Here is a 230,686-nt window from a genome sequence, read left to right as displayed (position 1 = left end):
TTTTACATTGACCATTAATGGAAATATGGTTGATACCTTTAGCGGAACCGATTACACCTATGATCATACGAACATTACCGAGAACTCACAATATACCTTGGAAGCTCAAAGTGGAGGAGAAACCCGTACCGCTAATTTTATGGTAGTGGTCAATATTGTGGAAGAAGCCGTTCCCGCAAATTTGATGGATGGTATCAATTTGGACCCATTGGATGATACTAAAGCCACCCTTGTTTTTTATGCTCCGGGGAAAGAAGTGGTCCATTTGATTGGTGATTTTAATAATTGGTCACTTACGGATGAATATTTGCTTAAAAAGGATAGTGGTCAAGATAGATTTTGGATAGAATTAACCGGATTGACCCCTCAGGCCAATCATATGTATCAATATGTGGTAGATGGTGAAATCACGATTGCCGATCCGTATTCCACCCTTATTTTGGATGAAGGAAACGACCCGTACATCAACAATACGACATATCCTGATCTGCCAGCATATCCCTCAGGAGAAACAGAACATGCAGTAACTCTACTTCGTACCGGAGACCCTGAATATAGCTGGATTAACAATGGTTATACGTTGCCCAGTAAAACCGATTTGGTGGTCTACGAAATTTTGATTCGGGATTTTGATGAATTGCACAGCTTCGATGCCGTGCGCAATCGTTTGGATTATCTTCAGGCTCTTGGCGTAAATGCCATTGAGCTTATGCCGATATCCGAATTTGATGGAAATGAAAGTTGGGGATATAACCCGTCTTTCCATATGGCCTTGGATAAATATTATGGCAATGCCGACGCGTTTAAACAATTAGTGGATGAATGCCATGGTAGAGGTATGGCCGTAATTCTAGATGTGGTGTTCAACCATGCCACAGGTCAAAACCCATATTATCGATTATGGAATACGGATAATGGCGGTTATGGGGGTGTAGCTAGCGGGGATAGTCCGTTCTTTAATGCACAACCGACCCACTCTTATAATGTTTTCAACGATTTTAACCATAGCCAACAAGCAACCCAAGATTATGTAAAGCGGGTTACGCAATATTGGATTGAGGAATATAACCTTGATGGATTCCGATGGGACCTGACAAAAGGCTTCACCCAGAATTGTACAGCTTCGGATGAAAATTGTACCGGTAGTTATCAGGCCGATAGAGTTGCCGTACTCAAAGAATATGCAGACTATCAATGGGAAATCAACCCTGACTTTTTGGTCATATTTGAGCATTTGGGTACCAACGAAGAAGAAACGGAATGGGCAGAATATCGTTTGGATGAAGGTAAGGGCGTTATGCTTTGGGGGAATCTCAATGGCCCTTATAGTGAGGCGTCCATGGGGTGGAACAATAGTTCTGATTTCTCGTGGGTATCTTATTTAAACAGGGGTTGGACGGTTCCTTCCAATGTCTCTTATATGGAGAGCCACGATGAGGAACGCATGATGTTCCGAAACCTCAATTACGGAAATGCTTCGGGCGATTATAATGTGCAAGAGCTTTCAACGGCCTTGGACCGCGTAGAGTTGGCAGGGGCATTCTTTTTTACCGTTCCGGGACCAAAAATGATATGGCAATTCGGGGAATTGGGATACGATTACTCCATAGACTATAATGGAAGAATTGGAAATAAGCCTATCCGATGGGATTATTACGATAACTCCGATAGAAAAGATGTATACGACACATGGTCGGCCCTAAACCTGTTGACCGTTGAAGAACCCATTTTCGAAACTTCGGACTTTTCGTTGGATGTTGGTAGTTCCACGGGTCTAAAAACCATTCATCTTACCAATGCTTCCGCGGGGGCGGATGAAATTGGTTACGTAACTATAATTGGAAATTTTGGTGTGGAAGAACAAGAAATCGACCCCCAATTTCAAGAAACAGGAGTTTGGTACGAATTTTTGGCAAACAATCTTAAACATGTGGTTGTAAATGTAAACGAACCAATGGTTTTGGCCCCTGGTGAATATCGAATTTTCGGGAACAACCCAAGTAGTCTATTTCCCAATGATAATCCACCCGATGCAGATTCAGATGGAGTGTTGGATGCAAACGACCTATGTCCGGATACCACGCTGGGTGCTATTGTGGATGTGGATGGCTGCGAAGTTTTCTCACTTCCCGAGGATAATTTCAGTGTGCTTACAAATAGTGAAACATGTAGAGGAAGCAATAACGGGAGTATAACTGTTACTGCTCAGGCTGCACATTCATATACGGCTACATTGTCCGGGACTTCCGAGGCATCTTCAGATTTTGATCAGACCGTTGCTTTTGAAAACTTATCGGCAGGAAGCTATGAACTTTGTATCACCGTTTCCGGGCAAACAGATTACCAGCAATGCTATACATTGACCATTACAGAGCCCGATTCCTTAGAGGTATACTCGGATTTGAACAATAAAACCGGTATACTTTCCTTGGAGCTTAAGGGTGCGGACTTCTATAACATTCAGATAAATGATGAAGTATATCTCACGTCAAAAGAATCCTTTGAACTCAAACTAGATCAATCTGTAAACAAATTGCAGGTGAGTACCGATTTGGATTGTCAAGGTATCATTGAGAAAACACTTTTGCTTACGGACAAAGCTTCGGCATATCCCAACCCGATCATAGATGTTAACACAGTGTCTTTGGATCTTGGTTTTGATACCAATGCCAGTATGAACGTTCAAGTGTTCAATCTAAATGGCAAATTGCTCTTTGCCAATACTACAGAGGCCCATTATGGTAAATTGGATGTGGATCTTTCTGCTTTTTCCAATGGTCTGTATTTGATCAAAATAGCAGGGCCCGAGACTTCACATGAATTTAAAATTATCAAACAATGAAAATAGTTTATAGATACTTGGTGCTAATTATGACGGTGTCCCTATTTTCTTGCGGAGGAGGAGGTAGTGATGATCCAGATCCGATTCCAAATGTGCCAGCTCCGACCGCAGTAACTTTGGTTTTTCCAGATAACAATGAGGAATGTACCGAAAGTATAGTGATCTCCGTTACGGAGAGTAAGGTAACATTTCAATGGAGCCCTTCGGAGAATACCGACTCATATACTGTCAATCTCAGGAATTTGGAATCTGGTACCCAAAGTTCATCTACTACGACAAATACCGAAATGGAGTTGACCCTTAATAGGGGAACGGCATACTCTTGGACCGTGGTCTCCGCAGCAGATGGGACTAATGAAACGGCAACGAGTAACACATGGCGTTTTTACAATGCAGGAGCTGCAATAGAAAACTACGCACCTTTTCCAGCGTACAATCCTTATCCTGAAATGGGAGTGGCTGTGGATGAAGGAAATATCAACTTGGAATGGGAAGGGGCGGATTTGGATGGAGATACTCTGTCCTATACCCTTTATATGGATACGGTGAGCCCTCCAGCCGCAGTTTTGGGAGAAACAGATACAGATAGCTATGAGACTACAATTGAAGCCAATATGGTTTATTATTGGAAAGTAGTGACTATGGATAGCGCAGGTAATAGTTCAGAATCTGAAATTTTTGAGTTCAGGACCAATCCATAAGACTGGTCTTTGAGGTTTTTTTAGTTAGTTGCGATAGGGGCTTTATGCCCCTATTTCTTTTGAGATCTTCTTTATGAAAAAATCACCGTTTTATTATTGTAGACCATGGTTTTTCTTGAAACATGAAGCTTAACGGCACGCGAAAGAACAATGCGCTCCAAATCCCTGCCTTTGGCAATAAAATCCTTAACAGAATGTGTATGCGAAACTGTTGTGACATCTTGCTCAATAATAGGGCCTGCGTCCAAATCTTCGGTAACATAATGGCTAGTAGCACCAATAATTTTTACACCTCTTTCAAAAGCGGCATGGTAAGGTTTTGCTCCTGCAAATGCAGGTAAGAAAGAGTGATGGATGTTTATAATTTTCTGTGGGTATACATCAATCACCTTTGGTGATACTATCTGCATATACCTCGCCAGCACAATGAAATCTACCCCATACTTTTCCAAAAGCTCAAGCTGCTTGTCCTCAGCCTCGGCTTTGGTTTCTTTGGTCACGGGAATATGGAAATAGGGAATATCAAACTGCTCTGCCACATATTCCAAATCCTTGTGATTGCTCAAAATAAAAGGGATATCCACCGAGAGTTCCCCAGAATTGTATCGGCTCAACAAATCATAGAGACAATGGTTGTACTTTGAAACAAAAATGGCCATTTTGGGTCTGTATACATCCGTATATGCATCCCACTCCATCTTAAACCTGGTCGCCAATTCTCTTCCAAAATCCTCTTTAAACTTGGATAAATCCAATTCCTGCTCAAATTCACTCTTCAAACGCATAAAAAATACGCCTGCCTGTTTGTCTACATGCTGGTCAAGATAGACCACGTTTCCTTTTTGCTGATGAATAAAGGTGGTCACAGAACGGATTATTCCGGATTGGTCAGGACAATTGATAAGAATGGTCAGTTTCATTGGACGTATTTAAGCAGATAAAATTATGGTATTCAAAAAAGGAAGCCCAAACTTTTAATATTTTTTATACAATCTTAATCAAAATCGATTTTCAGTTGCATTTTCTGTAAATTGCAGGACGAAATAAGACCTTTTATTGCAGATGGAACAAATTGAATCCTACAAGCCTAAAAATAAAATCAGAATTGTAACCGCAGCCTCTTTGTTTGATGGTCACGATGCAGCCATTAATATTATGAGAAGAATTATCCAAGCCACAGGGGTTGAGGTGATTCATTTGGGTCATGATAGGAGTGTGGCCGAAGTGGTGGACTGTGCGATTCAAGAAGATGCCAATGCCATTGCCATGACTTCTTACCAAGGGGGGCACAATGAGTATTTTAGGTATATGTTCGATTTACTGGAAGAAAGAGGTGCAGAGCATATCAAAATCTTTGGTGGAGGTGGCGGAGTTATCCTTCCTGAAGAAATAAAAGAGCTGATGGATTATGGCATTGAACGGATTTACTCCCCGGACGATGGTCGGGAGATGGGGCTTCAAGGCATGATCAATGATTTGGTAGAGCGCTGCGATACGGTTGTTCCCGATTTGAATCTTTCTAAAGGGAAATCTTTGGAAAGCGAATTGGAGGAAAAGCACCCGAATACCTTGGCTCGTTTGATTTCTTTGGCGGAGAACCGTCATGAAGAGTTTGAAAAGTTTCTACCGATAATAGAAAAAGAACAAGGCAGTGTTCCCGTTTTGGGAATTACAGGTACTGGCGGAGCAGGGAAATCCAGTTTAGTGGATGAATTGGTTCGCAGGTTTCTGATTGACTTTCCCGATAAAAATATTGGAATTATTTCCGTTGACCCTTCAAAACGTAAAACTGGAGGAGCACTTTTGGGTGACAGAATCCGAATGAACGCCATCAATAACGAAAGAGTTTATATGCGCTCCTTGGCTACGCGTCAGTCCAATTTGGCTTTGTCCAAATATGTTTCAGAAGCTGTTCAAGTTCTGAAGGCCGCTAAATACGACCTGATTATTCTTGAAACCTCTGGAATTGGTCAATCCGATACCGAAATATTGGAGCATAGCGATGTTTCCCTTTATGTGATGACACCTGAATTTGGTGCGGCAACACAGTTGGAGAAAATTGATATGCTAGATTTCGCTGATATCGTTGCCATTAATAAGTTTGATAAAAGAGGTGCGTTGGATGCCATCCGAGATGTGAAAAAACAATATGCCCGAAACCATGGATTATGGCACACCAATGAAGATGAACTGCCCATTTTTGGAACCATTGCTTCGCAGTTTAATGATCCCGGGATGAACAGTCTTTATAAAATGGTGATGGACACCTTGGTGGAAAAAGCAAATTCCACGTTGAACTCTACTATCGAGGTGACACAGGAAATGGCCGAGAAAATCTATGTGATTCCGCCAGCACGCACCCGATATTTATCAGAAATAGCCGAAAACAATAGAGGTTATGATGCCAAGGCGAAGGAAGAATCCAAAATAGCGCAAAAGCTATATGGTATCTTTTTGACAGTGGCCTCTATCTTGGAAATGGATCAAGAAAAAGCAGAGGAGCTTTTTTTGGATAAATCTGGATTAAATGAAGACGAAATCGAATCCAACATCAAAAATGAGGAATCCAAGGAATTGGTGAATCTACTCATCAAGGAGTTTGATCGAGTAAAAATGCATTTGAATCCTCATCATTGGGAGGCCATTTTAAAATGGAAAGAAAAAGTAAATCGCTACAAATCTGAGGTTTACTCTTTTAAAGTTCGAGACAAAGTGGTTAAAATAAAAACCCATACCGAATCCCTTTCGCACAGTCAGATTCCAAAAGTAGCTTTGCCCAAATACAAGGCTTGGGGCGACATTCTGCAATGGATTTTACAGGAAAATGTACCTGGTGAATTTCCATACACTGCAGGTTTATATCCATTTAAAAGGGAAGGGGAGGACCCTACCCGAATGTTTGCAGGCGAAGGTGGACCTGAACGTACAAACCGACGCTTTCACTATGTAAGTATGGACATGCCCGCCAAACGCTTATCCACCGCTTTTGATTCGGTGACTTTATACGGGAATGACCCGGACCACCGCCCAGATATTTATGGAAAGATTGGAAATGCCGGGGTGTCCATTTGTTGTTTGGATGATGCCAAAAAACTCTACTCAGGTTTTGATTTGAGCAGCCCAATGACTTCGGTAAGTATGACCATAAATGGTCCTGCGCCCATGCTTTTGGCCTTTTTTATGAATGCCGCCATAGATCAGAACTGCGAGAAGTACATCAAAGAAAATGACTTGGAGAAAGAGGTCGAGAACAAAATCAAAGCAATTTTTAAAGAAAAGGGCGTGGAGCAACCTCAATATTATGGTGAACTTCCACAGGGGAACGATGGTTTAGGACTTATGCTTTTGGGTGTTACGGGAGACCAAGTACTGCCTAAAAATGTCTATGAAGAAATAAAAGTAAAGACCTTGAACCAAGTTCGTGGAACGGTGCAGGCCGATATCCTAAAAGAAGACCAAGCACAGAATACCTGTATTTTCTCGACAGAGTTCGCATTGCGATTGATGGGGGATGTACAGGAATACTTTATTGAGCAACAGGTTCGTAATTTCTATTCGGTTTCTATTTCGGGCTATCATATTGCCGAGGCAGGTGCCAATCCCATTACCCAGTTGGCCTTTACCTTATCCAACGGGTTTACCTATGTGGAATATTATTTGAGTCGGGGTATGGACATCAATAAATTTGGTCCAAACCTTTCCTTCTTTTTTTCCAATGGAGTAGATCCAGAGTATGCGGTTATTGGACGTGTGGCTCGACGTATTTGGTCGAAAGCCTTGAAGGAAAAATATGGAGCCAATCCAAGGGCGCAAATGTTGAAGTATCATATCCAGACTTCTGGAAGAAGCTTACACGCACAGGAGATCGATTTTAACGATATCCGTACTACGCTTCAAGCATTGTATGCGATTTACGATAATTGTAATTCGTTGCACACCAATGCCTATGATGAGGCCATTACCACCCCGACCGAAGAGTCTGTCCGCAGGGCGATGGCCATTCAGTTGATAATCAACAAAGAGTTGGGATTGGCCAAAAACGAAAATCCGATACAAGGATCATTTATTATTGAAGAGTTGACGGATTTGGTGGAAGAGGCCGTTTTGATGGAGTTCGATAGGATTACAGAGCGAGGAGGAGTACTTGGCGCTATGGAAACTATGTATCAACGCTCTAAAATTCAAGAAGAGAGCCTGCATTATGAAACTTTGAAGCATTCAGGAGAATACCCGATTATTGGTGTAAACACATTTTTGAGTTCAAAAGGGTCACCGACCATTCTGCCTGCAGAGGTAATTCGGGCTACGGAAACGGAAAAGAAAAATCAGATAGAAACATTGGAAAACCTTCATCGAAGAGAAAAAGCTACTGCTGAAAAACAATTGGCAGAGTTACAAGATGTAGCGATCGCTAATGGAAATATCTTTGAAAAATTGATGGAAGCCGCCAAATATTGTTCATTGGGGCAAATCACAGGAGCACTCTTCCAAGTAGGAGGACAGTATCGGAGAAATATGTAGGGAAAAGGAGGTCAGTCGTTTTTGTTGATCAAGGACTTTCTCCATTTTTTAAAGGAAATCCTGAATATTCGAATCTCTTTTCGGAGGAGGTTCAGATATTCTTTTTCTTTGACGCCGTCTCGTTCCAACCCATTGCAATAGGCCAAAATGTTGCGGGTCATAATGTTAACATAAGAAAGACTTCTCATTCGGACAGATGGACAGTTGCTCAATGCAGCTTGCTCCACTTCTTTTGTAATCAAATCGGCATCTTCCAACAAGGATTTGGAAAGATCATCTCGGAAAGAATCAATTTTTCGTAAAGACAGAATTTCCCTGTTTTGGGCAAAATAAGCCGCAACCGCTTCGCTCATGTCACGTAGAGCCAAAGATTTACGATATACACCTAAGGAGTTAAGAGAATTTCTCTCCATTTTTTATAGCAATTTTGTATTATAAAATTAAGGACGAATTGAATTTTTTTACTTTTGTTAATAAAGCATTTATTCGATTTTACTTTCGAAAATAAAAAAATAGTGGTATATTTCTTTATATATGAAGATAGATGACTTGAATTGGGAAATATTGAATCATTTGCAGCAAAATGCAAGGGAATCTTTTGCCAATATTGGGAGGAAAATCGGGTTGACACCACCTGCTGTGGCAGAGCGCGTAAAAAAAATGGAGGACCTTGGAATTATTGAACGTTATGGCGCAAATGTTTCCTACGTGGAGGCCGGATATCAGTTAAAGGCAGTTATTATGTTGCGAGCCTTTATGGGGAAGTTGAAACCGTTTTTAGATAAGGTCAAAACTTTTCAGGAAGTAGTGAATTGCTATCGAATTACCGGTAATGAAAATATTATAATGGAGGTGGTGCTTCGGGACCAATCGCATTTGGAAAAGTTTATAGATGAACTTATCATATATGGCGAATGTAGAACCCACATTGTATTATCCAATGTAGTGGCCAATTCACCTATCAGAAAAAGTAGGGCTGGTAAATAGTTGTTTTAATAATTTGATATTTTCAAAACAAACTTTGGCTAGATTTTTGTTAAGATAGAATTATGAGAAAAACATATTTGTTACCGCTTCTGACCATTTTTTGCACAATTTCAGTCTTTTCACAACAAATGGTTTTACAAAAGGGAGAGATAATCAAAAATCTCTCAGTCAATGATTCTACCGATAATACTTACTCAATTTATATTCCTAAGGCATTCTCAATGGATAAGGCATGGCCGTTGCTAGTTGTTTTTGATACCAAAGGGAATGAAGAAAAGGCACTCTCGATGTTTATGTTAGCGGCGGAAAGGGAAGGATACGTTTTGGCGGCACCCAAGCTGTTAGATAGTATTTCATTGACCAAGAATATGGTGATAGCTGGCCAAGCTATTCATAAAGTAACAAGTTTGTTGCCTATACAGAATTCCAGAATTTACGCTGCAGGGCAAGATTCTGGCGGACAATTTGCAAGCTTGGTACCTGTACTTATCAAAGGTGTCAATGGTGTTATGTCTATTGAAGCTTCTTTGGCAAACAGAGAGGTCTTAAATAATAAGTACTCTTTTCATTTTGTAGGCATCGTTAACAAAGAAAATTTTAATTACCCTTTTATATTAACGGATGCCAAGCTGCTGGATAATTACAAATTCCCTAATCAGGTTTTGCTTTACGACGGAGATGGTAACTGGCCCAGTGTTTCTTATATCCAAAAAGGTATGCAACTCTTTACCTTGGATGCTATGGGCAGAAACTGGATTCCAAAGGATTCAGCTTATGTAGAAAAGGCATATCAAGAGGATTTGGATAAGGTAAATCAACTAAAAAGTATTGGTGATTTGCTATGGGCGGAACAATACATGACTGAAATGATGTCCATATATAGTGTCTTTAAGAATATGGATTCGCTTAGGTCCGTTCAAAAAGAGCTTCGTAGAAATAAGGATTTCAAAGTGATGAAAAGAGCAGAGAATGCTGCATTTTTAAAAGAGTCCATGCTTAAGGAAGACTACAATTATTATATGGAAGAGGATGTTTACACCCATAATTTTAACAATTTGGGCTGGTGGAAACATCAAATGGGGGAGATAGATAAATTCGTTTCAGGCACAAAAATTTTCGAAAAACAAATGGGCCATCGATTAAAAGGATATGTAAATGCGTTGGCAGAGGATAATATTCACTTGGTTTCATCCGATGAAGTAGTGGATGAAGATGCTTTGGTATTTTTGTATATGCTAAAAACTATTTTGGAGCCCGACAATTACGAGTTTTACTTGAAAACCATTTCCCTTAGTGCAAAAAATGATGATTTTGGCACATCTCTGTTCTATTTGGAGGAGTTGTTGAAAAATGGGTTTAAGGATAAGGAAAAGCTCTACAGTCTGGAAAACACGGCTTTGTTCCGTATTACACCAGAATTTAATAAAGTCGTTTCAAAATATTTGAAAGATGCTCGCTACGATATTAAGTTGGACGAAAATTGATTGTGAATCAAGATTTAATATCTTCTGAGTTTAAGCTGTATTTTTGCACAAAGAGCTTCTGAATGAAATATATAATCTTACTGTCGGTATTCTTTGTGATGGCTTGCGGCCAAGGTAAAAAGTACCACGATGAAGAAAAATCGATAACGGCCAAAACCGATTTGATCGCCGATATTTTAGAATACCAGAAAGAGCAGAATGCAAGTTTCAAAAATCCTGAAACTTCTCCTTTACCCGATAAATACCGAAAGGACTTTGAAGGACTTGATTTTTTTGACCCGGATACATCTTATATTGTAAAAGCACGATTTGAACGGACTCCGGATGCGGACCCTTTTTTTATGCCAACCACTACAGATAGACAAACTCAAGAAGTTGTTTATGGAATCGCTTATTTTTCTTTAAATGGTGAAGACCACCAACTGGAAGTTTACCAAAGTTTGGATTTGCTTGAGGATGAAGAATATGAAGACTATTTGTTTTTGCCTTTTTTGGATAATACCAATGGTGAAGAAACTTATGGTGGGGGAAGGTATATTGATTTGACTATTCCGGAAGGCGATACTTTGGTTATTGACTTTAATAAGGCGTACAACCCTTACTGTGTATATAACAAAAAGTACTCCTGCCCTCTAGTGCCAAGGCAAAATTATTTGAGAACTATGGTGAGAGCAGGAGTGAAAAATTTTAACAAGGACTAAAAAAAGCCTTAATCCTAATGGAATAAGGCTTTTGTTCGTGTCATATCCAATTTGCTTAGAAGGAATATATTGCGGCAAACAATACAGAGGCCAAGCTACCTGTCGGAGCCAAATCATTATCGATAAAAGCATCTTCAGAAGCACTATCCAATCTTATTTCTGGTTTTAGAATCAGATCGCCAATGGTGGCACTTCCTGTCAAAGTCAATGCCAATACACTTGAGTCTCCGTCTACATCGGATGCTCCAATCGCACCAAAGAAATCAGTTTCCATAAAGTACTCGCCTCTAAGCCCTAAACTAAAGGTATCAGAGATTGCATACTGTGGATATAGTGCAGCACCGGTAAAGGAACCTCCATCGTCTTCCATACTAAAGTGAGCAGCATTGATACCTAAGAAGAATTCATCAGAAAGGTCAAAACCACCGGTATAATCAATTTCGAAACCACCTTGGCTGTACAAGAAATTCAAGAACTGACCCGAGTATCCCAATTGGGCACCTACGGCGTAATCACCGGTTGGGTTGAACTCTGTCAAATCAGTAGGGTTCATTACGGCGACCATAGCAGACCAATCACTGCCCAAATCAAAATCGGCCTTTAAACCGGTATGGCTAAAAGGACCATAAGAGAACAGGTAAGATGTACTGTAGTTGAAGTTGGCTGCAGGAGAAATTACCTCGTAACCCAGGAATGTATTAAAGTTACCAAAGGTAAGAGTGACCGCATCGCTAACATTCCAATAGACATACAATTGGTTTACTATGTCTCCAGTTGCAGAATACATGGGTGATGCAAAAATAGCGTCCGTTCCACGTGGTCCAAAAACCAAATCGGCCACAAAACCTACCTTTTCACCTTCGTAGGCGGCAATAAGATTTGCCATACCCAATGAGAATCCTGGAAGGTTTGCAAATGAAGAACCGGGAGCTATTGCATCCTCATCATTTGGCGCGGTAATGTTTGCTCTGTAGTACGCATCAACAGTACCGCTGAAGCTGAATTTAGGAGTTGTTTCTTCTTCTTGTGCTGAAGCTGAAAATGTTACCATAGAAATTATGGCGATAGCCAAAATTTTTCCGAAGTTTGTATTTATAATCGTTTTCATATCATAATCGTTTAAGTTGTCCTTTTTGTTAAGGACAGTTAGTTTTATAATTGTGAGTTTGATTGAAAAGGTTATTAAACGGAGCGTTTGGCAGAACGCTCCGTTCCTTTTTTACAATCTTGTTGTGAGTTTGAAAGACTTATTTTTATTTGTCTTGAGAAATGTGCTCCGGGTAAGCTTCCACTCCATGTTCGTGGATGTCCAGACCTTCAGTTTCTTCTTGCTCGGAAACGCGAAGTCCAAGCGTTTTCTTCAATATGAACAATATAATAAAGGTTGTCAATGCAGCCCAAAGTATGTAGGACAACGAACCATAAGTTTGCACCCATAAAAGTTTGGCACTTCCTCCATAGAACAATCCGCCATCCAAAGCAAAGAATCCTATCAGCGCTGTTCCAAGGAAACCACAGGTCCCGTGTACTGAAATAGCACCTACGGGATCATCGATTTTTAGTTTTTTATCGATGAACTCGATGGACAATACCACTACAATACCACAAATGAGTCCAATGGCCAATGCACCCCATGCGCTTACGGCGCCACATCCGGCAGTAATTCCCACCAATCCGGCCAAAGCACCGTTCAAGGTCATGGAAATATCAGCTTTGCCGTATTTTGCCCATGTAAAGAACATTGCGCCAATGGCACCGATGGCAGCAGCTAAATTGGTATTAATGATTACACTGGAAGCTGCAATGGTGTCGTCTCCACCCCAAGCCAATTGGGAGCCTCCGTTAAATCCAAACCATCCCAACCAAAGGATGAAAACTCCAATGGCACCGAACGTCATATTGTGACCTGGAATAGCCTGAGCTTTCCCATCCACATATTTTCCGATTCTAGGCCCAACCATTATAGCGGCAACCAAAGCGGCGCCCCCACCAACAGCATGTACCACTGATGAGCCTGCAAAATCAATAAAACCAGCAGTGTTCAACCAAGCATCATCATCAAACGGCCAATACCAACTACCAGAGATCGGGTAGATCAGCGTGGTCATCAATGCTGAGAAAATCAAATACGTTGAAAATTTGGTTCTTCCTGCAATGGCTCCAGATACAATAGTTGCAGCTGTGGCACAGAAAACTGTTTGAAAAAACAAGTTGTACCAATCATCCGCACTAAAAAATAAGTATCCTTGTTCGGATGGGCTGGTTCTAAAAAATCCTCCAGCCACTAAATCACTACCATACATAATGGCGTAACCAACGGCCCAAAACATAATCGAACCAACGGCGAGATCCATTAGGTTTTTCATAATGATGTTACCCGAGTTCTTGCTACGGGTAAAGCCTACTTCGACCAAAGTGAATCCTGCTTGCATAAAGAATACCAAAATGCCCGCAATCAATATCCACAAAGCGCCCATATCGCCAGTAATGGCTTCAACGGCTTTATCTATCGCTTCTTGTTCTTGTACAATCATAATCTAAGTTTTTAAGTTTTTTGGCTATTAATGTTAGTTGATTCCTGCGCTTCCGCTTTCCTTGGTCCTGATCCTGTAGGCCTCGATCATATCGGATACGAAAATTTTTCCATCACCAACATTACCAGTACTGGCTGTGTCCAATAAAACATTCACGGTTTTCTCCAGAAAGTCATCGCTAACTACGATAACCAAATACCTTCTCTGTATATCGCTCGTGCTATACGATATACCACGATACACATGTCCTTGTGTCTCATTTCCAACTCCAGTTACATCCCAGTAACTAAAGAAGTTGACCTCAATTTGATGCAGGGCTTTTTTTACCTCATCAAATTTGGATTTTCTAATAATTGCCTCGACTTTTTTCATAATTAAGTAGTTAATTGATGAGCCAAATATATAGGAATTCAATCTAGACTATGAAAAATTAGAGGGTAGTGGGGGTATTTTTATGGGTATAAGAAAAATACCCCTACAATTTTAGGGGTATTTAATTTTATGTTAAGTTTTGTTAGTTATTTGTTGGTTTTATATTACTAATTAGGGGTTCAAGGTTAATTTTTGTCAGCAAAAAACCTTTAAAACAATATAAATGTTTAGTTTTTAACAAATTTTAACAATAAAAACGCAATTTATAACTACTAAACCTGTTTGGCAATCCACAATCCCAAAACAACAGCCAAAACACCGATACCGATACTTGAAATCATATAAATGGCCAAGTTGAGTAAATCGCCATTCTTTAAAAAAGAGTGTTTTTCAAAAGCAAATGCAGAAAATGTGGTAAAGCCACCACAAAAACCCGTTGCCAAGAAGAGAGTATTATTATAGGTAAGTATATGGCCCTTTGCAGAAAGTCCCAAAAAAAGGCCAATTAGTAAGCAGCCTATAATGTTGACCAAAAAAGTGCCAAGAAAAAAATTGTGGAATAAGGGGTTGAGAGGTTTGGAGATCAGATAGCGTAATACACTTCCAAATCCCCCGCCCAAAAAAACAAGAAAGGCCTGTTTCATGCCCTAAAGGTACAAACTAAACCGCTTCTTTGTATTTGGTTTCTATAGCCTCACGAGGGAAAAGTTTGGTGGTTGAGGTTTCAGAAATCCGTTGAATTGGTTTTATAAATCGTTCTTTAGCTCCATTAACGCTGAAAATCAATAGGATGGCATTAATGACCAGCAAACCAAAAAGAATACTCAAAAATACAATCATCTAGTTTTGTGCTAAATTAATGTTAAACAAAAGTACGTTTTTTCCTATAAGAATGAAATCCAAGTGCCCCTAATGTTGTGAATTCGAGGATTTTTGTGGTAAAGACAATTTTGCTGTTAATTTTTGAGAAAGTGTTTAATCAAGAACAAAATAACTATAAAAGTTATAAAAGAAACCAAGATCCAAATGACACCTTTGTAATTTTTTTTGTGCAGCTTCTTATCCTTTCGATAAGAAAATGAGATAATTACCACAAAGACAATGAAGAATAATGTTGCAAAAATTATCTGTCCTGTACTGAACATATTTCATATTTTTATGCAAAGCTAAATCAAATAAGTGTAATGGAACGTAAAATAAAAGCCGTGGAGCTCTTCCACAATTCTTTTGGTCTAGGAGTTTCCCAAAAGCCAAAGGCGAATCTTGGAAAAGATAAAAACACTCTTCGTTTTAATTTAATGGACGAGGAGAACCGTGAGTATTTGGAAGCAGCTAATAATGATGATTTGGTGGAGGTGGCCGATGCCCTGGGGGATATGCTTTATATTTTGTGCGGAACCATACTTGAACACGGAATGCAATACAAAATTGAGGAGGTTTTTGAAGAAATACAGCGTAGCAACATGAGTAAATTGGGTGCTGATGGAAAACCCATTTACCGTGAAGATGGAAAAGTGCTAAAGGGGCCAAATTATTTTAAACCGGATATACAAACCATTATAGATAAATAAAAAAGGCGCCAACTGGCGCCTTTTTTATTTCTATTGGATGACCTCGTAGCGCCATCCAAATTTATCCTCTGCCCGGTTATATTGAATATCCGTGATTCTTTTCTTCAATAAAGAAGCATAACTATCTTTCAAATCTGGCAGGTCGTAATCCTTGCCATGGTAACCAAAACCTGAAATCGGAGAAACCACTGCAGCGGTTCCTGCTCCGAACATCTCTTTCAAAGAGCCGTTTTCTGCAGCTTCCACCAATTCGTGAACCGATATTTTGCGGACTTCGGTTTTGATGCCTTCATCTTTGGCGATATCCAAAATGCTCTTTCGAGTAATACCGTCCAATATACGGTCACTAGTAGGCGCTGTCATTAAAGTATCGTTGATTCGAACAAATACATTCATGGCACCGGCCTCTTCAATAAATTCGTGGGTATTGTCGTCTGTCCAGATTACTTGTTGATAACCTTTATCGGCGGCCAACTTGGTCGGGTAAAACTGTCCGGCATAATTACCCCCGGCTTTTGCATATCCAACACCGCCGTTTGCAGCACGCGAATAGGTTTCCTCTATCAGAACTTTTACTTTACCGGAAAAATAAGCTCCAGAGGGCGCACAGGCAATAATAAATTTATACTCGTTCGCAGGAGAGGCATGGAAACCGTTTCCTGACGCAAAAATGAATGGTCTTATATACAAGGAACTACCAGGGTTTTGCGGCACCCAATCACTTTCTACTTGGATAAGGGTGTTTAGCCCATCCATAAAATAGGATTCCGGTACTTCTGGAATGGCGAGCCTTTGGGCTGATCTGTTGAATCGTTTGAAATTTTCCAAAGGTCTAAAGAGCCATACTTTTCCGTCCTCATCCTTGTAGGCTTTCATTCCTTCAAAAATAGATTGTCCATAGTGAAAAATCTTTGCAGAAGGGTCTAGGGTAATGGGTTGGTAAGGAACCACTTTTGGAGCATTCCATTTACCATCCTTATAATCACAGACCAACATATGGTCCGAATAAACACTTCCGAAGGAGAGATTGTCAAAATCCACATCTTGGATTTTGGAGGATTTAACCTTCTCTACAGCTATTTTGTTAGCTACTGTTTCCATAACACTTACATTTACAGTGTTAAAATTAGCTATTTATTGTTAGTTTTGGATATTTATCAAATCTAAATATTATACTTAATCTACAATTACTTAAATGTTATCAAAAATGAGAATTTTTAACACTTTTACTGCTGTTTTTTTACTGGGTATTTTATTGGTTTCTTGCAAACAGGAAACTATTCAGGGTGATTATTTTGGAGAAGAATTTGAGGTTTCAGGAAAAGCTTCGAAAACATCCGCCCCTTTTGACCAAATTTCAGCTAAGGATTCCATACAGACCCAAATTGTGGGTGAAATCAAGGAGGTTTGTCAGTCCAAAGGTTGTTGGATGAAGGTGCAATTGGAATCCAACGACGAGGTTTTTGTTCGTTTTAAGGATTATGGATTCTTTGTTCCTAAAGATGCTGCTGGTAAAAAAGTGGTGATGAATGGTGCTGCTTTCTTGGAAGAAATGTCGGTTGAGGACCAAAGACATTATGCCGAGGATGAGGGAGCCTCTGAAGATGAATTGGCCCAAATCACCGCTCCGAAAAAAACCTTAAGGTTCGAAGCAGACGGGGTTTTGATTGCCAGTCAACCTTGAAACGAAGAATAATTACAACCGGGGATGGTTCAAAGACCATCCAAATAGAGGATTGGGACGAACAATACCATTCCAAACACGGTGCCGTCCAAGAAGCCTATCATGTTTTTATTGAACATGGTTTGAGACTGTTTCAAAATGAAAAAATAAATCTTTTGGAAATAGGTTTCGGAACCGGCCTAAATGCATTTATCACTTTATTGGAAGCCCCCAAGCAACAACTTAGCATTGATTATGTGGGTGTTGAAGCGTTTCCAGTTTCTAAGGAAGAAGTTGGGGCGTTGGATTATTGCCAACAATTGGATGCCAATAATCATAAAGAAGCCTTTCAAAAGATGCATGGTTCCCTTTGGGAAGAAACTATCTCAATCACTCCTGATTTTTCACTTTTGAAACAAAAAAAGGACTTTAAGGAGATTGACGAAGAAAACTTGTTCAACCTCATTTATTTTGATGCATTTGGGGCAAGGGTACAACCGGAACTTTGGACTGAAGAAATATTTTTAAAAATGTACCAAGCGCTCAAGGAGAATGGTGTGTTGGTGACTTATGCGGCTAAAGGCAGTGTACGCAGGGCTATGCAAGCGGTTGGTTTTACCGTGGAAAGGTTGCCCGGCCCGCCCGGTAAACGGGAAATGCTACGAGCTAAAAAATCGTAAAATTGCTAAAAATGTGTTAAGTGACGGTTCTTTGGGGTCATAAATAGATCTAAAGTTTAAACAATTATGTTAAACCTAAATTAAGGTCTCATAAACAGCCAATTAAACCTCTAACTTTACACAAAATGATAGTATGAAGGTGTTGATAACAGGAGCTACGGGATTGGTAGGGCAAGCCATAGTAAAGGTATTGCACCAAAAAGGCATTCCCGTAAATTACTTGACCACAAGTAAATGCAAGATTGAATCTACAGAAGATTTACAAGGTTTTTACTGGAATCCCAATAAAGGTGAGATTGATTTGGAATGCTTCCAAGATGTACAGGCCATTATTAATTTAGCCGGAGCCAGCATTGCCAAACGTTGGACTTCCAAGCACAAACAGAAGGTGCTTTCCAGTAGAATCAATAGTTTACAAACCTTGAAGAAAGGACTGGAGAACTCCAGCAATAAAGAGGTGGAATGTCTGGTTTCAGCCTCTGCAATTGGTATTTATCCCGATTCTAAATCTGATTATTTCGAAGAGGATACATCTAAAGTTGATAATGGCTTTTTAGGCGAAGTAGTAACCAAATGGGAGGCCGAGGCCGAAACGTTTAAAGACCTAGGTGTCGATGTGGCGAAGATTAGAATGGGACTTGTGCTATCTGCAGATGGTGGTGCGTTGCCAAAAATGGTCATCCCCATAAAAAACTTTGTTGGTGCGCCACTTGGTAGTGGAGACCAATGGCAATCATGGATTCATATAGATGATTTGGCACAAATGTTTGTTTTTGCCGTAGAGAATAATCTTAAGGGTATTTATAATGGTGTGGCTCCAAACCCTGTGACCAATATCAAAATGACGAAGGAATTGACTAAAATTATGGAAAGACCCTTATGGTTGCCCAGTGTACCAGCCTTTGTTTTAAAAACCGTTTTGGGCGAAATGTCAACACTTGTACTGGCGAGCCAACGGGTAAGCAGTAAAAAAATAGAAGAAGAAGGATTTTCTTTTCAGTATGTCAATATTTGCCCAGCATTCAAAAATTTGTATGCTCCACAAGAGGAGGGTATACCTGCATCTGTTGAAGTATAGGAATTGAATTTTCATGACGTTTTTAATCAATAAAGACCGCTTAGGCGGCTTTTTTTATGTTTTGCGGTGACATTTTGACATTTTAATACAATTGGCAGTACTTTTGCCATTTCAAATCGGAATAAAACATTAAAACATGAGCAATAAAAGTAAGGTTGAGGAAATGGAAGATGAGCCTACCAAAGGGCAAACAGGAGAGAGTACTGAGCTGAACGATGATAATATGGGGGCGAACAACGCAAAGGACAATGAAGAGGGGATTTCAGACGAGGATAAGTTGCGAGAAGATTTGGCTAAAGAGAAGGAAAAATTTTTAAGACTTTTTGCCGAGTTTGAAAACTATAAGCGCAGGACTTCCAAAGAACGCATGGATTTGTTCAAAACTGCAGGACAAGAAGTCATAGTGTCATTACTTCCGGTTATGGATGATTTTGACCGTGCGTTAAAAGAACTATCCAAATCAGAGGATAAAGAAATGTTCAAGGGAGTGGAGCTTATCAGTAATAAGTTCAAGGAAACTTTGAAGAACAAAGGTCTTGAACAAGTTGAAGCCAATCCAGGGGATACGTTTGATGCTGAAGTGCACGATGCTATCACCCAGATACCTGCACCGGACAAAAAAATGAAAGGGAAAATCATTGATGTGGTAGAAAAGGGATTCAAACTTGGAGACCGCATCATAAGACATCCAAAAGTTGTTGTTGGAAACTAAAACTGTATGAAGGAGGATTATTACGAAATATTAGGAGTCTCCAAAGGAGCTTCAGCCGCAGAAATAAAAAAGGCCTACAGAAAGAAGGCCATCGAATTCCACCCGGATAAAAACCCCGGTGATGTCAAGGCAGAAGAGATGTTCAAAAAATCTGCCGAGGCCTATGAGGTTTTGGGAAATCCAGACAAAAAAGCAAAATACGACCAATTTGGCCACGCAGCTTTCGATGGAAGTGGAGGTTTTGGCGGCGGAGGTATGAACATGGATGATATCTTCAGTCAATTTGGCGATATTTTTGGTGGCGCCTTTGGCGGTGGCGGCGGATTTAGCGGATTTGGCGGATTTGGTGGCGGTCAACGCAGAGCCAAAGGAAGTAATCTTCGTATCCGTGTTAAGCTAACGCTGGAAGAAGTAGCCAATGGTGTAGAGAAAAAGGTTAAGGTAAGACGAAAGCTGCAAGCTGATGGTGTTACCTACAAAACTTGCCCTACTTGTAACGGTACTGGACAGATTACAAAAATTACCAATACCATTTTGGGTAGAATGCAGACTGCAACTACCTGCACAACTTGTGGGGGTGCTGGACAGTCTATAGATAAAAAACCTGCTGGCGCAGATGCCCAAGGGCTTAAGATTGAAGAAGAAACCGTGTCCATAAAAATACCACCAGGTGTGGAAGATGGTATGCAGTTAAAAGTGACAGGAAAAGGTAACGATGCCCCTGGAAACGGTATTGCAGGAGATTTGCTGGTGGCCATTGAAACTCTTGAGCATGATACCTTAAAGCGGGAAGGAGATAACTTACATTACGATCTGTATATAAGTATGCCCGAGGCTGTTTTGGGCAGTTCCAAAGAAATTGATGCCATTGGCGGAAAAGTTCGTATAAAACTTGAACCAGGTCTTCAGTCTGGAAAGATTTTGAGACTTCGCGGTAAAGGAATCAATAGCCTAAACGGTTATGGCAGTGGAGATTTGTTGGTCCATGTTAATGTGTGGACACCTAAGAATATCAACAAGGAGCAGAAGGAGTTTTTTGAGCGTATGCAGGGCGATGAGAATTTTGCGCCAAGACCGGAAAAATCGGACAAATCCTTTTTTGAGAAGGTTAAAGACATGTTCTCTTAAGAATTAAAAGCTTCTGTTTAAATAAAAAACGTATATTTGAAACTGATGTTGGGTGACCGATATCTAATTTTCTTTTTCATAGCAATTTTTTTCCCATCCTTGATTTTTTAAGGGTGGGTTTTTGTTTTTATAGGAAATGCAGGTATTCTGCAAATACATATCTTTGAAAAAATAGTTTACATGGATCATATCCTTGTTGCCAAAAATGTGACCAAAACTTATGGGGATTTCACAGCGCTGAGCAACATATCGCTTCAAATTCCAAAGAATTGCATTTACGGACTTTTGGGTCCCAATGGAGCAGGTAAAACCTCATTTATCAGAATCATCAACCAAATCACCCACCAAGATTCGGGTGAAATTTTGCTTAATGGTGAACCTTTGGCCCCAAAGCATATTGCCTCAATAGGCTATTTGCCGGAGGAAAGAGGGCTGTACAAAAGTATGAAGGTGGGTGAACAGGCACTGTATTTGGCACAATTAAAAGGATTGTCCAAAACTGAAGCCAAAACACGACTTAAATACTGGTTTGATCGTTTTGATATTGGTGATTGGTGGGATAAGAAAATCCAAGAGCTTTCCAAAGGTATGGCGCAGAAGATTCAATTTATAGTTACCGTTTTGCACGAACCCAAACTGTTAATTTTTGATGAGCCTTTCAGTGGTTTTGATCCAATCAATGCCAATATTATTAAGGATGAGATTCTTCAGTTAAAGGAAAATGGGACTTCCATTATTTTTTCTACCCACCGTATGGAATCGGTAGAAGAGCTTTGTGAACATATCGCCTTGATCCATAAGTCGGAAAAAATTCTGGATGGTAAATTATCAGAAATCAAAAATGCATATAAGAACAATATTTTTAATGTTGGGCTTCAAGTAGGGGAAGATGGTCAGGGCTTAATACAATCCTTAGCGCAAGAGCTTAATATTATTTCTTCGGAAATGGATGAGATGGAGCATCAACTAAATTTCAAAGTACAATTACCATCATCGCATACTGGTGAAATTTTGTCAAAACTTTCTAAAGTAGCTAATATTAATAAGTTTGAGGAGACCATTCCTTCGGTCAACGATATTTTTATTCAAACAGTAAACAACAAGGACAATGGCCAGTAAGCTTGGGTTGATCATAAAACGTGAATATTTAGCCAAGGTACGCAACCGTTCCTTTATTGTTATGACCATTCTTAGCCCAATATTGATGGTAGGTATGATAGTACTGATTGCCTATTTGGCCAAGGTGAATGATGATGAAACAAGGGTTATTTCGGTTTTGAATGATAGTGCCTTCTTTCAAACTGAATTCAATCCGTCCAAAAATATATCCTATGTCCTTATGGATGATTTATCCTTGGAACAGGCCAAGGACTCAACCAACTCCTTGGAATATTATGGATTGCTATATATACCCAATGAGGCGACAGCGGAAGAGGCCGCGAATTCTACCTATCTTTTTACTAAGGACAACCCCAACACTTCGGTAACCCAAGAACTTGAAGGCATATTCCAAAAAAAGTTACGGCAAGCTCGTTTACAAAGGCTAGGGGTATCCCCGCAACAATTTTCCAGTATAGAAAAACCTTTTGAAATCAATCTTTCGACTTTTGAAGGGGAAAAGAGTATGAAAGGCATCAACGAAATCAAAGCCTTTATTGGAGGAGGTTTCGGGTATGCCATTATGATGTTTATAATTATATATGGTGGCTTTGTGATGCGCAGTGTTATCGAAGAAAAAACCAGTAGAATAATTGAAGTAATCATATCTTCCGTAAAACCTTTCCAACTTATGCTGGGAAAGATTATAGGTAATTCGTTGGCAGGAATCACGCAATTTTCCATCTGGATAATTTCTGCATCACTGTTAATGTTTGCAGTGGTATTGATTTTTGGGGTTGACCTAGCAGCTCTTTCGGGTGAAAATGGTGTGACACCAGGACCAATGGGAATGTCCCCATTAGGAGCAATGGATGGTAAAATGATGATGTATGCCAAAGAGATTTATGATATCCCATGGGGACTATTGATAGTTTCTTTCTTTATATACTTTATCTTGGGATATCTCATTTACAGTTCCATTTATGCGGCCATCGGTGCTGCAGTGGATAATGAGACGGATACACAACAATTTATTTTCCCTATTATCTTACCTTTAATGTTGGCTATTTATGTTGGGTTCTTTTCGGTATTTAGCAATCCGCATGGTCCCATTGCAGTAGGGTTTTCGTTATTTCCTTTAACATCGCCTATTGTTATGTTAATGCGTTTACCAGGTGGTGTTGGAGAGGGAGGAGTACCCTTATGGCAATTTTTGTTGTCCATTTTCCTTTTGATCGTTACCTTTTTAGGTATTGTATCGCTGGCAGCTAAAATTTATAGAACCGGTATCTTGATGTATGGTAAGAAGCCAACGTACAAGGAATTGATAAAATGGTTGAGATATTAGAACAGTATGCAAGAAGAAGCAGAAGATTTAAAGGAAATCATAAGAGAAGATGTTTGGGGGTCCATAAAGGATTTTCTGGATTTCGGATTCCATATTGGCGAAGGTGAAAAATCAATTCATCTTACCATCGGGTTATTGTTGCTTTTAACTTTTACCCTAATAGCAACAAAGTTTGTGCTTAAATGGTTGAGGCACCTTCTTACTCGAAAAATGCAACAGGAGGACAAACAAAAGTTCTCCAGTGTATTTAAGTTTACGAATTATGTTATATACCTGGTTGCGCTACTGGTTACCTTAAGTGCGGCAGGGGTGGACATTACATTGGTTATTACCGCTTCCGCAGCCCTGTTTGTTGGTTTAGGTCTGGCATTGCAGGAGTTGTTCAAGGATGTTCTTGGGGGGATTTTTATAATTGTGGATAAATCGCTCCAAGTTGGTGATGTTGTTGAAGTTGATGGTAAAGTAGGTAAGGTGTTTGAAATTAAACTGCGGACCACCAGGGCCATCACCCGTGATGACAAGGTATTGATATTGCCCAATCATAAATTTATAAGCGACATTGTTTATAATTACACTCAAAACCATAAAACCACTCGTGAAAAAGTGAGTGTGGGTGTTGCTTATGGAAGCGATGTAGACCTGGTTACAAAAATTTTGGAGGAAATTGCCCATGGACAAAGGCAAGTACTTAAAAATCCCAAACCATTTGTATTGTTTGAGGACTTTGGAGATTCTGCTTTAACCTTTTCCATTTATTTTTTCACCAATGATACCTTTAGGGACCCAAGGATAAAGAGCGAAATGCGATATAAAATCAATGCGAAGTTCAAGGAGAACAATGTTACTATCCCGTTCCCGCAACGCGATATACATATTATTCAGCCAAAACAATAGACAGACATAAAAACCTCAGTTCACTATATTGCAATTAGAAAGTGGTTCACTTTTATTGTAATACTTTGCGGCTCTAATTTATGGGCACAGAGCACGGATATTTTTAGGGTTGAATACCTTAATATTCCCGAAAATGATACGGGAATCAAAACTCAACGCTATAAGACGCTTTTGAACCTGCCCATAAAACTCAATGAAAAGCAGGACTATCTCATTACAGGAGTGGAATATAACCGGTTTGATATGGGGTATTCCGCAAATTTACCTTTTGATAAAAGCGAACTGATTCGGTTTCATATAATAGATTTAAATGTAGGGCTTATTACCAAATGGAACAAAAATTGGAATTTGGTGACCATCCTTACTCCACGAATGGCATCTAACTTTATAGGCGGCTCGGTTACCGATGACTTTTTCATGAATGCTACGGCAACCCTGTGGAAAGAGCGCCCCAATGCGGACAAACCGTATCGGATTATATTGGGTTTGACCTATAATAGTACAACTGGATTGCCAGTACCGTTGCCTTTGGTCAATTACTATCGTAAATTTCATCCCAATTGGTCATTTACTTTTGGAATACCAAAATCAAGCTTAAGACACTACATTACCAAAAAACATTCTTTGGAAATGGCACTATTATTGGATGGCTATTTTATAAACCTTCAGAACGATATCTTATTGGAAAATGGCGAAGTAGCTTCAAAAATATCGCTCACCTCGTTGTTGGGAACATTGGTGTACCAATACAACATTTCGGACCGGATGTCGATTTTTGCTATGGTAGGCAGAACCGTAGTCCAAGAGGGAATATTAAGAAATGATGAACAGGGGAAGGTTTATTTATTGAATGACGAGTCAAATCTTTATATTAGAACAGGCTTCAAAATAGGAATATTTTAAATAGCAGCATATGGCAAAAATTTTGGTAATAGAGGACGAATCGGCAATTAGAAGGGTATTGGTGAAAATATTGGCCGAAGAAAATGATAGCTACAATGTAGTTGAGGCAGAGGATGGCCTAGCAGGAATTGATGCTATTAAAAAAGAAGACTTTGACCTAGTGCTCTGTGATATAAAAATGCCCAAAATGGATGGGGTAGAAGTTTTGGAAGCCGCAAAAAAAATAAAACCTGAGATTCCCTTTATCATGATTTCAGGGCACGGAGATTTGGACACCGCGGTTAACACTATGAGGTTAGGTGCGTATGACTACATCTCCAAGCCACCAGATTTAAATCGATTGCTTACTACCGTTCGCAATGCCCTTGATCGAAAGGAATTGGCAGTTGAGAACAAAGTGCTCAAGAAAAAAATTTCCAAGAACTATGAAATGGTCGGGGAAAGCAAGGAAATCGGGGCCATAAAAGAAATGATAGAAAAAGTGGCGCCGACAGATGCTCGAGTTTTAATTACGGGTTCCAATGGTACAGGAAAAGAGTTGGTGGCCCATTGGGTCCATGAAAAAAGCCCACGCTCAGCATCTCCGTTTGTTGAGGTTAACTGTGCAGCCATACCTTCAGAATTAATTGAAAGTGAGTTATTTGGACATGTTAAGGGAGCTTTTACATCTGCTGTAAAAGATAGGGCGGGTAAGTTTGAAGCCGCAAACAAAGGAACTATATTCTTGGATGAGATTGGGGATATGAGCTTGTCCGCCCAGGCCAAAGTGTTGAGGGCCCTACAAGAGAACAAAATTTCCCGTGTTGGTTCCGATAAGGATATTAAAGTGGATGTTCGCGTACTTGCCGCCACCAACAAGGATTTAAAGAAAGAAATAGAGGACGGTAAATTCCGAGAAGACCTTTATCACCGATTGGCTGTAATTTTGATTAAAGTACCGGCACTCAACGACAGACGTGATGATATCCCCTTGTTAATTGAACATTTTTCGAAAAAAATCGCATCTGAACAAGGAACAGGGCAAAAGAGCTTCTCCAAAAAAGCCATTGACCTGCTCAAAAGTTATGATTGGACAGGCAATGTTCGTGAGTTGCGCAACGTGGTGGAGCGTTTAATTATTCTGGGAAGTAACGAGGTATCCGAGGAGGATGTAAAATTATTTGCCAGCAAATAAACTAATTACAATCACCTAGTCTTTTAAGAGCTTCTTCAGCTAAGGTTTTGACCCTTTGATGATATTCTTTTTTATGTTGGGAAAGTTCGGTGTTCAACAAGGTTAAACGGGATTCTTCATAAATATTGGTGATAAAACGATGTGCATCTTTGCAGTCTACATCCGAAACTACTTTTTCCAAGGAGGATTCAAAACTCAATAAACATTGGTGCACCTGTTTTTTAACCGTTGAACCTTGTGTAAGTAACATTCCATTCTTAAAATCGAGAACATCTTTGGTATTTAGGACCAAAACATTACTTCCATAATCGCTGGATGCCTGTTGCTCAAACTCCCTTAACACATTAATACCGATTATAGTACTCTCCAAAGCCATGTGCAATGCCGTTTTGGATTTTTGTAAACCACGGGCTTTTGTGGCCGATTTTAAATGGGAAAGTGCAGTCTCCATGCTTTCTATAACTCCTTCACAACCACAATCCAGAAAGTTGCCCCTTGTTTTTTCAATACCGTTCAAAGCCTTGTATGCATGATATTTGGACATGTTCAAATTGTCGGCAACCACAGCTTCCTGTATTTTACTTTTGATATATTCCAAGTTTGAACTTGCGTATTGGCAAGCATTTGCGGGGGTGTTGAACGAAGCCATCAACCAAAGGCCAAGTAGGCCTATAGCAAAGACTATAAGTAGGATAATCTTTCTGTTTTTCATAACGCTTTTTAGATTTGGGACACTGCGTCACTGATTTTCATAAAGTTACATTTTCATTGTTTTACGGTACAAATAGATCGATTAAAGAACCATCTTAGACCATAAGTGGTAAAAGTATCGATGAACTACACTTTTTAAATCCGGGTTGAAGGAGTAATCAAAAAGAATTATATTCATTCCTATGAAAAAAATAGAAACAGAAGATTATAGGGTAGTAGATCAGATAAAACTATCTCAAAAAGACACTTATGAAGATTTTGATGCATCAAATAAAGAGCTCAAAAAAGAACTGAAATCTATTCGCAAAGATTTAGGTGATTTTCAAGATACGCTCTATGCCCATGCAAAGTATGGGGTGTTGGTCTGTTTGCAGGGGATGGACACTGCAGGCAAGGATAGTTTGATCAGGGAGGTTTTTAAGGATTTTAATGTAAGGGGAGTAGTGGTACATAGTTTTAAGGTGCCATCAACCCTGGAAAGAAAACATGACTATCTGTGGCGCCATTATATCGATTTGCCAGAAAGAGGTAAGTTCTCGGTATTTAATCGAACACATTATGAAAATGTATTGGTGACCAAAGTCCATCCGGAATATATTTTGGGGGAGAATCTTCCGAATGTGGATTCCGTGGATGATATTGATGACGATTTCTGGGAAAGACGGTATCAACAGATCAATGATTTTGAAAAACATGTTGCCGATAATGGCACTATTATTTTTAAATTTTTCCTGCATCTCTCCAAAGAAGAACAACGACAAAGGTTATTGCGACGAATTCATTTGAAAAGGAAGAATTGGAAGTTTTCGCCCGGTGATTTGGAAGAAAGAAAACTTTGGGATGAATATCAGGGCTATTATGAGGAAGCTATGAACAAAACTTCCAAAGAGCATGCACCATGGTTTGTGATTCCCGCCGACAACAAAAAAGCGGCAAGGGTGATTGTAGCCTCTATTATGATAGAAGCGTTAAAAAAGTACAAAGATATTGAGGAACCTGAGCTGGACGACGAAATAAAGGCTAATTTAGAAACCTTTAAACAAGAACTGGAAAAAGAAACTACATGAGAACAGTCCTAATTCTAACCTTTTTATTGGTCAGCACCCCATTTTTTTCACAGACCGAGGACGAAAAACAAATAAAAGCAATTTATGATGAAGCCCTTACGAATGGTAAGGCCTATGATTGGCTAAATTACTTGTCCAACCAAATTGGAGGACGCTTGTCGGGCTCTGTACAGGCACAACATGCAGTAGAGTATACCAAAGCTCAGTTGGACTCGCTAGGATTGGATAAAGTATGGTTACAGCCTGTTATGGTGCCCAAATGGGTAAGGGGAGTACCCGAATTTGCCTATTTTGAAACAAAACCGGGGCTAACAACCAACGTGCCCATTTGTGCACTTGGAGGTTCTGTGGCGACCCCTGCGGGTGGATTAAAGGCTAGTGTTGTGGAAGTTCAGGGTATCGAAGACTTGGAAAAACTGGGCCGAGAAGGAATAGAAGGAAAGATTGTTTTTTATAATCGTCCTATGGACCCAACATTGATCAATACTTTCTCAGCGTATTCGGGATGTGTGGACCAGCGGTATTCAGGTGCAGCCGAAGCGGCAAAATATGGTGCCTTGGGTACCATTGTACGCTCCATGAACCTTCGATTGGACGATTACCCGCATACAGGCTCCATGGGGTATGGCGATACTCCGGTGAATCAACGTATACCAGCGGCGGCCATTAGTACAAACGGAGCGGAATTGTTGAGTACCACCCTAAAATTAAACCCAGAGGCCAAGTTTTATTTCAAACAAAATTGCAAGCAATTAGAGGATGTACAGTCGTACAATGTGATTGGCGAAATAACGGGAAGTACCTATCCTAACGAAATTATGGTCGTAGGTGGACATTTAGATTCATGGGATCTAGGTGACGGCTCCCACGATGATGGTGCCGGATGTGTGCAAAGTATGGACGTATTGAGACTTCTAAAGGAAACAGGATACAAGCCCAAACGTACGCTACGTGTTGTATTGTTCATGAATGAGGAAAACGGAATGCGTGGTGGTAACAAATATGCAGAAGTGGCCCGAAACAGGAATGAGCAACATGTATTTGCCTTGGAAAGCGATTCTGGTGGATTTACCCCGCGAGGTTTCTCCATTGATGCATCCGCAGAAAATGTAAAGCAAATCCAAGGATGGAGAGATTTGTTCGAGCCTTATTTGATTCACATGTTTTACGAAGGAGGAAGTGGTGCCGATATTGGTCCGTTAAAGGAAGATGGTATGGTATTGGCCGGACTACGTCCCGATACACAACGCTATTTTGACCATCATCATGCCGAAAATGATACTTTTGAACACGTGAACAAACGTGAATTGGAGTTGGGAGCTGCCACTATGGCCAGTTTGGTTTATTTGATAGATAAATATGGAACTGTCCCAACCAATAAAATCAAAGGATAAATAATTGAAAATATATGCTGAGCCGTCCATTCTCTTGGTTTGGACGTTTTTTTTTGAAATAGAAATTAAGCTTTGCTTGCTTTTCTCATTCGTTTTGGACCATACCACAACCAAAAGCCGGTTATGGTAAAAATCAAAAGGGAAATGCCCATTACCGTTGTGTAAATTAGTTTAATGTACCCATCGGTTCCAAGGTATTCATCTACAATGGAACCATCGTGCACATTTTCTAAAAAATCGGATCTTCTCTGGCCTATGGAAAGTACATTGCCTGTAGCTCCATCGAGTTGTACTTCGTGATAGGAATCAACAAATAGAAACTTGACGGATCCTTTTTCCTTTCTTAGGTCGATACGGTCTACTTTAAAAGTCGCGTTTGGAACTTTGTTATGAATTGTATTCAGCGCAATGGTGTGCAAACTATCAACGGGCAACCATTTTTTTAGGTCTGCGGTGGTTCCTTTTTGTGTTTTTGGAAGAATATATCCGTTAGAGTTTTTTTTCCAGCCCAAGAAGAGTCCGGATACAGAAATAAAAAAGAAAAATATAAATAATAATGCTCCTGTGGATCTATGTACTTTTCTGAAAATGCGTAAAACTTTGGCCTGCTTCTTCCGTTTGCCCATTCCTGCCTGTTAAAAAAGCTAAAGATCAACAAAATTTATGAAAGGCTAAAGCTAAACCATATCTAGCTTTGGCGGAAAAAGGTTAAAGTAATCTTAATATTTAAAAGGATGGCTTCCCTATATTTTTACGGAATTAGGATTGTTGCACAAAGTTTAGAGCTTCATCCAATTGAGAGACATCAAAATATCGCTCTAATCGTCCCTTACTTGCCCTTTCAAAAAATAAATTATCAATTGGCACCAATGCTTTCAGAATTTTGGAATGTGCCACAATGGCAAGATGCCCCATTTTTTTATAGTTTCTGAGTGACCAAATGATGTCCTCCATAAAAGCTTTTATACTGCTATCGGAGATTTTTAGTTCATCAAGTTTAACAAGTACATTGACCGTTTTAAAACCTTTCTCTAATTTTTCGTTGAAGAACTTTTGACAGATTTTTTCATCGTTTTCCGTAAACCCATCAATTACCTCGATGGCCAAAACGTTGTTGCTGAATGTTTTGATTTGTTCTACCATGATATTTTATTTTAAATACTAATAATAGTTTTTTCTATTATTTAAACAGCGGGTAGAATTGTTGTGGCTTAGTATGTTGAACCAATCAATTTCCGGCAATAGGTGTTCCAAAAATACCAACGGCCAATTCTATCCAAACAAGAAGAAATAAAATTACAATAGCGGCAATCGCAATAATTTTTTTATTGAATGATTTTGCTTTACGAGCTACAAAATCAATAGAAAAACCCAGAGCCAATAATAATCCTCCGGCAACCAAAAAATCAAGTAAGGACCAGTTTACTTCAGATGAGAATTGCATGGCAGTAAATGGTATTAAAAGCAATACCAAAACGGATGATGGGATTATAATTTGTCGTTTGCTTATGGTCACGGGAGAGCCGTTTTAATATGCTACTAAATTAAGGCATAAACTATTGTTTTAAAAGGCTTTAACGGAAAATTAATGAAAATAATGTGGGCTTCTTTATGAGTTACTTCTTTTTAAATCTAAAATCGCATATTTCGGCACCATTGGCAATAGTGCCTTGTCTAAAAAGTTCAAGTCCTGCTAAACTGGAAGTTATCTTATCCACTTCACATAAAATAGGGGTATACCTGTCCATATTGTGCTTATGGAACAGTTTGCAAATGCCACATTCAATGATGTCGATACCATACCCAAAGCCATAAGTTTCTTCTTTATTGGTAACTATTTTGGCCCTAAACCCATCTTTGTGACCTTTTTTACTCACTTTGTTATCCATCATCTTCAAGAAAATGGTGATCAATGGGAATTTAATCAATTTGGGAGGTAATTTCTTTAACCAGGCTTGAAACTTGGTTTTTGGTCGAACATATTCCTTGGCTATGTCTGTACAAACTTCTTTTATAATGTGGAAATCAACTTGATTGGCTTCGAGCGTCTGAATTGTAGATAGGAAATAGGCCATAAGATCCAGACGTTTGTCCAAAGGATTTGTGGAGGTTTTGGCAAATCTGGTATCCTTGGAAATGGTCAAGTATGCGTTCTCCGTACCTTGGAGCAAGGCACTGTAATTTTTCGGAAACCTTTGGGAAAGTATCTTTTTAAAGTGTTTTTTGTGTTTCAAAATAGTACTGACTAATGGGTTTTGATATGATTTCCTTAAACTTCTTTATAGATGATCCTACCTTTGTCCCATCTGTATGTTCTTAGATTTATTTGATCAGCACGGTAGGGATCTATCTGTATTTATTTTAATTCAAGTTCTTCTTTCAAGGTGAAATGTTGGGCAGTTTCATCGTATCTGGATAAAACATGCTTCGCATTATCAGGAATATATGCTTTTTCATGGTCGTCGCCGGCAAACATCTTTACGGAATCTATCGAGTCGAATTGTAAAATGAGAAAAAATTCCATCTCACCTCCATTTTTCTTAGTTGAGATACTGACTTTCTCCAAGCCTTTGATGCCTTTTCTTTTTACATCAGGGAAGACTTCATTGATAAGCATATCTTCATAGATAAAAGCATTATCAAGTGTTGTCCAACCTTTCCAGGTTCGTATGATTTTATTTTTGCTATTCATAAAGTCTAATTAACGGTCTTGAGTATAAAACACAGGGTGTTTTCGAACTGTGTACTTTTCTCTAACAAGATTGGGCCCAAAGCTTGAGGAAACCATTGTTAGCTTTATATCTAGTACCCTTAGTTAGTAACAGTTTTCAATTTAATACATTGTATTCGGGTTAACTGACTCCTTAGGTATCTGTTGGATAGCGTCCCAATGTTCACAGATTTTTCCATTTTTGTCAAATCGGAAAAAGTCCATGGTTACATATTGGTCATTGTCCGGCCAAATTTGATGTGTGTGCAATGCCACTAAATCTCCTTCTGTGATGCATCTTACAAATTCAATGGATTTATGTGGATATTCGGCCTGCATTCTATTGAAATATTCAATAAAACCGTTAAGTCCATCAGCTACATTAGGGTTATGTTGAATATATTCATTTCCTACATAAAGTTCAATTGCTTTTTTAGGATTGCCTTCGTAAGCTGTTTTGTAAAAGGCTATGGCGTTCTTTTTATTTTTCTCCAAATCCATTTTTTATGTCTTTCCTGTAAGATCATTCAAATTGCAACCAACGGTCTGGGCTAAACTGCAGTTATTCCCAAACGAATTAGAGTTGAAGTTACAAATTTTTGTTTTGTACGGAATTGTTCGAAAGAAATGTATGGGGGTAGTATAGTTTAGGCTTTGTTGTACTCAGTTTTCGGTTTATATCTTGTTCCAATTGAACCAAAACCTCCTTTTGGGTCATAGTTTGTCCAAGCTTCCCCAACTGAATTTTGTTTCTTTACCCAATTCTTGATTCAGCCAGTTCTTGTATTTCTGAAGTTCTTCTTTTTCATTTTTTACTCACGCATCCACATAGCTGGCCAATTATATTCTTTGGAAATGGCTCTTGTTATTTCGTGAATCAAAGGGAAACCGTTGTCTGAATTTGTCATAATTACAGCGCCACGTCCAATATCAGCAAAAGATACCGCATAACAAACAAAACCAGCGTTTCCTCCTGTATGCCTAAAACGAAAAGCGTTTCCCTCTCCGTCTATTCCAATTCCGATTCCGCCCGCATTTGGAACTCTTGTCATCATTGTTTTTGCAGATTCTTGTTTCAATAAACCATTATCTTCTCCTCGGTATGATTTTCCCAATGCTATCATAAAAAGAGCTAAATCGGTTGGATTGCTCCAAAGTCCAGCAGCTGCTTTTTCTGGATATATATGGTAGCCGCCATCAATAACTTCTCCATTTTCATCGTACCCGTTTGCTGTCAAATTATCCAGTTTCTTTGGGAGTGGATAAACAAAAGAACTGTTATTCATTTTAACCGGTTTAAGTATTAAATTATCCAGTAGTAGAGAGAACTCTTTTTGGCTCACATCTTCCAATAACATTTGTAATACTTCCATTCCTCCACCTGAGTACAATTCTGATTCTCCCGGTTTTTGAACAACGCGTACTGGTTCCGAGTTTGTTATCTTACTTCCTTGCAAAATATCTATTAACGATGGAATTGAATCATTTTTTTTGTAACCCTGAAAACCAGAAGTACTTAATCCTGAAGTATGGCTCATTATTCTACCTGGGGTAACTTTTTCTGTTTTTGTAAAATCATTATTGGGCACGTGCCACCTTTTTAATTTTAAGTTAACATTTTCGTTGAGAGATATTTTTCCTTCTTCTATCAATTTAAACGTTGCCACGCTTGCAAAGGGTTTAGAAATAGAAGCAGCTTGAAAAATTGTATTTTCATTCACTTCAGTTCCTGCTTCTTTATTTTTTTTGCCATATCCCTTTGCCCAAAGAATTTTATTATTATCAAAAACAGCAATGCTGACCCCTGGAACATTTAACTCTTTCATTCTCGATTCGATAGTAGTTGCTAAAGAATCGCTTTTGCCATTTTGGTCTATTTTGTAAATGTTATTTTCAACTCTTTGCTGTGTATTTGTTTCAGTAAATGTTGAATGGTTGGTTATCTCTTTGTTTTTCTTTGATTGACAGGACGACAGTGTGATCAATATTATAATTAAACCAAAATTTATTTTCTTCATATTCGAGGATTGTTTTTTTAAAGACGGCATTTATTTTTGAATGTTGCAATTTCATAATCAATGCCAATGATCGAGTGCATGAAAAGTAGCGCTGGAAAAGTGAACTATCCATTTGGTCAGACTCAAGCTATTTTTTATATACAATGTAGTAAGCAGCGCTTTACGCAGGGTTATTTGGTTTTATACAATTCCGCCACTTTGTTCAAATCTGTTGAATCGTTTATTTCGTAAAAATAGTTCAACTGCCATTTTTGGGTTCGCTCTGCTTGTTTGTTTTTAGCGGTGTCCCAATTCGGATAAACTCGAAATGCTCTTTTTCCTTCTTTATTGTCCGTTGAGATTATACCTTTTTTAATCAATACAGTTTTTGGAAAAACAAATTGTCCAAACTGGGTTTCAGTTCGAACGTTCACAGCATAAAAGTCAATTGGGTCATTTTCTTCAAGAGGTCCAATTGATCCATTCCCATTCCGTTTCCAAAACGTTACAAATTGTCCAACTTTTTTAGGGGTAATTTTAGCGTTTCTGCTTATAATTTTTTGTCCGTTCAATTCAAATCGGCAAGCATCATATTCTTTACTTTCTGCTTCGAGATAAAAATCTGATATATTCAGTCCGCAATTCTCATAAATTTCCGTTTTTATTTGGTTAAGATTATTGTCCATTTTCTTTCTGCGGAGCGAAGGCCTTTATTTGTTGAATGTGAAATAAATATAGCGAATAGCTGTTGTATTGCGTGGCCATTGGAAAAAAACAAATCGAGGAAGGTATGATGCTTATGGTACTGGCCAAGCGGCCGAAGGTATTTACAATATGTTCGTGTATGATTTGTACGGCAGAGAATCCCCTAGGTTTTCGGTCGTAGCAAATTAGATGATCAAGGTGAGGAATTTAGCTTTGAGTAGATGGGGTATTACTTGTGCACACTTTTGGCAGTTGTACTTTCAATTTCATGATTTAGAAAGAAACTGGATAGAGTTGTTACTTCTTTCCAGAAAATAGAAAAATCATCAGTTCTTGTATTTATTGATGCATTTATCACTAAATCATATTCAGGAAATAATAAAAGAAAATTCATGGCTCCCTTACTAATTCCACCATGATGCACCATCCAAACCTTTTTTGTAAAAGCATCATCCTCATATTCATAATACGAACGCCAACCCAAAGCATAACGCTGAGGATTGACTTCACCATTTTCCAATTCCTGTTGTTTAAAGAATACTGACATCGTCTTTTTACTTATAAATGTACTATCGGTCAGGATGGCATTGCCCATTTTAACTAAGTCTGTAGGTGTTGAAAGCAATCCACCGCCAGCCCATTTGTAACTTAAATCTATTTTTTTATTGAAAATCCCAAAAGCCGGCCATTTTTTATAATTACTGCCTTTTGTTTTGTAAAACCTTGCAATAGAGCCTTTTTCATAAATACTATTGTCTCCAAAAGTATTTTCCATCTGTAAAGGATTTATTATTTCAGAGTTCAAAAGGGAAAGAAAATCCATATCAGTGATAGTCTCAAGATAGGCGCTTAGTAATACAAAGTCCAAGGAAGTATATTGATAATTGGTGTTAGGTTCATATTGGAGCCTAACTTTATTAAATATATTTAAACTTTCAGTCACTGATTTGTAGTTCTTGCAATTGCATAATGTTTTGTATAGCCCACCTAATTTTAAATCATTATAATCTGGAACTCCAGCTGAATGACTTAATAGTTGCCTAGGTGTGAACCCCCACTTTTTTAAAGGATAATTTTCTATTTCATCGGTAATAACTTTTTCAAGATTAATTTGTCCATTATCAAACAATTTTGCCACTAAAGTAGATGTAACGGCTTTTGAAGTACTTCCGATTCGATAAATTGAATTTGGATTTGCTTCTATTTTATTCTCCATATCTTGATATCCGACTGCTTCCGACCAAATTATTTTGCCTTTTAAACCAACCGCAATTGAAAACGAAGGAACATTAATTTTTTTTGGAATTGTTAGGAGATATTCCTGTGCTCTAGTAATTTGCTCTTGGTATGCCTTATCATGTATTTCCGTATTTCTTGGCAAATTATTTAACTCGGACATACTTTTCCAAGTTGAGCAAGAATGAACAATCCAAACGAGACAAATTGCAAGTAGTATTATAATAAAACGCTTCATCATTTTATGTTTTAGGGCCATTGGGAAAAACAGCTCGAAAAGTTATGCCGGTTACGGTACTGGCCGAGTGGCCGCAGGCATTTTTAACAACGGTAAGCTTAAAAAATGTAAGCACTTTCGAAACACTTATATTTCGGTCCACTGCCCCTCATTTCATTACTCACCTTTTTGTTTAAGCACTTAAACCATAATTTTTTATATACCATATTAGCATACATTTTTCTTTCCTTTTAAAGTCCGAGCTTATCCATTTTATCTTTTTCATATCGGCTATCTTCCGCAGGATATCTTAAAGATTGTTGGTATCTACCGGATTGTTTGGCTAATGAATAGATTAAACTTTCCCCAGCAAATTTGGAATTGGGTAACTCTTTAAATACTCTGTCGTTATAGGCTTTATCGGCATCAACAACATTCCAACCCTCTTGTTTGAATCGTTGAATAAGGTCGTCTAAAAACAATGCTGATGTTAAGTTGTGATGGAGCAATATAACATGATTTATGCGCCTTTTATTTACTTCGTAAGAAAGCTTTTCGTAGTAGTTTGCTCTCTCCATAAGATGTTGTACATAAAAGTCCTTAAACTTTTCGATTTTACTATTTTCGAAGCCTACTTTTTTGATTTTGCGAACTAAACGTTGGTTTATATACCAATCTGATGCATCGATTGTCACATAACCGTTCTGATAACCGTTCTCGGCAAGTATGTTCCTTATGCTGTCGACCTTTGATTTATTTTGCCCCTCTTTTAAATAGGGAAAGCGAAACAATTTTAAGTGATTTTCAAATTTTAAAATGATTGAATCTGTTTTTTTTAGTTCCTTTTCAAAAAGATCTGCATTGTTCTTTTCGGAATTAAAGTTTGGGTGTGTAAAGGAATGATTTGCTATTTTGTGGCCTTTGTTGTTCCAGCTTTCAAGCAAAAATTGACCTTGTTTATCAAGCTTATTTTTTCCAGTAACAAAAAATACGGCTTTCAAACCTTCCTTTTCAAGATGTGATAATATCATTTGATTCCACTCCTTGAATTTGAAACCTGCTATATCGGAGGTAGAGCCGTCATCGAAAGTGAAACTTACTGTTGGTTTGTTAGTTTCAGTTTTCCTTGGCATGACCAATTCTTTTTCAGCTTTGGTTGAATTTGAATCTTTACGCCCAATAAAACTATGGACCAATAAAAAAACAATTGAAAGAAATAGTTTCATACACGTTTAGTTAATATTCATTACAAATTTTATATCTGAGTCTATAAATCCAAGGGAATTATAAAATAAAGAGGTCTCTATTCTATTTTTATTAGAACTTACCTCCAATGGGATACATTGTACTTTTTTATGACCTTGATTAAATGCTTAACCAAATTGCCCCCGATTTTATTTTTTCTGTCTTGTTCAAGAACAAATAATTACTGAATTTAGGCAACAACGCCATTATGGTTTAGTAGTAGATTTACGTGTGGTTATCCATCCATTAGGAATGTATAATTCGGCGTGAATCCAAAGTATAAAAACCCATCGAACCGGCTATGAATTTAAATTTTGTTGTACACTGGACTTTGTTCAATTAATCCTTCAAAAATTAAGTATTCAACTGATATCTGTTTTGAATTTTCCATTTATTTCTTCTGACTTGAATCGTATGTATATTCATTTAGTGTTCCGTTTGTAAGAATACTTACACAATCAGCTACATGACCAAAACAGATGTACAAATAGCTTTCGGTCGGTACTGTTGGTTTATTTGGATAATTTGTCCTTAATTAAGCCAACTTATTAGCGTATCCATCGCTAAATTCAGGTTGTCTTCCCAGTTCCCTTCCCATTGAATTTGCCGATTCAAAAGATGATTTTTCAACACCCAATTTGTTCGTGGTATTTACCGGTTTATTTAGTTCTGGTATATTGGCTGTTTTGCAACCTACCAAAGTCAGTAATGCTAAGTTTAATAATAGGACGAAAGTTTGTTTCACAATTATTTACAATGGCCATGGAGCCGCAGGGATTTCCCCCAATGTTTAGTGTATAGTAGGTATCCCGCAGGGTATGCACTATTGTGGTGTCGTTTTTATTATTTTTTTGCTTAACTGTTCGGCAAATTGAGGTTCGCAATAGACTTCATGTCCTTTATTTGATAAGAACTCATACTCAAGATTCATATTTTCAAACCATTCTACTGTTGGTTTATAGTCATCATTTTCTCCAAAGTAAAGCTTTAAATTTCCTTCAGGTGTTTCCGTTTCATTTCTAAGTCTTGTGGATGATACCCAAACTAATGAATTAATATTATCGCTTTTAAGTCCGAAATTCCAAGCAATTGTACCACCAATGCTGAATGCTAGAATGTTCACCTTATGTTTTTCACGCTCTATTAGTTTGTCAACCGCTATTTCTATTCCACCACTAATAAATTGTTTGTGTAAGTTTTCCTGATTGTAATTTGATATATCAATTTGTCCAAGTTCGCAACTATCATAAAACTCAATATTAAATTTTGACTTTAAAATTCGAGTATAATTAATTAACCACTCAGATTTTTCTCTTCCCCACAAATCTGAAATTATTATTAATCGTTCTTTCATAAACGGTCTCCTTTACTTTGAATTCATAACTTGATTCAGGGAAAGAGGAGAACTAAAACGGTCTCTAAGTTAACGCCTTACTAAAAATGGAACGAACCAGAAGAAGATCCGCAGGATTTCCGAGTAGGCTAGAACCAAGCAATTATTTTTACACGGTGTTGTACTGACTTTTGTTCAATCGTTCCATTAAATGTTTTAGATTCACTATAAACTGTTGCTTTTAAAAATTTTCTACTCAATAAAACAGCTTACTTCCCCAATTTTTTTCCGAACAAGTTTTGGTACAAAAACTTTTTCACGAGCATATCCTACAGGAAACAACATGAAAGCCCTCTCGTTTGATGGTCTCCCCAATATTTTCGCTAAAAAATTCATAGGGCTTGGTGTGTGCGTCAAGGTAACCAAACCTGCATTTTGAACGGCAGATATGAACATACCGCAAGCTATACCGACGGATTCGTTTACATAGTAATTATTGTGTTTGCTACCGTCCTTGTCAAATTCATAGATTTTTTTGAACGCAACAACAATCCAAGGAGCATCTTCTATAAACGGTTTGTGCATATCTGTTCCTAAATGGGCCAGGTCTTTTTTCCAGCGTTCACTCATACGACTTTCATAACCTAATTTTTCTTCTACTTCGGCTGCTTTCCTTATTTTTGACTTCAATTCTTGGTTAGAAACAGCACAAAAAGTCCAAGGTTGCTTGTGCGCTCCAGAAGGTGCTGTTGATGCGGACAATATTAAGTTTTCTATAATCTCTTTAGGCACAGGTCTATTAGAAAACTCTCTAACAGAGCGACGGTTATTCAACCAATTGTAATATGCCTTGCTGCGGCTTATCATTTCTTCTTCAGGATAAGTTGCAGGGGTATATGCTATATGTTCAAATCCTTTAACTATTGTTGTTTCTTTTTTATTCATGGTTCCAATTATTTGGGTCGTCACTATTGTTAGGAGAGAGACCAATTATATCTCCTTTGGTATCTACTCCTAAACCAACAACCGTTCTGTTAACGTAATTAAAATAACTTGCTACTTGATTAATTTCTAATATTTCTCCATCAGAAAATCCATGTTCTCTTAATTGTTCAATATTATCCTGCGTTATAGTTTTATGGTTCAGGGTCAATTCTTTTGCATATTGACAGCCAGCGAGGTATTTGTCTTTAAAAACTATTTCTAAATTATCATCAATTACAGCCTGCTTAAACTTTTCGGATTCGTCATCATTATCAAAAAGCCTTTTAAAACCAGAAAAATGATGTTCAAAACAGTAATCACAGTTATTAAGGTAACTAACATACACCCCTATCGCTTCTAGGTACCATTTTGGCAAAGTGTTGTTGGAATTGTGTAAAACATTTTTATAAAGGGTCATATGACCAACTAAAGAATGTGGTCGTAAACTATGGATCAATAGAATATTATCAACATTGTTATTTGGTCCCTTTACACGGTCATATATTTTTTTTAACTGGGATCCAGCTTCTTCGTAATTAATTATTTTAATCCAACTCATTTTGTTTTTATTACAGGCAACGGCAACGCGGCTATGGCGAGTAGTGTTGGGAGCTTGCTCGCATAAGCTACCGGAAGCCATTGGACGCTGATTCGCAATGGCCGCATGTGTTAGAAAAGTTGCATCTTTTCTTTCTGCGGTGCGAAGGTCTTTGTTTGTTAAATGTGGAATAAATATAGCGAATAAGCTGTCTGCGTTATTGTGCGTTCGCTTTTATATTTTATTAATTGCCTGGGCTAATCAGTAACTATTTTTGATGACTGTCTCGCTGCCAATTGCCATAAATTTTTATTTTTTATCCAGACATTGGTGAATCTCCTCGGTATCCATTCCTCAGTGTTAGGGTTCATATTAGAAGGCTGTTGTAGCTCTTTACCCATTACAATCGCAATATCTTGATTGAATGTTATATTTTCAATAATTCGTTTAACTGCGGGAAATTTATGTCCACTTTTCATAAGCGCTACAATATCTTTGGGAGTAACAATTTTTCCATTTGGATTGTTTACTACGTAGTTTTCCGACCATATTTCTAGTAATGAGGTTGTGTCTCCCTTATCGAGCAATTCCGTCCAATGTTTTTCTAGTTTTCTGATTTCTATTTCATCACTTGATTGTCCAAAAGCAAGCGTAGTAATGAGAGTACAATTCACTAAGAAGAGACATACTGTTTTCATAATTTAAATATTGAGGGGTTAAATTTCTTATTCTTGAGTTTTTTACTAAATGACACACAACGGCCACACGGCTATGGAGTTTAGCATTGCAAGCTTGCTCGCAAAAGCTTTAGGGAACTATTATAAGCTGATTCGCTATAACCGCCAATTAGGAAAAGTGCACTTTTTTTCCCTCGGCGCGAGGCCACTGAATGGTTAAACAGTGATAAATATAGCGAATAAGTCGTCTTATTGCGTGGCCTTTGGGGGGAAATAGCTCGAGGAGAGGTACTGCTTGCGGTACTGGCCGAGCGGCCGCAGGCATTTTTCCCAACGATTGTTCAACTAAAATAGTGGTTTTTCTTTTTTAAAACCTAAGTGACCAAAGTTAACCTGACTATTTTCTATTTTCTTTCTGCTTCGGCCACAGAGTTTTTACTATACTGGCACTTAAACACATCTAGTCCCAACTTTTAACCTTAAGCATAAACCCGTATCTTTGCAGCCTTTGGAAAAACCCAAGGATTTAGTTTTATAATAATCTATTAATCAACATACAATGCAAGACGGAATCTACGCAAAATTCAATACTACCAAAGGGAATATACTGGTAACACTTACCTATGATAAAACCCCGGGAACGGTGGGCAACTTTGTTGCGCTGGCCGAGGGTGACATGGAAAATAGTGTAAAACCACAAGGAAAACCATATTACGATGGGTTAAAATTCCACAGGGTAATCGCCGATTTTATGATCCAAGGAGGGTGCCCAACAGGTACCGGAACCGGAGACCCAGGCTATAAGTTCGACGATGAGTTCCACCCCGATTTGGTACACGACGGCCCCGGAGTGTTGTCCATGGCCAATGCCGGACCTGGAACCAACGGAAGCCAGTTTTTTATTACACACGTAGCCACACCTTGGTTGGATAACAAGCATACCGTATTTGGCCGTGTGATAGAAGGACAAGATATTGTGGATGCCATTGCCCAAGGCGATGCCATCGAAACTTTGGAAATTGTTAGAGTAGGGGATGAGGCCAAAAATTGGAACGCCATAGAAGCTTTCCGCACGTTCGAAGGTGCAAGGGAAAAGCGAATTGCCGAACAAAAAGCTGAGGCTGAGGCCGAAATGGAAAAATTGGCCGCTGGTTTTGATAAGACGGACAGCGGATTGCGTTATAAAATCATCCAAAAAGGAAGTGGTGCCAAAGCTGAAAAAGGGAAGACCGTTTCCGTACATTATGAAGGTGCATTGGCCAACGGACAAGTTTTTGACTCCTCCTATAAAAGAAATCAACCTATTGATTTTGCGTTGGGCGTTGGACAAGTAATCCCAGGATGGGATGAAGGGATAGCTCTATTGCAAGTGGGCGATAAGGCCCGTTTTGTAATTCCATCGCACTTAGCTTATGGAAGTACAGGGGCAGGAGGGGTAATTCCTCCGAACGCAACATTGGTTTTTGATGTGGAATTGATGAACGTGAAATAATCAAATCCACGAAAAGAATATAAAAGCTTCCAGTAATGGGAGCTTTTTTTATTTGGCCCTGTTTACACTCAAGAGCAGTAAACAAAGATTAAGGGCAAGCAAAACAAGTAGTATGCTAAAAAAAGTAGTCATGGTAGTGTGTTTATTACGTAACAATCCAACGATTAAAAACCCTACCTATTGCCCTGTGACTTTTTAAATTACTTTTTGGAACTGTTGACACTCCATACCAACAGCAAGGCATTAACAATCATAAGGAACGAAAGTACTCCGAAAAAGGTGTTCATTTATAGTAGTTTAATGGTTATGGGGAACGGTATTTATTATGTAGATAGTAAAAAGTAAATTGGTTGCGTATGACTCCCCAAAAAAAATGAACAAAAAAAAAGCCCGAGCAACGCTCGGGCCTTATCTATAAAAAGGTATTCTTTAACTTAGTCTGTAACTTGTACATTAACGGCGTTTAATCCTTTTTTACCTTGTTGTAGTTCGAATTCTACAACGTCACCTTCTCTAATTTCATCGATTAAACCGGAAATGTGTACGAAGTGATCTGTGTTTGAACCATCTTCAGTGATAAATCCGTAACCTTTAGAATCATTGAAGAATTTTACTGTTCCTTTACTCATAATATAAATTGAAATAATAATTAATTGAACTGCAAAGGTACATTTAATTTATTGATAATCAGTTTTTTTATTTTAAAATAAAAAAATTAAGCTGTTGGATCTGGGGTTAAACGTAGGTATGGCTTTACCTCTTCTACCCCTTTCGTAAAGATTCCTTTGGCCTCTTCCGTTGGTATTGATGGACTTACCACAACTTTTTCTCCACGCTCCCAGTTGGCCGGTGTGGCCACTTTGTGGTCGGCTGTTAGCTGCAAAGAATCCACTACGCGCAATAATTCATAAAAATTACGCCCGGTCGAAGCAGGATACGTTAAGGTTAGCTTGATTTTCTTGTCTGGATCAATAATAAATACAGATCGTACCGTTAGGGTATCGTCCGCATTAGGGTGAATCATATCGTAAAGGTCGGAAACCTTTCTTTCCACATCCGCAATAATGGGGAAATTTACCTCGGTGTTTTGAGTTTCGTTAATATCCTTGATCCATTCTAAATGAGATGCGGCCCCATCAACACTGAGTGCCATCATTTTTACGTTTCTTTTGTCGAACTCATCCTTGAACTTGGCCGCTGTACCCAACTCGGTCGTACAAACAGGAGTAAAATCAGCAGGGTGAGAGAATAAGATTCCCCAGCTATCACCAAGGTATTCATAAAAATTGAGTGTTCCTTCGGAAGTAACCGCTGTAAAATCCGGGGCGGTATCTCCCAATCTTAATGTTGCCATATATTTTAGATTTTTAGATTTAAAAAAAGTACTCTACAAAATTACTAGATTATTTGGTTGTCAGATTTAAAATCAGTTAAAAGTGTATTAAAATATATTTTTTTGATGAGGTACAATCTCTGGCAAAGTTTCTATTTTTAGTGGATGGAAAAAGAGACTTTGGAACAACTGCGCTACCCGATAGGAAAATTTAATATGCCTGAATCCATTACCGAGAATGATTTAAAGCAATGGATTACCGTTTTAGAAAATTTGCCGCAACGTTTGAGCGATTTGGTAACCCCGCTCACGGAACAACAATTGGAGACCCCTTATCGCCCGGAGGGGTGGACGGTGAGGCAATTGGTCCATCATATTTCGGATAGTCACCACAATAGCTACATTCGGTTTAAATGGGCCTTGACCGAGGACACACCAACCATAAAGGCTTATGATGAAAAAGCGTGGGCGGAATTGTTTGATACACGCACTGCACCCATTCAAATGTCGTTGAATCACTTAAGTGCCATTCATGCTAAGTTGGTTTATTTGTTGAAAGGGCTGTCGTCGGATGATCTAAAGCGAACTTTTATCCATCCCGATGGGAACCAAGAATCTACTTTGGAAGAAAATATAGGCCGTTATGCTTGGCACAGCAACCACCATTATGCACACATCCAAAACTTGATTAAACGCAAGGGCTGGTAATCTAAAGGGTTTTGGTTAAAATCCACATGGCCTTTTCACTAGTTTTTACGCGGGGCAGTACTACTTCGCTCTCTCTTTTAATCGTATATCCATTTTTTTGATAGAAATGAACGGGTTTCCCTTTTTGCATGGCATCCAACCAAACAATTTTCTTGTTTAAACCCCTTGCCGTCTCTTCAATAAATTGAAGTATTTGTTTGCCAATACCTTTACCGGAATGTTCCTTAAGCAAATAGATTTTTTCGGCTTTTAACGCATCGGCTTCCGAGATTTCGTCAATCCCGCAATTTTTTACCAGTTTAAGGATGCCAGCCGTTTCCTCGTTCAAGTTGACCAAATAGTTGATTGCATTTGAATCCTTTAGTTCACGTTCCACAACTTCTTTGGTAAGACCATGCGAAATGTAGGGTGTTGGGTCTTCGTTCTCCCATAAATGAAGGTAATGTTCACAATAGGACTTTACACCAACGTCCACATACTTTTCGAGGTTTTTTTCGGTAACGGGTACGAGTGTTATGGTGTTTTTTAGAATAGCAGGGTTCATTCTTCGGTGTGCTAGTTGTTTATCCATTTAATGTTACAGCCCAGACTTGGTTTTTGGTCGGAATCAACTTCTTTACCATCGATAACTGCATCCATGGCATTTTTCAAGTCAGTACCTGTGAGGGGGACTCCATTGCCTGGTCTGGAGTCGTCCAGTTGCCCACGGTAAACCAAGCTCATATCACTATCAAAAAGGTAGAAATCCGGAGTGCAGGCAGCATCATAGGATTTGGCTACCTCTTGAGTTTCGTCATATAAGTAAGGAAAGCTATAGTCTTCTTCCATGGCCTTTTCCTTCATCAAATGCGGGGAATCTTGCGGATAATTTTCTACATCGTTACTGGAAATGGCAACAAAGGCTATACCTTTTTCTTGATATTCCTTTGCCAAGGTAACGATCTTTGGGTTCACATGAATCACAAAGGGGCAATGGTTGCAAATAAACATGATTACCGTCCCTTTATCCCCTTTTATTTTATCCAAAGAGAGCGTTTTGTCGGAAACAGTGTCCAAAAGTTCAAATTCTGGTGCCTTGGTGCCCAAAGGCAGCATATTGCTCGGTGTCCTTGCCATGGCATTTAATTTTCTGTGTTGCTTTTAAGCATATGGTAAAAATAAAAAAACGACCTGCAAAAAATACAGGTCGTTTAATTTTTAAAGGATTTCTTTTAGTTAAATATCGTCAAAACTAACATCTGTAAAATTGCCTCCAGATGCGGAACCATTTTCACTAAAACTATCTTCTTCCTTTTTAAAATCTTTTTGATGGCGTTCGGAGATAACTTCTGTTCCTTTTTCATCAATAATGTAATCCATCATTTCTTCCATAATCTCACGGAAAGCACTAAAATCTTCTTTATAAAGGTAAATTTTGTGCTTTTTGTAGTGGAAAGAACCATCATCGTGAGTAAACTTTTTACTTTCTGTGATGGTTAGGTAGTAATCTCCGGCCTTTGTGCTTCTTACATCAAAAAAGTAGGTTCTTCTCCCTGCTCTTAAGACTTTCGAATAAATCTCTTCCTGATCCATTGTATCTTTCTGGCCCATATGGTATAGTGTATTTAGTACTATGTTGAATTATGTTACCAAAAATGTAAAAAAAAAGCTAATTCAGCAACTTTTTTATGATTCTTTACCAGAGAGTTGGTCGATGTAGAGTTTTTTATAATACCCGTCCGTATTGTTTAATTCTTCGTGGGTACCTTCTTGGATGATTTTTCCATTGTCGAGAACAATGATTTTGTCCGCATTCTTGGCAGATGACACTCTATGGCTCACTATGAGCGTTGTTTTGCTTTCGGAAACCCTTTTTAAATTGTTGAGGATTTCTTCTTCTGTTTCCGTATCCACGGCAGATAGACAATCATCAAAGAGATAGATTTTTGGGTCTTTTAAAAGTGCACGGGCAATGGAAACTCTTTGTTTCTGACCTCCACTTAGGGTAATGCCACGTTCTCCCAAAATGGTATCGTACTTTTTGGCAAAGCCTTCAATGTTTTTATGGACCACCGCTTTTTTGGCCACTTCCACAATATCATCATGCGTGGCATTTTCATTACCAAACCTAATATTGTTTTCTATGGTGTCCGAAAATAGGAAAGCATCCTGAGGTACTGCACCAATAGAGCTCCTTAAACTATCCAGGTTAAGTTGTTGTACGGGAACTCCGTCAACTAAAACCTCACCAGTGGTAGTGTCGTATAACCGTGCCACCAAATCCAATATGGTGGATTTCCCTGCCCCTGTTTTTCCTAAAATGGCAACAGTTTGTCCTGCTTTTATGGTAAAGGAAACGTTGTTTAAGGCGGTTATGTCCGTGTCTTCATAAGTAAACGTCACATTTTTGAACTCAATATCCCCATTAATGGGGGTTGCCGTTTCAACTTTGTTTTGGATGGACGGTTCCTCCTTCAAAAACTCGTTGATACGCTTTTGTGAAGCCTCCGCTCGTTGAACAATCGAAGTAAGCCAGCCCACAACAGCTACGGGCCATGTAAGCATATTTACATAAAGAATGAATTCTGCAATAATCCCAATGGTCTCAATTTCCCCATTGATGTATTGCCGTCCACCGATGTAAATCACAAAGACATTACTGATACCGATCAATAAAATCATTAACGGGAAGAACCAGGCATTCACTTTGGCCAAGGACATGCTGGTGTCCTTTCCTTCTTGTGCCAGATCCCGTAACTCTGTATTTATCCTTGGTTCAATGCTATACGCTTTGATCACCGAAATTCCAGAAAAAGATTCTTGGGTAAAGGTGGAAAGGGTAGACAGGTATTCCTGCACCTTGGTACTTCTTTTATGAATGATCTTACTGATCTGATAAATCAAGACCGATAAAATGGGAAGTGGCAACAAGGTATATGCGGCTAGGGTAGGGGCCTTTATAAACATTAATGGAATCAGGCACACAAAAAGGGTCAAGGTTTGAATACCGTACATAATCGCAGGGCCGCCATATAAGCGAACTTGGTTTACATCCTCACTGATTCGGTTCATTAAATCACCGATCCTGTTTTTTTTGTAAAAATTAAGGCTGAGCGATTGGTAATGGTCAAAAACCTCATTTTTTAAATCGTACTCAATATAGCGGGACACGTTAATGATGGTCTGTCTCATCAAAAAAGTGAACAGTCCTGAAAGAATGGCTGCCCCAACAATAATTAAAATGTACTGAAGTAACATTCCCTTGGCATCAGAAAGGCTAATAACGTTTGATGTAAAATCCTCGACAGCCTGTATGGATTTGTTCACATACGAGGGCATGATCAAGGAAAAAACACGGGCAATAATGGTGATCAATACCCCCAAAAATAGTTTGAGCCAATATTTTTTAAAGTATTTATTTAGGTGTTTTAGTTCCTTCATTCCAGGGAGAGGTGGTTTTTTTAGCGTCGAAATCGGTGGATAATCCCGCAAATATATATCATACCACACAAAGTAAATGTTATAAAACTGATAAGAAAACAACTTTGGTAGGTAAGATTCAAATATAAGATTACTTTTGCGGAGTGAAAGCCAAACAATGACTTTAAAAGTTCTTAAACATGCTTACCAGAAGGCACATTAGAGTAAAAGTAATGCAGTGTATTTATGCATTGGTGCAATCCAAGGACGATTCTTTGCAAAAGCAAGAGAAGTTCCTGCGAGTCAGTATAGAAAATATGTACGTTCTATACCTTTTGATTTTGAGCCTCTTGGCCGAACTCCATCGCTTAGCGGAAAAACATACGAGCCACGCTTCCAAAAAATATGTGGCCACCGAAGAAGACAAATACCCCAATCCTGAAAAGTTTGTGAAAAACCGATTGCTGTTGCAATTGGTGAACAACGAGGTCTTGAAAAACGAGCTCTCCAATCGAAAACTGGACAACTGGTACATGAACGATGAGTATGTAAAGATTATTTACAAGGCGGTAATTTCCAGTGATATTTATAAAGAATATATGTCCAATGGGGAAGACAGTTACACGAACGACCGCAATATGGTTATCCAACTTTTCAAGGAAATTATAGCGCCCAACGAAAAAATATATGATTACTTTGAAGACGATAAACTTACCTGGGTAGATGATTTTCCTATTGTAAATACATTTTTGGTGAAACGATTGAAGAAAGCCAAACCAGATTCTGGAGACCGTTTCTTTTTACCCTCTCTCTTAAAAGATCAGGAGGATATGGATTTTGCCAACGAACTTTTGACCAAGACCTTGCTCAATGATGCCAAATGGGAGAAGGAAATTGAAGGAAAGACGCCCAATTGGGACAACGACCGTATTGCGGAGATAGATTCCATCATTTTAAAAATGGCCATCTGCGAATTGCTCAACTTTTCGTCCATTCCAGAAAAAGTAACCCTTAACGAATATTTGGAGATAGCCAAAGAATATTCAACCCCCAAGAGTAGCATTTTTATCAATGGTGTGTTGGACAAGCTCGCAAAAGAGTATAAATCAGACGGTAGACTCCAAAAAATAGGCAGGGGTTTACAATAAACAATATTTGCTTAATTTTGGGAAAACAAATTTTAATCATGAAAAGAATAACGACAATTTTTAGTTTGATCATGGTAGTGGCCTTGATGGGTGTATCATGTAAAGACAAAGCATCTAAAAAAATAGTTGCTGACAATGTTGAAAGTGCTGTGGATAGAGATGAAGCAGACAAGATGGTTCCTGTAATGTCCTTCGAGAAAGTTGAACACGATTTCGGTACTATCCAAAGGGGAACCCCACAAGAAACTGTATTTACCTTTACTAATACTGGTAATGCCCCGCTTATCATTACAAACGCAAAGAGCAGCTGTGGTTGTACAGTGCCAAACCCTCCCAAAGATCCTATCGCACCAGGAGAAAAAGGTGAGTTGATGGTGAAGTTCAACGGTTCTGGTCAAAACCAGGTTACCAAAACTATCACGGTAACTGCAAATACTGCCAAAGGTTCCGAAATTTTGAGAATCAAAGCATTTGTACAAGCACCAGAAGCAGTACCAGCAGGTCCTGTTAAATAATCAAAATACCTAAATGGAAAACATAGGACAATTTTTACCGCTGATATTGATTTTCGCCGTGGCGTACTTTTTTATGATTCGCCCGCAAGTTAAACGTCAGAAGGATGAGAAAAAATTCGCTTCAGAATTAAAAAAGGGTGATAAAATCATCACCAAAAGTGGTCTTCACGGAAAGATCGTGGAATTGAACGACAAGGATTTCTCTTGTGTTATCGAAACCATGGCCGGCCGTTTAAAGTTTGACCGCTCCGCCATTTCCATGGAAATGAGCAAAAAGATGAATGCTCCCGCTGAAAAAAAGTAAGCGAAAATAACATACAGATAATTAAGACGTCCCTTGGAAGTTAAATTTCAAGGGACGTTTTTTTGTATCTTATTCCAAATTTGAAAAAATATGGGAACAAGAAGACAATTTGTAAAACGTGGTGGATTGTATGTGGCAGGCTTGGGAGCATCAATGGTGTTTCCGACCGAATTATTGGCATCGATTCGTAAAAACATAAGTCCTAACGATAAAATACAGGTTGGTCTTATTGGTTGCAATGGTATGGGCTTTTCTGATTTAAGCTCTATGTTACAAAATAGCGAGGTGGAGGTAGTAGCCCTTTGCGATGTTGATGAAAATGTACTTCGCGAAAAAACAGCCGAACTGGAAAAGGGAGGCATCAAAAAACCAAAGTGGTATTCAGATTACCGAAAACTTCTGGAGGATAAGGATATTGATATTGCCATCATTGGTACACCGGACCATTGGCATTGTTTGCAACTCACCGACGCCATTGATGCGGACAAAGATGTGTATTGTGAAAAACCCATAGCCAATTCTGTTGCTGAGAGCGATGCTATGCTCGCCAAAGTGAACGCAAGCGATAGGATGGTGCAAATTGGCCAATGGCAGCGAAGCGAACCCCATTTTGTGAATGCCATCAACTATGTACATTCTGGTAAACTGGGGCAAATACGTTTGGTAAAAGCATGGGCTTACCAAGGGTGGATGCAATCCGTGCCAGTGGTTCCCAACAGTGCTGTGCCAGCAGGTGTGGATTACGATATGTGGTTGGGCCCTGCGGAAAGCAGGCCATTCAATAAAAACAGGTTTCATTTTAATTTTAGATGGTTCTGGGACTATGCCGGTGGATTAATGACGGATTGGGGTGTTCATTTGATTGATTATGCTCTTTTTGGAATGAAAGCCTCCACACCAAAATCCGTAATGGCCATGGGAGGAAAGTTTGCCTACCCTAATGATGCAGCAGAAACCCCGGATACTTTGCAGACCGTATATGACTTTGGTGAATTTTCCCTACTCTGGGAACACGCTACGGGAATTGATGGTGGTAACTATGGGCGAAACCATGGCATTGCCTTTATTGGAAACAACGGGACCTTGGTACTGGACCGTGGTGGTTGGGAAGTGATTCCAGAGCACGACCGCCCACATTGGAGCCAGGATTTAGGGCCAAAAATAGAAGCTGTACCCTTGCAAGAAGGTATAGGACAAGGTTTGGGATTGCATACACAAAACTTTTTGGAAGCGGTAAAAACAAGGGATAAATCTATACTCAAGGCTCCAATTAAAGTAGGTTACGATGCCGCCATGGTGAGTCATTTGGGCAATGTTGCTTACAAAACGGGGGAACGCCTATTCTGGGATGCGGAAAATAAAAAGTTCAACCATTCCAAAGCTGATGCCTTATTGATGAACGAATACCATAATGGATGGGAGTTTCCTAAGATAGGGTAGGTTGTGTTTCCAAAAAGAAAGAGGGTAGTTTTTGGGATTGCACTTATCGGTTTTGTGTATGGCTCGTTGCGGAAAATCAGCTATGATTTTCCGTCGTAACCGAAAGATAGCAAATTGCAATGAATTCCGATTAGGAATTCAGCCGCAATGAGCTATACACGGTGTTGTGGTGTCGTTTTTATTTTCTCAATTGTTTTGTCAGTCAGTATTTCTAATTCAATTTTTTCAGTTTGATAACTATTTTCAAGTTCCATTCCTGTTTTGGATGAAAAAATATCCCATTTTAAATTCAGGCTATTTCCTAACTCGATAATCAGCTTTCTTAAGTTATGGCCATTTTTTTCCAAATCAGCCATAATCCAATTTTCAATTCCATTTGCGGTTTTTAAGTCATCCGAAAAACTTAAATAGTATTTGGGAATATCATTTTCATAAATCACGATTTCGTTGAATTCTAATTCCAAGAAAGGGAAGAAGCGTTCATTTTCTTTTCCGCTTGATAAATATGATTCCGTTTCTATAATTAGTTTTTCCATTTTAGATTGCTACGAATGATGTTTTAATCAATCCACATTTTTTGGAATATTTCATTCCGATATTTTATTATTGAGTCTACTTGTAATTCCGATGATTTAGTCAATTCAGAATAAATTCGTTTTGACATTGGCAATTGATTTACTGCTTCGATTAGTCTGTTTTCAATCGTTTTCTTTCCATTATAAGATTCGCATAATTTATTTAATAATTCAATCTCCGCATTGTATTTGTTAAATTCATTATCCGCACAATGGTCGTGAGTCCTATAACTGCAATAAGCATTATTGAATACATACCAATCATATTCCACTTTATGGTTCTCGAATCTCATTGTTCGCTCAAAAGCTGGGTCAAATAAGAATAGAAATAGAGTTCCTACTATTATAAATATTGGTATGATTAAAATTAGTTTCTTCATCAAATGCACCACAACGTTTAACGATATGATTCGTTTTTAAATGAATTATATCGACCGATAAGTGAAGTTAAAGATAAAAAATTGGAAATTCCACTGTTAATTGATGAATGCTGCTTATAAATTAACGCATTCTTGAACCTATCGATAGGCATCATTCAAACCAATACCTTGTTTGATTATAGGAAGGATTTTCTCCAATCTTCGTAGTTTGGTTTTCTCTTGTTTGGCCTCCGCAATGTACTCGCTGAACTCTTTTTGTTTGTAAGGAGTGAATTTTTCAAAAGCAGTCATTAATTGGGAATCCTTTTTAAATGCAGATTGCAATGGTTCTGGAATGGCAACCTTTTTGTTTTTCTCGGCTTTAATCTCCAATCCCTTTTTCTGGTTGTCCAAGGCTTCTTGCATGTAGGCCAATACTACTTTCTCGTCTACTTCGTCCAAACTTTGAAACTTCCAATGCCGCATGCCTTTGGTTTTGCCCTCTTGGGCATTTTCCAGCACTTTTTTCGGGTCTTTTAAAAACACACCGTTAAAAAACCATACCCCAAAATGGCTCTTGAACTTACAAATGCCGAATACATTTTTGTTATTTAAAGTATATACGGGAATACTCCATTTAAAATCCTCTTCGGCTTCGGTTTTTAGGGCAATTTCTCTTAGGTTAGAAATTCCCTCCATAAACGGATGTTCATTTTCATAATAAGCCTCTATTTTTTCGGATTTTTCCACAACTACTTAATTTGACTAGCCGTAAGTTCGCAAATTTTCACGATAACCTTCGTCGCTTTCTCCATACTTTCCAAAGGAACATACTCGTATTTGCCGTGGAAATTGTGTCCCCCGGCGAAAATATTGGGGCAGGGCAAGCCCATAAAACTTAATTGCGAACCGTCCGTTCCGCCTCTAATCGGTTTTATAATAGGTTCGATTTGAAGGGATTTCATGGCCTCTTCTGCAATCTCCACAATATGGTACATGGGTTCCACCTTTTCCCGCATGTTTTTATACTGGTCCTCAATGGTCAAGCTGACGTACTCCCCATGTTTTTTGTTGAGTTTTTCCTTGATATCGTTCAATAAATCCTTTCTGGCCTGAAAATGCACCGCATCGTGGTCGCGGATGATGAGTTCTATCTCCGCCTTTTCAATTTCGCCCTTTATTTTGTGTACATGGAAAAAACCTTCCCTTCCCGTTGTGTGTTCGGGAATCTCGCTAGGGGGCAGGTGGGTCAAAAAGTCGTTGGCAATTCCAATTGCGTTTACCATTTTGTTTTTGGCATAGCCCGGGTGCACACTTTTCCCGGTTATGGTGATTGTGGCCTTGGCCGCATTAAAATTTTCATATTCCAGTTCGCCCACTTGGCTACCATCTATGGTGTAGGCCCACTCGGCACCAAACTTTTCCACATCAAATTTATGAGCCCCGCGACCTATTTCTTCATCTGGAGTAAAGGCAATCCGTATTTTCCCATGCTTAATTTCGGGATGGTTGATGAGGTATTCCATGGCCGTGATAATTTCCGCAATACCGGCTTTATCATCGGCGCCCAATAAAGTTGTTCCGTCCGTAGTGATCAACGTTTGGCCTTCGTAAGCTTTTAGATCTTCAAAATAATCGGGAGAGAGGACAATGTTTTTCAACTTGTTCAGCACAATATCTTTCCCATCGTAATTTTCAATGATCTGTGGCTTCACATTTTTACCGGAAAAATCAGGAGATGTGTCAAAATGGGAAACAAAACCAATAATAGGCACCTTTTTTTCCAAATTGCTTGGCAAAGTCGCCATTATATAGGCATTCTCGTCTATCGAGACCTCTTGCATACCAATCTGATGGAGCTCCATTACCAATTTCTTGGCCAAGTCCCATTGCTTTTCCGTACTAGGTGTGGTTTTGGAATAAGGGTCGCTCTGCGTATCCGTAGTCACATATTCCAAAAATCGGGGCAGTAATTTTTCCATGTGATTCGTTTTGTCAAAAATAATGCTTATTCAACCTTAATTTTATAAATAAAAGGCTTTAATAAGTATCTTTCGGAAACCATTAATTACAACCTCAATTGAAAGCGGCAATATTTTTTATTTTTTTGATATCAGGGTATGGTGGGTACTCCCAAATGAATTGCATTTTGGGTGTAGGCGGACGAGATAATGAAACCATTACCAAGGTTTTTGAATTGACAGAAGAACAGAAAGAGAATCTGAAAAATTGGAGTGCGGAACTAAAAGTCAGAAACGAAATTTTTAAAGATAAGGCAGAATACCTGATGAAACAGAACGAGGAAAGTTCCCCTGAAGTGTTGCTAGAGGTGTCGAAAAAATACCAATCTTATATTGATAGCATGGCAAAAAATATCCTTATGATGGATAAAAGGCTGCTAAAAAGCTTTAACCCGACCCAATATGAAAGGTATTTAAAATTATGCCGTCAATTGACCTTGCGTCCTATCCACATTAATAGGTCTGTTGACGAAAATTGACCGAATTGTTAAGAACTGTTTTAAGAGTTGTTATTTTTGTCCAAAATCCATTTTTGAATGTATAAAATTCTTATTCGCCCGGTACTTTTCTTGTTCGATCCAGAAGCCGTGCACCACTTTTCTTTTTGGACCATAAAGTTTTTTTCAAGATTGGGTTTAAGCGGTCTTTTTAGGAAAGCATTTATCTTGAACAACCCAAAATTGGAGCGTGAGGTTTTTGGGGTGAAGTTTAAAAACCCTGTGGGACTTGCCGCAGGTTTTGACAAAAATGCCAAGCTCTACAATGAGCTCTCCGACTTTGGTTTTGGATTTGTGGAAATTGGTACCGTAACACCAAAACCCCAACCGGGAAATCCCAAAAAACGATTGTTCCGATTAAAACAGGACAAGGCCATTATCAACCGGATGGGTTTTAACAATAAAGGTGTTTTTGAGGCGGTGGAACAGTTAAAGAAAAAACATCGGGTTATTGTCGGGGGAAATATTGGCAAGAACAAGGTTACTCCTAACAAAGATGCCATCAAGGATTATCTGATTTGTTTTGAGGCACTCTTTGAGCATGTGGATTACTTTGTGGTCAATGTAAGTTCGCCCAACACGCCAGGACTTCGAGAGCTTCAGGATAGGGAACCTTTGACCAAATTGCTAAAAAAACTAAAAAGTCAAAATAGTAAATTGGCAAAAAGTTTCAATCTCAAGGAAAAGCCAATTTTATTAAAGATTGCTCCAGATTTAACCGATGATCAATTGCTGGACATTATCGAGATCGTTGCCGACACAAAAATTGACGGTGTGATTGCCGCAAATACGACCATAGAAAGAAAAGGGTTAAAATCTCATTTGATTTTATCCGAAGAGAAAGGTGGTCTCAGTGGAAAACCTTTGACCAAAAGAAGTACCGAAGTGATTCGATTTTTAGCTGAAAATAGTAAAAAGGCATTTCCAATTATCGGAGTGGGAGGTATACATTCTCCAGAGGATGCTTTGGAAAAATTAGAGGCGGGAGCCGATTTGGTACAACTTTACACCGGGTTTATTTACGAGGGCCCCGCACTTATCAAGAAAATCAACAAGGCCATTTTGGAGAAAATGGGCTAAAATATATGCATAGCTTATTCTTATTTCTAGAAACCATTAATTATCCCATATTGATTGGTTTTTTCGTGTCTTCACTTGCCTTGGCGATTTCGCCGGGACCAGATAATATTTTTGTGCTGACCCAGAGTATCAGTAATGGTACAAAATATGGATTGGCCACAGTTTTTGGTTTGGTTTCTGGCTGTTTGGTTCATACGACCCTGCTTGCATTTGGGGTTTCGGAAATCATCAAACGGAGCGACTCGCTATTTTTTGCCATCAAGCTTTTTGGAGCTATGTATCTTTTATATTTGGCGTATCAGGTATATCGTAGTGATGCTTCGATACTTTTGAATAAGGAGAACAAACCAGCAAAAACACCAAAGAAGCTTTTTTGGACGGGTTTTACCATGAATGTGCTCAACCCCAAGGTCACTATCTTCTTTTTGGCTTTTTTTCCAGGTTTTTTGTTCAGCGAGAAACTCAATACCTTAATTCAATTTTACACATTGGGCTTACTTTTTATGCTTTCCGCTCTCATCGTTTTTGGCGCAATTGCTATACTGGCAGGAAAGATTTCTAAATATCTGACCAGTCATAAAAAAGCAGGAGTTTATCTAAAATGGGTGCAGATTGTTGTTTTTGTAGGGATTGCTGTTTATCTATTTCTATCGGATAAATAAGTGCTATTTTTACGGACGCCTATGTCAAAAGTAAAACTCATAGAATGTCCTAGGGACGCCATGCAAGGGATAAAAACTTTTATCCCAACCGATGAAAAGGCAAAGTATATCCAAGCCTTGTTGGGCTGTGGTTTTGATACCATTGATTTTGGTAGTTTTGTGTCGCCAAAGGCCATTCCACAGATGCAGGATACCGCAGAGGTTCTGGCGCGGTTGGACCTATCCCGAACCCAAAGTAAACTTTTGGCCATAGTAGCTAACGTTCGGGGCGCGCAAGATGCATGCAAGCATGAGGCGATTGATTATTTGGGCTTTCCTTTTTCGATTTCGGAAAACTTTCAGATGCGGAATACGCATAAGACCATTGACCAATCCGTGGAGACACTCAAGGGGATTTTGGAACTGGCCGATGCTCATGGCAAGGAAGTGGTTACCTACATTTCCATGGGGTTTGGAAACCCTTATGGAGATCCTTGGGATGTAGAAATAGTTGGGAAGTGGACCGAAAAGCTGGCCAAAATGGGAACTAGAATTTTATCACTTTCAGATACTATAGGAAGCTCCACTCCAGAGGTAATAGAGTATCTGTTTTCCAACCTTATTCCAAAGTATCCAGAAATCGAATTTGGGGCTCATTTGCATACAACTCCATCTAAATGGCATGAAAAAGTGGATGCTGCATATAAGGCAGGTTGCCGCCGTTTTGATGGTGCCATACAGGGTTTTGGCGGTTGCCCTATGGCCAAAGATGAACTTACCGGCAATATGCCCACAGAGAAAATGCTTTCCTATTTTACTACAGAAAAAGCCGATACCGGTGTCAATTGGATGGTTTTTGAAGCAGCTTTCAATAAGGCTACCGACCTTTTTTCCGTATATCACTAGTTTTTATTGAACAAAATTCAACTTTAGTGTTAAAAGCTGAAAATTATTTAAATTAAGTCTAAATAAATTTGGATTGAAGAACTGGTGAAAATATATTTGCTGCGCATTTTTAATAAACTATCATGAAAAAATCACTTATCCTTTGTGCTGCTTTAATATCATCATTGGCATTTTCTCAAACCCAGACGGATTCCATTCAATTGGACCCTCAAAAACAAATTAATGCTGCTCAACGTTTGTTGTCAGGTAATTATGCATCGGCGGTAACCGTTGGAGCTTATGGCGAAATGTTGTACAATCAGCCCAATGGACAAAATGGAGAGTTGGATGTACAGCGGTTGGTACTGCTTTTTGGATATAGGTTCGATGACCGTACCCAGTTTGTTACCGAGGTTGAATTTGAGCATGTGGAAGAAGTTTTTGTGGAGCAGGCCTTTGTTAATTATAATGCAGCTCCCAATCTTAATATTCGTGGAGGTTTAATGTTGGTCCCTATGGGAATTATAAATGAGTTCCATGAGCCTACGACCTTTAATGGTACAGAACGACCAACATTGGATAATGTAATTGTCCCCACAACTTGGCGTGAGTTGGGTGTAGGGGTAACAGGCAGGTTTAATTCCATTTCACTGGGGTACCAAGCATACATTTTTAATGGTTTTAAATCTACTGAAGCTGATGGAAATGGTGGTGTAAGTGGCTTGTTGGGTGGTTCCAGTGGTCTTAGAGGCGGTCGACAAAAAGGAATACAATCAACCATTAATACTCCTAACCTTTCAACCAAGTTGGATTACTATGGGATTCCTGGGCTTAGGTTAGGCTTTTCTACTTATTTTGGTCGTACTCAGGCCGAGGACGACGTACAGGAATTTGATGGCGCGGATATTGGATTGGCCATGTTCGGGTTGGATGCTCGATACGCGTACCAAAAATTTACGGCAAGAGGACAATTCATTCATGCTTCACTTTCAGATACAGAGGAATACAATGCGCTTACCAATAGTAACTTGGGCAGTGCTTTGCAGGGTTGGTACTTAGAAGGAGCCTATAACGTTCTTCCTGCAGGGAATAGACAAAAGCTTTTTGCCTTTGCTCGATATGAAACATACAACACCCATGCCGATGTTGCGGGTACTTTAATTGAAAATAAGGCTTACGACCGTACAGATGTCACCACTGGTCTGACCTATCACATCGCCCCTGGTGTAGTTGTAAAGGGAGACTACCAATTTAGAAGCAATGCTGAAGAGGATGGTGATGTTACAGATCGTTTGAATTTTGGAATAGGTGTGTGGTTCTAATAATGACCGGTTTGTTCATCAGTTTTATTAGTAACGAGTCTAAATTAATATATTTGAATTATGAAATGGCTTAAATCCTATACTCTTTTTATCGCCTTGTTCTTCCTTTTTGGTTTTTCAATCCCGAAGGAGGTTAACAAAAGAGTGTTGAAAGAAGTGGAAAAAACTTTTGAAGTATCGGATTTTACCATGGAACCCGTTCAAGTTCCCCATGGTTTGAATGAAGAACTCCCTATCAGAATTTCTGGTAAAAACCTATTTCGTATTATGCAGAATTCCTCCACGCTTTTGGGATATGCTTTTACGGATCAAGCACCAAGTAAGACAGCTAAATTTGATTATTTGGTAGTATTTGATAAAAATGTGAAGATTATCAATACAAAAGTTTTGATTTATCGGGAAGATTATGGGGGCGAAATTGGAAGCAAAAGGTGGCTAAAACAATTCTTGGGGAAAACGGGAGGCGATCATGTAAGTGTAAAAACAAATATAGATGTTATTTCGGGGGCTACCATTTCTGTCAACTCCATGACCAAGTCCATGGATAACTTACTTGCCACGATAGGTATTCTTCAGCAAAAAGGAAAGCTGTAATGGAATACGACGGGGTATTGGGATCGCTTCCTAAAGAGATCAGACTTTTTATCGCAGCTTTTGTGTTTGTTCTCTCGGTGGGATATTTTACGGGATTGCTCTTTATTCAAGAAACTGAATCGACCACTCCAGCAGGAATTGAGAAAAACTATTTGGGCAATGAAGATGATGAGGGGGCCGAAGTAATGAAATTTAAAAAAGGAGAACGTGAAATGCTGACCGTAATCCATACACATGTGCTCTCCATGTCTTTTATTTTTTTTCTACTCGGCGGATTGGTCTGGACAACAAAAGCGCCCAAAAAGCTAAAACTCTTTTTAACCATTGAACCTTTTCTCTCTATTATCTTGACCTTTGGGGGTATTTATATAATGTGGTCGGGGATAAGTTGGTTTAAATATATTGTGGTATTTTCTGGAATTTTAATGACGGCTGCGTACATAGGTTCAGCTTGCTTGGTACTATGGCAGTGTTTTGTTCCTAAGAAATCACAACAACCTTCATAAGGTTAATTTTCGATGAATTGATAGTCGATTTCATCATGGGACAGAAGTTTTGCCTTTTGTTTTTCAAAACGGAGCAAGCTCAATAGTTCTACTATCTCTTCTTTGTCCACTAAAATGATAAAGTGCTTTTTTCCGACAGAAATCGGGATTTTACGTTGCTGGCCCCAATTCTTTAGTTGATTCTCCCAATAAGGAATATCCAATTGCTCTATATACTCCTTCAAAGCTACTAGTTCCCATTCATAGAGCTCAAAACAGAGGTTGTTGTATATCAATTGAAATAATTTGGTTCGATTACAGAATGTTAACACCCCATTTTTAGACCTTCCCATTACATTCAAAAATCTGCACATAAAAAAGATTTGAGTCATAAAGATAATAATTATATAGAATGATTCTAAATAAATAATTAAAATTTCTGACAGGTTCCAAAATGTGATATTGGCACAACGTGGTATTCAAATAAATTAGTGGTATATTTGCACGCAATTAATCCGTAATTGCAATGGAAGCTCACCAAAACAAAATTGTTGGAGAAGGACTTACATACGACGACGTCCTTCTTGTGCCAGCATACTCCGAAGTACTTCCCCGAGAAGTAAACATCCAGTCAAAATTTACCAAGAACATTACTATCAATGTGCCCATTGTTTCTGCGGCCATGGATACGGTAACCGAATCCCGTATGGCTATTGCCATGGCAAGGGAGGGAGGTATTGGTGTTCTTCATAAAAACATGACGATTGAACAGCAGGCGCTCAAGGTAAGAAAAGTAAAACGTGCCGAGAGTGGAATGATCATGGACCCTGTGACCCTTCCATTAGAATCTGTTGTGCGTGATGCCAAGGCTAACATGAGGGAGCATAGTATCGGAGGGATTCCCATTGTGGATGATAAAAACAAGTTGATCGGGATAGTTACCAATCGTGACCTTCGTTTTGAAAAGAATGATGATAGACCGATAGCGGATGTAATGACATCGGAAAATTTAGTGACAGTTGGAGAAGGTACTTCTTTGCAGCAGGCTGAGGTGATCCTACAAGAAAATAAGATTGAAAAGCTACCAGTAATCAACGATAAGGACGAACTAGTTGGTTTGATTACCTTCAGGGATATTACCAAACTTACCCAAAAACCTATTGCAAATAAAGACCAATATGGACGTTTACGGGTAGCTGCGGCCATCGGAGTTACCGCCGACGCCGTTGATCGCGCAGGCGCTTTGGTCAAAGCAGGTGTGGATGCCATTATTATTGATACAGCCCACGGTCACACCAAAGGCGTCGTAGGTGTTTTAAAAGAAGTAAAGAAATCATTTCCAGAATTGGAAGTAGTAGTAGGTAATATTGCTACCGCAGAAGCTGCAAAGTATCTGGTAGAGGCCGGTGCCGATGCTGTTAAGGTGGGTATTGGGCCTGGCTCCATTTGCACCACACGTGTTGTGGCCGGGGTTGGATTCCCACAGTTTTCCGCTGTTTTAGAAGTGTCTGCTGCTTTAAAAGGAACCGGTGTTCCTGTAATTGCTGATGGAGGAATCCGATATACAGGTGACATCCCAAAAGCATTGGCCGCCGGAGCCGATACCGTAATGTTAGGGTCGTTGTTGGCCGGTACCAAGGAATCTCCAGGAGAGACCATTATTTATGAAGGCCGTAAGTTTAAGTCCTATCGTGGAATGGGTTCTGTAGAAGCTATGAAAAAAGGAAGTAAGGACCGCTATTTCCAAGATGTTGAGGATGATATCAAAAAGTTGGTTCCAGAAGGTATTGTAGGTCGTGTGCCTTACAAAGGCGAATTGGTGGAAAGTATGCACCAATTTATTGGCGGTCTACGTGCAGGCATGGGGTATTGTGGTGCAGGGAATATCGAAGCATTGAAGAACAACGCCCGGTTTGTGAAAATTACTGCGAGCGGAATACACGAAAGTCACCCACATAATGTGACCATTACCAAAGAAAGTCCGAATTATAGTAGGTAGTAAAAAGATTTTATTATTTATCTAAAACGAGGCCTTTTTCTGACAAAGGTTGTTTATACTTGTATAATATTTAACCTTACTTATACTATGCTCAGAAAAGTTATACTTTCCGTTTTTGCGCTATTTCTTTTATTTTCTTGTAGTGGTGATTCTGACAATGGCGAGGAATCAATTGAAATAAACTTACCATCTATAAGTACGATCACCGCCAGTTCCATTACTAGCACTTCTGTCGAGGTAGGAGGTGACGTCACGAATGATGGTGGAGGAACAGTTACGGCAAGAGGTATTGCTTGGGGCCTAACCCCAAACCCTACTATTTCTGGAAATAAAACCACCAATGGAACAGGTGAAGGTGGGTTTAGTGCCACTTTATCTGGTCTCGATAGGGCGACGCAATATTACTTTAGGGCATACGCAACCAATTCTAAAGGAGTTGCTTATGGAAATGAAATGACCTTTACCACCAACATGTCTTTGGCAGTTCTCTCTACCAAAGAAGTGACCGATATAACTGAGAGTTCTGCGATAAGTGGAGGTGTTATTTCTGATGATGGTGGGACTGATATTATTTCCAAAGGTATATGTTGGGGCACAAATGCCAATCCAACGATAGAAGACGATATAACTGAAGATGGACAAGGTTCGGATGAGTTTGTTAGTGAATTAAGTGGACTGTCGCCTAATACAGCGTATTTTGTTAGAGCTTATGTGGTGAATTCTGAGGGGGTTTCGTATGGCGATGAAATTACATTTACAACAAACCCGGAATTAGCATCCTTAACCACTAAAGAAGTGACTGAATTAGGTCAAATCTCGGCAATTAGTGGAGGAGAAGTTACTGCAAATGGCGGTGCTGAAGTTACGGTTAGGGGTATTTGTTGGAGTACTGATCCGAATCCTACCGTTGATGATAGCAATGTGGCCAAAGGTGCAGGATTGGGTGAATATGAGATAACCATGATGGAATTGGTGCCTGATACACAATATTATGTAAGGGCATATGCTACTAATGCTGCAGGGACTTCTTATGGTCAAGAAATCTCCTTTACAACGTTAGAGGTTAGTACAGTTTACGATGGAGATGTTGTTTTGTTGACCCAACAAGAGGTTGATGATTTTGGTTCCAATAATTTCCTGGAAATCACAGGGAGTTTGACAATCGGTGATAATACTGGAATCATCTCGGATATTACCAATTTGGATGCATTGAGTTCTTTGGAAACCTTGGGCAATTATCTTGCAATTTATAACAACGATCAACTAGAAAATTTGAACGGTTTGTCCGGTATTACATCAATTGGAGGGGATTTATTGGTGGGAATGAATGACCTATTTACTGAAATTGATGGATTGAGCAACATAACTACTATCGGTGGAGCACTTGAAATATACAGCAATGATTTATTGCAAAACATTCAGGGAATATCAAATGTGACATCCCTTGGAGGTGGGGCAATAATAAGAAGAAATGAAGCACTCATTAGTTTAGAAGGTTTTCCCGACTTAACAGAAATCAATGGCAACATTACGATACAAGAAAATGCAATCACGGATTTGATTGGTCTTCAAAATTTAAGGAGTGTTGTTGGAGATTTTTCAATTAGTAACGAGGTTATGTTACAAGATTTGGCAGCTATACAAAATTTAGAATCTATTCAAGGGTATTTTGGTATTACTGGCACTGCTATTGCAGAAATTAATGGATTTAATAGTTTAACCTCGGTGTCAGGACAACTCCGGATAGCGCAAAACAGCCAAATTACTTCCATTCAGGGGTTTTCAATCCTTGCAACGAGCGGCGGTGTTCAAATAACAAACAATGATTTATTAGTTTCCATTTCAGGGTTTGATTTGTTGACAAAAATTACTGGTGATTTAAGCCTCAACATAAATGGTTCTTTAAGTACAATAAGCGCTTTAAATGGGCTTACTATTGTTGAAGGCAATATTTCTTTTAGTTCAAACAGTTTTGCGGACATAGGTTTCTTGAACAACTTGACCTTGGTAGATGGAAATGTTTTTATTGCAAACTCTTCCACGCTCATATCGCTATCAGGTTTGGAAATTTTGGAACAAATAGGAGGGGGTTTAACAATAAGCAATACACAAATTGATTCAATATTGGATGGTTTAGCTGGTCTTATTACTGTTGGTGGAAGTATAAGTATAAAGGACAATACCGACTTACTTAGTGTTGGTTTTGTAAATCTAGCAAATGTCCTTGGGGATATTCAAATCTCCAATAATACTAGTCTTAACGATTATTGTGAACTCCAAGCCTTTTTGGTTAATGGTGGGCTGGGAGGTACATTTAACGCTACGGGAAATGCATACAATCCAACAGCGCAAAACATTATAGACGGAAATTGTAGTAATTAATTGGAAAAAGAATTACTTCCCAGCGTAGCTTTCCCAATCTTTGTCCTTATAGATGTTCTCACCAAAGTACTTGGCGATCTGCATAAAAGGTTCTACCTGTTGATATCCAGGAACAGGCGAAAGCATATTCAATTGTTCATCCAAGAAAACAACGGTAGGGTAACTCATGCGACCCTGTAACAAAGCAGCGGCCAATTCGTGGTAACCTCTTCTTCCAGATGGCACAAATTTGAATGTTTTACCTTGGTATTCAATCGGGTCTTTGCCTTCCGCATCCATTTTTACCATATAGAAGTTGTCTTGCATGTATTTGGATACTTCTGGATTTTGAAAGGTGTTTTTATCCATCTTTTTGCACCATCCGCACCAATCTGTGTATACGTCAACAAAGATTTTTTTGGGTTGTGCATCCGTTTGGGAAAGTTGAACGGCCTCTTCCCAAGATATCCAATTAATATCTTGAGCTTGGGCGTTAAAGCCCATAAATATTAGAAAAAGTAAGCTGATTTGGGTAAAAATTGTGCGCATAGTCTTAGTTTTCGACGTAATTGTCGTCATATCAATACAAAACTAACGAAAATTATGCCAAAAAAGTATGGGCTTTAACAGTCTGATAAGGGTATATCCTACTTTACGGACAGTTTCTTCGGAACCTCAAAAAGTTCCTTATTATCCACTTGGTTATGAAGGATATCATCAAAAGTTTCCCTTTTTCTGATTAAATGAGCTTTTCCTTGATACCATAATACCTCTGCTGGTCTGTATCTGGAATTGTAATTGCTGGCCATGGTAAAGCAATAGGCACCGGCATTTTTAAAGCAGAGCACATCTCCTTCAGATATTTCGTTGATTCTACGGTTGCTTCCAAAAGTATCCGTTTCACAAATGTATCCAACAACCGAATAATAGCGCTCCTTTCCTTTTGGATTGGATATGTTGATGATTTGATGATTTGATCCATACAGCATGGGTCGAATCAAATGGTTGAAACCGGAATCCACACTGGCAAAAACGGTCGATGTAGTTTGTTTTACGACGTTTACTTTGGCTAAAAAGCAACCCGCTTCGCTCACCAAAAATTTTCCTGGCTCAAAGGCAAGAGTGAGTTCTCTCCCATATTCCTTGCAGAATTCGTTAAATCTTTTGGTTAATTTTTTCCCCAATTCATCTACATTGGTTTGGATGTCACCTTCTTTGTAAGGTACTTTAAAACCACTTCCAAAATCAATGAACTCCAAATCTTTAAAGTTACTGGCAGTTTCAAATAGAATTTCAGACGCATAGAGGAAAACATCAATATCTAAAATGTCACTACCTGTGTGCATGTGGATACCATTGATGTTCATATTGGTCAATTCCACAATACGCAATAAATGAGGGATTTGATGTATGCTGATACCAAATTTTGAATCGATATGCCCGACAGAGATTTTGGAATTCCCGCCAGCCATCACGTGTGGGTTGATTCGGATACATACAGGAATGTCGGGATGCTTACTGCCGAATTGCTCCAAAATGGAGAGGTTGTCAATATTTACTTGAACACCAAGAGCGGCTGCCTCTTCGATTTCTTCCAAAGAAACCCCATTAGGTGTAAAAATGATAGATTCTGGCTTGAAACCAGCCAACAGTCCCAATTTTACCTCTTGAATGGATACGGTATCCAACCCACTGCCCAAACTGTTCAACAATCTTAGGATACTAATATTGGACAGTGCTTTGGCCGCATAGTTTAGTTTAAGACTGGAAACACCCTTAAAAGCATTGGTAAGCTTTTTGTATTGAGAGGTGATCTTGTCGGCATCATAAACATAAAGTGGTGCGCCAAATTGTTCTGTAAGCTGAAGTAAATCCTTAGAGTTCATGTTAAACAAATATTTTCAGCAAAACTAGGTTTTGTTAACATTAAACACAAGAAATTTAAATTTTTTTATTAAAATATAACAAGTTGTTTTATTTGTAACATTAATGAGCTGTTAAAGGTTGTACTATTAGGTTTTGATGTGTATTTTTAAGCAAATTGCAAGAATGAAGTTACCCTTATTTCCATTACAATCGGTGTTTTATCCGGGGGAAACCGTGCCCCTCCATATTTTTGAAGATCGTTATAAACAATTAATCAACGATTGTAGAAAGGAGGCATTGACCTTTGGTATTCCTGTTTATATCAATGATTCAATTTCTTATGGGACCGAGGTACAATTGGTTGAAGTTGTGAACTCCTATGAATCTGGCGAAATGGATGTGGTGTGTGTCGCCCGTCAAGTTTTTAAAGTAATCAGTTTTGAAAATCAGTTGGAGGGTAAGCTTTACGCTGGAGGGGAAGTGGAGTTTTTGGAGATAGAAAATGATGCCGATGAGCATTTAAGGAAAGAAGTACTTCAAAAGGTAGAGGCTTTATATGATATTATGGATGTCCCTTTTACCCAAACACCTCCCAAACAGTTCAATAGTTATTCACTGGCTCATAAAATGGGCCTTTCTTTTGAGCAAGAGTACGAATTGTTACTCTTGACCAAAGAAACGGACCGACTTAATTTTATAAAAAGTCATCTGGAAGCAGCTACAAATATTTTAAATGAGGTAAATCGTACCAAAGATGCCATAGAAATGAACGGGCATTTCAAAAATTTTGATCCTTTGGACTTTAAAGATTTCAAGTTGTAGAGCTTTCAAGGGCAAAACTAACTTTTATTGATACCTAATTAGCAATTATTTATTTATCACCTTCAATTTGTCAGCGGTGTTTTCTATTTTTGTCAGCAAACAAAAGTAAATTCACAGATGAATCTTCACGAATATCAAGGAAAAGAGATTTTAGCCAGTTTTGGGGTTAGAATCCAAAGAGGAATTGTTGCTCACAACGCCAAAGAAGCGGTAGATGCCGCAAAACAACTTACCCAGGAAACCGGAACCGGATGGCACGTAATAAAGGCACAAGTACACGCCGGGGGCCGTGGTAAAGGAGGTGGAGTGAAATTGGCCAAAAACTTGAAAGAAGTAGAAGAGTTGGCTGGTAATATTATAGGGATGAACCTTGTTACCCCACAGACATCTGCAGAAGGTAAAAAAGTGCACCAAGTCTTGGTGGCCGAAGATGTGTATTATCCAGGTGATAGTGAAACCAGCGAGTTTTACATGTCTGTTCTTTTGAACAGAGGATCGGGTAAAAACATGATCATGTACTCTACCGAAGGAGGTATGGATATTGAAGAAGTGGCTGAGAAAACTCCCCATTTGATCTATACCGAAGAAGTTGATCCAGGAATGGGACTTTTGCCCTTCCAAGCCAGAAGAATAGCCTTTAACTTAGGGTTGTCCGGTACAGCTTTCAAAGAGATGGTGAAATTCGTTATGTCTTTGTACAAAGCTTATGTGGAAAGTGATTCAAGCCTTTTTGAAATCAATCCGGTGTTGAAGACTTCTGATGATAAAATTATGGCCGTAGATGCCAAAGTTTCCATAGATGACAATGCACTTTATAGAAGAAAAGCATATGCAGAAATGAGAGACCTACGCGAAGAAAACCCAATTGAGGTAGAAGCCCGTGAGGTTGGCTTGAACTACGTTGATTTGGATGGTAACGTTGGATGTATGGTAAATGGTGCCGGATTGGCCATGGCTACTATGGATTTGATTAAAATGGCTGGAGGTGAGCCGGCTAACTTTTTGGATGTTGGAGGTACTGCTGATGCCAAAAGGGTAGAAGAAGCTTTCAGAATAATTCTTAAAGATCCAAATGTTAAGGCAATTCTTATCAATATCTTCGGTGGTATTGTTCGTTGTGATCGTGTCGCGCAAGGTGTCGTTGATGCATACAAAAACATGGGGGACGCCATTCAGGTTCCAATTATTGTTAGGTTGCAAGGGACCAATGCAGAGTTGGCCAAAGAAATAATTGATAATTCTGGCTTGGCTGTGCACTCCGCAGTACAATTTAAAGAAGCTGCTGATAAAGTGGAAGAAGTTTTGGGCTAGTCTCAGCGTAAATAAATTTCATGTGGGCAATGCTTAATCAGCATTGCCCTTTTTTATTCTTCAAATTTTAAAAACCGCTGATTTTTCCTAAATAAATCAAGCCAATAATCTTACTACTTTCGTTTTCAATGTTTTCTTAGATGAATCAAATAATCAGTTAGCTTTTTATTGTTTCAACAAGAGTATTAGCCCAAGGTTAAGGACATTAAACATTTGTTAAATGGTCCTAAAGTGTAACAATTTTGTTTTTTGATCGTCTTATTTTTGAGGTGTCGTTAAAAAAGACTCTTAATCAGGTCTATATTTTGACAAATCATTAATCATCAATTTTAATCAAAAAACAAAAATCATGAGAAAATTCAAAACTGTTTCAGTAGCGTTGGCATTATTTGCAACAATGAGTGCATTCGCAACAAAAGGTAAAAAGGCAACGAAAGAGACTAATCTTTCTGGTCAGATTTATGAAATGTTGAAAGATAATCAATTCAACATAGAGAACAAGGAAATGACTGCTGAGGTTCGTTTCATTGTAACCGAAAAGGGAGAATTGGTAGTACTTTCCGTAGAAACAAAAGATGAAATTTTGGAAGGTTTCGTAAAAAATCGTTTGAACTATAAAAAGGTGCAATTGAAGAATGTGGCACCAGGACGAGTATACGAAGTTCCAGTCCGTATTACCGCTTAAAAAACGGGAATTGTTTGAGTTAGTTATAAAAAGCCCTGAAATTCAGGGCTTTTTTATGTACTAAAACGAGGTGTTTTGGAGTTATCTACCTAATAATTAGAACCAAAACCATTTGTTATGGGTACCTATAAGGAAAAATTGAGCATTCTTTCAGAGATGATCGGCTTTGCAAGGGTCGACCATTCCTTGAAACGGTCTGAATATGAATTTTTACTGAAGGTCGCCCGTAATCTAGGGGTTCCAAAGGATACTTTTGATGGGTTGCTTAAGGAGAAATCCCCCAAAGTACGTCTTAAAACCCAAGCTGAGCGCATAGTACAGTTCCATAGGCTTATCCTGCTCATGAATATAGACCATGAGCAACATAAGAAAGAAATAAATACACTTTACAATATAGGTCTTAAAATGGGTTTGCCTCCTGCAGCTATTAGTCAGGTTCTTGAGGTAATGCACCGTTATCCGGATAATATTGTTCCGCCTGATGTCCTTATCAATATCTTCAAAGCATATTATAACTAATGTCAAAATGGCATTGAATTTTATTTAAATCATGTCATAACGACATGTGTTTTGTATTGGTATAGGTTTTGACTTATACAGGGTGATTTAAATGTTTAACTAAAATTGAATCGCCATGAGTATAGTAAAAAGAAACAACCTGTTTTTTCCATCTTTGATGCAAGATGTTATGGGTCCTGATTGGTTCGGTGGAACAGAAAAGTGGAATACTTCTGTGCCTGCTGTCAATATAAAGGACAATACCGAAGGTTTTGAATTGGAACTAGCTGTTCCTGGTATGAAGAAAGATGATTTCACCGTTGAAATTGACAATGATGTATTAACCATTTCCAGTGAAGTCGAAATAGAAAATGAGGAGAATAACGAAAATTATACAAGAAAAGAGTTTTCCTTCACTTCTTTTAAAAGAGCTTTTACATTGCCCGAGACGGTAGATGGGTCTAAAATCGACGCCAAGTACGAAGATGGAATATTGAAATTGACATTGCCCAAAAAACAAGAGGCATTGCCAAAACCAAAACGATTGATTGAAATCGGATAAGACATTAGAACACCAACTATAGGTGTTTCATGATGGTTGGATTAGTTGGTTAGTTTGAGGTGCGCCCCTGCTTTGCGGGGGCGCACTTTTTTATTTCTCTTCCTGAAGCATTTTTATCTCGTCCCGTAATTTGGCAGCTTCCATAAAATCTAATTCTTTAGCTGCTTTTTCCATGGCCTTTCTTTTGTCCCTTATCATTTTTTCTTTCTGGTCTTGGGTTAAATATTTAAGGTCCGGTTCGGCAGCACGAAGCTCTTCTTTTTGAAAATGATATGTAGATACCGAATTTTTCGCTAGGGCACTATCCAAGTTTTTCTTTAAAGCAGTAGGTGTAATATGATGTTCCTTATTATAGGACATTTGCTTATCTCTTCGGTAATTGGTTTCATCAATCGTTTTTTGCATGCTGTCGGTAACTTTATCTGCATACATGATGGCCTTTCCATTGAGGTTTCTTGCTGCACGACCTACTGTTTGGGTCAAAGAACGATTACTCCTTAAAAAACCCTCTTTGTCTGCATCCAGAATGGCTACAAGGGATACTTCGGGCAAATCCAGCCCTTCACGTAAAAGGTTTACCCCGATTAGAACATCGAATAGTCCTTTGCGCAGGTCCTGCATAATTTCCACGCGCTCCAAGGTGTCAACATCACTGTGGATGTAGCGACAACGAACATCAATACGGGATAGATATTTTGTGAGCTCCTCCGCCATACGTTTGGTCAGCGTGGTCACTAAGGTACGTTCGTCCAATTCTACACGTTGTTGAATCTCTTCTACTAAGTCATCAATTTGGTTTTCACTAGGTCTCACCTCGATTACAGGATCCAATAATCCTGTTGGTCGTATGATTTGTTCCACATAAACCCCTTCACTCAATTCCAATTCATAATCGGCAGGGGTAGCACTCACATACAGCACTTGGTTTTGAAGCGCTTCAAACTCTTCAAATTTTAATGGACGGTTATCCATTGCCGCCGGCAATCGAAAGCCATATTCCACCAAGTTTTCTTTTCTGGAACGGTCTCCCCCGTACATGGCATGTACCTGGGGGATGGTTACGTGACTTTCATCAATCACCATGAGGTAATCATCGGGAAAATAATCCAACAAACAGAAAGGTCTGGTACCTGGTTTTCTACCATCCAAATACCTTGAATAATTTTCGATTCCCGAACAATAGCCAAGCTCCCGAATCATTTCCAAGTCAAAATTGGTGCGTTCCTCCAAGCGTTTGGCCTCCAAAGGCCTACCGATTTCCTTAAAATAGTCTATCTGTTTTACCAAATCATCCTGAATCTCCTTTATGGCGTTTTGAAGTACATCTGGAGACGTTACGAACATATTGGCCGGATAAATGTTCAGGGTGTCGTAAATCTCAATCACGCTGTTGTTATAGGGGTCCAGTGCCTCAATTTCCTCGATTTCATCACCAAAAAAATGAATACGGAAAGCGTGGTCCGCATATCCCGGGAAAACATCAACTACATCGCCCTTTACCCTAAAGTTTCCATTTCTGAAATCGGCTGTGGTACGAGCATACAAGCTCTGAACCAATTGCTTTAGAAATTTTGTTCTCGAGATAACCTGATCTCTGTGGATGGTGATTACGTTTTTTTGAAATTCAACAGGGTTTCCAATACCGTACAGGCAGGAAACAGAAGCTACCACAAGTACATCCCGTCTTCCGGATAGGAGGGAGGATGTGGCACTTAACCTTAATTTTTCGATATCCTCGTTTATAGAAAGATCCTTTTCAATGTAAAGCCCACTTGTTGGGATATAGGCTTCGGGTTGATAGTAATCGTAGTAAGAAACAAAGTATTCCACCGCGTTATTAGGAAAAAATTGCTTGAACTCGGAATACAACTGAGCAGCCAAGGTCTTGTTGTGTGCCAAAACCAAGGTAGGTCGCTGCACCGATTCCACTACATTGGCAACCGTAAATGTCTTTCCTGAACCCGTCACACCAAGTAGAGTTTGGTAGGGGGTTTTGGACTCAATACCCTCAACTAACTGTTTAATGGCTTGAGGTTGATCGCCTGTTGGCTTAAAGTCAGAAACTACCTGAAATTTCATTGGATAAAAATACTAAAGGCCGCCTCCAAAAGGAAGTAAAACGGTAATATTATCTCTTTAAGGTAAAATGCCCCTTGATCTGGCGGTTAGAATCATCGATAGCTTGGAACCAATAGTCGCCAGAAGGAAGTCGGCGTCCAGCAATATTACCATCCCAGCCCTGTGAATTCTGCGAAATCTCTTTTAAGAATTTGCCGTAACGATCGAAGATTCGAATACTTTTAAAAACAACCTTTTCAGACTCCAGTGGTTGAATAAATTGCCAGTAGTCGTTAATAGTGTCCCCATTGGGGGTGAAGAATTTGGGGAAACCTTCCACCGTCAAATCTTGTGTAAATACTTTTTGTGAAATTCCGCAACCGTTCTTGTCGCGGACATAGATTGTATGAGTTCCGGGTTCAACATTTTTGAAAATATTACTATCGGAATAAGGGCCGTCAATATTGTCAATGGCATATTCATAATTGCCAATACCTGATGCAACAACGGTTAATTGAAGCGATGAAACTGTGGGCTGCGCGATTATATTGTCTATCGTAGCTACTTCTGATGAGACCACTTCAAATATTTGTGAAGATGGACATTCTATTGTATTTCCGTTTTGGTTTATTGTATTGTAGGCTTCATATCGGTAACGTCCATTTTCGGTAATGGTGACTTCGTTGGTTGATGAAATCAAGGTTTCATCTTCAAATTGATCTATTTGATACCAATGGAAGCCTTCGGCGATGTCGGTTGAGCTGATTACAAGAGGGCCATCATTCTGACAAGAAGAAAAAGAATCGGGAAAATCGATTTCTGGATTGATTATAACATATTCTCCCGTATCAAAATCCAGATAGGGACCGCATCCAAGAATAGTGGTAAAACTGGTTTGGATACATCCTTCTGCTTGGCCTGCATCATTAAATGGAATAATGGTGATAAAAAAAGTTTTGTTCGGTTCAAAATTAACCACTGGTGTAGAGTTGGTATAGAAAATGGATTCTTCCAAAATATCTGTACCGCTGGGTGTGGTGCCAATGGTTACAATGTAGCCCGTTGCATCCGGAACTGCATACCATTCAAGTAAAGGAGAGAGGGGTACATTGGTTTCTCCATTCTGTGGGTATAAAATGGTTGTACAATCCGGTATTTGTGATGGTGCCTTGGTATCAAATTGTTGGTAGGTGCACCCCACGGCGGAACCAATTGAATTATATGGTACAATGATCGCATAAACGGTTGTTTCTGCGGGAAGCTCAAAAGGTGGATTATATGTGAGTACATTCCCCGTGTCGTAATCATTTAAAAGCTCTGTTCCTCCCGGAGTGGTACCCAAACTTAATCGGTAACCCTCAGCACCGTAAACGTAGCTCCAGGAAATATTGGTATTGGGATTAACATCCGTAGCCATATCGGGTGGGTTTGTTATTGGCGTGCAGTTTGGAATCGATGTCAACGGTTCCGTAGTAAAACTATAACTAGGGCAGGTAACATTGGGTTGATTGAAAAAGAAAAGTGTTATGGTCACATATATGGTCGTGTTGGCAGGCAATCCAAGTGGCGGGGTGTAGGAAGAGCCACTTGCAAACTGCGAGGTCAATATATCATTGCCCCCTGGAGTAGTACCCAATGTAATATTGTACGAGGGTACACCATCTACGGTTTCCCAATCTATTGTGGCATCTAAAGGAACATTGGAGGTGCCATTTGCTGGGTAAACCGGGTTGGGACAATCCTGCGCATTGGATGTAATACATACAAGAATGGCCAATAAAATGTATAGTCTGTTCAGCATTTGCATGATTATGTGCACCCCACAAGATACTACAAATCACGTTTTTTCAATAATGCATAGGATAAATAGATGAAAATGGCTGTCCAGATGATAACAATTAAGAACTCATACCAATACACATGGTAGTCGAATTTCATGTCCTCACCAATTTGTTGTCCAATGTTCTGAACAGCGGAAAGCCTGGTAAACGGTTCTTTGATCAGGTTTGACATGGATTGCAACGGGAAGAAGCGTTTTACGGCCTTAGCTGCCTCCCAGCTCATTACTTTCCAGCCCAGTAGTCCAAAAACAACCTGTTCGAGTATGGTCCATAAAATTAAAAACCCCAATGCAAAAGCAGAACGTTTTACCAAAATGCCCAGAAAAAGACAGAATGAGAAGAACCCGACCAACTTAAAAAAGAAAGCAGGCAAGAATTCCATATCCGAAAATATGATGGAGACCTCATTGTAGTCTGAATAAACCAATCCTAGAATCATGGATACGACAAACACAAAGATGGTGGAAATTAGGGCAAACGAAACTACAGTAAGCACTTTGGACAGAATGAACTCCTTTTTCGATAATCCGTCAATCAAGTTTTGTTTGATGGTCTTGTTGCTGTACTCGTTGGACATCATGGAAACGATTACAATGGCCAAAAAGAGCTTGAACAGCGCCGTAACAAAGGTGTTAAAGTGCCAGATGTACGGAAAATTGAAAATTCCTTGGTCCGCCAAGTGAAATTGAACCGGGCCAATATCAAATTTTATGGCTGCAATCAGTGCTATTGAGGTCAACAACACAAAATAGGAGATAATAAGCACCTTGCTGGCCCTATTGTTCCAAAGTTTTATAAATTCTATTTGTAGGAGACGTAACATTCGTTTTTTTAATTAGTTGTTTTTGGTCAAGGTTAAAAATTGTTCTTCAAGGCTCTCTTTCCTTTTTACGAGATGGGATAGTACAATCCCTTTTTCGAACAGCATTTTATTCAAACTTTCGGCATCCATTTCTTCCTTTAAATAAGCAGTAAGCGTTCCATTAAAGTTTTCAATTTTTCCAAAACTGGCATTTTTTTCCAGTAGCTCTTGAAGCTGCTCCATGTTTTCGGCCCTTAATTCAAAAAAGCCATGACTGGCGAGCATACTGTCTACGGGACCAGAATATAAGTTTTCACCTTTTCTTAGAATGATAACATGGGAACATACCTTTTCAACCTCGTCCAATAAATGGGAGGCCAACAATATTGTGGTACCCTGACTTGCAATTTTTTTGATGATTTCCCGTATTTGGTGAATTCCTTGAGGATCCAGACCATTGGTGGGTTCGTCCAAAATTAGGATCTCTGGGTCGTTGAGCAGGGCAGAAGCAATGGCCATACGCTGTTTCATACCCAACGAATAGGTTTTAAACTTGCTATTTCGGCGATCCCACAATCCTACCAACTCCAGTTTCTCTTGAATTTTGGCTTCTGGCACATCCTTAATTTTGCAGACCAACTTTAAATTTTGGATGGCGTTCATGTAAGGGTAAAAGTTGGGACGCTCAATAATGGCGCCTACCTTTTTAAGGGCATCATGTGTAGATGTATTGCCTTCGAACCAACTGAAATCGCCAGAAGTTCGGTTAACAACGTTCAGAATAATCCCTAATGTAGTGGACTTGCCACTACCATTGGGTCCCAAGATGCCATAAACGTTTCCTTTTTCTATAGTAAAGGAAAGGTCTTTAACGGCTGTGAGGTAACCAAACTTTTTTGTAAGATGGTTTACGGTCAGTATTGTTTCCAAGAGATGCTATCGTTTTTTGAATGGTTTATATTAACTTGACGATATTATTCGCAAATTGTTACAAAATAATCAAATACAATGTCGGAAGAAAGATTAATGTCGAAAAAGAAACCTGCCTATCCAATCAGTAAGGAGTTGGATGAATATTTAGATTATTACAATCGGAAAATTGAGATTCCCATTCACTACGAAGACCTTCTTCGGTTTTCAGGAAGTGTGGCCGTCTACGATGCGAATGATGAGGATACTCTTTGGGTAAGGGTTTTCTATCCTGAGTTTGACCGCGATGAGATCGATCTTGCCTTAAAGCGGGTGTACTCCAATTTTGTTTCGGATGGTAGTGATTCTATTTTTCCGTATCTGAATGTGGATTATGTGGACTATTGCACCTTTGGGAATTCCAAGCCTTTTAGAATCAAGGTTCGAAATATTTTGAATGACAATTATACCTTGTTATATGTAAAAAAAACCGATGCTTCCCGTGTTTATGGTTTGGAGTTGGAACACATGCTTTCCCCTTACAATTTAAACTTTGTGATTTATGAGAACACACTCATCGAGGAACATATTGTTGGTATTCCTGGGGATGTTTTTATGAAGAAAAACCTTCCGGAATGTACAGAGTTTGAAAAAGCGCAGATTGCCAAAGAGTTCGTAAAGTTTAACGAAAGATGTATGATTCGTCTATTGGGCGATATGCGTTCCTACAATTATGTAATTGTTCCCACCCACGATTTTGATAGTGTTGTTCATAAAATAAGGGCCATTGATTTTGATCAGCAGTCTTATGAAGGAAAAATAAAAGTGTATCGCCCCCAGTTTTTCAAGGAGAATAAGATTATGGTCGACTTGGTCCAGAGTAAGTTAACCATAGATTCTGTAAACCAATACATTGTGGAGGAGCGTTCAATTGTCGCCAAAAGAATATTGAGTTGGGGCCGGAGGTTAAAAAGACTTTTGGATGCGTGCATAGCGGATAGCATAGCTCCCCCTGAAAATATTGAAATGCTAAAACACCAATTGCAAGAACTAACAGGGGATATCAATTTTAGGGATAGTAAGAACATGGGTGAAATATTGACCCATGCCCTTGATTTTGTAAAACGAAATTACGAAGATGTAAGTATGAAACAGATAATAGAGAAGAAATTCTAACTCTTCTGCTCCTTGTTGAAATAGACTAGGTAATAGTACATCTGTCTTTCCTCATCCCAACCTTTTTCCACAAACTTTTCAGCAGATTCAGGGTTGATGAAATCCATTTTAATCTGAATATTGGTGTCGAGATTGATGACGTTTTTAATTTTCTTTCGGGCATCACTTACTGCTTTGTTGGCAATATCAAAATTGGAAACGTCCTCAATACTGTATTTAGGTCCTTTTTCAACTTTATAATGTTTGAATTCAGGAATCAACTCCGGATTTTCCATCACCTCGTTCAAAAATGAGGTTTCCTCAAAATTGTCGTTTTTCGCAAAGTGGTTCACTGCGCGGTTCATGAACATTACTTCTTGTTGTTTGTCCTCGGCAGGTAGAACAACATCTTTGGCGAAATTTTGACAGAATTTAAGGTAGTTCTTGGTGTAAAAATTTTCATCCGTTAATGGAGCAACGCCCAAGAAGTTTTCCAACCAATATTTGGCATCGTATCGGTTACTGTCCACGGAAAGTACTTTGTACCCCTCTTCTTTACTAGTGTTGAAAACAATACAACCTTTATCCAGTTTGTTGATATTGATTCCTTGACGAATCAAAATCTCCAAGTTGTGTTCATTTTCTTCAAATTGAAGGAAATCGTGCTTCAATTCACTTTTAAAAATACCTACGGCATCTGTTTTTTGGTTATCGATTACCATATCCGAAAAGTGAACCACATAAACCTCACCACTTTTAATATGTGGATGGTTGGATTGTTCAAAAAGGTGTGTAGTTATTTTTTTGGATAACCTATGGTTATCGGATGGATTTTCAAATATCCCGGTCACAGCAGCGCAAACCTCATTGAATTCCAAATCAACCTCGTGGCTAAACTTATAATAGTTTTCTTCTTTTTCCCTGAAAGGCTTGAAAAAATATTCCTTTAAAAGACCCGACATTTCATCGTTCAACGAAAAAGGTTCTGCAGATAAAAAAGCGGATTCGTTTTTACTTTTATTACCAACACGGTGAAGCGATATGCTCTCAATTTGAGCAGAATATAGGTTTAGCATTTTTAGGTAAGGGATTAATGGTTAAAACTTAGGTCAAGCGTTCTTTTAATTCCAGTTTTCGTCAAAGTCCATATCATCATAACGATCTAAGAGGTCGTCAAAATTTCCTTCATCATCATTGGGCTTTGCCTCAAACTTTTTTTCCGGTGGAGCATCTGGTAATTCTCCAAAAGTGAACAATAGGTTGGGGTACACTCGGCCATCTTCCTTGTCAACAATATCTGCAAGTTCCACAAAAAAGGTCCACATGCTAAAAAAGTCGTACACGTAAATCAATTTTGGGTTGTCCTCGGTCATTACATCATCCAAAGTGGTTTCGTTCATCAAACGGATATCGGAACCGCTCTCGCTCATATCAAAAAGGGCAATTTCCTCGTCCTGGTTCCATTCTTCGTCACAAGTATAGAACGAAGCCATTTCACTCCCCTCAAAACCAAAAGCTTGGGTTATGGCATTGTGGAAATCCTCCAAATTACTTTGGTCCTCAATTTCGATATCACGAAAGATATCCTCCTCAGCATCAAGTATTATCCTGATTTTATAAATCATCCATCAAATTTTAGAGTGGGCACAAAGGTACAATATTAGACCTTATTTGGCGAACCTGTGCAGGGTAAAAGTCATGGCTGCCAAAAGGAAGAATGCACCAATTTGATGCGCGATTCCTAACCAAAGAGGGACAGCGTAAATTAGCGTCAGTACACCCAATAAAAATTGCACAAAAACAAGGGCCAATAAAACTTTTAATCCTTTTTCCTGCAATGGTGTGGTCGATATTTTTCTGGTTTTGAACCAAATTAGGGCAATAAAGCCAACGACTACGTAAGCCAAATATCTGTGAATGAACTGTACACCGCTTTTCCCTTCAAAAAAGTTTTTGATTACGGGTTGCTGTTCAATATAAACAGTTTCATGAATTAGTTTCCCCTCACTCATTAAAGGCCAATGATTGTGTATAAAACCTGCATCCAATCCTGCTACAAAAGCTCCCCATATAATTTGCAGTAGTAAAAGCACAAGCCCAATTCGAATTAGATTTCTGATTCCCTTGTCGATTTCTTTTTTTTCTGGGTAAATGAGGTCTAAAGCCACCCATAAGCTATAGGCAAAGGTTATAAATGCGGTTGTTAAGTGAGCTGCCAACCTAAAGTGGGATACATCGGGACGGTCTACCAAACCGCTTTTTACCATATACCAACCCAAAAATCCTTGAAACCCGCCCATAATCAACAATATTATGGCCTTTTTAATAGTAGGTTTGTCCAATTTTTTGGTAACCAAAAAGTAAAGAAATGGTACCATGAAAACAACGCCTATAAACCGTCCAATAACCCTGTGTAGCCATTCCCAGAAATAAATATCTTTAAACTCCTCGATTCCAAAATGGTTGTTGAGTTTTTGATATTCGGGATATTGCTTGTACAATTCAAATGCCTCTTGCCATTCCTGCTCGTTCATTGGGGGAATGGTACCCTGTATCAATTTATAGTCGGAAATGGAAAGTCCTGAGTGGGTAAGACGCGTTATGCCCCCTACCAAGACCATAACGAAAATGAGAAAACATCCGGTTAGCAACCAATACACTACATATTTGTTCTTTTTCATTCCGAGTGGACTTTTAGGTTCATTTTTTTGCCTTTTTCCAACATAAAATTGTAGGCAGCTTCATGCTCATTTGGGATTTCTCCTTCTAAAATCGCTTCTTTGATTGCGTCTTTGATGATCCCTATTTCCTTAGAAGGTTTTAGGTTGAAGGTTTTCATGATTTCTTCACCGGAAACGGGCGGTTGGAAATTACGAATATGGTCTCTTTCCTCGACCTCCACTATTTTTTGACGAACTATTTTGAAGTTGTTTTTGTATTTTTCCTGCTTGCGTGGATTCTTTGTGGTAATGTCGGCCTCGCACAAAGTCATAAGGTCCTCTACAAAATCACCTGCATCAAAAACCAATCGTCTTACCGCAGAATCAGTTACGTGGTCTTCGGACAAAATGATGGGGCGAGAGCTCATCAAAACCATTTTTTGAACGAATTTCATTTTCTCGTTCAAAGGCATCCGAAGCCTTTTGAAGAGTTTGTACACCATTTTTGCTCCTACGAATTCATGGGCATGGAAAGTCCAGCCAATCTTTTTATGGAACTTTTTCGTTGGTGCCTTTCCTATGTCATGCAACAAAGCAGCCCAACGCAACCAAAGGTTGTCGGTAGTTTTCGCAATATTGTCCACCACTTCCAAGGTATGCCAAAAGTTGTCCTTGTGCCGTTGTCCCTCTTTTTCCTCGATACCTTGCAAATCGGTTAATTCTGGAAGAATTAAAGGAAGTAGCCCTGTTTGGTGCAATAATTTAAAACCAATAGATGGTTTGGGACTCATCAAAATTTTATGGAGTTCGTCTACGATACGTTCCTTGGAAACAATTTTTATACGGTCTTTGTTTTCCGTAATGGCCTGCAGCGATTTAAGTTCAATGGTAAAATGCAGTTGTGTGGCAAATCGGATGGCACGCATCATTCGCAAGGGGTCATCGGAATAGGTGATACCCGGTTCCAAAGGTGTACGGATAATTTCTCGGTCTAAATCCGCCAACCCATTAAAAGGATCCAAAAGTTCTCCAAAATTAGCATCATTTAATGCCAAAGCTATGGCATTTATGGTAAAGTCGCGACGGTTTTGGTCATCTTCCAAGGTGCCGTCCTCTACAATGGGTTTTCTGCTGTTGCGGTTGTAACTTTCCTTTCGGGCGCCTACAAACTCAAGCTCCAAATCCTTGTGCTTGATCATGGCCGTCCCAAAATTCTTGAATACGGAAATCTCTGGTTTGCCCTTTAGTTTGGAGGCTACTTTTTTGGCTAGGTCTATTCCGCTACCAATGGCAACAATATCAATATCCTTCGGGGTGTTTCTTTTTAAAAAGTAATCACGTACAAAACCACCGATTACATATGCGTCAACGCCCAGTTCATCCGAAGCTTCGCCAATAAGTTTAAAAATAGGGTGTTGTATTGCCTCTGTATGGAATTCCTTCGCCATTATTATTCCGGGATAACCTTCATCTGCCCGTCGTTGCCCAATTTAATAATTGCGGAGGGGGAAGGGTTTGTGTTTTCATCGGGCAAATTTACGACATAGTTGGCTTTTTTTTGCGAATTACAGTTTTTTTATGTTAACATAAAAAAACTGTAAATAAATATCGATAAAACTTATATTGTAAGAATAAATATATATAATTGTAGGAATAATAATCATTAACAATATTAATTATGAAAAAAGTTTTTATTTTATTGCTAGGTACGATCTTGATGTTGTCCTGTGATGTCGATCAATTATCGAACTCTGATTTTGAAGATGAAAATTCAGTGGAATTAAAGGGTCAGATTAGGTACGTTGATGGAGAAAGAATTACCGTTTATTCAGATAAGACTACTGATGATCTTAAGATATTAAATGGTAATGATTATGTTAGTCTATCGGATATTTCAGGCAAAGGTGATCTTACATTTTATCTTAATGGTGAACTTAATGATTTTTTAATCTTTACTTCGAAAGACAAAATGATCAATTTTATCGAGAACCCTCATCGATATAACGAACTCATGGCTAAAATAAAGGGACTGGATCCATCCATGATTAGGGAAGTAGATAAAGGTCCCAGCGTAGATGCTTCAGGGCCAAGTTTTACAATTGCAACAGCTCATAGTTTGGGGGGGTATACATTCACAAAAGCCTTGCCCTATCCTTCTAGATATGGTAATCCACATTTGAGGTGTAATCAATATGAGACAGGGTGTATCAATTTTAATGATGAAATCAGTTCTTTCAGGTTAAGTGCAGGGGTCTCTGCAGAGTTTTACTCAGGAAGTTTTCCATCTCCAGGTGCCCGTGTTTATGCACAAGGGCCAGTTCAAGTAAATAATTTGCAAGATTCAGGTTGGAATGATAGAATAACTTCATTTTGGGCTAGCACGGCTTCAACCTACGAGACAAACTTGAACATTATTTTTCCAGGTAACACTACCTGTGGACATAATTATGATGATCCAGCATGTGGCAGCTCTGGCGGCGGCGGCTCTGGCGGCGGCGGTATTCAGTAACCGAATATAATAAAGGAGGCTAAATCTTAGCCTCCTTTATTATTCTCTAATAACCCTTACCTTTCCGTCGTTACTTAATTTAATGATGGAAGAGGGAGAAGGGTTTTTATTTTTGTCTTGCAAATTTACCACATAGTTCACTCCTTTTAAAATTTCTTCATCAATATCCTTGAATTGTTTTGGGGTTGGATTGCCCGAAACATTGGCCGATGTGGATACAATTGGTTTTCTGAATTTATTGATGAGGTATTGGCAGAATTTATCTGAAGCCACTCGAATGGCCAATGTATTGTCATCTGCCACAAGATTGTTGGCGATGCCTATAGGGTTGTCAAATACAATGGTTGTTGGTTTTGTCGCTAAGTCCATGATATCGTAAGCTACATCTGGTACTTCTTTTACATGACGCTCCAACATGGCTTGGTTGGCCACTAAACAAATGAGCGCTTTGGTGTCTTCACGTTTTTTGAGGGCGTACACTTTTTTTACGGCCTCAGGGTTTGTTGCGTCGCAGCCAATGCCCCAAACAGTATCTGTCGGGTATAGAATAAGTCCACCTTCTTGCAGTACTTTATTGCAATTGTTGATTTCCTCGATCATTTTATTTCTTTTTGATTTTTTTCAAGAAAACTGATGTAGTTGTTTTTTTGTGCTTCAAAACCCCATTTGGTAACCGAATATTCTTTTTTTTCACCTCCATTCTCACCAATTTTATTAAATACTTGTGCTAAGCTCTCAACATCGTCATAAAAAATGGAGTGTTTTTTAAGATCTGGAATATGGTTAAGCTCAATTGGGCTGATAAGTGTTTTCTTATATCCAAAGGCTTGGTTATAGCATCCCATTATCTTGTATTTTGCATAATTATTTCCAACGGATTCCAATGGAATAAGAATAAAATCTGATTTCTTTAAATAATCATGGAAAGTATTGTTGTCCAAAAAGTAATTAAAAGTCACAAAGTGCTGTTGTAGATTTTGAGCTTCAATAAAATCCAGAAACTCTCGGTTTTTTGGGTTTTCAGAATTACTGTTTCCTAAAATCAGGAACTTTAGATTGGTTTTGGTGTTTACTTGTTGAAGTGCTTCGGCAACCAAAGAATAATCTCTTCGGCCAAAGTCAAGTTTTCCTGGTATACTGATCCAAATCTCTTCTTGTGGTTTTTTAATGGATGTTTCTTCGTAGATTGGAAAAAAAATAGGGTAAAAGCTCTGTAGCTGTATCGATTTGTCCTCCAGTTCGATGGAGTTCTCTAAAAAATCATTGATTACAAAATAGTTTTTTATGGACTTATTGATGAGTTTTTGCGAAAAGCTATGGTTTACTTTTTTCAGGTTATGGAGTATACCAAATAAAGCTGTTCTCCTTTTCAGCATAAAACTTAACAAAATTATTTCCAGTCTGGAGCTTGCGGTGTTGAATATGACTGTTTTTACCCCTCTTTTTTTTAATTGCTTTTTAAGCTTTAATAAGAAGGAAATACGACTAAACAAATTTTTTTGATCAAAACGTGTGAATGTTATAACATCTTCGGGGATATCTAAATATTCAGAAGCCCTGTCCTTAATTTGACTACTTACGACCAAACTCAGGGCATATCCAGCGGAATCGAGAAACTTTATCTGTGAATACAAACATTCATCATGGTATGAGTTGAACTCAATAAGTGCTGCTTTCTTCATGAATAGTTTTTTGTAAAGAACCGTACTTTTTTACAAAGTTATCTTTTAAATGGCAGACTTTAGTATTTTTGCCCAGATGAGTCAGAAGGAAACAGAGTCACCAAAAATATCAGTAATTGTAAGCACTTATAATGCCGAAGAGTGGCTAAAAAAAGTGTTATGGGGGTTTAATTGCCAGATTTTCAAAGATTTTGAAGTGGTGATTGCCGATGATGGTTCAGGTCCGAAAACCAAGGAATTGTTGGAAGAGATGTCCAAAAAGATCTTTTACAATATCGTCCATGTTTGGCAGGAAGATGATGGTTTTCAAAAATCAAGAATCCTGAACAAAGCGGTGGAAGCTTGTAATGCGGAATACATTATAATGACGGATGGAGATTGCATTCCACGGGAGGATTTTGTCGAAGTACATTATATCAATAAAGAACCCGGATATTTTATTTCTGGCGGTTACTATATGCTTCCGATGAATATTTCCAAGATGATTACGTTGGAGGATATCAAAAAACAGAATTGTTTCAGTATTCATTGGCTTAAGGAACAGGGTATTCCTAAAACATTTAAGAATAATAAGTTGACTGCAAATGGCATTGTTTCCAAGTTGCTGAATACGTTTACGCCTACCAATGCCAGTTGGAACGGTCACAACTCCTCTGGATGGAAAAAGGATATTTTAAACGTAAATGGTTTTGATGAGAGAATGCAGTATGGCGGTCAGGACCGCGAACTGGGTGAGCGTTTGTTCAATTTTGGTATAAAATCCAAACAATTGCGCTATAGTGCGGTATGTGTGCACTTAGATCATAAAAGAGGGTACAAAACACCAGAATCCATCGCCAAAAATCAGGCGATACGAAAAGAGACAAGATCAAATAAACTAGTGTGGACGCATTACGGCATCACCAAATAGTAGGCGAGCTCGTTTTTCTTTTCCAGTCTTTTCAGTTCTCTAAACCTTTCTAGTACCCCAAGTGCGTTAAGGTAGCAAATGGTCCATCCTTTTTTGCCATCCAAAAATCCTAAACGGATAATGTAGTGATTGAAAAACTTCCAAAAAGGTTTTATGGTCATTAGAAGATAATTGAAGTGCTTTTCTTTATAAAAGTCCTCTTTTGCCTTTAGTTGTCCATATTTGAGCATTTTACTCTTGTAATCCTCGTAGTTTTTGTAGCAGTAGTGGGTTAATTTTTCCTTGAGAATTCCAGATTTTCCTTCAACTACCAAGGTTTCATGCACAATTTTTCTATCTGTAAAGTGGGCTTTACTCTTTCTGAATAGTCTATGGTTCTTATCGGTCTGCCAACCGCTGAAGTTCAGAGGTTCATTTTGGAACATAAACTTTCTGTAAAACCAATAAGCTTCATGGGCATTCGGATTGTTTATGGTATCCATGATTTCTTTTTGAAGACTTTCAGTAACTATTTCGTCCGCATCCAAAAACAATACCCAATCATTGGTTGCTTGTTTAAGTGTGAAAGATTTTTGTGCGGTAAAGTTTTCAAATGGGTTTTGAACCACATTGACTTTTGGGTGGTCCAAAAGATATTCGTAAGTACCATCGGTACTATAAGAATCAACAACGATAATTTCATCGGCAAAAGAAATGGAATCGATACATTTTTCGATGTATCCCATTTCATTGTAGGTGATAATAAGTGCTGATAATTTTTGCCTTGGGGTGCTAAATCCAGCCATAATTTATTGGTGTAGTGTTTTGGTATTTACAAATCTATAACAAAAAAACAGGGTAAAAATTGTTTAAACGTTTCTTTTTCTTACAACAATCAACTATTTAATTTCCCTACCAGTTTTTTGTTAAAATCCAAATTTTCAATATTGATTGATGTATAATTAAGAGGATGAAAAATGAATAGGGTTGCTTCTTTTTTATAAAAAAACAACCCTATCTTAAAAAAAACAGCTTTAGTTGTGGAACAATGACTATCTACACCGCTACATTATGCTCACGTAGTGCATTGTTCAACGAAGTTTTCTTGTCAGTACTTTCTTTTCTCTTACCAATAATCAGAGCACACGGTACTTGATAATCCCCAGCAGGGAATTTTTTGGTGTAGCTACCGGGAATCACAACAGACCTTGCAGGAACTCTTCCTTTCAATTCAACAGGTTCGTCACCGGTAACATCAATAATTTTGGTGGATGCGGTCAAAACCACATTGGCTCCCAAAACTGCTTCTTTCTCAACACGGACTCCTTCTACAACAATACATCTGGAGCCAATAAAGGCATTATCTTCAATAATTACAGGAGCCGCTTGTAAAGGTTCCAATACGCCTCCAATACCAACACCGCCACTTAAGTGGACATTCTTTCCTATCTGTGCGCAACTGCCTACGGTGGCCCAAGTGTCCACCATGGAACCTTCATCAACATAAGCACCAATGTTTACATAACTGGGCATCAAAATGGTTCCTTTGGAAATATAGGCTCCGTGCCTTGCAACCGCATGAGGAACTACGCGAACACCTTTTTCTTTATAGCCTCTTTTTAATGGAATTTTATCGTGATATTCAAAAATACCGGCTTCCAGCACTTCCATTTTTTGGATAGGAAAATAAAGGACTACAGCCTTTTTTACCCATTCGTTGATTTGCCAACCGTCTTCCGTTGGTTCAGCACATCGCAATTCACCTATATCTATTAGATCTATTACTTCACGTATGGCGACTTGAGTTTTTTCATCTTCCAACAACTCTCTATGGTCCCACGCTTTTTCGATTAGCGTCCTTAATCCTGTCATTTTTCTTAAAGTTTTGACAAAGATAAGCCCCATAGCAGAATTATGGTTCCCATTTTTAAGGGCATAACATTTTTAAGGTTATTTTTGCCAAAAAATTATTTTGGCTAGAATTTTAGCTTTGGATTTTGGAAAGGTAAGGACAGGAATAGCAGTTACTGATGAACTTCAGTTGATTGCTTCTGGATTGACCACTATCGAAACCAAGGATTTGCTTGCCTTTTTGGAAGAGTATACCCAAAAGGAATCCGTAGAGCGTTTTGTGGTGGGGCTGCCCAAGCAAATGGACAATACAGCATCCGAGTCAGAAGTTCTTATACAAGGATTTTTAACTAAGTTAAAAGCCAAGTTTCCTTCCATTCCTGTGGAGCGCCAGGACGAGCGATTTACCTCTAAAATGGCATTTCAATCCATGCTGGATAGCGGAATGAAAAAGAAAAAAAGAAAGGACAAGGCCCTAGTTGATGAAATAAGTGCTACGCTAATATTGCAGGCCTACTTAAACAGATTTTGATATATGATTTTACCGATAGTAGCCTACGGAGATCCCGTTTTGCGAAAAAAGGCAAAGGATATTACATCAGAATATCCAAAACTTGATGAGTTGATAACAAACATGTGGGAGACCATGTACAATGCCCACGGTGTTGGTTTGGCCGCTCCACAGGTTGGGCTTCCCATTAGAATGTTTATGGTGGATACAACACCTTTTGCGGATGATGAGGAGTTGAGCAAAGAAGAACGAGAGCAGCTCGATGGTTTTAAAAAAGTATTCATTAATGCGAAGATTGAGGAAGAAAATGGGAAAGAGTGGGACTTTAACGAAGGTTGCCTAAGTATTCCCGATATCCGTGAAGATGTAAAACGTAAGCCCGAAATCACCATCACTTTTTTGGATGAGGATTTCAAGGAACATACCGAGACCTTTGACGGCCTCTTGGCAAGGGTGATTCAGCACGAATATGATCACATAGAAGGAATTTTATTCACCGATAAGCTTTCAACACTAAAGAAACGACTTTTAAAAAGCCGATTGGAGAAGATTTCCAAAGGGAAAATCAGTGTGGATTACAGAATGAGATTTCCTAATATCAAAAAAGGACGTTAAAAAAATCGCTATTTGCGATAAAAACATATTTTTGCGCCCATAAATTACTATTTGAATGGCATTAGACAAGATTTTATCTATTGGAGGTAGACCAGGACTTTACAAATTATTGACCCAGACCAGAGGTGGCTTTGTTGGCGAATCCCTTTTGGATGGCAAACGTGTAACCGTTGGTTTAAGAAGCAATGTCAGCGTGCTGTCCGAAATAGCCATTTACACCTTGGAAGAAGAACTACCTCTAAAAGAAGTGTTTCAAAAAATCAAGGAAAAAGAGGATGGAAAGAAAACATCCATCAGTCATAAGGCCGATAAAATTGAATTGGAAGAGTATTTTTTCGAAGTGCTTCCCAATTATGATGAGGACCGAGTATACACTAGTGACATTAAAAAAATTATACAGTGGTACAACATCCTTCTCGATAACAACATTGTTGATTTTGTTGAAGACGAAAAGGATGCAGAAGAACCTACTGTTTCTGCCTCCGAAGAGGAAGAATAAACACTATTCTTTTTTCCAATCCACCAACTTTGTTGGGTAATAGTTGATTTGCATGGCTTCCAAGTATGGAACCTGTGCGGCCAAGCGTTCTTTGTAATCGTCCCAATTAAGGTGTTTGCTCGGGGACCATCCCAATTCAGCGTATCCAATTATTCGTGGAAAAGCCAAGTATTCCAATTCGGAGCCGTTGCTAATGGTCTCTGACCATAGTGGAGCTTCAATTCCTAAAATGCTTTCTGTTGATATTCCCTCGACATAGGTTTCTGGATCCCATTCGTAGCCCACATCAACTGGAATGTAACCGGCCCAGTGCAATCCATATTCCGAAATGGAATCGTATTGCATATCCAAATACGCCTTTTTTGCCGGGGAAATAATGATCTTCGAACCATTTTCAGCCGCTTTTAAGGCATTTTCTGGCTCGTTCCAAAGTTGTGCAATGGAGTTGGAGCTAATTTCAGCTTGAGCAATTTCGTTCCAACCAATCATTCTTTTACCATGTTTTTGTACGATTTTCTCCACTTTTTCCACAAAAAGGATGTAATCGCTCTTTTTGGTCACGTGGCTTTCATCACCACCAATATGGAAGTATGGTCCAGGCGTTAAAGTGGCAATCTCACCGATAACATCGTCCAAAAAGCTATAAACCGTGTCTTTTTGGGCATCAAAAGAACTGTAACCTACTTTCATGTCGGTTCGTACCCTTGGAGTTTCTGCTCCAGCGTAGTGTAAAAAAGGATAACTTAATGATGCTGCATTGGTGTGTCCCGGCATATCAATTTCAGGAACAATGGTAATATATCTGTCTGCAGCGTATGCTACAATATCCTTATACTGTTCTTGGGTATAAAAACCACCTTCGCCTCCTCCAACTTCGCTGGTACTACCAACCTCGGTAAGTTTAGGCCAAGATTTGATTTCAATTCGCCATCCTTGATCATCGGATAAATGAAGGTGAAGGGTATTGAATTTGTAATAAGCTAAGGCATCAATGTATTTTTTGACCTCGTCAATAGTAAAAAAGTGCCTGGCTACATCCAACATGGAACCGCGGTATCCGAATTTTGGTCCGTCCATAATTTTACCGGATGGAATCACCCACAAGGGATGGTCCGTTAAAGTATCATTGCTGGTCTCGGGAATAAGTTGACGAAGGGTCTGCACCCCTCTGAATGCACCTGCTGCGGTTTTGGCATTCAATAAAATTGAATCTTTTTTAATGTAGAGTTGATAGGATTCCGGCGTTTCCAAGTCCACACTATCCGATTGGTTGATATAAATCAATCGTTCCAATTTATCTTCGGTTGATGCATTTACTGCCACATCTATACCTGTTTTTTTCTTAATACTTTCTGATAGAAACTTACCCACTTTCTCAAACTCTGGGTTGTTTGTCGAGGTGTAAATCGCGGTGCTGGCATCCAGCCCAAAAGCACTGCCAGTGGGAACGGTTTTAATGGGTTTTGGAATCAACGGAGCATTGGCTAGGTCGGTTTTAGGAAAATTGATTTCCTTTTTTTCGGTTTGGCAAGCTGCCATGCAGATAACTGCAACGAACAGCAAAATTGATCTGTAAATCACGTTTGTTTAGTTTTAGTCTATGTAGTTTTTGATGACATCATACCAGATGTCATAACCTTTTGAGTTCATGTGCAGGCCATCTTTAATAAAGATGTCTTGTTTTACCTTTCTTTTGTCTAGCATCGGATACCAAACATCAATAAAATCAATCCCATTTGTGGTGGACGCAAGTCTGTCCAATTTACGGTTTAAACGTCTGTACCTTCCTCTCAATTTCCATCTGGAGATACTTGGTTTGGCAGAAATCAATACAATTTCCATGTTTGGGTTCTCCTGTTGGAGGGTACCAAGGATTTTTTGGGCCCTTTTCACTATATTTTTTGGTTTCTTTTTGGCAAAAATATCGTTATCCCCTTCATAAATAAAGACTTTTACGGGCTTGTAGTTTAGAATCAACTCATCTAAATAGTGCTCCAAATCGGAAAACTGTGAACCACCAAAGCCTGTGTTCAGTACCTGCTGTTGAGGAAAACGCTCTTGTACATCGTTCCAAAACCGAATACTGGAACTTCCTGTAAATACGATGGTTTCTTTGGAACTGTCCCAAAGGGAGTCATTTCGTTGTTGTACTTGTTTGACCTCCTTATCAAATGGTAATTGTGCATGGACATTAATGGTGATTGCAAAAAATAGTACGAATATATATCGCATTCTGTTGGTTTAGTTTTTAATAAAGCTGTCATGGAGTCCTTGCTGTGAGTTGGTCCCGACCATAATATCAAACTCACCAGGTTCCACGACAAACTCATAATTATGGTTATAAAATCCTAATTCTTTATCAGTAAGGGTAAAAATAACTTTTTTAGAATTATTTGGAGCCAAGCTTATTTTTTGAAAACCTTTTAACTCCTTAACGGGTCGGGTGATACTAGCTACTTTATCGTGGATGTAAAGTTGTACAACTTCCTCCCCTTTAATTTTCCCAGTATTGGTGACCGTGACGGAAACTTCAATGTTTTTTTGGTCTGAAGCGTCAATTTTTAAGTTAGAATAGTCAAAACTGGTGTAACTCAAACCATAGCCAAAAGGGTAAAGCGGTTCATTTTTTTCATCACTATAATGAGACCAAAATACTGTCGGTTGTGCACCGGGTCTTCCGGTACTGTAATGATTATAATAAATAGGAACCTGCCCAACACTTCGGGGGAAGGTCATGGGTAATTTTCCACTTGGATTATATTCCCCGAAAACCACTTCAGCAATGGCATTTCCTGTTTGAGTGCCCAATTGCCATGTTTCCAAAATAGCAGGGATGTTTTCGGCTTCCCAAGGTATGGTCAAGGGTCGGCCGTTCATTAGAATCAAAACTACATTTTTATTTACTTTATAAACTTCTTTCAATAATTGGGATTGAAGACCTGGGAGGTCTAATTCTGTCCTACTTCGTCCTTCACCACTTTGAAACCCATGTTCTCCCAACACCATGATTACCATTTCTGATTCTTTAGCCAATGCTACAGCTTCTTTTATGCCCTCCGTGTCAGTTTCGTTGACGGTTACTTCGGTTATAAAATTTGCATCACTATTAAATACTTTTGGTCCCTTGGCGTAGCTTATGTTTTTGGTATATTTTTTCAATCCTTCTAAAACTGATACAGCCGTGTTGTTGTCGGAACCTATTCTCCAACTTCCTAAAGGACTGTTGTCATCATTGGCCAATTCACCAATAACGGCTATCTTTTTCTGATCTTTTTTGATGGGGAGCAGGTTCCCTTCATTTTTTAGGAGTACAATGGATTTTTTTGCCATATCCAATACTCCAGCTTGATGCTCTTCGTGGTACAACCTTTCTTTTTGTCTTGTATCATCACAATAACGATACGGGTCGTCAAAAAGCCCTAGTTCAAACTTTACCTTTAGTATTCTCCGAACAGCATCATCAACTGTATTCTCACTGACTTTTCCTTCTTTCACGTTATTGACCAAATGGGTAACGTATGCCGAAGCTTCCATATCCATATCGGAACCCGCATTGGCAGCAAGTTCAGCGGCATGCTTTAGATTTTTGGCATGTCCGTGGGGAACTAACTCCATAATGGAGGCCCAATCTGAAATCACAAAACCGTCAAACCCCCATTTTTCCTTTAAAATGTCGTGCTGAAGAAAACTACTTGCGGTTACTGGAACCCCATTCAAAATATTAAATCCGTTCATTACGGTTTTCACGTCGGCATCAACCGCCGCATGGAATGGAGGGAGTACTACGTTATATAGTGTCGATGTTCCTATATCTGCCGTATTGTAATCACGGCCTGCTTCGGCAAAACCATAGGCGGCAAAATGTTTTGCACAAGCAGCAATGGTGTTGGGTTGTGATAAATCGTTTCCTTGAAACCCTTTTACGCGTGCCCTGGCAATTTTAGAGCCAAGAAAGGTGTCCTCTCCGGCACCTTCCATCACCCGTCCCCAACGAGCATCACGGGAAATATCCACCATGGGTGCAAATGTCCAGTTCAGGCCAACCGCAGCGGCTTCGTCAGCAGCAATCTTTGCCGAATTTTCTATGGCTTCCATATCCCAACTGGCAGCTTCGGCCAAAGGTATTGGTGCCAATGTTTTAAATCCGTGGATAACATCGAATCCAAAAATCAAAGGAATGCCCAATCGAGATTCTTCCACAACTAATTTTTGCAATTTTCGTACCTCCTCGGTTCCGGTCACATTAAGCATGGAGCCAACCCATCCTTTTTTTAAATGTTCATATTTTGTAGCTGCATTGCCTTTTTCAGGAGCAGGTCCGGTCACATCCCAAAAGCCATTGTATTGGTTCATTTGGCCTACTTTTTCTTCCAGGGTCATCAAGGATAAAAGAGAATCTACCTTTTGGTCAATGGTTGTATTTTGGGCCATAATCAAGCTATTGGACAGTAAAAAAATGAAGAGTAGAATCGGTGAAAAGCGTTGTTTAGTTTTCATATTGTGGTAAGTGTTAAAAAGCTGATCTGTAGACCTATAAAAATAAGCTAAAATTCTATGATGCCCTAATGTGAGGACTTCGTATTTTTGGTCAAAATTCAAAAAAATGAACACGAGATCGGAACAGTTGGCTGCCTTTGACCGCCTTTTGACCATAATGGACGAATTACGTGAGCAATGTCCGTGGGACAGAAAGCAAACTATGGAGACGCTACGTCATTTGACCATTGAAGAAACTTACGAATTAGGGGATGCCATTCTGGACAACGATCTTGAGGAAGTAAAAAAGGAATTGGGCGATATTTTGTTGCACATTGTTTTTTATGCTAAAATTGGTTCCGAAACCCAAGATTTTGATATTGCCGATGTAGCTAACGGTATTTGTGAAAAATTAATCAACAGACATCCGCATATTTATGGCGATGTGAAAGTAGAAAACGAGGAGGAGGTAAAACAGAATTGGGAAAACATCAAACTAAAGGAAGGCAAAAAGAGTGTGCTGGAAGGAGTGCCCAATGGATTGCCATCTTTGGTCAAGGCCAACCGAATCCAAGATAAAGTATCTGGTGTTGGTTTTGATTGGGAAAGGCCAGAGCAGGTTTTTGAAAAGCTGAAGGAAGAGCTGGGTGAGCTTCAAGAAGAGGTGGAAGCCAATAATGCCGATAAAATGGAATCTGAATTTGGAGATGTCCTTTTTTCTATGGTAAACTATGCCCGTTTTTTGAAAATCAATCCAGAAAATGCATTGGAGCGGACCAATAAAAAATTCATTAAACGATTTCAATATTTGGAGGAAAAGGCCAAAGAAGCTGGAAAATCTATTAAAGACATGACCTTGGCCGAAATGGACGTGTTCTGGGAAGAGGCGAAGCAACTTTAAAATTTATTTCTAAGCTAACGTAGGGAGGAACAATAATTGTCGTCAATCTAGTTATATTTGCCATCCTTTTTAAGTATCCATTGTGTTTCAGAACTATACCAAAGAGTTTGCCTATAACCTAAAGCTGTCCTATCCCGTTATTTTGGGAATGTTGGGGCATACATTTGTGGCCTTTGCGGACAATATTATGGTGGGGCAATTGGGTACTGCGGAGTTGGCCGCTGTTTCTCTGGGGAACAGTTTTGTCTTTATCGCGATGTCGCTTGGAATTGGTTTTTCCACAGCCATTACACCTTTAGTGGCCGAAGCCGATGGGGCAAAGGACCAAGCAGCTGGTAAAAGCGCCCTAAAACATGGTTTGGTACTTTGTACCATGTTGGGATTGTCTCTTTTCGGACTCATTTTGTTGTCAAAGCCATTGATGCACCATATGAAACAGCCTCCCGAAGTAGTGGAACTCGCTTTGCCCTATTTGGATTTGGTAGCTTTCTCGTTGGTCCCCTTGATTATTTTCCAGGCTTTTAAACAATTTTCAGAAGGTCTTTCCCAGACCAAATATCCCATGTATGCCACTATTCTGGCCAACGTTGTGAATGTGACACTTAACTATTTATTGATTTTTGGTTCTTTCGGGTTTCCCAAAATGGGGATTGTTGGGGCAGCGGTCGGCACCTTGGCATCACGAGTAATTATGGTTGCCTTTATTTGGTATGTGCTTAAACGGAAGAAGAAGTTTGAATCCTACGTGACCAACTTCAATTTTAGAAATATTGAGAAGAAAGTGATGAACAAAATCATCAGTTTGGGGTTTCCATCCGCTTTGCAGATGTTTTTTGAAGTGGCCATTTTTACGGGAGCTATCTGGCTGAGTGGCGTACTGGGCAAAAATGCGCAAGCGGCCAATCAAATTGCATTGAACCTAAGTAGTATGACCTTTATGGTGGGTATGGGACTAAGTGTTGCAGCCATGGTTCGGGTGGGAAACCAAAAAGGGCTTCGCAATCATAAAGAATTGAAGCGTATCGCCGAATCCATTTTTTTCCTGACATTTATTTTGGAAGTGATTTTCGCAGCAATTTTCCTACTGGGGAGGCATTGGTTCCCGACTATTTATTTAGATGTAGACGATATCGTCAACCAAGCCGATAACACCGAAGTAATTATTATTGCAGCTAAACTACTGTTGGTTGCCGCCTTTTTTCAGATTTCTGATGGGCTTCAGGTGGTGGTTTTGGGAGCCCTACGTGGTTTGCAGGATGTGAAGATACCTACGCTCATCACTTTTGTAGCCTATTGGTTGATAGGTTTTCCCATAAGTTATTATTTGGGGCTTCACACAAGTTTTGAGAGCACGGGTATTTGGATAGGATTGTTATCAGGACTTACCGCATCGGCTGTAATGTTGTATCTTCGATTTAACTTTTTGACCAAGAAATTGATTACAGAATAAGATGATTTCCACAATGGAATCTAAATATGAACACATGGAACTACCTAAATTTTTATTGGCTGACAACACAGATCATCCCGAGGCCATTTTTATCGTCCATACCGAATACCCACGCTTTATTATCAATCTGGAAAATGACGAAGTGGAATGGATGGAAGAATTCTCCAAACAAGATGAGGAAGACTTAATGGACGAAACCGAAAGCTTGATTGAAGCTGCCACTGCTTTTTATGATCGGGAAGTCTCCAGATACGACGATTAATGCTCGAACAGTTGTTGCAATACGATAAAGAGCTGTTTTTGTTCCTTAACGGATTGGGAACCGAAACTTGGGACGGTTTCTGGATGTTTATGACGACCACCAGGAATTCTGCACCACTTTATTTCTTTTTACTTTATGTGTCCTACAGAACTTTTGGGTGGAAGGGAACAGGTATAATTTTAGTGTCCATTGCTTTGTTGATTACCTGCACCGATCAATTGTCCAATTTTTTTAAATATGGCATAGGTCGACTCCGACCTTGCCACGAACCCGAAGTAAGTAGCGTAATGCGACTTGTGAAAAGTTATTGCGGAGGACAATTCGGATATTTTTCCGCCCACGCGGCCAATTCTTTTGGACCAGCGATTTTCTTTACTGTGATGTTCAAGAATAAAGTGAAGTACATTTCTTGGGTATTGTTGCTTTGGGCGTGCATTGTCGCCTACAGTCGAATTTATATTGGTGTACACTATCCGTTGGATGTGGTAACGGGCGCCTTGGTAGGTTCTATTTTCGGATGGTTGTGGGCCAAGTTGGCTATATTTGCTTTCCAAAAAACAGGGGTATGATCTCAACGGCCAGATACTGGTTTTATATTGCACTAATTGTATTGGTCTATATCATTGGGATGTTCGTGACCTTGTTCGAGAACGATTCGGCCCAATTTGCTGTAATGGCCATGCGAATGGTTCAGGAAAACGATTTTTTGAGCCTCTTCAAAGGTCCTGAAGAGTACCTGGACAAACCACATATGCATTACTGGTTGGCCGCACTTTCCTATAAGATATTTGGAATTCACGATTGGGCGTACCGAATTCCTGGTATTTTGTCCACTTTGTTAGGGGCTTATAGTTGCTTTGGTCTAGGAAAATTGCTTTATAACAAGGATGTAGGGCGGTTTGCCTCATTGATTTTTATGACGGCCCAAACTATGGTCTTGGCCAACATCGATGTTCGTACCGATGCGGTTCTGACGGGATTTACGATATTTTCTATCTGGCAATTGGCAACCTATATTGAGAAAAATACTTTAAAAAGTATCGCTATGGGTGCCTTTGGGGCGGGAATTGCCTTTTCCACCAAAGGTCAGATTGCCTTAGTTGTGATTGGGGTTTCGATACTTTGCCATTTGGCCTATACCCGAAAGTGGCAACAATTGCTAAATTGGAGGGTGTTGGCAGCAATTTTGGTTTTCGGGTTGACTATATCCCCCATGTTATATGCCTATTATCATCAATTTGATTTGCATCCTGAAAAAGTGATTCGCGGGAAGGATAACCGAAGCGGAATCTTCTTTATTTTTTGGGAACAGAGCTTTGAGCGGATGAGTGGCGAGGGCGTAGGAAAGAACAGTAGTGATTTTTTCTTTTTCTTTCACACCTTTCTATGGGTGTTCTTGCCGTGGACGGTGCTCGCATTAATTGGTTATTGGACCAAAATAAAAGCCTTTTGGAAAACAAAATTTGCATACAAGCCCAATTTGGAGTTTTTAACGGTGGGCGGTATTTCCATTTTGTTCCTGCTCGTCAGTTTTGCGCAATTTAAACTGCCGCATTACATGAATGTTCTTATGCCATTGTATGCCATTCTATCAGCAGCATTCTTATATATTTTGGGTCAACAGAAAAAATTAAAGATGGCCAAAGTGATTCTGGGCATCCAATATTTTATATTGGGTCTGGTGGTGGTCTTCACTTTATTGGTGAGTTTTTATGTTTTTAAACTGGAGCATTGGTACAGTTATTTGTTTTTGTTGATTGCATTGGCAATGATGGCTTATTTCATTATAATAAAGGAAACAGCATATGTCAAAATTGTAACTGTTGCCATTTTTAGCTCTTTGCTGTTGAACGGCCTGATGAATGCCCAGTTTTATCCAAAACTGCTCGAATACCAAGGTGGTTCCACAATGGCAAAAAAGGTGAAGGCGGAAAATATACCGGTGGATGAAATTTATAAGATATCCGAAAGGCATACGTGGGCTTTGGATTTCTACAATCAAAATCCCGTAAATATTGTTTCAGCATCCGAATTGAAGAAGATGAAAGATGTTTGGGTCTACGCTACAGACAAAGAATTGGAGCAATTAGAGAAAAAAGGAATTGCTTGGGATTATCAAATTACTGTGGACCAATTCCGGATTACCCGATTACAGATTAAATTCTTGAACCCCGACACGCGAGCAGAAAAATTGAACAAAATGCATTTGGTGCATTTGAACTAATCCACCGATTCCAGTTTTGGCTTTTTAAAGTGATAAATCACGCCAAAAAGTGAGGTGAGCGCTGTAATTAAAAAGAAGGTGAAGCTGATACCGATAGAAGTACCGGAATCCAATCCCAACCACTCGGCACCATATAAAAAAGTGACTTCTCGACTCCCAATGCCACCAATCGTCAATGGGATTACCGAGACAATCGAAGAAACTAAAAACACAAAGAGGTAATCGATAGTATCCAAATTAACGGACAAAGAATTCAAAATACATAAAACGCTGACTAATTGTGCCAATTGCACCAAAGCCGAAAACCCCACGGATTTCCAAAATACAGGTAGGGTAGTGGTGAAAAATATTTTGTTCACAAACCAAAAAGCGATTACACTCAAGGGGATTGCCGCAATTATCAGCCAATAAAAGCTTTTGAAAAACTCATTTTTGGACAAGATGGCAAGCACACAAGCATATACAAAAAGTAACAACATCCCGCTTAATCGGTCCAGGAGTAAGCTGGAGACTACTTTCTTGGTGCCTGGTTGATATTCTTTTTGGATGACGTAGCCTTTGTACGCATCACCGCCAATGCCTCCAGGTAAAAAGAGGTTGTAGAACATTCCCAACAGGTAAAGTTTTAAATTGCTCAACTGGGAAACCTTTGCTCCGATTTGATGAAAATATAAGTTCGTTCGAAACGCAGATATAACTTTGGACAGCACAAAAAATAGCAGTGCCAAGAGTAAAAATAGAGGGTCACTCTTTTTTAGGGTCTGGAGTACATCTTTGAACTCTATTTTGGTAAAAATAAAGTAAATCAGGACCGCACTAACGATGATTTTTAGGGCTGTTATGAGCTTTTTACGCAGCTTTTCCGTCACCTATGGATATTTTTTTGATGCGATACGGTCTTTTTTGTTGCGATTCGTAGTAGGTGCGAATCAAAAGTTCCATTACAATTCCAATAGTAAATAATTGGATTCCCCCTAAAATAAACATCATCCCAAACATGAGAAGTGGTCTGGTGCCAATATCTTGGTCAAACCCAAGCTTTACGATCAACAAATAGATATTGATAAAAACACCTAGGATAATCAACAATACCCCAAAAATCCCGAAGAGGTGAATGGGACGTTGGAAATATTTTCGAACGAAAAGTAACAACATCATATCGGCAATCACCTTAAAAACCCGTTCCAATCCGTATTTGGAAACACCAGAATGTCTTGCATGGTGTTTTACGGGGACTTGTTTTATCTGTGCACCTTCCAAATGAGCTAATAGGGTTATAAAACGGTGCTGTTCACCATATAGGTTAAGACTTTTTGCAATATCCTTGGTGAAGACTTTAAGTGCACAACCATTGTCTTTAATATCCAACTTGGTTACTCTGCGTACCAAAAAGTTGGCAATCTTGGATGGTATTTTTTTAACCAAGGAGTCTTTTCTTTTCTGACGGATACCCGTTACCAAATCATATTCTTCATTAACTGCATATTCCAACATTTGTGGTATATCGGAAGGGTCGTTCTGAAGGTCGCCATCCATGGTGATGATATACTCTCCCTCCGCATAATCAATCCCAGCGGCCAAGGCCAAACTCTGGCCGTAGTTCTTTTTCAGTTCAATGAGATGGACTTTTTTATCGTCCATTTCCTTGACCTTGATGCGGGTTTTGTCCGTGGAAAAATCATCCACATACACAATTTGATAGTTATAACCCTCAAGGCTTTCATTGATTTTTTGTGTCAAAAGAACCACGTTGTCCTCTTCATTGTACAAAGGAACCACTATGGATAAAAGGGAATCGGTGACGGTGCTCATTCAGTATAAAATCTGTGCAAATTTATTGCTTTTATTTAAAGTTCCTTGGTAATCTTGTCCAATAGGATTTTGGCAGCGTAGAAGGGCGAAATTTGGTGCTCCTCGATAGCTGTCAATAATGTGGCCTGTTCCTTTTTAAAAGTTTCTTTTTGATGGAAAAATTGTTTGATATACTCATCTACAGTTTGAAGGAACCAGTTTTTGTTCTGTTGCTTTCTGTTTTTTTCAAAAAAGCCATTGTCTTTAGTGTGCTTCACAAAGTGTTGCACCATTGCCCAGATTTCATCAATACCTGTGTTCTCCATAGCGGAACACTTTAGCACCTTTGGAGTCCAGCCGTTAGCTTTAGGTGGATAAAGGTGCAAGGCCCTCGAAAATTCGGTAACGGCAAGCTTGGCGTGTTCCAGATTACTTCCATCCGCTTTGTTGATGGCTATGGCATCGGCCATTTCCATAATCCCCCTTTTTATGCCTTGGAGTTCATCGCCAGCTCCTGATAGTTTTAGCAAAAGGAAAAAATCCACCATACTGTGTACGGCAATCTCACTTTGTCCAACGCCTACGGTTTCCACCAAAATGATGTTATAACCGGCCGCTTCGCAAAGTATTATACTTTCGCGGGTTTTCTGTGCCACACCGCCAAGAGAAGTGCCAGAAGGAGAGGGGCGTATAAAGGCATTTGGGTCTTTGGCCAAGGTTTCCATTCGGGTTTTGTCGCCCAAAATGCTTCCTTTGCTCAACGAACTGGTAGGGTCCACGGCCAAAACAGCTACTTTGTTGTCTTGCGCCGTCAATGTTTTTCCTAAGGTTTCAATGAACGAGCTTTTACCTACCCCTGGCACACCTGTAATCCCCAAACGGATACTCTTATTGGATTTCGCCAAGCATTTTTCTATCACGGCATTGGCCTTTTCAAAATGAGCTGGTTTGGTGCTTTCCAACAAGGTAATGGCCTTGGCAAGCATAGCTTTGTTTCCATCAAAAATACCTTGGGCCAAATCATCTGCAGAAAGTTCTTGTTTTCTGAGTGCTTTGATTTTAGAAATGATGTTCGAATCTATTTTATTATCGTCTGCCAAGAGTGCTTTTCATCAGTTTATACGAATTTATAAAGATTTTACGGGTTTAATGGAACTTCCAAGGGAATAGAGTCTACTTTTTGATTTTTCCATTTCACAAAAATTTAATACCTGTTTAAGCGGACTTCCGCCTACAAATTGGTACCTTTTCATTAAATAACCAGCTACCAAGCGGGTACTGGTTTTTACGAACCTATAAACATTTAAAAGATGAAGACTATTTTTGAGGCCAAAGCCACTAATACAGGAGGAAGAGCTGGACATGTGAAGAGCGAAGATGACGTTTTGGATTTTGCGATTAGTATGCCTAGTTCAAAAGGAAAAGTGGATCCAAAGTCAACCAATCCAGAAGAACTTTTTGCTGCTGCGTACTCTAGTTGCTACGGAGCAGGTCTACAAGCCGTTGCCAAAGAGCACGGAATAGAAGATTTAGGAGATTTTAGTGTAACGGCCACTGTAGCGCTCAATACAGAGGAAGAAGGTTTTTTCTTGGAAGCTACTCTGGATGCTTACTTGCCTACGGTCGATAAAGAAATGGGAGAGACTTTGATGAAGGATGCCCACGAAATATGCCCTTACAGTAAGGCCACGAGAGATAATATTACCGTGCATTTGAATTTGTTGTTAGACGAATAAATCACGTAACTTTTTAATAGTGAGCCCCGTTGATTGCCTTCAACGGGGTTTTTTTGTTAAAAATCATTAAAAAACAACCAAATTTGCAACGTTGCATTTTTTGCATCGTCATTAATACAGAACAACTAAAAAACCAGACATAGAACCGAGTGTGCTCCATATTGAGCTAGTGGAAAGGTGCAAGGCGAACGACCGTCAGGCACAAATGAAACTGTACCGTCAGTATTGTGATGGTATGTTTTGTGTGGCGATGCGATTCCTTAAAAATTCCAATGATGCGGAGGATGTATTGCAAGAATCATTTATAAAAGCATTCCAGCGTATTGAGCAGTTTAAGGGGGAGGTAACGTTCGGAGCTTGGTTAAAGAGAATTGTGGTGAATGGAAGTATCGATTTTTTAAAGTCAAAGCACCAAAGAACGGTCGAGCTGAATGAAAATTACCTACAGGTTGCGGAAGAAGATGATTGGTCGGTGGAAGAAGGAATTTCGATTGATCAGGTGAAGGGAGCCATCGAGGAGCTGCCTCAAAAATATAGATACGTTGTGCAATTGTTTTTGGTAGAGGGGTACGACCATGCGGAGATAGCTGAAATTTTGGGCGTCACGGAAACCGCATCGCGGACCCGACTCTTGAGAGGAAAGGCACAATTAAAAGAAAAACTAAAAGATTTGGCTTATGGCACGTGATCTTAGAAAATTGTTTGAAAAGGAAAGGGAGCAGAAACGCTTCAAGCTGGAGGAAGGGCATGAAAACCGCTTTTTTACCAAGCTGGAAGCCAAGTTGCCCAATGACCCTCCCAAGAAAAAGGTTTTCTCCCTTTGGATGCAGATTGCTGCATCTGTTGTGGTGGCTGTGGGATTGTCTTTTTATTATTTCAACAGCAATGAAGGTGCAGTAGACCCCGATGAGAAAGTAACGGTTGTGGATAGGGATAATCCCAATAGTGATGTTCGGGGTATTTCGTTGGGTGATTTATCCCCAGACCTAAAAAAAATAGAGACTTATTACACCACAAATATCAACTTGCAATTGTCTGAATTAGCCGATGACCCAGGAAACAAGGAGCTTATAGATAGCTATATGGATAGGTTGTCCGAGCTGAACCAAGAATACCACAAGCTTAACCAAGAGTTGAATGAACTGGGCCCCAATGATCAAACCATAAATGCATTGATCAATAATCTACAGCTTAGGTTGCAGTTGCTGCAAAAATTAAAAACAAAGTTGAATCAATTAAAATCATCAAAAAATGAACAGGAATCATCAAATATTGTTTAGTGGATTGCTTCTTGCCTTGGTTGGATTTACCAGCCAAGCGCAGGAGAAGTCCAAAACCTACAAGGAAACCTATAATGTCAATAAGGACACGGAACTAAGCATCAATACCAGTTATGCCGATATTGAATTTGAGACTTGGAACAAGGATCAAGTGGAAATTACAGCCGTGATTGAGTTGGAAGGTGTTGATCAGGACGAAGTCGATTCTTATTTTGAGCAGGATTTGGTCAAAATTATGGGCAATAGTAAGGAAATTGAAGTAAGTACAGAAGGAGCGGGCCCTTATGCTTTCGACTTTAGAACTGTTAATATCGATATTCCAGAAATGCCATCGGTTGCCGAAATTATTGCCGATGTAGAGATTCCGGAAATCCCGGAGATTTTAATCCCCGAAATATCATTTATGCCAAACATGCCTCCAATGCCTCCCATTGAGTTTGATTACGATGCCTATAAAAAGGATGGAGATAAGTACATGAAGGAATGGAAGAAGGAATTCGATAAAACGTTCGATGAAGAATATAAGGAACGTTTTGAGGAATGGGGCAAACGGATGGAAGAAATGGCCAAGGAGCGAGAGGCTCGGAGAGAAGAGATGATGGAAGAAAGAGAGCAACTTAGGGAAGAGCGCGAAAAAATGCGAGAAGAAATGCGCGAAAGGCTCAAAGTACAACGAGAAGAACTTCGTGAACAGCGGGAAGAATTAAGGAGCGAACAGGCAGAACTTAGAAAACAGGCCAGAGAAGAAGCAAGGACAATTCATGGAAGTCCCAATGTGTTTTACTTTTCTTCAGATGGAAAACATAAAGAGTATAAAGTCAAAAAACGAATCATCATCAAAATGCCGAAGTACATTAAATTAAACCTGAATGTACGTCACGGCGAGGTAAAACTAGCCGAAAACACTAAAAACATCAATGCAAGCTTGTCCTACGCAAGCTTGCTTGCCTCTACCATTGATGGGGCCAATACCGATATCCGCGTATCGTATTCCCCTGTAGTGGTGCAAAACTGGAACTACGGTAGCCTTAGTACGGATTACTCTGATAAGGTCAATTTAAAAGAGGTTAAAGAATTGAAATTACATTCGGTATCATCAAACGTGGTGATTGGTAGAGTTGCCAGCAAGGCCACGGTTACCAATAATTTTGGAACATTGAGTATTGATGAGGTTTCCAATGGTTTCAATACCATCGACATTTCCATGGAAAACGGAGAACTCGATTGTAAACTGCCCGAAACATCTTATGTTATTTCGGTAAATGAGACTACTTCAGGTTTTCAATACCCAAAGGCATTGAAGTTGAAATCAACCAAAACGTATGGTGGAAATTTACATACTGGTTATAACATCAGCAAAAATGATGGAAAAACCATCAAGATAAACTCCAAATACAGTGAGGTGGTTCTTAAGAACTAGTCTTGTTATCAACAGTCCCAAGGAACCACCTTTATATCATTCGGCCAAAATTTCTTCAACGGCCAGAACCTACTCTCCAACTTCTAGTGAACATCTTCTTTTAGGTAGGACTGAAAATTCTTTTTAAAACGATTTAACCTGGGAATCGAAACATTTTGGATGTAACTGTTGTTAGGATGTCGTTTTTCGTAATCCTGATGGTACTCTTCCGCCATATAAAACTTTTCAAATGGCTTTACCTCAGTAACTATTGGGCGATTCCCATAAACGTTTTTAGCTTTCAGTTGATCTATGTAGTTCTGGATTATCTTCTTTTCCTCGTTATTTTTATAAAAAGCAATGGAACGGTATTGTGCACCCCGGTCAGGTCCCTGTCTGTTGAGTGAGGTAGGGTCGTGTGAACCAAAAAATACCTGAACGAGTTGGGTAAAAGAAATCACGTTAGGGTCATAATATACCTCTACCGCTTCTGCATGATGGGTTCTACCATAGGACACTTGCTCGTAAGTTGGGTTTTTTTCGGGTCCCCCGGAATAACCGGAATAAACTTCCTTAACACCTTTAACACTTTCAAAAATAGCTTCAACACACCAAAAGCAGCCACTGGCAAAATAGGCGGTCTCGTATTCTTGGAGCTGTTCGGAGGTTAGTTTGGTCTCCAATTTGGTCTCTGATTGCTCTTTTTGAGCAACTTCTGGTTTATTGGATTTGTTTTTTGGTTGGCAACTTATGGATGCCAATAAGAGTAGAATTAAAAATGGAGTTCTCACGGTGTTCATTTTAGTTTCTTGTTTAGTTGGAATAAGATACCAACAATTACTTGGATGAGCGTTAAAAATTGTTAACTAGCCATTTTTAGATAAAATGTTGCTTCTGGTAAATAAATTGACATTTATCAATTCGTGTGGTTTTTTCTTACACAAATCTACAAAACTTAATCCTTTTCCTACAAATAAATAATTGAAATTCAATCAGTTACAAAGCTTTGAAATGTTCAATGATCGATGAAATGCACCTACTTTCGATATGTTGTTTTTAGACTCAAAAGCGTTCGTCGACGATAAAAAACACTTCACCCGAAAAAAATTCATACACCTAAAAAAAGAGGTTGTTGAGCGATGGAAATCTATTTGACCTTGCCCGCGAAAGTAATTTTACATCATAAAACAATCGCAAACATGAAGACAATTTTCACCATCATCGCAATAACTTTTTTCGGAACTATGGCTTCTGCTCAAAATATTTCAAAGGAAGCTAAAGTGGATGTCCTAACTGAAGGTGTGGAGTTGAATATAGAAATCAACCAAAACATTAGAAAGGACAGAAAGATGGTAAGATTGTACAAGTTTAAAAACTCTCGTATTAAAAAGGAGCTTTCTTTTAAAACCAAAAAGAACAGAGCAAAATTAGCTTAATTATGATGTTGGATATTTTAATACCTTTTGTGTTGTTCCTTAGTATTGCCTTTGTTTTGGCGAGTATTGCTTTTTCCTTTCGAGAAAGAAAAGTATAGAAGTTTAAGTTTGTATTGGAATAAATTTGGTTGGGTCGGTTAAAGCCGCCCCTTTCCTTTTATATGAGTCTATGAGTCCACAGAATTAAATTCTTCGATGACCTCTTCAAACTCAATACAGTAATGGGTACCCTTCTTTGAATAATCTCTACTAATTTCCCCTCTAAGTTGGCGAGCTAGGTTGTAAATAAGCTTCAATCCCAAAGAATTGGAAGTTTTTGGATTAATTTCCTCGGAATATCCAATTCCGTTATCGCCTAGATACATTTTGTAGCGGTTTCGGTTTCCATCCATTTTTTCAACAGAGATATGGATTTCTCCATCGTGCCCCTCTGTGATGCCGTATTTTAAAGCATTGGTAATTGTTTCGTTGATAATCAACCCCAGTGGGATTATGGTATCTATACTAAGCTTATAATCCTCTATGTCCAAATTTACCTTGACTTTACGGTTACTTCCTTTTACCGACCGAACTAGATAGTCGCACAGTTCTCTTACATAAGGTTCGAGCTCAATCTTGGAGAGATAATCGTCGCGCTTATAGAGCATTTCGTGCACCATAGCCATGGAGACAACCCTATTTTGACTGCTCTTAATTATATTGCTGATTTTTTCATCACCGATGGCTCTTGACTGAAGGCTTAAAAGGCTGGAAACGGTTTGTAGATTATTCTTTACCCTATGGTGTACTTCTTTCAATAAAGTTTCCTTTTCCTCGATTCGTTCCTGAATTTCGTTTCTTGATTTGTAGAGTTTGTGATGTGCCCTCAACAAATTTCGACCAAAAACCCCCCCCAATAGATAAATGGCAAAACCGGTACTTAAAAAAGCGAACCAATTTTGGGATGCTTCGGGCACTGTATTGTGGGATATTTTAAACTCACTGCCTTCATAAAGGAACAGGATAGCGATGACAGAGAGATTAATGATCAAATAAATTTGTCCGTAAACCATGGTGGTCACATACCCAGCAAAGACAATAATGGCTAGTATAAAAATGAATGGACTTTTTATGCCCCCACTGAATAGCGTGATCAAGATAGCACCTATCATGGACAGAATAGAGGTCATGTTATAAGTGAGCACTACATTCTTGTGTGCTTTATAAGTGAGGGTGTTCAATAAATTTAACAATGCAAACCCAAAAAATGTATAAGGAACTACTCCTTGTATATCCAACAAGAACATACATACGAGACCAAAAAGTAACGCAAGTAACGAAGAATTGTAATTGACTTTTATTATCAAATCCACCTTGTCTTGTAAACGATATTTATCCTTAACAGGAACTTTCATATACTGCGCTGATTCTCTACTACCTTGTCACAGATAAGATTGATGATTTTGTAACAAGGCAAATTGTATGGGGTGTTTTAAGCTGTAAATCTAACTATGTTTTTGATATAAAAAAAGTGGCAGCTATAATAACTGCCACTTTGTAACTTGTGTTGAAGTTGGTTTTAGTCATTAACTAAAACCCACTCACCCTTGTCTATCAGGGGTTCTGCCTGTTTGTATTTTACTGTTTTACTTTCTCCGGACATCACATTTTTAATGGTGACTCTTTCGTTTCTACCAATTTTCGGTTTTTCACGAACAATGGTTTCAGTGACATGAGGTCGTTGACCTTGTGTTTGTCCTGCTGCTCTATTTTGAGCGGCCAATTCGTCGCTGTTTGGAATTTCTTCTTTTGTGGTTTGAAGCTTTTCCTTTGGCTTGCGTACGTTTCTGGCTTCTTGGATTTGAGCGGTGTTCTCGGAAGGCAATTCTCCTTTGAAAAGGAAGGAGATTACTTCTTTGTTCACCTTGTCCATCATTTCTTTGAAAAGTTCAAAAGCTTCGAACTTATAAATTAACAGCGGATCTTTTTGTTCATGAACGGCCAATTGCACGGACTGTTTCAATTCGTCCATTTTGCGCAAATGAGTTTTCCAAGCATCATCGATAATGGCCAGGGTTATGTTCTTTTCAAAATCCGTGATCAATTGTTTCCCATCCGTATTGTAGGCCTTTTCCAAATTGGTTACCACATTCAATGACTTGATACCATCTGTAAAAGGAACAACGATTCGCTCAAACTTGTTGGCTTGATCCTCATATACTTTTTTGATGACCTGAAAGGCAACAGTGGCGCTACGTTCCATTTTTTGCTTATAAAAATCGTAAGCCCCATTATAAATGGTGTTAGCAATTTCCTGAAAGCTAAGCTTCTTAAATTCCTCTTCGCTTATTGGTGAGGTAATGGAGAAGTATTTGATGAGCTCGAACTCAAAGTTTTTATAATCATCCGCCATTTTGTTGGTTTCGGCAATGGCTTCGCAAGTGTCGTAGATCATATTGGCGATGTCCACTTTAAGGCGTTCACCCTCCAATGCGTGTCTTCTTCTTTTGTAGATTACCTCACGCTGGGCATTCATTACATCATCATACTCCAATAAACGCTTACGGATACCAAAGTTGTTTTCCTCAACCTTTTTCTGGGCACGTTCTATGGATTTGGTCATCATGGAGTGTTGGATTACTTCACCATCTTCCAAGCCCATACGGTCCATCATTTTGGCTACGCGGTCCGAACCGAACAAACGCATCAGGTTATCTTCCAAAGAAACATAAAACTGAGAGCTACCAGGATCTCCCTGACGTCCGGAACGACCTCTCAGCTGCCTGTCCACACGTCTGGAATCGTGGCGCTCCGTACCAATAATGGCCAAACCACCAGCTTCCTTAACTTCTGGGGACAATTTAATATCGGTACCCCTACCTGCCATGTTGGTTGCAATGGTTACCACACCACCTTTACCGGCTTCAGCTACAATATCGGCCTCTTTTTTATGGAGTTTCGCGTTCAATACGTTGTGAGGAACCTTGCGAACGCTCAATAATTTGGATAACAATTCCGAAATTTCAACGGATGTGGTACCAATCAATACAGGTCTTCCCGCTTGTGAAAGTTTGGTGACCTCATCTATAATGGCATTATACTTTTCACGTTTTGTCTTATAGATCAAATCGTGTCTGTCGTCACGGGCAATAGGTCTGTTGGTTGGAATTTCCATCACATCCAACTCATAAATCTCCCAAAATTCCCCTGCTTCGGTAACCGCTGTACCTGTCATACCGGACAGTTTTCTGTACATTCTAAAGTAATTCTGGAGCGTAACTGTCGCAAAAGTCTGGGTCATTGCCTCGATTTTTACATTCTCCTTGGCCTCAATGGCTTGGTGAAGTCCGTCCGAGTACCTACGTCCGTCCATAATACGTCCGGTCTGCTCATCCACAATCATTACTTTATTGTTCATGACCACATACTCCACATCTTTTTCAAAAAGGGTGTAAGCCTTCAATAATTGGGTCATGGTGTGGATTCGCTCGCTTTTTATGGCAAAATCCTTAAAGAGTTCTTCTTTGAGTTCCGCTTCTTTTTCAATTTCCAGATCTTGGTTCTCGATTTTGGCAATTTCACTACCAATATCGGGCATTACAAAAAACTCTTTGTCTTGGTCAGTTGAGATATGTTCTACACCTCTATCTGTAAGTTCAATCTGGTTGTTCTTTTCATCAATTACAAACAAAAGGTCCTCATCCACTTTGGGCATTTCCCTGTTGTTGTCCTGCATGTAGAAGTTTTCAGTCTTTTGAAGCAATTGCTTAACCCCCTCTTCACTTAAAAACTTGATAAGTGCTTTATTTTTTGGCAGTCCACGGTGAACACGAAGCAATAGGAAACCACCTTCTTTGGTATTTCCTTCTTTGATCAATTTTTTGGCCTCTGCCAATACACCGGTTAAATGTTGACGTTGTCTTTGAACAATGTCGGAAACCTGTGGTTTGAGTTCGTTGAACTCGTGGCGGTCACCTTCTGGTACGGGACCTGATATGATCAATGGCGTACGAGCATCATCGATAAGTACGGAATCCACCTCATCCACAATGGCATAGTGGTGTGGTCTCTGCACTAAATCATCAGGCGTGTGTGCCATGTTGTCGCGTAGGTAATCAAACCCGAATTCGTTGTTGGTTCCGTAGGTGATATCTGCATTGTATGCTGCTCTTCTTCCGTCGGAATTGGGTGTGTGCTTATCTATACAGTCCACAGAGAGTCCATGGAATTCAAATAAGGGGGCCATCCAGGCACTATCCCTTTTGGCTAGGTAATCGTTAACGGTTACCAAGTGGGCTCCTTTCCCTAACAATGCATTTAGGTAAAGTGGGAGAGTGGCCACCAAAGTTTTACCTTCACCGGTTTGCATCTCTGCAATTTTTCCTTGGTGAAGTGCAATACCTCCAATAAGCTGCACATCGTAATGCACCATATCCCAGGTTACTTCTTTGCCCGCCGCGTCCCATGAATTTTGCCAAACCGCCTTATCACCTTCCAAGGATACATAATCCCTATCGCCAGAAAGAACCCGGTCGAATTCGGAGGCCGTTACAGTTAAGGTTTCGTTGGCTGCAAATCGTTTAGCGGTTTCCTTGACCACGGCGAAGGCTTCGGGAAGGATATCTTCTAATGTTTTTTCTGAAATTTTATAGGCCTCTTCGTTGAGCTTGTCGATTTCGGAGTAGATTTCTTCGTTACGATCAATGTCGCTGGAATTTTCTACTTCTTCTTTTAGTTCGGCAATCTTGTCATTGATTTCTTTGCACTCTTCAGCTATTCTTGCTTTAAAGGCAGTGGTTTTTTGTCTCAGTTCATCATGCGATAATCCTTCTAATTGCTGCTCAAAGGATCTTATCTCATTCACCAAAGGTTGCAACGATTTTACATCCTTTTCCGATTTATCTCCTACAAATACCTTAAGTACGGAATTAATAAAACTCATGAAATATTTTTTGTATTGAATGTCAAAAGCCGTTCCATTGATGGGATTACCATGGAATTCTTTAGCTAGGCTGTCAAAATTACATAAAAAAAAGCCTCAAATGAGACTTTTTAATGTGGTTTGTTTTTTTTGAATCTAATATTCATCCTCATTCCAGAGGTAGTCCTCTTCGGTGGGATAATCCGGCCAAATTTCTTCGATAGACTCGTATATCTCGCCTCCTTCTTCTTCCATCGATTGTAAATTCTCTACAACTTCCAACGGCGCTCCTGTTCGAATCGCATAATCTATCAGTTCGTCTTTGGTTGCTGGCCAAGGCGCATCACTTAAATATGAAGCTAGTTCTAACGTCCAGTACATAGTAACGGTTTGATTTTAAATTTTTTGCAAAAATAATTTTTAAACCCAATCTACCAAGTAAAAACACCATTATTTAAAAATTATTTTATTGTTCTCAAAACAATTGGGATAAAAAAACGATTTTATCAGTCCAATTTCTCAGGAACCCACTTGATTTCTTGTGCTTTCAAATCTTTGGACAATTTACGTGCCAACACAAACAAATAGTCCGAAAGGCGATTAATATATGAGAGCACGTTGTCCGGTACAGGCTCATTTTCATGTAAATAGGAAATCATACGTTCGCCACGGCGACAAACCGTTCTGGCAATATGACAGTATGACACGGTGGTATGCCCTCCTGGAAGAATAAAATGTGTCATTTCTGGAAGATTTTCGTTCATCCTATCCATCTCCTGCTCCAAAAATTCAATGTCCTTCGAACTAATCCGCGGAATTTTGAGCCTGTTATCCTTTTTGGGCTCTGTTGCCAATATGGAGCCTACCGTAAAAAGCTTTTCTTGAATCAAAGCCAGTGTTTTTTTGGAATGCTCGTCCATTTTTTGGTCCCGCAAAAGTCCTAAGTAAGAATTGAGTTCATCAATAGTCCCGTAACTTTCAATACGAATGTGGTGTTTGGGTACGCGGGTGCCGGTAAACAAGGCTGTAGTGCCCTTATCTCCCGTTTTGGTGTATATCTTCATTATTTCTCAGTAGTCAGTGGTCTGTTCATTGCTTATTGCTCATTGCCCAGTGTCCTTGCCATGCTGTCTTTTTCCCTCCATAAACTTTCGGGATTTCCTGCGTTTTGTCGCTTTTTTGTTTCTGAACAGAATAATCAAATAAATGAGCCCCAAAACGGCCAATACATACCAAATGGTGTTATCTGATGCTATATTTTCCATAAGCTAAAATTACCGTTTTAAATCCGAATCGTGAAATGTTCCTTGACCTGTTCCCTTCTGATGGAAATAAGTCCGCAATGGTACATATCAATACTTACTGTAACTTCCGGTAGAGTAATCAATTGGTTCCATTGTTCCAAATTTTTATGATCGGCATAAATGGAATCGACCAAAACAAGACTGTCGTTATGCAATTTTCCTTTGGAAAGTAATTTTTGAAAAGAGGGAGCACTTAGCTCGTTTACAAAAAAAAGGTCAACCATATGTTTGTCAAACTGAATCTTCGGAAAATCTTGTTCGATTAATTCTTTGATCGTAGGTTGGTTATCTATTGAGATGCTGTTAGAATTGAAATAAGCAATGGTCTTGAGCAGCGTGTCGATGCTTTTTTTCTTATGAAGCCTTTTTCCAGAATACAGACATTGCGTCACATACTTGAACACAAACGGGGAGTGCACTCCATGCTCATTGGTGGATTTGGCTAAAAACTTTAGGTATGAAATAAATTGGAACCACATGCTTTACCCCTCTATAATGGAAGAAAGTTCGAACCAGCGTTCCGTTTTTTCCTCTATAGCATCCGTTACTTCTTTGAGTTCAATGGAAAGGTTGGCAATTTCGTCCCCATCCAATTGTGGGTCCGTGAATTTGTTTTGGAGCATAACCTTTTTTTCTTCCAACTTTTGAATGTCCTTTTCCAGTTGCTTGTATTCCTTTTGCTCCGAATAGGAAAGTTTACCACCGCTGGTGTCTCGCCAATTATTTTCCGTTTTTTCTGATTTCTCTGAAGAAGAAGTCTTGTTTTCTCGCTCCTCGATTACTTTACTGCTTTCATAGATTCGGTAATCGGAATAATTGCCAGGAAAGTCTTCAACAACGCCTTCGCCCCGGAACACAAATAAATGGTCCACAATTTTGTCCATAAAGTAACGGTCGTGAGAGACGACGATCAAACATCCTGGGAAATCCAATAGGAAGCTTTCCAGTACGTTCAGGGTAACAATATCCAAATCGTTAGTGGGTTCATCCAGAATCAGAAAATTCGGGTTTTGGATAAGCACGGTGCATAAATACAAACGTTTACGTTCCCCGCCACTCAATTTTTCAACAAAGTCATATTGCTTTTTTCGGTCAAAAAGGAAACGCTCCAATAATTGCTGGGCAGAGATTTGGCGTCCTTTTTTCAATGGAATGTAATCCCCGAACTCGCGGATAACATCAATTACTTTTTGACCTTCTTTAACTGGAATTCCCTTTTGGGTATAGTATCCGAATTTTACGGTATCGCCTACAACTACCTTTCCGCCTTCAACATTCTCTTGTTGCGTGAGGATATTTAAAAAAGTGGATTTTCCGGTCCCGTTTTTTCCTATAATGCCTACGCGTTCACCTTTGGTGAAGTTGTAATCGAACTTGTCCAGAATGGTTTTGTCCCCATAGGATTTGGAAATGTTATGAAGTTCCAAAATCTTGCTTCCCAAGCGTTCCATATTCAGTTCCAGCTGTACCTCATGCTCTTGGCGACGTTGGTGGGCACGTGCTTTTATTTCTGCAAAATCATCAATTCTTGATTTGGATTTTGTAGTACGTGCCTTGGGCTGTCGACGCATCCAATCCAATTCCTTTTTGTACAACATTTTCGATTTTTGCTGTTCTACAGCTTCACGTTCCATTCGGGCATCCTTTTCATTCAAGTAATAGGAATAATTGCCCTTGTAGGTGTAGAGTTGGTTGTTATCAAGCTCTAAAATCTCGTTGCACACCCTATCCAAAAAATAGCGGTCGTGCGTTACCATAAACAAAGTGATGCTCTCTTTGGCGAAATAAGCTTCCAGCCATTCGATCATTTCAAGATCTAAATGGTTGGTGGGCTCATCTAGAATTAGCAAGTCAGGCTTATTGAGCAGGGCATTGGCCAAAGCCAATCGTTTCTTTTGACCCCCCGAAAGCGTACTTACCTTGGCGTCGAGTTTGGAAAGCTGTAATTGAAAAAGAATCTGTTTGTATTGTGTTTCAAAATCCCAAGCATTAAGTCGGTCCATGGCCTCAAAGGCTTTTTGGTATTGGTCCGTATCCTCTGGGTTTTCTACAGCTTTTTCATAGGTGGCGATCACTTTTAGGATTTCATTGTCCGTAGTGAAAATGGTCTCCTCCACGGTCAAATTTGGGTTCAAGTCGGGTTCTTGCTCCAAAAATGAAATTTTGATACCTTTTCTGGTAGTCACTTGACCAGTCTCGGAGGTATCTTTCCCCGACATAATGTTGAGGATCGATGTTTTTCCACTTCCGTTCTTGGCGATTAGAGCTATCTTTTGGTCTTTGTTGATTCCAAATGAAATATCGGAGAAGAGCACCAGCTCCCCATACGATTTTGATATGTTTTCGACCGTTAATAAGTTCATGGGTATTGTTTGTGGGCCAGCCTATAATTTGGAATACTTGATCATGTACACGTATCGGATGGCCAGGGTCAAAAGTAGTGGAATAAGCACAGGAGAAAAAATCTGGACCTTAAATATCCAAAGCAAAAGCATGATTGCAATTAATCCTAGGGCAGACCATAAATATTTTGGTGTCCATAATGGTACTCTATCCTGAAATACAAAGGCAAAGGCAACTATCGTGTTTATTGGGAATGCCCATAAAATATTATAGTTGTACGGGGTAGAGGTGTGGTCTGCCGCCACCCAGAGGAGGAAAAGAAAGGTTCCGGCTAATCCTGATATAAATAATAGTGAAAAGTCCAACCAACGGCTACGTGTTTTGTGTTTGTAATCAAAATAGGTGATGATTCCAGTAAACGCCAATAGCAAAATGAACCAAAACAGTGGTGAGAGTGGGAAAAAACTCCTTTGAGTATGTTCGTTGTAATCCAAAATGGTACGTTCCCGTTTTACCAATGGTTTTCCGTTCAAAGTTGTATGTCGTAGTTGCTCCATGGCATAATAGGGCAAAAACATATGTTCCTGTACGGTGGCCTTTCTATCCACGGGCGATCCAAAAGCCAGGTCAATCCCAAACATGGACCATGTGTTTACATCCATAAATTGACGTACCAATTGGCGAAACGTATATTGTTTTTCGAGATGGGAGTCGTTAAAAACTATAGCGTCACCAAATTGTTCCAATAAAATATCACCTGTGATACTGGAGCAATTGTTCAATAAAGGGTCGTACAGGTAATCTCGATTTTCAGGTAAATAGTTTTCCTCAAAAAAAGCAAGAAGCTGGTTGCGTTGGTCCAAGCTGAGGTCTAGAATTTGTTCTTTCACCCATCTTTTTTCCAGTTCATATTCGTAGAGGAATGCCTCAAAACTCCTACGGGAAAGGGAATAGATCATTTTCCCCTTGGTGAAATTCAAATAGAAATTGGGTTGATTAAAATCGAAAGTACCGTAATTGTAAACTACATCAATTCCCAAAGCAGTATCCTGTACCCGAAAAGCCGTATGACCGAATGCGGAATACAGTTGGTCTCCTGCCGCACAAGTAAGCAAGCTTACTTTTGAGCTATTTGTGAGTTGCGGGGCTTGGGAGAAAAGAAAGTTCCCGATGATGAAGAAAAAAAATAAAAGATGGAGCTTTTGTCTCATTCTGATTTTTATCAGAGCAAATATCAGAATAAAAATGACTCAGTCGACCAAGGGTAGCCAACAGTTTATTTTTTCCCTTATTTTTACGAAAATCTAATTTCATGAAGTCCTATATTCCCAACTTTTTAACCTTGCTAAATGTATTAAGCGGTTGCATTGCCACGGTATTCGCGGTACTAAATCATTTGGAGTGGGCTGCACTTTTTGTGTTTATCGGGATTTTCTTTGACTTTTTTGATGGTTTGGCTGCCCGAGCCCTAAATGTTCAGAGTGAGATAGGGGTGCAACTGGATTCGTTGGCCGATGTGATTACTAGTGGTCTTGTTCCTGGAGTAGTCATGTTTCAACTACTGAGTATGGCAGAGCGTGGTGGTTGGAACCTTGGTTTCATTGGTCACGATGCGGAACTCACTTTGTTGCCTTTCGTTGGCTTCGCAATTACGTTGGCTTCGGCTTACCGCTTGGCCAAGTTTAATGTGGACGAAGATCAAGTATCGTCTTTTGTAGGGCTGCCTACACCAGCGAATGCTCTTTTGATTCTATCGTTGCCCATGATTCTTCTGTATCATAACAACGAAGTTCTGAACAATATAATCCTAAACCCATGGTTTTTGGTGATTTTAACGGTTGTGAGCTCTTATTTGTTAAATTCTCCCATCAAACTATTTGCTTTAAAGTTTAAAAACTGGAGTTTTAAGGACAATGGAATTCGTTACTTGTTTATAATCGGGAGTTTGGTATTGCTTTTAACGTTACGCTTTTTGGCAATACCTGTGATAATCCTGTTTTATGTTTTGGCTTCTTTATTAGTGCCTTCGGAAAAGTAGATTTAGAAATCCAATTTCTTTTTTCGTAGCTCAAAGTTTTGGCCCAAGTACACTTTTCTTACCATTTCGTCCACGGCAAGTTCCTCAGGAACACCAGCTTTTAAGATACCACCTTCGAACATAAGGTATGAGCGTTCGGTAATGGCCAAAGTTTCTTGTACGTTATGATCGGTAATCAAAATACCGATGTTTTTGTTCTTCAACTGTGCAACAATACGTTGAATGTCCTCTACCGCTACGGGGTCAACTCCCGCAAAGGGTTCATCCAACAGAATAAATTTTGGGTCGGTGGCCAATGCTCGGGCAATTTCAGTTCTACGTCGTTCTCCACCAGATAATAAATCTCCCCTGTTTTTTCGGATATGTCCCAGACCAAATTCATCGATCAGGGATTCCATTTTCATGTGTTGCTCTTTTTTGCTCAGTTTGGTGAGCTGCAAGACGCTGAGGATATTTTTTTCAATGCTGAGTTTTCGGAATACGGATGCTTCCTGCGCCAAATAGCCTATACCATTTTGTGCCCTTTTGTACATGGGGAAGCTGGTAATGTTCATATCATCCAGATAAATATTCCCACCGTTGGGTTTTATCAAACCCACAATCATGTAGAACGAAGTGGTTTTACCTGCTCCATTGGGACCTAAAAGTCCAACAATTTCACCTTGGTTTACCTCTAGGGATATGCCCTTAACAACTTTTCGGCCACGGTAGGCCTTCATTATATTTTCTGCGCGTAGCTTCATAGGAATTTGCCAAAACTAAACATATTCTTTTTCTGCGGTATGGTCTTTTGGTTTTTTTTAAGCCTCGTTTTCCTCCAAATCTTCCCAATACTCGTAGGCGCGACGCAAATGGGGTATTACAATGGTCCCACCAACCAAAGTTGCAATGCCTAGGGTTTCCATGATTTCTTCTTTATTGGCACCGGCTTCCTTGGAGCTTTCTAAATGGTATTTTACACAATCGTCGCAACGAAGTACAGCAGAGGCCACCAATCCCAAAAGTTCTTTCGTCTTTACATCTAGGGCGCCTTCCATATAGGCATTGGTGTCGAGGTTGAATATGCGTTTGATCAGCTTGTTGTTCTCAGCAAGCAGCTTATCGTTCATTTTGGCACGATAGGCATTGAACTCTTCTACTTTATTTGGCATTTTTTCTTGCTTTCTCTTTTCTTTCTTCTTGTTTAACTACCATTCTGGAGATAAAAATGCTTACCTGATACAGGATTAGCACGGGTATACACACAATAATTTGACTCGTTATATCCGGAGGTGTAATAATTGCGGATAATATCAGAATAATTACCAAGGCTATTTTTCTGTATTTCTTCAGGATTTCTGGGGTTACCAATCCAACTTTGGTCAAGAAGAAAATAACAATAGGCAACTCAAACATAATTCCGCAGGCAATAACGGATGCCCTTACGGTTCCGATATAGGAACCAAGATCAATTTCGTTCAATACTTCTTTACTGACTTGGTACGACCCCAAAAAGTTGATGGATAATGGAGCTACAATGTAATACCCGAACAGTACCCCAAGAAAGAACAATCCCGAGGCCGTAATAATGAAGCCCTTAGAATGTTTTCTTTCGTTCTCGTAAAGCCCAGGGCTGATGAATTTCCATAATTCATACAAAATATATGGGAAACCAAGAATGACTCCTGCCCAAATAGAGGTCCAGATATGTGCGGAGAACTGTCCGGCCATCAACCTACTCTGAATTGTAAACGGAATTGTATCGCCGCAGAATTCGGAGTCTATCCCGAAGAACTTCCCAATATTGCAAAAGAACTGATAGGTGGGAAAGTCCATATTTTTTGGACCGAACAATATCGTATCAAAAATAAAGCCCCTGAATACAAAGGCCATACAGGCAATAATAACAACCGCTAAGGTGGAACGCACCAAGTGCCAACGTAATTCTTCCAAATGGTCCAAAAAGGACATTTCATCTGGGCTTTTTCTTTCTTTTGTAGCCATTATAGGATTCCCTCGTTTATAAGGTTATGGATATGGACCACTCCAGCATAGGTATCGCCATCAAATGCCAATAATTGGGATATGCTCTTTTCCTGCAATAGCTTTAAGGCCTTGATAGCCAATTTATCCACGTCTATTGCCTTGGGGTTGGAGGTCATGATGTCCCTTGCTGTCAGCCCACTAATATTATCATATTTGCTCAACATTCTTCTAACATCGCCATCAGTAACAATTCCGACTACTTTTTCCTTATCCATTACCGCGGTAACGCCCAGCATTTTTTCGGATATTTCTATGATTACGTCTTTTACTTTGGCATTGATATCCACTTGTGGTTTTTGGTTGTTCACCACAATGTCGGCAACACGTAAATATAATTTTTTCCCCAAAGCTCCACCCGGATGGTATTTGGCAAAATCGGAACTACTGAATCCTTTCAGTTCCAATAAACATATGGCGAGTGCATCTCCCATAGCCATTTGGGCCGAAGTACTTGTTGTAGGAGCTAAATTGTTTGGGCAAGCCTCTTTTTCTACGTAAGTGTTGAGTGTAAAATCCGACTGTTTTGCCAATACGGATTCCATATTGCCAGTAATACCGATGAGCTTGTGGTTCGCAATTTTAATTAAGGGAAGCAAAGCTTTGATTTCTGGGGTATTTCCGCTCTTGGACAAGCAGATGACCACATCGTTCCGTTGGATGGTGCCCAAATCACCATGAATCGCGTCTGCAGCATGCATGAATATGGCCGGTGTTCCCGTAGAATTGAATGTTGCTACAATTTTAGAAGCAATTATGGCGCTTTTGCCCACGCCCGAAACAATAACCCTTCCGTCCGATTCTAAAATACACTGCACAGCGTGCGCAAATTGGTCATCTAACAGACCAATTAAATTAGCTATGGCCTTGCTTTCTATTTCAAGGGTCCTTTTTGCTATGGATAAAATTGACTTAGTGTCGTTCAAAGTAATTAACCGATTAACTGATTGTATTCCTAAAAGAATGTCTTATATTTAAGATTACAAAACTAATCAAACTATCTTTTACAGACTATTATGGAAGTGAGAATAGATTCTTCTGTAATTGAATAGTTAAAATAATAGCTTCAACTGCCTTTTAGGTTGCTTGTAATAAATTGAAAATGCGGAAATGAGCCTAATGAACACCGATTTGCATTCCTCGCTCAAAAAATATTTTGGTTTCTCAAAGTTTAAGGGATTACAAGAAGATGTAATCCAGAATATTCTTAGTGGTAACGACACTTTTGTGATTATGCCCACGGGAGGCGGGAAATCCCTTTGCTACCAATTGCCTGCACTTATGAAAGAAGGAACAGCGATTGTTGTTTCCCCTTTGATCGCTTTGATGAAAAACCAAGTTGATGCCATACGGGGAATATCCGAGCAACACGGCATTGCACATGTATTGAACTCTTCCTTGACCAAAACAGAGGTAAAGCAGGTTAAAGAGGATATCACTAATGGAGTAACCAAATTACTATATGTAGCACCGGAATCTTTGACAAAGGAAGAAAATGTAGATTTTCTAAGAAATGTAGAACTTTCCTTTGTTGCAGTAGATGAAGCCCACTGTATCTCAGAGTGGGGACATGATTTTAGACCGGAATACAGAAACCTTCGGGGGATTATTGATAGGTTGGGCGATAATATTCCAATTATTGGCCTTACCGCTACGGCAACGCCCAAGGTTCAGGAGGATATTATCAAAAATCTGGGAATGACGGATGCCAAAGTGTTCAAGGCATCGTTTAACCGACCCAATTTGTTTTACGAAGTGCGTCCAAAGACCAAAAATGTGGATGCCGACATTATCCGTTTTGTAAAACAAAATCAGGGTAAATCAGGTATTATTTATTGCTTGAGTAGAAAAAGAGTAGAGGAATTGGCCCAGGTGCTTCAGGTAAATGGGGTGAGTGCGGTTCCTTATCATGCAGGATTTGATGCCAAGACCCGTTCCAAATACCAAGACATGTTCTTGATGGAGGAGGTAGACGTGGTTGTGGCAACCATTGCTTTTGGAATGGGTATCGATAAACCCGATGTTCGATTCGTAATTCATCACGATATTCCAAAAAGTATTGAAAGTTACTACCAAGAAACCGGTCGTGCCGGTAGAGATGGAGGTGAGGGGCATTGTTTAGCCTATTACGCTTATAAGGATGTTGAAAAATTGGAAAAATTCATGTCCGGTAAACCTGTTGCGGAGCAAGAAATTGGAAATGCTTTATTACAGGAGATAGTAGCCTATGCAGAAACATCCATGTCACGAAGAAAATTTATACTGCATTATTTTGGTGAGGATTTCGATGAGGTAAATGGAGAGGGGGCCGATATGGACGATAATGCCAGAAACCCCAAGCCCAAAGTAGAGGCCCAAGAAGATGTGATAAAACTTTTGAGTGTGGTCAGGGATACCAAAGAAAAATTCAAGACCAAAGAAATCGTCAAGGTTTTGGTGGGTAAGACCAATGCCATGATAACTTCCCATAAAACAGATGAAAAAAGTTTTTTTGGAATAGGGAAGGATAAAGACAAGGAATTTTGGATGGCCTTGACACGACAAGTGTTGGTTGCGGGACTCCTGAAAAAGGAAATTGAACGATACGGTATTCTTCACTTAACCCAATTGGGAACAGAATATCTTGAAGATCCAAGGTCTTTTATGATGACGAAGGACCATGTTTATTCCAAGGATGACACCGGTAATATTGTTACTCCTGAAAAATCTGGCGGGGCTGTTGCGGATGAACAATTGTTGAAATTACTTCGGAACCTTCGAAAAAAAGAGGCGCAAAAAAGGGAGGTGCCTCCTTTTGTGGTCTTTCAAGATCCGTCTTTGGAAGATATGTCTCTTAAATATCCTATTACCATGCAAGAGCTTATCAACATTCAAGGTGTTGGTGAGGGTAAGGCAAATAAGTACGGAAAACCGTTTGTGGAGCTTATTTCCAAATATGTGGAGGAAAATGATATTGTTAGACCGGATGATCTTGTAGTTAAAAGTACAGGAGCCAATTCTGGTTTAAAACTATATGTGATTCAAAGTGTGGACAGAAAATTGGCTTTGGATGATATAGCCTCTGCCAAAGGCTTGGAGTTGAACGATTTGATCAAGGAGATGGAGCAAATCGTATTTAGTGGTACAAAGTTGAATATTGGTTATTGGATTGATGAAATCCTTGATGAGGACCAACAAGAAGAAATCCACGACTACTTTTTGGAAGCGGATTCCGATTCTATTTCTGCCGCAATTGACGAGTTTGAGGGCGACTACGAGGATGAAGAACTTCGCCTGTACCGCCTAAAATTTATAAGTGAAGTGGCGAATTAAAATTCGCCACTCAATTCTCCTGTTGTAATTGCTGCTATTATCAATCCAAAATAAAGGATGAACAGCACCAAAGAAACCAAAGACAAGCCCAATCCGATATAGGATAATATTTTGCCGGTCTTCACATTGCTATAATCTGTATAATTTTCTGGATTTTGTTGGTATAATTGCGTGGCTGTCTTTGCCTTCACCAATCCGATGATACTAAATATAACACCAAATGGACCACAGCATAACAAGGTGCCTACAATGGAGAGTATCCCCATTGTCAACACGGTGCTTGCCCCAGGTAAGGGTTGTTGGCTCATAGTATTGTTTTATTGATATTGTTTCATCATTTCATTGACTTTTTCCATATAGCCTTCCCAGCCTCCCATTTGATTGATGGACCAGAATGTATAAAGTAAATAAAGAGCTCCAATGACCATACCAATGATGGCTAAAATTTTCACAGTCTTCAGTGTGCTGTAGTTTTTATATAAATCTGGATTTTCTGCATATGTCTTTTCATCTTTTTTGGTCAGAAAAAAGGCAATACCACCTAGAATAAGACCAGGTGCTCCTCCAAAACAACAGCAGAGGAATGATAGAATTGCCAGTATCATGGCAATAGTTACATTGGGAAGATTTTTTTGTTCCATGGTTAAAAATGTTTAGTGTATAAATTTGAAAATATAATTTATTAAAATTAAGGCCACAGTGGCTATGCCCAAACCGGTAATCAAACGGTTATCAACTTTTAAATTGAAAATTTTGTTGCCAATGATCAAAGCAAAAAGCGGTAATATGGTATAAATGGCCGGATACATCTGAAACGCAGCCAAGAATTGACCATGTAACAATAAGTCTACCGAGCGTTGCATGCCACACCCAGGACAATCCACTCCAAGGAGTTGTTTATTGAGGCAGGGTAACATATAGTCCTTCAAATTGATCGCGTAAATGGCTGGTATTAGGTTCATCTTAGTCTGTAGTAGCCGAAAAATACTATTATTTTTGTATTCAGGTTTAATTTTTCACATCATTTTTTAGGACAGAAATTAATTATGGGCAAATTTTCGATTGGGGATAGGGCCGAGGTATTGGATGAGGCGATATCAGGAATCATACAAAAAGTGGACGGTGACTATGTGACCTTAATGACAGATGATGGTTTTCCCATGCATTATTCTGCCAATGACCTTGTAAGGATTGAAGGGGATATTTCCGTTACCAATTTTGAGGTCGCCCAAGTAAAAAAAGAAAAGGAACTACCAAAGAAAAGAAAAGCACCTGCTGTAAAACCGAAAGAACGGAATACCCCCAAAATGGAAGTGGACCTTCATATTCACCAATTGGTGAAATCGAGTAAGGGAATGAGTAATTACGATATACTCAATGTTCAATTGGAGACGGCAAAAAGGCAATTGGATTTTGCCATAAGAAAACGTATTCAAAAAGCAGTGTTTATCCACGGGGTGGGAGAAGGTATCTTAAAAGAAGAGCTGCACTATTTGTTTAAAAAGTACGATAACGTAAAATTCTACGATGCCGATTACCAGAAATATGGTTTAGGGGCCACCGAGGTTTACATTTACCAGAACAGTTAGTTGGGAACATTGGTGGTTACCTCACCAAAATTATTTATTCGGAGATTGGTAATACGTTGTCCGCTCTCCGTTACAAACGAGATTCCACCAAGGCTAATGGTATGAACAAATTTAGTGCTGTCATCTGGGTTGACAACGGTTTCTACTATAACCTGACCGTCTTCGGCCTCCACATTTTGGATGACCACTGGTTGAACGGGTGGGATGTTGTCACAAAAATAACCTTTGTCCACTCCATCAGAAAAAATTCGGTAGGTGAGTTGGGATTGGTTGGGCACTGAGCTTTCGGTAATAACTGTTTCTCCAACTACGCCATTGTTTAGGACACCACTCTGAAGTTCTAGAATAAGTGTTTCACTTTGATTTATTTTAAATAACAAATTGGTGGATGTTGGGACAGGTGAACTGCAAAACTGAGCAGGGGCACTGTCAAAGTCAATGGTCTCTATCTCTAAATCACCATCGCTACATGAAAAGAATGATACCAGACTAAAGCTAAAGATTGAAAAGATAATTTTCTTCATGCGCCAAATTTAACGTAATTCCATTTTAATACCCCAATACTAGGGTGCACTTTAAAAGAAATTAACTTTATTTCCCGTATTTTTGCATCTGTTAAAAAAGTGAACTCAGCCATGCAAAAAGTGTATCTGGATAATGCTGCAACCACGCAGGTAAGGGACGAGGTAATAAAGCGAATGCAAGAGGCTCTTGCAGAACATTACGGTAACCCATCATCTACCCATAGTTTTGGGAGGTCGGCGAAAACCGCTGTTGAACAAGCAAGAAAAACTATTGCCAAAACCTTAAATGCTCAACCTTCTGAAATCATCTTTACTTCGGGAGGAACAGAAGCTGACAACATGATTTTAAGATGCGCTGTGAGAGATTTGGGGGTTGAGACCATCATTACGTCCAAAATAGAGCACCATGCCGTACTGCATACCGTGGAAGAACTCGAAAAGGAGTATGGTATCAATGTTTGGTACGTGGACTTGGATGAGTTTGGCAATCCTAGCCTTGCACATTTGGAAGAATTGCTCAAAAAGGACGATTCCAAAAAATTGGTGAGCTTAATGCATGTGAACAACGAGATTGGCAATATAACTGATATCGTTGCCGTTGGTGAACTTTGTAAAGAAAACAACGCACTTTTTCATTCCGATACCGTTCAGTCCATAGGGCACTATCCTTGGGACGTACAAAGTATCAATATTGATTTTATGACAGCAGCGGCTCATAAATTCCATGGACCCAAAGGAATCGGATTTGCCTTTATCCGCAAAAATTCTGGATTGAAACCATTGATTGTTGGTGGGGCGCAAGAAAGAGGTTTTAGGGCCGGAACCGAGCCTTTCCATAATATTGTTGGTTTGGAAGAGGCTTTTGTGAAGGCTTACGAACATCTGGAAGAAGAGACTCAAACCGTAAAAGAGCTCAAAAAACATTTTTTGGAAAAAATTGAGCAAGAACTCCCTGAAGCAGTTTGCAATGGACTTTCTGGCGATTTGGAAAAGAGTACTTATACCTTGACCAATATTCGCTTGCCTTTTGACAAACAAAAAGGATTGATGCTGTTGTTCCACTTAGATATGAAGGGAATTGCCTGTTCCAAAGGAAGTGCTTGCCAATCAGGAAGCGACCAAGGGTCACATGTACTTAATGAAGTTTTATCGGGAGAGGAATTGGAAAAACCTAGTTTACGCTTTTCTTTCTCCATGTACAACACCAAGGAGGAACTGGACTATGCTGTTGAGGTTTTAAAAGAGTTTGCGAACAGTTAATCAGTTTCTGTTCCTTCTTTTTTCTCTGTCGTATGGAAATTTTCTAGAAGCGGTCTTCATCATTTTATCGATGAGCTCTGTCGTGTTTTTACCCGTTTTCTTGGAGATTTCATTTTCATACTTCCAAAGTAGTTTTCCTGTTTCACCATCGCTTATTTTGACACCTATTCTGCCATAATTGGCATTTCCACTGAAGTAATCCAAAATACTAAAATCGGTGGGCACACCTTTGGAAAGTAAAATGTTAAGATTTAGGTTGCCGCTAATTATTCCATCAACTTCCAATATTTCGCACAACTTTTGTGTAGTAAAGGTGTCTATATTGTTGTAATCGATATTATTTTGAGCTAGAATAGCATTGGTATTATTGATGTTCTGGAAATCCACATTGAATTTTTTCCGTTTTTTCCGTTTGGAAAAATAAGTTTCCAATGCATTTTGAACGGCATAGCCTTCCTTTTTGGCCAAAACCTTTAACTCATCCCTGTCCACTGCCTTTTTAAGTTCCAAGTGTGCAATAAAAGGAACAATGGCCAAAACCTCGTGATTGTCCGTAAGCTCATCAAACCGAATGTTTTCATAGATGTTCTTTTGTGCAGACACCATGCCAGTGGCCAAAAGAATAAAAACGAAGACAACTTTTTTCATTAATCTATTTTTTGTTTAACAATCTTGGTTTTATGGCTTCAGTTTACAAAAGTTATGGTTGATTGGATAATGTATAAAAAATGATTCATTGGAAGTACCCAATTTTCGTTTGCAAAAATAAGCCTATTTCCTGAAAAACGTAGCAGTATAGGTTGTTGAGTTTCCAACATTGTCCTTTACTGTAACTTTTAAATCACATTCGGTTTCGTTGGTAATGTTATCCCCAAAATCGTAGGTTATGGTATTTGTCTTTGGCTCGTATTCCATCAGGATCCATTTACCGTTCAGGGTGGCTGAATAGGAATCAATGCCACTAAGGTCGTCCGAAATGGTGAGGCTCAAATAACTATAGTTGCTCAACCATTGTTTTTCTTTAAAGTTCTTTGGTTTTATTTCCGGAGCAATACTATCCTTTACCAAAGTATAGGTGCCCAATGTACGTGTTCTAGTGGTAAAGGAGCCATCTCTTTTATATGTTTTGGAATAAGATGGCCTTGATTTACTATCTAAATGGGCAATAAACATTTGTTTTCTATCCTCTGCTGAATATTTCGAGGGATCAAAACTAATAGTGAAGTTTCGGTGTGCCGCCACACTATTGTCATGTATGGTAATGGTATCGCTGCCCTTTTCCAAATTGATAAAGAAATCCTCGTAGAATGTGCTCGCCGGGAAATATACCTTGGCCGCGCCTAGGTCAAAATTATTGGGCTTATCTGCGATCACAAAGTTTTCGGTGGTTTTATCAATTTTGCTAATTTTCTCTTCCTCACGTTTTCCTTCAATGGGAATAATGAGCTTTGTAGTGTTTCCAGCCACATCGGAAATAAGTAATTCCACGTTGTAGGACATCCCTTCTTCCACTTTGATTTTTCCATCGTTGTAGAGCGATTTGTATATGCTCAAATGGTTGTAGGGTTCTCTAAAACATTTTTGTATACGCTGCCTGTTGTCGTAAAAATGGGCGTAATCGATAAGGGTGTTAATGTAGCGTGTTTCCCCAAAGGAAAAGGACTCAAAATCCAGCTCCGAATAAACCCTGCCGTTTACAGTTTGTTTAATGGCATAAACACCATTTTTGTTGGCGGCCATGTCTAAACGATCAAAGCTGTTTATGCCAAATCCGATGGTGCCCACAGCGGTCACCTTGTCAGCTAAAAAAGAACCATCTTTCTGCTTAGTGTAGTTTAGTTGAATTTTCTCTGCGCTCTGATTTATTAAAGCACCTTCGGATAAAGGGTAGCCGTATAGTCCCGATAAGGTTGGGTCCGTTGCATCCCTTACATCATACCCGTAAAGAAGGGGGTTGGTGGGCTTTCCGCTTACACTGTTACGTATTTCAAAATGTAGATGGGGACCCGCGGAACTACCTGTGTTTCCCGAGTAAGCAATGGTGCTGTCTTGAGTCACTTTAAGTTCTCCGTAATCGGGGAACATTTCCACTTCGTAGGATTGCTTCTCGTACTGGACTTTTTTTACGTACTCTTCTATTTCTGGGCCAAATTTTTTAAGGTGCGCATATACTGATGTGTACCCGTTTGGGTGAGCTATGTACAAAGCTTTTCCATACCCCCAATGTGAGACTTTGATGCGTGTCACGGTGCCATCGCCAATGGCGAAAACAGGTAACCCCTCCCGTTGTTGGGTCTTAATGTCCATACCTGAATGGAAGTGGTTAGAACGCAATTCACCAAATGTGCCGGCTAAAACCAAAGGAATCTCCAAAGGGGGGCGAAATGTATCTTGGGGGTATTTTTTCTGTGCAGGTAACTGTAATGCAATCAAAAAAAGGACTAAAAAAAAGTTGCAACGCATATAAAAATCAATAGTTCCTTACGAAAGTAACCAATGTTTTGTTTTGAGAAAAAGATTTAAGATGCTCCTTTGTGGCTTTAAGCATAGCTTTAAGAATAAATCCCAAAAGTATTGCGAGGTTGCACTAGGTTGGTTAACTTTGTGTAATACGTATTGTTGTTTGCATATATGAGCGAACTTGTTGAGATTGTGGATTCTTTAGAGAACAAGGTGAGTAAACTGCTGCACAAAATGGAGCTGTTGTACCAACTCAATGCCAAGTTAAAACAGGAATTGAAACTACTGGAGGAAGAAAACGAACTTAAAGAGAATGCTCTAAATGAATGGGAGGAAAAATATAACTCCCTTAAAATGGCAAGCACAATGCTGGGTAGTAATACAAGCAAAACAGAAGCTAAGCTCAAAATAAATACATTGATTCGCGAACTTGATGTTTGCATAGCCAAGTTGGCGGATTAACTGGTACCGAAATTATGGACGAGAAGCTCAAAATAAAGCTTTCCATTGCCGATAGGGTATATCCTTTAACGATAGACCCAAAGCAGGAAGAAGGGTTGCGAAAAGCAGCCAAGAACATAGAGAATTTGGCAAAAAAGTTTGAGCAAAACTATGCCGTTCGGGATAAGCAGGATGTTTTGGCCATGTGTGCCTTACAATTTGCTTCCAAGATTGAGCAAGGCGGAATAGACCGTTCAGAAAACGCGGAGGCCGCCATGCAGCGCCTTAGAGCATTGGATGAATTGGTTCATTCCAAATTGGGGGAATAAGTTCTTTTAAATAAAATATTGTTACTGCCCACATTGGTAATTAATTTTTGACAAACTCAACACTATTATAATTAGAAAGGGTGAGTTTAGGCTGTAAAAGCAGGCCCTACTTGTATAGGGATCCTTGATCAGTCTGTTAGCCCTAAACTTGTATTTAGGAGTTTGTACAAAACTTCTTCCAATGTGGGCTTTTTTTTTAACTAAACACAAGCAAACATGGATAATATCATAGTTATTGTTGTCGCAGCTGTTGTAGGGCTGGCAATAGGATTCGCAATTGCCAAGATGATGGAGAAGGGCAAGGCATCCAGAACCATTGCCAACGCAAAGAAAGATGCGGCCGATATCATAAAAGAGGCCAAGAAGGAAGGGGAGAACGTAAAGAAGGACAAGATTTTTCAGGCCAAGGAAAGGTTTTTGGAGTTGAAAGCCGAGCATGAAAAGGTCATTATTAATAAAGACAAAAAAATTGGTGAAGCAGAGAAAAGAACAAGAGATAAGGAATCTCAAGTAAGTAGTGAACTCGCCAAGAACAAAAAGCTAAACGACCAATTACAGGAAAAAATAAAAGACGTTGCTTACAAAAGTGAAATACTTGAGAAAAAGCAATCCGAAGTAGAGAAACTTCATAAAAGCCAAGTACAGCAGTTGGAAGTCATATCTGGACTATCGGCCGAAGATGCCAAAGCACAGTTATTGGAATCTTTGAAAGAAACTGCCAAAAGCGATGCCATGGCCTATCTTCAAAATACCTTGGAGGAAGCCAAACTTACCGCACAACAAGAGGCTCGTAAAATTGTAGTGAATACCATTCAACGTATTGGTACCGAAGAAGCTGTGGAAAATTGCGTTTCAGTGTTCAATTTGGAGTCCGATGATGTAAAAGGACGAATTATTGGCCGCGAGGGTAGAAACATTCGTGCTTTGGAATCTGCCACGGGAGTGGAGATTATTGTTGATGATACTCCGGAAGCTATTATACTGTCATGTTTTGATTCGGTTAGAAGGGAAGTGGCCCGTTTATCATTGCACCGGTTGGTAACCGATGGGAGAATTCATCCGGCCCGTATTGAAGAGGTTGTCAAAAAGACCGAAAAACAAATCAACGAAGAAATTGCCGAGATAGGAAAACGTACCGTAATCGATTTGGGTATCCATGGATTGCACCCTGAATTGATCAAGGCGGTAGGCCGAATGAAATATCGTTCCTCCTACGGACAAAACCTATTACAGCACTCTAGGGAAGTAGCCAAACTTTGCGGTGTAATGGCGGCAGAATTGGGACTTAACCCAAAAATTGCCAAGCGAGCCGGACTGCTCCACGATATTGGAAAGGTTCCAATGGCAGAAGTTGAGGTGGAGACACCCCACGCTATATTAGGTATGCAATGGGCACAGAAATATGGCGAAAAAGATGAGGTCTGTAATGCAATTGGGGCTCACCACGATGAAGTTGAAATGACCACATTAATTTCTCCAATAGTCCAAGTTTGTGATGCCATCAGCGGTGCTCGCCCAGGAGCAAGACGACAAGTCCTGGATTCCTACATTCAACGTTTGAAGGATTTGGAAGATATTGCTTTTGGTTTCAACGGAGTGCAGAAAGCCTATGCCATTCAAGCGGGCAGGGAGTTACGTGTTATCGTGGAAAGCGAAAAAGTAAGCGATGACAAAGCAGCCGAGCTTTCTTTCGAAATCTCACAAAAAATACAAACCGATATGACCTATCCCGGTCAGGTAAAAGTTACTGTAATTCGAGAAACTCGCTCGGTGAACGTTGCCAAGTAAAAAAATTATACGCTGTTAGTATTGGGCGTTTTTCATAATCCAATCAACAGGGATATCCTGATAACTTGTGCTGGATCTGTTGGTAGTGTTTGAAGGATTTTTGGACATAACCACGAGCCACATACCGTCTCCATAGGTCATAGACGTTATGGAGTAACCTTTATCCGCCCTTTCTTGAATCCATTCAAAAGGATATTCAACCTGGGTCTTCCATGTTTGTGCCCCGAGTTTGGAACCCTTGCTCATAGATAGCGCCCATAAACCATTCCCATAGGTTGCTGAGGTGATGGCATAGTTTTCGTTCCAATTGTCAATGATCCAATCTCTGGGAATATCATAACTCGTTTTCCACCTCTGGGTCTCAAAACCTGTACTTTTGTTCATAACCACGTACCAATTGCCACCCCCATTGGTCATGGAAGTTATATTGTAATTATCATTCCATTTTTCGGTAATCCAATCCTTGGGAAAGGTGCTCGACTTTTTCCACGATTGTGGTCCTAATCCATATCCTTTGCTCATGAGTACAACAAAAGTATTTTTATTGTCATCAAAATCCATGGTGGTGATGTAAAAGCCTTGATCCCATTGATTCTTGATCCAATCACTGGGATAACTATTGGATTCTTTTATCCTTTGCTCCGAGTAGTTAAGGGTACTATTTTTATCCATTACGGCCGCCCATATAGAATTTTGATCAATACCATTGGCCAACACGGTTACCGCATTGTCCTTAACAGGAAACGATAATTCCCCTTTGTTTAAAAATACCAGTAATTGGAATATAGTTTCTTCCTCTTCAAAATAATCATCCATATATCCTTTTGTCAGTATATCAGGATTCAATTTCACCCAATACAACATAGGTTTCATATATTGGGTTATGTCCCCACCACTAAATCCATTGTCATCTACCGTATAAGCCTGGTAATTGCCGTTACCAATTTCTTTAAGATAAAAATTGTCTGCCGAGTAGCTCGATTCTGATGCTCCTCTTACAATGAATGCATTGGTTCCATCCAAGAATCTGTCGGTAGTGCCATCAGATTTCGTAAAGTTTTTATAAGAACAACTAAAGTTTGCCAAATTGTCCGATCCGTTAGCATAATACTTTACTCTTACCAAGGCTTCACTATCTTCATAAAAAATTACCAATGCAGTGTATTTGATTTCACCACTGATCCAGCTGGTTTCGTAATACGTTTGTGAGAACCCTAAGGTTGATGTTAGTAATGTAAGGGACAGTGCTAAAAAAGTTTTCATTTTGTTGGATGGTATTTTTAATTCCTCTTTGAAGATTAAAAATGGCTATTTACTTAAGAATATTGCAAAAAAAAGAGATGTAGTGCTCAAAAAAGCTAATGAAAGTATATTTTATTCGTATCTACTGTTCATTTTACAAGCTTGTTTCATTGGTTTGTTAAGATGATGAACTGACAATTATCATACTTTGCCAGTCGGAATCAGGCTAACTTCATTCAACGAATTTTAAATTACTGAACGATGAAAATTGGTGTACCTGTTTCGAAAATAATGACCAAAAACTTGGTCACGCTGAGCACCAAAGATGATTTGGTGACTGCAGAACGACTTTTTAAAAAACATCACATAAGACATATCCCTGTGGTTGAGGGCAACAATATTAAAGGTATGCTGAGCCATACGGATTTAATGCGCATCAGTTTTGCAGATGCCATTGATGAACATGAGGAAGTTGTGGATACCATTGTATACAACATGTTTACCATACCTCAGGTAATGGTGCACGATGTGGTGAGTGTAACCTCTGATACTACAATAAAAGATGTTGCCGAAATTTTATCGAAACGAGAATTTCATGCATTACCTGTAGTGGATAATGGGAAGCTAAAAGGTATTGTAACCACAACGGATTTAATTAGGTACTTTTTAAAAAGTATACTCTAATTCTCTAGGTATGAGTAGGGAAAAAAGGAGAAAAATAAGGTAAAGTCTATTCCTCCTCATTGCTGTTTTCTTCTTCTTCGATTTCCTTGTTGAGTTTGTGCTCTAGTATATTGAGCTTCTTCATCTTTTCCTTCCAGGTTTGAAGTGCTTCTTTTTGCTTGTCCAATTTATTGATAACTTCCTTTACCAAAGGGTTGTCCTCAGAATTACCGGAGAAAAACTGCAGGTTGTTCTCCAATTGGCGAATATCGGCTTTTACCTCATCAATTTTACGCTTTACAAAAACACGTTCATTGCCAATGGCGTAATTATCCTCTGTTTTTGCAAGCTCCTGTACTTTGTTTCCGTATTTGAACAGTTCGGATTGTTGCTTGGCAATCCCCAATTTTTTGAAGAGGGCATCCACAATTTTATTGAACTTGCTATTGATATGCTTTTTGTTGTACGGAATACGCCCGTATTGCTTCCATTCGGCCAAAAATGACTTTAGGTCTTCGAGGTCTTTTTTCTTATCACCGCTTAATTGGAAATTTTTTAGACGGTCCAGACACTCGCTCTTCTTTTTAAAGTTCTCGAACTCTTCTTTGTGCGCCTCGTTCTTTTCAGAATGCAAGCGGTCAAAATAATGGTTACAGGCATCTTTAAATTCTTTCCAGATTTTATCGGAATACTTCCTTGGAACATGGCCAATTTTTTTCCAGTCCCTTTGTATGCCTTTCATTTGAGGGGTAACCTCATCCCAGTCTTCGCTATCTTTCAAAGAAATAGCCAGTTCCAAAAGCTCTTTCTTTTTTTCAAGGTTCTGTTGCTGCTCTTTTTTCTGATTTTTATAGAAGGCATTCTTGGTTCTGTTAAACTTGCGAACGGTTTCTTTGAATTGACTCCAAGTATCTTCATTTACCTTTTGTGGCACCCGACCAGCCTTAAAGAATGATTCTCTCAGTGCTTCAACCTCTTTTATTTGTTGCTGGATTCCTCTGTGGTTATCCGAGACGTTTTCGGCAATTTTGGCTATGGAGGCAATAAGCTCTTGCTTTTTTTCCAAATTTTTCTCGTAAACCTTTTCCAATTCTTGGAAATGTTCTTGTCTACGTTGGTGCATCGCCTTGGTGGCCGTACTGAATTTTTCCCAGATTTCTTCACGATGTTCCTTGGCTACGGGGCCAATGTCCTCTTTCCAGATTTTGTGAAGCGTTTGCAGTTCCCTGAACGCTTTGCCCAAGTCTGGCTCATCGGCCAAAGCCTCGGCACGTTCCACCAACTTCTGTTTTTCTTCCAGATTGTGTTTAAAATCCAGGTCGCGCAACTCACGATTCAAGTGCAGAAAATCATAAAAGATTTCCATGTGGTGATGATAGTTGCGCCAAACATCGTTGTAATTGGCGCGGGGAATAGGACCTGCATTCTTCCACCGGTTTTGCAGATCTTTAAAATTATGATAGGTCGTATTGATGTCCTCCTCAATATCTATAAGCCCTTTGAGTTCTTCAATAATATCCAATCGTTTTTGAAGATTGGCTTTTAAAGATTGGTCTAATTGCTTATAGTACTGATCACGTTTTTCACGAAAATCTGAATATACTTCGTTAAACTGCCTCTTGGCTACGGAATTATACCTGAAATCGATTTCATTGCCCCCTTTGGATACAAATTCTTCCTTTTTTTCATCTAGGAATTCTTGGAACTTTTGGTCGAACTCGTATTTTATGGCACTAACATGCTTGTTAATGGCCTGTACCTTTTCATTTTTGACGAGGCGCTGTAATTCTCCGACAAGATTTTCCATGGACATGGAGTGGTAGTCCAACATGGGGATGGTATGGCGCTTTTCGTTTTCCACATCCTCTGCATCCTCTGCATTGGATTCGTCAATTTCTTCTATGTGTTCGTCGGAATCGTTCTTTTCGGTACTCTTTTCATCGCTCTTGGCTTCGGAAACAGTTTCCTTTTCAATCTTTTTCTCTTCTTCATTCTCAGACGTAACCTCTTGGGACACTTTTGGTTCAGCTTGAGTGCTTTCTTCCAATTGTCCTTTTGTGTTTTCTGACGTTTCTTCTATACCACCTTCAGCTTGCTGAAGTTTACCATCGTTTTCCTGCATTAGTAGCTTGTTTACCTATTTGATTGATGAAAATTATAGCCAATTTAACAACTTAATTGTCTAATAGCAAAAGTATTGATTCTTCTTTTGAAGAAGTTTGGAGATGTACGGATTGGCTCAATCCTTATATTGATTGCCCTATTTTAGGGTTGGTTCCAGATTTCCCAAGCTTTTTCGGCTTGTTGCTCCAGCATTTTCAATCCGTTACATATGGCTGCCCCATTGGCTTCACCTAGGGTTAAAAAGGTAGTTTTTTCGGGATTGTAGATTAAGTCGTACAATAAATGGTTGGTGCCAATATGCTGATATGGAATCTGAGGTTTGTCCTCAACCTTGGGGTATGTTCCCAAAGGGGTACAGTTAATGATCAGCGTGTTTTTTTCTATAATGTCTTTATCCAGTTCGCCATAGGTGTACTGACCTTCTTTTTTGCTGCGAGAAACGTAGGTGTTGGGAATTCCCAATTCATCCAAAACAAAGCGAACAGCTTTGGATGCTCCTCCGGTGCCCAAAATCAATGCATTTTTATGATGCGGCTTAAGGAAAGGTTCCAATGATTTTTGAAACCCATAGGCATCGGTATTGAAGCCTTTCAGGCCATTTTTTGTAAACTGAATGGTATTTACAGCACCAATTTTTTCGGCTTTTGCGTCCAATTCATTCAAATAAGGGATAACATCTTGCTTATAGGGTATGGTTACGTTCAGCCCTTTGAGGTTGTTTTGGGCAAGAACATTTTTCAGTTCTCCTATATTTTGAATATCAAAATTCTCGTAGCTATGGTCATTAAGCCCTAAATCCTTGAATTTTTGGGTGAAATATCCCTGCGAAAAGGAATATGAAATGTTTTTACCGAGAAGCCCGAACTTGTTCATTTTTTTGTCTGTTGTTCCCATACCAATCCAAAATCAATAATACCAAAATCCCGATTAAAATAAAAAGTATGGCCCACCATGTTTCTGCCTCTGCCATATTCGGAAAATGACGTGTGTAGTTAAGGATAATTCTGTCCCCGTTAGAGTCCAATAATGGGTTTCCTACTTCGTCTAGCTTAAAAACGGTTCTTTTCCAAGGCCAAAGTACACCCAAAGATCCTGTGATAAACCCTAAAAGAACTGCTGTGGTAATGGCTTTAAAATGTTTAAGCAAATAACTGAGCAAATGCGAAAATGTGACCAATCCGGTAATGGAACCTAAAGTAAACACTCCTAGAATTTTAAGTATTTCCATTCGTTCTTCATTCTTCCAAAAGCTAAAATCTCCCAAGAAAATTTCTGAGAAAGTGTCATAGAGCGCATTGACCGAATCCACAAGAAGCAATACATAATTCCCTAATAAAATCAATATAAAGGAACCGGAGAGGCCAGGGAGTGTCATTCCAGAAACGCTAATGATGCCACAGAAAAAGATAAAAAGTAGGTTGTCGTTTTCACGTGCAGGACTTAAAAAGCTAATGGAAACACCGATAATCAGTCCAATAATCCCTGCTGGAACAGTGCTTTTGTTCCAAGGAGCAAAATCTTTACCTATATGATAAATAGATCCAATGACCATTCCGAAGAAAGTGGCCCAGACAAAAAGTTCGTTGTGCGCCAAGAAATAATCCAATATTCTGGATACGCTAAAATAGCTCACCAGCATTCCAAAAATCAAGAGACCTAAAAATTTAGCGTTGGTATACTTAAAAAAGCTTTTAAATCTTCCATTAAAGAACAATTTCACGGCTTTGGAATTCAGTTTTTGAAGGGAATAGATGAATTCCTCATAAAAACCGGCCACGAAAGCAACAATGCCACCAGAAACTCCAGGAACTTTGTTGGCAGCTCCCATGCATAGGCCTTTTATGACCAAGAAGAAATTATCCAGAAATGTTCTAGGTTGCTGTGGCATGTGACCAAATGGTTTTATCCTATTTTTTGGAGGCTACTCTTTCCAGGATAAAAATAAGTGAAAAACCTATGATGGCTAGGATAATGGCAAGCATTAATTTGCTATCGCCCTCAAATGCCCCGGGAAGCACATTCATATCATCCACTACAATAGTTTTATCTCCAAAAGTTTTGGTTTCCAATACTTCTTTCCAAGGCCAAATTTTATTTAAAGAGCCTAAAATAAAACCGGTCAATAGCGCTAGGGTAATGTTTTTGTAGTGACTGAACATCCATTTGAGCAATCGGGCAAAACTTAAAAGGCCAAAAACGGCTCCTATTCCCACTGTTATAATAATTTTGATGTCTCTTTCGTGAACCGCGTCCAAAATTGTTTTATAAGATCCTAGCAATACGAGAATAAAAGCCCCAGAGATTCCAGGTAGGATCATGGCACATATGGCCAAGGCGCCGGACAAAAACAAATAGGGCAGACTATCGGCGTTATCGCTAACTGGGAGTTCCGTTATGAAGAAGGCCAAGGCTGCTCCTAAAATCAATACCATTACTGTCCCCATTGTCCATTTGGAAATTTCTTTTCCTACAAAAAAGATGGAAGCCACAACCAGTCCAAAGAAAAAGGACCAGAGCAAAATAGGTTCATTTTCCAGAAGCCAGCTCAGGAACTTTGCCAGCGAGAGTACACTAATAAATATTCCCAGGAAAAGGGCCAACAGAAAGTTTCCGTTTACTTTGTGCCATACGGCTTTGATGCCGTCTTTCCGCAAAATTGAAATAAGTGAAAAATCTATATTGTTGATGGAGGTTATGAGTTCTTCATAAATACCAGAGATAAAGGCAATGGTTCCTCCTGATACTCCTGGAACAACATCTGCGGCACCCATGGCCATTCCTTTCAGGGTGATAAAAACATAGTCCAGTATACGACGTGCTTGCATGGATTCGGGAATAATGTGTGGTTACTTGGCTGTTTTCCTAATTTTTGAAACCAGCGCTTTTACCCAATCAACTTCAATGAATTCTGGGAATTCTTTTTCAAACTGCGGCAATTTACCAATATCCAGCTTCATAGCCTTGGATAAGATGGTTTTTGCTTCATCCAAGTCTTCATTTTTTAAATGAATGCCTGCCAACGTATAGGTGAGATCCGAATTATCCGGATAAAACTCCAATCCTTGGATCAATACTTGTATGGCAGAATTGTAATCTCCTATTTTATTGAGGACTTCTGCCCAGTTTCTCCAAGTTTCCAACTCATAATTCCCAAGGTCAACGGTTTGCTTATAAGCAAAATCAGCTTCATCTAAATTATCCATCAAGGAATAGATTTTACCGGCCTTTTTCCAGTATTTTGGGTTTTCGCCATCAATATTTATGGCTTTATTGATGTAGTATAAAGCTTTTTCGTAGTTTTTTTGTCCCAAATGGAAATTGGTAATGGCCAACCAGCCTTTATCCAATAAGGGGTCTTCGTGAACAGTATGATAGTAGTAATATTTGGCCAAGTCATAGTTGCCTAATTTTTCATGGCATTTTCCAAGTCGAAGAAAAGCATAGGAGGTTGGGTCTTCCATGGAGATGGTGGACTCGTAATTTTCGATGGCCTCATTGTACCTGCCTAATTTCTCCAAGACCTTGGCTTTTTCAAAATAAGCACCGATAAAGGAATCATCGGAAATAACGGCGAAATCAAAAGCGGTCAACGCTTCGATGTATAATTTTTTGGCCAAATACATTTTTCCCAATTGATGCCAAGCCACTTCACAATAGGGATTTCTCTCCAAATAATCGTTCAAGTAATGTATGCTGCCTTCAAAATCTTCCAAAAACTCAAAGCAATACACTACATTGTATAGTGATGCGTAATCTCTATCATCAATCTCAACACATCGCATAAAACTTAGTTTGGCCTGCTCGTAGTTGTCCATAAAAAGGTATTCCATTCCTAAAAGGGAATGAATGTCGAACGAGTGGTCGGTAATGTCCAATGCCTCTAAAAGGAGGTTCACTGCTTCTTGGTGCTTGTCCTGTTTGGAGCGGATATTGGCTCTTTGGATATACACTTCCTCATTGCCCGAGTTTATGGTCTGAATTTCATCCAGCAGTGTTTCCGCTGCATCAAATTTATCTTCAAAAGCCAATACCTCTACTTGCAACAGTTTCAATTCCATGGAATTAGGGTGTTGTTCCAAGCCAATCTGAATAGCTTTTTTTCCCAAGGAGATTTTACCGTTGTTCAGGTAGTAGTGAATGATTTCCTCAAAGTCCTCCGCATCAAAGAAATAGACGTCATCCGTCTTGAGCATGGACTCAAACTTGCTAATGGATTTGTCAGGATATTCGTTAGATTCTAACGCCATAGGAACGTTTTTGGTTGAACTATGGACTTAAAATTAACCCTTTGTGGTTCTGTTTAAGTCCAAATTTCGGGTATGTTATCAACAAATTAGTTAACAGTATCGGGTTGGTAGCTATTTAAAATGCTGATAATTTGGTCGCAACCCGCCTCAATTTCTTTCATCGAAATAGTTAATGGAGGTGATATTCTCACGGCTTTGGACTCAAATAAAAGCCAAAAAAGTATCAATCCTTTTTTAGCGGCTTCAAGAACCAAATAATCGGCTATTTTCTTGTTTTCCATAATGGGGGCAAGCATTAATCCTTTGCCCCTTATTTCTTTAATTAAGGGATGCTGCAACAATTTTCGAAACAATTTTTCTTTTTCAAGCGTTTGTGGAATAAGGTCTGTTTCGGTAATCTCTTTTAACGTGGCCAAACTTGCTGCTGCGATTACAGGATTTCCGCCAAAAGTAGTAATGTGGCCGAACTTTGGGTTGTCTTTTAAATCTCCCATAAGCTCATGCGATGCTACAAAAGCACCTACGGGCAGGCCTGCGGCCATTCCTTTTCCAATCACCAAGATGTCGGGTGGGCAGTTAAAGTGCTCAAAAGCGAATAATTTGCCTGTTCTGCCAAAACCAGGCTGTATTTCGTCCAATATCAACAGGGCACCAACTTCATCGCAACGCTTTCTGACTTTTTCCAAGTAACCGTTTTCTGGTACAATAAATCCAGCACCACCTTGAATGGTTTCCAAAACCACACAGGCAGTATGCTCAGTGATTTTTTCCAGTTCTTCACCAGCATTAAAATTTATGAAACGTATATCCGGTATCAATGGACGGAAAACACTTTTGCGTTCTTCCAATCCCATAAGGCTCAAACTACCCATAGTATTCCCATGGTAGGCATTTTTTGCAGCTATTATTTGCGATCGACCTGTGTGTCTCCGGGCCAATTTAATGGCACCTTCCATGGCTTCCGTTCCTGAATTGACCAAATAGGTGGTGTTCAGGTTTTCGGGAAGGAGGGAGGCCAATAATTTTGAGAATTCTACCGCTGGTTTTTGCACATATTCGCCGTATACCATTACGTGCATGTAGCTATCCACTTGATTTTTAATAGCGCTCACCACTTTCGGGTGACAATGTCCCAAACTGCACGCGGAAACTCCTGCCACAAAATCCAAATGGGCATTCCCATCTATATCGTAAATGTAGTTCCCTTTGGCATGTGAAACTTCCAAGGCCAATGGGTGCGGGGAAGTTTGTGCTTGGTATGTGAAAAAGTCGTTTTTGGACATTATGGGGTCTGCGCTTTCTTTTTAAGAACAGGCTTTTTGGGTTTTACCGCTTTTGTATTTGCGTTATTTATAGGGTCGTTCTGGTTCTTCTGTCTTTCATTTTCCTCTGCATCAACATCAATGGGGTTATCTATCCCCCTAATTTTTACCAGTTCAATATTATTATCGTCTTCATCAAATATTTCTTCTTTGGACATTATCCGCTCATCCCCTCGCCATACAAAACCTTTAAATTTTTTTGATTGTTGCTCCCATTGATCTTCTGGAAAAATATCTCCATCAGGTTCAACGTAAAAAGTAATGTCCTCAATATCATTGTTGGCCATCTCAAGTCTGATCTTGCTCGATTTACTTTTATTTACGCCAATTAATTCTTGGTCATCGTTATAGATATAGTAAATCAACTCCGTGTTCTGAACCAGGTCGATAATTTTGAGCTCATTTTCTATAAACTTTCCAAAAAGGTTTATTCCTTTGGCTTGATTGTATCCGGTTCCACTAATGGTGTCCAAGGAAATAATGAAGGCATTTTCTATCACTTTTAGGGAATCCAGCTTATCGGTTTCCAAGTCAGATATTAAATGGATGCTATCCCCGGTGATTTGGTTGTCTACGTTCCAAAGAACAGGGTCCTTGATCAATTGGGTGATTCCGGTTTTTTCATCAAAATGAATGGAATCGCATTTACCGCTTAAGTCGGTTTTGTAAAATTTAGCATTTCTGAAAGCTCTTAAGATGCGTTCTTCCTCTTTTCCTGTAACCATTAAGGTGTCCCCGTGCATGTAGAGGGAATCTTTTTGCACCAGGCTGATGGAAACCGCCCTTTTTGTGGCAAAAACGGAATCTTTGGCCTTGTGCACTTCAGCATAGTGGGCTCTGATCACCCCATTGTTGATGGTGTCTGTAATCTGAATATTGTTGGTTGCTGAAGCAAACTCCGTGACCTTGTCAAAATAGAGGCTGTCCCCTTCAATAATTTTGTTGTCGTAATCTATTCGGGTATTCTTGATGCCGTAGCCTTGTTCTATCGTTGTATCATAAAAACCACGCTCACAATAAATCTTGTACTCTTCCCCGGTAATGGTGGAAGGTCCATACATATAGACATTTTTGGAAGTGGTATAATAATCCAACTGTTCCGAATCTATAATATAATCGGGATTATCTATGTGCACATTACGCTGGAACTGATACTTTTTCGGGGTCATAAAATACGTCCCTACTTTACTGGTAAGCACGTTGGCAGAATCTACCACTTTACCTCCTGAATTATAGTAGGCCTGTTGCTTTTCTCTGTCAAAATAAAGGGTGTCGGTGGTCAAGGTCATTTGACCATTGGTCAAATCCACATTCTCCCAAGCCTTGGCCAGTTTAGTGTTTCCGTCATAATTCATTTTGCCACTATTCATCTCAATGGAGTCCCCTTGTTGCAAACGGATGTTCCCGATGGCCTTTAAACGATTCTCTTCGGCATAAAAAATAGCAATATCGCACCAAAGGTCTGCGCCTTGGTGCTCAAACTGTACTTGTCGCTCATCGTCCTTGCTAAAAATAGAGGCGCCAGGGAATTGGGCCTCATCCTTGGTAAAGTTGGCCCCGTAGACAATGTTTATTTGCCTACCGCCTTCGGGCTGTTGCTCTTGGGCAAAGCCGCTAAAAGCAACGAGAAATAGAATGAAAAATGAAATACTTTTCAAGTTCATGGAATTTTGCCCAAAAGTAGGATTTTTAACGGAAGTGGCATATACCGTTTAGAAAGCTTTGGGAATTCTCTGCCAATTGGTTGCGGGTTTACTTGGATTTTACCTTCCGCGTTTTAGGGTAAGCGTAATTTGCCCGCAATGATAGGTATTGTGATAAAGAATGTGTGCGAAAAGCTTAGTTCTTGAGATGGGCCCAAAAAATGGAGTGTCAATCGTTTCTATCCATTCTTTTTCTGAAAGATTTTCAACAAGATCACTCAGTTTTTTGTAACCGTCTTCCACTAGTTTTTGGCTTTCTTCCTTGTTGTACACCTTACCATTGTCAATTTTTCCCATAGTGGTGTTTTTGACTTCGGCAGGAATGCCAAAAAATTGAGCAAGTAGGTGCATAAGCTCCCCAATATGACGATAGATAAATCCGACTGATGCGGTATCCTCATTTAATTTCAGGGTGCTGTTTTCCTGAGTGATCTCGTTGAAAGTGAAATCACATGTTTTTCTGTTTTGTGCAAGTAAATCATAAAGGATACCCTTCGTCATGCAGTTTATTTGTTTAAAAATGCTGAGTACATCCAAATCAATTTTTCCTGTTCACGAATGTAATCGCTCATCAGGGCGTTGGTGCCCTCATCGTTGGAATCCCCGGCCATTTCTAAAAGCTCTCTCTCCAAAGGCAACAGTACTTCATATCCATTTAGGATTGCCTGAACCGCTTCCGTGCCACCCGACACATTTTTTGCAACCTTTATTTTTGATAGCTCTGAGTAATCCTCATACGTATGAAGTGGAGTAAAGCCCAAGGTTAAAATTCTTTCGGCAATCTCATCGATTTTTATCAGTGAATCGTTGTAGAGTTCTTCAAATTTTATATGCAACTCAAAAAACTTTTCACCTTTGATGTTCCAGTGAAATCCGCGGGCATTCATGTAAAATATTTGATAGTTGGCCAAAAGTCGGTTTAGTTTATCGGATAGGTCGCTAGATGCTTGTTTATCAAGCCCAATTTGATTGAGTTTATTTGTCATGTCTTCTTATTTTAAGATGATTTAAAGGTAAAGAATAGGTGCCGCCTCTACAGTGATATAAGTCACATACACAAGCGATAAATCAATCATTTTTTCTTCATCAAACTAATGGCGAACCCACCTCCTTCTGCTAATTGAACCGTCAAAGGGGAACCTTTACTAATGTTGATTTCCTCAATGCTGATTGTGGTAGGATTGTTTTTGTAATGTGCATCTTCTGCATCTTTGTATATAGTGGCCTTATACACCCCACCATCATCCAAAAAATCAAAATCAATAGTAATTTCCCTGGCATTTTCATCAGTGATGCCGCCAACGAACCAATTGCCTGTTTCTCGTTCTTTACGGGCTATGGTCACGTAGTCGCCTACTTCTCCGTTCAATACATTGGTCTCTTCCCAGTCCACACCAACATCCCTAATAAATTGCAAGGCGGGTTGCCCTTCGTAATTTTCGGGTAGGTCGCAAGCCATTTGAACAGGACTGTAAATAACGACATACAGCGCCAGTTGCTGTGCTAGTGTGGTGTTTACGTGGTTGTTTTCCTTGCTGGGAATGTCAATGTCAAAAACTCCGGGAGTAAAATCTATTGGGCCTGCCAACATCCTTGTAAAGGCCACAATGGGCAAGTGCTCTGGAGGGTTTCCTCCATCGGCCGACCAGGCATTGAATTCTTGTCCACGGAGCCCTTCACGTGCAATGGCATTGGGGTAGGTTCTTCGAATTCCTGTCGCTTTAATAGGTTCATGCGCATTAATGGCGACATTATATTTGGCAGCTGTTTCCAATACTTTTCTGTAATGATTCACCATCCATTGCCCGTGGTGGTACTCTCCTTTTGGGATAATTTTGCCCACATAACCTGTTTTAACGGAGTGTATGCCCAATTGGTTCATTAATTGATAGGCAGTATCCAATTGTTGCTCGTAGGTTCGTGGTGCCGCCGAGGTCTCGTGATGCATTATAATTTCCACACCTTTTTCCTTGGCGTATCGATTCAATTCTTTTAAATCATAATCGGGGTAGGGGGTCACAAAATCGAAGACTCCTTCGCGGTCCTCAAAACCTATCCAATGTTCCCATCCCGTGTTCCAGCCTTCGACCAAAACACCTTTGATGTTGTTTTTAGCGGCAAAGTCAATATAGCGCTTAGTATTTTCTGTGGTCGCCCCGTGTTTGCCCGTAGGTTTTAAATCATTGGTAAAAGTGTTCATGTCCTGCGAGCCTGCGTAGTCCCAAGTAGACTTGCCCACGTGCATTTCCCACCAAATGCCTACATATTTTTTGGGTTCGAACCAGTTAATATCGCCTAGTTTGTTGGGCTCATTGAGGTTTACAATCAATTTTGATTCTATAAGGTCGCTGGCGTTGTCGGCAATTTGAATGCTACGCCATGGTGTTTTAAAGGGAAGTTCCCGTTTTACTTTGTACCCATTTCTATCGGAACCTACCAATTCACTGGTCAATAACAGGGATTCATTATCAACTTTTAAGGTCATTCCGGCATAATCGGTAAGATTGGCCTCATGAAAACTCAAATGCAGCCCGTCTGCACCGCGCATGGTAACTGGGGTATTCACTGCATTTTCGGGAATATAGGTCGCCGCAAGGTCGGCATTGTCTCTTTTGGAAATAGCATCGATCTCGGAAACCTTGGTAGTGTTGTAGAGATGTTCATAGATATCCCAGTCGCCGGGAATCCAAAATGTAGTATAATCTTCGGTCAACTGGAATTCCGTGTTTTCATCCATAATGATGATGCTATCTATGCCCTGCTGGGGCAAAAACTCATAACGGAGGCCTATCCCATCGTCATACGCCCTAAAATAGATATTGAATCTACGGTTCGGAGCTTGGATCTCTTCGAGTTCTATTTTGAGCTCATTGTAATTATTTACAACTTCCTTTTGTTCGCCCCAAGGCATCTCCCAAGTTTCGTTGATCGCATTTGTGCTTGAATTGATGATGCTTAGGTTTCCGCTCAAAGATTTTTGGTCTTTGAAATCAAAACTCATGGAAGAAGAATCAATGACAATCTGGTCATTATGATTCACAAAATAATAGGGTGCGCCATCTTCCGAAAGATGAAAATCGATGGAATTGGTACCGCTGGGAGATGTAATCGATAATAACTTAGGTCCGTCGGTACAGGAAGTAAGCAGTCCTACTAAAAATAGTAAGGTAAGTATTTTGTTCATGTTATTGATTTTTAGTCAATTATGTGTTAAGTAAAATAATGCCTAGATTTGAAAAACAGGACATTGAAGTTACTGAAAAATGAACAAAAAACCGAAGTTTACCTATGAATAGTCTGGGTCCTATCCGGACCTACGGATACTATTTTAATGGGTACATTTAATTGCTCTTCCAAAAACGCAATATAGTCGTTTAAGGTAGCTGGCAATTCTTCTGCTTTGGAAAGTTTTGTAAGGTCCTTGGACCATCCTTTCATCTCGGTATATAAAGGAGTTACATACTCTTCTTCAATGTTGTAGGGCAAATGCTGAATTTCTTCACCTTTATATTTGTATGCAGTACATACTTTAATGTCGTCAAAACCGCTTAGAACATCGGCTTTCATCATCATCAATTCGGTTACCCCGTTAATTTGAACGGCATATTTCAAGGCAACCAAATCCAACCAACCACAACGTCTTGGTCTTCCTGTGGTGGCACCAAACTCGTTACCTATTTTTGCCATTCTTGCACCATCCTCATCAAAAAGTTCGGTCGGGAATGGTCCACTACCAACTCGCGTTGTGTATGCTTTAAATATTCCCAAAACCCTTTCAATTTTATTGGGAGCAACACCCAATCCAGTACATGCGCCTGCCGCTGTAGTGTTGGAAGAGGTTACAAAGGGATAGGTTCCGAAATCAATATCCAATAGGGAACCTTGTGCACCTTCGGCCAAAATCTTTTTGCCTTCGGCCTGAGCTTTAAAAATGTATTCCTCGCTATCAATAAAGGTCAGTTTTTTAAGGGTTTCCACGCCTTCGTAAAATTCAGCCTCCAATTCATCGAGGTTGTACTGAATATCTACATCATAAAAATCAATCATGGCCTCGTGCTTATCGGCGAGGGCACGGTATTTTGTTTTCCAGTCCTCGAACTCCAAATCCCCAACACGCATACCATTACGGCCAGTTTTGTCCATATAAGTTGGGCCGATACCTTTTAGGGTAGAACCAATTTTCGCTTTTCCTTTGGAAGCTTCGGAAGCGGCATCCAATAAGCGGTGGGTGGGCAGAATCAAATGGGCTTTTCTGGATATAAAAAGCTTGGACTCAATATCAATATTGAATTGCTCCAAATTATCCAGTTCTTTTTTGAAGATTACAGGGTCTATTACCACTCCATTCCCAACAATGTTGATGGCGTTTTTGTGAAAAATTCCTGAGGGAATAGTGTGTAAAACGTGTTTAATGCCATCAAATTCCAAAGTGTGTCCTGCGTTTGGACCTCCTTGAAATCGAGCGATAATATCGTATTCCTTGGTCAGTACATCAACAATTTTTCCTTTTCCTTCGTCTCCCCATTGGAGTCCAAGCAATAAATCTACCATGTAATGTGTGGGTTATTCGGTTAGGTTTTCTTCTTCTTTGTTTCGAGTTCCGTAGAAATATAATGAGTGATTGTTGATCTTAATGTCAAAAACCTCTTCTATTGTCTTTTTTATGGATTGAATTCTTGGGTCACAAAATTCTACCACCTCGCCAGTGTCAGTGAGTATGACATGATCATGCTGGCGGTCAAAATATGACTTCTCGTACTGTGCTTGGTTTTTGCCAAATTGGTGCTTACGTACCAATTTGCTTTCCAACAAAAGTTCTATAGTGTTGTAGAGCGTGGCTCGACTTACCCTATAGTTTTTTGTTTTCATTTTAATGTAGAGGGATTCCACATCAAAATGATCATTACTGTCATATATTTCTTGTAAAATGGCGTAGCGTTCAGGGGTCTTGCGGTGCCCTTTTTCCTCAAGGAATGAGGTGAACACATTTTTTACAATTTCCTGATTTTTATTGTTTCCCATGGCTTTCTACCTATGCTAATGCACAAAGGTACAGTTAAAAATTAAATTCTGGTCACTTTATCTATCCCTTCGACCTGCTTTAAACTGTTCATTAATTTTTTAAGGATATTATTGTTTTTTACGACCAAAGTGATTTTCCCCTTGAAGGTTCCACCATCCGCACTAAAGTTAAGATTCCGCATATTAACGTGCATATTTTCCGAGATAATTTTGGTGATGTCCTTTACCAATCCCATGTTATCGATTCCAGTGATTTGAATATCGACAGAAAACTCCTCCTGTGATGAATCTATCCATTTGGCACTAATAATCCTGTATGCATAGTTGGATTGTAATGAAATGGCATTAGGGCAGTTCTTTTTATGAACTTTGATACCATCGGTCACACTAACAAAGCCAAAAACTTCGTCCCCCGGAATGGGGTTGCAACATTGGGATAATTTGTAGTTTAACCGCTCTTCTTCCTTGCCAAAAACCAGTAAATCATATTTGGTGGTAATTTCATTTTTGTCGACATCTTTAGGAACAGGGGTCTTGCGGATTCGGTTCTTAAAGAAATTGATAAATGCATTATGGTACGAGGAGGCAAAATCTTTGAGTTTTTCATTATCAATTACTCCGATACCCACCCGATAGAAAAGATCCAAACTGGTCTTCAATTTGAAGAAAGTCACCAGCTTGTTTACGGTATCCTCGTTTAGATTGATTTTTTGCGCTTTCAGTTTTCGGCGTAATATTTCCTTACCATCTGCAGCGACCTCTTTTTTCTCTTCACCGAGCGATGATTTAATCTTGGAACGAGCTCGTGCCGTTTGCGCGTAATCCAACCAGCTTTGGGTAGGTTTGGCACTTTCGGAAGTTATAATCTCAACCTGGTCACCGCTGCGGAGCACGGTTCCCAAGGGCACGAGTTTTCCGTTAACCTTGGCTCCACGGGTCTTCAGGCCTACTTCGGTATGAATATTAAAGGCAAAATCCAAGGCGGTCGCTCCTTTGGGCATCGATTTTAAATCCCCTTTTGGGGTAAAGACAAATATTTCCTTGGAATATAGGTTTAGCTTGAATTCTTCAACAAAATCAACGGCATTCCCATTGGCGCCTTCCAGGGCTTCTTGTAGCTTGTTCAGCCATTCTTCTATGCCCTGTTCTTTTTGGTTTCCATGCTTGTATTTAAAGTGTGCGGCATAGCCTTTTTCCGCAATTTCGTGCATGCGCTCACTTCGTATCTGAACTTCAACCCATTTGCCCTTTGGTCCCATTACTGTAATGTGGAGTGCTTCATAACCCGTGGATTTGGGCGATGTAATCCAATCACGCAATCGAATAGGGTTGGGGGTGAAGTGATCTGTAACAATAGAATATATCTTCCAAGCGAGGAACTTCTCGTTCTTACGGTCCGATTTGTATATTATCCGAATCGCAAATTTATCATAGACCTCGTCAAAGGTGACATTCTGGGTCTTCATCTTTTTACGGATGGAGAAAATGGATTTCATCCTCCCTTTGATGTAGTAATTCAAACCCTCTTTATCCAGAGAAGTCCTAATGACATTGGCAAAGTCCTCAATATAAGCTAAACTCTCTTCCTCGGTATCCTCTATTTTAGCCTGAATATCATGATAGACTTCGGGCTCTGTGTATTTTAATGAAAGATCTTCCAGATGGGTCTTTATATTGTACAACCCTATTCTGTGTGCTAGTGGAGCATAAATGTAAAGTGTTTCGGATGCAATTTTTACCTGCTTGTGCTCTGGCATGGAATCCATGGTGAGCATATTATGGTACCGGTCCGCAATCTTAATAATAATTACCCGAACATCATCGTGTAGGGTCAGCAGCATTTTTCTAAAGTTCTCTGCCTGCTGACTGATGTCCTTGTCCTTTTTAAGGTGGGCAATTTTAGTTAGACCATCTACAATCCGGGCAACCGTCTCCCCAAACATTCGTTCAATATCATCTAGGGTGTAGGGGGTATCTTCAACCACATCGTGGAGTAGGGCAGAGGCAATGGAAACGGCATCCAGACCTATTTCCGAAGCTACAATCTTGGCTACGGCGATAGGGTGAAAAATATAAGCTTCCCCGGATTTACGTCGCTGGTCTTTGTGGGCATCCACGGCCACATCAAAGGCAGAACGAATCAACTTCTTGTCCTCGTCCGTCAGCGTTTGGTAGCTAATGCGAAGTAATTCCTTGTACTGCTTCGCAATCTCCTTGTTCTCTTTTTCAATAGCAGCCTCTGTCATAGTATATTAAATTTACTACAATCTTATAATCTAACCAACAAAATCTATGCCTTTAGGTTTCGGATACGTTCCACCAATGGTGGGTGAGAGTAGTGAACAAAAACATAGGCGGGATGCGGCGTTAAGTTGCTCAAGCTTTTTTTGGACAACTTTTTTAAGGATGATACCAATGGTGATGCGGCAAATGTGGTCTTCGCAAAATCATCGGCCTGAAACTCAAATTTTCGCGACAAATAGTTCATGATCAAACCAGTTATTTCCGAGATTGGACTGTACAACAAAGCAAATCCGACCAATGCGGCATGGAAACTTGGTGTGGACACGCCAATAGCCAATGAAATTTCAGGATGGTTGATGAACAATGAAAGTATGAACAATGTCAGGCCTGTAGTCGAGAGGGAAACAATAAGGTTGACAATGATGTGTTTACGTTTATAATGACCTACTTCGTGTGCCAGAACAGCCACAATTTCATCTTCGCTCAAATCATTTATCAACGTATCGAATAGCGTGATGCGTTTTTCCTTTCCGAAACCTGAAAAATAGGCATTTGCCTTTGTGGAACGCTTGGAGCCGTCAATCACAAAAATATTTTGAAGCTCAAAACCCACTTTTTGCGCATAGTCTTCAATAGCGCTTTTTAAGCTTCCGTCTTGCAGCGGTGTCTGCTTATTGAAAAGGGGAACGATCAAGCGGCTATAAAATAAATTGATGAATAAAATGACCACACCGACTATGATCCATGCATAAATCCAAAAATCGGGACCTGTGGATTGGTAGAACAACATAAACAGTGTCAAAATACCTCCTCCCAAAATGATGGTGAGGATACCACCCTTCAGTTTATCCGATAAAAAAGTGGATTTGGTGGTTTTGTTGAATCCGTATTTCTCCTCAATCACAAAAGTTCGATAATAGGAGAATGGTAATCCCAAAATCGAACTCCCCAACATAATGATTCCAAAGAAAATCAAAGCCATGGGAACGGGTTTGTCGGAAATGGAGCGAGTGAGTTGGTCAACCCATTCAAAACCTCCGAAAAACAAAAAACATATTGTCAGCACTAGGGAGAATCCATCGGAAATAACCCCGAATTTATAGTTGGTTCGTTTGTATTGTTGTGATTTTTTATACTCGTTTTCGTCAAAAATATCAGCGAGTTCCGGCGGGAGCGTAGATTTGAAACGCTTTGCATTCAGGTACTCCAAATACTGGTGAACCAGATATTGAACCACAAGGATGCCCAGGATAACATAAAAGAGTGAATTTTTTTCCATAGTTTAAAATCCGCGCTGGCGCTTCGCTTCAAATATAAGTATTGCAGCGGATACCGAAACATTCATGGAGTCTATTTCTCCTTGCATCGGTATAATTATGTTTTGGTCGGAATTTTGAAGCCAAGTATCGGTCAATCCAGTAGCCTCCGTGCCCATTACAAGGGCCGAAGCGGCTTTAAAATCACAATCAACATAATTTTTTGAAGCAGTCAGGGCAGCACAGTAAATTTTGATTTGGTTGGTTTGTAAAAAATCAATGATTTCGTCCGTGGTTCCTACGCCTATCTGGTTGGTAAAAAGACAACCTACGCTGGAACGGATAATGTTTGGACTATATAGGTCAGATTTGGGATTTGCTATTAAAACAGCGTCAACGGCAGCGGCATCCGCAGTTCGTAACAGGGCACCGATATTTCCTGGTTTTTCGGGAGCTTCGGCAACCAACACCAAAGGTGTTTTGTTCTTAAAGATGATGTTGTCCAATGTATGATTTTTGGACTGCATCAACCCGAGAACGCCTTCTGTGGTGCCGCGGTGGGCAATTTTACCATAAACGCTTTCGGAAACTTGGATGATTTCTGGGTCTGAAGCTTTTGTAATCGATGCAATAGAAATGTCACCCATGATTTCTGGACAAAAAAGAAGAGTTTGCAAACTATATCCTCCTTTTTGCGCCAATTCAATTTCCCGTTGTCCCTCTACAACAAAAAGCCCTATTTTTCTTCGTTCACGGGATTTTTCCTTGAGGAGCAGGATTTTTTTTACCAAAGGGTTTTGGGCACTACTAATCAGTTTAGTTTCCATACGCATGGTAAAAATAGCCATTCCTGTAATTAAAAAAAGGGCTTTTCGACCAACTGGTAAAATACATACCATGAACAAATTAACCATCTTATTACTTTTTCTGGTCATTTCGGCCTGTAAACAAAATTCAAAACCTGTAAAGGCTGAAGAACCTGCCCAGGAAGAAATGTCAGAATCCAAACCTCAATACCCAGATGCCTTGGTCAAGGTTTTTGATGCGCATGGAGGATTAGGGCAATGGAAAAAACAGCGAACCTTATCCTTTGTACTTCCAAAGTCCAAACTTGAGGAAACCCATACCATAGATCTATGGTCTAGAATGGACAAAGTTGAAACCGAGCAATTTACCATGGGATTTGATGGTAGTAAGACCTGGCTTTTGGACACAGATGAAACCTATAAAGGTGATGTAGTGTTTTATCATAATTTGATGTTTTATTTCTACGCGATGCCTTTTGTGTTGGCCGATGATGGAATTGTGTATTCAGAAACTGAGGACTTGGAATATGAAGGGAAGAGTTATCCAGGCGTAAAAATTGCCTATCAATCCGGTGTTGGTGCTTCATCTAAAGATGAATATTATATACATTTTGATCCTGATACCCATCAAATGACTTGGTTGGGATATACGGTAACCTATCGTTCTGGAGAGACCTCCGATAATGTAAGATGGATTAATTACAAGGATTGGCAAGAGTTGAATGGGGTTGTGCTTCCCAAATCCATCACTTGGCACAAATATGAGGGAAGAAAAATTATGGAGGCTGCTAGCACGGTCACTTTCGAAGACGTTGCTTTGAGCACAACTCCAAAACCCAATGGTTTTTATGCAAAACCTGAGGATGGAAACTTTACTCCATGAAAAAATAATAATCGATTATATAAAACAAAAAAAGGCGCCAATTTTGGCGCCTTTTTTGTTTTGGGGATCTCTATTGTCCTTCTTTTTCTCTTTCGTACTTGCCCATGTACCGTTTCCAAAGTTTGGTTTGGTGGGTTTCCAAAGAAATATCCCTACCATCAATATAGGCTTTGGTAAGTTTATTGGTACGCATATCCAATGCATCCCCTTCAGAAATAAAGAGCGTAGCACTTTTGCCTTCCTCCAAAGTTCCGTACATATCATCAATACCTAGAATTTTAGCTGTGTTGCCGGTAAGTAACTGTAAGGCGGTTTCCTTGTCAAGTCCTTGAGCTACTGTTTGTCCAGCATAAAAAGCAAGGTTCCTAGCTTGAAAATTGGCCGCATCCTCGTTTTGAAGGCCTACTAAAAGGCCAGCATCCAACAATAACTTTGGCAATTTATAAGTAATGTCATAATCATCATCCTCAAAACTTGGCAAGGCATGGGTACGCTCTACTAAAACAGCAACATCATGCTGTTTTAAAAAATCCGATATTTTATTGGCTCTGTATCCACCAACGATTACCACGTGCTTAACACCCATTTCTTTGGCCATGGTCACACCATCGGTCATTTCCTTTTCACCATCGGCATGGATATATAAACGTTGAGATCCATCAAAAAGACCCTGCATGGCAGCAAATGGCAGGTTTTTCTCCTTTTCTACAGCTTTTCCATAGGCTAAGGAGTTTTGGAAGAACATTTTAATGTCGTTCATTTCCTTACCATAATCCTTGTTGGGGATATACCCTCTCTCTTCTCCCATCCACCAACGACCTCTTCTAAAAAAGTTCGGCCAGTTCATGTGGATGCCATCATCGGTTTTTAAAGAGGCATCTTCCCAGTTCCAAGCATCAAACTGAACGATACTAGAAGTACCGGAGATGGTACCTCCCACTGGAGTTACTTGTCCAATAAGAACACCATTCGGGCGCATACTTTCCACAACTTTGGATTCTGCGTTGTAGGCAATCAAACTGCGAACATGAGGAATCATTTCACCGATTTCATCTTGGTCATCACTTGCTCTAACGGCATCAACTTCGACCAAACCAAGTGATTTGGATGGCGCGATAAAGCCTGGGTATACATGTTTACCTTCGGCATTGATCATAGTGCCGATAGTTGGAGCCATAAGATTGGCGCCAATGGCCGTAATTTTCCCATCTTTAAAAATGATGGTACAGTTCTCTACTACCTCTCCATTGCCGATATGGGCCGTAGCACCGATTATGGCAACTTGTTCGGATTGAGGTGGGGCAGGGGTTTGTTGTGCATTCAATGAAACCCCGAAAACAATTGCTATGATTAAAAATATTTTTTTCATGGTCTATTTTTTAAAGGGTGTCACAGTTAAACTCTTGTTTCTTGCTCTGAACGGGAGTACGTGTTTTCTCTCCTTTTTTCTTTTCGTTCAACATCATTCCAATCAGCTGGTTTCTTTCCTTTTTGATGGATTCTCTAAGTTTTTTGTCGTTTTCAAGATCAAAATATACTTTTCCTTCAATCAACGTTTTTTCAGCCTTTGCGTAAACGGATAACGGATGATCTGTCCACAGTACAACATCGGCATCTTTGCCTTCTTGGATACTTCCTACACGGTCGTCCAAGTGAAGTAATTTGGCAGGATTCAATGTTACCGTTTTCCAAGCCTCGATTTCTGACATACCACCATATTTCACGGTTTTACCAGCTTCTTGATTCAGTCTTCTGGACATTTCAGCATCATCACTATTGATGGCTACGGTTACACCTTGACTTGTCATGATTGCAGCGTTGTAAGGTATGGCATCGTTTACCTCGTATTTGTATGCCCACCAGTCACTAAATGTGCCACCGCCAACACCGTGCTCAGCCATTTTATCAGCAACTTTATAACCTTCCAAAATGTGGGTAAAGGTGTTCACACGGAAATCAAATTTCTCGGCAACCTTCATCATCATATTGATTTCGCTCTGCACATAAGAGTGACAGGAAATAAAGCGTTCTCCGTTCAAGATTTCGGCCAATGTTTCCATTTCCTCATCATAACGGTAAGGTTCACCGCTTTTTTTCTTGGCATCATATTCCTTGGCGCGCTGGAAGTAATCGGTATAGACCTGCTCAACACCCATTCTTGTTTGTGGAAAACGGGAATAGCTGCCCCAGTTGGACTGCTTTACGTTTTCCCCCAAAGCAAACTTGATGAACTTAGGGGAGTTATCAAATATCATGTCCTCGGCACTTTCTCCCCATTTTAATCTTAAAATGGCAGATTGTCCACCAATTGGGTTGGCAGAACCGTGGAGCAATTGAGCTGTTGTTACGCCACCGGCCAAATCTCTGTATATGGCAACATCTTTGGGGTCGACAACATCTTCCATGCGTACTTCTGCGGAAGAGTTATGCCCACCTTCGTTAATGGCTAGCGCAGCGATATGCGTATGCTCGTCTATAATTCCAGCGGTAAGGTGCTTCCCTGTGGCGTCTACCACAGTTGCTCCACCAGCACGAAGGTCTTTGCCAACTTTGGAGATTTTACCATTTTTGATCAATACATCGGTATTTTCTAAAATGCTTTGACCTGTCCAAACGGTTGCATTTTTAAATAGGATGTTTTCTTGCTCTGGTTTTTTCTTGAAACCATAACCAACATTTGGATAGGTCAAGGCCATTAGCTGAGGTTTCTCAGCAGCTTCTTTCTCTTTTGATTTTTCTTCAAAAGACGAAGTCTTGGTCATTATGGCCGAAGTTTCGTCACCATTTGGAAGCACTACATTTCCTTTGATGTTTTCAACACCTGGCATAACATGGGCAACCATACGGTAAGAACCAACATTGTCCTCACTAAAAGAAATATTCAACCAATCTGCTGAATAATCAATTTTGGAATCCACCTTATTGTCACCTTTTTTGATTTCTGATTTTGGTTTATCGGCATCTCCCGTTAATGAAACTGTGTAAGTACTTCCGTTAACGGCTAGATTGTAATCTCCGCGAATATCGATGACATCCATACTTTCGATAACGTTCTTGGTTCCTTGTACCCAGTTTTCGTAAAGGGTGGTTTCTTTGTCAAAAATATCTCCGGACGTAATCAAGAAGTTGGCTTGGTTTCCAACTTGTAATGAACCAATTTCGTTGGATTTGCCTAAAATTTCGGCAGGAACAGTAGTCAAAGCTTCCAATGCTTTAGTTTTCGAAAGCCCATAAGAAATGGCTTTCATGATTTTGCCTTTCAACTCTTTTGGGGATTTAAGTCCGTGCAAAGTGATGGAGAAATCCACACCGTTATCGGCCAAAACCTTTGGATTGGACGGGGCCAAATTCCAATGTCTCATATCTTTCAAAGCAATGTATTTGGCTTCGTAAGGGTTGGAAACGTCGAATGCATCTGGAAAATCCAGCGGTAGAATCAATTTGGCATTGGAGGCCTTAATATCATCAATACGCTCATACTCATCGCCTCCAGCCAAAATAGTGTACTGAATTCCGAATAGGTCTCCGATTTTATCGGCACGTAAAACGTTGCCATTGTCGCCAGCAGCATAAATCTGGGTTAATCCTTTATTGGCGATGAGGGCCTCCAAAGAACGGTCTTTGGTGTCCACATTGCCTTTGCTGTACCAATCCATATCGTAATACATCTGACGCATCAAAGCCATGGTTCCCATAAGTGAGCCTGGGTAGGATTGCCTCGATGCAACACTTTTTTCAAAAGAAAAGTATTGAGCAGATTTATCTGACAGAATTCGCTGTGCTTCGGATGCTTCATCGTTCAAGGCTACCAAAACCCCAGTTCCTCTCGCGATACCGTCCTCAATATGTGCGTTGATGGTTCCGAAACCAGCATTTCTAAGCTCTTTGGCTTCTTTGGCATCATACGTAAAACTGTTGATGGCGTCTTTCTCTGGCATTATGTGATCGTTCCAGTAAAATCCTTCCCTGGAAGGGCCATATTGTGCCGACCTTCCGCCGCCACTGGCTTTCTTGGGAAGTTCTACGCCAAATCCTGAGAAAACATCTATAAAAGATGGGTAGATGGATTTTCCATCCAGATTTTCTACTACTGCATTTTTGGGTATGCTTACGGATTTTCCCACTTGTACCACTTTGCCGTTTTGGATTAGCAGGGTACCATTGTTGATAACTTGTGTGGGGGTTACATAAATCTTGGCGTTGGTAAATGCCGTGTAATTGTTGTTCTTCTTTGCCTTTACACCGTCATTTTTTGGAAAATAATCCTGTGCAAACAAAGAAACACTGCTCATGAAGAGAAACAGTGCTAAAAGTTTAAGTTTCATAAGGTTTAAATTGAATTAGTCGGTTTAAAGATAACCTTTGTGAAAGGACTCCGCAAGTTTCAATTCTGGGGAAATTGCTGTTTTCTGTAGTTGATGATAAGCCCTACCACTGCATTGTAACTTTTTATACCTTCCTTTTGGTTGTTCACCTTTAAAAAAGTGTTGAACACGGATTTGAAGATGGGTTCCATCGGGTTTTCGTATTTTTCCCAAAAATCCCGTAATTCATTAAAATTTTCTTTGACTCCGGGGTTAATGGTAGCCACGATTTCATTGTACTTTTTCTCATCTTTATAAAAGAGGTCGGAAAGGCAATACCCTAAGGCATGATTGTAAGCGGAATACTTAAAATACGGGTCTTCACTTTGTGAGGTGACTAAAAACCCTATAAAATTCGTGGCTCCCTCGGCGGAATATCCTAGCTGATGGCCAACTTCGTGCCCGCTTACGGTGGGCAACCTAAATTTTGGAGTAATTCCGTTTACTTGAGCCTCGTTGGTAAATGGGTTTAGGTAGCCACCATACCCCATAAAAGTTAGAGGTATGCTGTATATCGACGATTTAAGGCTCCGATGTTGGTATTTAAAATCAGGGAATTGCTTTGCAAATTTTGCGTAGGCCTTTTCTGTTTTAGTAAAGATTTCTTTTTTGGAATAGGGGATGTGTACGGGTGAAACAGTATCTCCTGTCAGTTCCAATTGATACTGATTTGTTTTTTTGACAATGTATTGGGTCAACTCTACCAATTCGTCAGCGGTGTATTCACGTTCAATGCCTAGTTTCCAGTTGATGGGTTGGCGGTGATAGTTCATGCCCCAAAGCAGATGAAAGGCAAAATAAACGATAGACAGTACTACGGCAATATCCTTTAAAAATAACAGTGGTCTCTGTTTGATGCTTTTCCAATGTTTGTAAATATACCTAATGGCTAAAGCTACCAGCGCAGTGTACACCAAATCCCCAAATGAAAAAGGAATCCAACCAAACAGTATCCTTGAAAAACCTGAAATGTATGGGTAGATTCCATTACTGTAATAATCCTCTATAAAGGTGTGGTAGTTGCTTATCCATTTTACCAATAATACTTGGATTGGAAACGCAATGGCAATGAATGTTTTGGTTTTTTGTCTCATCAAAAATGAAGCACGGTGTTTAGGGCAACAAAAAAAGCCGCACGGAAAAGTACGGCTTTTTTAAGTTATCATATTGGAATATTACTATTGAATTCCAACAATTTCTATATCAAAAACCAAGGTCGAACCACCGGGAATTGGGCCGTAATTGTTATCTCCGTAACCCAAGTGTGGAGGGATGAACAAACGTACTTTGTCACCAACCTTCATGGTCAACAAACCTTCACGGAAACCGGCTGCCAACTGGGCATCCGGGCTATAATCCATGGGGAACGGACGGTATCCGCCCTGATCTCTTCTGCCTGGGTTCAATTGGTTAAATTTGGTGGCAACTTCCTCGATATTACTATCAAATAAATCACCGTTGAACAACCATCCAGCATAGTTTACCATTACTTTTTGACCTACTTTTGGCTGCTCTCCATCACCTTCTTTCAATTTTAAAATACGTAAGCCACTAGAGGTTGCTTCGGCCTCATCGATTTGTTCCGTAAACTGAGCTGCCAAATCTTCCTTCATTTTTTTGAATGCAGCTTCGGTGGCTTTGGCTTCCTCAAAATAATCGGTCATGATCTGAACGGCATCAAACTGACGTGCTTCCTTGCCATTACGTACAATTTCTACATGATCCATGGCAATTTCAGAAATTGGTCTATCACCAGCACCAGTTTTTACATTGGCAATCGTGTCCACTACATCCATTCCTGCGACTACTTCACCAAAAACGGTGTGTTTGTCATCTAACCATGGAGTAGCTTTATGGGTAATGAAAAATTGGCTGCTGTTGGTCTTGGGACCCCTGTTGGCCATGGAAAGGATTCCTTTTTTGGAGTGTCTCAACGAATCGTTAAACTCATCCTTGAAAGTATATCCGATATTTCCACTTCCAGAACCTGTTGGGTCCCCACCCTGAATCATAAAATCCTTGATGACCCTGTGGAATACAATCCCATCGTAGAATTTTTTGTCCTTGTACTCATCGTTCACAAATGGATTTTTGCCTTCTGCCAAGGATACAAAGTTGGCCACGGTAACCGGGGTCTTTTTGTATTCCAATTGGATGATGATATCTCCCTTTGTGGTCTGGATATCGGCAAAAATACCATCTCCCAAATCGGCATATTTGCTCGATTTGCATCCTATGATCACTAGGAGAAATAATGGTATGATGTAAAATAATTTCTTCATTGCTTATGAATTTAGTTTAAACTGTCGTTATCTATTATGATTGTATGTAATTCTACTGATGATTTTAGAGGTGTTTTGGGACCGATCGCCTTGTTGTCTCCTTGATAGCCGAAGGCTAGGGGAGATGGGAACAAAAATGTGACTTTCTCGTTTATTTTTAAGAGTTTCACTGCGTTTTGAAGCCCAGGGAACAACTGTTGCTTGTCTATGACATGCGAAGTGGGTCCAATTTCTTCCGCAGTATAAATAGTGTCGTTGTTAAGGCTCATTAAATTATAGGAAAACAAAATCTGGTCATCCGTTTTAAGTCGATAGCTGGCCGTATCATTTTTGAATTCGTAGTAATACCAAAATCCATCTGGACTGGACAAGTATTCATGAACTGTATCCTTGGAAATGATTTCCTGAATTGCTTCTTCCTCTGCGGCCAATAATTTTTTGGTGCGCTCGATGGATTCCTTGTAAAAACTACCGGATTTAACCTCTACGGGTTTTCTCGGTTCTGGACCTCCGCAACTCACAACGATTGCAGTCAAAAGTACAGCTAGAAAAAATCTCATGAGTTCAGTTTACTTTTATAGGTTTTCAAAATTTCATTGAAATGGGAAATGGTCTCTTCCATGCTAACTTCACTTCTTCCGCCAGCGGCATTGGTGTGTCCACCTCCATTAAAATGTTCCCTTGCAAATTCGTTTACGGAAAAGTCTCCAACGGAACGAAGCGAAATCTTGATAATTCCCTCTTCACGATTTTCAATAAAAATAAGCGCGAAGATAATGCCTTCCAAAGTTAGCCCATAATTCACAAAGCCTTCGGTATCACCTTTTTTAAAATCGTATTGGTCCAGCTCATCTTGGCTTAGGGTAATGTATGCTGTTTTATACTCGGGCAGAATCACCATATTGCTCAGGGCAACACCTAGCAAATGCAGGCGAGATGGTGAATTGGTGTCGAAAACATTTTGGTGAATTTCCATATTGTTTGCACCCTTATCAATAAGTTCGGCCACCACACGATGTGTTTTACTCGATGTTGAACGGTACTTGAAAGACCCTGTATCTGTCAAAATGCCTGTGTATAGATTCGTTGCGATATCGGCATCAATAAGATTCGTTTCCTCCAAAAAGTCGATGAAGTTATATACCATTTCACAGGTGGAGCTCATGGTTACATCCGAATAAGTCACCCTCGCATAATCACCGGGTTGTTGGTGATGGTCTATCATGATGAAATCGGCTGTTGCTTCTTGCAAGGCAGATTTCATTTGCCCAACACGGGAGAGGTCGTTAAAGTCCAAGGTGAAAATTACCGTAGCTTCATTAATAACTTCTTTGGCCTTTGGGTTTTCCCTCTCAAAATTGATAACGGTATTATTCCATGGCATCCATTTAAGGAATTTAGGATAGTCATTGGGTGCAACAACCTGCACCGTGTGCCCCTTTGCTTTCAAAAATCCATAGAGCGCCAAACATGAACCCATAGCATCACCATCTGGATTTCTGTGGGGTATAATTGCTATCGTCTGAGGTTGGGAAAGTATCGACTTTACTGTCTTGATATCCGCTGAATTCATGCGGCCAAATATACAATAATATAATATAGAGGTAACCCGGTTTATCCGTATTTTTGACGCAATACTCATACAAGATGAAGCAATTTTACATATTTCTAGCAACCTTGATTCTGTTTTCCGCCTGTAAAAAGAAGGTTGAAAAAACCATAGAGACTGAAGAAAGACCCAGCCCGGATTTTATTGTGGCCTTTGGGTCGTGTAATATGTCGCAAGAACCAAATCCTTTTTGGGACGATATCTTGGCAGAAAGTCCGGATGTTTGGATTTGGGGTGGTGATATTGTGTATGCCGATACAGACGATGTTGAAAAATTGAGGGCCATTTATGCCATGCAGGATACGGTTGCCGAATATGCCAAATTAAGGGCCGAAGTACCTATTATCGGAACATGGGACGATCATGATTTTGGTTTAAATGACGGTGGCTCCGACTTTTCCATTAAAAAGGAAAGCCAACAAGTGTTTTTGGATTTTATGGGCATTCCCGAAGATAGCGAAAGAAGAAACCGCGAGGGAGTGTATGCCTCCCACGAATATGAGGTTCCTGCTGGAAAGGTAAAGGTCATTGTTTTAGATACCCGCTACTTCAGAAGTGAGCTTGTTAAAGATGAAGAGTCCAAAAAAAGATATAAACCTACAACGGATTCCACCGCCACTGTCCTTGGTGAAGCACAATGGCAATGGTTGGAGAACGAACTCAACCAATCTGATGCCGATTTCAATTTGATTATGTCCAGCATTCAGGTGCTTTCTGGGGAGCATGGTTTTGAAAGTTGGGGCAATTTTCCCTTGGAAGTGGATAAATTGGAAAACCTAATAGCCCAATCAGGAGCAAAAGGTGTGATTATTTTATCGGGAGACAGACATATTTCTGAATTCTCCAAGACTGAAATTGATGGTCTTTCCTACCCATTGATAGATTTTACCAGTAGCGGACTTACCCATTCCTATTTTAGTTTTAGTGGTGAACCCAACCAACACAGAATTGGGGAGGTGGTTTCTGAGAAAAGTTATGGGGTAATCACCTTTGATTTTGAAAAAAGAGAGGCCGATATGAAGATGAAGGGAGATAATGGCGCGGTGCTGCAAGAGTTAAAACAAACCTATTGAGCCTTGTAGCTTAGTTGAAAAAGCTTAAGTTTGCGCAAAATTTAAAAAAATGACTGGAAATAGAACATTTACCATGATTAAGCCTGATGCTGTTGAAAATGGATACATCGGAGCAATTTTGGATAAAATTACGGCTGCTGGTTTTAAGATTGTGGCCATGAAGTACACACAATTGAGCAAGAGGGATGCCGAAATATTCTATGCCATCCACAATGAGCGTCCATTTTTTGGCGAATTGGTGGAGTTTATGACAAGAGGACCTATTGTGGCAGCTATTTTGGAAAAAGACAATGCTGTGGATGATTTCCGCGCATTGATCGGTGCTACCAACCCAGAAGAAGCAGCTGAGGGAACCATCAGAAAATTGTACGCTGCCAGCATCGGTGAAAATGCCGTACATGGTTCCGATAGTGATGAAAATGCTGCTATCGAAGGTGCTTTCCACTTTTCAGGAAGAGAAATGTACTAATCGAAATACAAAAAAATATAAAAAGCCACCCCATCGGGTGGCTTTTTTTGTCTGCTTTTAGTTGTTATCTCAGCACCAATTTTTTTACCAGTTCTTTCCCCAATTCCTCATTGATCATCTTGATGATTTTGGTCTTGCCCAAACTCAATTCCTCACGTAGTACAGAAGAGGAGAGGGAGATAAATAGTGTTTCATTTCTTAGTTCAACGGCTGTAGTGTAGTTGTTTACTCCATTCCCCATTAGTTTTACCCAAGCTTCTCTGGCATCTACCCTGTCCATGCCTTTTTGGAGTTTGTTCTCTTGGATAAACTCGCTCAAAGCTTCGCTCAATGGTATGTGGGAACTATGTCTTTTGGCCATTATTGTGGAATTTTGATGGGTTCAAAACGTTTGTATTTGTAGGTAACACCCTCTTGGTTGGTTACTGAAAATGAAACTGAATCCAATTGCATCAGTTTTTCCTCCCATTCACTCAATTCGGTTGAATACCGTAGAATGATGGTTTCATTTGCATTGGATACGGTAAAACCTTCGACATCTTTTGAAGTGTCATAAGTGCCATCAAATTTGGGCTTCATTTTTTTTCGATACCCTTTGTCGTCTTTCAAGTGAATAAAATCGATGCTTGGGTTCATACCATATTCCTTGATGGATCCATCGGGAAATTCAACTTCCGATATTTCCCAATAGCCGTTCAAATAATGTAAATCATTTTCGTTAACAGATGAATCATTGCATGCCCAAAGCATCAAAACCAATAAAAATGAAAGGATTCGTCTCATGATGCTACAAGTTAAATATTTTATAGCTCTGATGAATGTTTTTCACCACATCTTCCGTTCTATCCGCATGGGTATCACTGATAAAAATTTGTCCAAAATTATCATCCTTCACCAATCCGACGATATGGGATACCCTGTTTTCGTCCAGTTTATCAAAGATATCATCCAACAAAAGAATAGGGGTGGTGTCCGCCAATTGCTTGATAAAATGAAATTGCGCCAGTTTCAATGCTATCAAAAAGGATTTTTGTTGCCCCTGGCTTCCAAATTTTTTAATGGGGTGACCAGCAATGGTAAAGCTAAGGTCATCCTTATGTACGCCCACTGAGGTGTATTGCAACGCTCTGTCTTTTTCAATATTCCTTTCCAAGAGATTCAAAAGGCTATCATCGCTCAACTGACTTTCGTAGGAAAGGTCGATTTGCTCATCTTTCTCGGAGATATTTTGGTACTGCTCCTTGAAAATGGGAAGAAAGGATTCAATAAATTCAACTCTTTTATGATGAATGGCCGTTCCCAAGGTATTCAACTGTTCATTATAAATGCTAATAGTGTCGCGGTCAAAGGTGCGGTTAACGGCAAAATATTTGAGCAAGGAATTTCGCTGCGAGACCACCTTGTTGTACTTGATGAGGTTTTGCAGATATACCTTGTCCGATTGGGATATTACACCATCCATGAACTTCCTTCTCGTCTCGCTTCCTTCCAAAATAAGATCACGGTCCGATGGTGAAATAATCACCAAGGGCAAAAAACCGATGTGTTCGGAAAATTTTTCGTAAGGTTTTCCGTTGCGTTTTATCACTTTTTTGGTTCCTTTTTTAAAGGAGCAAAGTATTTTTTCCGTTCTGTTGAGCTTCTCAAATTCACCCTCGACCACAAAAAAATCAGCACCGTGCATTATATTTTGGGTAGACACAGGATTAAAGTAGCTTTTACCGAAGCATAAATGGTAAATAGCATCCAAAACATTGGTCTTTCCTACTCCGTTGTCGCCCACCAAACAGTTGATCACAGGGTCGAATTCCAGCGTCTTGGAATCAAAATTCTTGTAATTGACTAAAGATAAATGTCTTAAAAACATAAAATGCTAGAGAAACAATTTGGAATTAAAAGGTAGCCCTCTAAAAAGGGATTCCAAAAATAACGAATAAATTACCTTTTGGTTTTGGATAAAAACTTTATTTTTGCGCGACCAATTAAATGACGGATGGCAACATACAAGAAGAGAGGCTTTAAGCCAAAAAATAAGGAGGAGGAAGCTCAGATACAAGAACACGACAGCACAACGGCTGAAGTTTTCAATACTTTGGACGAAAGTGCTTCCAAGACCGAAGAGTGGGTTCAGAAGAACCAAAACTACATTTTGGGCGTTATTGGTGTAATTGCCGTAGGTGTTTTGGCCTACTTGGGTTACCACCAATTTATCCAGAATCCAAAAGAAGCTACCGCTGCAAACGAACTTTTTTACCCACAACAATATTTTGACCAAGCCTTGGCGAGCGAAACAGAGAAGGATTCTTTGTTTACATTGGCATTGAACGGTGCCCAAGGTAAGTATGGTTTCTTGGATATTATCGAGGAATACAGTGGTACCAAAGCAGCTAATTTGGCCCAGTATTCAGCAGGTATGACCTATTTGAATTTGAAGCAATATGATGAGGCCGTTGCTCATTTGGAAGATTTTTCTTCTGATGATGACATTATGGGAGCTATGGCCAAAGGAGGAATAGGAGATGCTTTTTCTCAATTGAACCAGCAAGAAGATGCTTTGGATTATTACGAAAAAGCCATTGCACATAGCGATAACGAATTCACAGCACCAAGATTTTTGTACAAAGCCGGTGTAGTTGCCTTGGAGTTGGGCGAAAAAAGCAAAGCTTTGGGGTACTTTGAAAGAATCAAAGAAGAATATCCCAGTTCACAAGAAGCCAATGGTGTTGATGTCTTGATTGGATTGGCGCAAAACTAAAACATGGCCACAGAGAACAAAAACTTATCCGTTTACGATAAAAGCAAAATCCCAAACGCGAAGAATCTTCGGTTTGGGATTGTTGTTTCTGAGTGGAACGGGGAAATTACAGAAGCTCTTTCCGAAGGTGCTGAAGATGCTCTTTTGGACTGTGGTGCGTTACCTGAAAATGTAATTCGATGGAATGTTCCAGGAAGTTTCGAGCTCACTTTCGGTTGTAAAAAAATGATTCAAACGGAAAAAGTGGATGCCATTGTTGCCATTGGCAGCGTTATCCGAGGAGAAACCAGTCATTTTGATTTTGTTTGCAGTGCAACTGCACAAGGGATCAAAGATTTGAATATAGCTTACGATGTACCTGTAATCTTTTGTGTGCTGACCGATAATAATCTACAACAGGCAAAGGATAGAAGTGGTGGAAAACATGGCAATAAAGGAACCGAAGCTGCTATTGCGGCCATTCAAATGGCTGTACTGGGTAAGTAAGTTCTAGTATCAAGAACAGTCCCAAGCTCAAAACTTCGAACTATCCGATTATCTAGTTATCCAGCAACCACATGTTTGTTAACATTTTTTGGGAGGATCGTCCAACCCTTTTTTTCTATTTTGAGTACCTTTGAGGCTACAGCGATAAGGATACCATGCGAAACCCTTTAAAACTTAGGAAAAATAGGAGCTATGATTACACCCCTAGATATTACAAGGGCGAGGGTAATCCTTATAAAATTGAGCACAAACTGGATAAATTTCGAACTACGGCGCACTCCACAAAGGGGCTCAAGAACAAGTTTACCTCTGCAATGGATGATTTACAAACCGAAGGAGATAAAAATTTGAAACTTCGATTTTGGATTATTGTTGCCGTGCTGTTGCTGCTGTTCCTTTTTATCATCGATTTTGATTTATCAATATTCGTAAATCCATAATGGCGGACATCATTAAACTTTTACCGGACCATGTCGCTAACCAGATAGCAGCAGGGGAAGTGGTCCAACGACCCGCTTCCGTAGTAAAGGAGCTCATGGAAAACGCTATTGATGCAGGTTCTACTTCCATTAAGTTGATTATAAAGGATGGTGGAAAAACACTGGTCCAAGTGGTTGATGATGGAATGGGAATGAGCGAAACGGATGCTCGATTGTCCTTTGAGCGACATGCTACCTCCAAAATATCATCGGCACAAGATTTATTCAATTTGGAAACCAAAGGTTTTCGGGGAGAGGCGTTGGCATCTATTGCCGCGATTGCGCATGTGGATATGCAGACGCGAACCGCTGATAATGAAGTAGGGGTCCATCTTAAAATTGAAGGCAGCAAGATTGTCTCTCAAGATGTGGTGGCCACTCCAAAAGGAACGTCCATTTCCGTAAAAAATCTATTTTTCAATATTCCTGCCAGGAGAAACTTCTTGAAATCAAATCAAGTGGAACTGCGTCACATTACGGATGAGTTCCATCGAGTGGCTATGGTTCACCCGGATATTGAATTTCATTTTTACAATAACGGTTCTGAAATATTTAATCTACCCAGTACAAAACATCGTCAGCGCATTGTTCACGTTTTTGGGAGTAAAATGGAGCATCGATTGGTGCCGGTTAACGAAGAGACCGAGGTCGTAAAAGTTTCTGGATTTATTTGTAAGCCTGAGTTTGCCAAAAAGAGCAGGGGAGAGCAATTCTTTTTTGCCAATAACCGATTCATTAAAAGTCCGTACCTGCATCATGCCGTGGTTGCGGCTTTTGAAGGTTTGATAAAATCCGACACATATCCCGGATATTTTTTGTTTTTGAATGTGGATCCATCCTCTATCGATATCAACATTCACCCTACTAAAACCGAGGTGAAGTTTGATGATGAAAATACCTTATATGCCATTTTAAGGTCCACTATCAAGCATAGCTTGGGACAATTCAACGTGGCTCCTGTATTGGATTTTGACCATGATCCCAACTTGGATACACCTTATTCCTATAAAGAAAAAGGAGCAGTAATACCCAAGGTAACCGTAGATGCCACTTTTAATCCTTTTCAAGAAACGCCAGCCAAGAAAAGTACGGGAAGTAGTTTCCGTAAACAGAGCACCAAAGGTTGGGAAGATTTGTATGAAGGTCTTGGCAACCAAAATGATAATCACGAATTCAGTAGCGTGGTTATTGAGTCCGAGAGCGAGGAACAAGGCACATTATATACGGGCGAAGATGCAGAGGAACATATGGCCGGTACGTTTCAATTGCGAAGGAAATATGTGGTGAGCACGGTTAAATCAGGGATGTTGGTCATTCATCAGAATAGGGCACACGAACGAATACTTTTTGAAAAGTTTTTGGGCGAGATTACGGTAAAAGAAGGGGTGAGCCAACAATTGCTCTTTCCTTTGGAATTGACATTCAACAAACAAGAACTGGCTGTTCTCAATGAAATCAAAGATAGTCTGACAAACATTGGATTTGCATTCCAGAGTTTGGAAGAAGAAACGGTAAAAGTGACAGGTGTACCCATGATGGTTCCTGAAAGTGGAATTGGCACGGTATTAGATCGCTTAATTGCGGATTATATGGAGGGTTACGCCGATGGTTCCATTTCGCAGGCCGAAATGTTGGCCAAGGCACTCAGTAGAAATTTGGCCGTAAGAACAGGGGATGTGTTGGACCAAGAATCGCAATTAACCTTGGTGAACAATCTTTTTGCTTGCAAAGAACCTACTTTAAGTCCATTTCAAAAAATAACATACACTATTATCTCCGAGGGGGATATTGATAAAAAATTCAACTAGATGGGTAGAATAACCGAGGCAGTAAAGCATATTTTGATCATTAACGTGATTATGTTTTTTGCCACACAACTATATGGGGAACAAATGTTCCAATGGATGTCACTTTGGTTTCCCAAAAATTCCAATTTTGAATGGTGGCAGGTGGTTAGCCATATGTTTATGCATGGAGGCTTAATGCACATTGTATTTAATATGTATGCCCTTTGGGCATTCGGCACCCCACTGGAGCGTATTTGGGGCAGGAACAAGTTCTTGTTTTTCTATTTTTCGGCCGGATTGGGTTCCGCCGCGTTGCACACGGGTGTGAATTATTTTCTTTTCAACGAAGGAATGAGTGCTTTGGAAGGTGCAGGTATTGCCCGCACGCAGATTTTGGATATTTTGGCGAATGGTCAGTATAGTCCAAGTTGGTACGATATTGCTGGAAAGAGTACGGTAGATAGTATGTTGACGGCTTTTAACACTCCAGCTGTTGGTGCATCCGGAGCGATTTATGGTATTTTGGTGGCCTTTGCCTTTATGTATTCGGAGGCCAAATTGATGCTTATCTTTTTACCGGTACCCATAAAAGCGAAGTACTTTGTACCGATTCTAATTGCTGTTGACCTTATTTTTGGAATAGGAAATGTTAATACAGGGGTGGCACACTTTGCACATATTGGAGGTGCTTTGATTGGTTTTATAATGATGTGGTATTGGAAAAAGAATCAGTTTAATGATAAACGTTGGAATTAGACTATGATGAGTGGGGGGCTACGATATCAATTTGCGAGGCTTAGTATAGCCGAAAAGCTTATAGCCATCAATGTACTTATTTTTATAATTGATGGGCTTTCCCGTGCATTGTTGGGGCACTCTTTTTCGCAATGGTTCCTTTTGCCCAAAGATTTTTTTGAGTTTTTGGCTCAACCTTGGTCCTTGGTAACCTATTCTTTTTTCCATGGAGGGTTTGGTCATATTTTTTGGAATATGATTGTGCTCTACTTTGCAAGCCGCATATTCTTAAACCTTTTTGATGCCCAACGATTCATCAACGTTTATTTTTTAGGTTTGATGTTGGGAGGTTTGGTATTTCTTTTAAGCTATAATGTGTTTCCGACCTTGGTGAATTCCAACACGGCATTGATTGGTGCATCAGCGGGAGTGAATGCTGTTTTGATTTTTGTTTGTGCCTATTTACCGAATCAAGAAGTTCGTGTAATTTTCTTCAATATTAAATTGTGGTATATCGGAGCTGCTTTGGTGATCAAGGATTTGGTCTTGATTGGCATGGGTGATAATATAGGCGGTGGTATGGCACATTTGGGTGGTGCTCTTTTAGGATATATGTATGCTCGCCAGTTGTTTAAAGGGCACGATATTGGAACAGGCTTTACAAAATTAAGAAAATCCATTATTCAGCTTTTTAAGCCCAAAGAGAAGAAAGCTCCTTTAAAGACGGTCTACAAGAAAAAAGCATCATCAACCAGCAAGAAAAATTATGATAAACAGGCCAAGCAACGAAAAATAGATACTATCTTGGATAAGATCAGTAAATCTGGTTATGAAAGCCTGTCCAAAGAAGAAAAAGACTTTTTGTTTAAGGCTGGTAAGGAAGACTAAACTGTGAAAAAATCTACCTCAATATTTGATAGGGTGGTTTTTGCAATCAATATATTGGTTGCATTCTTATTGATTATTACTGGTATCATTTCATTCTTACCTTTCCAATTTGTCTCAGCACTTTCCGTACTGAGTTTGTTCGTTCCTTTTCTCTTCACTTTTAATATTTTATTCCTTATATATTGGGCTATCAAGTTTAGAAGAAAACTGTGGTTATCCTTCGCTACGATTATTCTTAGTTATTTAATGTTTGGCCCTTTTTACGGTATAGGTAAAGATGGTTCAGTACAAAAAAGGGATTCCGACTTAAAAATAATGTCCTATAATGCTTGGGGGTTCAATAAAAATGGCTGGATGAAAGAACCAGGGATAGGAGATAGTATTGTCGAATTTGTTAAGAAACAAGATCCTGACATACTTTCCATACAGGAGCATAGTAGAATACGTCATCGCCAGTTAAAGCAGTACCCCTATAGAAGTGAGACGCCATACACTGCGGGCAGAACAATTCAGGCTATATTTTCCAAATACCCAATTGTAAACAAGGGTTCTTTGGACTTGCCGGATACAATGAATAATATTATTTATGCTGATATCGTGCACATAAAAGATACCATTAGGGTTTACAATATACATTTACAATCTTTTAGTATTGTACCAAGTACCGATGACTTTTCAGATGGAGAGAATTCTGAGAGGGTATACAAAAGGTTGGTCAGTACATTTTCAAAACAATTGGAACAAGCTAAAATATTTAGAGATCATTTGACAAATAGTCCCTACACCAATATTGTTTGTGGAGATTTTAATAATACCCAATTCTCCAATGTTTATAAGATAGTTAAAGGTGATTTGAAAGATTCTTTTCTAGAAGAAGGTGATGGTTTTGGGCGTACTTATAATTTATGGAAAATACCATTACGAATAGATTACATTTTAGCAGATCCAGATTTTGAAATTCTTTCCCATCAAAACTTTGACGAGCGATTGTCCGACCATTATCCGATAATGGCCACTTTGCGTTTAAACTCACATCAATAAACAGTCCAGTGTGTCTGCGAAAATGTGGATAATCAACGCTAATCCAATAATTCTTGTGGTTTTAAAAAAGGGTAGTATGCTGTACACCAAAATAGCCCAATAACTGTGCAATGCGTGAAATCCAAGACTGCACCTATTGGGGTCGTAAAGAGGAGTGGCCCAAAGATGGTCTATATCAATAATGATTCCGGCCAGAAGAATCAGGGCAATTTTTACACTCTGACCATTAAAAAACCAAAATGCAATTAGGATGGGAACCAAGAAATGTATTCCGTAATGGAGTAGGTGCCTAAGCATGTTTTAAATCTAAAGATAGACTTTTTAGATAGTTCAGTGTATTGGTTCCCTCATTGAACAAAAGGTCTAACACGCTTAAATTGGGTATGAATCCATGGCGTTCTTCAAAGACTTGAGGATAAGAACTCATCTTCCAATTTTTCTCTTTTTTTGCATTGACCAAAAAACGGGCATCAAAATAGGCCTCTGTAGCTACCTCGTATTTTTTAGTTTTTTCTGTTGGAATTTGCACTCCTATACAGTCTGCAATTGCTTCAATGGTCTTTAGATTGAAGTCGTAAAGTGAGTCGGCATTTCCTTCATAAAGCGGTCGTAGTTCGTCTTCGTAAAACTCAAAAAAGGGCGAAGTTCTGTAAGCGGTTTCTAGGGTGCGCCAATGCTCTTTTTTCCAATTATAGCTGTTCTCTGTGCTTACATCAGCATATTTTTGCCGACCTTCTTTACCGCCAATATGTTTTATGGGAATATTGAGCATATGCTTACCCTTATCCGTTGAAATATAACAGCGGTTTCTGTATGTCTGTTTTTGAAAGTTATCATGTGCTTCCCATACCACTTCATTTTGCACGATGGCTGCAAAAGTGGCTATGCTTGGGAAATAGGTTGGATGGAGCAGTATTTTCAAAAAACAATAGATTAAGCTTTTTTCTTCTTTTTCTTGCGGAAGAAATCAAAAACAAACCACCCTGCCAAAACTGCTATAAAATACCAGAAGTAGGATACAGGTTTTCCGCTACCCCCTACAGTGGTAAATACACGATCCCAACGAACTCTCCAATTGGCGATTCCTTGTCTAAAGTTGTCAAAACTCATCCAAAGGAAAACGGGTTTACCAACAATATGGTCGGCCGGAACATAGCCCCAAGTCCTACTATCTTCAGAGTGGTCACGGTTGTCACCCATCATCCAGTAGTAGTCTTGTTTAAAGGTGTAAGAGTCAGCTTCCTTACCATTGATGAATACTTTATTCCCTGTTACCTTTACATCGTTGTACTCGTAATCACGAATTATTTTTTTATAAAACGGAATGGTCTTCGAATTGATTTCTACCGTGGTACCAGCTTTTGGAATATAAATTGGACCAAAGTTATCATTGTTCCAAGGATACAGGTTGGGTTTTTGCGGGAATATGTTCCCACCATACATGCCTTTGGGGTCAATGGTTTTTACAACGGAATCAATAGCAGGATTGTTCTTGAGCGCTGCAACCATTTCATCCGTTAAATTCGCCATACGGGAACGTGGTTTTTCCTCTGTTAGGGAAAGCCTTAGTTGACGAATAACGTCGGTTGGAATGCCATTTTCCTGTGTGTAGAGCTCAATCTTGCCATCGTCTGTTGGTCTACCGCCAGAAATAAAGGGTGCCAAGGCGTTATACTGGGATTCATTAATGTTAGTGGCAATATATTTTCGAACGTAGTCTGAAGCATCAACATCTTCCAAATACTTACTGGAAACGCCATTTTGAGCATAAATATCATAAACATACATGGGTTTTGCCCTATCCGATAGTTGGAGTTGTTTCCCGTTGATATAAACAAACCCATCAATAACTGCAAGGGAATCCCCTGGTGTACCGACACAACGCTTAACGTAGTTGGATTTTTTATCAATTGGCTTTATTACGGCTTTTTGTGCTTTGAAGAACTGATACAAAGTATCTGAGGGCAAGCTAAAGACAACAATGTCATTTTTTTCTACCTTCTCAAAACCGGGTAAGCGCATATAAGGTAATTGTAGCTTGTTTATCCAAGACGTCTTGTGGGTCTCAGGGTTGACATCGGCCAAGTATGATCGCGTTTTCAGTACGGGAAGGGTATCGTGAACCATGGGTGCGGCCAAAGTGGTCATAGGTACTCGTGCGCCATAATGAAACTTGCTTACAAACAAAAAGTCACCAATGCGTAAGGTGCGCTCCAACGATCCCGTTGGAATCACGTAGGGTTGAATAAAGTAGGTGTGTACAAAGGTTGCAGCTACAATGGCAAACACAATAGAGCTAACCCATTCACCCAATCCGGTTTTTGGTTTTAGGCTGCGGTCTTCAATGTATTGTACATCTTCAGCATAATTGATGTAATAAATGTAAAAACCAAGGGTAAGGATGACCAACCAAGTATCTACAAGTGAATTTTTACCAAAACTTCGGATGGTTTCCACCCAAACCACAGGGAACATCAATAAGTTAATGATGGGAATAAACAATAACAATACCCACCACCACGGTCTATTGATGATTTTCATCAAAACAATACCGTTGTAAACCGGTATGGCGGCTTCCCATGCTTTTCTGCCTGCCTTAACGTAAAGTTTCCATGTTCCCAAGAAATGGATAACTTGGATAATCAGGATAAAAATAATCCATTGTATACCGTCCATATAAAAAAGTTTCTTTGTTAGACTCTGGGTCTAAATTCTTGTTACGTTTTTTAGCTTAGGTTTAACACGTCCTTCATAGAAAAAATACCAACTTTTTCTTGTATCCATTCCGATGCGATTACTGCTCCCAGAGCAAAACCTTCCCTGTTGTGCGCTTCGTGTTTTATCTCAATCTTGTCCACAGGACTGTCATATGCAATGCTATGCGTGCCCGGTACCATACCCTCTCTAACGGATTTTATCGGTATTATTTTATCACCGGATTTGTCCAACTCCCACTTTTGGTAGGGTGTGTTTTCAATAATACCTTCGGCAAGTGTAATGGCCGTTCCGCTAGGAGCATCCAGTTTTTGTGTATGATGGATTTCTTCCATGGAAACCTTGTATTGCTTCAATTCAGACATCATTTTGGCTAGATGCCTATTAAGTTCAAAGAAAATATTGACTCCCAAACTAAAATTGGAGGCATAAATGAAAGCACTTTTATGTTCTTCACAAATGCTGACGGCTTCCGAAAATCTGTCCAACCATCCAGTGGTGCCACTGATGACGGGAACATTGTTTTTAAAACAGTTGGTGATATTATCAAAAGCGGCTTCAGGTGCGCTAAAATCAATGGCAACATCCATTGATGTATAATCTACAGTTTGCGAAGGATCATCTATCTTGGCTACAATGGTATGGCCTCTATCCTGAGCAATTTGCTCTATCATTTTTCCCATTTTGCCATATCCGAACAGACCAATCTTCATACTTTAAAATTTTATGACCATGGCCATTCCATAGTTTGGTTGGTTGGTAAATGGGTTTATATCTAAATATGGATTGAAGTCAACAGCCAAGTCATCACTAACATTATATTGCTTTAGGTGCGCATCCACATTGGCATCTATAATGTTCAAGGCATAAAGAGCAATGGTGATTACCAAAGCCAAATCTCTATCTCGCTGCGTATTTTCTTGCGCTTCTTGTAGTGCCTCGGAAGATACATCGGGTCCGCTCCCATCTCCGTTCAGATCATAGAACTCATCATCTACAAAACCGGCAAGCCTCCTTTTATAGGCGTTTCGTGCCCTACGGTATTCGGTATTGTTATAGGAATAAACATAAATTCCGGTTCCAATGGCGCCCCAAACAATGGGCGCTTTCCAATAGCGTTTATTGTATATCTGTCCCAGTCCAGGAAGAATGGCCGAATAAAAAGCTGCTTTACTTGGAGCCAGAGGGTTGATTTCCTTTTTTTTACTGACCTCTTCAAAAGTAACACCTTCTCCTGCCATATTTTGGGCAAGCGAGTCCACTTCTTTGGTTTGAGGTTGTTCCTTGCTTTTCTTTTGTTTTTTTTCTTGAGAATATCCTGAGGAAAACAACAAAAATGCAAAGAGCAATAAAAGAAGGTTCTTATTCACCTGTCAACAATTTTTTGATACGCTTAAAATCTTCTTCTGAATGAAAGGGTATCACAATTTTTCCTTTTCCGTTTTTTGATGTGGTAATATCCACTTTGGTGGCGAGGCGTTCCTTGATGGATTCCAAACTATTGGAAACAAACTCGGGAACATCCGAAGTGCTTTTTCTCTGGTCTGAAACAGAAGTTTGCGGTTCTTTAAGAGCTTTTACCAATTGCTCTGTAGCTCTTACGGATAGACCATCTGAAACCACTTTCTCATATATGGAAATCTGTTCCTTTTTCTTATCTATGTTGATAAGTGCCCTACCGTGTCCCATGCTAATAAAGCCGTCCCGCATTCCCGTTTGGATAATGGGATCCAGTTTCAACAAGCGTAAATAATTGGTAATAGTGGAGCGTTTTTTACCAACACGGTCACTCAATTTTTCTTGAGTAATTTCAATCTCGTCAATAAGTCGTTGATAGGAAAGTGCTATTTCGATGGGATCAAGGTCTTGTCTTTGGATGTTTTCCACCAAAGCCATTTCCAAGGATTCCTGATCATTGGCGATACGAATATAGGCCGGAATAGTCTCCAAACCGACCAATTTGGAAGCGCGGAACCTACGCTCACCGGAAACCAATTGGAATTTATTGAAATCCAACTTTCTTACGGTAATCGGTTGAATGATACCCAACTCACGAATGGAACTGGCCAATTCTTCAAGGGTTTCATCGTTAAAATTGGAACGCGGCTGAAACGGGTTGACCTCAATGGAATTGATATCCAATTCCACTACATTACCTATTACCTTATCCGCATTTTTATCAGAAACCGACTTAATATCGTTTTCTGGATCATTTAAAAGAGCGGACAGGCCTCTTCCCAGTGCCTGTTTTTTTGTTGCTTTCGCCATCTAAACTTTCTCCTTGTTTTTCTTCAAAATTTCGTTGGCTAAGTTAAGATAATTGGAGGCCCCTTTACTACTTGCATCATATTTTATAATGCTTTCGCCATAACTTGGAGCTTCACTCAGCCTAACGTTTCTTTGGATTATGGTATCAAAAACCATGTCTGCGAAGTGTTTCTTCACTTCTTCAACAACTTGGTTGGAAAGGCGTAACCTGGAATCGTACATGGTCAACAACATTCCTTCTATGTCCAAATCGTTGTTGTGTATTTTTTGTACACTCTTTACGGTGTTCAATAGCTTGCCAAGACCTTCCAAGGCAAAGTACTCACATTGGATGGGTATCATTACAGAATCTGCCGCCGTAAGTGCGTTCAAGGTCAGCAATCCCAAAGATGGTGCACAATCTATCAAAACAAAATCATACCTGTCACCCAAATTTTTAAGGGCTTCTTTCATCATGTATTCCCTGTTGTCCTTGTCCACCAATTCAATCTCGATGGCAACAAGGTCAATGTGGGCAGGTACCAAATCCACATTGGGAGAATCCGTAGGAATAATCACTTCGTCCACACTCATGGTGTGTTCCAAAAGTTGGTACGTGCCTTTTTCGATAGAGTCAACATCAATACCCAAACCCGATGTTGCATTGGCTTGGGGGTCGGCATCAATCAATAACACCTTTTTTTCCAATACACCTAAGGAGGCCGCAAGGTTTACCGTAGTGGTAGTTTTACCTACACCGCCCTTTTGGTTTGCAATTGCAATAATCTTGCCCATTTCATAGTAAGTTAGGTGCTAAAAATACGATTATTTAGGATGCGATAAAATGTAATTTGTTAACAGAGGGTGAATAACCCCCGCATTCTACGTTAAAGAAAGTTAAAGTTTTATTTGCGAGGTTGTTATACGGGTCAATCCAATAAAATGTTCAGTATTTCTGCGGCTGCCTCTGCGATTTTGGTGCCTGGTCCAAAAACCGCAACGGCTCCGTTGTCCAATAAGTGTTTGTAATCTTGCTTTGGAATTACGCCTCCAACAATGACCATGATGTCTTCCCGACCATATTTTTTCAATTCCTGTACCACTTCGGGGACTAATGTTTTGTGTCCTCCGGCAAGAGAAGAAATCCCCAAAATATGGACATCGTTTTCCACGGCCTGTTTGGCTACTTCAGCGGGCGTTTGGAACAAGGGTCCAATATCTACATCAAAACCAAGGTCGGCATAGCCGGTGGCAACTACTTTGGCACCACGGTCGTGGCCGTCTTGGCCCATTTTTGCCACCATGATACGTGGTCGGCGCCCTTCTTGCTCTGCAAACTTGTCCGCTAATTTGCGGGCATTTTCAAAGCTCTTGTCGTTTTTGATCTCTTTGGAATACACTCCGGTAAAGGATTGAATTTTTGCTCTGTAGCGTCCAAAGGCACTTTCCATGGCGTCACTAATTTCACCAAGGGTGGCACGCTGTTTGGCTGCTTCTACCGCTAAAGCTAACAAATTTCCACGGTAGGAGTTATTTTCCATGGCCTTTTTAGATGCAACGCGGATGTCTTCAAGGGCTTTTTCCACAGCTTCGGAATCCCTACTGTTTCGTATTTCGTCAAGGCGGGCCATTTGCTGCTTGCGGACCTTGGCATTGTCCACTTCCAAAATCTGAAGGTCGTCCTCGTTCTCCAGCCTATATTTGTTTACTCCAACGATAATATCCTGACCACTATCAATACGAGCTTGCTTCTTGGCAGCTGCTTCTTCAATGCGCATTTTTGGTATGCCTTTTTCAATGGCCTTGGTCATTCCGCCCAATTTTTCTACCTCTTGAATCAATTCCCAAGCGTTTTCGGCGATTTCTTGGGTCAATTGTTCCACCTTATGGCTACCTGCCCAAGGATCTACCGTTTTAGTAATATGTGTTTCCTGCTGCAGATAGATTTGCGTGTTTCGTGCTATTCTAGCGGAAAAATCGGTAGGCAATGCAATGGCTTCGTCCAAAGCGTTGGTATGAAGACTTTGGGTTCCTCCAAATGCAGCTGCCATGGCCTCTATGGTAGTTCTGGCGACATTGTTGAAAGGGTCTTGTTCTGTTAAGCTCCATCCACTGGTTTGACTATGGGTTCGGAGCATTAATGATTTTTGATTTTCTGGATTGAATTCTTGTACCAACTTGGCCCAAAGCATACGTCCAGCACGCATTTTTGCAATCTCCGCAAAATGATTCATTCCAATACCCCAGAAAAATGAAAGTCTTGGGGCAAATTCATCAATTTTTAGACCTGCTTTTATTCCAGTTCGAATGTACTCAATACCATCGGCCAAAGTATAGGCCAATTCCATGGATGCAGGGGCTCCTGCCTCGTGCATATGGTATCCGGAAATACTGATGCTGTTGAACCTAGGCATATGTTTACTGGTAAATTCAAAAATATCTGCCACAATCTGCATGGAAGGAGTTGGTGGATAGATATAGGTGTTCCGCACCATAAATTCCTTCAAAATATCGTTTTGGATGGTTCCCGAAAGTTGTTCCATAGAAACACCCTGCTCCAAACCAGCAACAATATAAAAGGCCATAATTGGGATTACGGCCCCGTTCATGGTCATGGAAACGGACATTTTGTCCAAAGGAATTCCGCTGAACAAGATTTTCATGTCCTCGATGGAATCTATGGCAACACCAGCCTTGCCCACATCGCCGACCACTCGGTCGTTGTCCGAGTCATAGCCACGGTGGGTGGGAAGGTCAAATGCTACGGAAAGCCCTTTTTGACCTGCCTCTAAATTTCTTCGGTAAAACGCATTGCTTTCCTCGGCAGTTGAAAACCCTGCATATTGCCGGATGGTCCAAGGACGACGAACGTACATGGTGGAGTAGGGGCCACGTAAAAATGGAGAAATACCCGCGGCAAAGTTTTCGTGTCCGTGGTTTTTGGTTTCTACTGCACTCGAACTTGCGGCCAATTCCATATGTTGAAGGTCTTTTCTACTCATCGTTCAATCTTTTTTGTTCAGAAGCTTCGGCCAATCTTTTTTCGATAATGGGCTCAATGATGGTTTTCCTAGCTTTGGTTTTCACAAACGGATAGAGTTCCAAATCTTCCTTCATGCGGTCTTGCGAATTTTGGAATTTGTTGGTGCCCAGTGAAACTATCTTGCCTTCATCAAAAAGTTGTTGTTCCTTTTCTGCACTTTCTTTTATTTTTCGTTGAACCATCCCTTTTTTCAAACTATCCAAAAAACCACCAGCTTTTTCAATCTGCTTAAAAAGCACCAAGGCTTTCTCTGCTAGTTGATTTGTGAGTGATTCAATATAATAAGAGCCATTAGCAAATTGTGAAGCTTCGGTAAAGTAGCCTTCTTCTTTTAGGAGTAATAATTGGTTGCGCGCAATACGCTCCCCAAACTCGTTGTCCTTATGGTAAATGGCATCGTAGGCCAAATTACAGATGGTATCTGCTCCCCCTAAAACTGCTGACATGCATTCTGACGTTGTTCGCAGCATGTTTACATTATAGTCGTACAGAGTTTTATTGCGTTTGGAAGGTATGGCCAAAATTGTACAATTGCTTTTGATTCCATATTCCGCTGCCAGACTGTTCCAAAGCCATCGCAGGGCTTTAATTTTAGCTATTTCAAAGAAATAGTTGCTGCCCACGGCCACTTTGAAGGTAATTGGTAGTGATTTCTCGGCACCATTTGAAGTTATGTGATTTAAGTATTCATTGGCATGGGCCAAACCATATGCTAATTGTTGGACCATGTTCGCACCCGAATTTTGATAAAGTGACAGGTCAACTCCAATAATTGATATGTCCGAAGTGCCAAGTGAAGCCAATTCGGTCAATAACTTGTGGTCATTTTCCATATTATGGTACCAATTGCCATCTTTTGCCAAATGCTCAATAATATCGAGACTTAAATGAGCCTTTGCCTCTTTCTCTTTGAGGAGAGAAACCAACCTTTTGATGGGTTCCAAGGCCAAAAACTCAAAATCAAAGTAGAGTTCCAGTCCTTCCAAATTGATGCTCGAGAACAGTACTTCAAAATCGGTTTCTTCATTCGGAATGGTGAAAATCAAGCTTTCCACGCCTTTTTCCAGGATTTTCAGGGCTTTCGCATTGGCTTTTTGGGTATCACCGACATAAATGGATTGCCCTACAGACCAATCGTGGTCTTTGGGCAAGGAATAAGAAGGAATGTTCTTTAGGTCTTCTTGATGGTAAAAGGGTTTAACATTGATGCCTTCCAAAGATTCCCAAACCAAGGTTTCATTGTAATCGGCACCTTTGAGGTCCATCTGAATTTTTTGTTTCCATTGTTTGGCGGAAACTTCAGGAAACTCTTGAAATAGGTTGGTATTATTCATCTTGTTTGTTCTTTAGACTATCTTCATATTCAATAAGGAATATTTCTTCATTGTCCTTTTTCATGTAATATTTTTCGCGGGCAAGCTTTTCCAGTTCTTTTTCATCGGACATCTTTTCCAATATTTCCCTGTCCTTGGCGATTTCATTTTTCAGAAAATCTTTTTCCTTTTCCAGCTTATCAATTTCGTTCTCCAATTCCAAATGAATCATCAAGGAGTTCGTGTCAAAAAACACCATCCAAATCACAAAAATGGTCAATACCAATATGTAGGTATTGGTCATGATTTTGAACCATTTCTTTTTTCTCAACTCCTTTAGGCCCATGTTACGAAAGTTTATTGTTGATAATGGTCCTGACAACATCCACGGCAACCGTGTTATAACGATTGTTCGGTATAATGATGTCCGCAAACTCCTTCGAGGGTTCAATAAATTGAAGGTGCATTGGTTTTACAGCGGTTTGGTACCTTGTGAGCACCTTGTCCAAATCATGACCTCGTTCCCTAGTATCTCGCTGTAACCTTCTTATTAATCGCTCGTCCGAATCGGCATGTACGTATATCTTTATATCGAACATATCCCTTAATTTAGGATTGCTCAACACCAAAATTCCCTCTACGATCATCACTTTTCGGGGAGGGGTAGGAATGGTTTTCTTCATTCGTGTTTCTTCTACGAATGAATATATTGGCGTGTCGATAGTTTTTCCCTGTTTTAAAAGTTCAATATGGTCAATCAACAGGTCAAAATCAATGGAATTCGGGTGGTCAAAATTCACTAAGGCCCTTTCCTCTTTGCTCATATGGGAAAGATCATTATAGTAGGAATCTTGAGATATTACACCTACTTCGTCTGTGGGCAATTGCTCCACAATCTGGTTTACCACCGTTGTTTTACCGCACCCTGTGCCACCGGCAATCCCTAAGATCAGCATAGTTCAAATTTTGACATCAAAAATACGCAAATGATTATATCTCCTGCCTATTTTGGATACAACATAATTAATGATTACAAATAAAGAAATTAATGAGCATTGTCATAATTATTCCTGCTCATTAGGTATAGCTTTGTATGGTTTTTAATGCATTAACCTTTATATTTATCAAGCTAACCAATGGAAACTTCTTTTATGGATAATTCTTATTCTGTCAAGGTAGGGGATGACTTTGACTTTAAACTTTCCAAGGACACTATTTCTTCGTTGGATTTAATCAAGACTGGTGATGGAACCTTTCATTTGTTGAAGGACGGGAAATCATACCATGTAAAAATTTTGGATTCCGATTTTAATAAAGGAATCTACACCATTAGTATTGATGGGAGTGAACACCAGGCCTCCATCCAAACTCCCCTGGACGAACTGATTGAAAAAATGGGTTTCGCCACCAATGGCAGTAAAAATATAGATTCTATTGCTGCACCTATGCCGGGATTGATTTTGGATATTTTGGTGGAAGAAGGCCAAGAAGTTAATGAGGAAGACCAATTGGTCATACTGGAAGCCATGAAGATGGAAAATATTATTACCTCCCCAAGAAAAGGTGTGATCAAAAAAATAGGTGTATCGAAAGGTGACGCCGTTGACAAGAAACAATTGTTGATTGAATTTCAATAAAACATCATGAAAAAAATATTGATCGCCAATCGTGGCGAAATTGCGGTTCGGGTCATGAAAACCGTAAGAAAGATGGGTATCAAGACCGTGGCTGTTTTTTCGGAGGCGGATAGGAATGCTCCCCATGTACAATTTGCTGACGAAGCTGTTTGTATTGGTGAAGCACCTTCCAACCAATCGTATTTGCGAGGGGATAAAATTATAGAGGTGGCCAAAGAACTCCATGTTGATGGAATTCACCCAGGATACGGATTTTTAAGTGAAAATGCCGATTTTGCCGAAGCGGTCGAAAAGAGTGGTATTACCTTCATCGGTCCAAAATCCAAGGCCATTCGAATTATGGGAAGCAAATTGGCCGCTAAAGAAGCTGTAAAAGCCTACAATATTCCTATGGTGCCCGGTATTGATGAGGCCATAACCGATGTGGACAAGGCACATGAAATTGCCAATGAAGTCGGGTATCCCGTATTGATAAAGGCCTCTGCAGGTGGTGGTGGTAAGGGAATGCGGATTGTAGAGAAAGAAGAAAATCTGGAATCCGGAATGAAGCGGGCCATCAGCGAAGCTACCTCTGCTTTTGGAGATGGTTCCGTTTTTGTAGAAAAATATGTAACATCACCAAGGCACATCGAGGTACAGGTAATGGCCGATACGCACGGCAATGTGCTCCATTTTTTTGAAAGGGAATGCAGCGTGCAAAGGCGTCACCAAAAAGTGGTGGAAGAAGCTCCTTCATCCATTTTAACGCCAGAATTGCGTGAGGAAATGGGTATAGCTGCTACTAAAGTAGCTAAGGCCTGTGATTATATTGGTGCCGGTACGGTTGAATTTTTGATGGATGCCGACCACAATTTCTACTTTTTGGAAATGAATACCCGTCTACAAGTGGAACATCCCGTTACCGAATTGATTACGGGTGTAGACTTGGTAGAATTGCAGATAAAGGTGGCCCGTGGAGAAGAACTTCCCATGAAACAGGAAGATCTTAAAATCAATGGTCATGCCGTGGAGCTTCGGGTATATGCCGAAGACCCCTTGAATGATTTCTTGCCCAGTGTAGGGAATTTGGAGACGTATCAATTGCCAGTAGGTGCAGGAATAAGGGTAGACAATGGTTTTAAGGAGGGAATGGATATCCCGATTTACTACGACCCCATGTTATCCAAGCTTGTTACCTATGGTAAAACCCGCGAGGAGGCCATTGAGTTGATGCTCGATGCCATTCAAAATTATAAAGTGAAAGGGGTACAGACCACTTTGCCTTTTGGAAGTTTCGTGTTTGCACATGAAGCTTTCCGATCTGGCAATTTTGATACCCATTTCGTGAAGAATTATTATTCTCCAGAGAAAATCAAGGAGCGGACGGCCAACAAAGCAGAAGTTGCCGCAATGATTGCCCTATATCAATTTCTGGAAGACAAAAAAATAGTACGATTACCTTCAAACTGAATCCTATGGATCCCAAAATAAAAGCACTACAAGAAAAAATAGCAGAAGCCCATTTGGGTGGAGGCGAAAAACGTATTGAAAAGCAACATCAAAATAAAAAACTGACGGCCCGCGAAAGAGTCCTTTATTTTTTGGATGAAGGCTCTTTTGAGGAAATGGGTATTTTGGTGACCCATCGTACCACCGATTTTGGTATGGACAAGGAAATGTATTACGGTGATGGGGTGGTGACGGGCTATGGAACCGTAAATGGAAGATTAGTGTATGTATTTGCCCAAGATTTTACCGTTTTCGGAGGTGCACTTTCCGAGACCCATGCCGAGAAAATTTGCAAGGTCATGGACTTGGCCATGAAGGTCGGTGCTCCTATAATCGGGTTAAACGATTCTGGGGGAGCCCGTATTCAAGAGGGGGTGAAATCCCTTGGAGGATACGCCGATATTTTTTACCGTAATGTGCAGGCATCTGGAGTAATCCCACAGATTTCGGCCATTATGGGACCTTGTGCGGGGGGTGCCGTATATTCTCCCGCCATGACTGATTTCATTATTATGGTGGAGGAAACCAGTTACATGTTCGTTACCGGACCCAATGTGGTAAAAACGGTAACCAACGAAACCGTAACTTCTGAGGAGTTGGGAGGAGCTAGTACCCACGCAGTAAAATCAGGTGTAGCCCATAAAACTTCTAATAATGATGCTACTTGCTTGGATGATATTCGAAATTTGTTGGACTATCTGCCCCAAAACAATAAAGAAACCACGCCCTTATTGCCCTACGAGCTTGGTGATGAAACGAGGGAAGAATTATCCAGTATAGTCCCCGACAACCCTAACAAACCATACGATATGCACGATGTGATCAATGGCATTATCGATGGGGATTCGTTTTATGAAATTCATAAGGATTTTGCGGAAAACATCATTACCGGTTTTGCTAGATTAGGGGGAAGGAGTATTGGGGTTATTGCCAATCAACCCATGTTTTTGGCAGGGGTTTTGGATGTGAACAGTTCCACAAAGGCAGCCCGTTTCACCCGTTTTTGTGATTCTTTCAATATTCCATTATTGGTTTTGGTGGATGTTCCCGGATTTTTGCCCGGAACGGACCAGGAGTGGAGCGGAATTATTATGCATGGGGCAAAATTGCTGTATGCTTTGAGTGAAGCGACCGTGCCACGAGTTACTGTGATTACCCGTAAAGCTTATGGCGGTGCTTATGACGTAATGAACTCTAAGCACATTGGTGCCGACTTCAACTTTGCTTGGCCAAGTGCCGAAATTGCCGTAATGGGGGCTAAGGGTGCCAGTGAAATCATTTTTAGACGGGAAATTGCAGCTGCGGACGACCCAGAAGCCAAATTAAAGGAGAAGGAGGCCGAATATGCCGATAAGTTTGCCAATCCTTACCGTGCTGCCAAACGCGGCTTTATTGATGAGGTGATTCTGCCCAAAGATACCCGAAGCAAATTGTTGAAAACTTTTGCCATGCTAGAGAAAAAAGAGGTGCAAACCCCTTGGAAGAAACATGGTAATATTCCTTTGTAATTTGGTTGAGGGGTTAAAGGTGAAGGGTTGGTATCAAATAGTAGTGATTTTTACTAAAATCTGACACCTTCTTCTACAAGAATACGGTTTTACCCGTTTTAACGGATTCATCCGCGGCCAATACAATTTTAAGGCTGTTCACCGCATCATTTAAATGATCGGTAAGGTCACGTCCGTTTACAATGGCATTCAGCAGGTATTCCTGTTCCAGTAAACATAGCCAATCATGGTCAGGTTCGTCCGCTGTACTAATGATTTCGTCTTTTTTAACAAAATTTCCATTAGCATCGAGTTCGCTGTGATGCAATTTTAAGCTACCTGTTTTGGTGTGGCCCTCAATATCTTCAGAAGCCCCTTTGTCTGTATCACTTATGGAAACACAGCCCTTTGGACCAATTACATCCTTGATAAAAAATGCAGTTTCGCTCATCATGGGCCCCCAACCTGCTTCGTACCACCCCACGGAGCCATCCTCGAATCTTACTTGTAACTGTCCGTAATTGTACATATTGGAATCCACTTCGTCGGATAGGTGCGCACCAATAGCGGAAACACTAATGGGCTTGGAACGTGTCATGGAACACATCACATCCACATAATGCACCCCACAGTCGACTATGGGTGACATGGACTGCATTAACTGTTTATGGGTGTACCATTGCTCCCCAGAGCTTTGTTGGTTCAAGTTCATTCTCATTACCAAAGGCTTTCCTAGGGTTTGTGCCATTTCGGTAAACTTGGCCCATGTGGGATGAACCCTTAAAATGTAGCCCACCACCATTTTCCTTCCTTGTTTTTGGGAAAGGTCAACCAAATTTTGGGCTTCTTGCACGGTTAATGCCAATGGTTTCTCCACAAAAACATGGGCATTGGCTTCCAAGGCCATTTTTACATAATCAAAATGGGTGTCCGGATAGGTGTTTATGGAGACGACATCCGGTTGGGTCGTTTTAAGGGCACTAGCATAATCTGAAAAGGTAAGAGCTCCATCCAATTCTTTGGAAAGTCGCTCGCGACTATTGGCTCCACGACTTACCAATCCCACAATTTCAAACCCATCCAATTTGTGGTAGGCACGGGCATGGGAGGTTCCCATATTGCCACAGCCTACAACCAAAGTCTTTAATCGTCCCATTATTCTGATAATTTACCATTAAAGATAGTATTATCTGAATTTTTGAATGGATTTGGAAGGTGATGTTCCCTTAAATACCAGGGATAATCTCAAACTACAACGTTGGATGTGTTTTCTTATCATTAAACCTTTCTTAAATGCTTTACCGATTCGGCAGGTATGCCTAATTTTGCAGGATGCAAAAGGTAAATCAAAAACCCAATTTCGAGTTTGTGGCCATGATGGCCGCTTTGATGTCTATCGTAGCCTTGGCTATAGATGCCATACTTCCAGCAATTTCTAACATCGGTATAGCCATAAACAGTACTGATTCTACGGATAACCAATTGTTGGTCACAATGATTTTCTTGGGGCTTGGAGTGGGACAATTGTTTTTCGGGCCAATATCCGACAGCTTTGGAAGAAAGCCCGTGGTTTATATTGGTTTTGTTATCTTCTTGCTGGCAAGTGTGATTTGCTTGTATGCACCATCTTTGGAGATTATGATAATAGGAAGGATTTTACAAGGGGTCGGACTTTCTGCCCCTCGAACCATTGCCATCTCCATTATCCGAGACACTTACGAAGGAGATTATATGGCAAAAATAATGTCGTTTGTAGTGGCGTTCTTTATTTTGGTGCCGGTCGTGGCGCCCGCCATTGGTAAATTGATATTGGATGTAGCCGGTTGGAAATCCATCTTTTATGTGCAAATGGTATTTGTACTTGCAGTTGCAATTTGGTTTTGGAAACGACAAAAGGAAACATTGCATCCAGAGTATAAAATCCCGTTTACGGGACACGTATTTATTGATGGGGTAAAGGAGTTTGTAAAATACAAAGAGACTGTTGCTTTTACCTTGACTTCGGGATTGGTGACCGGAGCATTTTTGGTGTATTTAAGTTCAGCCCAGCATATTTTTGAAGACCAATATGCCCTAAAGGAAATGTTTCCTTACATTTTTGCAGGACTGGCCGTTTCCATTGGGCTTTCTACATTTTTGAATGGAACTTTAGTAATGCGGTTTGGGATGAGAAAACTATCCTTAATGGCTACCATTGTATTTTGTGTGATAGCCATAGTATATTCAATATTGTTTTTGAATTCTCCAAACCCAAGTATTTATGTATTGGTTGGATTTTTATCTATCCAGTTTTTCTGCCTTGGTTTTATGTGGGGAAATTTCCGTTCGATTGCTATGGAACCTATTGGTCACATTGCGGGAATAGGGGCGGCAATTAACGGGTTTGTGTCCACATTACTTTCCATTCCCATTGCAACCTTTATTGGGGAATTTGTAAAAGATACTGTATGGCCTCTATTTGCAGGTTTGGCCATTTGTGGACTTTGCGCATTGGCTATTTTTCTTTTGGTCAATAAACCCAAAAGAAAACGTGTGGCCATGACTTAATTTTCTTCGGGAAAAAACACCTTGCCGCTACACGAATCGGAAGTGGCACCTGTAACGGATTTCAATACATTGGTTTTTCCTTCCAAGCGGAGTATTCCCATTAATGCAAAGACGAGAGCTTCTTTATAGGCAATCAACGTTTTGTTGGGAACTACAACTTCAATACTTGAGCCCAGTTTATCTTGAAATGTATCCATAAAGAATTGATTAAGTGCGCCTCCTCCCGTGGCCAACAACTTACTGTTGGATTTGCCATTGTTCTTATGCTCAAGGGCGGCAAATGCAATCTGTTCACAATTATGATGGATGAACGTATGCAATAAATCCTCATTGGAAATCTTGGAAGCTTCAATCAACGGGACAATCTCGGAAGTGAACCACTCATACCCCGTGGATTTAGGATAAGGTAGCTGATAGTACCCCAAATTGTTGAGTTTTTGAAGCAACGTAGGGTCTAATTTTCCCGAACGGGCCAATTTCCCATTTTCATCATAAGCCAACCCCATTTTATGGGTAATGTAATTTAAGGGCATGTTGGCCATACCAATATCGTAAGCGATTCGTTCACCATCTTTTTCAAATGAAATATTACTGATGCCACCCAAATTCAGACAAAAATCATAATCATGAAACAACAATTTGTCGCCAATGGGAACCAAAGGGGCACCTTGTCCATTTAATGAAACGTCTTTGGTTCTAAAATCGCACACCACTTGCATGTCGGAGGTATTTGCCAAGAGTTGCCCATCACCTAATTGAAACGTAACGCCATCTTCTGGTCGGTGGTGCGAAGTATGGCCGTGACTCGCGATAAAATCAACCTCTTCTCCCAATTCATCTATAAATAACTTGGACTGTTGCCCCAACCAAATACCATAATCTTTGTGGAGTTGTTCATGATCTTCCTCGGAAAGATGAATGGCATTTTTAAGGTACTCCCGCATTTCATCAGAATAATCGATTTCAGCAGTTTCTTTGATAGAAAAATTCCATTTCCCATTTTCTTCCCAAATATGACAATAGGCTATGTCCAGCCCATCTAAAGAAGTGCCGGACATGAGTCCCAAGACTTTATAAATTCTCATGGTCCAAAGGTTTTTAATTGGATGGGAAGATTGCCCTTGGCTTCAATTTTGCCTAAGAATTGTTCGAAAGCAACTTCTTGAAACTGTGGAAAGTCCTGATACACCAATACCACATTGGATGATGGCTTCAATTTTAAGATATCCAGCACGTAGGGATTTCCAAAAAGGTAGATCAAGGTGTTTCTTTCTTCCACCAATTTATGAATGGTTCTCAATGTCTTTTCATCAAACCCAAATTGGTTCTTGGGTTTTACAGCAGGGGGGGAGATGCTTAGCAACACATTTTGATTATTGGAGTTCAATGCAGCGTCCAAATCAACGACTCTTGAACCGAAATGAGATGAAATTTGCTTTGAAAAGCTGTTGTTCTTTCCAGAACTTACCGAAACATTGAGAAAATCAGATGACTTTATTTGTTCAGTGACCAATGCATCACCGTACAATTCGGTGATGCTTTTCTCTGCAATTTCCTGATTTAGTTTAGCATGAATGTTATTATCAATCTTTTTCCGCTCAGCTACTTCCGTAAATACCTTTTGTTTAAGGTCCCATACCCTTGCAAAACTATCTTGAATTCGTTTTTCCGAGGTTGCCTCTAAAATCTTTCCAATTCCTTCCTCCACATTTTCACTAAAACAGAGTACATCCATACCCGCATCAAAAGCAGCTTTTTCCAACGCTCCTTTTTGAGGGTATTTTTTTGAAACGGCATGCATGTTCAAAGCATCCGAAATTATAACTCCATCAAAACCCAATTGTTTTCTTAGCAAGCCTGAAATGATTTTATGAGAGGTGGTAGATGGGTTCTCTTCATCTAACTGGGGTAGGAGCAAATGGCCTACCATCACAGAGTCCACACCGGAGTCAATTATTTTCTTGAAGGGATACAGCTCATTTTCCATGAGCTCGTCCATCGATTTATCAATTACGGGCAGTCCCAAATGGGAATCCGTTGCTGTATCGCCATGTCCTGGAAAATGCTTGATGGAATTTAGCGTTCCACTTTTGGCCATTCCTTTAATGAATGCTTCAGCCTTATCAAAAACACGTTTCCTATCATCTCCAAAAGAACGATATCCAATAACAGGATTTTCTGGATTGTTGTTGATATCGACCACAGGGGCCAAATTCCATTGTATTCCAGCTTGTCTACAGTCGTTCCCGATCGCTTCGCCCACTTTAAAAATAAGGTCATTGTTGTTTTTCAATGCACCCAACGTTATGGCATAAGGGTATTGCGGCGTGTTTTCAATACGCATGGCAAGTCCCCATTCGGCATCGATGGCTACAAGCAAAGGTGTACTGGCAGCTTTTTGATATCGTGCAATAAGCTCCAACAATCGGTCGTAGCTTTTCTCGTTGTGCACAATTTTTTTCCTCCCTTCAAAATTGGTGGCGGCACTGGCCCTGCTATGGAAAAAACATATGGAACCGACATGGTGTTCCTTGATGAGTTTTTCCATTTTCTGGACTTCTTCCTCGGTATCGTTAATGAATACAGCAGGCATAAACAATTGCCCCACTTTTTGCCTCAGGGTCAGTGTTTCTTTCGGAAGAGTATATGTTCGATGGGTGTTAGTCATTGGATTCAACTGTTTTTTTACCGTAATCTGCAGGGTATTTTAAATAGCGAAGCACCAAAAATGCGGGTAACGCAGCAATAACCACCCAAATAAAGAAACCGTCGTAGCCCAACCATTCCTGAATGTATCCGCTCAACATGCCTGGTAGCATCATACCTAGTGCCATAAATCCTGTGGCAATGGCGTAGTGAGATGTTTTGGAAGCGCCTTCGGCCACATAAATGAGGTACATCATAAATGCAGCAAACCCGAAGCCATACCCAAATTGCTCAAGAACCACGGTGCCGACAACGGCATAAATACTGGTGGTTTTCGTTATGGCCAAAAGTGCGTAGAGTGCGTTGGGCAAATTGAGGGCCAAAAGCATGGGAAGCATCCATTTTTTAAGACCATCTCGAGAAATTAAAATTCCTCCCAAGATTCCTCCAAGTGACAACATGATGACACCTACTGTACCATAAATAGTACCTACGGCTTCTGTGGAATAGGCCAATCCGCCCACTTCCAAATCATCCAGTAAGAAGGGGGAGGCCATTTTTACCAATTGTGATTCTCCCAAACGATACGTCAATACAAACAAAAGGGCCACACCGATTTGATGTTTTTTAAAAAAAGTGGTGAACACTTCAATAAAGCCGGCCGGTTTTTCTTTGGATTCTGAGGCAGACTCTTCAAACTTTGGTGCGGTAAAAAAGTTGGAAACAGTTAGTGCAATCATCAATACTGCAGCACTTATCATAGTTACTGACCACGCTTTGGTGTTGTCTCCGTATTGGTTTTCCAAAAAGCCGGCAAAAATTACCAGTAATCCTTGCCCTGTTACCATAGCCAATCTGTAAAATGTACTTCGAAGGCCAATAAAAAAGGATTGTTTTTTCTGGGTGAGGCCGATCATGTAATAACCATCAGAAGCAATATCGTTGGTTGCGGAGGCAAAGGCAGCCATCCAAAAGAAAGCCAAAGTGATAAGGAAGAATGAGTTTGAGGGCAAAAAAAGGCCTATACCCAAAAATGCCAGGGAAATGATCAATTGCATACCCAAAAACCATTTTCTTTTCGTGCCATTTAGGTCAACAATGGGACTCCACAAGGGTTTTATGACCCAAGGGAGGTATAGCCAACTCGTGTACAATCCTATTTCCGCATTGCCAATGCCCAATCGCTTGTACATGATTACGGAAACTGTTACCACAAGAATGTAAGGGATTCCTTGGGTAAAGTATAAAAAGGGAATCCACAGCCAAGCATTTTTGTCTTTTGGAGCTACATTCATTTATGATGGTTTTATTTGTACGGTTGGTTTTTTATTTTTTGAAATATCGGAAAGTTAAAGTTAATCTGGTATTTTCACTTTGGTCAATGTCCAAGGTTTGTATGGCTCTTTCGTAGTCGTTCATGAAAGTAAAAAGGCCTACGTATGCACTAAATGTAGGCCTTTTACAAGATTAAATTAAACAACTAACAACTTAAAATGAAATGTTGTGTTTTTAGAAATGGTATCGTACAAAACCTTCCATGGCTTCGTATTCTGCCATTCCAAGCGCATTATATCTATTGGCCGTATCTTTATTTCTTTGTTCTGCACGTTGCCAGAATTCCCGTTCATCGTTTCCAGGGAACATGGCACTATCCTTTTGGGATTGGTGTTTAAAAATGGCATTGATTTTTCTGGCCATGTCTTTAGGTCCAATCGGTACGGCCATTTCCATATCGGCAATATCCCATTCCTGCCAAGCTCCACGGTAAAGCCATACGTAGCAATTTCGAATCCAATCGGAACCTTCATCCAACAAGCGTTCAATGGCTTTAAAGATTACTTCCAGACAAACTCTGTGCGTCCCGTGCGGGTCAGAAAGATCTCCTGCAGCAAAAATTTGATGTGGCTTTAGTTTGTTCAGTAAATCGTAGGTTATTTGAACGTCTTCATCGGAAAGCGGCTTCTTTCTAACGGCACCTGTTTCATAAAATGGCAAGTTTTGAAAGTGTGCATTTTCTTCATTTACACCACAATAGCGACACGCGGCCAAAGCTTCTCCTTTTCTTATTAATCCTTTGAAATCCTGTACTTCGGGACTGTCCAATTCTCCTGGCTTTTTGTTGGCCAAAAATTCACGTACCTCTTTGAATTTCTTTTTGAGTTCCTTGTTGTCTTTTTGAACGTCGGTAGCGAAATCGAGGAACCGTATTACCTCATCATCAAAAACAGCAATATTACCTGAAGTTTGATACGCTACGTGAACATTATGCCCTTGGTCTACGAGTCGCAACAATGTACCTCCCATCGAAATCACATCATCATCGGGGTGGGGGCTAAAAATCAAAGATGTTTTTGGGTGGGGTTGTGCTCTTTCCGGTCTTTGACTGTCATCGGCATTGGGTTTGCCTCCGGGCCAGCCTGTAATTGTTCGTTGCAATTGGTTAAATACGGAAAGATTGATTTGCTCTGCGGAGCCCACTTCGGCGATAAGGCTACCCATACCATATTCATTGTAATCTTCGTTGGTCAACTTTAATATGGCCTTTCCGAGTTTTTCGGATAACCAAATCGATGCAGTTTTGATGAGTTTCTCGTCCCAATCGCATTCGGTTACCAACCATGGTGTCTTTATTCTTGTTAGGAAGGATGATGCAGCTCCGTCAAGAACAAAATCACAGTTTTTATGATGCTGTAAAAATGTTGCAGGAACAGATTCTTTTATTTCACCCTCTACAGCTTGCTGTACAATAGGGGCTTTTCCTTCTCCCCAAGCCATTATAATAATTCTCTTGGCGTCCATAATGGTGCCGACGCCCATAGTAACTGCTCTTCTTGGAACATTTTCTTCACCGAAGAAATCACTTGCGGCATCAAGGCGTGTAACACGATCCAAACGAACCAATCGGGTCTTGCTATGAAGTGAGGAACCTGGTTCGTTGAACCCGATATGCCCAGTTCTACCGATTCCGAGAATCTGGATGTCTATGCCTCCGACATTTTTTATTTTTTCTTCATAATCCAGGCAATACTTTCTGATTTCTTCCTTGGGCAAATTCCCATTTGGGATGTGTACATTATGGGGCTCAATATCGATATGATCAAACAAATGTTCATTCATAAAACGGACATAACTATGAATGGAATCTGGATCCATTGGGAAGTATTCGTCCAAATTGAAAGTCACCACATTTTTAAAGCTTAGCCTACCTTCTTTATAAAACTGAACTAAATAATCGTAAACCTTGGTAGGGGTGGACCCTGTCGCCAATCCGAGAACGGCATTTTGACCCTGCTCTTGCTTTTGTTTGATGAGACTAGCTATTTCATTTGCTACATACCACGATGCACTTTGTGAATCTTGGTAAATATGGGTGTTAATTTTTTCAAACTTCACGGTTTCGGAGTCCAGAGGTTCTTTTTTTAATAGGTTATCGGCTAATTCTTGCATGTTTTTGTCAGATTTAACAAGTTTTACAATGCAAATATAATCAATAAAAGCATAAAAAAGCAAAATATTGCAATATATTTGCATTTGTTTGCAGGTTTTGAGAATATTACCATTGTTTCATAGTAAATATTTTTTTCTGCAATAGTTTTCTACTTTTGATTTTTATAAAAAAAGGATGCTTAGATGCTAAAAGAAGAAAGACAGCATTCCATACTTAATGAGGTGGAGTTGCACAATAGGGTATTGCTGACAGATTTGGCAGAGAAACTTGATGTATCCATAGATACGGTGCGGCGAGACGTTAAAGAACTTGATGCGGAGAATTTATTGGTCAAGGTTCATGGGGGCGCAGTTTCTTTAGGGTTTGCCAATCACAGCCCTCAACAGAGTAATGTCTATGCGCAAGACAAGAAAATAGCTATCGCTAAAAAGGCGATGGGCCTTCTTAAAAATAATAGTGTCATTTTAATTGATGGAGGGACGACCTGTCTCGAGTTGGCAAGATTATTACCTATAAATCTAAAGCTTATTTGTTTTACCTTGAGCTTACCTGTAGCTATAGAACTGCTTCGCAAACCTAATGTTGAAACGATATTTATTGGTGGTACACTTTCGAAGGGTTCTCAAATAGCAATGGGTTCAAGTACAATTCATGCATTGTCGCAAATTAAAGTAGATTATAGTTTTATAGGGACAGGTTATGTAGATACAGAATTTGGATTAACAGAATTTGATTGGGATGTGGTTCAGACGAAAAAGGCCGTTATCAATGCTTCCAAGAAAGCCGTACTTTTATGTATTTCGGAGAAGTTAAATTCCCAGCATCGCTTTAAAACTTGCGATTTAAATGTGATTAATACCATGATAACAGAGTTGGAACCCTGGGATTCAAAACTTAATGCATTCAAAAATTTAAACATACAAATACTATAAAGTTGTGGTAGAAAAGCATATTAAGATTACCGAGGAACCATCCAACTATGATCGATTGGATGAAATGAATACTTTAGAGATTGTGGCCAACATCAACAATGAAGACAAAAAAATAGCTGATGCTGTCGAATTGGTATTACCGCAAGTGGCCAAAGTGGTGGATGAAACAGCCACACGTTTTGAAAAAGGTGGACGATTATTTTATATAGGAGCAGGAACCAGTGGCAGATTGGGTATACTGGATGCTTCTGAGATCCCACCTACTTTTGGAATGCCTTATGATAGGGTTATTGGATTGATTGCAGGAGGAGACAATGCTATAAGAAAAGCTGTAGAGTTTGCAGAAGACGATACGGAACAAGCTTGGAAAGACCTTCAAGAATATAATATTAATGATAATGATGTTTTGGTGGGTATTGCTGCTTCAGGTACCACACCATATGTTTTGGGAGGGATTACAGATGCAAAGGACAATGGGATTTTGACAGTAGGAATTACAAATAATCCAGGTTCTCCCTTGGCTCAATCTGCCGATATTCCAATTGAAGTGAATGTGGGGCCAGAGTTTTTAACCGGAAGTACTCGCATGAAAAGTGGAACCAGTCAAAAATTAGTGCTCAACATGATTTCCACCGCTTTGATGATTCGAGTGGGTCGGGTCAAAGGCAACAAAATGGTGAACATGCAGTTGAGCAATACCAAATTAGTGGATAGGGGTACCCGTTATATCATGGAAGAACTTGGAATGAGTTACGATGAAGCTGAAAAGGTTCTCAAAAAATATGGTTCGGTCAAGTTGGCCATAGATGCTTTAAAATAAGTTAGGTTGACCTACTTCGGAACCAAACGGTAAATACCTTTGCCTTCAATTCCAACATAAATAAATCCATCTGGGCCTTGGCGCACATTCCGAACCCGCCCCATACCATCTAGTAATTTTTCTCGGTAAACCACTTTATGGTCCTTGATTTCCAATCGTTCCAAATATTGAAAAGCTAAAGACCCCACCAATAAACTCCCTTTCCATTTTGGGTACTTGTTTGAGGTGACAAACGCCATCCCAGATGGTGCAATGGATGGAGTCCACTGATAAAGAGGTTGTTCCATGCCGGGCTTGGAAGTTTCATCGGTGATTTTAGTGCCACTGTAATTAATGCCGTAGGTGATTACCGGCCAGCCGTAATTTTTACCTTTCTGAATGATATTGATTTCATCTCCACCCCTAGGTCCATGTTCGTGTTCCCATAAAACTCCTGTTTCTGGATGAAGGGAAAGACCCTGCGGGTTTCGGTGTCCATAGCTGTAAATGGCTGTCTTTGCACCCGTCTCACCAATAAAAGGATTGTCATTCGGGATACTGCCGTCATCATGTAAACGATATATTTTTCCACCATCGCGGGTGATGTCCTGTGGATTCACATCTCTATTTCCTCTTTCGCCAATAGAAAAGAATAGGTATAGGTTCTTATCAAATTCTATTCTTGACCCAAAATGTTGCCCACGGGTAGAGTTGGGCGTAGCTTTATACAGCATTTTTTGGTTCACAAGTTTGTTTCCTGATAGCTTGGCACGCATTATGGCAGTATGTCCACCTTTTCCTCCTCCATCAGTAGAAGCATAAGAGAAATAAATCCATCCATTTTTGCTATAATCAGGGTGTAGTTCAATATCCATTAATCCACCTTGTCCTCTGTTGTAAACTTTGGGGGTATTTTCCACTTCAATGGCCTTTCCAGATTTGCTAAGTAACAATTTACCAGACTTTTCGGAGAATAAAATTGTATTGTTGGGCAAGAAAACCATACCCCATGGGTTTTGAACGTCCCCTATAACGAGTTCTGTAGTAAAATCAAGGGTTACGGGAAGATTTATGCCCTTATCAGACATTTGGGCACAAGATGTACTAAGCAGTACAACGAAAAAATAAGGAAATAAGAAACTTTTTTGCATAATTTTACGTTGAAATAACAGATTTTATAGATAAACGGTAACTTTTTGATTACCGGGTGGATTGAATATAATTAGAATTTTATAAGAATAGAAAATTACTATTTAGAATATTAAGGTCCCAAATCCGAATATATTCTTCTTAACAAGACTTAACCTATGCTCCCACAAAAAACAAGGCGTTTGCTATATGCCATGTTGTTGGTGTTCATTTTAATCTTTGGTTCCACGGTATTGGCAAGAGCTCATGTAACAAGGATATTATCAAGCATAGTATCCAATAAAGCAGAGTCCGATAAAAATATTTCTTCAGAAAATAAAGGCACCATTGTAATAGAGGCATCCGCCGAGGAAAGTGAACTATTTACAACCACAGCAATGTTCGCGACCATCATAAATGGGGCGAATGAGGAAGTGGTATGTCCTAACGATGGAAGCACCTTGGCCAAGTTCTTTTTGTGTGGTACAAGCGATATTAGAACACTTACCCTTAGCCAATCCGGAAGCTCGTATCAATGGCAGCAGCTCGATCCAAATTCTTGTGCACCGACGGTGGTAGACGATTGCCCTACTATAAACAATGCATGTACATGGAACACCGTTGGAACGGGCTCGACCTTTAACTTGTCCTCGTCAGGAGAATTTAGAGTCCGGGTAGATTCGGGCCAATATTATTATTTCAAAGCAACGCTTAATCCTTTGGACCCACAATTAATCAAAGAAGACATTATTTGTGGCAATCCGGGAAGGGTGGAGGTAACCAATGTGCCTGCGGGATATGAGTATAGTTTGAACAGTTCCGCTGGACCTTATCAAGATGATCCCTTTTTTGATATTACTTCTTCAGGAGATTACAGAGTTTATGTGAGATTGAAGAATGTTTCCGCCACAGCCTGTGTATTCCCATCCAACTTGGTGACTATTGATGACTTGGATATCAATGTAGATGTTACCGCAAATGATATTTTGTGCAGTGGTGAGTTAGGAAGTATTGATGTGCAAGTATCCGGTGTTCCAGGTTTTTATACCTATAGACTTGTGAAGAACGGAGTTACAGTGGATACCTTTGGGCCCAACGGAGCTGATAACTATACATTTGCCAATGTAAGTCCAGGCACCTATAGTATTCGTGTAGAAACCAACAGTTGTTCCGAAACCATTACCACCGATATTGATGGTGACCCTATTGTAATAGGTGGGGGAATAAGCCCGTTGGCTGTTTCCGCTACAGCATCGGATAGTTTTGGGTGTGGAGCTACTTCCGTAGATGTTAATTTGACCACAAGTGGAGGAACAGCACCTTATCGTTACAGCGTGGATGGAGGTGCATTTAGTTCCACGTATGCCAGTACAACAAGTTTTTCTGTATCTACCGCAGGAACTTATAATATTTTGGTAGAGGATGCTAACGGATGCCAACGTACCGCAGCAGTGGATGTAGAAAATATTCCACCACCTGTATTCAATTTTACTGAAGATGACGCCAACTGTGGGGGTGCCAACGATGGTAGGGTCACCGTAAATGTGACCAGCGGATATGGTTACGAAATTCTTTATAGTGTTGATAATGGCGCAACCTTCCAAATCAGTAATGTATTTTCCAATTTGGCTCCTGGTAATTATGATGTTGTACTGCGCTACGAGCAGGATTCATTTACTTGTGAAACCACACCTCAAACTGCCACTATAGGCACACCTTCTACGATAACGGCTACCGCCATTCCGGATAGCGCACCCACTTGTGTGGATGAAAATGGAGGGCAAATCACAATTTCAGGAGTTTCTGGAGGAACTGGACCATACGAGTACAGCGTGGGAGCTGGCTTTAGTGCAAATCCAGTATTTCCTAGTTTGGGAGTGGGAACCTATACGCCAATGATTCGCGATGCCAATGGATGTGTGCAGGCACTTCCGAACATTGTATTTAATACTTTGAACAAGCCAACAGATTTGGACTTTAGTATTTCCAGTCTGGATTGCATTACTACGACAGCCTCTTTGGATTTAACTGTTACAGGAGGTTCTGGAACGTACACATATGAAATCATAGCTCCAACGGGGAGTGCTGTGAACAATGGAAGCAATAGCACATTCACCGATTTGGGATTGGGAACTTACACTTTTAGAGTAACCGATGATGAAGGCTGTTCTTACGATGAAAATTATGCCATCACAGATATTAGCTCCATTGGCGTGCAAGGGCAACAAACTCGAGTGGTTACTTGTGTTGGGGATGCTGATGGGGAAGGACGTTTTTTGGTGGATGGATTCAATACGACCTATAGTTATAGTATCGATGGAGGCCCCGTTTCTACTGGGCAGAATAGTAGTATTATTCCTTTAACAGGATTGTCCGCTGGCAGCTATGTGATTTCCGTAACCGATGAAGAGACCAACTGTACGGATGCATCAACTTTGGTGATTGAAGAACCCTCAACGGCCTTTATGATTTCCAGTTTGGATGTTACGGATATGAGCTGTCAAAATGGAAATATAGGTGCTGTTCGTATCAATACCGTTGGTGGTTGGGGAGGTAACCGATATACCTTAACTCAGCCAGATGGCTCTAAAAGAGGCCCAAAGAACGGTAGCACATTCTCCAACCTATCTCAAGATGGATCCTATCAAGTAAGTGTGACAGATGCCAACGGATGTACCGTAACCGATAGCTTTATATTGACCCGTTTGGATGCACCAACGCTGACTTTGGACAGTGGAGCATCGGATTTTTGCTATGATAACTTTACGGCCGCTACACTGGCAGTAAATGCCGCAGGTGGTTTGGCGCCCTATCAGTATAGAATCAATGGGGGAGCTTTGGGAGCCAATAATAGTTTTACCGGACTTACCTCAGGAACCTATACCATTGAAGTCATAGATGCCAATGATTGTAGGGATACCGTAACAGCAACCATAGAACCTCAAGTAATTGCCAATGCAACAACGATTCTAGAATTGGATTGTGCGGGCCCTCCCGGTCAAATTCAGGTGAATATTAGCAACGGATATACTTCTTCAGGAGATTATGATATTTATGAAGTAAGTATCAATGGTGCTCCTTATACTTCAGATAATAACAATATTTCAGGAAATTCCTTTGTATACAGTATTCCAAATGATGGATCCATCATTTCGGATACGACTTTTCAATTCATGATTACAGATGGGAGGGGATGTACAACAGAGTCCAATACAGTTACTATTTCACCTCCAGAGACCATTGCAGGTACCGCTGTACCAACGGATACCCAATGTGGGGACAATGCGAGTGGGGTAGTGGAATTGATTCCAGACACAACACAAGGTATTCCTCCCTATGAATTCAGTAATGATAATGGAGGGACCTTTAGTACACAAAATATATTTTCAGGATACAGTCCTGGAACCCATGGTGGATTCATAATTCGAGATAGTAGAGGATGTGTGAGCCCAGCGTATGCTGTTACCATTGGGGCAAGTACTCCTTTGGATGCCACGGTAACACCAACAGATGCTGTTTGTTCTATTGGTTCTGTAAATGGTTCTATTTCCGCCACGATAAACAATGGAGTTGCACCATTTGATTATGTTTTGGTAGATGAATTTGGCGGTGTGGTTGATTCATCAACAGGAACTGCAAGTACTACAGTGAACTTTCCCAATGTGCCATTAGGAAACTATACGGTGATTACTACCGATGCTCAGGGGTGTGAAGACCGTGACCAAGTGGTCATTGACCAAAATCAGTTGGATTTGATTCCTTTGGACCCAAACCCCGCCTTTTGTTCGGATACCTCATTTCCTTATCAAGTTCGGGCAACAGGAGGAACAGCACCTTACGAGTTCAGATTGGTCGGGGACCCCTCGTTTCAATTAGGGACTGGTGTAAACAACGATATTTTTGATGTAACAGGTTTGGTGGTACCCGGTGTAACCTATTTTGTTGAGGTAAGGGATGCCAATGGCTGTACCTATACTGAAGAAATTGACCCCATCGGTCCAAGTAACCCCGTAGCCGTAACTGCAACATCTTTGGCCGCTTCGTGCAATGTTGCGGGCAATGGTTCCATTGATTATGAAGTTTCGGGAATTTCAGCACCCGGTAATTTTACAGTAACAATTGAAAATACGGATTCCGGGGCATCTGTATCAACCCAATCATATACTGGCGAAACCATCCCTTATAATGGCACTTTGACAGGATTGGCTCCTGGAAACTATCAAATCATTGTAAGGGACGATACCAACGGATGTAGCGGAAGTACTTTGGCTTTTATAGACATCAGTTCGGTTTCCATAGACATCGCCAATTTTGTAGAGGCAACCTGTAATGTTGGTGCCTTGGTGACCGTTAGAGGTTTCGGTAGTACAGGCCCGTATAACTACGCCTACGTGCCTTCTGGAGACCCAACGCCAACTACTTTTGCCTTAGAAACTACTTTTGAAATTCCTGGGCCGTATCCAACGGATTACGATTTTTATGTGCAGGATGCCAATGGATGTACTGCCTTAACAACACTTACCGTCACACAAGAGGCAGGGGTGCCAAATCCAGTAATCGATGTAGTAAATCAATGTACCGCAACAAGCGGTTATCAAATAGATATTGTTTCACCATTATCAACAGGTTCTGGGTTACCTGAGGAAACTTTTCAGTATGATATTGGAAGCGGCTATCAAACAGGAACCACTTTTATAGTGCCAAACCCAGGAAGCTATGTCATCACGGTTAGAGATGGCAATGGATGTACCAATACGGTAACAGCCGAAGTATTTGATTTCTTTGCTATTTCTGCGGATGCCACTTCTTATCCAACGTGTAATGCAGGAGATGGAGAGATTACAGTGAATACCACTGGAGGAAGTGGAAATTTTGAATACCAACTAAGAGACGTGGATAATGGAATGGCCAATGTGGGCCCTCCACAAATCAATAATAATGTTTTTAGTGGTGTTGTCCCTGGTAATTACAATATTTTGGTAACGGATTTAGATTCCAACACCGCTCCGTTGTGTTCAGATGAGGCCGTTGTAAATGTTTCTACAGTAAACACACCAGTAATTACAGCTACACCACATAGTGATGTAACCTGTTTTGGAGCTGATGATGGAACTATTTCCGTAGAGCTTCAACCAGGTAGTGATACGGATACACCGCTCAACTACATTTTGTATCAGGGTTCGTCCGCTACTATCATTGCTGGACCTCAAGGATCTCCTGTATTTGATGATTTGCTGCCAGATACATATCAGGTTGAGGTAGTTTCCGATAGAGGTTGTACCGACCGTTCAGGGAGCATTATTATAGATGAACCAACCGAATTGATGGTAAATGCAATCAATACTGATTTTAGTTGTAACCCATCGAGTAATCAATTCAGCACAGCGACTATTACAATTTATACCGATGATAATGGTGATGGGACAGGAACTGCCACTGGTTCAGGTTCCTATACCTATAGTATGGACGATGGTACTCCTCAATTTGATGGTACCAATTTTCAAACCAGCAATACCTTTGAGGTGATTGATAATGGAACCGATCAAACCATAATTTTGACCGCAAGGGACCAAAATGGCTGTGAACAGACGGATACTGTTTACATTAATACTCCTACCGATATTACCTTTAGCTATAATGTTAATCAAATTTCTTGTGATGCTTCGGGAAATGGAGTAAACCCAGGTTCCATTGATATTATTGTAAATGAAGGACCTGGAAATTATGAAGTGGAGATTCTGCCTTTAGGCTCCGAACCTGCCCGAAGCTCAGGTGGTAGCGATCGTGTAACTTGGGATATAGCAACACCTGGAAATTATATTTTTGCCGTGACCGATGTGGGCAGTGGAGGTTGTACTTATTTAACCACTACCATCAACATGCCGGAGTACAATAATATTCAAGCAGTTATTGCCGAGGTGGACCCCGTAACCTGTTTCAATGGAAGTGATGGCTCTATCAGTTTGGAAATCAATAATTATAGTGGAGAATACAATTATGAAGTGTTTACCCGCGATAATGCTGGAGTCGAAACATCAACAGGAGTAACCGGAACTTTTGACACTAATGCACCGATAAACTCTCCTGAAATCATTCAAAATGTACCCGCAGGTAATCTAGTAGTGCGTATAGAAGCATTGGACACACCTTACTGTGATGCCATTAGTAATGTAACTACAGTTCGCTCACCTGATAGGCCACTAACCGTTGATGCAGTTCAAACATCCCCTGTTACATGTAATGTGCCAGGTTTCGGTGAAATTACAGCAACTGGTGACGGAGGATGGGGAACTTATGAGTATCAATTGGTGGCATCCGATGGAACCATATTGGTGGATTACCCCAATACCAATCCTGTTTTTGAAAACCTATCAACAGACACCTATACCGTTAATGTTAAGGATTTGCGGGGATGCGAATCCACAACGGATATAGATTTGCCATTACCCATACCGATAACAGCAGACATTCAAGTAGTTAGTCCGTTGGCTTGTAACAACGATAATGATGCTGTCATTGAGGCATATAATGTTATCGGCGGACAAGGAGCTGGAAACTATTTATACCAATTGAACAGGATTACGGATGGTACCAACAGTGGTCTTCAAACTACTACGACTTTTGCCAATTTGTCCGCAGGAGAATATACCATTACCATTTTTGATGGTTGGAACTGTAGTTTTACCACAATTCCTATTGAGGTTAAGGACCCAGAGATAGTGGTTGCAGAATTGGTAGAGCTACAACCGCCTGGTTGTGGGGATTTGGGCCGAATGGAACTTTCAGTGACCAATCCGGAACCGGGAGTGGATTATTTCTATCGTAGGTCTGGAACTACAGATCCGTTTATTCCTTTTGGAGTAGGAATGACCAGCATTGAAATTTCGGAAGATATTACCATAGACCCAGGACCATTCCAATACGATGTGCAAAATTCCAATGGATGTCCTTTTGAAAAATCCAATCAAATCTCGTTAGATCCAGCGGCACCTTTGGTGATTGCTTTGGATTTGACCAACGCGACGATAAACTGTGCGGGAGAGGCAACCGGAATAATCCGATCTGAAGCTTTTGGAGGAATTGGCAACTATGTGTACACTTTGGTGAATTCAAATATTTTGCCGCCATCTACAGCAACGATTGTGCGTCCTGCCCAGAGTTCTGGAATTTTTAGGGAATTGAATCCTGGAACCTATTACGTGTATGCTCAAAGTGGTGGGTGCGAGGCTATTTCGGACCCCATCGTTATTGAACCTAAGGATCCTTTGGTGTTGGACTACTTAGAGGCTGTTCCTGTGGTTTGTGCCGGTGATATGAACGGGCAAATAATTATTGAAGCCAGTGGGGGAACAGGTCAAATTAGATATTCTATTTCCGATACCTTAAGCGAGTTTTTTGAAGGTGATGACCCTGCCAATCCCAATAGAAAAACCTTTACAGATTTAGCACCAAGAACCTACGATATTATCATTCAAGATGATTTAGGATGTACAATAACCAGAACAGTAGAGATTACGCAACCTATGGAACTGGTGGCAGGAGTCGTAGAAACCACTCCGGAAACCTGTTTGGGCGATGCCGATGGAACCATGACCCTTGAGGTTACTGGTGGTACAGCTCCCTATTACACAAGTGTAAATTCTGCCGACGATGCTGATTTTGTCCAAAACGATAGCCTTTTCTTCGACAACCTTCAAGGAGGCGAAACCTATGTGATTTTTGTGCGAGATGCCAATGGCTGTCAGACAAATGTGATAGCAGAAATAGGCATAGGAATAGATATTGTTGCTGAACCTGTGGTAGAATATGGATGTGAGGGCATATTCCCCAATAGCACGGTAACGGTAAATATAGAAGATAGTTCACAATTATCTGATTTGTTGTTCTCTTTGGATGTTGATGATATTCAGGTGGCTACAAACCAGCGAACCTTTGGAGATCTGCCGGCAGGAGAACATACCGTTTACATTTATCATGCGAACGGATGTGTGACCTTTGTTGAATTTGAAATCGAAGCATACGAACCACTCACTTTGGAGGCTATGAAAACTGGTCCAGATGAGGTTACGGCAATCGCTACAGGTGGATTTGGCGGGTATGAATATTTCTTCCAAGGAGAATCTTACGGTGAGGTAAATACATTCAATATTAATGTAGATTCAAATATCAACATTATGGTTCGTGATCAAAATGGATGCGAGGCAACTTTGGTTATGCCCTTTAATTTTGAAGGAATGCCTGAAATGCCGAATTTCTTTACCCCGGACGGGGACCATTTAAATGATTACTGGTATCCTGAGAACCGTGAGTATTTCCCCTTTATTGACGTAATTATTTACGATAGGTATGGTAGGGTAGTAGCTCGTTTGGACCAAGTGAAAAAATGGGACGGAACCTACGAAGGTAAACCTTTGCCCACAGGGGATTATTGGTATGTGGTAAATGCAAATGACAACGAAAAGCAGCAGTTTGTGGGCCACTTTACTTTATATCGATAGGCAATATGAATATATCCAATTCTGTGTACATTCTTCAGATTAAAGCAAATTGATTCTTTCCTATGTTCAAATCCTAACTTACAGTTGGATAAAGATGTTTTAACTGATTTAAATCATTGTAAACCAGATATTAGTATGCTATATTAGGCTGCTTGTGAATATTGGAGCTCCTGAATTCCTTTCGTAAGGTTATTAACTTAAAACATTAAGATCATGAAAAAGCTATTATTGGTTCTTTTTGTGATGGGATTCATAGTACCAATGCAATCCCAAATCATTAAGACAGAAGAATTATCAGAGGTAGTTGTGTATGCCACAAACTACAAGTATCTGAATAGTATTGATACTCAGGAAGAAGCTTCCATACCAGTAGAAATGCTTAGACGAAAAGTAGCAGCTTTTGATGTAAAGAACTCAGAGTATTATCAAGATGACTATGACGTTTACAACATTAATTTCTATATCCCAGAGGGTAAGATTTTAGCTGCGTATGACAAGGACGGAAAAATAATCCGTACTGCTGAAAGATTTAAAAACATTAACCTTCCAAATTCTGTGAAAACAGCTGTTTTGGACAGATTTCCTGGATGGACCATCGCCAAGGATACCTATGTGACACATTATTATGACAAAAAAGGTGTTACAAAAAAATACAAATTGAAATTGGAAAATGGAGATAAGGTATTAAGGGTAAAAGTGGATGAAAAAGGTCACTTTCTATAGAAGATAGTGGTTGGTGTTCGTTTAATGAACTTTTAAATTCATTACTATGGCAGTATTAAAAGTTATTGAAATTTTAGGTAACTCCACCGAGAGTTTTGAAGATGCCATCCAGAATGTTATTGATGAGGCATCAAAATCGGTAAGGAACATTAAATCTGTATATATTCAGGATATGCAGGTTAGCGTAAAGGAAAGTAAAATTTCGGAATACCGTGTCAATACCAAGGTTACTTTCGGTATAGATGGTGATTAGGACTTTTGCTTTCAAAGGATATGGTCCAAACAAAATTTTGTTTGGACCATATTTTTTTGGTTAGAAAACCCTATTGCTAAAACGTCATCGTGAATTTTAAGGATTGTAGGCCTCGCGTGTTTTTTCCAATAATTGGATGGCCACTTCATCGGTAACTTCTTTGAACTCATCATAAAACTGACCGACTGCATGAAAGTTATAAGGGATTTCCAAACAGATTACTTCATCAATATAGTTGGATGCTTTCATATTTTCAACCGCACTTTTTGGAGCAACAGGAATGGCCACAATAACTTTTTCAGGCCGTTCTTTATGAATCATTTGAGCCGTTATTTTAATGGTGTTTCCGGTGGCTACACCATCATCTACAATGATTACGGTTTTCCCCATTAAATTCAAGGGAGAACTGTTTCGATAGTATTGGTCAAACCTTTTTCTCAGTTTTTGCCTTATTATTTCGGTTTCTTGCGAAATGTATGTTTTATCTATGCGGGGTAAGTCACTTAAAATAATGTCATTCAAACTTACGGCGCCAATGGCATATTCCTTGTTGTAAGGATGTCCTATTTTTTTTGAAAGGGCTACGTCCAATGGGGCATGGAGAGTTTTGGCAACAATAGCTCCCAAAGGAAGTCCACCTCTGGGAATGGCAAGAACCACAACATTCCCATCTTTAAACTGCTGTAAATTGTTTGCCAATTGTAGGCCGGCATCTATTCTATCCTGAAACATCTTCTTTTGTTTTTCCAAACCATTTATCAAACCATAAGGCGGCCAGATCGGCGACTGTTTCGAGCTTTCCGGGCTCTTCAAAAAGATGACTGGCGCCAGGAACAATTTCCATTTTCTTTAAACATTCAAGTTTTTCGTAAGCTTTTTGGTTTAGCCAGATTACCTTGGTGTCAAGTCCCCCAACAAGCAATAGGGTAGGGGCTTTTACTTTGTCGAGATCATCGAGGGCTAGGTCGGGGCGTCCTCCACGGGAGACAACTGCACTTATGGAGTTCTCAAAGAAAGCTGCGGCCCGAAGCGCAGATGCCGCTCCGGTACTGGCCCCGAAATACCCCAAGGGTAACCCTGTGGTATTTTTTTGATGATAAATCCATTGCGTGGTTTGAATGAGCCGATTAGTAAGTTTGTTAATGTCAAACCGGTTTTGATAAATGCTATCCTCTTGCTCGGTCAATAGGTCAAAAAGCAAAGTAGCTATTCCCTTGGCCTGAAGAATATTTGCAACGTAGTTATTTCTCGGACTAAACCGACTACTACCACTTCCATGGGAGAAAATTACCAACCCCTTTGGATTCGTAGGTAAGGTAAGGTCGCCTTCTAAGGTGGTGCCTTTAAGGGAGATTTTTATTTCTTCGGTCACCATGATCTTTTTATTGTTTATTAAGGTATGATGGATTTATTAAACTAAGGAGATTACTTCGTCAGTACAATGACGAACATCATTAAAATAGAGGTACTAGGCTGTTTAGTAGTGACTTGACTAGTTTTGGGATGCTAATTCTAAAAAGAAATCACTTTTTAGCGTAATTTACTTTTGGGCAATAGAAAAAATAAGGAAGTTGAAAAACAATAAAAGTTTTGAGCAGTCTGTGATTAATTGTTGCCAAAATTTATATTTTTGCAGTCCAATTTCGGGATGTGGCGCAGTCTGGTAGCGTACGCGCATGGGGTGCGCGTGGTCGCTGGTTCGAATCCAGTCATCCCGACGAACCATGGTTTTATGACACTAAGTAAAACCTTAATTAATTGAAAACCAGAAAATTAATTTTTTCTGGTTTTTTTTATTTCCATCTGAAACCATCGATGAGGATGTCCTATAGAGTGTCCTATTTTTGTCGGGAAAAATTCCCTAAATTGTACTTCTGTAATTGATTTTTCGTGTGATTTGACTTTCGCTTAATCCAAAGTTTAACTTAAAGCGAGAACACATGAATACCTCTAACGCCTTCAGTATCAGTTTTTGGCTGAAAAAATCAGGAAGAAAAAAAGATGGACGTTTTCCAATTTATGTCCGAATCAGATGTAAAGGAAAAAATGCAGATCTCAGTGTCCATCGATCAACTTTTGAAGAACGATGGTGTCCTATTTTGGGAAAAATGGACCATAGGGCCAGTGAATCCGTTGTTGTCAACAAATATTTGGACGACGTCCGGGCAAAATTACTGGAATGCCATCGACAACTCTGTGCGGAGAGCAACTTTATAACGGCACAATCCATCAAGCTTAGATATCTGGGGAAGGACAAGGTGATGCTCACCCTATTGGACCTTTTGGAGTATAACCGAACCTATGAGTTGCCCAAACTGGCCAAAGGGACAGTCAAGAACTATTCTTCTACAGAGACCTACCTGAAACGTTTCATTGCCAAAAAATATCGGGTGCCCGATATTGGGTTGGCCTCCATTGACTATGCCTTTTTGATTGAATTTGAAAACTTCCTGCGGAACTGCGAACCCATCAAGTCGTTCCAAACATTGAACAACAATGGCATCATGAAACATATGCTACGGTTCAAGAAATTGGTGACCATGGCCTATAAATTTGATTGCATCCCCAAGAATCCCTTCAACCTCTATAAAGTGAAAATGGAGGATTATGACAGTGCTTTTCTGGAAGAGGAGGAAATCTTGGCACTGGGCCAATTGAAATTCGAGGAAAAGGGGATGGAACTGGTCCGCGATATTTTCCTTTTTGCATGCTATACTGGACTGAGCTACATTGAGATCAAACTTCTCAAACCCAACGGTATCGTATCCGGCATCGATGGGGAACTATGGATCGATGTAAAGCGCCAAAAGACCAAGACCGAAGTCAAGGTCCCCCTATTGACCAAAGCCAAGAAAATCTTGGAGAAGTATGCGGATTTTCCCAAAAATGAAGATATTGTTCTTCCTGTGTACTCAAATCAAAAGGTGAACCAATACCTAAAGATCATTGCACAAAGGGCAAATATTGATAAGCACCTAACGTTCCATGTGGCCAGACATACCTTTGCAACAACAATCACCCTTATGAACGACGTACCCATAGAGACCGTTTCCAAGCTCTTGGGGCATACCAAGCTTTCTACGACCCAAAAGTATGCAAGGGTGGTGGAAAAGAAAATCAGTAAGGACATGGCCCAATTGAAAAACATATTGGATGAGAGCAGCCATAAAATTCAAGATAACAGTGGGGTTCCCAATTTGAGAATTGTACGGTAGAGCTGTAGGGGTATTGTTATTTCTATTTAGAATACCTTTCAGGAAAGCAGTTTTTGCTGATGAGCGGGTTGTTTTATGCGCAATATCGAATGCAGTTCGACTTCAACAGATAAGACAGGACACTTAGTTTCAAGGGGTCAAAAGTCAGCTGTCGCGGAAAGGGACTCTACTTCAACGCTACTTTAACATTTGAGTCCTGTTTCTGGGCTATTTGAGAACAATTGGAATCAAAATGAACTAGGCTGAATTAAACCTATCTCTCAAGCCGGTTAGCTTGTTGATTAAATCTTTAAAGCTTTCCGTTTTACCATAGAACATGCTCTCTTTCATCTCCGCATAATCTTCTTCCCATTCTGCCATAACTTCTTCAGGTGGAATGAAATTCAAAGTTTTATAACCATGCTTTGAATAATCGATCCAAGATATTCGTGCATATACTTCTCGGTGTGCCACAATTTTGTCGTACAATGCTTTGTCCTTTATTGCCGATTCCCCAAATCCTGTATCCATCATTCTGGATACATCATATAAATGCCTTGTCATTCGATGACCTCTTATTGGTCCCCGTTCTTTTGGTTTCTGAAATTCCTCATGCAATAGGAACAGTTTTTCCAAAAATGTGCGTTGAGGCAAAACTGTGGGTATATAAACGGCTTTATCAGCAAAGGATAGGCCTTTGTACATTTCCCCAATAAACGATATAACCTCTCTATTTTCAAAGGGTCCCCGAAGTGACCTGGAGCTTATTTCAACCAGTATTCTGGGTTCTAAATAGGGAACCTTGTCGACCAATGACTTATAGCGGATTTCAATGGCCAAGGGATCAGTATCTGATTCTTCAAAATCGCGGACATGGATGGTAAAATCCTTGATGCCCATTTCATGAAGCTTATCCTCTAAATCTTGTGGCAGTATCTCGCTCACAAACTTGCATGATGCCTTTCTAAGTTTTTTAACCTGTTTTCGGGAAAGATCTCCCTCAAATTCAAAAAAGGATTTATCCATACCCAGATCTATGTCCTCCGAAAAGCGCTCAATAAGTCTCCATGCCTTGCTCAAGGATGTACCTCCTTTGAAAACCAGATGGTTTGAATATTTGGTTTCGAATAGGGTGCGAAGGACAGCGACCACCCACCAATCCTTTTCTATGGCCGCCTGTGGAAGGCCTTTTAAAATACTTGTTTGAACAATCACTTCTCTTCTGTCCTGTTCGGATAAATCAAACCATTCCTTCATGTCGGTTCCCTTTTTGATAGTGAATTTTGCATAATTTCAGAAATCCAAACAGGAGCTAGCTTCATATCATGAACTATTGATTCTCTATCAACCTTTTGGAGTATCATATTTATTTTCTCCAAGGTTTTGTCATCTATATTGTGTTTGCCCAATTGGCGCAGGGCTTGCATGATAAGAATATTGGTCTCACTCTTGACGGCTAGAATTTTAGGGGAAGCCTTTTTAAACTTTATTGTATTTTCCCCAACGGATATGGTACGGGAAGTTCCGTCCGTCAAGTAAACTAAATTCAAAGGTACCTGTGTGGAAAGCCCCAGTTGGTTGAGCGCCTGAATCCCAGTGGGAATAATTCTGGCCTTATCCCTTTTAGAGATTGCTTTGGCAATTTCTTCCAAAGACGGATATAACGTCCCAAGTAGCTTGTGTTCTTTGGGATATAGATAAATGCCTTGGGCCAATCGGATCAAAAAACCTTTGTCCTCTAACCTTTTCAATGCTTGCCTTATCGCTTCAGATGTACCGAATTTGGAAAAGTTTTTCGGGAAAAAAATTTTTCCACGCTTATGGTTCGAAATTGAATTTTTTATAAGTTTTTCAGTGGGTATGGGCATTTTGTAACTTATTTTTTGTCACAAATTTAGTAAAAAAATGTGACGAATAAATTTTTGGGGAGACAAGAGTGAAAATTACAAAAGATGGAGGGTGTAAACCTAGTGCTGTTGGTCTTGACCAACAGCACTAGGCAAATTTTCCACATGGTAAACATCGGTGTTCACAATTCACTCGAAATATCAAAATAGCTCATGAACACCGATGTTTACCATGTAGTGAAGTTAGTTTTTTCCAGGAAGAAAGTCAATGGGGTAGGGGCTTGGTCGACGGTGTGTTATAAACAAATTAATGAACAGTGTGCTCTTGGGCCAAAATTCTTAAACTTGTCTATATGCATGGTAAGGGCAACCATTGGGTTCCCAAGGAGCGCTTTTGAAACCATTATAAATCACATCAGGCACCAACGCTTGAATTTTGCCTTATAACTTTTATTTTCTTACCAATATTCCCGAAAGTTAAGCTCGCACTATTTTCTCGGACAAGGGACGGCATAAAACCGTTCCGATGGTCACTGTTTATTCCGTTTCCTTGCCACTCCAAAATTTTGTCTTCCGCTTGGTTTCCGCTCAAATATTGTTTAACCAAAAATCCAAAAAATCATGGAAGCACAAACAAAACAAAGAACGACAAGCAAAAGGAATGCGGACCAATCATCAAAAGCAAACCGACCCGCACCGCAGAAGGAACAGTACTCTGTTCCACAGATCCAGATGTTGGAAATCGGTTTGGTTTCGCCAGATCCGACACAACCCAGAAAAACCTTGGATGAACAAAGTCTCAATCATTTGGCACAGAGTATTGCCGAGCATGGTGTATTGCAGCCCATCACTGTGAGAAAATCTGATGACGGCTATATCATCATCATGGGTGAAAGGCGATTTCGAGCCAGTAAATTGGCAGGATTGTCTACTATTCCAGCCATGATAAGGGAATATACGGGCTCTGAAATTTTGGAAGTCCAGATCATCGAAAACCTCCAAAGGAAAGATGTGGAACCTACTGAGGAGGCCGAGGCCATCCAATTTTTGTTGGACCGTTACGAACCCGTTGAGATTGCCAAACGTCTCGGGCGTTCGGAGAACTTTATCCGCCAGCGTATCAAATTGGCCGGTTTAATCGAGGGATTCAAGGCCTTTGTCCGAAATGGGGAAATGACCTTGTCCTTGGGAGTCGCAGTGGCACTTTTTGAGCCCGGCGAACAACAGATGTTATTGGAAAGCCTGGAAGGGAAATTTCAGGAACATCGAATCAAACGGATGATCGAGAGCCGAACCTTTGACCTGACCAAGGCCAGCTTTGATGTGACAGATAAGACCTTATTGCCCAAAGCAGGGGCATGTGTTGCCTGCCCTTTCAACGCTGCCAACCAAGGCAACTTGTTCGGGGAAGGGAAGATGGTCTGTACCCGGACCTCCTGTTTTGAGAACAAAAAGACAAAGACCTTTTTGCAACTCCTGAAAAGAGTAAAAAAGGAAGGATTGAAACTGGTGCCCAACATCAACAAATATTGGGTGGACGAGGAACGCAACCAGTGGGTCATGGCCCAAATGGAAAAAGAAGGTCTAGAAGTACATTTGACCAATGAATTCGAAATTTTAAAGGAGCCTGTTGAGCCTACCATGAAAAGCATTAAAGAAGAGCACCGGCACTATGAATACACCGAGGAAGAATTGGCTGAATTCCTTGACGAAGCTTTGGAATCCTTCACCGAGGAAAAGGAGGCATGGGACAAGGCCGTGGAAAATGGATTTGAAAAGGGTATTCTACTGGAAACGGATACCTACTTGACACAGTCCATTTTTGTAAAGGTCAGGGAAGAAACCAATAATGGAAGTTCAGGTGCCAAGTCCTTGGAGGAACGGAAGATGGCCGAATGTTCCCCAGAGGAACAGATCATCAAGATTCATGCACGGGAACTTAGGAAAAAACAGATCGAGAACAACCACCAGTTCAAGGAAGTGGTGGATATGATCCGGGAAACGGATTACATCAATAGGAACAAACCTTTGACCACGGATGAAATGGTGGCCATCTCCATCTCACTGTTCGAGAACAACATTGGATATTATAGTCAAAGGGAACATTTTGAGGGGTTCATTGGGGAGGATTCCAAATTGTCCCGAGAGGAGCTGGTGGCCCGGTTCAAACAAAACTTCAAGAAAGAGGCCTTCTATAAACTGATACGGTTTTTGTTGACCAGGCAGGTACACCTTGGGGAAAGCAACCATACCAATGACATGACCAACCAATCCTTCTATGTGGCGATGCTATCCTTTTACAAGGACAAGATCTCGGCCATTGAAGAAACCTATGTCGAAAGTCGGCAAAAGCGAGAAGCACGGATCAAGGAAAGGGTAGTTGCCCTGGAGCAGCAGGCCAAGGCAATTGAGGATTAACAAAGATTGATGGAAGGGGCCTGTCACCAGGTCTCTTTTTTTTGGACATCCATTGTTTATCTACATCGTTATGTAAGCTATAATGTCCAACTGATTATTGTGCTCCCAGGGTTCTACTGAATGGACCAAGGTAATGGGATAGCTTCCTTTATCCCTTCCCTTAATTAAACCTATGGTTCCATTATGGGCATGGACACCAAAAAAAGAGTGGGGGACATGTTTTTTATCTAGGGTATTACTTTTAAAATTCTTTTTTGCCAAACTCACTATCAATGAACCGCGATTTGTTCTTTGCGTTACTGAAGGTATAGGATAGACTTGGGATAATTATGTCCACCACAATGATATATTTGATGGTGGTAAAAAATTCCCCTTCCCCAAAGGTCGTGAAAGCTACTCTTTGCTGCCCAAAAGCAAAAGATCGATATTTTGCCACCGCAAGGTGGTGCTCAGGCGATTGTCCAAAAAGGTCTTTCGAAACGTTAGGTCGAGGGAATATGGTTTAAAAATAAACGGGACAAGGGCATACTATCCTTTTTTATCTGCCGTTGGGTAAATATGGAATTACATGTAAGAAAAAGATTTTGTTCCATTTGTTTAATGGGATTGCTTGGTATTTTGGGTCTTGGCTGCAGTGCCGACTCGGGACAAGCGGATGATGGAAATGGATTGAACGACACAATGGATGTTTCACAGAACCGTAAGTCCGTCGGGGATTCGGCCGCAGATCTGTTGGATGGTTCCCGTTTTCCAGCACTGCACCTTGAAATATTCTATGTGGAAGGTCTAAAGCCCAGTGCAACAACCTTGGACAATTTTGAGTCCTTCTTGATGGAACGGCTCCATAAACCCGATGGGGTTACCATTGCGCTTACAGAGATTTCATCCTCGGGGCAGGCCGTTTATTCCATTACGGATATCAGGAACTTGGAGGATGATATACGTACAGCCTATAACCAAGAGGGTATCCTAAAGGTTTTTGGCCTTTTTATTGATGGGGAATATTCCGAGAACACGGAAAACGGTTCCGTATTGGGGGTAGCCTACAGGAACACCTCCTTTGTCATCTTTGCAGATACCATCCGGGAATTTAGCGGACAACCCTTGGCCCCGAGCACTACGGTTCTGGAGACCACGGTCCTTGACCATGAGTTTGGACATCTATTGGGATTGGTAAATGCCGGTACCCCATTGCAAAGTACGCATCAGGATGAGACACACGGAAAGCATTGTACCACTGAGGATTGTCTGATGTATTGGACAGCGGAAACCGGTGAGGGGCTCATCAATATGATTAGTGGCGGCACCATTCCAGGATTGGATGCAGCCTGTTTGGCAGATTTACAGGCCAATGGTGGCAAATAAAACCTTTGACCATAAAAAAAGCCCCGTTCTGGGGCTTTTCTTGTTATAATCGATGGGATTGCCTATAGCGAAGCGGTCCCGGTCACGGTGACATTGGCGCTCAACTGTAGGGCCGATGTGATATTGATGGCCCCCAGGTCGAGACCTGTGGTGGACTCCACTTCCAATTGTGAGTTGAAATAAAACTCAGTACCATCTTGGGTATAGGAAGCAAAGATGAGTTCATACTCCCCTTCGGCCAAAAAGTTAAGGCTATAGGAGTTGTTGATTCCGCCCACTTCAGCACTGGTCACGGCATTGGCGAACCTGATACTGCTCTCACCCTGGCCCTGGGTCTCCACTTCGGCATTGTATGTGCCCTTTTCATAGGCATACACCACAATTTTATCGGAAGTATCTTGGGAATCGTTGACCGTACCCGAAATCTCTCCCGTCGCTTCTTTGTTTACGGTCCGAATACCTGCGGAAAGCTCTGAAAGCGTCACGAAATCAAAGTCTGATTCCAAGGTCCCCTGTTCTTCCTTTATGGTCTTTCGCAGGTCGAAATCGATGATGATCTCATTGGTATTGGTGGCAAAGACCTCGAAACTATCAGTGATATTGATGGACTGTGAGGTCGACGCGATCTTGTCCTTGGTCCCATCGGCCATTTCCACATAACATCCCGGGGCATTGCCATCCATATCGGAATCATAGTCCAGTACAAGTTCCAAATTGGAATAGGTTCCCGCTTCCATGTCAAGATTGCCCAAAGTTTTGGTCTGCCCGTTGACCAAGGCCGAAAGGTCAAAAGTGGTCTTGGAGAACCCCTCAATGGAGTTTCCGTCCACCTTTACATCGGAGACCGTGATGAACACAGCTTCCACGTTCGCATTGTCAATGGGTGCATCGGTCATTTTAAGGGTTGTTTGATAAGATTCCTTCTCTACATTGTCATTTTCATTGTTGTCACTACAGGATACTATCAAAAGCATTGTTCCAAAGATAATTCCCAAGTTTTTCAAAAGGGTCTTCATAAAAATTAAGATTTAAGGATTTATTATTTGTTTCAGTAATATAACAATTGGCATACGTCAAACCCTACTTGGGTCAAACAGGCCCAATACAATGCCGACTTCATGGAATGATGGTTCGGACTCCCTACGATAGGGCTCACAGATGATACGGCATACTTAGAAACACATTGGATTTTTTTGATTAAAGAGGTCAAGGGTCCTGGTCCGTATACGTAGAACAATGGTTCTGATATTTTAAATCAATGAAGGTTCGATCATTTACGTTTTTCGATTGGATTGTTCAAACAACAAGCGGGAAAGTGAACCTTGAAATTTGGGACAAAAACATGATTCTGGGAATCTTGTTTTCAGTAATGGCTTAATCGGTTTCCCGCTCAGTTTAAAGGATGGTCGTTTTGTAAAGCGAACTTTTTAAGGAACAAGTGAATTGTCCAATGTCCCCACTATTTTCTGGACCAGATTAAAATTGCGTTCTCCTTAAAATTCGTGCTGTATAGGTATTCCCCGTCGAATTGCACATCCGTTGGATACTTGATGCTTTCGGTCAAGACTTGCCGCAATGATCCATCAAAGTTGTAAATCAACACCCGGCCATTTTCTTGGTCGGTAATTGCGAACTCCCTTCCCCCCATTGCAATACCGGAAGCGACGTTCATTTTTTCATTTCCACCAATGGTTTTTAGGTGTGTTCCATCGAACCCGAAGACCTGTATTCTGCTGTTGTACGCATCGGCCACATATATCCTGTTATCCTTCATCTTTACGTCTATCGGATAGTACAGCTCCCCATCTTTGTGCCCCTGCCTACCAATAGTGAAGCATTCATTCGGTGTCTGTACGATGATTCGGTGGTTATAAAAATCGGCTACAAGAACTGTATCTCCGTAAATGGAAACCCCTGCTGGGGCCTGTGGTCTTTTGGATAGTTTCAAAGGCCATCTTTTGTCATCTCTATATTGCCAGATGGTGTCCGTCAAAAATTCGGGAATAAACAGGGTGCCATTGTCAGTATGGATGTTCATTGGTCGCTGGATACCAGTAATCGAATCCAACAGCTCTCCGTCCCGGTCGATCTTGTAAAGCCTAAAATAATCAGGATCGGAAAACCATATCGCATCACCATCTTTGGCCAAAGCCAAGGGTCGGGCTTTCTCGGGCAGCATGATCTTCCGTTCGAACTGCCATTGTTTCTCGGGCTGCTCACAACTTGACATAAGGGACAGTAAAAAAACAACCTGAATAATATGTGCGGGTCTAATATTCATATCCATAGTTTACTATCGTAAGTATTAAAACCAGAAATGTAACGGTCCAAAGCGTCCACGAATTAATGTGGTGCTTTTGTCCATGGTTTTGACAAGGACCTGCATTCCCACATTTCCTTTCATTTTTGATGTTTTTAAAATGGGCGAACCCAAGCGTTCCTGCCGAAATAGTGGTCAGATAGGGCTGCACGGGATGTACCCATTCAAAATTCCCACCCAAGAAACCCAGTCCCGCCACGACCGACAACAAGGTCGGGGCCAAACAGCACATTACCGGAAGAAGGGCCGCTACCAAGCTGGTGCCCAATACCATTTTGAGAATTACTTTCATAAGGCCTATTCTATTTTGGACAGTATGATCTCCCATTGGTCCGAGAGATTATCATCATCTTCATCCTGTACCGTGCCACTTAGCGTTGTCCTGCCCACCGCCAATTTTTGAACCAATTCGATTGATGTATCCTGCGATACCGCAAACCGTTCGTTATCGGTCTCGATGTACCATTGGCCATCCTCTTTCGTTGCGTTACCCATTAGAACCACTTCGGCTTTCTTTGCCGAAAAACCGTTCTTTTTGACCTCTTCCTGAATGCTACGTAAGGTAAGGTCATTTTTTTCGGCCAATCCCAAATACGCTTTTCCATCGTTCAGGCTGACGCGAACCTCCTGAAGCCCGTCCATCTTTTTCAACCCGCGTTCCAATCCATAGGCACAGGGCGCGCAGTCCATTCCATAGACTTCTTGGTCAACCCTGGCGATTTGGCCGCTTATCGTGCCTATTCCAAGAATACCGATCAGGGCCATCATTTTGATGTTTTTCATTATATGTGCTTTTTAATTTATACTGTGTTTACAACCAATAACTTAAATTTACGGCAATCCGATACCTTTCTTTTACCCAACCGGGTGTCAAATCCTGTACTACTGGAACCATCGCACCAAAGGATATGCCCCAAGCACCGTAAAGTCCTAGGAAAGAAGGTCCCACCAAAACCTTTGTACTGCGCGTATCGCTCAAATCCAGTTGTCCATCAATTTTATTGACTCCAGGGAATTCGGCCAATGATTCGATAAAGATGCGCCAATCGGGTTTTGGGTAATCACCCAAAAAGATATTGGGCCGGTACCCCACAACGGCACTCGCATAGGGCAGGTCGCCCAATCGTTCGTCATCTCTTTCAAAATAATATTGGTAACCGCCACCGATCCATGCATACCAAGTGCGTGAGGCATAGCCCGTGGAAATGGCTGCATGTATAGCGTTGCCGACATTGACCTGTCCCCTGACATTATCGGTAGGAGTGGAAACACCCACGATGGCAGTGGACTCAAACCGCTTTCCCACACCAAAGGCGTTCGAGAAAAAACGGTACCAAAGGGAAGCCTCGATATCCCCATTGGCGGGCATATTGCTATTGCCCCGTGTCCTTGGCGTCTCGCCCAACCGTTCTATCAGTGTGGGCGTGGTAAGGTTTACCTGTAGATCTTCTGTAATGCCATAGGAAAATAGGTAGCGCAACATATAGGAGGTTTCGGTTTCTGTGCCTAGGCTCATCCCGGCCACGTTCAAATCCACACCGCCTTTGGCAAGGGTCGGTGTCTGTAGCCCATAGAGGGGGCCGTGGCCCTGGGCCATCACCGATCCTGATATGGCCAATAGCAATATCAATTTGACATAGCGAATGTTCAGGGATATTCTGCAAATCATATGCAAACACTTTTCAATTATGACTGCCCAATTCCTGCTTCCACCAATTCCATTTCGGTAATGGCCGAATCCTTACAGCATTCCAAGAGCTCACCGTTCACGACCACAGCAGGCACTTTCTTGATGCCGTATTCATCCAACTTATCAAGACAGGTCTTGTCCTCACATAGCCTGACCAGATCATAGGTCGTTACCTCACATGTATCGCAGGCCAGTTCCTTTATCTTTTTGACCACGGGGTCACAGACCGGACAATTGGCCGTAAATACTTCTACTTGACGTTTCATGTTTCTGTTTTTTAAATAGTTTAAAATTTCCTGTACACGACATGGAATTCAAACAATGCATCAAAGGTAGAATGATGGGTAGGGTGGTCTCCAAATAAAATTTCAAAAAAAAAGCCCGCATCGTGCAGGCCATCAAATCGGTTCTGATTATGGGGAGGTCAGGCATTTTTGTGGTTTTCGAGTTTGGCCTTGAGCGCATCTATCTCCTTCATCTTTTCCGTTAGGCTGTCCAATTCCAAATCTGGAAATTGCTTTCGTATAAATTCGATACGTTCTTCATTGCCGCAATTTCCTGGACAGGCCTCGACAGTCTCAGATATCTTGATGGCGAGGGTCTTTCGATAGGTCTCATCGAGGAGCAGGTGATGTGCCTTGTCCAAGGCGTTCTTCACTGCTTTGAACTGTACCAAAATCTTCTCGGGGTCGGAACTTTCGTCCAATAACCTGACCAAACCGTTTACCTGTCCATTGATGCTTTGAAGTCTCGTTTTGATGTCCTGGCTTAAATCTTTTGGTATCATAATTTATATTTTATCTGCAATATATGGTTGTGAAAAGGTTGGTCTACCACTATTCTCGTCAACAACAGGAAGATTTATTCTGTATGGGTGGACAGGCGACAGAGCCATAGGAACAAAAAACACAGCAATCGCCTTCTTTAGGTCGAATTACTTCGTGACAGTTTTTACATTCATAAAAGTACTGGCAAGCATCGGTTGGCATTTCTTCCTCTTCTTGGTACCCACATTTCGGACAGGTAATGGTAGATAATATTTTTGTATCCATATTATTCAGAAACCTTATAGCCCGTATTGTTGATGGCCTTTATGATTCGTTGCTCCGTAACTTTGGTACGGTCATATTTAACTGTAGTATTGCTTTTTTCATAGCTTGCTTTTACTGAAACGATACCGTCCAATTTGTTGACCTCGCTCTCAATGTGGTTTTCGCAGCCGGAACAGGTCATTCCTTCCACTGTAAAGGTTATATCTACCATGTTGTCCTGGGGCACATATATGATTTCCTTGGTCGGTTGGGCATAAAAAAGCCCTGAGAAATATGGAAATGCCAGCATCAGTCCCGCAAAGAGGGTAACAAACAGCAGGAACCTTTTTGATTGTAGAAAAGAAGGTTTTACATCATTTTCACAGGCACAATCAATTTCTTGCTGCGATTTTGACTTTAGCTTCTGGTACCAGGCAAATCCAAGTACCAATACGGTCAGGCCTATAAAAAATGGTCTGAAAGCTTCCAGCCATGCAAAGGTAGATGCCATTCCGCTGGTGCCCGCAATCAATGCAAGCACAGGTGTGATGCAGCATAATGAAGCTGTGATCGCTGTAAAAACTCCAGTGAACATTGCTGAATATGATGATCTTTCTATGTTCATTCTATGCAACTTTTTTGTTTTCCTGAAGCCTGCTGAATATGCCTTCCAACACCTCGCTTTGGCCTTTTACCAGTGAGTAATACAAGGTTTGGCCTTCCCGTCTGGAGGTAATTAGACCAGCATCCTTCATCTTACGGATATGCTGCGAAATTGCGGGTACGGTCATTTCCAGTATATCTGAAAAATCACAAGGGCAGAGCTCACCTTCCTTGTTCAGCAGGAAAAGAATCTTCAATCTGGTCTCATTTCCTGCTAGGGCCAGTACCTTACCAATAGTGTTGATTGAATTCGAACTCATCCGTAGTGTCTCGCGACAGCGCATCAACTGCTTTTGGTCTGCCTCGGCGCGGGTGCAACTTATTTCAAGGGCCATGATAAAAATTTTATTAAAGATAAGGTTATATCATTATATAAGCAAATGCTTAAATAAATTGTTTTTTTATGACCGGTTTATGGAACGACTGGCTTATCCTTCAAGGAAGCATCCCATTACAGGTCAACTTCCCCCTTTTGAATAGGACTTTTATACATCCCACGTGGCCTTTAGTACTGCCCGCTACATAAATTGAATCTTTTAGGCCACCATTTTGTACTATGATTAAGACCGTTTATTACGGTCAGTTGGACACCTGTCCATTACAAGGAACGTTTGCTTGTTCCACTTGCCAACTGTACTTTGTTTCGTGATCCATGGCAGTTGTAGTGGCTTGTTCCAGCAGTGATTTATTTTTTCGGCTATCATGAGCGTTCTTGGATACTTTGATTTTTTCCAGACGAATTGGGATTGGGACGTACTCTGGTAAAGCCATAGCCTTTTGGGGGTCGGTATGGATTGGAAATTTCCTGTCTTGAATTTTGGATGGTCCGGATTGCCCCATTTGATCATCCTTTGAAATTTGAAATGGAATGCTCTTGGTTCCACACACTAAATCTTCAATAGGTCCTTTCCGGATTTTGCAATGCAGTTGCACCAAAGTTCTGTTATCTTTGCAAAGTGAAATTTTTTACCGTCATATTATCCATCTACGTGTTGGCACTCAATGTGGTTCCTTGCAGTGATGCGGGTAACGTAACAGAAGACTCCCAAGGTGTTTATCTGGTTCAATTTGATGGTGAACACAGCGAGAATTGTGAACTATGCTCACCATTTTGCCACTGCCATTGCTGCCATGTGCACACGGTGGATTTTGGTATAGCTCGATTCCAGCCGCTTCAAGAGACTTACCTTGAAGAGGATTTCACCCATTTTGAAGGATTGGGCAAGGAATTTACCGACCCACTATTTCAACCTCCACAGGTTTAATTCAGTTTTACAGGATAGCTATATCCGATTATGAGGTTTATGGACTTTGAACTTTTCAAAGACCTGTTCCCTCATACTTGCAACCCTATTGCATTGGTTCAACTGAATTAAAACACATTTTATATGATCAACAGAATCATTGATTTTTCAATCAATAACAAATTTATTATAGGTCTGCTGACCCTCGCATTGATTGGTGCGGGCGTTTATAGCATGACCCAAGTTCCCATCGATGCCGTACCGGATATCACCAATAATCAAGTGCAGGTCATCACTCAATCACCTAATCTGGGAACAGAGGATATTGAGCAATTCGTGACCTATCCCGTGGAAGTTGCGATGAGCAACCTACCCAATGTCAAGGAAATCCGCTCTGTTTCCCGTTTTGGGCTTTCTGTGGTGACCATTGTATTTGACGATGAGGTGGGCACTTATTTGCCCAGACAACTTGTAGCCGAAAAACTGCCCGAGGTTCAGGAACAGATCCCTTCTGGCTTTGGCAAACCCGTTATGGGGCCAATTTCAACGGGATTGGGCGAAATCTACCAATATACCCTTGAAGTAGATGATGAACATCAAGGTGAATATTCGGCAACGGAACTGCGAACGATGCAGGACTGGATTGTACGGAGACAGATGGCCATGGTACCCGGCGTGGTTGAGGTAAACGCCTTTGGCGGAAACAAAAAGCAATACGAAGTGGCGGTTGACCCGGACGAACTTCGCGCCATTGGTATTACCATTACAGAAGTGTTCTCGGCCCTTGAAAACAACAACCAGAATACAGGTGGGGCCTACATCGAGCGTAACCACCAAGCCAACTTCATTCGTGGTGAAGGACTGGCCAGGACCATATCGGATATTGAAAACATGGTGGTCAAGGCCGTTAATGGCATTCCCATCAAAGTGAAGGATATAGGTAAGGTAAGCATGGGAAGTGCAGTACGCTATGGTGCGCTTACCAAAGATGGAAAGGGTGAAGCTGTGGGCGGAATGATCTTGATGCTCAAAGGGGCAAATTCCAACGAGGTGATCGAGAACGTGACCCGACGTGTGGAACAGATACAACGGTCCCTTCCTGAAGGAGTGTCCATCAAACCTTTCCTTGACCGCAGCGAATTGATCGCCGAGACAACAGGCACGGTAACGGGGAACCTTTTGGAAGGTGGGCTTATCGTGATCTTCGTGTTGGCCTTGTTATTGGGAAATTGGCGTGGCGGACTCATTGTGGCTTCGACCATACCCTTATCCCTTTTGTTTGCCTTTATTCTGATGAATGTTTTTGACGTATGGGCAAACTTGATGAGCTTGGGGGCAATCGATTTTGGAATCATTGTGGATGGTGCGGTGATCATCGTAGAGGGCACCGTTTTTTTAATGTACTCCTATGTGGTCAAAAAGAATGGCGTTAGTGCAGAAACACGGGATGACATCGCCGCTAAGGCCTCCAAAAAAATGATGAACGCCGCTTTCTTTGGCCAGCTGATCATTCTGATCGTGTTCCTGCCCATTTTAGCCTTGGAGGGCGTCGAAGGGAAAATGTTCCGGCCCATGGCCCTCACCTTCATTTTCGCCATGATCGGGGCCATGCTATTGTGCCTTACCTATGTGCCCATGGTTTCGGCATTGTTCCTACGGCCGCCAAAATCCAAAAAACAATCCTATGGCGATAGGTTCGTGCATTGGATTGAGCAGAAATATGAACCGTTGTTGACCAAATCACTTTCCAAGGCCAAAGTGGTCGTAAGCATTGCCATTGCCATTTTTGCCATTGCCATTTTCGTCTTTACGAGAATGGGTGGTGAGTTTATCCCGCAATTGGACGAAGGCGATATTGCCTTTCACGCGATCTTGAAACCCGGCAGTTCCCTGTCGGAAACCATCGAAACCACGACAAAGATTGAACGTATCGTGAAGGCCGAATTTCCCGAAGCGGAAACCGTTCTCAGCCGTATCGGTGTCGCCGATGTACCAACGGACCCGATGCCCATGGATATCGCCGATATCTTCGTTATCCTCAAACCAACGGATGAATGGACATCTGCAGAAAGCAAGGATGAATTGGTGGAAAAAATGAAGGAGGCCATCAGTATCGTTCCCGGTGTGAATTTTGAGTTTACCCAACCTATCGAAATGCGCTTCAACGAATTGCTTACGGGTGTTCGTGAGGATGTGGCCATTAAATTGTTCGGGGAAGACCTCGGCATATTGGCAAGCAAGGCCGAGGAAATGGGGGAAATCATTGCCACCGTTCCCGGTGTGGCAGATATGAAAGTTGAGGCCACGGACGGCCTACCACAAATCACCATTGACTATAACCGCAATAAATTGGCACAGTACGGTCTAAAGATCGAACAGCTCAATAAAGTGGTACAGGCCGCCTTTGCAGGAGGAAAGGCAGGCGTAATCTTCGAGGGTGAAAAACGGTTTGACCTGGTCGTAAGGCTTCAAGAGGAAAACCGCCAAGGCATCGAGGACATCCAGAACCTGTTTATCAACCTGCCCAATGGTTCGCAAATCCCATTACGGGAAATTGCCGAGGTAAGTTATGAACCCGGCCCCATGCAGATAAGCCGTGACAATACCAATAGGCGGACCTATGTGGGCATCAATATTCGCGACCGTGACGTAAAATCCGTTGTAGAGGATATCCAAGAAAAATTGGATGCTCAGTTTGACCTGCCCACAGGATATTACATTCGGTATGGTGGAGCTTTCGAAAATCTGGAACGCGCCAGCAATAGATTGCAAACTGTGGTCCCTATTGCCTTGTTCCTGATTTTCATATTGATTTATTTTGCGCTAAAGTCCTTTCCACAGACCTTGATGATCTACCTCGCCATCCCGATGGCCACCATTGGCGGTGTGTTCGCCCTCTGGTTAAGGGATATGCCCTTTAGTATTTCCGCGGGGGTCGGCTTTATCGTGCTTTTTGGCGTGGCCGTTCTGAACGGACTCGTCATGATAAGTGGTCTCAATGAACTGAAGGAAGAAGGCGTGACCAATCTTAAAGGTAGAATTATAGAAGGCACCAAAAGACGGATTCGTCCCATTATGCTCACGGCCTTTACGGATATTTTAGGGTTTCTTCCCATGGCCGTTTCGGCTTCGGCCGGGGCAGAGGTACAGCGACCTTTGGCCACCGTGGTCATTGGTGGCTTGATAACTTCGACCCTCTTGACCCTCTTTATCCTACCCATCTTTTACCAATGGGTTGAGGGACGTTCGGAACGGATGAGTAAACCCGACCCGAAATGGGTTACCCCTGTGGTCATGGTCCTTCTTTTGTTCGCCACCGCACTGCCTGCCAAAATGCATGCGCAAGAAGGTTTTGAAAATGCACGGCAGATCCAGCCTAAAGATTCACTGCCCGCTATTTCATTGGAAGAGGCGGTGGAAGTTTCCAAGAAAAACTACCCGCTGTTGAAAGCGAAACAATGGGAGGTCCAAAAACAAACCGCCCTAAAAGGTATGGCTTACGACCTTGGCAATACCCAGGTCTTCACAGGTGGCGAAGAAATTGTGGACGGACAAGGAATTTATACCTTGGTTGGGGTTGGACAACAGAATATCGACCTTTTAAGCATCCGTGCAAAAAGGCGTTTGCAGAGACAACGCATCGCTTTGGCCGAGACAGCTCTTGACCTTTCCGAACTGCAAGTGGAACAGGAGGTCAAAAAGGCTTGGTCAGAAGCCTATCGACAACGACAGAAATTTGAACTGTACCGTGAACTGGATTCCATTTATTCACAGTTTAAAAAAGCAATAGAACTCAACTTCAAGGTAGAGGCCATTTCCCGGCTGGAATATTCATCGGCCACAAATCAGGCCTTACAAATCAACAATCAACTGCAACAGGCCGAAAGTGATTATGCCATTGCCCTACAAAAGCTCAATCTTTGGTTGTTTTCGGACATCTACTATTCCGTTCCAGAAAAACTTGATGAAAGTGCGGTAACGGTTTTAGGATGGGACGGGGATTTGGGAAAACACCCAGCGCTGGAACTTTCACAAAGGCGCATCGAGGAGGCCGAGGCGACATACGATGCGGCACGGGCTGACTTGCTGCCTAAGTTCAACCTTCAGGGCGGACTGCAACAGGTCAATGGCAATAGCGGGTTCTACACCTATCAAGCCGGCATTTCGGTTCCTTTGTTTTCAGGTGGACAGCGTAGTCAAGCCAAGGCCGCCAAAATTGAAAGTGAAATCGCAAAGACCAATGCGGATTATACCAAACGCCAGCTGCAATCCGAATATCGGCAGGCGGTGCAAGCCTATCGGAAATGGAGCGCATCGTGGCAATTTTATAGGGACAAGGCCTTGCCGCTTGCCCAAGAGCAGCGCAGGGGAGCGTTGTTGGCCTACGCGGAGGGTGCGGTGGACTATGCAGCGTTCACACAGATTATTCGGGATGCCATAAACACGGAAACGGATGCACTTGACGCTCTTGACAACTATCTAGAATCAGTATTTGAATTACAATATTTTAAACAATAGACAAATGAACAATCTTTTTAAATATAGCGTTATCGGGCTCGTGACGATGCTCTTGGTTCTTACTTCCTGTGGGAATTCCAAAGCCGATACTGAAGAAGCAAAGCAAAAAAAACCTGAAATGGGCGAAATGCACAAAGAAAGTGAAGCCAAAGAAGCCATGCTTACGGAGGCGCAGTGCCGGAACCTTAACATGAGAATCGATACCGTTGCCCAACGTGTTATGAAGCAGTATGTGGAAGCCAATGGCCAACTGGAGGTCCCACCTCAGAATGAAGCGACCATTACGACGGTCGTGGGTGCCAATGTGGTGTCCATAGAGGTCATTGAAGGCGACAAAGTAAAAAAGGGACAAACGGTCGCCTATTTGTCCCACCCCAATATCATCCAGAAACAGACCGATTACCTGAACGCCTACAGTAACAGCCAGTTTCTGCAAAAGGAATTTGAAAGACAAAAAACCCTGTATGATGCCGGGGTGGGCAGCGGGGCCAACTTTCAAAAGGCCAAAGCGGAATACCGGGCCTCCCAAAGCCTGGCAAAAGGATTGGAAGCACAGTTGGAACAATTGAACATTAGTGCATCCGGGGTCAGAAACGGTACGATTTACCAACGGGTGGCATTGCGAAGTCCCATTGAGGGATTTGTCCAAAAAGTAGCGGTCAAAACCGGGCAGTACGTAGAACCGCAGACCGACCTATTTGAAATCGTTGACACCCATCACGTCCATGCCGATTTAATGGTGTTTGAAAAGGATGTGTACAAAGTAAAGGTAGGCCAGCAAGTATCCTTCAATGTGCAATCCATTCCCGGAAAGGAACTTACTGCGAAAATTTATTCCGTAGGGAAAACTTTCGAGCAAAATCCCAAAGCGATACACGTCCATGCTGAAATCGAGAACAAGGAAGGGCAGCTGATTCCAGGGATGTATGTTGAAGGACGGATTGAAATCCAAAAATCCGAGACCGTTGCGGTGCCTGAAAGTGCAATAAGTTCAAACGAAGGAAAGAAGTATATTTTTAAAGCGGAGCGTGAAGGCAATGACTGGAGCTTCAAACCTGTCGAAATTAGCACAGGCCCAAATGACGGGGATTGGGTCGCCATCGATTTTGTAGATTCCGTTGGGCCATATACTACATTTGCATACAACAATGCCTACTATTTAATGGCCCAAATGAAAAAAGGGGATGCGGGACATAGCCATTGATAAAATTACAATATGATGACAGAAATTGAAAAAACATTGGAAAACAAAGGTGTACGCCCAACGGCGATGCGTATTTTGATCTATAAATATTTGGCTGAAAAGGAAGTGGCCATTGCCCTGACCGATATGGAGAACGCTTTCTCAAAAGCGGACAGAACCACATTGTACCGGACCCTGAAGACCTTTGAGGAAAAACGAATTGTGCACCAAATAGATGATGGCACCAATATTTCAAAGTATGCCCTGTGCGAACCAGGTTGCAATTGTGAAATGGAACAAGATCTGCACCTGCACTTTCATTGCGATAACTGTGATGAAACGGTCTGTCTCACTGAGCATAAGATTCCCCATATCAATCTACCTGATGGGTATGTGGCAGAAAATGCCAATTTGGTCATTAAGGGAATTTGCGACAAATGCAGCGGTCAATAAATGCACTTCCGTTGCACGAAACTAATTACGACCTTACCGTCTATGAAAAAGAAAAAAGTAAAACTACGTGATCTAGGTTCAAAGGAACGCCAGGGCGAAAACGGACACGAAAGTGGCCATAACCATGGTGGTCCTGAAGGTGTATCTAAATTCAAAACCTATTTACCGGCCATTTTCAGTTTTGTAATGCTCATCATCGGCATAGCAGTGGACTATTTTGATGCTTTCCCGTTTTTCAAGGGCTGGATAAGAATCGCATGGTACACCCTTGCCTATTTGCCTGTTGGTTTTCCTGTCATCAAAGAAGGTTGGAACAGTATAAAGCATGGTGATTTCTTTACTGAATTTTTCCTGATGTCCATTGCCACTTTAGGGGCCTTTGCCATAGGCGAATACCCAGAGGGCGTGGCGGTAATGTTGTTTTACGCCGTGGGCGAACTGTTCCAAAATGCAGCAGTCAATCGGGCAAAGGGAAATATTAAGGCCCTTTTGGATGCGCGACCGGACGAAGCTTTGGTGCTTCGTAACGGGAATTTCGTTACCGTAAACCCCGAAACCGTCGAGATTGGCGAAAGGATACAAGTACGTGTGGGTGAGAAAATCCCCTTGGACGGTATTCTCTTATCCGAAAGAGCTTCCCTCAATACGGCGGCAATTACTGGCGAAAGTAAGCCCGATACGATAAATAGAGACGAAAAAGTCTATGCCGGAAGTATTAATCTTGAGGGTGTTATCGATGTAGAAACCTCCAAAGAATTCAAGGATAGTTCCATCACTCGAATCTTGGATATGGTACAAAACGCTACAGCCAGAAAATCAAAGACAGAACTGTTCATTAGAAGATTTGCGAGAATTTATACGCCCATTGTAGTTTTCCTTGCCATTGGATTAACGTTCTTGCCCTACTTTTTTCTAAATGACTATGTATTTAGGGATTGGCTTTATCGCGCTTTAATATTCCTTGTGGTTTCCTGTCCCTGTGCCTTGGTCATTTCCATTCCGCTCGGCTATTTTGGTGGTCTGGGAGCGGCATCCCGAAATGGGATTCTTTTCAAAGGTGCATCTTTTTTGGAAGCAATCACCAAAGTGAACACGGTAGTGATGGACAAAACGGGAACCGTTACCAAAGGGGTTTTTAAAATCAAGGAGATCAAGACTGCCCAATTTGAGGAAGCCAAGTTTATGAAATACTTGATGGCCATGGAGGAACAATCTACCCATCCCATAGCAAAAGCAATTTTGGAATACAAAGCCGAAGGAACGGATATAAAGGCAACCGATGTTTCGGAAGTTGCCGGAAAGGGATTAAGGGGAACGGTCAATGGGAAAACAGTGCTGGTGGGCAATAAAGCGCTAATGGCCTCAAACAACATTGATGTGCCTCCAGAAACCGATGATATTGTAGATTCTATTGTAATGTTGGCCATTGATGAAAAATTTGCAGGCTATGTTACCATTGCAGATGAACTCAAGGAAGATGCCCATCTAGCCATCCAACAAATCAGGGATGCCGGGATTTCGAAAATCATAATGCTTTCGGGTGACAAAGATTCCATAACGCAACAAGTCTCGAAAAAGTTAAACTTTGATTGGGCAAAGGGCGGCCTATTACCAGAAGATAAGCTCGGCGAAGTCGAAGAACTCAAAAAACAATCAGACACCAAAGTGGCCTTTATGGGCGATGGCATTAATGATGCGCCCGTTCTGGCCATCAGCGATGTGGGCATTGCCATGGGAGGCTTGGGTAGTGATGTGGCCATTGAAACAGCAGATGTCATCATTCAGACCGACCAACCGAGCAAGATGGCACGGGCCATTAAAATAGGACGCTCCACCCGAAAGATAGTTTGGCAAAATATTGGGCTCGCTTTTGGCGTGAAGGCATTTGTGCTCATCCTTGGAGCGGGAGGCCTAGCCACGATGTGGGAAGCAGTTTTTGCTGATGTGGGGGTTGCCTTATTGGCAATATTGAATGCTGTTCGACTTCAGCGGATGAAGTGGAACACTTAGTTTCAAAGAGGAACTATTTTTTGGGCTAACTTATATTTCAGCCGTTGTTGGCAGCTCCATGGTTGGCCAAGACCTTCAATAAAATTGTACATGAGACGCTTCGCAGGTTGAGACACCCAAACAACTTTCCTTGTTTTGGAGGGGACTTCAGGAAGGTTAGGGGTCTGATTCTTCGAGAAACGGCGACAGGACTTATGAGACAATATGAAAGCTTCCGGGCATAAAGAATCTTATCCGAACAATTACGAAATGCTTATCACTGTAGATGAAAAATAATCCGGTCGTAGGGTAACTCCAATACTTTTGTTCCCTTATTGTCGTAATGTTTGATGAAACTTCATTTGGGCAAAACGGAAGTCGCCCAAACGGATTTTTGGTGCGTCCTTCCTTTGCAAACCCTTCTTGGGGTTTTGCCTATAAGGCCGCAAATCCGCTTGTCCGCCCATCAAATTTTAAGGGTCCCGTAATAAAAGAAGCCCTGATTGTTTTTCGGGGCATCGAAAAACAGGGCAGGGCCCAAGGACTTCCAATCAGGACACCATCGCCTGCAGTCGCTTAACTTCCCGTACGCTCCCTTGCCAATGGGTCGGATGGAATTCCTAGGGCCCTCATCGAACCTGTCAAGGCCAAGGCAGGTTTTGTCCATAAATAGGGTTTCCACTTCCTTGAAAACCTTAAGGTTTTACTACGTCGCGGAGCCTCCCGATTTCTGTCCAAAAGCCTTGACAGAACCCCCTTCTTTTATTGTGCTACGCACGTAAGAAGCAAACAAACGCCCCTTAAAATTTGGGAGACAAAAACCAAAAAAATAGAGGGGAAATTTTTAACCCTGTTTGCTGATCTGTCCATACTGGAGGACGGCAGGCCTTTAAAACTTTTTATCATGAGTACATTGAGAAACAAAGTGCAACTTATCGGAAATGTGGGGCAGGACCCCACCATTACAGACCTTGACAAGGGGAAACGTGTGGCACGGTTCACCATGGCCACCAATGAACATTACAAGAACTCCGAAGGGGAACGGGTGACCAATACCGAATGGCACACCATCATCGCATGGGGAAAACTGGCCGACATCATCGAAGGTTTTGTGACCAAGGGCAAGGAAGTTGCCATCGAAGGGAAATTGACCTCCCGATCCTATGAGGACAAAGAGGGCAATAAAAAGTATGTGACCGAGGTAGTGGCCAGTGAGATCCTGCTTTTGGGTGGTGGTGATAACAATACCACCGAGTAAAATGGATAGGGGGTGTCCAGTCTTTGGGCATCCCTTTCTTTTTTCATCCTTAACATATTTGAAATGGAACACCGTGTCAATGAAATACAGATCAGTTATCGGGAAAAGCTCAGTACCCTGAAATCCCTGTCCGTGACGAACTCCAATGAGGTAGCGAATCTATTGTTCCAAAACTGGGACAACAAGACCATAGGCCTGCACGAGACCTTTAAGATCGTGCTGCTCAACCAGTCCAATAAGGTAAAGGGCATTTACCCCTTATCCCATGGGGGCATCACAGGTACCTTGGTAGATCTGCGCATCCTTTTTGCCATTACGCTAAAGACTCTTTCCGTGGGGATCATACTCGCCCATAACCATCCCTCTGGGCAACTCAAGGCCAGTTATCAGGACAAACAATTGACCCAAAAAATCAAAGAGGCAGCACAGCTTTTTGACGTCAAGATTTTGGACCATATCATCCTTGCCCCAGACGGACGGTATTACAGTTTTGCTGATAATGGAATTCTTTAATCCAATGGTCATGGAAGCGAATACAGCGAATACAGAAATGACGGAATTTGAAAAATGGTTGGAAGAACAATATGACCCAAGGTATTACCCCGATGGGTTCGATCCAAGCCTATATGATCTGTGAGCAATGAACTATCAAAGTTTTGAATAATGGTCTATTTGAACTTTACCAACCTTGATAGCGAGACCCAGGAACGTTTGCTTTCCGTATCCAAAGAAGATGTGGAAAGCCGTTCCGGGACCGAATTGCTCCAATTTGCAGAAACGCATGATAAGGACTATGATACCCTCTTGGAAGAAGAGGCAATGCGAAATCTCTACAGTTATGATTTCGTATTCAATATGTGAATGCCAAAACACACCATCGAAGCCCATCCATCACGATGGGCTTTTTTTATGGGTTCATGGTTGGTTTTTAGGTGGGTCGAACACCCAAAAACCAATTTGGGAAATTCTTGTTTGCAAAGTATTGGGCAACCCCAAAGTATACCTATCCCTTATTTGACCGCAAGTTCGCCCTTCAAAAATGTTCCCATCAAAAGACTACGGCATAAACCGTTCGTACCTCACTCCTTATTCCGTTTCCTTTTGAGCTGAAATTTTTGTGAAGTGCGGGGATGCCCTCAAATAATTAATAATCTAAAATCATGTATTATGAAAGCAATTGTAAAAAAGTCATTGGAAATCCCTGCAAAGAAACATCCAAAGAAAAGCGTTGTCAAAAAGACAGCGGATGCCACGGTGGACAAAACCTACTCCCTGGTGGTCAATCTCTGGATATTTCGGTATGAGTATTACAGGGAACAGACCAATACTGTTCCATCAGAGGACTGACGGGAACAAGACCCTTGAAAAAGGGTCTTTTTTTTGGCGTTCCCGTGGAACTCCCGACGTTGTGGAAACCCAAAAATGGACGTTTCATATTTGCTGCGGGCAAATGATGCCATTTGCCCGCAGAACGCATTTTTGTGCCTGAAGGAATGTGGGTATATTTAAGATGCTACATCGTAGCAAAGTTTGCACGGCAACCCAACTTGATCTGACTTTCCAAAAGTCCGTGCTCCATAGGGTAAAATATGAAAAGGGACGGCTGTCTTTTTAAGATGGTTTGTGCGATGCTTTTTGGGCCTTTGGCGCAAAAAGGATTTCCATGTTAAAAACAAGTCAAAAATGAACAAAGTGAACAATTCGATGATATTGGAATCAAGCGACACTTTTTTGATAAGGCGTTTGCCGTTTTACCACGGCACAGACCCTAAGGAC

225 protein-coding genes, 1 tRNA gene and 1 other RNA gene (1 of these 227 cut by a window edge) are annotated in these 230,686 nt (G+C 40.4%); 96 read left to right on the top strand and 131 right to left on the bottom strand.

Features of this window, described 5'->3' with window-relative positions:
- Both ACQQ5U_RS09370 and ACQQ5U_RS09365 read left to right on the top strand, forming a co-directional pair.
- On the top strand, window positions 1-2,842 hold the 3' portion of the coding sequence (locus ACQQ5U_RS09370; RefSeq protein ID WP_437396999.1) for an alpha-amylase family glycosyl hydrolase. The gene continues 521 nt to the left of window position 1, outside the view; 2,842 of the gene's 3,363 nt are visible here — the last part of the coding sequence; its start codon lies off the left edge, out of view; its stop codon occupies window positions 2,840-2,842.
- Window positions 2,839-3,543 (top strand): hypothetical protein, encoded by a 705-nt coding sequence (locus ACQQ5U_RS09365; protein WP_437396998.1) that lies wholly within the window; start codon window positions 2,839-2,841, stop codon window positions 3,541-3,543. Before ACQQ5U_RS09370 ends, ACQQ5U_RS09365 begins: the two co-directional genes overlap by 4 nt.
- A gap of 71 nt (window positions 3,544-3,614) precedes the next feature.
- Here ACQQ5U_RS09365 and purU read toward each other — a convergent pair whose 3' ends face one another.
- Window positions 3,615-4,463, bottom strand: a complete 849-nt coding sequence (gene purU, locus ACQQ5U_RS09360; RefSeq protein WP_437396996.1) for a formyltetrahydrofolate deformylase — start codon at window positions 4,461-4,463, stop codon at window positions 3,615-3,617.
- Window positions 4,464-4,605: 142 nt separating this feature from the next.
- On the opposite strand from purU, the gene ACQQ5U_RS09355 reads away from it, so the two are divergent.
- Window positions 4,606-8,064, top strand: coding sequence for a methylmalonyl-CoA mutase family protein (locus ACQQ5U_RS09355; protein WP_437396994.1), 3,459 nt, complete (start codon window positions 4,606-4,608; stop codon window positions 8,062-8,064).
- Between the two features lie 11 nt (window positions 8,065-8,075).
- Here ACQQ5U_RS09355 and ACQQ5U_RS09350 read toward each other — a convergent pair whose 3' ends face one another.
- Complete coding sequence (locus ACQQ5U_RS09350) at window positions 8,076-8,477, bottom strand: hypothetical protein (RefSeq protein ID WP_437396992.1); 402 nt, start codon at window positions 8,475-8,477, stop codon at window positions 8,076-8,078.
- Between the two features lie 121 nt (window positions 8,478-8,598).
- Here ACQQ5U_RS09350 and ACQQ5U_RS09345 point away from each other — a divergent pair, with 121 nt between their 5' ends.
- The 3 genes from ACQQ5U_RS09345 to ACQQ5U_RS09335 all read left to right on the top strand — a co-directional run bounded on the left by ACQQ5U_RS09345 (window position 8,599) and on the right by ACQQ5U_RS09335 (window position 11,236).
- Complete coding sequence (locus ACQQ5U_RS09345) at window positions 8,599-9,051, top strand: Lrp/AsnC family transcriptional regulator (protein WP_437396990.1); 453 nt, start codon at window positions 8,599-8,601, stop codon at window positions 9,049-9,051.
- 221 nt (window positions 9,052-9,272) lie between these two features.
- On the top strand, window positions 9,273-10,535 hold the full coding sequence (locus ACQQ5U_RS09340; RefSeq protein WP_437396989.1) for an alpha/beta hydrolase: 1,263 nt from the start codon (window positions 9,273-9,275) through the stop codon (window positions 10,533-10,535).
- A gap of 62 nt (window positions 10,536-10,597) precedes the next feature.
- Window positions 10,598-11,236 (top strand): DUF1684 domain-containing protein, encoded by a 639-nt coding sequence (locus tag ACQQ5U_RS09335; protein ID WP_437396987.1) that lies wholly within the window; start codon window positions 10,598-10,600, stop codon window positions 11,234-11,236.
- Window positions 11,237-11,291: 55 nt separating this feature from the next.
- Here ACQQ5U_RS09335 and ACQQ5U_RS09330 read toward each other — a convergent pair whose 3' ends face one another.
- The 6 genes from ACQQ5U_RS09330 to ACQQ5U_RS09305 form a co-directional block, all read right to left on the bottom strand.
- On the bottom strand, window positions 11,292-12,344 hold the full coding sequence (locus ACQQ5U_RS09330; protein WP_437396985.1) for a porin: 1,053 nt from the start codon (window positions 12,342-12,344) through the stop codon (window positions 11,292-11,294).
- 145 nt (window positions 12,345-12,489) lie between these two features.
- Window positions 12,490-13,770, bottom strand: coding sequence for an ammonium transporter (locus ACQQ5U_RS09325; RefSeq protein WP_437396983.1), 1,281 nt, complete (start codon window positions 13,768-13,770; stop codon window positions 12,490-12,492).
- Window positions 13,771-13,803: 33 nt separating this feature from the next.
- Window positions 13,804-14,142, bottom strand: a complete 339-nt coding sequence (locus tag ACQQ5U_RS09320) for a P-II family nitrogen regulator (protein ID WP_437396982.1) — start codon at window positions 14,140-14,142, stop codon at window positions 13,804-13,806.
- Window positions 14,143-14,414: 272 nt separating this feature from the next.
- Window positions 14,415-14,786: a fluoride efflux transporter CrcB gene (gene crcB / locus ACQQ5U_RS09315; protein WP_437396981.1), complete on the bottom strand. Its 372-nt coding sequence runs from the start codon at window positions 14,784-14,786 to the stop codon at window positions 14,415-14,417.
- Window positions 14,787-14,802: 16 nt separating this feature from the next.
- Window positions 14,803-14,982, bottom strand: a complete 180-nt coding sequence (locus ACQQ5U_RS09310) for a hypothetical protein (RefSeq protein WP_437396979.1) — start codon at window positions 14,980-14,982, stop codon at window positions 14,803-14,805.
- Window positions 14,983-15,098: 116 nt separating this feature from the next.
- Window positions 15,099-15,287: a hypothetical protein gene (locus ACQQ5U_RS09305; protein WP_437396977.1), complete on the bottom strand. Its 189-nt coding sequence runs from the start codon at window positions 15,285-15,287 to the stop codon at window positions 15,099-15,101.
- 39 nt (window positions 15,288-15,326) lie between these two features.
- Between ACQQ5U_RS09305 and ACQQ5U_RS09300 the strand changes: the two genes are divergently transcribed.
- Window positions 15,327-15,713: a hypothetical protein gene (locus ACQQ5U_RS09300; RefSeq protein ID WP_437396975.1), complete on the top strand. Its 387-nt coding sequence runs from the start codon at window positions 15,327-15,329 to the stop codon at window positions 15,711-15,713.
- Between the two features lie 30 nt (window positions 15,714-15,743).
- On the opposite strand, the gene ACQQ5U_RS09295 is transcribed toward ACQQ5U_RS09300, so the two are convergent.
- Window positions 15,744-16,814 carry a branched-chain amino acid aminotransferase gene (locus tag ACQQ5U_RS09295; RefSeq protein ID WP_437396974.1) on the bottom strand — a complete coding sequence of 357 codons (1,071 nt, stop codon included), beginning with the start codon at window positions 16,812-16,814 and terminating at the stop codon, window positions 15,744-15,746.
- Between the two features lie 106 nt (window positions 16,815-16,920).
- On the opposite strand from ACQQ5U_RS09295, the gene ACQQ5U_RS09290 reads away from it, so the two are divergent.
- The 10 genes from ACQQ5U_RS09290 (at window position 16,921) to ACQQ5U_RS09245 (ending at window position 26,391) form a co-directional block, all read left to right on the top strand.
- Window positions 16,921-17,397: a DUF4920 domain-containing protein gene (locus ACQQ5U_RS09290; protein ID WP_437396972.1), complete on the top strand. Its 477-nt coding sequence runs from the start codon at window positions 16,921-16,923 to the stop codon at window positions 17,395-17,397.
- A complete protein-coding gene (mnmD, locus tag ACQQ5U_RS09285; protein WP_437396970.1) occupies window positions 17,394-18,056 on the top strand; it encodes a tRNA (5-methylaminomethyl-2-thiouridine)(34)-methyltransferase MnmD in 663 nt (220 codons plus the stop codon). The genes ACQQ5U_RS09290 and mnmD overlap by 4 nt, the downstream gene beginning before the upstream one ends.
- A 133-nt stretch (window positions 18,057-18,189) precedes the next feature.
- Entirely contained in the window at window positions 18,190-19,134 is a 945-nt protein-coding gene (locus tag ACQQ5U_RS09280; protein ID WP_437396968.1) for a TIGR01777 family oxidoreductase, read from the top strand.
- A 136-nt stretch (window positions 19,135-19,270) separates the two neighbouring features.
- Window positions 19,271-19,846 (top strand): nucleotide exchange factor GrpE, encoded by a 576-nt coding sequence (locus ACQQ5U_RS09275; RefSeq protein ID WP_437396967.1) that lies wholly within the window; start codon window positions 19,271-19,273, stop codon window positions 19,844-19,846.
- Window positions 19,847-19,852: 6 nt separating this feature from the next.
- On the top strand, window positions 19,853-20,974 hold the full coding sequence (dnaJ, locus tag ACQQ5U_RS09270; RefSeq protein ID WP_437396965.1) for a molecular chaperone DnaJ: 1,122 nt from the start codon (window positions 19,853-19,855) through the stop codon (window positions 20,972-20,974).
- Window positions 20,975-21,154: 180 nt separating this feature from the next.
- Window positions 21,155-22,093, top strand: a complete 939-nt coding sequence (locus ACQQ5U_RS09265) for an ABC transporter ATP-binding protein (RefSeq protein ID WP_437396963.1) — start codon at window positions 21,155-21,157, stop codon at window positions 22,091-22,093.
- The gene (locus ACQQ5U_RS09260; RefSeq protein WP_437396962.1) at window positions 22,083-23,420 is read left to right on the top strand and encodes an ABC transporter permease; all 1,338 of its coding nucleotides are present in this window, start codon (window positions 22,083-22,085) and stop codon (window positions 23,418-23,420) included. Before ACQQ5U_RS09265 ends, ACQQ5U_RS09260 begins: the two co-directional genes overlap by 11 nt.
- 6 nt (window positions 23,421-23,426) lie before the next feature.
- A complete protein-coding gene (locus ACQQ5U_RS09255) occupies window positions 23,427-24,314 on the top strand; it encodes a mechanosensitive ion channel family protein (protein ID WP_437396961.1) in 888 nt (295 codons plus the stop codon).
- Between the two features lie 6 nt (window positions 24,315-24,320).
- Window positions 24,321-25,217, top strand: coding sequence for a DUF6268 family outer membrane beta-barrel protein (locus tag ACQQ5U_RS09250; protein WP_437397178.1), 897 nt, complete (start codon window positions 24,321-24,323; stop codon window positions 25,215-25,217).
- A gap of 10 nt (window positions 25,218-25,227) precedes the next feature.
- Window positions 25,228-26,391 (top strand): sigma-54-dependent transcriptional regulator, encoded by a 1,164-nt coding sequence (locus tag ACQQ5U_RS09245; RefSeq protein ID WP_437396960.1) that lies wholly within the window; start codon window positions 25,228-25,230, stop codon window positions 26,389-26,391.
- Between the two features lies 1 nt (window position 26,392).
- On the opposite strand, the gene ACQQ5U_RS09240 is transcribed toward ACQQ5U_RS09245, so the two are convergent.
- The gene (locus tag ACQQ5U_RS09240; RefSeq protein WP_437396958.1) at window positions 26,393-27,103 is read right to left on the bottom strand and encodes a hypothetical protein; all 711 of its coding nucleotides are present in this window, start codon (window positions 27,101-27,103) and stop codon (window positions 26,393-26,395) included.
- Window positions 27,104-27,284: 181 nt separating this feature from the next.
- Between ACQQ5U_RS09240 and ACQQ5U_RS09235 the strand changes: the two genes are divergently transcribed.
- Window positions 27,285-28,169: a PPK2 family polyphosphate kinase gene (locus ACQQ5U_RS09235; RefSeq protein WP_437396957.1), complete on the top strand. Its 885-nt coding sequence runs from the start codon at window positions 27,285-27,287 to the stop codon at window positions 28,167-28,169.
- The gene (locus ACQQ5U_RS09230; RefSeq protein WP_437396955.1) at window positions 28,166-29,563 is read left to right on the top strand and encodes a M20/M25/M40 family metallo-hydrolase; all 1,398 of its coding nucleotides are present in this window, start codon (window positions 28,166-28,168) and stop codon (window positions 29,561-29,563) included. The genes ACQQ5U_RS09235 and ACQQ5U_RS09230 overlap by 4 nt, the downstream gene beginning before the upstream one ends.
- Before the next feature lie 65 nt (window positions 29,564-29,628).
- On the opposite strand, the gene ACQQ5U_RS09225 is transcribed toward ACQQ5U_RS09230, so the two are convergent.
- From ACQQ5U_RS09225 to ACQQ5U_RS09160, 14 genes are all read right to left on the bottom strand, one after another.
- Window positions 29,629-30,189 carry a PepSY domain-containing protein gene (locus tag ACQQ5U_RS09225; RefSeq protein WP_437396954.1) on the bottom strand — a complete coding sequence of 187 codons (561 nt, stop codon included), beginning with the start codon at window positions 30,187-30,189 and terminating at the stop codon, window positions 29,629-29,631.
- A gap of 133 nt (window positions 30,190-30,322) precedes the next feature.
- A complete protein-coding gene (locus ACQQ5U_RS09220) occupies window positions 30,323-30,706 on the bottom strand; it encodes an STAS/SEC14 domain-containing protein (protein ID WP_437396953.1) in 384 nt (127 codons plus the stop codon).
- An 85-nt stretch (window positions 30,707-30,791) separates the two neighbouring features.
- Window positions 30,792-31,037: a hypothetical protein gene (locus ACQQ5U_RS09215; RefSeq protein ID WP_437396951.1), complete on the bottom strand. Its 246-nt coding sequence runs from the start codon at window positions 31,035-31,037 to the stop codon at window positions 30,792-30,794.
- Window positions 31,038-31,179: 142 nt separating this feature from the next.
- The gene (locus ACQQ5U_RS09210; RefSeq protein WP_437396949.1) at window positions 31,180-31,797 is read right to left on the bottom strand and encodes an L-2-amino-thiazoline-4-carboxylic acid hydrolase; all 618 of its coding nucleotides are present in this window, start codon (window positions 31,795-31,797) and stop codon (window positions 31,180-31,182) included.
- Window positions 31,798-31,919: 122 nt separating this feature from the next.
- Window positions 31,920-32,255 (bottom strand): antibiotic biosynthesis monooxygenase, encoded by a 336-nt coding sequence (locus ACQQ5U_RS09205; RefSeq protein WP_437396947.1) that lies wholly within the window; start codon window positions 32,253-32,255, stop codon window positions 31,920-31,922.
- Window positions 32,256-32,396: 141 nt separating this feature from the next.
- Window positions 32,397-32,774 (bottom strand): nuclear transport factor 2 family protein, encoded by a 378-nt coding sequence (locus ACQQ5U_RS09200; protein ID WP_437396946.1) that lies wholly within the window; start codon window positions 32,772-32,774, stop codon window positions 32,397-32,399.
- Between the two features lie 311 nt (window positions 32,775-33,085).
- Window positions 33,086-34,291, bottom strand: a complete 1,206-nt coding sequence (locus ACQQ5U_RS09195; protein WP_437396945.1) for a serine hydrolase domain-containing protein — start codon at window positions 34,289-34,291, stop codon at window positions 33,086-33,088.
- Between the two features lie 170 nt (window positions 34,292-34,461).
- Entirely contained in the window at window positions 34,462-34,956 is a 495-nt protein-coding gene (locus tag ACQQ5U_RS09190) for a MepB family protein (RefSeq protein WP_437396943.1), read from the bottom strand.
- 248 nt (window positions 34,957-35,204) lie between these two features.
- Window positions 35,205-36,374 carry a serine hydrolase domain-containing protein gene (locus tag ACQQ5U_RS09185; RefSeq protein ID WP_437396941.1) on the bottom strand — a complete coding sequence of 390 codons (1,170 nt, stop codon included), beginning with the start codon at window positions 36,372-36,374 and terminating at the stop codon, window positions 35,205-35,207.
- Between the two features lie 305 nt (window positions 36,375-36,679).
- Entirely contained in the window at window positions 36,680-37,654 is a 975-nt protein-coding gene (locus ACQQ5U_RS09180; protein WP_437396939.1) for a polysaccharide deacetylase family protein, read from the bottom strand.
- Between the two features lie 842 nt (window positions 37,655-38,496).
- Window positions 38,497-39,027 (bottom strand): alpha/beta hydrolase, encoded by a 531-nt coding sequence (locus ACQQ5U_RS09175; protein WP_437396937.1) that lies wholly within the window; start codon window positions 39,025-39,027, stop codon window positions 38,497-38,499.
- 231 nt (window positions 39,028-39,258) lie between these two features.
- The gene (locus ACQQ5U_RS09170; protein ID WP_437396936.1) at window positions 39,259-39,951 is read right to left on the bottom strand and encodes a nitroreductase family protein; all 693 of its coding nucleotides are present in this window, start codon (window positions 39,949-39,951) and stop codon (window positions 39,259-39,261) included.
- Complete coding sequence (locus tag ACQQ5U_RS09165; RefSeq protein ID WP_437396934.1) at window positions 39,944-40,630, bottom strand: carboxymuconolactone decarboxylase family protein; 687 nt, start codon at window positions 40,628-40,630, stop codon at window positions 39,944-39,946. Before ACQQ5U_RS09165 ends, ACQQ5U_RS09170 begins: the two co-directional genes overlap by 8 nt.
- Before the next feature lie 155 nt (window positions 40,631-40,785).
- The gene (locus tag ACQQ5U_RS09160) at window positions 40,786-41,226 is read right to left on the bottom strand and encodes a nuclear transport factor 2 family protein (protein WP_437396932.1); all 441 of its coding nucleotides are present in this window, start codon (window positions 41,224-41,226) and stop codon (window positions 40,786-40,788) included.
- Window positions 41,227-41,764: 538 nt separating this feature from the next.
- On the opposite strand from ACQQ5U_RS09160, the gene ACQQ5U_RS09155 reads away from it, so the two are divergent.
- Window positions 41,765-42,697, top strand: coding sequence for a peptidylprolyl isomerase (locus ACQQ5U_RS09155; protein ID WP_437396930.1), 933 nt, complete (start codon window positions 41,765-41,767; stop codon window positions 42,695-42,697).
- 434 nt (window positions 42,698-43,131) lie between these two features.
- On the opposite strand, the gene ACQQ5U_RS09150 is transcribed toward ACQQ5U_RS09155, so the two are convergent.
- Window positions 43,132-43,326 carry a cold-shock protein gene (locus tag ACQQ5U_RS09150; RefSeq protein ID WP_100815987.1) on the bottom strand — a complete coding sequence of 65 codons (195 nt, stop codon included), beginning with the start codon at window positions 43,324-43,326 and terminating at the stop codon, window positions 43,132-43,134.
- An 86-nt stretch (window positions 43,327-43,412) separates the two neighbouring features.
- Complete coding sequence (locus ACQQ5U_RS09145) at window positions 43,413-44,051, bottom strand: peroxiredoxin (protein WP_437396928.1); 639 nt, start codon at window positions 44,049-44,051, stop codon at window positions 43,413-43,415.
- Between the two features lie 144 nt (window positions 44,052-44,195).
- Here ACQQ5U_RS09145 and ACQQ5U_RS09140 point away from each other — a divergent pair, with 144 nt between their 5' ends.
- Entirely contained in the window at window positions 44,196-44,738 is a 543-nt protein-coding gene (locus ACQQ5U_RS09140; protein WP_437396926.1) for a YfiT family bacillithiol transferase, read from the top strand.
- Between the two features lies 1 nt (window position 44,739).
- Here ACQQ5U_RS09140 and ACQQ5U_RS09135 read toward each other — a convergent pair whose 3' ends face one another.
- The 4 genes from ACQQ5U_RS09135 to ACQQ5U_RS09120 all read right to left on the bottom strand — a co-directional run bounded on the left by ACQQ5U_RS09135 (window position 44,740) and on the right by ACQQ5U_RS09120 (window position 48,158).
- Complete coding sequence (locus ACQQ5U_RS09135) at window positions 44,740-45,309, bottom strand: GNAT family N-acetyltransferase (RefSeq protein WP_437396925.1); 570 nt, start codon at window positions 45,307-45,309, stop codon at window positions 44,740-44,742.
- On the bottom strand, window positions 45,294-45,854 hold the full coding sequence (locus ACQQ5U_RS09130; RefSeq protein ID WP_437396923.1) for a thioredoxin family protein: 561 nt from the start codon (window positions 45,852-45,854) through the stop codon (window positions 45,294-45,296). Before ACQQ5U_RS09130 ends, ACQQ5U_RS09135 begins: the two co-directional genes overlap by 16 nt.
- A gap of 99 nt (window positions 45,855-45,953) precedes the next feature.
- A complete protein-coding gene (locus ACQQ5U_RS09125) occupies window positions 45,954-46,328 on the bottom strand; it encodes a PUR family DNA/RNA-binding protein (RefSeq protein WP_437396921.1) in 375 nt (124 codons plus the stop codon).
- Window positions 46,329-46,403: 75 nt separating this feature from the next.
- Entirely contained in the window at window positions 46,404-48,158 is a 1,755-nt protein-coding gene (locus tag ACQQ5U_RS09120; RefSeq protein ID WP_437396919.1) for an ABC transporter ATP-binding protein, read from the bottom strand.
- Window positions 48,159-48,337: 179 nt separating this feature from the next.
- Here ACQQ5U_RS09120 and nusB point away from each other — a divergent pair, with 179 nt between their 5' ends.
- The 4 genes from nusB to ACQQ5U_RS09100 all read left to right on the top strand — a co-directional run bounded on the left by nusB (window position 48,338) and on the right by ACQQ5U_RS09100 (window position 51,544).
- Window positions 48,338-49,285 carry a transcription antitermination factor NusB gene (gene nusB, locus ACQQ5U_RS09115; RefSeq protein WP_437396918.1) on the top strand — a complete coding sequence of 316 codons (948 nt, stop codon included), beginning with the start codon at window positions 48,338-48,340 and terminating at the stop codon, window positions 49,283-49,285.
- A gap of 38 nt (window positions 49,286-49,323) precedes the next feature.
- A complete protein-coding gene (locus ACQQ5U_RS09110) occupies window positions 49,324-49,800 on the top strand; it encodes a DUF1573 domain-containing protein (protein ID WP_437396916.1) in 477 nt (158 codons plus the stop codon).
- A 13-nt stretch (window positions 49,801-49,813) separates the two neighbouring features.
- Complete coding sequence (gene yajC, locus ACQQ5U_RS09105) at window positions 49,814-50,104, top strand: preprotein translocase subunit YajC (protein ID WP_437396915.1); 291 nt, start codon at window positions 49,814-49,816, stop codon at window positions 50,102-50,104.
- Window positions 50,105-50,194: 90 nt separating this feature from the next.
- Window positions 50,195-51,544, top strand: coding sequence for a Gfo/Idh/MocA family protein (locus ACQQ5U_RS09100; protein WP_437396913.1), 1,350 nt, complete (start codon window positions 50,195-50,197; stop codon window positions 51,542-51,544).
- A 152-nt stretch (window positions 51,545-51,696) separates the two neighbouring features.
- On the opposite strand, the gene ACQQ5U_RS09095 is transcribed toward ACQQ5U_RS09100, so the two are convergent.
- The 3 genes from ACQQ5U_RS09095 to pepT all read right to left on the bottom strand — a co-directional run bounded on the left by ACQQ5U_RS09095 (window position 51,697) and on the right by pepT (window position 54,460).
- The gene (locus tag ACQQ5U_RS09095) at window positions 51,697-52,080 is read right to left on the bottom strand and encodes a hypothetical protein (RefSeq protein ID WP_437396911.1); all 384 of its coding nucleotides are present in this window, start codon (window positions 52,078-52,080) and stop codon (window positions 51,697-51,699) included.
- Window positions 52,081-52,637: 557 nt separating this feature from the next.
- Entirely contained in the window at window positions 52,638-53,228 is a 591-nt protein-coding gene (locus ACQQ5U_RS09090; protein ID WP_437396909.1) for a YdeI/OmpD-associated family protein, read from the bottom strand.
- Window positions 53,229-53,230: 2 nt separating this feature from the next.
- Window positions 53,231-54,460 (bottom strand): peptidase T, encoded by a 1,230-nt coding sequence (gene pepT / locus ACQQ5U_RS09085; protein ID WP_437396907.1) that lies wholly within the window; start codon window positions 54,458-54,460, stop codon window positions 53,231-53,233.
- A 98-nt stretch (window positions 54,461-54,558) separates the two neighbouring features.
- On the opposite strand from pepT, the gene ACQQ5U_RS09080 reads away from it, so the two are divergent.
- The 7 genes from ACQQ5U_RS09080 to ACQQ5U_RS09050 all read left to right on the top strand — a co-directional run bounded on the left by ACQQ5U_RS09080 (window position 54,559) and on the right by ACQQ5U_RS09050 (window position 60,024).
- The gene (locus ACQQ5U_RS09080) at window positions 54,559-54,978 is read left to right on the top strand and encodes a hypothetical protein (RefSeq protein ID WP_437396905.1); all 420 of its coding nucleotides are present in this window, start codon (window positions 54,559-54,561) and stop codon (window positions 54,976-54,978) included.
- Between the two features lie 57 nt (window positions 54,979-55,035).
- Window positions 55,036-56,076 (top strand): quinone-dependent dihydroorotate dehydrogenase, encoded by a 1,041-nt coding sequence (locus tag ACQQ5U_RS09075; protein WP_437396904.1) that lies wholly within the window; start codon window positions 55,036-55,038, stop codon window positions 56,074-56,076.
- 5 nt (window positions 56,077-56,081) lie between these two features.
- Window positions 56,082-56,738 carry a LysE family translocator gene (locus ACQQ5U_RS09070; RefSeq protein WP_437396902.1) on the top strand — a complete coding sequence of 219 codons (657 nt, stop codon included), beginning with the start codon at window positions 56,082-56,084 and terminating at the stop codon, window positions 56,736-56,738.
- Window positions 56,739-56,759: 21 nt separating this feature from the next.
- Window positions 56,760-57,623 carry a hydroxymethylglutaryl-CoA lyase gene (locus ACQQ5U_RS09065; RefSeq protein WP_437396901.1) on the top strand — a complete coding sequence of 288 codons (864 nt, stop codon included), beginning with the start codon at window positions 56,760-56,762 and terminating at the stop codon, window positions 57,621-57,623.
- A 122-nt stretch (window positions 57,624-57,745) separates the two neighbouring features.
- Window positions 57,746-58,924: a hypothetical protein gene (locus ACQQ5U_RS09060; protein ID WP_437396899.1), complete on the top strand. Its 1,179-nt coding sequence runs from the start codon at window positions 57,746-57,748 to the stop codon at window positions 58,922-58,924.
- A gap of 60 nt (window positions 58,925-58,984) precedes the next feature.
- On the top strand, window positions 58,985-59,518 hold the full coding sequence (locus ACQQ5U_RS09055; protein WP_437396897.1) for an FMN-binding protein: 534 nt from the start codon (window positions 58,985-58,987) through the stop codon (window positions 59,516-59,518).
- Window positions 59,518-60,024, top strand: coding sequence for a hypothetical protein (locus ACQQ5U_RS09050; RefSeq protein WP_437396896.1), 507 nt, complete (start codon window positions 59,518-59,520; stop codon window positions 60,022-60,024). The genes ACQQ5U_RS09055 and ACQQ5U_RS09050 overlap by 1 nt, the downstream gene beginning before the upstream one ends.
- Window positions 60,025-60,026: 2 nt before the next feature.
- Here the strand turns inward: ACQQ5U_RS09050 and ACQQ5U_RS09045 are convergent, their stop codons facing one another.
- Window positions 60,027-60,377, bottom strand: a complete 351-nt coding sequence (locus ACQQ5U_RS09045; RefSeq protein WP_437396894.1) for a DUF6686 family protein — start codon at window positions 60,375-60,377, stop codon at window positions 60,027-60,029.
- A gap of 152 nt (window positions 60,378-60,529) precedes the next feature.
- Between ACQQ5U_RS09045 and guaB the strand changes: the two genes are divergently transcribed.
- Window positions 60,530-62,002 carry an IMP dehydrogenase gene (gene guaB / locus ACQQ5U_RS09040; RefSeq protein ID WP_437396892.1) on the top strand — a complete coding sequence of 491 codons (1,473 nt, stop codon included), beginning with the start codon at window positions 60,530-60,532 and terminating at the stop codon, window positions 62,000-62,002.
- A gap of 87 nt (window positions 62,003-62,089) precedes the next feature.
- Complete coding sequence (locus ACQQ5U_RS09035; protein WP_437396890.1) at window positions 62,090-64,384, top strand: hypothetical protein; 2,295 nt, start codon at window positions 62,090-62,092, stop codon at window positions 64,382-64,384.
- A 12-nt stretch (window positions 64,385-64,396) separates the two neighbouring features.
- Here ACQQ5U_RS09035 and ACQQ5U_RS09030 read toward each other — a convergent pair whose 3' ends face one another.
- Together ACQQ5U_RS09030 and lysA are read right to left on the bottom strand one after the other, a co-directional pair.
- Window positions 64,397-64,912, bottom strand: a complete 516-nt coding sequence (locus tag ACQQ5U_RS09030) for a thioredoxin family protein (RefSeq protein WP_119608430.1) — start codon at window positions 64,910-64,912, stop codon at window positions 64,397-64,399.
- A gap of 98 nt (window positions 64,913-65,010) precedes the next feature.
- The gene (gene lysA / locus ACQQ5U_RS09025; protein ID WP_437396888.1) at window positions 65,011-66,249 is read right to left on the bottom strand and encodes a diaminopimelate decarboxylase; all 1,239 of its coding nucleotides are present in this window, start codon (window positions 66,247-66,249) and stop codon (window positions 65,011-65,013) included.
- 163 nt (window positions 66,250-66,412) lie between these two features.
- On the opposite strand from lysA, the gene ACQQ5U_RS09020 reads away from it, so the two are divergent.
- The 5 genes from ACQQ5U_RS09020 to ACQQ5U_RS09000 all read left to right on the top strand — a co-directional run bounded on the left by ACQQ5U_RS09020 (window position 66,413) and on the right by ACQQ5U_RS09000 (window position 70,107).
- Window positions 66,413-67,051 carry an LON peptidase substrate-binding domain-containing protein gene (locus tag ACQQ5U_RS09020; protein ID WP_437396886.1) on the top strand — a complete coding sequence of 213 codons (639 nt, stop codon included), beginning with the start codon at window positions 66,413-66,415 and terminating at the stop codon, window positions 67,049-67,051.
- A gap of 117 nt (window positions 67,052-67,168) precedes the next feature.
- On the top strand, window positions 67,169-68,362 hold the full coding sequence (gene sucC / locus ACQQ5U_RS09015; RefSeq protein WP_437396885.1) for an ADP-forming succinate--CoA ligase subunit beta: 1,194 nt from the start codon (window positions 67,169-67,171) through the stop codon (window positions 68,360-68,362).
- A 349-nt stretch (window positions 68,363-68,711) separates the two neighbouring features.
- Window positions 68,712-69,047, top strand: a complete 336-nt coding sequence (locus ACQQ5U_RS09010; RefSeq protein ID WP_437396883.1) for a hypothetical protein — start codon at window positions 68,712-68,714, stop codon at window positions 69,045-69,047.
- Window positions 69,048-69,164: 117 nt separating this feature from the next.
- Window positions 69,165-69,566 (top strand): hypothetical protein, encoded by a 402-nt coding sequence (locus tag ACQQ5U_RS09005; protein ID WP_100815966.1) that lies wholly within the window; start codon window positions 69,165-69,167, stop codon window positions 69,564-69,566.
- 115 nt (window positions 69,567-69,681) lie between these two features.
- Window positions 69,682-70,107: an Hsp20/alpha crystallin family protein gene (locus ACQQ5U_RS09000; RefSeq protein ID WP_437396881.1), complete on the top strand. Its 426-nt coding sequence runs from the start codon at window positions 69,682-69,684 to the stop codon at window positions 70,105-70,107.
- A gap of 90 nt (window positions 70,108-70,197) precedes the next feature.
- Here the strand turns inward: ACQQ5U_RS09000 and uvrB are convergent, their stop codons facing one another.
- The 4 genes from uvrB to ACQQ5U_RS08980 are packed head-to-tail and all read right to left on the bottom strand — an operon-like array spanning window position 70,198 to window position 75,738.
- Window positions 70,198-72,186: an excinuclease ABC subunit UvrB gene (gene uvrB / locus ACQQ5U_RS08995; protein WP_437396879.1), complete on the bottom strand. Its 1,989-nt coding sequence runs from the start codon at window positions 72,184-72,186 to the stop codon at window positions 70,198-70,200.
- 49 nt (window positions 72,187-72,235) lie between these two features.
- Window positions 72,236-73,966: a T9SS type B sorting domain-containing protein gene (locus tag ACQQ5U_RS08990; RefSeq protein ID WP_437396877.1), complete on the bottom strand. Its 1,731-nt coding sequence runs from the start codon at window positions 73,964-73,966 to the stop codon at window positions 72,236-72,238.
- A 29-nt stretch (window positions 73,967-73,995) separates the two neighbouring features.
- Window positions 73,996-74,829: an ABC transporter permease gene (locus ACQQ5U_RS08985; RefSeq protein WP_437396875.1), complete on the bottom strand. Its 834-nt coding sequence runs from the start codon at window positions 74,827-74,829 to the stop codon at window positions 73,996-73,998.
- A gap of 12 nt (window positions 74,830-74,841) precedes the next feature.
- Window positions 74,842-75,738, bottom strand: a complete 897-nt coding sequence (locus ACQQ5U_RS08980; RefSeq protein WP_437396874.1) for an ABC transporter ATP-binding protein — start codon at window positions 75,736-75,738, stop codon at window positions 74,842-74,844.
- A 78-nt stretch (window positions 75,739-75,816) separates the two neighbouring features.
- Between ACQQ5U_RS08980 and ACQQ5U_RS08975 the strand changes: the two genes are divergently transcribed.
- On the top strand, window positions 75,817-76,893 hold the full coding sequence (locus ACQQ5U_RS08975; protein WP_437396873.1) for a hypothetical protein: 1,077 nt from the start codon (window positions 75,817-75,819) through the stop codon (window positions 76,891-76,893).
- Here the strand turns inward: ACQQ5U_RS08975 and ACQQ5U_RS08970 are convergent.
- The 4 genes from ACQQ5U_RS08970 to ACQQ5U_RS08955 are packed head-to-tail and all read right to left on the bottom strand — an operon-like array spanning window position 76,890 to window position 80,980.
- Window positions 76,890-77,948 carry a nucleoid-associated protein gene (locus ACQQ5U_RS08970; protein WP_437396871.1) on the bottom strand — a complete coding sequence of 353 codons (1,059 nt, stop codon included), beginning with the start codon at window positions 77,946-77,948 and terminating at the stop codon, window positions 76,890-76,892. The genes ACQQ5U_RS08975 and ACQQ5U_RS08970 overlap by 4 nt on opposite strands.
- 45 nt (window positions 77,949-77,993) lie before the next feature.
- Window positions 77,994-78,497, bottom strand: coding sequence for an IS1096 element passenger TnpR family protein (locus ACQQ5U_RS08965; protein ID WP_437396870.1), 504 nt, complete (start codon window positions 78,495-78,497; stop codon window positions 77,994-77,996).
- A 42-nt stretch (window positions 78,498-78,539) separates the two neighbouring features.
- Window positions 78,540-79,553: a COX15/CtaA family protein gene (locus tag ACQQ5U_RS08960; protein ID WP_437396868.1), complete on the bottom strand. Its 1,014-nt coding sequence runs from the start codon at window positions 79,551-79,553 to the stop codon at window positions 78,540-78,542.
- Window positions 79,550-80,980: a CCA tRNA nucleotidyltransferase gene (locus ACQQ5U_RS08955; protein ID WP_437396866.1), complete on the bottom strand. Its 1,431-nt coding sequence runs from the start codon at window positions 80,978-80,980 to the stop codon at window positions 79,550-79,552. The genes ACQQ5U_RS08960 and ACQQ5U_RS08955 overlap by 4 nt, the downstream gene beginning before the upstream one ends.
- Window positions 80,981-81,210: 230 nt before the next feature.
- Between ACQQ5U_RS08955 and ACQQ5U_RS08950 the strand changes: the two genes are divergently transcribed.
- On the top strand, window positions 81,211-82,041 hold the full coding sequence (locus tag ACQQ5U_RS08950) for a hypothetical protein (protein WP_437396864.1): 831 nt from the start codon (window positions 81,211-81,213) through the stop codon (window positions 82,039-82,041).
- 39 nt (window positions 82,042-82,080) lie between these two features.
- Here the strand turns inward: ACQQ5U_RS08950 and ACQQ5U_RS08945 are convergent, their stop codons facing one another.
- Both ACQQ5U_RS08945 and ACQQ5U_RS08940 read right to left on the bottom strand, forming a co-directional pair.
- Window positions 82,081-82,641: an L-threonylcarbamoyladenylate synthase gene (locus tag ACQQ5U_RS08945; RefSeq protein WP_437396863.1), complete on the bottom strand. Its 561-nt coding sequence runs from the start codon at window positions 82,639-82,641 to the stop codon at window positions 82,081-82,083.
- Window positions 82,638-83,723, bottom strand: coding sequence for a hypothetical protein (locus ACQQ5U_RS08940; protein ID WP_437396862.1), 1,086 nt, complete (start codon window positions 83,721-83,723; stop codon window positions 82,638-82,640). Before ACQQ5U_RS08940 ends, ACQQ5U_RS08945 begins: the two co-directional genes overlap by 4 nt.
- A 49-nt stretch (window positions 83,724-83,772) precedes the next feature.
- Between ACQQ5U_RS08940 and ACQQ5U_RS08935 the strand changes: the two genes are divergently transcribed.
- Complete coding sequence (locus ACQQ5U_RS08935) at window positions 83,773-84,633, top strand: glycosyltransferase family 2 protein (RefSeq protein ID WP_437396860.1); 861 nt, start codon at window positions 83,773-83,775, stop codon at window positions 84,631-84,633.
- Here ACQQ5U_RS08935 and ACQQ5U_RS08930 read toward each other — a convergent pair.
- Both ACQQ5U_RS08930 and ACQQ5U_RS08925 read right to left on the bottom strand, forming a co-directional pair.
- A complete protein-coding gene (locus tag ACQQ5U_RS08930) occupies window positions 84,615-85,418 on the bottom strand; it encodes a glycosyltransferase family 2 protein (protein WP_437396858.1) in 804 nt (267 codons plus the stop codon). The two genes, ACQQ5U_RS08935 and ACQQ5U_RS08930, sit on opposite strands and share 19 nt — an antisense overlap.
- Window positions 85,419-85,668: 250 nt before the next feature.
- On the bottom strand, window positions 85,669-86,484 hold the full coding sequence (locus ACQQ5U_RS08925) for a 2,3,4,5-tetrahydropyridine-2,6-dicarboxylate N-succinyltransferase (RefSeq protein WP_437396856.1): 816 nt from the start codon (window positions 86,482-86,484) through the stop codon (window positions 85,669-85,671).
- A 100-nt stretch (window positions 86,485-86,584) separates the two neighbouring features.
- Between ACQQ5U_RS08925 and ruvX the strand changes: the two genes are divergently transcribed.
- From ruvX to ACQQ5U_RS08910, 3 genes are read left to right on the top strand one after another with little or no spacing between them, the layout of a single operon-like run.
- Window positions 86,585-86,995 (top strand): Holliday junction resolvase RuvX, encoded by a 411-nt coding sequence (gene ruvX, locus ACQQ5U_RS08920; RefSeq protein WP_437396855.1) that lies wholly within the window; start codon window positions 86,585-86,587, stop codon window positions 86,993-86,995.
- Between the two features lie 3 nt (window positions 86,996-86,998).
- The gene (gene def / locus ACQQ5U_RS08915) at window positions 86,999-87,589 is read left to right on the top strand and encodes a peptide deformylase (RefSeq protein WP_437396854.1); all 591 of its coding nucleotides are present in this window, start codon (window positions 86,999-87,001) and stop codon (window positions 87,587-87,589) included.
- 55 nt (window positions 87,590-87,644) lie between these two features.
- Window positions 87,645-88,088: a DUF5606 family protein gene (locus ACQQ5U_RS08910; protein ID WP_437396852.1), complete on the top strand. Its 444-nt coding sequence runs from the start codon at window positions 87,645-87,647 to the stop codon at window positions 88,086-88,088.
- Window positions 88,089-88,091: 3 nt separating this feature from the next.
- Here ACQQ5U_RS08910 and ACQQ5U_RS08905 read toward each other — a convergent pair whose 3' ends face one another.
- Genes ACQQ5U_RS08905 through bglX form a run of 3 tightly spaced genes read right to left on the bottom strand, consistent with a single transcriptional unit; the run spans window position 88,092 to window position 92,519 of the window.
- Entirely contained in the window at window positions 88,092-89,627 is a 1,536-nt protein-coding gene (locus tag ACQQ5U_RS08905; RefSeq protein ID WP_437397176.1) for a family 20 glycosylhydrolase, read from the bottom strand.
- 54 nt (window positions 89,628-89,681) lie between these two features.
- Window positions 89,682-90,320: a GDSL-type esterase/lipase family protein gene (locus ACQQ5U_RS08900; protein WP_437396851.1), complete on the bottom strand. Its 639-nt coding sequence runs from the start codon at window positions 90,318-90,320 to the stop codon at window positions 89,682-89,684.
- Between the two features lie 9 nt (window positions 90,321-90,329).
- The gene (bglX, locus tag ACQQ5U_RS08895) at window positions 90,330-92,519 is read right to left on the bottom strand and encodes a beta-glucosidase BglX (protein WP_437396849.1); all 2,190 of its coding nucleotides are present in this window, start codon (window positions 92,517-92,519) and stop codon (window positions 90,330-90,332) included.
- Window positions 92,520-92,691: 172 nt separating this feature from the next.
- On the opposite strand from bglX, the gene mazG reads away from it, so the two are divergent.
- The 5 genes from mazG (at window position 92,692) to ACQQ5U_RS08870 (ending at window position 97,401) form a co-directional block, all read left to right on the top strand.
- Window positions 92,692-93,465: a nucleoside triphosphate pyrophosphohydrolase gene (gene mazG, locus ACQQ5U_RS08890; protein ID WP_437396847.1), complete on the top strand. Its 774-nt coding sequence runs from the start codon at window positions 92,692-92,694 to the stop codon at window positions 93,463-93,465.
- Between the two features lie 82 nt (window positions 93,466-93,547).
- Entirely contained in the window at window positions 93,548-94,915 is a 1,368-nt protein-coding gene (locus tag ACQQ5U_RS08885; protein WP_437396845.1) for an MATE family efflux transporter, read from the top strand.
- A gap of 34 nt (window positions 94,916-94,949) precedes the next feature.
- The gene (locus ACQQ5U_RS08880; RefSeq protein WP_414460601.1) at window positions 94,950-95,177 is read left to right on the top strand and encodes a hypothetical protein; all 228 of its coding nucleotides are present in this window, start codon (window positions 94,950-94,952) and stop codon (window positions 95,175-95,177) included.
- Entirely contained in the window at window positions 95,177-95,746 is a 570-nt protein-coding gene (locus tag ACQQ5U_RS08875) for a phosphatase PAP2 family protein (RefSeq protein ID WP_437396843.1), read from the top strand. The genes ACQQ5U_RS08880 and ACQQ5U_RS08875 overlap by 1 nt, the downstream gene beginning before the upstream one ends.
- On the top strand, window positions 95,743-97,401 hold the full coding sequence (locus ACQQ5U_RS08870) for an ArnT family glycosyltransferase (RefSeq protein ID WP_437396842.1): 1,659 nt from the start codon (window positions 95,743-95,745) through the stop codon (window positions 97,399-97,401). The genes ACQQ5U_RS08875 and ACQQ5U_RS08870 overlap by 4 nt, the downstream gene beginning before the upstream one ends.
- Here the strand turns inward: ACQQ5U_RS08870 and ACQQ5U_RS08865 are convergent.
- From ACQQ5U_RS08865 to meaB, 3 genes are read right to left on the bottom strand one after another with little or no spacing between them, the layout of a single operon-like run.
- The gene (locus tag ACQQ5U_RS08865) at window positions 97,398-98,270 is read right to left on the bottom strand and encodes a lysylphosphatidylglycerol synthase transmembrane domain-containing protein (RefSeq protein WP_437396841.1); all 873 of its coding nucleotides are present in this window, start codon (window positions 98,268-98,270) and stop codon (window positions 97,398-97,400) included. The two genes, ACQQ5U_RS08870 and ACQQ5U_RS08865, sit on opposite strands and share 4 nt — an antisense overlap.
- Window positions 98,251-99,213 carry a glycosyltransferase family 2 protein gene (locus tag ACQQ5U_RS08860; RefSeq protein ID WP_437396840.1) on the bottom strand — a complete coding sequence of 321 codons (963 nt, stop codon included), beginning with the start codon at window positions 99,211-99,213 and terminating at the stop codon, window positions 98,251-98,253. Before ACQQ5U_RS08860 ends, ACQQ5U_RS08865 begins: the two co-directional genes overlap by 20 nt.
- Window positions 99,214-99,248: 35 nt before the next feature.
- On the bottom strand, window positions 99,249-100,292 hold the full coding sequence (gene meaB / locus ACQQ5U_RS08855; protein ID WP_437396838.1) for a methylmalonyl Co-A mutase-associated GTPase MeaB: 1,044 nt from the start codon (window positions 100,290-100,292) through the stop codon (window positions 99,249-99,251).
- 210 nt (window positions 100,293-100,502) lie between these two features.
- On the opposite strand from meaB, the gene ACQQ5U_RS08850 reads away from it, so the two are divergent.
- The 4 genes from ACQQ5U_RS08850 to ACQQ5U_RS08835 all read left to right on the top strand — a co-directional run bounded on the left by ACQQ5U_RS08850 (window position 100,503) and on the right by ACQQ5U_RS08835 (window position 103,628).
- Window positions 100,503-100,928 carry an Ohr family peroxiredoxin gene (locus ACQQ5U_RS08850; RefSeq protein WP_437396837.1) on the top strand — a complete coding sequence of 142 codons (426 nt, stop codon included), beginning with the start codon at window positions 100,503-100,505 and terminating at the stop codon, window positions 100,926-100,928.
- Between the two features lie 151 nt (window positions 100,929-101,079).
- Complete coding sequence (locus tag ACQQ5U_RS08845; protein ID WP_437396835.1) at window positions 101,080-101,616, top strand: RNA polymerase sigma factor; 537 nt, start codon at window positions 101,080-101,082, stop codon at window positions 101,614-101,616.
- On the top strand, window positions 101,606-102,208 hold the full coding sequence (locus tag ACQQ5U_RS08840) for a hypothetical protein (RefSeq protein WP_437396833.1): 603 nt from the start codon (window positions 101,606-101,608) through the stop codon (window positions 102,206-102,208). Before ACQQ5U_RS08845 ends, ACQQ5U_RS08840 begins: the two co-directional genes overlap by 11 nt.
- Entirely contained in the window at window positions 102,180-103,628 is a 1,449-nt protein-coding gene (locus ACQQ5U_RS08835; RefSeq protein ID WP_437396831.1) for a hypothetical protein, read from the top strand. Before ACQQ5U_RS08840 ends, ACQQ5U_RS08835 begins: the two co-directional genes overlap by 29 nt.
- 83 nt (window positions 103,629-103,711) lie before the next feature.
- On the opposite strand, the gene msrA is transcribed toward ACQQ5U_RS08835, so the two are convergent.
- Window positions 103,712-104,407 (bottom strand): peptide-methionine (S)-S-oxide reductase MsrA, encoded by a 696-nt coding sequence (msrA, locus tag ACQQ5U_RS08830; protein ID WP_437396829.1) that lies wholly within the window; start codon window positions 104,405-104,407, stop codon window positions 103,712-103,714.
- Window positions 104,408-104,806: 399 nt separating this feature from the next.
- On the opposite strand from msrA, the gene ACQQ5U_RS08825 reads away from it, so the two are divergent.
- On the top strand, window positions 104,807-105,043 hold the full coding sequence (locus ACQQ5U_RS08825; protein WP_437396828.1) for a hypothetical protein: 237 nt from the start codon (window positions 104,807-104,809) through the stop codon (window positions 105,041-105,043).
- Window positions 105,044-105,210: 167 nt separating this feature from the next.
- Here the strand turns inward: ACQQ5U_RS08825 and ACQQ5U_RS08820 are convergent, their stop codons facing one another.
- From ACQQ5U_RS08820 to ACQQ5U_RS08785, 8 genes are all read right to left on the bottom strand, one after another.
- Window positions 105,211-106,437 (bottom strand): sensor histidine kinase, encoded by a 1,227-nt coding sequence (locus ACQQ5U_RS08820; RefSeq protein WP_437396826.1) that lies wholly within the window; start codon window positions 106,435-106,437, stop codon window positions 105,211-105,213.
- 164 nt (window positions 106,438-106,601) lie between these two features.
- Window positions 106,602-109,964 carry a preprotein translocase subunit SecA gene (secA, locus tag ACQQ5U_RS08815; protein WP_437396824.1) on the bottom strand — a complete coding sequence of 1,121 codons (3,363 nt, stop codon included), beginning with the start codon at window positions 109,962-109,964 and terminating at the stop codon, window positions 106,602-106,604.
- A gap of 135 nt (window positions 109,965-110,099) precedes the next feature.
- Complete coding sequence (locus tag ACQQ5U_RS08810) at window positions 110,100-110,324, bottom strand: DUF2795 domain-containing protein (protein WP_013551418.1); 225 nt, start codon at window positions 110,322-110,324, stop codon at window positions 110,100-110,102.
- Between the two features lie 125 nt (window positions 110,325-110,449).
- Complete coding sequence (locus ACQQ5U_RS08805; RefSeq protein WP_437396820.1) at window positions 110,450-111,007, bottom strand: cob(I)yrinic acid a,c-diamide adenosyltransferase; 558 nt, start codon at window positions 111,005-111,007, stop codon at window positions 110,450-110,452.
- Between the two features lie 39 nt (window positions 111,008-111,046).
- A complete protein-coding gene (locus ACQQ5U_RS08800) occupies window positions 111,047-111,208 on the bottom strand; it encodes a hypothetical protein (protein WP_437396819.1) in 162 nt (53 codons plus the stop codon).
- A 17-nt stretch (window positions 111,209-111,225) separates the two neighbouring features.
- Complete coding sequence (locus ACQQ5U_RS08795) at window positions 111,226-111,726, bottom strand: hypothetical protein (RefSeq protein ID WP_437396817.1); 501 nt, start codon at window positions 111,724-111,726, stop codon at window positions 111,226-111,228.
- A 3-nt stretch (window positions 111,727-111,729) separates the two neighbouring features.
- Window positions 111,730-113,610 (bottom strand): ABC-F family ATP-binding cassette domain-containing protein, encoded by a 1,881-nt coding sequence (locus ACQQ5U_RS08790; RefSeq protein ID WP_437396815.1) that lies wholly within the window; start codon window positions 113,608-113,610, stop codon window positions 111,730-111,732.
- Between the two features lie 21 nt (window positions 113,611-113,631).
- Window positions 113,632-114,801, bottom strand: a complete 1,170-nt coding sequence (locus ACQQ5U_RS08785) for a lipoprotein N-acyltransferase Lnb domain-containing protein (protein ID WP_437396814.1) — start codon at window positions 114,799-114,801, stop codon at window positions 113,632-113,634.
- A gap of 101 nt (window positions 114,802-114,902) precedes the next feature.
- On the opposite strand from ACQQ5U_RS08785, the gene ACQQ5U_RS08780 reads away from it, so the two are divergent.
- Window positions 114,903-115,628: a CDP-alcohol phosphatidyltransferase family protein gene (locus tag ACQQ5U_RS08780; RefSeq protein ID WP_437396812.1), complete on the top strand. Its 726-nt coding sequence runs from the start codon at window positions 114,903-114,905 to the stop codon at window positions 115,626-115,628.
- Window positions 115,629-115,630: 2 nt separating this feature from the next.
- On the opposite strand, the gene lptB is transcribed toward ACQQ5U_RS08780, so the two are convergent.
- From lptB to ACQQ5U_RS08760, 4 genes are read right to left on the bottom strand one after another with little or no spacing between them, the layout of a single operon-like run.
- Window positions 115,631-116,371: an LPS export ABC transporter ATP-binding protein gene (gene lptB, locus ACQQ5U_RS08775; RefSeq protein ID WP_437396811.1), complete on the bottom strand. Its 741-nt coding sequence runs from the start codon at window positions 116,369-116,371 to the stop codon at window positions 115,631-115,633.
- Between the two features lie 57 nt (window positions 116,372-116,428).
- Window positions 116,429-116,779 carry a carboxymuconolactone decarboxylase family protein gene (locus tag ACQQ5U_RS08770; protein ID WP_437396809.1) on the bottom strand — a complete coding sequence of 117 codons (351 nt, stop codon included), beginning with the start codon at window positions 116,777-116,779 and terminating at the stop codon, window positions 116,429-116,431.
- On the bottom strand, window positions 116,769-117,611 hold the full coding sequence (gene tatC / locus ACQQ5U_RS08765) for a twin-arginine translocase subunit TatC (RefSeq protein ID WP_437396808.1): 843 nt from the start codon (window positions 117,609-117,611) through the stop codon (window positions 116,769-116,771). The genes ACQQ5U_RS08770 and tatC overlap by 11 nt, the downstream gene beginning before the upstream one ends.
- A complete protein-coding gene (locus tag ACQQ5U_RS08760) occupies window positions 117,611-118,576 on the bottom strand; it encodes a KpsF/GutQ family sugar-phosphate isomerase (RefSeq protein ID WP_437396807.1) in 966 nt (321 codons plus the stop codon). The genes tatC and ACQQ5U_RS08760 overlap by 1 nt, the downstream gene beginning before the upstream one ends.
- 184 nt (window positions 118,577-118,760) lie before the next feature.
- On the opposite strand from ACQQ5U_RS08760, the gene recQ reads away from it, so the two are divergent.
- The gene (gene recQ / locus ACQQ5U_RS08755; protein WP_437396805.1) at window positions 118,761-120,962 is read left to right on the top strand and encodes a DNA helicase RecQ; all 2,202 of its coding nucleotides are present in this window, start codon (window positions 118,761-118,763) and stop codon (window positions 120,960-120,962) included.
- Here recQ and ACQQ5U_RS08750 read toward each other — a convergent pair.
- From ACQQ5U_RS08750 to ACQQ5U_RS08740, 3 genes are read right to left on the bottom strand one after another with little or no spacing between them, the layout of a single operon-like run.
- Window positions 120,959-121,270 carry a CCC motif membrane protein gene (locus tag ACQQ5U_RS08750; RefSeq protein WP_437396803.1) on the bottom strand — a complete coding sequence of 104 codons (312 nt, stop codon included), beginning with the start codon at window positions 121,268-121,270 and terminating at the stop codon, window positions 120,959-120,961. The two genes, recQ and ACQQ5U_RS08750, sit on opposite strands and share 4 nt — an antisense overlap.
- Window positions 121,271-121,279: 9 nt before the next feature.
- Window positions 121,280-121,603, bottom strand: coding sequence for a CCC motif membrane protein (locus tag ACQQ5U_RS08745; protein ID WP_437396801.1), 324 nt, complete (start codon window positions 121,601-121,603; stop codon window positions 121,280-121,282).
- A gap of 12 nt (window positions 121,604-121,615) precedes the next feature.
- On the bottom strand, window positions 121,616-121,924 hold the full coding sequence (locus ACQQ5U_RS08740; RefSeq protein ID WP_437396800.1) for a DUF2752 domain-containing protein: 309 nt from the start codon (window positions 121,922-121,924) through the stop codon (window positions 121,616-121,618).
- Between the two features lie 84 nt (window positions 121,925-122,008).
- Between ACQQ5U_RS08740 and ACQQ5U_RS08735 the strand changes: the two genes are divergently transcribed.
- Window positions 122,009-122,551, top strand: coding sequence for a Smr/MutS family protein (locus ACQQ5U_RS08735; RefSeq protein WP_437396798.1), 543 nt, complete (start codon window positions 122,009-122,011; stop codon window positions 122,549-122,551).
- Here the strand turns inward: ACQQ5U_RS08735 and ACQQ5U_RS08730 are convergent.
- Window positions 122,548-123,075, bottom strand: coding sequence for a hypothetical protein (locus tag ACQQ5U_RS08730; RefSeq protein ID WP_437396796.1), 528 nt, complete (start codon window positions 123,073-123,075; stop codon window positions 122,548-122,550). The genes ACQQ5U_RS08735 and ACQQ5U_RS08730 overlap by 4 nt on opposite strands.
- Before the next feature lie 111 nt (window positions 123,076-123,186).
- Between ACQQ5U_RS08730 and ACQQ5U_RS08725 the strand changes: the two genes are divergently transcribed.
- Window positions 123,187-124,335 carry a cysteine desulfurase family protein gene (locus ACQQ5U_RS08725; protein WP_437396794.1) on the top strand — a complete coding sequence of 383 codons (1,149 nt, stop codon included), beginning with the start codon at window positions 123,187-123,189 and terminating at the stop codon, window positions 124,333-124,335.
- On the opposite strand, the gene ACQQ5U_RS08720 is transcribed toward ACQQ5U_RS08725, so the two are convergent.
- Entirely contained in the window at window positions 124,336-124,983 is a 648-nt protein-coding gene (locus ACQQ5U_RS08720; RefSeq protein ID WP_437396792.1) for a hypothetical protein, read from the bottom strand.
- Between the two features lie 123 nt (window positions 124,984-125,106).
- Window positions 125,107-126,798: a M23 family metallopeptidase gene (locus tag ACQQ5U_RS08715; protein ID WP_437396791.1), complete on the bottom strand. Its 1,692-nt coding sequence runs from the start codon at window positions 126,796-126,798 to the stop codon at window positions 125,107-125,109.
- 168 nt (window positions 126,799-126,966) lie between these two features.
- Here ACQQ5U_RS08715 and ACQQ5U_RS08710 point away from each other — a divergent pair, with 168 nt between their 5' ends.
- From ACQQ5U_RS08710 to rny, 4 genes are all read left to right on the top strand, one after another.
- Entirely contained in the window at window positions 126,967-127,257 is a 291-nt protein-coding gene (locus tag ACQQ5U_RS08710) for a hypothetical protein (protein WP_437396790.1), read from the top strand.
- Window positions 127,258-127,271: 14 nt separating this feature from the next.
- Complete coding sequence (locus ACQQ5U_RS08705; protein WP_014031631.1) at window positions 127,272-127,565, top strand: cell division protein ZapA; 294 nt, start codon at window positions 127,272-127,274, stop codon at window positions 127,563-127,565.
- Between the two features lie 54 nt (window positions 127,566-127,619).
- Window positions 127,620-127,729, top strand: a non-coding RNA gene (gene ssrS, locus ACQQ5U_RS08700) — 6S RNA.
- Between the two features lie 52 nt (window positions 127,730-127,781).
- Complete coding sequence (gene rny / locus ACQQ5U_RS08695) at window positions 127,782-129,353, top strand: ribonuclease Y (RefSeq protein WP_437396789.1); 1,572 nt, start codon at window positions 127,782-127,784, stop codon at window positions 129,351-129,353.
- Window positions 129,354-129,368: 15 nt separating this feature from the next.
- Here the strand turns inward: rny and ACQQ5U_RS08690 are convergent, their stop codons facing one another.
- The gene (locus ACQQ5U_RS08690; protein ID WP_437396787.1) at window positions 129,369-130,616 is read right to left on the bottom strand and encodes a DUF7477 domain-containing protein; all 1,248 of its coding nucleotides are present in this window, start codon (window positions 130,614-130,616) and stop codon (window positions 129,369-129,371) included.
- A 240-nt stretch (window positions 130,617-130,856) separates the two neighbouring features.
- Between ACQQ5U_RS08690 and ACQQ5U_RS08685 the strand changes: the two genes are divergently transcribed.
- On the top strand, window positions 130,857-131,279 hold the full coding sequence (locus ACQQ5U_RS08685; protein WP_119608491.1) for a CBS domain-containing protein: 423 nt from the start codon (window positions 130,857-130,859) through the stop codon (window positions 131,277-131,279).
- Window positions 131,280-131,325: 46 nt separating this feature from the next.
- Here the strand turns inward: ACQQ5U_RS08685 and ACQQ5U_RS08680 are convergent, their stop codons facing one another.
- From ACQQ5U_RS08680 to ACQQ5U_RS08610, 15 genes are all read right to left on the bottom strand, one after another.
- On the bottom strand, window positions 131,326-133,380 hold the full coding sequence (locus ACQQ5U_RS08680; protein WP_437396785.1) for a DUF349 domain-containing protein: 2,055 nt from the start codon (window positions 133,378-133,380) through the stop codon (window positions 131,326-131,328).
- A 143-nt stretch (window positions 133,381-133,523) separates the two neighbouring features.
- Complete coding sequence (locus tag ACQQ5U_RS08675; RefSeq protein ID WP_437396783.1) at window positions 133,524-134,255, bottom strand: shikimate dehydrogenase family protein; 732 nt, start codon at window positions 134,253-134,255, stop codon at window positions 133,524-133,526.
- Window positions 134,230-135,270 carry a DUF368 domain-containing protein gene (locus tag ACQQ5U_RS08670; protein WP_437396782.1) on the bottom strand — a complete coding sequence of 347 codons (1,041 nt, stop codon included), beginning with the start codon at window positions 135,268-135,270 and terminating at the stop codon, window positions 134,230-134,232. Before ACQQ5U_RS08670 ends, ACQQ5U_RS08675 begins: the two co-directional genes overlap by 26 nt.
- A 19-nt stretch (window positions 135,271-135,289) precedes the next feature.
- Complete coding sequence (locus ACQQ5U_RS08665; RefSeq protein ID WP_437396780.1) at window positions 135,290-136,207, bottom strand: DUF368 domain-containing protein; 918 nt, start codon at window positions 136,205-136,207, stop codon at window positions 135,290-135,292.
- A gap of 21 nt (window positions 136,208-136,228) precedes the next feature.
- Window positions 136,229-137,629: a tetratricopeptide repeat protein gene (locus tag ACQQ5U_RS08660; RefSeq protein ID WP_437396778.1), complete on the bottom strand. Its 1,401-nt coding sequence runs from the start codon at window positions 137,627-137,629 to the stop codon at window positions 136,229-136,231.
- A gap of 86 nt (window positions 137,630-137,715) precedes the next feature.
- Window positions 137,716-138,912 (bottom strand): aspartate aminotransferase family protein, encoded by a 1,197-nt coding sequence (locus tag ACQQ5U_RS08655; RefSeq protein WP_437396776.1) that lies wholly within the window; start codon window positions 138,910-138,912, stop codon window positions 137,716-137,718.
- Window positions 138,912-140,615: an OstA-like protein gene (locus ACQQ5U_RS08650; RefSeq protein WP_437396775.1), complete on the bottom strand. Its 1,704-nt coding sequence runs from the start codon at window positions 140,613-140,615 to the stop codon at window positions 138,912-138,914. The genes ACQQ5U_RS08655 and ACQQ5U_RS08650 overlap by 1 nt, the downstream gene beginning before the upstream one ends.
- A gap of 99 nt (window positions 140,616-140,714) precedes the next feature.
- Window positions 140,715-141,155 (bottom strand): DinB family protein, encoded by a 441-nt coding sequence (locus tag ACQQ5U_RS08645; RefSeq protein ID WP_437396774.1) that lies wholly within the window; start codon window positions 141,153-141,155, stop codon window positions 140,715-140,717.
- Between the two features lie 5 nt (window positions 141,156-141,160).
- Window positions 141,161-141,640, bottom strand: a complete 480-nt coding sequence (locus tag ACQQ5U_RS08640) for a Dps family protein (RefSeq protein WP_437396772.1) — start codon at window positions 141,638-141,640, stop codon at window positions 141,161-141,163.
- 86 nt (window positions 141,641-141,726) lie between these two features.
- Complete coding sequence (locus ACQQ5U_RS08635) at window positions 141,727-143,838, bottom strand: glycoside hydrolase family 97 protein (RefSeq protein WP_437396771.1); 2,112 nt, start codon at window positions 143,836-143,838, stop codon at window positions 141,727-141,729.
- A 98-nt stretch (window positions 143,839-143,936) separates the two neighbouring features.
- Entirely contained in the window at window positions 143,937-145,205 is a 1,269-nt protein-coding gene (locus ACQQ5U_RS08630; protein ID WP_437396769.1) for an adenylosuccinate synthase, read from the bottom strand.
- 12 nt (window positions 145,206-145,217) lie between these two features.
- The gene (locus ACQQ5U_RS08625) at window positions 145,218-145,676 is read right to left on the bottom strand and encodes a Fur family transcriptional regulator (RefSeq protein ID WP_437396768.1); all 459 of its coding nucleotides are present in this window, start codon (window positions 145,674-145,676) and stop codon (window positions 145,218-145,220) included.
- A gap of 41 nt (window positions 145,677-145,717) precedes the next feature.
- Window positions 145,718-147,922, bottom strand: a complete 2,205-nt coding sequence (locus ACQQ5U_RS08620) for a RelA/SpoT family protein (RefSeq protein ID WP_437396766.1) — start codon at window positions 147,920-147,922, stop codon at window positions 145,718-145,720.
- Between the two features lie 44 nt (window positions 147,923-147,966).
- Complete coding sequence (locus ACQQ5U_RS08615; RefSeq protein ID WP_437396764.1) at window positions 147,967-149,199, bottom strand: M48 family metallopeptidase; 1,233 nt, start codon at window positions 149,197-149,199, stop codon at window positions 147,967-147,969.
- Window positions 149,200-149,202: 3 nt separating this feature from the next.
- Entirely contained in the window at window positions 149,203-150,024 is an 822-nt protein-coding gene (locus ACQQ5U_RS08610) for a TrmH family RNA methyltransferase (protein WP_437396762.1), read from the bottom strand.
- 49 nt (window positions 150,025-150,073) lie between these two features.
- On the opposite strand from ACQQ5U_RS08610, the gene ACQQ5U_RS08605 reads away from it, so the two are divergent.
- The gene (locus tag ACQQ5U_RS08605; RefSeq protein WP_437396761.1) at window positions 150,074-150,865 is read left to right on the top strand and encodes a DUF6503 family protein; all 792 of its coding nucleotides are present in this window, start codon (window positions 150,074-150,076) and stop codon (window positions 150,863-150,865) included.
- A 70-nt stretch (window positions 150,866-150,935) separates the two neighbouring features.
- Here ACQQ5U_RS08605 and ACQQ5U_RS08600 read toward each other — a convergent pair whose 3' ends face one another.
- The 6 genes from ACQQ5U_RS08600 to ACQQ5U_RS08575 form a co-directional block, all read right to left on the bottom strand.
- Window positions 150,936-152,234 carry an amidohydrolase family protein gene (locus tag ACQQ5U_RS08600; RefSeq protein ID WP_437396759.1) on the bottom strand — a complete coding sequence of 433 codons (1,299 nt, stop codon included), beginning with the start codon at window positions 152,232-152,234 and terminating at the stop codon, window positions 150,936-150,938.
- 10 nt (window positions 152,235-152,244) lie between these two features.
- Entirely contained in the window at window positions 152,245-155,190 is a 2,946-nt protein-coding gene (locus ACQQ5U_RS08595) for an amidohydrolase family protein (protein ID WP_437396757.1), read from the bottom strand.
- A gap of 59 nt (window positions 155,191-155,249) precedes the next feature.
- Complete coding sequence (locus ACQQ5U_RS08590) at window positions 155,250-156,323, bottom strand: DUF3810 domain-containing protein (protein WP_437397175.1); 1,074 nt, start codon at window positions 156,321-156,323, stop codon at window positions 155,250-155,252.
- Window positions 156,324-156,407: 84 nt separating this feature from the next.
- Window positions 156,408-157,511 carry a peptidylprolyl isomerase gene (locus ACQQ5U_RS08585; protein ID WP_437396755.1) on the bottom strand — a complete coding sequence of 368 codons (1,104 nt, stop codon included), beginning with the start codon at window positions 157,509-157,511 and terminating at the stop codon, window positions 156,408-156,410.
- A gap of 11 nt (window positions 157,512-157,522) precedes the next feature.
- Window positions 157,523-158,071 (bottom strand): gliding motility-associated peptidyl-prolyl isomerase GldI, encoded by a 549-nt coding sequence (gene gldI / locus ACQQ5U_RS08580; RefSeq protein ID WP_437396753.1) that lies wholly within the window; start codon window positions 158,069-158,071, stop codon window positions 157,523-157,525.
- The gene (locus ACQQ5U_RS08575; RefSeq protein WP_437396752.1) at window positions 158,068-159,084 is read right to left on the bottom strand and encodes a DHH family phosphoesterase; all 1,017 of its coding nucleotides are present in this window, start codon (window positions 159,082-159,084) and stop codon (window positions 158,068-158,070) included. Before ACQQ5U_RS08575 ends, gldI begins: the two co-directional genes overlap by 4 nt.
- Before the next feature lie 74 nt (window positions 159,085-159,158).
- Here ACQQ5U_RS08575 and ACQQ5U_RS08570 point away from each other — a divergent pair, with 74 nt between their 5' ends.
- Entirely contained in the window at window positions 159,159-160,193 is a 1,035-nt protein-coding gene (locus tag ACQQ5U_RS08570; RefSeq protein ID WP_437396750.1) for an alkaline phosphatase D family protein, read from the top strand.
- Window positions 160,194-160,242: 49 nt separating this feature from the next.
- Entirely contained in the window at window positions 160,243-160,662 is a 420-nt protein-coding gene (locus ACQQ5U_RS08565; RefSeq protein WP_119608510.1) for a nucleoside-diphosphate kinase, read from the top strand.
- A 64-nt stretch (window positions 160,663-160,726) separates the two neighbouring features.
- Here the strand turns inward: ACQQ5U_RS08565 and ACQQ5U_RS08560 are convergent, their stop codons facing one another.
- Genes ACQQ5U_RS08560 through recF form a run of 3 tightly spaced genes read right to left on the bottom strand, consistent with a single transcriptional unit; the run spans window position 160,727 to window position 162,529 of the window.
- Entirely contained in the window at window positions 160,727-161,023 is a 297-nt protein-coding gene (locus tag ACQQ5U_RS08560; protein ID WP_100815889.1) for a DUF721 domain-containing protein, read from the bottom strand.
- Window positions 161,023-161,445, bottom strand: coding sequence for a hypothetical protein (locus tag ACQQ5U_RS08555; RefSeq protein WP_437396747.1), 423 nt, complete (start codon window positions 161,443-161,445; stop codon window positions 161,023-161,025). Before ACQQ5U_RS08555 ends, ACQQ5U_RS08560 begins: the two co-directional genes overlap by 1 nt.
- A 4-nt stretch (window positions 161,446-161,449) precedes the next feature.
- Entirely contained in the window at window positions 161,450-162,529 is a 1,080-nt protein-coding gene (recF, locus tag ACQQ5U_RS08550) for a DNA replication/repair protein RecF (RefSeq protein WP_437396746.1), read from the bottom strand.
- 126 nt (window positions 162,530-162,655) lie between these two features.
- Here recF and ACQQ5U_RS08545 point away from each other — a divergent pair, with 126 nt between their 5' ends.
- The 7 genes from ACQQ5U_RS08545 (at window position 162,656) to ACQQ5U_RS08515 (ending at window position 168,833) form a co-directional block, all read left to right on the top strand.
- Complete coding sequence (locus tag ACQQ5U_RS08545) at window positions 162,656-163,417, top strand: tetratricopeptide repeat protein (protein WP_437396744.1); 762 nt, start codon at window positions 162,656-162,658, stop codon at window positions 163,415-163,417.
- 3 nt (window positions 163,418-163,420) lie between these two features.
- Window positions 163,421-163,903 carry a 6,7-dimethyl-8-ribityllumazine synthase gene (gene ribH, locus ACQQ5U_RS08540; protein ID WP_437396743.1) on the top strand — a complete coding sequence of 161 codons (483 nt, stop codon included), beginning with the start codon at window positions 163,421-163,423 and terminating at the stop codon, window positions 163,901-163,903.
- A 155-nt stretch (window positions 163,904-164,058) separates the two neighbouring features.
- Window positions 164,059-164,343, top strand: coding sequence for a riboflavin synthase subunit beta (locus tag ACQQ5U_RS08535; RefSeq protein ID WP_119608515.1), 285 nt, complete (start codon window positions 164,059-164,061; stop codon window positions 164,341-164,343).
- Window positions 164,343-166,190, top strand: a complete 1,848-nt coding sequence (mutL, locus tag ACQQ5U_RS08530) for a DNA mismatch repair endonuclease MutL (RefSeq protein WP_437396741.1) — start codon at window positions 164,343-164,345, stop codon at window positions 166,188-166,190. The genes ACQQ5U_RS08535 and mutL overlap by 1 nt, the downstream gene beginning before the upstream one ends.
- Window positions 166,191-166,925, top strand: coding sequence for a rhomboid family intramembrane serine protease (locus ACQQ5U_RS08525; RefSeq protein ID WP_437396739.1), 735 nt, complete (start codon window positions 166,191-166,193; stop codon window positions 166,923-166,925).
- A 3-nt stretch (window positions 166,926-166,928) separates the two neighbouring features.
- On the top strand, window positions 166,929-167,792 hold the full coding sequence (locus ACQQ5U_RS08520; RefSeq protein WP_437396737.1) for a rhomboid family intramembrane serine protease: 864 nt from the start codon (window positions 166,929-166,931) through the stop codon (window positions 167,790-167,792).
- A 3-nt stretch (window positions 167,793-167,795) separates the two neighbouring features.
- Complete coding sequence (locus tag ACQQ5U_RS08515; protein ID WP_437396735.1) at window positions 167,796-168,833, top strand: endonuclease/exonuclease/phosphatase family protein; 1,038 nt, start codon at window positions 167,796-167,798, stop codon at window positions 168,831-168,833.
- On the opposite strand, the gene ACQQ5U_RS08510 is transcribed toward ACQQ5U_RS08515, so the two are convergent.
- From ACQQ5U_RS08510 to udk, 11 genes are all read right to left on the bottom strand, one after another.
- The gene (locus ACQQ5U_RS08510) at window positions 168,822-169,130 is read right to left on the bottom strand and encodes a DUF6122 family protein (protein ID WP_437396733.1); all 309 of its coding nucleotides are present in this window, start codon (window positions 169,128-169,130) and stop codon (window positions 168,822-168,824) included. The two genes, ACQQ5U_RS08515 and ACQQ5U_RS08510, sit on opposite strands and share 12 nt — an antisense overlap.
- Complete coding sequence (locus ACQQ5U_RS08505; protein ID WP_437396732.1) at window positions 169,123-169,755, bottom strand: WbqC family protein; 633 nt, start codon at window positions 169,753-169,755, stop codon at window positions 169,123-169,125. Before ACQQ5U_RS08505 ends, ACQQ5U_RS08510 begins: the two co-directional genes overlap by 8 nt.
- A gap of 11 nt (window positions 169,756-169,766) precedes the next feature.
- Window positions 169,767-171,509: a signal peptidase I gene (lepB, locus tag ACQQ5U_RS08500; protein WP_437396730.1), complete on the bottom strand. Its 1,743-nt coding sequence runs from the start codon at window positions 171,507-171,509 to the stop codon at window positions 169,767-169,769.
- A 50-nt stretch (window positions 171,510-171,559) separates the two neighbouring features.
- Window positions 171,560-172,261 carry a 4-hydroxy-tetrahydrodipicolinate reductase gene (dapB, locus tag ACQQ5U_RS08495; protein WP_437396728.1) on the bottom strand — a complete coding sequence of 234 codons (702 nt, stop codon included), beginning with the start codon at window positions 172,259-172,261 and terminating at the stop codon, window positions 171,560-171,562.
- A 3-nt stretch (window positions 172,262-172,264) separates the two neighbouring features.
- On the bottom strand, window positions 172,265-172,918 hold the full coding sequence (locus ACQQ5U_RS08490) for a DUF5683 domain-containing protein (RefSeq protein ID WP_437396726.1): 654 nt from the start codon (window positions 172,916-172,918) through the stop codon (window positions 172,265-172,267).
- Complete coding sequence (locus tag ACQQ5U_RS08485) at window positions 172,911-173,816, bottom strand: ParB/RepB/Spo0J family partition protein (protein WP_437396725.1); 906 nt, start codon at window positions 173,814-173,816, stop codon at window positions 172,911-172,913. Before ACQQ5U_RS08485 ends, ACQQ5U_RS08490 begins: the two co-directional genes overlap by 8 nt.
- Window positions 173,817-174,590 (bottom strand): ParA family protein, encoded by a 774-nt coding sequence (locus tag ACQQ5U_RS08480; RefSeq protein ID WP_437396723.1) that lies wholly within the window; start codon window positions 174,588-174,590, stop codon window positions 173,817-173,819.
- A 134-nt stretch (window positions 174,591-174,724) separates the two neighbouring features.
- Window positions 174,725-176,773 (bottom strand): methylmalonyl-CoA mutase, encoded by a 2,049-nt coding sequence (scpA, locus tag ACQQ5U_RS08475; RefSeq protein WP_437397173.1) that lies wholly within the window; start codon window positions 176,771-176,773, stop codon window positions 174,725-174,727.
- Window positions 176,774-176,789: 16 nt separating this feature from the next.
- Window positions 176,790-178,172 carry a methylmalonyl-CoA mutase subunit beta gene (locus tag ACQQ5U_RS08470; RefSeq protein ID WP_437396721.1) on the bottom strand — a complete coding sequence of 461 codons (1,383 nt, stop codon included), beginning with the start codon at window positions 178,170-178,172 and terminating at the stop codon, window positions 176,790-176,792.
- A complete protein-coding gene (locus ACQQ5U_RS08465) occupies window positions 178,165-178,497 on the bottom strand; it encodes an FtsB family cell division protein (protein WP_437396719.1) in 333 nt (110 codons plus the stop codon). The genes ACQQ5U_RS08470 and ACQQ5U_RS08465 overlap by 8 nt, the downstream gene beginning before the upstream one ends.
- Window position 178,498: 1 nt before the next feature.
- Entirely contained in the window at window positions 178,499-179,107 is a 609-nt protein-coding gene (udk, locus tag ACQQ5U_RS08460) for a uridine kinase (RefSeq protein ID WP_437396718.1), read from the bottom strand.
- Between the two features lie 195 nt (window positions 179,108-179,302).
- Here udk and ACQQ5U_RS08455 point away from each other — a divergent pair, with 195 nt between their 5' ends.
- From ACQQ5U_RS08455 to ACQQ5U_RS08445, 3 genes are read left to right on the top strand one after another with little or no spacing between them, the layout of a single operon-like run.
- Window positions 179,303-179,788 (top strand): biotin/lipoyl-containing protein, encoded by a 486-nt coding sequence (locus ACQQ5U_RS08455; RefSeq protein ID WP_437396716.1) that lies wholly within the window; start codon window positions 179,303-179,305, stop codon window positions 179,786-179,788.
- A gap of 6 nt (window positions 179,789-179,794) precedes the next feature.
- Entirely contained in the window at window positions 179,795-181,237 is a 1,443-nt protein-coding gene (accC, locus tag ACQQ5U_RS08450; protein ID WP_437396715.1) for an acetyl-CoA carboxylase biotin carboxylase subunit, read from the top strand.
- Between the two features lie 5 nt (window positions 181,238-181,242).
- The gene (locus ACQQ5U_RS08445) at window positions 181,243-182,784 is read left to right on the top strand and encodes an acyl-CoA carboxylase subunit beta (protein WP_437396714.1); all 1,542 of its coding nucleotides are present in this window, start codon (window positions 181,243-181,245) and stop codon (window positions 182,782-182,784) included.
- 73 nt (window positions 182,785-182,857) lie between these two features.
- Here the strand turns inward: ACQQ5U_RS08445 and ACQQ5U_RS08440 are convergent, their stop codons facing one another.
- Window positions 182,858-183,919, bottom strand: coding sequence for a Gfo/Idh/MocA family protein (locus ACQQ5U_RS08440; protein WP_437396713.1), 1,062 nt, complete (start codon window positions 183,917-183,919; stop codon window positions 182,858-182,860).
- Between the two features lie 176 nt (window positions 183,920-184,095).
- Here ACQQ5U_RS08440 and ACQQ5U_RS08435 point away from each other — a divergent pair, with 176 nt between their 5' ends.
- Window positions 184,096-185,310: a multidrug effflux MFS transporter gene (locus tag ACQQ5U_RS08435; RefSeq protein WP_437396711.1), complete on the top strand. Its 1,215-nt coding sequence runs from the start codon at window positions 184,096-184,098 to the stop codon at window positions 185,308-185,310.
- On the opposite strand, the gene ACQQ5U_RS08430 is transcribed toward ACQQ5U_RS08435, so the two are convergent.
- The 4 genes from ACQQ5U_RS08430 to nagB form a co-directional block, all read right to left on the bottom strand.
- Entirely contained in the window at window positions 185,307-186,395 is a 1,089-nt protein-coding gene (locus ACQQ5U_RS08430) for an anhydro-N-acetylmuramic acid kinase (RefSeq protein WP_437396709.1), read from the bottom strand. The two genes, ACQQ5U_RS08435 and ACQQ5U_RS08430, sit on opposite strands and share 4 nt — an antisense overlap.
- Window positions 186,392-187,978, bottom strand: a complete 1,587-nt coding sequence (locus ACQQ5U_RS08425; protein ID WP_437396708.1) for a glycoside hydrolase family 3 protein — start codon at window positions 187,976-187,978, stop codon at window positions 186,392-186,394. Before ACQQ5U_RS08425 ends, ACQQ5U_RS08430 begins: the two co-directional genes overlap by 4 nt.
- Complete coding sequence (locus ACQQ5U_RS08420; protein WP_437396707.1) at window positions 187,971-189,251, bottom strand: MFS transporter; 1,281 nt, start codon at window positions 189,249-189,251, stop codon at window positions 187,971-187,973. Before ACQQ5U_RS08420 ends, ACQQ5U_RS08425 begins: the two co-directional genes overlap by 8 nt.
- Before the next feature lie 214 nt (window positions 189,252-189,465).
- Window positions 189,466-191,403 (bottom strand): glucosamine-6-phosphate deaminase, encoded by a 1,938-nt coding sequence (gene nagB / locus ACQQ5U_RS08415; RefSeq protein ID WP_437396705.1) that lies wholly within the window; start codon window positions 191,401-191,403, stop codon window positions 189,466-189,468.
- A 183-nt stretch (window positions 191,404-191,586) separates the two neighbouring features.
- On the opposite strand from nagB, the gene ACQQ5U_RS08410 reads away from it, so the two are divergent.
- Both ACQQ5U_RS08410 and murQ read left to right on the top strand, forming a co-directional pair.
- Window positions 191,587-192,336 (top strand): DeoR/GlpR family DNA-binding transcription regulator, encoded by a 750-nt coding sequence (locus tag ACQQ5U_RS08410; protein ID WP_437396704.1) that lies wholly within the window; start codon window positions 191,587-191,589, stop codon window positions 192,334-192,336.
- Between the two features lie 4 nt (window positions 192,337-192,340).
- Entirely contained in the window at window positions 192,341-193,156 is an 816-nt protein-coding gene (gene murQ / locus ACQQ5U_RS08405) for an N-acetylmuramic acid 6-phosphate etherase (RefSeq protein WP_437396703.1), read from the top strand.
- 11 nt (window positions 193,157-193,167) lie between these two features.
- Here the strand turns inward: murQ and ACQQ5U_RS08400 are convergent, their stop codons facing one another.
- A complete protein-coding gene (locus ACQQ5U_RS08400) occupies window positions 193,168-194,286 on the bottom strand; it encodes a PQQ-dependent sugar dehydrogenase (RefSeq protein ID WP_437396701.1) in 1,119 nt (372 codons plus the stop codon).
- A 156-nt stretch (window positions 194,287-194,442) separates the two neighbouring features.
- Here ACQQ5U_RS08400 and ACQQ5U_RS08395 point away from each other — a divergent pair, with 156 nt between their 5' ends.
- From ACQQ5U_RS08395 to ACQQ5U_RS08385, 3 genes are all read left to right on the top strand, one after another.
- Window positions 194,443-202,761 (top strand): T9SS type B sorting domain-containing protein, encoded by an 8,319-nt coding sequence (locus ACQQ5U_RS08395; RefSeq protein WP_437396700.1) that lies wholly within the window; start codon window positions 194,443-194,445, stop codon window positions 202,759-202,761.
- Between the two features lie 213 nt (window positions 202,762-202,974).
- Window positions 202,975-203,484, top strand: coding sequence for a nicotinate-nucleotide adenylyltransferase (locus tag ACQQ5U_RS08390; RefSeq protein WP_437396698.1), 510 nt, complete (start codon window positions 202,975-202,977; stop codon window positions 203,482-203,484).
- A gap of 46 nt (window positions 203,485-203,530) precedes the next feature.
- On the top strand, window positions 203,531-203,737 hold the full coding sequence (locus tag ACQQ5U_RS08385) for a dodecin family protein (protein ID WP_437396697.1): 207 nt from the start codon (window positions 203,531-203,533) through the stop codon (window positions 203,735-203,737).
- Between the two features lie 96 nt (window positions 203,738-203,833).
- Here ACQQ5U_RS08385 and ACQQ5U_RS08380 read toward each other — a convergent pair whose 3' ends face one another.
- Both ACQQ5U_RS08380 and ACQQ5U_RS08375 read right to left on the bottom strand, forming a co-directional pair.
- Window positions 203,834-204,469, bottom strand: a complete 636-nt coding sequence (locus ACQQ5U_RS08380; RefSeq protein WP_437396695.1) for a phosphoribosyltransferase — start codon at window positions 204,467-204,469, stop codon at window positions 203,834-203,836.
- Window positions 204,456-205,112 (bottom strand): dienelactone hydrolase family protein, encoded by a 657-nt coding sequence (locus ACQQ5U_RS08375; protein ID WP_437396693.1) that lies wholly within the window; start codon window positions 205,110-205,112, stop codon window positions 204,456-204,458. Before ACQQ5U_RS08375 ends, ACQQ5U_RS08380 begins: the two co-directional genes overlap by 14 nt.
- 269 nt (window positions 205,113-205,381) lie before the next feature.
- On the opposite strand from ACQQ5U_RS08375, the gene ACQQ5U_RS08370 reads away from it, so the two are divergent.
- Both ACQQ5U_RS08370 and ACQQ5U_RS08365 read left to right on the top strand, forming a co-directional pair.
- Window positions 205,382-205,455: transfer RNA gene (locus ACQQ5U_RS08370), tRNA-Pro, on the top strand.
- Window positions 205,456-205,677: 222 nt separating this feature from the next.
- The gene (locus tag ACQQ5U_RS08365) at window positions 205,678-206,952 is read left to right on the top strand and encodes a site-specific integrase (protein ID WP_067036128.1); all 1,275 of its coding nucleotides are present in this window, start codon (window positions 205,678-205,680) and stop codon (window positions 206,950-206,952) included.
- A 237-nt stretch (window positions 206,953-207,189) separates the two neighbouring features.
- Here the strand turns inward: ACQQ5U_RS08365 and ACQQ5U_RS08360 are convergent, their stop codons facing one another.
- Window positions 207,190-208,188 (bottom strand): nucleotidyl transferase AbiEii/AbiGii toxin family protein, encoded by a 999-nt coding sequence (locus ACQQ5U_RS08360; RefSeq protein ID WP_090294737.1) that lies wholly within the window; start codon window positions 208,186-208,188, stop codon window positions 207,190-207,192.
- Window positions 208,185-208,799 carry a DUF6088 family protein gene (locus tag ACQQ5U_RS08355; protein WP_067036133.1) on the bottom strand — a complete coding sequence of 205 codons (615 nt, stop codon included), beginning with the start codon at window positions 208,797-208,799 and terminating at the stop codon, window positions 208,185-208,187. The genes ACQQ5U_RS08360 and ACQQ5U_RS08355 overlap by 4 nt, the downstream gene beginning before the upstream one ends.
- Window positions 208,800-209,399: 600 nt before the next feature.
- Between ACQQ5U_RS08355 and ACQQ5U_RS08350 the strand changes: the two genes are divergently transcribed.
- Together ACQQ5U_RS08350 and ACQQ5U_RS08345 are read left to right on the top strand one after the other, a co-directional pair.
- The gene (locus ACQQ5U_RS08350; RefSeq protein WP_437396692.1) at window positions 209,400-211,196 is read left to right on the top strand and encodes a ParB/RepB/Spo0J family partition protein; all 1,797 of its coding nucleotides are present in this window, start codon (window positions 209,400-209,402) and stop codon (window positions 211,194-211,196) included.
- A 558-nt stretch (window positions 211,197-211,754) separates the two neighbouring features.
- Window positions 211,755-212,561: a membrane metalloprotease gene (locus ACQQ5U_RS08345; RefSeq protein WP_245668099.1), complete on the top strand. Its 807-nt coding sequence runs from the start codon at window positions 211,755-211,757 to the stop codon at window positions 212,559-212,561.
- Window positions 212,562-212,623: 62 nt separating this feature from the next.
- Here ACQQ5U_RS08345 and ACQQ5U_RS08340 read toward each other — a convergent pair whose 3' ends face one another.
- From ACQQ5U_RS08340 to ACQQ5U_RS08290, 11 genes are all read right to left on the bottom strand, one after another.
- Entirely contained in the window at window positions 212,624-213,577 is a 954-nt protein-coding gene (locus ACQQ5U_RS08340; protein ID WP_067036152.1) for a DUF4382 domain-containing protein, read from the bottom strand.
- A gap of 443 nt (window positions 213,578-214,020) precedes the next feature.
- Window positions 214,021-214,842 (bottom strand): NHL repeat-containing protein, encoded by an 822-nt coding sequence (locus ACQQ5U_RS08335; protein ID WP_067036222.1) that lies wholly within the window; start codon window positions 214,840-214,842, stop codon window positions 214,021-214,023.
- Window positions 214,832-215,173 carry a hypothetical protein gene (locus ACQQ5U_RS08330; RefSeq protein WP_067036155.1) on the bottom strand — a complete coding sequence of 114 codons (342 nt, stop codon included), beginning with the start codon at window positions 215,171-215,173 and terminating at the stop codon, window positions 214,832-214,834. Before ACQQ5U_RS08330 ends, ACQQ5U_RS08335 begins: the two co-directional genes overlap by 11 nt.
- A 5-nt stretch (window positions 215,174-215,178) precedes the next feature.
- Complete coding sequence (locus tag ACQQ5U_RS08325) at window positions 215,179-215,664, bottom strand: heavy-metal-associated domain-containing protein (RefSeq protein ID WP_067036158.1); 486 nt, start codon at window positions 215,662-215,664, stop codon at window positions 215,179-215,181.
- Between the two features lie 28 nt (window positions 215,665-215,692).
- Window positions 215,693-216,550: a hypothetical protein gene (locus tag ACQQ5U_RS08320; protein WP_067036161.1), complete on the bottom strand. Its 858-nt coding sequence runs from the start codon at window positions 216,548-216,550 to the stop codon at window positions 215,693-215,695.
- A gap of 17 nt (window positions 216,551-216,567) precedes the next feature.
- Window positions 216,568-216,837, bottom strand: coding sequence for a thioredoxin family protein (locus ACQQ5U_RS08315; protein ID WP_067036165.1), 270 nt, complete (start codon window positions 216,835-216,837; stop codon window positions 216,568-216,570).
- 158 nt (window positions 216,838-216,995) lie between these two features.
- On the bottom strand, window positions 216,996-217,358 hold the full coding sequence (locus ACQQ5U_RS08310; RefSeq protein ID WP_072882308.1) for a metal-sensing transcriptional repressor: 363 nt from the start codon (window positions 217,356-217,358) through the stop codon (window positions 216,996-216,998).
- 58 nt (window positions 217,359-217,416) lie between these two features.
- Window positions 217,417-217,623: a GDCCVxC domain-containing (seleno)protein gene (locus ACQQ5U_RS08305; protein ID WP_072882309.1), complete on the bottom strand. Its 207-nt coding sequence runs from the start codon at window positions 217,621-217,623 to the stop codon at window positions 217,417-217,419.
- Window position 217,624: 1 nt separating this feature from the next.
- Window positions 217,625-218,227 carry a mercuric transport protein MerTP gene (gene merTP, locus ACQQ5U_RS08300; RefSeq protein WP_437396689.1) on the bottom strand — a complete coding sequence of 201 codons (603 nt, stop codon included), beginning with the start codon at window positions 218,225-218,227 and terminating at the stop codon, window positions 217,625-217,627.
- Window position 218,228: 1 nt separating this feature from the next.
- Window positions 218,229-218,600, bottom strand: a complete 372-nt coding sequence (locus ACQQ5U_RS08295; RefSeq protein ID WP_090294748.1) for an ArsR/SmtB family transcription factor — start codon at window positions 218,598-218,600, stop codon at window positions 218,229-218,231.
- Between the two features lie 244 nt (window positions 218,601-218,844).
- On the bottom strand, window positions 218,845-219,198 hold the full coding sequence (locus tag ACQQ5U_RS08290) for a hypothetical protein (protein ID WP_437396686.1): 354 nt from the start codon (window positions 219,196-219,198) through the stop codon (window positions 218,845-218,847).
- Between the two features lie 23 nt (window positions 219,199-219,221).
- On the opposite strand from ACQQ5U_RS08290, the gene ACQQ5U_RS08285 reads away from it, so the two are divergent.
- The 5 genes from ACQQ5U_RS08285 to ACQQ5U_RS08265 all read left to right on the top strand — a co-directional run bounded on the left by ACQQ5U_RS08285 (window position 219,222) and on the right by ACQQ5U_RS08265 (window position 227,673).
- Complete coding sequence (locus ACQQ5U_RS08285; protein WP_090294754.1) at window positions 219,222-219,530, top strand: DUF6660 family protein; 309 nt, start codon at window positions 219,222-219,224, stop codon at window positions 219,528-219,530.
- 123 nt (window positions 219,531-219,653) lie between these two features.
- Complete coding sequence (locus tag ACQQ5U_RS08280) at window positions 219,654-224,027, top strand: CusA/CzcA family heavy metal efflux RND transporter (protein WP_090294757.1); 4,374 nt, start codon at window positions 219,654-219,656, stop codon at window positions 224,025-224,027.
- A gap of 4 nt (window positions 224,028-224,031) precedes the next feature.
- On the top strand, window positions 224,032-225,231 hold the full coding sequence (locus ACQQ5U_RS08275) for an efflux RND transporter periplasmic adaptor subunit (RefSeq protein ID WP_090297494.1): 1,200 nt from the start codon (window positions 224,032-224,034) through the stop codon (window positions 225,229-225,231).
- A gap of 15 nt (window positions 225,232-225,246) precedes the next feature.
- Window positions 225,247-225,663 carry a Fur family transcriptional regulator gene (locus ACQQ5U_RS08270; protein ID WP_067036187.1) on the top strand — a complete coding sequence of 139 codons (417 nt, stop codon included), beginning with the start codon at window positions 225,247-225,249 and terminating at the stop codon, window positions 225,661-225,663.
- 42 nt (window positions 225,664-225,705) lie between these two features.
- Window positions 225,706-227,673 (top strand): heavy metal translocating P-type ATPase, encoded by a 1,968-nt coding sequence (locus ACQQ5U_RS08265; protein WP_090294760.1) that lies wholly within the window; start codon window positions 225,706-225,708, stop codon window positions 227,671-227,673.
- A gap of 445 nt (window positions 227,674-228,118) precedes the next feature.
- Here ACQQ5U_RS08265 and ACQQ5U_RS08260 read toward each other — a convergent pair whose 3' ends face one another.
- Entirely contained in the window at window positions 228,119-228,319 is a 201-nt protein-coding gene (locus tag ACQQ5U_RS08260; RefSeq protein ID WP_275648321.1) for a hypothetical protein, read from the bottom strand.
- Between the two features lie 237 nt (window positions 228,320-228,556).
- On the opposite strand from ACQQ5U_RS08260, the gene ACQQ5U_RS08255 reads away from it, so the two are divergent.
- The 4 genes from ACQQ5U_RS08255 (at window position 228,557) to ACQQ5U_RS08240 (ending at window position 230,257) form a co-directional block, all read left to right on the top strand.
- Entirely contained in the window at window positions 228,557-228,910 is a 354-nt protein-coding gene (locus tag ACQQ5U_RS08255; RefSeq protein ID WP_036385938.1) for a single-stranded DNA-binding protein, read from the top strand.
- A gap of 63 nt (window positions 228,911-228,973) precedes the next feature.
- Window positions 228,974-229,423, top strand: a complete 450-nt coding sequence (locus ACQQ5U_RS08250; protein WP_090294766.1) for a JAB domain-containing protein — start codon at window positions 228,974-228,976, stop codon at window positions 229,421-229,423.
- 150 nt (window positions 229,424-229,573) lie between these two features.
- Entirely contained in the window at window positions 229,574-229,771 is a 198-nt protein-coding gene (locus tag ACQQ5U_RS08245; protein ID WP_090294768.1) for a hypothetical protein, read from the top strand.
- Between the two features lie 306 nt (window positions 229,772-230,077).
- The gene (locus ACQQ5U_RS08240; protein WP_067036202.1) at window positions 230,078-230,257 is read left to right on the top strand and encodes a hypothetical protein; all 180 of its coding nucleotides are present in this window, start codon (window positions 230,078-230,080) and stop codon (window positions 230,255-230,257) included.
- Window positions 230,258-230,686: the final 429 nt, after the last annotated feature.

The sequence above is a fragment of the Flagellimonas lutimaris genome, assembly GCF_051494225.1.
Classification (GTDB): domain Bacteria; phylum Bacteroidota; class Bacteroidia; order Flavobacteriales; family Flavobacteriaceae; genus Flagellimonas; species Flagellimonas lutimaris_A.
This window is presented reverse-complemented; position numbering and strand designations above follow the sequence as displayed.

Excerpts from the sequence above, each read along its gene's own strand:
- ACQQ5U_RS08930 (WP_437396858.1), bottom strand. The coding sequence starts at position 85,418 with ATGGCTGGATTTAGCACCCCAAGGCAAAAATTATCAGCACTTATTATC.
- ACQQ5U_RS09225 (WP_437396954.1), bottom strand. The coding sequence starts at position 30,189 with ATGGGCAAACGGAAGAAGCAGGCCAAAGTTTTACGCATTTTCAGAAAA.
- ACQQ5U_RS08710 (WP_437396790.1), top strand. The coding sequence starts at position 126,967 with ATGAGCGAACTTGTTGAGATTGTGGATTCTTTAGAGAACAAGGTGAGT.
- ACQQ5U_RS08690 (WP_437396787.1), bottom strand. The coding sequence starts at position 130,616 with ATGAAAACTTTTTTAGCACTGTCCCTTACATTACTAACATCAACCTTA.
- ACQQ5U_RS09290 (WP_437396972.1), top strand. The coding sequence starts at position 16,921 with ATGAGAATTTTTAACACTTTTACTGCTGTTTTTTTACTGGGTATTTTA.
- ACQQ5U_RS08470 (WP_437396721.1), bottom strand. The coding sequence starts at position 178,172 with ATGAATAATACCAACCTATTTCAAGAGTTTCCTGAAGTTTCCGCCAAA.
- ACQQ5U_RS08850 (WP_437396837.1), top strand. The coding sequence starts at position 100,503 with ATGAAGACTATTTTTGAGGCCAAAGCCACTAATACAGGAGGAAGAGCT.
- ACQQ5U_RS08480 (WP_437396723.1), bottom strand. The coding sequence starts at position 174,590 with ATGGGCAAGATTATTGCAATTGCAAACCAAAAGGGCGGTGTAGGTAAA.
- ACQQ5U_RS08750 (WP_437396803.1), bottom strand. The coding sequence starts at position 121,270 with ATGAGCCAACAACCCTTACCTGGGGCAAGCACCGTGTTGACAATGGGG.
- ACQQ5U_RS08705 (WP_014031631.1), top strand. The coding sequence starts at position 127,272 with ATGGACGAGAAGCTCAAAATAAAGCTTTCCATTGCCGATAGGGTATAT.
- ACQQ5U_RS08260 (WP_275648321.1), bottom strand. The coding sequence starts at position 228,319 with ATGGACAAAACCTGCCTTGGCCTTGACAGGTTCGATGAGGGCCCTAGG.
- ACQQ5U_RS09235 (WP_437396957.1), top strand. The coding sequence starts at position 27,285 with ATGAAAAAAATAGAAACAGAAGATTATAGGGTAGTAGATCAGATAAAA.
- ACQQ5U_RS08240 (WP_067036202.1), top strand. The coding sequence starts at position 230,078 with ATGAAAGCAATTGTAAAAAAGTCATTGGAAATCCCTGCAAAGAAACAT.
- ACQQ5U_RS08730 (WP_437396796.1), bottom strand. The coding sequence starts at position 123,075 with ATGAAGAAAATTATCTTTTCAATCTTTAGCTTTAGTCTGGTATCATTC.
- ACQQ5U_RS09245 (WP_437396960.1), top strand. The coding sequence starts at position 25,228 with ATGGCAAAAATTTTGGTAATAGAGGACGAATCGGCAATTAGAAGGGTA.
- ACQQ5U_RS08785 (WP_437396814.1), bottom strand. The coding sequence starts at position 114,801 with ATGAGACAAAAGCTCCATCTTTTATTTTTTTTCTTCATCATCGGGAAC.
- ACQQ5U_RS08910 (WP_437396852.1), top strand. The coding sequence starts at position 87,645 with ATGGCATTAGACAAGATTTTATCTATTGGAGGTAGACCAGGACTTTAC.
- mutL (WP_437396741.1), top strand. The coding sequence starts at position 164,343 with ATGGCGGACATCATTAAACTTTTACCGGACCATGTCGCTAACCAGATA.
- ACQQ5U_RS08795 (WP_437396817.1), bottom strand. The coding sequence starts at position 111,726 with ATGTGGTTCCAATTTATTTCATACCTAAAGTTTTTAGCCAAATCCACC.
- ACQQ5U_RS08610 (WP_437396762.1), bottom strand. The coding sequence starts at position 150,024 with ATGGCTATTTTTACCATGCGTATGGAAACTAAACTGATTAGTAGTGCC.
- ACQQ5U_RS08245 (WP_090294768.1), top strand. The coding sequence starts at position 229,574 with ATGGTCTATTTGAACTTTACCAACCTTGATAGCGAGACCCAGGAACGT.
- ACQQ5U_RS09155 (WP_437396930.1), top strand. The coding sequence starts at position 41,765 with ATGCAAGACGGAATCTACGCAAAATTCAATACTACCAAAGGGAATATA.
- ACQQ5U_RS08520 (WP_437396737.1), top strand. The coding sequence starts at position 166,929 with ATGATGAGTGGGGGGCTACGATATCAATTTGCGAGGCTTAGTATAGCC.
- ACQQ5U_RS09130 (WP_437396923.1), bottom strand. The coding sequence starts at position 45,854 with ATGGCAAGGACACCGAGCAATATGCTGCCTTTGGGCACCAAGGCACCA.
- ACQQ5U_RS08255 (WP_036385938.1), top strand. The coding sequence starts at position 228,557 with ATGAGTACATTGAGAAACAAAGTGCAACTTATCGGAAATGTGGGGCAG.
- ACQQ5U_RS09335 (WP_437396987.1), top strand. The coding sequence starts at position 10,598 with ATGAAATATATAATCTTACTGTCGGTATTCTTTGTGATGGCTTGCGGC.
- ACQQ5U_RS08870 (WP_437396842.1), top strand. The coding sequence starts at position 95,743 with ATGATCTCAACGGCCAGATACTGGTTTTATATTGCACTAATTGTATTG.
- recF (WP_437396746.1), bottom strand. The coding sequence starts at position 162,529 with ATGTTTTTAAGACATTTATCTTTAGTCAATTACAAGAATTTTGATTCC.
- ACQQ5U_RS08680 (WP_437396785.1), bottom strand. The coding sequence starts at position 133,380 with ATGCAGGAAAACGATGGTAAACTTCAGCAAGCTGAAGGTGGTATAGAA.
- ACQQ5U_RS09255 (WP_437396961.1), top strand. The coding sequence starts at position 23,427 with ATGCAAGAAGAAGCAGAAGATTTAAAGGAAATCATAAGAGAAGATGTT.
- ACQQ5U_RS09325 (WP_437396983.1), bottom strand. The coding sequence starts at position 13,770 with ATGATTGTACAAGAACAAGAAGCGATAGATAAAGCCGTTGAAGCCATT.
- ACQQ5U_RS08295 (WP_090294748.1), bottom strand. The coding sequence starts at position 218,600 with ATGGCCCTTGAAATAAGTTGCACCCGCGCCGAGGCAGACCAAAAGCAG.
- ACQQ5U_RS08525 (WP_437396739.1), top strand. The coding sequence starts at position 166,191 with ATGGGTAGAATAACCGAGGCAGTAAAGCATATTTTGATCATTAACGTG.
- dnaJ (WP_437396965.1), top strand. The coding sequence starts at position 19,853 with ATGAAGGAGGATTATTACGAAATATTAGGAGTCTCCAAAGGAGCTTCA.
- ACQQ5U_RS09275 (WP_437396967.1), top strand. The coding sequence starts at position 19,271 with ATGAGCAATAAAAGTAAGGTTGAGGAAATGGAAGATGAGCCTACCAAA.
- ACQQ5U_RS09060 (WP_437396899.1), top strand. The coding sequence starts at position 57,746 with ATGAAAAAATCACTTATCCTTTGTGCTGCTTTAATATCATCATTGGCA.
- ACQQ5U_RS08950 (WP_437396864.1), top strand. The coding sequence starts at position 81,211 with ATGAAAAAAGTTTTTATTTTATTGCTAGGTACGATCTTGATGTTGTCC.
- ACQQ5U_RS08445 (WP_437396714.1), top strand. The coding sequence starts at position 181,243 with ATGGATCCCAAAATAAAAGCACTACAAGAAAAAATAGCAGAAGCCCAT.
- ACQQ5U_RS08715 (WP_437396791.1), bottom strand. The coding sequence starts at position 126,798 with ATGCGTTGCAACTTTTTTTTAGTCCTTTTTTTGATTGCATTACAGTTA.
- ACQQ5U_RS08385 (WP_437396697.1), top strand. The coding sequence starts at position 203,531 with ATGGCAGTATTAAAAGTTATTGAAATTTTAGGTAACTCCACCGAGAGT.
- ACQQ5U_RS08275 (WP_090297494.1), top strand. The coding sequence starts at position 224,032 with ATGAACAATCTTTTTAAATATAGCGTTATCGGGCTCGTGACGATGCTC.
- ACQQ5U_RS08665 (WP_437396780.1), bottom strand. The coding sequence starts at position 136,207 with ATGCAAGCACGTCGTATACTGGACTATGTTTTTATCACCCTGAAAGGA.
- ACQQ5U_RS08675 (WP_437396783.1), bottom strand. The coding sequence starts at position 134,255 with ATGAACAAGTTCGGGCTTCTCGGTAAAAACATTTCATATTCCTTTTCG.
- ACQQ5U_RS08935 (WP_437396860.1), top strand. The coding sequence starts at position 83,773 with ATGGCAGACTTTAGTATTTTTGCCCAGATGAGTCAGAAGGAAACAGAG.
- ACQQ5U_RS09230 (WP_437396955.1), top strand. The coding sequence starts at position 28,166 with ATGAGAACAGTCCTAATTCTAACCTTTTTATTGGTCAGCACCCCATTT.
- ACQQ5U_RS09165 (WP_437396934.1), bottom strand. The coding sequence starts at position 40,630 with ATGGCTTCCGGTAGCTTATGCGAGCAAGCTCCCAACACTACTCGCCAT.
- ACQQ5U_RS09310 (WP_437396979.1), bottom strand. The coding sequence starts at position 14,982 with ATGATTGTATTTTTGAGTATTCTTTTTGGTTTGCTGGTCATTAATGCC.
- ACQQ5U_RS08840 (WP_437396833.1), top strand. The coding sequence starts at position 101,606 with ATGGCACGTGATCTTAGAAAATTGTTTGAAAAGGAAAGGGAGCAGAAA.
- ACQQ5U_RS09350 (WP_437396992.1), bottom strand. The coding sequence starts at position 8,477 with ATGGAGAGAAATTCTCTTAACTCCTTAGGTGTATATCGTAAATCTTTG.
- ACQQ5U_RS08740 (WP_437396800.1), bottom strand. The coding sequence starts at position 121,924 with ATGAACCTAATACCAGCCATTTACGCGATCAATTTGAAGGACTATATG.
- ACQQ5U_RS08965 (WP_437396870.1), bottom strand. The coding sequence starts at position 78,497 with ATGATTTATAAAATCAGGATAATACTTGATGCTGAGGAGGATATCTTT.
- ACQQ5U_RS09265 (WP_437396963.1), top strand. The coding sequence starts at position 21,155 with ATGGATCATATCCTTGTTGCCAAAAATGTGACCAAAACTTATGGGGAT.
- ACQQ5U_RS09020 (WP_437396886.1), top strand. The coding sequence starts at position 66,413 with ATGAAGTTACCCTTATTTCCATTACAATCGGTGTTTTATCCGGGGGAA.
- ACQQ5U_RS08810 (WP_013551418.1), bottom strand. The coding sequence starts at position 110,324 with ATGTACTGGACGTTAGAACTAGCTTCATATTTAAGTGATGCGCCTTGG.
- ACQQ5U_RS09355 (WP_437396994.1), top strand. The coding sequence starts at position 4,606 with ATGGAACAAATTGAATCCTACAAGCCTAAAAATAAAATCAGAATTGTA.
- ACQQ5U_RS09030 (WP_119608430.1), bottom strand. The coding sequence starts at position 64,912 with ATGCGCACAATTTTTACCCAAATCAGCTTACTTTTTCTAATATTTATG.
- ACQQ5U_RS08335 (WP_067036222.1), bottom strand. The coding sequence starts at position 214,842 with ATGAATATTAGACCCGCACATATTATTCAGGTTGTTTTTTTACTGTCC.
- ACQQ5U_RS08800 (WP_437396819.1), bottom strand. The coding sequence starts at position 111,208 with ATGGAAAATATAGCATCAGATAACACCATTTGGTATGTATTGGCCGTT.
- ACQQ5U_RS08745 (WP_437396801.1), bottom strand. The coding sequence starts at position 121,603 with ATGGAACAAAAAAATCTTCCCAATGTAACTATTGCCATGATACTGGCA.
- ACQQ5U_RS09190 (WP_437396943.1), bottom strand. The coding sequence starts at position 34,956 with ATGGACAATAATCTTAACCAAATAAAAACGGAAATTTATGAGAATTGC.
- ACQQ5U_RS08545 (WP_437396744.1), top strand. The coding sequence starts at position 162,656 with ATGGCAACATACAAGAAGAGAGGCTTTAAGCCAAAAAATAAGGAGGAG.
- pepT (WP_437396907.1), bottom strand. The coding sequence starts at position 54,460 with ATGGAAAAATTACTGCCCCGATTTTTGGAATATGTGACTACGGATACG.
- ACQQ5U_RS08625 (WP_437396768.1), bottom strand. The coding sequence starts at position 145,676 with ATGGGAAACAATAAAAATCAGGAAATTGTAAAAAATGTGTTCACCTCA.
- ACQQ5U_RS09300 (WP_437396975.1), top strand. The coding sequence starts at position 15,327 with ATGGAACGTAAAATAAAAGCCGTGGAGCTCTTCCACAATTCTTTTGGT.
- ACQQ5U_RS09330 (WP_437396985.1), bottom strand. The coding sequence starts at position 12,344 with ATGAAAACGATTATAAATACAAACTTCGGAAAAATTTTGGCTATCGCC.
- yajC (WP_437396915.1), top strand. The coding sequence starts at position 49,814 with ATGGAAAACATAGGACAATTTTTACCGCTGATATTGATTTTCGCCGTG.
- ACQQ5U_RS08820 (WP_437396826.1), bottom strand. The coding sequence starts at position 106,437 with ATGAAAGTTCCTGTTAAGGATAAATATCGTTTACAAGACAAGGTGGAT.
- ACQQ5U_RS08620 (WP_437396766.1), bottom strand. The coding sequence starts at position 147,922 with ATGACAGAGGCTGCTATTGAAAAAGAGAACAAGGAGATTGCGAAGCAG.
- ACQQ5U_RS08945 (WP_437396863.1), bottom strand. The coding sequence starts at position 82,641 with ATGATCGAGGAAATCAACAATTGCAATAAAGTACTGCAAGAAGGTGGA.
- ACQQ5U_RS09005 (WP_100815966.1), top strand. The coding sequence starts at position 69,165 with ATGGGTACCTATAAGGAAAAATTGAGCATTCTTTCAGAGATGATCGGC.
- ACQQ5U_RS08605 (WP_437396761.1), top strand. The coding sequence starts at position 150,074 with ATGAACAAATTAACCATCTTATTACTTTTTCTGGTCATTTCGGCCTGT.
- ACQQ5U_RS08390 (WP_437396698.1), top strand. The coding sequence starts at position 202,975 with ATGAAAAAGCTATTATTGGTTCTTTTTGTGATGGGATTCATAGTACCA.
- ACQQ5U_RS08310 (WP_072882308.1), bottom strand. The coding sequence starts at position 217,358 with ATGATACCAAAAGATTTAAGCCAGGACATCAAAACGAGACTTCAAAGC.
- ACQQ5U_RS09070 (WP_437396902.1), top strand. The coding sequence starts at position 56,082 with ATGCATAGCTTATTCTTATTTCTAGAAACCATTAATTATCCCATATTG.
- ACQQ5U_RS08685 (WP_119608491.1), top strand. The coding sequence starts at position 130,857 with ATGAAAATTGGTGTACCTGTTTCGAAAATAATGACCAAAAACTTGGTC.
- ACQQ5U_RS09035 (WP_437396890.1), top strand. The coding sequence starts at position 62,090 with ATGCTCAGAAAAGTTATACTTTCCGTTTTTGCGCTATTTCTTTTATTT.
- dapB (WP_437396728.1), bottom strand. The coding sequence starts at position 172,261 with ATGAAGATTGGTCTGTTCGGATATGGCAAAATGGGAAAAATGATAGAG.
- lepB (WP_437396730.1), bottom strand. The coding sequence starts at position 171,509 with ATGGACGGTATACAATGGATTATTTTTATCCTGATTATCCAAGTTATC.
- ACQQ5U_RS08655 (WP_437396776.1), bottom strand. The coding sequence starts at position 138,912 with ATGTCCAAAAACGACTTTTTCACATACCAAGCACAAACTTCCCCGCAC.
- def (WP_437396854.1), top strand. The coding sequence starts at position 86,999 with ATGATTTTACCGATAGTAGCCTACGGAGATCCCGTTTTGCGAAAAAAG.
- ACQQ5U_RS08555 (WP_437396747.1), bottom strand. The coding sequence starts at position 161,445 with ATGAGACGAATCCTTTCATTTTTATTGGTTTTGATGCTTTGGGCATGC.
- ACQQ5U_RS08575 (WP_437396752.1), bottom strand. The coding sequence starts at position 159,084 with ATGAATTCAGCGGATATCAAGACAGTAAAGTCGATACTTTCCCAACCT.
- ACQQ5U_RS09320 (WP_437396982.1), bottom strand. The coding sequence starts at position 14,142 with ATGAAAAAAGTCGAGGCAATTATTAGAAAATCCAAATTTGATGAGGTA.
- tatC (WP_437396808.1), bottom strand. The coding sequence starts at position 117,611 with ATGGCTACAAAAGAAAGAAAAAGCCCAGATGAAATGTCCTTTTTGGAC.
- ACQQ5U_RS09340 (WP_437396989.1), top strand. The coding sequence starts at position 9,273 with ATGGATAAGGCATGGCCGTTGCTAGTTGTTTTTGATACCAAAGGGAAT.
- ACQQ5U_RS09145 (WP_437396928.1), bottom strand. The coding sequence starts at position 44,051 with ATGGCAACATTAAGATTGGGAGATACCGCCCCGGATTTTACAGCGGTT.
- crcB (WP_437396981.1), bottom strand. The coding sequence starts at position 14,786 with ATGAAACAGGCCTTTCTTGTTTTTTTGGGCGGGGGATTTGGAAGTGTA.
- ACQQ5U_RS08940 (WP_437396862.1), bottom strand. The coding sequence starts at position 83,723 with ATGAAGAAAGCAGCACTTATTGAGTTCAACTCATACCATGATGAATGT.
- ACQQ5U_RS09195 (WP_437396945.1), bottom strand. The coding sequence starts at position 34,291 with ATGAAGAAAATAAATTTTGGTTTAATTATAATATTGATCACACTGTCG.
- ACQQ5U_RS09010 (WP_437396883.1), top strand. The coding sequence starts at position 68,712 with ATGAGAAAATTCAAAACTGTTTCAGTAGCGTTGGCATTATTTGCAACA.
- ACQQ5U_RS09135 (WP_437396925.1), bottom strand. The coding sequence starts at position 45,309 with ATGGATAAACAACTAGCACACCGAAGAATGAACCCTGCTATTCTAAAA.
- ACQQ5U_RS09120 (WP_437396919.1), bottom strand. The coding sequence starts at position 48,158 with ATGAAGGAACTAAAACACCTAAATAAATACTTTAAAAAATATTGGCTC.
- ACQQ5U_RS08595 (WP_437396757.1), bottom strand. The coding sequence starts at position 155,190 with ATGAAACTTAAACTTTTAGCACTGTTTCTCTTCATGAGCAGTGTTTCT.
- ACQQ5U_RS08440 (WP_437396713.1), bottom strand. The coding sequence starts at position 183,919 with ATGGGACGATTAAAGACTTTGGTTGTAGGCTGTGGCAATATGGGAACC.
- nusB (WP_437396918.1), top strand. The coding sequence starts at position 48,338 with ATGCTTACCAGAAGGCACATTAGAGTAAAAGTAATGCAGTGTATTTAT.
- uvrB (WP_437396879.1), bottom strand. The coding sequence starts at position 72,186 with ATGAAATTTCAGGTAGTTTCTGACTTTAAGCCAACAGGCGATCAACCT.
- ACQQ5U_RS09205 (WP_437396947.1), bottom strand. The coding sequence starts at position 32,255 with ATGAATAGCAAAAATAAAATCATACGAACCTGGAAAGGTTGGACAACA.
- ACQQ5U_RS09150 (WP_100815987.1), bottom strand. The coding sequence starts at position 43,326 with ATGAGTAAAGGAACAGTAAAATTCTTCAATGATTCTAAAGGTTACGGA.
- ACQQ5U_RS08565 (WP_119608510.1), top strand. The coding sequence starts at position 160,243 with ATGACTGGAAATAGAACATTTACCATGATTAAGCCTGATGCTGTTGAA.
- ACQQ5U_RS08825 (WP_437396828.1), top strand. The coding sequence starts at position 104,807 with ATGAAGACAATTTTCACCATCATCGCAATAACTTTTTTCGGAACTATG.
- ACQQ5U_RS08435 (WP_437396711.1), top strand. The coding sequence starts at position 184,096 with ATGCAAAAGGTAAATCAAAAACCCAATTTCGAGTTTGTGGCCATGATG.
- ACQQ5U_RS08670 (WP_437396782.1), bottom strand. The coding sequence starts at position 135,270 with ATGCCACAGCAACCTAGAACATTTCTGGATAATTTCTTCTTGGTCATA.
- ACQQ5U_RS09125 (WP_437396921.1), bottom strand. The coding sequence starts at position 46,328 with ATGGGCCAGAAAGATACAATGGATCAGGAAGAGATTTATTCGAAAGTC.
- ACQQ5U_RS08835 (WP_437396831.1), top strand. The coding sequence starts at position 102,180 with ATGAACAGGAATCATCAAATATTGTTTAGTGGATTGCTTCTTGCCTTG.
- ACQQ5U_RS08875 (WP_437396843.1), top strand. The coding sequence starts at position 95,177 with ATGCTCGAACAGTTGTTGCAATACGATAAAGAGCTGTTTTTGTTCCTT.
- ACQQ5U_RS08960 (WP_437396868.1), bottom strand. The coding sequence starts at position 79,553 with ATGAAAAAGAACAAATATGTAGTGTATTGGTTGCTAACCGGATGTTTT.
- ACQQ5U_RS08630 (WP_437396769.1), bottom strand. The coding sequence starts at position 145,205 with ATGGTAGATTTATTGCTTGGACTCCAATGGGGAGACGAAGGAAAAGGA.
- recQ (WP_437396805.1), top strand. The coding sequence starts at position 118,761 with ATGAGCCTAATGAACACCGATTTGCATTCCTCGCTCAAAAAATATTTT.
- ACQQ5U_RS08410 (WP_437396704.1), top strand. The coding sequence starts at position 191,587 with ATGCTAAAAGAAGAAAGACAGCATTCCATACTTAATGAGGTGGAGTTG.
- ACQQ5U_RS08975 (WP_437396873.1), top strand. The coding sequence starts at position 75,817 with ATGTCGGAAGAAAGATTAATGTCGAAAAAGAAACCTGCCTATCCAATC.
- ACQQ5U_RS09160 (WP_437396932.1), bottom strand. The coding sequence starts at position 41,226 with ATGAAAACAGTATGTCTCTTCTTAGTGAATTGTACTCTCATTACTACG.
- ACQQ5U_RS08570 (WP_437396750.1), top strand. The coding sequence starts at position 159,159 with ATGAAGCAATTTTACATATTTCTAGCAACCTTGATTCTGTTTTCCGCC.
- ACQQ5U_RS09095 (WP_437396911.1), bottom strand. The coding sequence starts at position 52,080 with ATGGAAAAACTAATTATAGAAACGGAATCATATTTATCAAGCGGAAAA.
- ACQQ5U_RS08650 (WP_437396775.1), bottom strand. The coding sequence starts at position 140,615 with ATGAACTTGAAAAGTATTTCATTTTTCATTCTATTTCTCGTTGCTTTT.
- ACQQ5U_RS08590 (WP_437397175.1), bottom strand. The coding sequence starts at position 156,323 with ATGAGACAAAAAACCAAAACATTCATTGCCATTGCGTTTCCAATCCAA.
- ACQQ5U_RS08860 (WP_437396840.1), bottom strand. The coding sequence starts at position 99,213 with ATGAGCACCGTCACCGATTCCCTTTTATCCATAGTGGTTCCTTTGTAC.
- ACQQ5U_RS08645 (WP_437396774.1), bottom strand. The coding sequence starts at position 141,155 with ATGACGAAGGGTATCCTTTATGATTTACTTGCACAAAACAGAAAAACA.
- ACQQ5U_RS09240 (WP_437396958.1), bottom strand. The coding sequence starts at position 27,103 with ATGAAAAACAGAAAGATTATCCTACTTATAGTCTTTGCTATAGGCCTA.
- ACQQ5U_RS08395 (WP_437396700.1), top strand. The coding sequence starts at position 194,443 with ATGCTCCCACAAAAAACAAGGCGTTTGCTATATGCCATGTTGTTGGTG.
- ACQQ5U_RS08780 (WP_437396812.1), top strand. The coding sequence starts at position 114,903 with ATGAAGTCCTATATTCCCAACTTTTTAACCTTGCTAAATGTATTAAGC.
- ACQQ5U_RS09170 (WP_437396936.1), bottom strand. The coding sequence starts at position 39,951 with ATGAATAAAAAAGAAACAACAATAGTTAAAGGATTTGAACATATAGCA.
- ACQQ5U_RS09345 (WP_437396990.1), top strand. The coding sequence starts at position 8,599 with ATGAAGATAGATGACTTGAATTGGGAAATATTGAATCATTTGCAGCAA.
- ACQQ5U_RS09280 (WP_437396968.1), top strand. The coding sequence starts at position 18,190 with ATGAAGGTGTTGATAACAGGAGCTACGGGATTGGTAGGGCAAGCCATA.
- secA (WP_437396824.1), bottom strand. The coding sequence starts at position 109,964 with ATGAGTTTTATTAATTCCGTACTTAAGGTATTTGTAGGAGATAAATCG.
- ribH (WP_437396743.1), top strand. The coding sequence starts at position 163,421 with ATGGCCACAGAGAACAAAAACTTATCCGTTTACGATAAAAGCAAAATC.
- ACQQ5U_RS09055 (WP_437396897.1), top strand. The coding sequence starts at position 58,985 with ATGAAATGGCTTAAATCCTATACTCTTTTTATCGCCTTGTTCTTCCTT.
- ACQQ5U_RS09110 (WP_437396916.1), top strand. The coding sequence starts at position 49,324 with ATGAAAAGAATAACGACAATTTTTAGTTTGATCATGGTAGTGGCCTTG.
- bglX (WP_437396849.1), bottom strand. The coding sequence starts at position 92,519 with ATGGCCCAAAATACAACCATTGACCAAAAGGTAGATTCTCTTTTATCC.
- ACQQ5U_RS08360 (WP_090294737.1), bottom strand. The coding sequence starts at position 208,188 with ATGAAGGAATGGTTTGATTTATCCGAACAGGACAGAAGAGAAGTGATT.
- ACQQ5U_RS08380 (WP_437396695.1), bottom strand. The coding sequence starts at position 204,469 with ATGTTTCAGGATAGAATAGATGCCGGCCTACAATTGGCAAACAATTTA.
- ACQQ5U_RS08560 (WP_100815889.1), bottom strand. The coding sequence starts at position 161,023 with ATGGCCAAAAGACATAGTTCCCACATACCATTGAGCGAAGCTTTGAGC.
- ACQQ5U_RS08600 (WP_437396759.1), bottom strand. The coding sequence starts at position 152,234 with ATGAAAAAAATATTTTTAATCATAGCAATTGTTTTCGGGGTTTCATTG.
- ACQQ5U_RS08640 (WP_437396772.1), bottom strand. The coding sequence starts at position 141,640 with ATGACAAATAAACTCAATCAAATTGGGCTTGATAAACAAGCATCTAGC.
- ACQQ5U_RS08990 (WP_437396877.1), bottom strand. The coding sequence starts at position 73,966 with ATGCTGAACAGACTATACATTTTATTGGCCATTCTTGTATGTATTACA.
- ACQQ5U_RS09140 (WP_437396926.1), top strand. The coding sequence starts at position 44,196 with ATGGAAAAAGAGACTTTGGAACAACTGCGCTACCCGATAGGAAAATTT.
- accC (WP_437396715.1), top strand. The coding sequence starts at position 179,795 with ATGAAAAAAATATTGATCGCCAATCGTGGCGAAATTGCGGTTCGGGTC.
- ACQQ5U_RS08325 (WP_067036158.1), bottom strand. The coding sequence starts at position 215,664 with ATGAAAAACATCAAAATGATGGCCCTGATCGGTATTCTTGGAATAGGC.
- ACQQ5U_RS08735 (WP_437396798.1), top strand. The coding sequence starts at position 122,009 with ATGGGCAAATTTTCGATTGGGGATAGGGCCGAGGTATTGGATGAGGCG.
- ACQQ5U_RS08365 (WP_067036128.1), top strand. The coding sequence starts at position 205,678 with ATGAATACCTCTAACGCCTTCAGTATCAGTTTTTGGCTGAAAAAATCA.
- ACQQ5U_RS08985 (WP_437396875.1), bottom strand. The coding sequence starts at position 74,829 with ATGTTACGTCTCCTACAAATAGAATTTATAAAACTTTGGAACAATAGG.
- lptB (WP_437396811.1), bottom strand. The coding sequence starts at position 116,371 with ATGAAGCTACGCGCAGAAAATATAATGAAGGCCTACCGTGGCCGAAAA.
- ACQQ5U_RS09000 (WP_437396881.1), top strand. The coding sequence starts at position 69,682 with ATGAGTATAGTAAAAAGAAACAACCTGTTTTTTCCATCTTTGATGCAA.
- purU (WP_437396996.1), bottom strand. The coding sequence starts at position 4,463 with ATGAAACTGACCATTCTTATCAATTGTCCTGACCAATCCGGAATAATC.
- ACQQ5U_RS08905 (WP_437397176.1), bottom strand. The coding sequence starts at position 89,627 with ATGGCAGCTTGCCAAACCGAAAAAAAGGAAATCAATTTTCCTAAAACC.
- ACQQ5U_RS08535 (WP_119608515.1), top strand. The coding sequence starts at position 164,059 with ATGCGAAACCCTTTAAAACTTAGGAAAAATAGGAGCTATGATTACACC.
- ACQQ5U_RS09050 (WP_437396896.1), top strand. The coding sequence starts at position 59,518 with ATGGAATACGACGGGGTATTGGGATCGCTTCCTAAAGAGATCAGACTT.
- ACQQ5U_RS09075 (WP_437396904.1), top strand. The coding sequence starts at position 55,036 with ATGTATAAAATTCTTATTCGCCCGGTACTTTTCTTGTTCGATCCAGAA.
- ACQQ5U_RS08770 (WP_437396809.1), bottom strand. The coding sequence starts at position 116,779 with ATGCCAAATAAAGTAGAAGAGTTCAATGCCTATCGTGCCAAAATGAAC.
- ACQQ5U_RS09295 (WP_437396974.1), bottom strand. The coding sequence starts at position 16,814 with ATGGAAACAGTAGCTAACAAAATAGCTGTAGAGAAGGTTAAATCCTCC.
- ACQQ5U_RS08720 (WP_437396792.1), bottom strand. The coding sequence starts at position 124,983 with ATGAAAAAAGTTGTCTTCGTTTTTATTCTTTTGGCCACTGGCATGGTG.
- ACQQ5U_RS08330 (WP_067036155.1), bottom strand. The coding sequence starts at position 215,173 with ATGAAAGTAATTCTCAAAATGGTATTGGGCACCAGCTTGGTAGCGGCC.
- ACQQ5U_RS08425 (WP_437396708.1), bottom strand. The coding sequence starts at position 187,978 with ATGACTAACACCCATCGAACATATACTCTTCCGAAAGAAACACTGACC.
- ACQQ5U_RS09100 (WP_437396913.1), top strand. The coding sequence starts at position 50,195 with ATGGGAACAAGAAGACAATTTGTAAAACGTGGTGGATTGTATGTGGCA.
- ACQQ5U_RS08280 (WP_090294757.1), top strand. The coding sequence starts at position 219,654 with ATGATCAACAGAATCATTGATTTTTCAATCAATAACAAATTTATTATA.
- gldI (WP_437396753.1), bottom strand. The coding sequence starts at position 158,071 with ATGAGATTTTTTCTAGCTGTACTTTTGACTGCAATCGTTGTGAGTTGC.
- ACQQ5U_RS08400 (WP_437396701.1), bottom strand. The coding sequence starts at position 194,286 with ATGCAAAAAAGTTTCTTATTTCCTTATTTTTTCGTTGTACTGCTTAGT.
- ACQQ5U_RS08585 (WP_437396755.1), bottom strand. The coding sequence starts at position 157,511 with ATGAAGAAATTATTTTACATCATACCATTATTTCTCCTAGTGATCATA.
- ACQQ5U_RS08970 (WP_437396871.1), bottom strand. The coding sequence starts at position 77,948 with ATGCTAAACCTATATTCTGCTCAAATTGAGAGCATATCGCTTCACCGT.
- ACQQ5U_RS08270 (WP_067036187.1), top strand. The coding sequence starts at position 225,247 with ATGACAGAAATTGAAAAAACATTGGAAAACAAAGGTGTACGCCCAACG.
- rny (WP_437396789.1), top strand. The coding sequence starts at position 127,782 with ATGGATAATATCATAGTTATTGTTGTCGCAGCTGTTGTAGGGCTGGCA.
- scpA (WP_437397173.1), bottom strand. The coding sequence starts at position 176,773 with ATGGAATTGGCCGCAAGTTCGAGTGCAGTAGAAACCAAAAACCACGGA.
- ACQQ5U_RS08615 (WP_437396764.1), bottom strand. The coding sequence starts at position 149,199 with ATGGAAAAAAATTCACTCTTTTATGTTATCCTGGGCATCCTTGTGGTT.
- ACQQ5U_RS08250 (WP_090294766.1), top strand. The coding sequence starts at position 228,974 with ATGGAACACCGTGTCAATGAAATACAGATCAGTTATCGGGAAAAGCTC.
- ACQQ5U_RS08900 (WP_437396851.1), bottom strand. The coding sequence starts at position 90,320 with ATGCGATATATATTCGTACTATTTTTTGCAATCACCATTAATGTCCAT.
- ACQQ5U_RS08660 (WP_437396778.1), bottom strand. The coding sequence starts at position 137,629 with ATGGCGTTAGAATCTAACGAATATCCTGACAAATCCATTAGCAAGTTT.
- ACQQ5U_RS08725 (WP_437396794.1), top strand. The coding sequence starts at position 123,187 with ATGCAAAAAGTGTATCTGGATAATGCTGCAACCACGCAGGTAAGGGAC.
- ACQQ5U_RS08320 (WP_067036161.1), bottom strand. The coding sequence starts at position 216,550 with ATGATTTGCAGAATATCCCTGAACATTCGCTATGTCAAATTGATATTG.
- ACQQ5U_RS08350 (WP_437396692.1), top strand. The coding sequence starts at position 209,400 with ATGGAAGCACAAACAAAACAAAGAACGACAAGCAAAAGGAATGCGGAC.
- ACQQ5U_RS08420 (WP_437396707.1), bottom strand. The coding sequence starts at position 189,251 with ATGAATGTAGCTCCAAAAGACAAAAATGCTTGGCTGTGGATTCCCTTT.
- sucC (WP_437396885.1), top strand. The coding sequence starts at position 67,169 with ATGAATCTTCACGAATATCAAGGAAAAGAGATTTTAGCCAGTTTTGGG.
- nagB (WP_437396705.1), bottom strand. The coding sequence starts at position 191,403 with ATGCAAGAATTAGCCGATAACCTATTAAAAAAAGAACCTCTGGACTCC.
- ACQQ5U_RS09065 (WP_437396901.1), top strand. The coding sequence starts at position 56,760 with ATGTCAAAAGTAAAACTCATAGAATGTCCTAGGGACGCCATGCAAGGG.
- ACQQ5U_RS08510 (WP_437396733.1), bottom strand. The coding sequence starts at position 169,130 with ATGCTTAGGCACCTACTCCATTACGGAATACATTTCTTGGTTCCCATC.
- ACQQ5U_RS09180 (WP_437396939.1), bottom strand. The coding sequence starts at position 37,654 with ATGAAACTATTTCTTTCAATTGTTTTTTTATTGGTCCATAGTTTTATT.
- ACQQ5U_RS08375 (WP_437396693.1), bottom strand. The coding sequence starts at position 205,112 with ATGGTGACCGAAGAAATAAAAATCTCCCTTAAAGGCACCACCTTAGAA.
- ACQQ5U_RS08485 (WP_437396725.1), bottom strand. The coding sequence starts at position 173,816 with ATGGCGAAAGCAACAAAAAAACAGGCACTGGGAAGAGGCCTGTCCGCT.
- ACQQ5U_RS08430 (WP_437396709.1), bottom strand. The coding sequence starts at position 186,395 with ATGAGAATTTATAAAGTCTTGGGACTCATGTCCGGCACTTCTTTAGAT.
- ACQQ5U_RS09045 (WP_437396894.1), bottom strand. The coding sequence starts at position 60,377 with ATGTGCAGATTTTTGAATGTAATGGGAAGGTCTAAAAATGGGGTGTTA.
- ACQQ5U_RS08315 (WP_067036165.1), bottom strand. The coding sequence starts at position 216,837 with ATGAAACGTCAAGTAGAAGTATTTACGGCCAATTGTCCGGTCTGTGAC.
- ACQQ5U_RS08355 (WP_067036133.1), bottom strand. The coding sequence starts at position 208,799 with ATGCCCATACCCACTGAAAAACTTATAAAAAATTCAATTTCGAACCAT.
- ACQQ5U_RS08345 (WP_245668099.1), top strand. The coding sequence starts at position 211,755 with ATGGAATTACATGTAAGAAAAAGATTTTGTTCCATTTGTTTAATGGGA.
- guaB (WP_437396892.1), top strand. The coding sequence starts at position 60,530 with ATGGAAGCTCACCAAAACAAAATTGTTGGAGAAGGACTTACATACGAC.
- ACQQ5U_RS08805 (WP_437396820.1), bottom strand. The coding sequence starts at position 111,007 with ATGAAGATATACACCAAAACGGGAGATAAGGGCACTACAGCCTTGTTT.
- ACQQ5U_RS09220 (WP_437396953.1), bottom strand. The coding sequence starts at position 30,706 with ATGGTAGAACAAATCAAAACATTCAGCAACAACGTTTTGGCCATCGAG.
- ACQQ5U_RS08635 (WP_437396771.1), bottom strand. The coding sequence starts at position 143,838 with ATGAACAAAATACTTACCTTACTATTTTTAGTAGGACTGCTTACTTCC.
- ACQQ5U_RS09185 (WP_437396941.1), bottom strand. The coding sequence starts at position 36,374 with ATGTCCGAGTTAAATAATTTGCCAAGAAATACGGAAATACATGATAAG.
- ACQQ5U_RS08305 (WP_072882309.1), bottom strand. The coding sequence starts at position 217,623 with ATGGATACAAAAATATTATCTACCATTACCTGTCCGAAATGTGGGTAC.
- ACQQ5U_RS08880 (WP_414460601.1), top strand. The coding sequence starts at position 94,950 with ATGGAACTACCTAAATTTTTATTGGCTGACAACACAGATCATCCCGAG.
- msrA (WP_437396829.1), bottom strand. The coding sequence starts at position 104,407 with ATGAACACCGTGAGAACTCCATTTTTAATTCTACTCTTATTGGCATCC.
- ACQQ5U_RS09175 (WP_437396937.1), bottom strand. The coding sequence starts at position 39,027 with ATGAAAGAACGATTAATAATAATTTCAGATTTGTGGGGAAGAGAAAAA.
- ACQQ5U_RS09305 (WP_437396977.1), bottom strand. The coding sequence starts at position 15,287 with ATGTTCAGTACAGGACAGATAATTTTTGCAACATTATTCTTCATTGTC.
- ACQQ5U_RS08955 (WP_437396866.1), bottom strand. The coding sequence starts at position 80,980 with ATGGCGAAGGAATTCCATACAGAGGCAATACAACACCCTATTTTTAAA.
- ACQQ5U_RS08340 (WP_067036152.1), bottom strand. The coding sequence starts at position 213,577 with ATGAAGACCCTTTTGAAAAACTTGGGAATTATCTTTGGAACAATGCTT.
- lysA (WP_437396888.1), bottom strand. The coding sequence starts at position 66,249 with ATGAACTCTAAGGATTTACTTCAGCTTACAGAACAATTTGGCGCACCA.
- ACQQ5U_RS09365 (WP_437396998.1), top strand. The coding sequence starts at position 2,839 with ATGAAAATAGTTTATAGATACTTGGTGCTAATTATGACGGTGTCCCTA.
- mazG (WP_437396847.1), top strand. The coding sequence starts at position 92,692 with ATGAACACGAGATCGGAACAGTTGGCTGCCTTTGACCGCCTTTTGACC.
- ACQQ5U_RS08465 (WP_437396719.1), bottom strand. The coding sequence starts at position 178,497 with ATGGGCCTAAAGGAGTTGAGAAAAAAGAAATGGTTCAAAATCATGACC.
- ACQQ5U_RS09200 (WP_437396946.1), bottom strand. The coding sequence starts at position 32,774 with ATGGATTTGGAGAAAAATAAAAAGAACGCCATAGCCTTTTACAAAACA.
- ACQQ5U_RS08455 (WP_437396716.1), top strand. The coding sequence starts at position 179,303 with ATGGATAATTCTTATTCTGTCAAGGTAGGGGATGACTTTGACTTTAAA.
- ACQQ5U_RS09260 (WP_437396962.1), top strand. The coding sequence starts at position 22,083 with ATGGCCAGTAAGCTTGGGTTGATCATAAAACGTGAATATTTAGCCAAG.
- merTP (WP_437396689.1), bottom strand. The coding sequence starts at position 218,227 with ATGAACATAGAAAGATCATCATATTCAGCAATGTTCACTGGAGTTTTT.
- ACQQ5U_RS08790 (WP_437396815.1), bottom strand. The coding sequence starts at position 113,610 with ATGAACTTATTAACGGTCGAAAACATATCAAAATCGTATGGGGAGCTG.
- ACQQ5U_RS08925 (WP_437396856.1), bottom strand. The coding sequence starts at position 86,484 with ATGACAGGATTAAGGACGCTAATCGAAAAAGCGTGGGACCATAGAGAG.
- udk (WP_437396718.1), bottom strand. The coding sequence starts at position 179,107 with ATGCTGATCTTAGGGATTGCCGGTGGCACAGGGTGCGGTAAAACAACG.
- ACQQ5U_RS08265 (WP_090294760.1), top strand. The coding sequence starts at position 225,706 with ATGAAAAAGAAAAAAGTAAAACTACGTGATCTAGGTTCAAAGGAACGC.